We start from the raw sequence: 164,825 nt of genomic DNA, 5'->3' as shown, positions 1-164,825 counted from the left end.
AACCAGGCCGCTGCGACTGTTTATCAAAAACACAGCACTCTGCAAACACGAAAGTGGACGTATAGGGTGTGACGCCTGCCCGGTGCTGGAAGGTTAATTGATGGGGTCAGCCGCAAGGCGAAGCTCTTGATCGAAGCCCCAGTAAACGGCGGCCGTAACTATAACGGTCCTAAGGTAGCGAAATTCCTTGTCGGGTAAGTTCCGACCTGCACGAATGGCGTAACGACAGCGGCGCTGTCTCCACCCGAGACTCAGTGAAATTGAAATCGCTGTGAAGATGCAGCGTTCCCGTGGCAAGACGGAAAGACCCCGTGAACCTTTACTATAGCTTTACACTGAACGTTGAGTTCGTCTGTGTAGGATAGGTGGGAGGCTATGAAACCATGGCGCTAGCTGTGGTGGAGCCAACCTTGAAATACCACCCTGTCGTGCTTGACGTTCTAACCTAGGTCCGTAATCCGGATCGGGGACCGTGTATGGTGGGTAGTTTGACTGGGGCGGTCTCCTCCTAAAGAGTAACGGAGGAGCTCGAAGGTACGCTCAGCGCGGTCGGACATCGCGCACTGTGTGCAAAGGCATAAGCGTGCTTGACTGCAAGATCGACGGATCAAGCAGGTAGGAAACTAGGACTTAGTGATCCGGTGGTTCTGTATGGAAGGGCCATCGCTCAACGGATAAAAGGTACTCCGGGGATAACAGGCTGATACCGCCCAAGAGTTCATATCGACGGCGGTGTTTGGCACCTCGATGTCGGCTCATCACATCCTGGGGCTGTAGTCGGTCCCAAGGGTATGGCTGTTCGCCATTTAAAGTGGTACGCGAGCTGGGTTCAGAACGTCGTGAGACAGTTCGGTCCCTATCTGCCATGGGCGTTGGAGATTTGAGAGGGGCTGCTCCTAGTACGAGAGGACCGGAGTGGACGAACCTCTGGTGTTCCGGTTGTCACGCCAGTGGCATTGCCGGGTAGCTATGTTCGGAAGCGATAACCGCTGAAAGCATCTAAGCGGGAAGCGCGCCTCAAGATGAGATCTCCCGGGGCACAAGCCCCCTGAAGGAACCATATAGACTATGTGGTTGATAGGTCAGGTGTGTAAGTACAGCAATGTATTGAGCTAACTGATACTAATGATCCGTGCGGCTTGACCATATAACCTCAAGTTGCCTTGGCCGACATGACATGTCGATAGATCCAAGTGCACGCTACGTCACAAGACCAAACGAGAGGCAGGCGCCCAGGCGCGTCTCTTTGTAAAGCCGGCATACCCATGCCCGCTCCCTGCAAAGACACGTCCTGCGGCGACACTCCAAAAGCCTCCCTGGTGAAATTAGCGCTGTGGAACCACCCGATCCCATCCCGAACTCGGAAGTGAAACGCAGCTGCGCCGATGGTAGTGTGGCTCAAGCCATGCGAGAGTAGGTCATCGCCAGGGTTTATACCCAAAAACCCCGCTGCTTACGCAGCGGGGTTTTTCTTTTTTTGCAGGCACCTGTTTTTCGTGCCTGCCGCCCAAGGGCAATCATGTGAGCTGGCGCATAGGCGCTGCTCCCAACGTCTCCCTGGTGAAATCAGCGCTGTGGAACCACCCGATCCCATCCCGAACTCGGAAGTGAAACGCAGCTGCGCCGATGGTAGTGTGGCTCAAGCCATGCGAGAGTAGGTCATCGCCAGGGTTTATACCCAAAAACCCCGCTGCTCACGCAGCGGGGTTTTTTCTTGCCCGGTACGCATGCCCGGCAGTGACGACCGCTGGCCGTCAAGCACACACAAAAAAACGGCGCCCCGAAGGGCGCCGCTGATACACATCGGCAGGACCGGCGCTTACTTGGCTGCCGGTGCGGCCTTGCCCTTCATCATCTCGTCGCGCGCCGCCTTGAACGGATTGCCTTCGTACCAGTTCGGCCAGCGATCGCCGGCGGCCAGTTCCTTGCCCACGCCGTGCAGCAACTGCAGGTCTTCGATGGTGCCGTCCAGCTTCCAGGTCGCTGCGTCGAACTCATCCTTCGGGCCGTGGTAACGATTGCGCCCGTAGTCCTCGCCGGCCTTGCGGCCCGCTTCCACACCGCCTTCCAGCAGGTCTTCGCCGCCATCGGCATACAGCGCCGGCACACCCGCCTTGGCGAAGTTGAAGTGATCGGAACGGAAGTAGAACCCGCTCTGCACCGCCGACTCACCATGCAGCGTGCGGCCCTGTGCGGCGGCCAGCGGCTTGAGGATGTCTTCCAGCTCCGAACTACCGAAGCCGGTTACCGTCATGTCCTTGGCACGGCCGGCCACCGACATCGCATCGATGTTGATCACACCGGCGATCTTGTCCAGCGGGAAGGTCGGATGGGCGACGTAGTACTTGGAGCCCAGCAGGCCCGATTCTTCCAGCGTCACCGCCAGGAACACCGCCGAACGGGCCGGCTTGGGATCCTGGTGCATCATCGCGTCGGCCACTTCCAGGATGCCGGCCACGCCGGTGGCGTTGTCCACGGCACCGTTGTAGATGTTGTCGTCCGCTTCGCCCTCATGCTTGCCCAGGTGGTCCCAGTGCGCCATGTAGAGCACGGCTTCGTCGGCCCGGCTGCTGCCCGGCAGCACGCCGACCACATTGCGCGAGGTCTTCTCGGCAGTGGTGCTCTTCAGGTCCACCGACAGCTTGGCGTTCAGCGGCACCGGCTTGAAGCCGCGCTTGTTGGCGTCCTTGTAGGCCTGCGCCAGATCCAGCCCGGCACCGGCGAACAGCGCCTTGGCGGCATCGGCACTCAACCAGCCCTGCACTGGCAGCCGGGGTTCCGGATCATTCTTGGCCGGCAGGTCGTACTGCGGTCCGGCCCAGGAGTTCTTGACCACGTCCCAGCCATACGACGCGCCGGCGGTGTCGTGCACGATCAGCGCGGCGGCCGCGCCCTTGCGCGCGGCCTCTTCGAACTTGTACGTCCAGCGGCCGTAGTAGGTCATGCGCTTGCCGTCGAACAGCTTGGCGTCGTCGACATGGAAGCCCGGGTCGTTGACGAACATCACCACCGTCTTGCCCTTCCAGTCCTGGCCGGCGTAATCGTTCCACTGCCGCTCCGGCGCGTCCACGCCGTAGCCCACGAACACGATGTCACTGCCGTCCACCTTCACTTCGGTCTGGCCAGTACGCGTGCCCACCACCATGTCGGTGCCGAACTTCAGCTCGCTGGCCTTGCCGGCCTGGTCGATCTTCAGCGAGGTGGTTTCGTCGGCCGTGGTCTCGGTCATGGCCACGTCCTGGAACCAGCTGTCGCCGTTGCCGGGCTGCAGGCCGATCCGCTGCATCTGGTCGCGGATGTAGTTGACGGTCAGTTCTTCGCCCTTGCTGCCGGGCGCGCGCCCTTCGAACTCGTCCGAGGCCAGCGTCTTCACCAGTTCGGCGAAGTCGGCGGCGTTGATCTCCGGCGAGAACGTGTGCGTGCTGGCCGGCGCAGTGGCGGCGTTGGCATCGGCGGCCGGAGCGGTGGCCGCCGGCGCGGTGTCTTCGCCCTTGCAGGCGGTCAGTGCCGCAGTGAGGGCAAGGCAGAGCAGTAATTTACGGGGCATGGTCAGGTCCTGCAGGGAGTGAAGCCGGCCTGCAGGCGCAGGCCCGGCATGGAATCAGTTTTCCGGGGCGGTATCGGTGTCGAAGGGGACCGCGGTGGCGCCGCTGATCGGGCCGGTCTTCGCGCTGCGGTGCACGTACAGCACCACCTCGCGTTCGAACTGCAGCGCGCCGTTGACCACCGCATTGGGCCCGATGATCACGCGCGGCTTGCGGTTCGGCGTCAGCGAAATGCTGAAGCTGGGTTTCTTGATGTGGATACCGCCGTTGACCACCGAACCGACGCCGACGGTGATATCGCCGTTGACGGTCTCGATATCGCCGGCGAGCCGGGTCTCCACCAGGCCGATGCCACCGTTGACGGTCTCCACGCTGCCTTCGATCTGGCTGCGGCGGTCGGCGAAGATGCTGCCGTTGACCGTCTCCACGTTGCCGCGCGCGATCACGCCGCCCGCCAGCCGCACGCCACCGTTGACGGTGGAGATGCTGCCGGTGCGCGCGCCGTCACCCACCTTGATGCTGCCGTTGACGGTCTCGATGTCGCCCGTTTCCACGCCATCGGCGACCCGGATGCTGCCGTTGACCGTATCCAGGTCGCCGTAGCGCTGGCCGGATTCGGCGCTGATGCTGCCGTTGACCTTGCTGATGTCTTCCTGTGCCACTGCCGGGTTGGCGGCCGCGGCAAGGGCGAGCGCGAGCGCCACGGTCAGGGATGAGGCTTTCATGAGAGGTTCCTTGTCAGTCACATGCGGCTGGCCGGCCGCCCGGCAAAGATGTCACCATGTTGCACTGGAAACCGCATCTGCCTGAAGTCACTGGAACGCCCTTGCGCGACAATGCTTTTCCCTCACGCATCGCTAACACCCGCTGGCCCGTGCTGGCCGGTGGCGTGCTGCTCGTCATCGCCGCCAGCCTGCTGCCGGCGCTCCCGGCCGGTGCCCAGTCCACCCGCGAAGCAGAGCGCAAGCTGCAGAAGCTGCGCACCGAACTGAAGGGTGTCGCGCAGGAGCGCAGGCAGCTGGACAACCAGCGCGGCCAGGCCAGCCGGCAGCTGCGCGAGATGGATGAAAAGGTCGCGCGCACCGGCCGTACCCTGGCCGAAACCGAAGCGGCGCTCCAGGAGCAGAACAGCGCCCTGGCCGACCTGGAGAAACGCCGCGTTGCGCTGCAGGGCGGGCTGCAGAAGCAGCGCACGGAGCTGGCTGGCCTGCTCAACGGCGCGTACCGGCTGGGCAACCATGCGCCGTTGAAGCTGCTGCTGTCACAGGACACCGTGGCCGATGGCAACCGCTCGTTGGCCTACCACCGCTACCTGCAGCGCGAGCGCAGCCAGCGCATCCATGACATCACCAGCGACCTGAAGGAACTGGACACCCTGCAGGCGCAGATCGGGCAACGCCAGCAGCAGCTGCAGTCCACCCGCCAGCAGCAGAAACAGCAGGCCACTGCGCTGGCCAACGACCGTCGCCAGCGCGAGCAGGCCGTGGCCACCCTGGACGAACAGTTCAAGGACCGCAGCGAACGCGAAAAGGCACTCGGCCAGGATGCGAAAGCGTTGGAGACCCTGCTGGCCAACCTGCGTGCCGCCGCCGCGCGTGCCGAAGCCGAACGGCGTGCCGCGGCCCGACGCGCGGCCGCCGAGCGCGCCGCCGAAAAAGCAGCAGAAAAAGCCGCCGCCGACCGCGCCGTGGCCGAAGGCCGTCCGCCGCCGCCGCCGCGTGCCACCAAGGTGCCGCCGGTGGCCGCCGCCGCGCCTGCGCCACGCGTCGGCGGGCTGGGTTGGCCGTTGTCCGGCAACCTGCTGGCCCGCTACGGCGGCAAGCTGCCGGACGGCCGCACCAGCAGCGGCGTGCTGATCGGTGCGGCCGCCGGCAGCACGGTCACTGCCGTGGCCGATGGCACCGTGGTGTTCTCCGATTGGATGACCGGCTACGGGATGATCCTGATCGTCGACCACGGCAACGGCTACATGAGCCTGTACGCACACAACGACACCCTGCTGAAGGATGCCGGCGCTGCGGTGAAGCGGGGTGATCCGCTGGCCAAGGTCGGCAATTCCGGCGGGCAGGGCGTCACCGCGCTGTACTTCGAACTGCGCCGCGGTGGCCAGCCGGTGAACCCGGACAGCTGGTTGCAGCGTCGCTGAACCGTCGCGCGCGACGTCGTCGGATGTTCAACGGGAATTTACCGGCACCTGACGCATAATCGGGACCTGCATCGGTCGTGCGCGCACTTCACCGGAGCATTCGAAATCGACCCCAGGAGTGCTTCATGCGTGTAGCCCGAACCGCCACCCTGCTGCTGGCCATGATGCCTTCGCTGGCGCTGGCCCAGCAGGCCGAACCAGCCGCAGCCGCCCCTGCCGACGTCCCCGCCGACGCCAAGCCGTCCACCGCGGCGAGCAGCGAAGAGGCGGCTACGTCGAAAGTACCGCTGGAGGAGATCCGGCGCTTCGTGGCGGTCTACAACGCGGTGCGTGCGGCCTACGTGGACCCGGTCGACGACAAGAAGCTGATGCAGGACGCGGTGCGTGGCCTGCTGCTGGACCTGGATCCGCACAGCACCTACTTCGACAAGGAAGACGCCGAAGCCTTCGACGAGCAGGCCAACGGCGCCTACGAGGGCATCGGCGTGGAGCTGCAGCAGCAGCCGGACAACGCCAGCCTGAAGATCATCTCGCCGATCGACGACACCCCGGCCGCACGCGCCGGCATCCTCGCCGGTGACCTGATCATCGCCATCGACGGCAAGCCGATCAGCGCCATCCAGGCCAGCGAACCGCTGCGTGGCCCGGCCGGCAGCAAGGTGGTGCTGACCATCGTGCGCGACGGCAAGCCCAAGCCCTTCGATGTCAGCCTGGCGCGCGAAACCATCCGCGTGACCAGCGTGCGCAGCCGCATGCTGGAACCGGGTTACGGCTACATCCGCCTGAGCACCTTCCAGGCCGATACCGCGGCCGACTTCCAGAAGCACGTGCGGCAGCTCTCCAAGCAGGCCGGTGGCCAGCTCAAGGGCCTGGTGCTGGACCTGCGCAGCAACCCCGGCGGCCTGCTGACCGCGGCGGTGCAGGTGGCCGACGACCTGATCGAGAAAGGCAACATCGTCAGTACGCGTGGCCGTATCAGCATCAGTGATGCACGTTTCGATGCCACGCCCGGTGACCTGTTGAAGGGTGCCCCGGTCGTGGTGCTGGTGGATGCCGGTTCGGCCAGCGCATCGGAAGTGCTGGCCGGCGCCCTGCGTGACAACCAGCGTGCACGGGTGATCGGCAGCCGCACCTTCGGCAAGGGCTCGGTGCAGACCGTGCTGCCACTGGACAACGGCGATTCGGTGAAGCTGACCACCGCGCGGTACTTCACGCCCAGCGGCAAGTCGATCCAGGCCACCGGCATCGTGCCGGAAGTGGAGCTCAAGCCGGCCCCGGTGGAAGGCGAGAGTGCCTTGCCTGCGAGCCTGTCCGACTTCAGCGAAGCGACCCTGCCAGGCCACCTGCATGGGGATGGCGAAGGCGAAGAAGGCTACCAGGCCGGCGACGTACTGCCGGGCGACGGCCCGATCAACGACGCACTGGCCGAATTGAAGGCACCCGGTTCGGTCGCCACCCGGCTGAAGGCCGAAGCGGCCAAAGCCGCTGCGGAAAAGGCGGCCGCGAAGCCGGAAGTGAAGCCGGAAGCCAAGCCGGAAGTGAAGCCGACCGAACCGCCGGTCAAGCCCTGACGGCCGGCGGCCGTCACTACCTGACCCCGCGCCCTGATAGCGCCGAAGGCAGCGGCAGAGCGAAGCGCGTGACGACCAACGCAGGCTGTGTAACAAGTCCGGGCCCGGTCGAGCTACCCGAGATTTGGACCTCCGGCAGATATGCAACGATGCAGATCTCGCGTAGCAGGGCGAAAAATGGCGACAATTTCGCCATCGGCCGACAAGGTCGGACTTGTTACACAGCCTGCAACGGTCGTCACCCACCACACCAGGAATGACGGCCAGCGGCCGTCACTACCGGAAGCGCGTCAGAACCCCTGGCGCTTGCGCAGGCGGCGGGCGATCGCGGCGCGCACGTACACGCCGTACACCACCCCGAAGCCGAACCCGGCGATATGCGCCCACCAGGCCACCATGCCGAAGCTCGGGCCGATATGCGCGAACACCACCTGCAGCACCGCCCAGAAGCCGATCAACAGGTACGCCGGCGCGCGGACGAACTCCAGGAACAGGCCCAGGGGAATCACCACGCCCAGGCGCGCCCCCGGGAACAGCGCCAGGTAGGTCCCGATCAGGGCCGATACCGCGCCGCTTGCGCCGATGATGATCTGGTCCGGCGTGCCCATGGTGTACACCGCCACCAGGTTGGAAAACGCCCCGCCGAACAGGAACAGCAGGATCAGCCGCCACGGCCCCAGCACGCGCTCAGCCGGCAGCCCGAAGATCAACAGGAACACCAGGTTGCCGAGCAGGTGCGACCAGTCGGCATGCAGGAACAGCGCGGTGAACAGCCGCAGCACGCTGCCGTCCTGCAGGGTGGCCCACCAGTCCAGTGGTCGCATCAGGCCTGCCGAGAGCGCGCCCCAGTCCATCCACAGGCTGCTGCGCGCTTCATGCGGGCGCGAGATCGACCACAGGAAAGCCAGCCAGACCGTCGCGAACAGCAGCGGGGTCGCCCAGCGGAAGGCGGCTTTGCGACGGGAGGGCAGCGACAGGAACATGGGCGCTAGGGTATCTCGACAGCCGATGGCGGAGGTCTGCGCATTCAGTTTTTTAAGCTGGAAATGCACCCTATCTGTTATTGTTTCATTAACACGTCTGGGTAATACTCGCATACGGCGTCGTATGTCGGGAGGGGAATCCGGCGCGTCCTGGAGGGCCTTGGCCTAAGGGGGACGCAGGCGCATGCAGAGCAAACAACCGCTTTCCGGAGAGATAAAACGATGCAAACCGCTTCTACTTTTGCCCGCATTACGATGCTGGCTGTCGGCATTGCCGGCGTCCTGGCCGCCACCGATGCGAACGCAGCCGCGTTCCAGCTGGCGGAAAAGAGTGCCAAGGGCCTCGGCCGCGCCTTCGCAGGTTCGGGCAGCGCCGAGGGTGATGCCTCGATCATCGCCGCCAACCCGGCTGGCATGCGCCAGCTCGATGGCCGCGTGATCCAGGGCGACCTGAGCGCGATCAGCTTCAAGGCCGAGTTCGAAGGTGCCGGCCGCAAGCCGACCGGCGCTGCGCAGACCGGTGGTGACGGCGGCGACGCCGGCATGATCGCTCCGGTCCCGGCCGGTTACTTCCACATGCCGATCGGCGAAAAGGCCCACTTCGGCGTGTCGCTGACCGCACCGTTCGGCTTCAAGACCGACTACGACGACGGCTGGGTGGGGCGCTACAGCGGCCTGAAGACCGACCTGAAGGCGATCGACCTCGGCTTCGCGATGTCCTATGACGTCAATCCGTACGTGTCCTTCGGCGCGTCGGTGTTCGTTGAACACCTGACCATCGAACTGAGCAACAACATCGACTTCGGCACCGCGCTGGCGCAGTCCCGCGTACCCGGCTTCGCCCCGGGCAGCGCCGATGGCAAGCTGACCGTGGAAGGCGACAACAATGCAGTCGGCTGGACCGTCGGCGGCCTGTTCAGCCCGGATGAGAACACCCACATCGGCATCAGCTACCGTTCCAAGGTCGAGCACAAGATCACCGGCGGCGACGCCACCTTCGACGTGCCGTCCAACGCCGCTGCCGTGCTGGCCGTGGCCCAGCCGGGCCGCTTCGTAACCACCAGCGGCAAGGCCACGGTGACCCTGCCGGCGTCGGCCACGCTGAGCGTGACCCACAACATCAACGACCGCTGGACCGTGATGGGTGATGTCACCCGTACCGCGTGGTCCTCCGCGTTCGACCAGGTGGTCATCGACTACGCGTCGGCCCAGCCTGATTCGGTGCTGGAGTTCGGCTACCGCGACACCACCTTCGTGTCGCTGGGTACCGACTTCAAGCTGAGCGATACCGTCACCCTGCGTGGCGGCGTGGCACTGGACCAGACCCCGACCACCGACGCCCACCGCGACGTGCGCGTGCCGGACACCAGCCGCAAGTGGCTGTCGATCGGCCTGGGCTGGACCCCGTCGGACAACGTCGAATACAACTTCGGCTACACCCACCTGCTGACCAGCGATCCGAACCTGTTCGTGCAGCCGGGTACCAACAACCAGGGCAACTCGCTGACCGGCAAGTACAAGGTCCGCGGCGACGTGCTGGCTGCGTCGATGCAGTACAAGTTCTGATTCCACGCTTCAACGCGTGACAGCAGGACAAGGAAGCCCCGCGCAAGCGGGGCTTTTTCTTTGCGCACTACAATGGCCCATGGATTTCTCAGACCCCGCGTTCCAGCTTGAAATCGCCGCCAACGTCGCGGCGGCCGTGTCGATCCTGTTGGCCGGGCGCAACAGCGTGCATGGCTGGTGGATGAGCATCATTGCCGGGCTGTTGTTCGCGGTGGTGTTCCTGCAGGCGCGGCTGTACGGGCAGGTGGCGCTGCAGGGCTTCTTCATCGCCGTCGGCGCACTGGGCTGGTGGCAGTGGTTGCGCGGCAACCAGGGTGCGCCGCTGCCGATCACCCGCCTGCGCGCCTCTGCGTGGCCGTGGCTGGTGCTGCTGGTGGTGGCGGGCACGTGGGGTTACGGCTGGATGCTCAGCCGCCACACGGACGGGCAGGCGCCCTACGTGGATGCCGGCATCCTGCTGCTGAGCATGGTCGGCCAGTTGATGATGATGCGGCGCAAGCTGGAATGCTGGTGGGTGTGGTTGCTGGTGAACACCCTGGCGGTGCCGCTGTACTACGTCGGCGGCCTGCAGCTGACCGCGCTGTTGTACGTCGGCTACTGGATCAACGCGATCGTCGCACTGCTGCACTGGCGGCGGTTGATGGTGGCCGCGCGCTGACGCGCGCGCGGTCGGAAGCAACGTCAACGTCAACGTCAACGTCAACGTCAAAAGCTGCGGGGCCGTGGGTGGGCGGGTCCATGGGGGCCATGGGCATACATCCGGGTTGGACGGGGTAATGAGGAGGGGTCAGAGTCCTTTCGCGCAGCGAAAGGACTCTGACCCCGCTCTTCGTTCCTGCACCCGCTGGCCGCCGCGGGAAACCGTCAGGTGTGGGGCGGGGTGGGCTGGCGGGAACGCTCATCCGCAGGGATGCGGATGGCGAGCCTCCAGGGATGGATTCACGGCGTTTCCCGCCAACCCACCCCGCCCCACCCAACCACCACGACCACGACCACCACGACCACCCGCGGCACAGCGAAAAAAATCAATCGCCCAAGGTCAGCAGCGAGGCGTTGCCGCCGGCCGCGGCTGGTGTTCACCGTGACCGTCTTTTCGGTGGCGAAACGCAGCAGGTAGTGCGGGCCACCCGCCTTCGGGCCGGTGCCGGACAGGCCCTGGCCACCGAACGGCTGCACGCCCACCACCGCACCGATCTGGTTGCGGTTGACGTACACGTTGCCGACCTGGATGCCATTGGTGATGCGGTCCACGGTCTCGTCGATGCGCGAATGCACGCCCAGGGTCAGGCCGTAACCGGTCGCGTTGATCTGGTCGATCACCGCCTGCAGCTGGTCGCCCTTCCAGCGGATCACGTGCAGCACCGGCCCGAAGATCTCCCGGTGCAGCTGGCCCAGGTCCTTCAGCTCGTACGCACGCGGCGCGAAGAAGGTCCCATGCGCCGCGTCATCGCCAAGCGTGGCGGCGGCGATCAGGCGGGCTTCGCCGTCCATGCGCACGGCATGGTCCTGCAGGATCTGCAGCGCGTCCGCGTCGATCACCGGACCGACGTCGGTGGACAGTTCGCCCGGGTCGCCGATCTTCAGTTCCTTCATCGCGCCGGCCAGCATGGTCATCACCTTGTCGGCGATGTCGTCCTGCACGAACAGCACGCGGGCGGCCGAACAACGCTGGCCGGCCGAGGTGAACGCCGAACCGATCGCATCCTTGACCAGCTGTTCCGGCAGCGCCGACGAATCGGCGATGAAGGCGTTCTGGCCGCCGGTCTCGGCGATCAGGACACCGATCGCGGCATCGCGTGCGGCCATCGCGCGGTTGATCGCACGGGCGGTGTCGGTGGAACCGGTGAAGGCCACGCCGGCCACGCGCGGGTCGGCAGTCAGCGCCGCACCGACGGTGGCGCCGTCGCCCGGCAGGAACTGCAGCACGCCTTCCGGCACGCCTGCATCCAGCAGCAGCTTCACCGCGTAGTAGCCGATCAGGTTGGTCTGTTCGGCCGGCTTGGTGATCACGCTGTTGCCCGCTGCCAGCGCCGCAGCGACCTGGCCCAGGAAGATCGCCAGCGGGAAGTTCCACGGGCTGATGCACACGAACACGCCGCGGCCATGCAGCTGCAGTTCGTTGGATTCACCGGTCGGGCTGGGCAGCTTCTCGGCGTGCGCGAACTGCTCACGTGCCTGCTTGGCGTAGTAGCGCAGGAAGTCGACCGCTTCGCGCACTTCGGCCACGCCGTCGGGCAGGCTCTTGCCGGCTTCCTTCACGCACAGCGCCATGAACTCGGCGATGCGCGCCTCCAGCTGGTCGGCGGCGTGTTCCAGGATCGCCGCGCGGCTGGTCGCCGGGGTGCGGTTCCAGGCCGGCTGCGCGGCGACGGCATTCGCCAGCGCCTTCTGCACGGTCGCCGCATCGGCGGCCTGCCAGTGACCCACGACCTGGCGGTTGTCGGCCGGGTTGGTGACCGGCAGCGAGGCGCCGGTGACGGTGGCGCCGGGCACCAGAGGTGCGGCAGTCCACGGCTTGACCGCGGCATTGAGCTGCTCGGCAAGGGCGCGCAGGGCGTTGTCGTTGGCCAGGTTGATGCCCATGGAATTGTTCCTGTCGTGGTTCTGGCTGCGCAGCAGGTTCACCGGCAGCGGGATCTTGGGGTGGGCGATGTTGGACGGCGAAACGGCGGCGAAGGCACTGACCATTTCCACCGGATCGCGGACCAGCTCGGCAATCGCCACGCGGTCGTCGGTGATGCGGTTGACGAAGCTGGAATTGGCGCCGTTCTCAAGCAGGCGACGCACCAGGTAAGGCAGCAGGTCTTCGTGCGAACCGACCGGCGCGTACACGCGGCAGGGCAGGCCCAGGCGGTCGGCCGGGACCACTTCGGCATACAGGTCATCGCCCATGCCGTGCAGCTTCTGGTGCTCGTACACACCGCCCTTGGCGATGGTGCGGATGGCCGCGATGGTGTGCGCGTTGTGCGTGGCGAACATCGGGTAGATCGCATCGCTATGGCCGAACAGGCGCTTGGCGCACGCCAGGTAGGACACGTCGGTGTTCTGTTTGCGGGTGAACACCGGATAGCCCGGATAGCCTTCGATCTGCGCGCGCTTGATCTCCGCATCCCAGTACGCGCCCTTGACCAGCCTCACCTGCAGGCGACGGCCGTTGCGGCGGGCCATGTCGGCGAGGAAATCGATCGTGTACGGGGTGCGCTTCTGGTACGCCTGCACCACCACGCCGAAGCCATCCCAGCCGGCCAGCGAGGCATCGGAGAACACCGCATCGATGATGTCCAGCGACAGTTCCAGGCGGTCGGCCTCTTCGGCGTCCACCGTGCAGCCGATGCCGTAGCTTTTCGCCAGCTGCGCCAGTTCCAGCACGCCAGGCACCAGGTCCTGCAGCACCCGGGCGCGCTTGGCGTGCTCGTAGCGCGGGTACAGCGCCGACAGCTTGATCGAGATGCCCGGGGCGTTGTTGACGTCGCCCTCCGGGCGGCCACCGCGGGCCTTGTGGTCACCACCGATGGCATGGATCGCGCGGCGGTAGTCCTCCAGGTAACGCAGGGCATCCTTCATGGTCAGCGCACCTTCGCCGAGCATGTCGAACGAATAGCGGTAGCTGGCGTTGTCACCCTTGTGCGAACGCTCCAGCGCCTCGCCGATGGTGCGGCCCATCACGAACTGGTGGCCCATGATCTTCATCGCCTGGCGCACGGCCAGGCGGATCACCGGCTCGCCCACGCGGCCCATCAGGCGCTTGAACGCGCCCGGTACGTCGGCACGGGTGACGTCGTTGATCTGCACCAGCTTGCCGGTCAGCATCAGGCCCCAGGTAGAGGCATTGACCAGCACCGAATCGCTGCCGCCCATGTGCTTCTTCCAGTCCGCATCGGCCAGCTTGTCGCGGATCAGCTTGTCGGCGGTGTCCTGGTCCGGAATGCGCAGCAGCGCTTCGGCCACGCACATCAGCAGTACGCCTTCCTCGCTGCCCAGGTCGTACTGGCGCATGAAGGCTTCGATCGCGCCCTGGTCCTTGGCGCGCACGCGCACCCGGGCCACCAGGTCGGCGGCCAGCGCCTGCACCTGCGCCTGTTCGTCGGCGGGCAGGCGCGCCTGCGCCAGCAGCTCGGTCACGTGGGTCGCCTCGTCCTTCAACCAGGCATCGGTGATCGCCTGGCGGAAGGGGGAGGGGGATGCCGGCAGTTCCGGCGACAGCAGCGCGTCGGCCGGCGGCGTGAAGCCGGGGGCAGCGGGCGAAAGAGTAGGTGCGTTCATGCCGGTCCGGCCAGTGGAAAACTTGGCGATTTTAATCATTTTTCGGCCGGCGGATAGCCCCCTGATCGCCCCTTACGGCATTCCTGATAGCACCGCCCTGTAAAGGATTCAGCTGGATGGACGGGCGTGGCTCGAATTATGCCGAAATCGGCAAATCGGCCGACGACACATTGCTGTGCTGCAGCATCGCATTTACCGTGAATGGACCTTGTAAGTGTCGAGAGGGCAGGGCTACCATCGAGACGTAACTCGCGGCAGGAACGCAGTTGCGACAGGATCAGGGCGCCGAACGCGCTGCGGGGGATCTGAATACGCAACGGCGACGGTGTCCCCCACGGACGCTTGATGCCCGGGACCAGCTTGAAAGCTTGCTCGCCGCCAGCGATGGCGGTCACCGATGACGTCAAGGGTCTAGGCAATGAAGCAAAGCAGCGCGTGGGGCGGCAGGTGCGTGTCCGGGATCGCCATGATGGCGGCCGGAATGGCTTTTCCGGCACTGGGGTGGGCGCAGTCCGCCGATCCCAAGCCATGGCAGTTGAACATGGGCCGGGGGGTTACCCAGACCTCGCGACTGGCCTGGGAATCGAACATGCTCTCGCTGATCGTGGTCACGGCCATCGGCGTGATCGTGTTCGGCGCGATGGCCTACGCCATCTTCAAGTTCCGCAAATCCAAGGGCGCGGTCGCGGCGACCTTCAGCCACAACACCAAGGCCGAAATCATCTGGACGGTGATCCCGGTGGTGATCCTGGTGGTGATGGCGTGGCCGGCCACCGCCAACCTGATCAAGATGTACGACACCCGCGATGCCGAGATGACCGTCAAGGTCACCGGTTACCAGTGGATGTGGCGCTATGAATACCTGGGCGAAGGCGTGGACTTCACCAGCCGGCTGGACCGCGAGTCCGACCGCGTGCGCCAGAGCGGCAAGGTGCCCACCCGCGAAAGCAATCCGCATTACCTGCTCGACGTGGACAACCGGCTGGTGCTGCCGGTCGATACCAAGGTGCGCTTCGTCATCACCTCCGATGACGTGATCCATGCCTGGTGGGTGCCGGCGCTGGGCTGGAAGCAGGACGCCATCCCGGGCTTCATCAACGAGGCCTGGACCAGCATCGACACCCCCGGCGTCTACCGCGGGCAGTGCGCCGAACTGTGCGGCAAGGACCATGGCTTCATGCCGATCGTGGTCGAAGCGGTGTCCAAGGAAGACTTCAAGCAGTGGCTGGCGCAGAAGAAGCCGGCGCCTGCCGCCGCACCTGCCACGCCGAACGCGCCGGAGACCGCCACGCCGCCCGGCGATGGCAGCGCGCCCCGGCAACCGGTGACCCCGGCCGAGCCTGCTGCTGCACCGGCCCCGGCGCCCACCACCGACGCCTGACCCAACCGCCCGTGGCCGCACCGCGGCCACCGTGACAAATCGATCTGAGAGGTGTTTTGCAATGGCGCACTCGGCAGTTGGGCACGACGAACACCACGGTCATGCGCAGGGCTTTTTCCAGCGCTGGCTGCTCAGCACCAACCACAAGGACATCGGCACGCTGTACCTGCTTTTCAGCTTCGTCATGTTCATCATCGGCGCGGCGATGAGCGTGGTCATCCGCACCGAACTGGCACAGCCCGGCCTGCAGTTCGTCAAGCCGGAGTTCTTCAACCAGATGACCACCATGCATGCGCTGGTGATGATCTTCGGCGGGGTGATGCCGGCCTTCGTCGGCCTCGCCAACTGGATGATCCCGCTGCAGATCGGTGCACCGGACATGGCGCTGCCGCGCATGAACAACTGGTCGTTCTGGCTGCTGCCGGTAGCCTTCGGCATGCTGCTGCTGACCCTGTTCCTGCCCGGTGGCGCACCGGCCGGCGGGTGGACGCTGTATCCGCCGCTGTCGCTGCAGGGGGGCTACAACGTGGCGTTCACCGTGTTCGCCATCCACGTGGCCGGCATCAGTTCCATCATGGGCGCGATCAACATCATCGCCACCGTGCTCAACATGCGCGCACCGGGCATCGACCTGCTGAAGATGCCGATCTTCTGCTGGGCCTGGCTGATCACCGCCTTCCTGCTGATCGCGGTGATGCCGGTGCTTGCCGGTGCGGTCACCATGCTGCTGACCGACAAGTTCTTCGGCACCAGTTTCTTCAACGCCGCCGGTGGCGGTGACCCGGTGATGTTCCAGCACATCTTCTGGTTCTTCGGGCACCCGGAGGTGTACATCATGATCCTGCCGGCGTTTGGCGTGGTCAGCGAAATCATCCCCACCTTCAGCCGCAAGCCGCTGTTCGGCTACCAGGCCATGGTCTACGCCACGGCCGCCATCGCCTTCCTGTCCTTCATCGTCTGGGCCCATCACATGTTCACCGTGGGCATGCCGCTGGGCGGCGAGATCTACTTCATGTTCGCCACCATGCTGATCTCCATCCCGACCGGGGTGAAGGTGTTCAACTGGGTCAGCACGATGTGGCGCGGTTCGCTGACCTTCGAAGCACCGATGCTGTGGTCGGTCGCGTTCGTCATCCTGTTCACCATCGGCGGTTTCTCCGGGCTGATGCTGGCCATCGTCGCGGCGGATTTCCAGTACCACGACACCTACTTCGTGGTCGCGCATTTCCACTACGTGCTGGTCACCGGCGCGGTGTTCGCGCTGATCGCGGCGGTGTACTACTGGTGGCCGAAGTGGACCGGCCGGATGTACAGCGAAAAGTGGGCGAAGTTCCATTTCTGGTGGTCGATCGTGTTCGTCAACCTGCTGTTCTTCCCGCAGCATTTCCTCGGCCTGGCCGGCATGCCGCGGCGCATCCCGGATTACAGCGTGGCCTTCGCCGACTGGAACCTGATCAGCTCGATCGGTGCGTTCGGCATGTTCGCCACGCCCTTCATGATGGCCGCGATCCTGCTGGCCTCGCTGCGCAACGGTGAAAAGGCCGAAGCGCGCAGCTGGGAAGGCGCGCGCGGGCTGGAATGGACGGTGCCGTCACCGGCGCCGGCGCATACCTTCACCACCCCGCCGGTGATCCACCCGGGCGATCTGGCCCACGATGACATCAGCCACTGAGGTGCCCATGCACGACGCCAACCCGGTCCGCGATGACATGGCCCTGCGCCGCCAGCGCGCACGTCGCACTGCCCAATGGGTGGGGGCGGTCGCGGTGCTGGTGTACGTGGGCTTCATCCTCAGTGGAGTGATCGGCCGATGAACGCGCCGCAGGCCACCGCCCCGTCCCGGCATGCCGGCCTGCCGCGCCTGATCGGCGTGGCGGTGGCGGTGTTCCTGCTGACCTTCTCGCTGGTGCCGCTGTATCGCATCGCCTGCGAGAAGGTGTTCGGTGTACGCCTGGAACGCGGCCCCGGCGCGCAGGCCAGCGTCGGCGCCGCGGCCGGCAAGCGCACCGTGCGCGTGGAATTCGACGGCGGGGTGAACTCGCAGCTGCCGTGGGCCTTCCATCCCGAACAGCTGACCATGGACGTGGTGCCCGGCGAGCTCAACGAAGCGCTGTATTTCGCGCGCAACGACGGCAAGGTCGCCATCGTCGGCAGCGCGGTACCGTCGGTGGCCCCGGCGCGCGCTTCCGGCTATTTCAGCAAGACCGAATGCTTCTGCTTCACCGCACAGACCCTGCAGGCCGGGGAGAAGCGCGACATGCCGGTGCGTTTCATCGTCGATCCGTCGCTGCCGCCGGAGATCCGCACCATCACCCTGTCCTACACCTTCTACAAGAACGACGCGCTCTCCGCGCGCCTTGCACCGGCCAGCGTGCCGGCCGATGCGCACGCCGCGCCCTGAGCGCGCCACCGAACCGGACAACGACCATGGCCCAGCTTCCTTCCGACGCCAACGTGTACTACGTGCCGACCCACAGCCGATGGCCGTTCATCGGCTCCATCGCGATGATGGTGACCATGGTCGGCGTGGCCAGCTGGCTCAACGACGCGACGTGGGGCAAGTGGAGCTTCTTCACCGGGCTGGCGATGCTGGTGCTGACCCTGTTCTGGTGGTTCAGCGACGTGGTGCGCGAATCGCAGGCGGGCCACTACAACCAGCAGGTGGACGGCTCGTTCCGGATGGGGATGGTGTGGTTCATCTTCTCCGAAGTGATGTTCTTCGGCGCTTTCTTCGGCGCGTTGTTCTATACCCGCGCGTTGGGCCTGCCGTGGCTGGGCGGCGAGGGCGACGGGGTGATGACCAACGAACTGCTTTGGCAGGGCTATTCGTCCGGCTGGCCGACCAACGGCCCCGCCGCGATCGGTGGCCAGTTCCAGACCATCCCGGCGTGGGGCCTGCCGCTGATCAACACGCTGATCCTGCTGACCTCCGGCGTCACCCTGACCATCGCCCACCATGCGCTGAAGGCCGGCCATCGCCGCCAGCTGGTGACCTGGCTGGGCATCACCGTGGTGCTGGGGCTGGTGTTCCTGACCCTGCAGGCGGAGGAGTACATCCACGCCTATACCGAGCTCAACCTCACCCTCGGTTCGGGCATCTACGGGTCCACGTTCTTCATGCTGACCGGTTTCCATGGTGCACACGTGCTGCTGGGAACGATCATGCTGGCGGTGATGTGGCTGCGCGCGGCCAAGGGCCACTTCACCCGCGACAACCATTTCGGCTTCGAAGCCGCGGCCTGGTACTGGCACTTCGTCGACGTGGTGTGGCTGATGCTGTTCCTGTTCGTCTACGTGCTTTGATCGACGTAACGCTTGCCTCAGCGGGCGATGCCGTGCGGCTGGATCCAGCCGCCCCAGATGCCGATGACCACCAGCAGGATCAGCGCCACCGACACCGCGATGCGCCGGGTCAGTGCATTGACGGTGCGCTTGGTCTGGCCCCGATCCACCAGCAGGTAGTACAGGCCGGCGCCCAGGTTCCAGACGATGACGATGAGGAACGCAATCACCAGCAGGGTCTTCAGCGAATCGTTCATGCGCGGCTCGATGGCGGGGCGGATGGGCCTATCTGACCGCGTTTGCGGCCGTTTGTCATGATGCGACGGCACACGCGGTTGCTGGGCTGGATGCTGGCCCTGGTGGCGATGGCGGTGTTCTGCCTGCTCGGCTGCTGGCAGCTGCAGCGCATGCAGCAGAAGCAGGCCTTGCTGCAGGCGCAGGCCGCGGCGGCGGCACAACCTCCCAGCACCCTGTCGCGCGCGCTGGCCGCTGCCGGCCCCGTGCACGGCATCGTCGACCACGGCCGCTTCCTGCCCGGGCTGGTGCTGCTGGACAACCAGATGCGCCACGGCCGCGCCGGGGTGAAGGTCTATCGCCCGTTCCGCAGCGACGAGGGCGCGCTGCTGCTGGTGGACCTGGGCTGGCGCGTGCTGCCCGCCGATCGCACGCTGCCGGTGCTGCCGCCGCCGCCCTCCCCGGTGGCCGTGCGCGGCCTGCTGGCGCCCGCGCCGGCGCCAGGGCTGGCGCTGGGGCCGGTGGCCAGCCCTGCCGGTCCGCAACGCTGGCTGGCCAGCCGCCTGCAGTCCGACGCGCTGGCCCCGCTGCTGGGCCTGCCCGGCCTGCCCACGCGCGTGCTGCGGCTGGATCCCGCGCTGCCGTTCGGCGACGAGCGCGATCTGGACCTGCTGCCCAACACGCTGCCGCCGCAGCGTCATCTCGGCTACGCCGTGCAGTGGTTCGGCCTGGCCCTGACCGTGCTGGTGGTGGCGCTGGTGCTGGAATGGCGCCGCCGCCGGCGGTAGTGACGGCCGCTGGCCGTCACCCACCCATCCCACCGGCACACCCTTCCCCAACATGAGAAAATGCTGCCCATGAACGCTGCTACGTCACCGCAGGACACCGCGCGCGGCAAGGGTCGCCGCACCCTGGTGCTGCTGTTCGTCCTGTTCTTCGGCGCGATGGCACTGGCCGGGGTGCTGCGTTTCTCCGGCTGGCAGCCGGCCGCCCACAAGAACGTCGGCCAGCTGCTGCAGCCGCCGGTTGACCTGCGCCTGCAGCCGCCCGTGCTGGCCAGCGGCGCGCCGTACGCCTGGAAGGGCGAAGAAAAGATCTGGCGCATCCTGGTCGCGCCGCCCGCCGCGTGCGCCGAACAGTGCGTCACTTTGTCGCAGGGACTGGCCAAGGTGTGGCAGCTGTTCGGCCATAACGCCGATAATGTAGAGATCCTTTGGCTGGGAACGCCGCCGGCGCCCCTGGCTGGAACCCCTGCACTGCGCGCGCTGGCACCTTCGCCGGCACTGCGCGCTGCATTGCCCGGTGTCGACGACCCGGCCGGCGTGCCGGTCTACATCGTTGATCCGAACGGCTTCGTGATCATGCGCCATGCGCCCGGCACCGACCTCGGTGGCCTGCGCAAGGACCTGTCCACGTTGCTGAAACTGAAGTGAGCCCTGTTTGATGAGCCTTTCCGCGCGTCCGGCGCTGCACCGCAATTTCCACCGCCTGGCGTGGTTCGCGATGATCATGACCGCGAGCACCATCCTGTTCGGTGCGTTCGTGCGCCTGTCCGATGCCGGCCTGAGCTGCCCTGACTGGCCGACCTGCTATGGCCAGGCCACCTGGCCGCAGCACGTGGAAGAGACCATCGGCCATCCGGCCGCGGACATCCGCCCGCTGGAAACGCACAAGGCGTGGCGCGAGCAGGTGCACCGCTTCCTGGCCGGCGCGTTGGGTATCGAAATCCTCACCCTGGCGCTGCTGGCCACCCGCCGCCGACGCTTCGGCAGCGCCGCGGTGGTCACCGCCTGCGTGCTGGTGGCCGCGGGCATCCCGTTGTACATGATGGGCTGGCATGCCACCGCCAGCGTGCTGGCGCTGCTCGGCGAGATGATCCTGCTGGTCGCCGCGTTCCGCTGGAGCAACAGCGACCTCGCCCGCGCCGCCGTGTTGACCCTGGCCGTGGTGATCTTCCAGGCGTTGCTGGGCATGTGGACCGTTACTTGGCTGCTCAAGCCGATCGTGGTGATGGGCCACCTGCTGGGCGGCATGCTGATGTTCGCGATGCTGGCCTGGATGGCCTGGCGCGCGACCCACCTGCCGATCACCCTGGCCGAAGCACCGAAGCTGAAGTGGCTGCTGCGCATCGGCATCGCCGTGCTGACCGCGCAGATCGCGCTCGGCGGCTGGGTCAGCGCCAACTACGCCGCGCTCGCCTGCGGCGGCGGCAGCCTGTCGCTGGACAATTTCCCGCGCTGTGCCAACCAGTGGTGGCCGCAGCAGAACTTCGCCGAAGGCTTCACCCTGTGGCGCGGCATCGGCGTGGATTACGAAGGGGGCATCCTGGATGGCGCCTCGCGCATCGCCATCCAGATGGGCCACCGCATGTTCGCCATCGTGGTGGCGGCGTACCTGCTCTGGCTGGGCGTGCGCCTGTTCCGTACGCCGAGCATGCGCGGCTGGGCGGTCGCCCTGATCGTCGGCCTCATCGCACAGGTCAGCTTGGGCATCGCCAACGTCAAGATGGCACTGCCGCTGCCGGTGGCGGTGCTGCACAACGGCGGCGCGGTGCTGCTGCTGTTCGTGATGGTCAGCCTGCTGGCCCGCCTGCGGGCACCGGACTGACGCCATGGCCAATTATCGTCAGTACTGGGACCTGACCAAGCCCAAGGTCGTCGCCCTCATCGTGTTCACCGCGCTGGTCGGCATGGTGCTCGCCATTCCCGGCGTACCCAGCTGGGAGCAGGTGCGCCTGGGCGCGCTCGGCTTCTTCGGCATCTGGCTCTCGGCCTCCGCTGCCGCAGCGATCAACCAGCTGCTGGATGCCAAGATCGATGCGCAGATGGCGCGCACCTCGTGGCGCCCGCTGGTGGTGGGCAAGGTCAAGCCGTGGCAGGTGCTGGCCTTCGCCGGTGCGCTGATCGTGCTGTCGATGACGATCCTGGTGGTGTGGGTCAACGTCATCACCGCCATCCTCACCTTCGCCTCGTTGATCGGCTATGCGGTTATCTACACCGTGTACCTCAAGCGTGCCACCTCGCAGAACATCGTCATCGGCGGGCTGGCCGGCGCGATGCCGCCGATGCTCGGCTGGGCCGCGGTCACCGGCATGCAGACCTCGGCCGACTGGTGGTATTCGGCGCTGCTGGTGCTGATCATCTTCATCTGGACCCCGCCGCATTTCTGGGCGCTGGCGATCTTCCGCCGCGAAGACTATGCCAAGGCAAAGATCCCGATGCTGCCGGTCACCCATGGCGTGGTGCATACACGCAGGCAGATCCTGGCCTATTCGATCGTGCTGGCGATCATCTGCGTGCTGCCGTACGTGGTCGGCATGAGCGGGCCGTTCTACCTGGGCGGGGCGATCGTGCTCAATGCCGTGTTCCTCTGGTACGCGTGGCGCATGCAGGACCCGCCGGACGAACTGTTCTCGATGAAGATGTTCAACTGGTCGGTGGTCTACCTGATGGCGCTGTTCGCCTTCCTGCTGGTGGACCACTGGATCCTGCCCTGGCTGTAATGCCCGGCCGGCAACAGCGCTGGCGGCCAGCGGCCGTCACTACCGGCGCGCGATGACCGTTGGTCGTCACCTGCTTCGGTAGCGCCGAGCCACGCTCGGCGGAATGTTCCAGGCGCCGCTGCAGGAAGCCGCCGAGCATGGCTCGGCGCTACATACCGGCGGGCCGCCTTGAATTGCGTGCAGTACGCCACCATCGCCTCCGTACCTACCCGAAGGAAGCGAGGTGGCACCGATGCACCGATGGATGCGTAGCGCCTGCACGTTGCTGTTGAGCCTGTTGCTGGCCAGTCCCGCGCTGGCCGATGAGACGACTGCCGCACAGATCCGCCAGCATGCCGGCGAACATCGCCTGCTGGTGATTGGCGAGTACCACGGCACGCGTGAAACGCCGTTGCTGGTGAGGCAGCTGGTCGATGACTACAGCCATGAGGGCGCGCCGGTGGTGCTGGCGCTGGAATTGCCGCGCGGCGAGAATCGGTTGCTGGCGGACTACGTGGAATCGAACGGTGATGTCTCGGCGCGCGATGCACTACGCACCAGCGGCTTCTGGACCGTGCGTGACGACCAGCATGATGGTCGTCGCAGCCGCGACATGCTCGATCTCATCGAAGCCGTACGCGTGCTGAAGGAGCATGGCCGCAGTGTGTCCGTGCTGGGCTACGACGTGGATTCCAGCGACGGGAGCAACCAGGTCCGGGACGACGCACTGGCCGCCGAACTTCGACGCGCATACCGGCGCTTGCCCGTGGATGGGACGATGCTGGTGCTGGCCGGCAACGTGCACGCCATGCGTCATCGACCGATGGATGCGCCAAAGGAAATGCAACAGCGACCGATGGCTTCGCAGCTCGTTGATCTCGACATGTACAGCGTCCGGCTGGAGGCCCTGCGGGGTGAGTTCTGGGCATGCATGCAACGCTGCCAGGCGCTGCCGCTGCGTGCACAGGCGGCGCGGCTGCCGCGCGTGGAAACGGCCGAAGATCGCATGTACGACCTGATCGTGTGGATGCCGGAATTCAGCGTGGCGCGGTTGTTTGATTGACGGCCAGCGGCCGTCACTACCGGCGCGCGCGGTGCCTCTGACCTGGGTAGCGCCGAGCCACGCTCGGCGGAATGCTACCGGGGCGAGCGCTAACGGCCAGCGGCCGTCACTACCGGGCTTACCGTGCTTCTTTGGCGTAGCGCTGGGCGATGATGCCGCACACGATCAACTGGATCTGGTGATAGATCATCACCGGCAGCACGATGGCGCCGAGGCTGCCGCCGGCGAACAATACCTTGGCGATCGGGATGCCGGTGGCGAGGCTCTTCTTGGAGCCGCAGAACACGATCGCGATCTCGTCTTCGCGGCTGAAATGCAGTTTGCGCGCGGCCAGCGTGATCAGCGGCATCGCGATGCCCAGCAGCACCGCCGCTACCACCGCGACCGCGGCCAGCGAGATCAGCGGGGTCTTCGACCACAGCCCTTCGGTCACCGCCGCGCCGAACGCCGAATACACCACCAGCAGGATGGTGGCCTGGTCGGTATAGCGCAGCAGGCCACGCTGGCGTTCCACCCAGCCGGCGATCCACGGACGCAGCAGGTGGCCGGCCACGAACGGCACCAGCAACTGCAGCATGATGCCGCCGATGGCCTGCAGCGGGTTGTGGACGCCGCCCTGGGTGCCGGCCAGCGCGGTCAGCAGCAGCGGCGTCAGGAACACCCCCAGAATGGACGACAGCGACGCGCTGCACACCGCCGCAGGCACGTTGCCGCGCGCCATCGAAGTGAACGCGATCGACGACTGCACGGTGGAGGGCAGGGTGCACAGGAACAGCACGCCCAAGTACAGCTCAGGGGTGAGCAGCCAGCCGGACAGCGGATGGAACAACAGGCCCAGCAGCGGGAACAGCACGAAGGTGCAGGCCAGGATCAGCAGGTGCAGCCGCCAGTGCAGCAGGCCGCCGATGACTGCCTCGCGCGGCAGGCGCGCGCCGTGGAGGAAGAACAGCAGGCCGATCGCCACGTTGGTGACATCGTCCAGTACCAGTGCGGCGGGGCCGGTCATCGGCAGCAGCGAGGCCAGCAGTACAGTGCCGAGCAGGGCGAGGGTGAAGTTGTCCGGTCGCAGTCGCGACCACCAGCGTGTCATGTCAGGCAGGCTCCTTGGCGGGCGCCCACGCGATCAGATGCGCAGGCTGGCGCGGGCCTTCAGCAGCTCGCGCATTTCGAACTTGTCAGTATCGTCCAAGCCGTGTTGTCGCTGCTTGGCGTTAAGGTCTTCGATGCGCTGGAACAGCAGCTGCTTTTCCAGCTGGCCCACCGCATCGTGCAGCTCTTCGGTCCACTTTGCTTCGTCGCCGGCCAGCGTCTGCGCGGCCAGCGTATGCAGCGATGCCTGCTCTTCGCGGCCATCGAAGTGTTCCAGCAGCGCGCCGGTGCTGATGTCCGGGCGCTGTTCCACCAGTGCCAGCAGTTCCAGCAGCAGCTCGATGCCGGGCAGGCGCAGGCCATGGAAATGGTGCTGGCCGCCCAGCGACATCGCCAGCGAAGGCTGCTGCAGCAGGATCGCGATCGCCGCGCGGACCAGGCTGCGCTTGGCCACCGGGGTCACCGGGCGGCCCGCCGCTGCGCGTGCGGCCGGCTGCGCACGCTGGGCGGAGTTGCCGCCCAGCCCGGTCAGCACGCCCAGCTGCTGCTTCATCAGGTCACCGAAGGCGCCATCGGGAATCTGCGCCAGCATCGGCCGGGCCCGTTCGGCCAGCCGTGCCTTGCCATCCAGCGTGCCCAGGTTGATCTCGCGGGTCAGCTCGTCGAAGAAGAACTGCGACAGCGGCGTCGCCTGTTTCAGGCGCTCGTCGAAGGCGGCGGCGCCTTCCTTGCGCACGATGGTGTCCGGGTCTTCGCCATCGGGCAGGAACAGGAAGAAACGCCTGGCGGCCATCCTTCATGCGCGGCAGCACCGACTCCAGCGCCTTCCAGCCGGCGCGCCGGCCGGCTGCATCGCCATCGAAGCAGAAGAACACGTCCGGCGCGTTGCGGAACAGCAACTCGGCATGGTCCGGGGTGGTCGCCGTGCCCAGCGTGGCCACCGCCTGGGTGACGCCGAACTGGAACAGGGAGACCACGTCCATGTAGCCTTCGACCACGATCAACCGCTCGATCTTCTGGTTGGCCTGGCGGACCTGCCACAGGCCGTACAGTTCGCGTCCCTTGTGGAACAGCGCGGTCTCGGGCGAATTGAGGTATTTCGGGCCGTCGTCCTTCTCGAACACGCGGCCGCCGAAGGCGATCACCCGGCCACGGCGGTCGAAGATCGGGAACATCACCCGGTCGCGGAACTTGTCGTAGACGTGACCGCGGTCGTTCTTGGAAAACAGGCCGGCGCGGTCGAGCAGCTTCATCCGCCGCTCGTCCTTGCCCAACGCGTCGCGCAGCCCGCTGTAGCCATCCGGCGCGTAGCCGATCTGGAAACGCGTGCGGTTGGCTTCGTCCACGCCGCGCCCGTCCAGGTAGGTGCGGGCCTTTTCGCTGTCCTCCAGGTTCTTCTGGAAGAAGCGCGCGGCCGCATCCAGCGCCGAATACAGTTCGCGGCCTTCGTCCTGCTGCTGGGCGTTGCGCGGGTTCTCGCTGCGCGGCACTTCCATGCCGACCCGCTTGGCCAGTTCGTCCACCGCATCGAGGAATTCGAGGCGGTCATAGTTCATCAGGAAGCTGATCGCGGTACCGTGCGCGCCGCAGCCGAAGCAGTGGTAGAACTGCTTGGTGGGCGATACGGTGAACGAGGCCGAGCGTTCGTCATGGAACGGACAGCGCGCCGAATATTCCTTGCCTTGGCGCTTCAGCGGAACGCGGCTGCCCACCACCTCGACGATGTCGGAGCGGGCCAGCAGGTCATCGATGAAAGCGTCTGGAATGCGGGCCATGGCAACCGGCAGGGCACCGCCGGAAGGCAGTGCGGGCGAACGGAAAGTCCGCCTAGTTTACCCGTTGCCGGCGGCCGCGCCCGGCTTGGGCGGCACGATGCCGGCGGCAGCCAGGTGGTGCTCTGCCCGCAGTCTCTCGTCGATCACCGAGGTCATCAGCGCGCCGACGAAGAACACCACCATGGCGTAGTAGATCCACACCAGCGAAATCACCAGCGCGCCCATCGAGCCGTACGCGCTGCCCGGCGCCACCTGCGCGATGTACACACCGATCCCATAGCGCCCCAGCGCGAACAACGCCGAGGTGATGGCACCGCCGATGAAGGCCTGGCGCCAAGCCACGCGCCGGTCCGGCAGGTAGTGGTACATGAAGGCGAAGGCCACCGTGTACAGCAGCAGCGTGCTGATGTAGCCCAGCGCGGGCAGCAGCGAAGGCAGCTGCGCGAAGGCTACCTGCAGCATGGTGGTGGCGGTCATCGACACCACCAGCAGCAGGCCCAGCGCCAGCACCACGCCGAAGGAGAACACGCGCTTGCGCAGCCACGCGGCCAGCCCGTCCAGGCGTTCGCCGTTGGTACGGAAGATCAGGTTCAGCGCGCCCTGCAACTGGGCGAACACCGCCGTGGCACCGATGAACAGCAGCAGGGTGCTCCAGATGCCGGCCAGCGAGCCGATGCTGGGCTGCTGGTCGGCATTCTTCAACACGGTTTCGGCGACCACCGCCACGCTGCTGCCGGCAGCCGTGCCGATCTGGTCGACCAATGCCTGCTGGGCCGGCGGGTACAGCGATGCGGTCAGCCACAGCAGCAGCACCAGCAGCGGCGCCATCGACAACAGGGCGTAGAAAGACACCGCAGCGGCCTGGCTCAGCACGTCCACTTCGATGAAGCGGTTGAGCACCGCCATCGGGAAACTGCGGTTGAGCCGGTCCACGTACTTGCGCATGGCATGCGGGACAGCGCGGTGCGGATCGGCGGCGGCGGGGGCGTTGGTCGGATCGGACATGCGGGCTGTTTTACCAGCGGCAGGTCGAAGAAAGGGTGAAGCGTGGGGCAGGGGAGCGCCAAGACATGCCCGGCGGCTTGCCGTTACGGCGTTGCAATGCGGTCGGCCGAGCGGGGCTCGGCGCAACCGGGGCAGGCGTTCGCGTCAGCCTGCGAGCTGCTGCTTGACCAGCTTGGATACCAGGCCCATGTCGGCCTTGCCGGCGACCTTCGGCTTCAGCGCGCCCATCAGCTTGCCGATGTCGGCCGGGCTGGTCGCGCCGGTCTCCGCCACGGCGGCCTGGATGGCAGCGACGATCTCGGCTTCGCCCATCTTGGCCGGCAGGTAACGCTCGATCACCACCATTTCCTCGCGCTCGATCTGCGCCAGGTCTTCGCGGTTGGCCGCTTCGTACTGGCTGATCGAGTCCTTGCGCTGCTTGACCATCTTGTCCAGCACGGCAATCACGGCGGTGTCGTCCAGCTCGATGCGCTCGTCCACTTCCTTCTGCTGGACGGCGGCCTTGATCAGGCGGACCACGCCCAGGGTGTGCTTGTCGCCGCTCTTCATGGCGGCCTTCATGTCGTCGGTCAGCTTCAGCTTCATGCTCATGGAGCACCTCGTGTGTCGTAAGTCAGGCAAATGGGGGGCGCCGTGGCGGCGGCCCGGGAACGCAAAAAGCCGGCGACGCTTGCGCGTGCCGGCTTCTTCCCCACCGCGACAGGCAGAACCTGTCGCCATGAGTGCGTCCGATCAGTACAGGCGCTGACGCTTGGTGACGTCGCGCGACGAACGGCGCAGCTGACGCTTCACTGCAGCAGCAGCCTTGCGCTTACGTTCCTGGGTCGGCTTTTCGTAGAACTCGCGCTTACGGGTTTCGGCCAGCACACCGGCCTTTTCGCAAGTGCGCTTGAAGCGGCGAAGAGCAAACTCAAAAGGTTCGTTCTCGCGGACTTTGACGCTGGGCATGGAATCTCCGGACACTGTGTAGAACCGGGTCTATACCCGGCGAGCCGCACATTATAGCGGCGCTTCGACAAACTGCAAGCATCCCGGCCTGAATACGGGCCGGTTTTCTTGCATCTCAAGGGCCTGCATCGCCCCTGAGGAGCACGCAGGGGGCGCATAATACACCACATGCGAGTACTTGGTATTGAATCATCGTGCGATGAGACCGGCGTGGCGGTGTATGACACCGACCTGGCCGGCATCGAAGCCCTGCGCGCCCACGCGGTGTACAGCCAGATCGCGCTGCACGCCGAATACGGCGGCGTGGTGCCGGAACTGGCCAGCCGTGACCATGTGCGCAAGCTGCTGCCGCTGATCCGGCAGACGCTGGACGAAGCCGGCATGACGGTCGGCGACATCGACGGGGTGGCCTACACCGCCGGTCCCGGCCTGGTCGGCGCGCTGCTGGTCGGTGCCGGCGTGGCGCGTTCGCTGGCCTGGGCGCTGGAGGTGCCGGCCGTGGGTGTCCACCATATGGAAGGCCACCTGCTGGCGCCGCTGATGGAAGACGACCCGCCGCAGGCACCGTTCGTGGCGTTGCTGGTGTCCGGCGGCCATACCCAGCTGGTGGCGGTGGATGCCATCGGTAAATACCGGTTGCTGGGTGAGACGCTGGACGATGCCGCCGGCGAAGCCTTCGACAAGACCGCCAAGATGATGGGCCTGCCGTATCCGGGGGGGCCGCAGCTGGCCGCGCTGGCCGAACAGGGCCGACCGGGCGCCTACCGTTTCTCGCGCCCGATGACCGACCGCCCCGGGCTGGACTTCAGCTTCTCCGGGCTGAAGACCCAGGTACTGCTGGCCTGGCGCGACAGCGACCAGAGCGAGCAGACCCGCGCCGACATCGCACGTGGCTTCGAAGATGCCGTGGTCGAGACCCTGGTGATCAAATGTGGGCGCGCGCTGGAAGCGGCCGGCACCAATGTGATCGTGGTGGCCGGCGGGGTCGGGGCGAACAAGCGCCTGCGCGTGCGGCTGCAGGAAATGGCCGCCAAGCTGGGGGGCAGGGCATGCTTCCCGCGCCCGGCGTTGTGCACCGACAACGGCGCGATGATCGCCTTTGCCGGCGCACTGCGCCTGCAGGCCGGGCAGCACAATCCGCCGCGCGTGGACGTCACCCCGCGCTGGGACATGGCGACGCTGTCGGCGGTGTGATCGGCAGCGCACCGGCCATTGAATGTTCTGATAATGGCCGCTTGGACGCTGGTTGATGCTTGCGTGAGTGCAATACTCGTTCATGCCTGATCGAACCGAGGAATGCCTCATGCGCATGGTCCATCCGAAATTCGTCGTGACACGGCAGATGGTGCGCGATGCCAATGCTCGCCTGATAGCACGATCTTCCCTTCGCGGCGCAGAGGCCCCACTGCGGCTTCCCTTGAGGTTGAGCCGCGAGATGATCGATCGCGCCGGCAGGATTGCGTTCGGGTCGTTGAAGCGCGGTTGATGCAGTGATGTCCGATCGTCTGACCTTCGCAAGGCTGGTCAACGATTAGGGCGATATGGCCGGTTCATGTCGCCTATGCCCTGTACACGCGTGACAAGTTGACCTTCATCGAGACATTTCGCCTGGACAAGGGGCGGCTCCCGAGGGACGACGAGCTTGATGCATTCATCGTCACTGCCAACCTTGACCTGCGTGTGTCGGCCTATCGGTCCGAGGCTGAGCGATCACTTGAGGTGTTCGTTCAGGAGGTGCTGGAGGAGTCGACAGGGGAAATCGCACGGCTCTATCAGCGCGAGCTTTGTCGCCAACTTGCCCGCAGCAGGTCGTTCATCCGCGCTGTTGCCGAGAATCTTGCGGCTAACCTGCTCGCAGCGGCCTGTGTCGCGGTGGCGGCAGTGGTTCTCTACGGGTCGCGTATTGGTTTCGGCAATCTCGTGGCCGATGTTTTTGGATACCACGTCATTCCAACGCCCAGCGACCCGCCCCTACGCCCGGGGGGCGGGGATCTCCCAGCCGTGCCTGCAAACCACTGAGAAGAGACGGCCCCGCTGTTCATCCCACGTCTCTGCACCCCGCGGCCTGTCCCGTTACCATGACCGCCTCTTTCGTGTGGCAGGCATCATGGACAAGGTATTCATCGAAGGGCTGGAAATCGACGCCCTGATCGGTATCTACGACTGGGAACGACGGATCCGCCAGACGCTGGTGTTCGACCTGGAAATGGGCTTTGACAACCGTCGTCCGGCCGCCACCGACAACATCGAGCACACCCTTAATTACAAAGCCGTCAGCAACCGGCTGCAGGAGTACGTGCGGGCCTCGGACTTCGGCCTGGTGGAAACCCTGGCCGAGCGCTGCGCGGAGATCGTGCTGCAGGAATTCGACGTGCAGTGGCTGCGGCTGAAGCTCAGCAAGCCCGGTGCCGTACGCGGTGCGCGCGCCGTCGGCGTGATCATCGAGCGCGAACGGGCCCTGTAACCCGGCAGTGCCGGCCCCGGTCGGCTACCGGAAACCAAAAAACGACCTACAAGAAGGAGGCGACCTGGTGGTGGATGCGGTAGTGGTGGTGAATTGGCTGGACAGCCTGCAGGATTCGTTGGCGCCGTATCCCGGAGCCTATCTCGCGCTGATGCTGTCGGCGCTGGTGATCGCCGCCGCGCTGGCCAACTGGGTCACCAAGCGCATCCTGCTGCGTGGCCTGCGCCGCCTGCTCGCCCGCCTGCCGGGGGCTGATTCCGGCCGCGGCAGCAATGTGATGCGGGTGATCTCCCGGCTGTCGAATGTGGTGCCCAGCCAGGTCATCGCCTCGGGCATCACCTACGTGCCGGACCTGCCCGGCGGGCTGGTGGCGTTCATCGTCGCGGCCTGCCAGGCCTGGGCCATCCTGACCGTCTCGATGGCACTGTCGCATGCACTGGATGCCGCCAACGATCTGTACGAGCGTCGGCCGGACGCGCGCAACAAGCCGATCAAGGGCTACCTGCAGGTCGCCAAGATCGTCATTTTCGCGATTGCCGGGCTGGCGATCGTGGCGACGCTCGCCGGCGTGGAACTGCGTTACCTGGTGACCGGCCTGGGCGCGGCTACCGCGGTGCTGATGCTGATCTTCCAGGACACCATCCTGTCGCTGGTGGCCAGCGTGCAGATCAGCGGCGATGGCCGGATCCGCCTGGGTGACTGGATCGAGATGCCCAGCCAGAACGCCGATGGCGACGTCATCGACATCGCGCTGCACACCGTCACCGTGCAGAACTTCGACAAGACCATCACCACCATCCCGACCAAGAAGCTGGTCACCGAATCGTTCAAGAACTGGCGTGGCATGCAGGAGTCCGGCGGCCGCCGGATCAAGCGCGCGCTGTTCCTGGACCAGCACAGCGTCGGTTTCATGGACGCCGAGGCACGCGCGCGGGTCGGCCAGTTCGCCCTGCTGGCCGATTACCTGCACGAAAAAGATGCCGAGCTGGACCAGTGGAACGCGCAGTTGCGCGCGCAGGGAGCCGGTGAGATCAACAGCCGGCGGGTCACCAACCTGGGCACCTTCCGCGCCTACGTCGAGCGCTATCTGCGCAGCCACGCGGGGATCAACACCGACATGACCCTGCTGGTGCGCCAGTTGCAGCCCACCACCGAAGGCCTGCCACTGGAGCTGTACTGCTTCACCCGCAGCGTGGCCTGGGCCGAGTACGAAAGCGTGCAGTCGGATGTCTTCGACCACCTGCTGGCAATCCTGCCGGCCTTCGGGCTGCGCGTGTTCCAGGCTTCCAGCGACGCGATGCTGATGGACGCCCGGGCCCGCAGCGCCGACGTGGGCCGCCTGGCGGCCCCGGAACAGCCGTCGACCCCACCCGCCACCCCGGCGCCCGGCATGCTTTAAGCTGACCCCGGCCGCGCCGTCGCACTCAGCGCGGGCGGAAAACATGAACGCAGAAGATGCGCACTTTTGTGCCCGGTACCTTTAGAATGCCGGCACTGAAAACGTTTACATCAAGGACACCCGGTGGCTTCCGAACGTATCGAATCCCTCATTGCGCAGATGACCGTGGAAGAAAAGGTCGGTCAGCTGGGCGTGTTCGCCGACATGGTTCGTCCCTTTGCCCCGGACGTGAACCCGGAAGCCAACGTCAGCAACGCTGACCAGGTGCTGCAGCAGGTGCGCGACGGCAAGGTCGGCTCGCTGTTCAACGGCGTCGGCGCCGAGCTGGGCCGTCGCATCCAGCAGGTGGCGATCGAAGAAAGCCGCCTCGGCATCCCGGTCATCCTGGCCGCCGATGTCATCCATGGCATGCGTACCGTGTTCCCGATCCCGCTGGGCGAAGCGGCCAGCTTCGAACCGGAACTGGCGCGCCGCACCGCCCGTGCCACCGCCGTGGAAGCCACTGCGGCCGGCCTGCACTGGACCTACGCACCGGCCGTGGATATCGCCCGCGACCAGCGCTGGGGCCGTGGCGCGGAAGGCGCCGGCGAAGACGTGGTGCTGGGCTGTGCGTTCGCCGCCGCCCGCGTGCGCGGCTTCCAGGGCGATGACCTGCGTGCGCACGATGCGCTGCTGGCCACGCCCAAGCATTTCGCCGCCTATGGCGCGGTGATGGCCGGCATGGAATACAACATGGTGGACATTTCGCCGCAGACCCTGCGCGACGTGCACCTGCCGCCGTTCAAGGCTGCCTTCGATGCCGGCGCGATCACCGTGATGTCCTCCTTCAACGACATCAACGGCGTGCCGGCCAGTGCCAACGCCGAACTGCTGACCGACATCCTGCGCGGTGAGTGGAACTTCCCCGGCGTGGTGATTTCCGATTACACCGCCGACATGGAACTGGTCGCCCACGGCTATGCCGCCGATGACCGCGATGCCACCGCCAAGGCGTTCACTGCCGGCCTGGACCTGAGCATGCAGAGCGGCTTCTACGCCGAACACCTGCCGGGCCTGGTGGAAAGTGGTGAAGTGCCGATGGCGGTGCTGGACGAAGGCGTGCGCCGCATCCTGTGGCTGAAGGAAACCATCGGCCTGTTCGATGATCCCTACCGCTCGCTGGACCCGGCGCGCGAAGCGGACGATTCGCATATCGCCGCGCATGACGCGCTGTCGCGCGATGCGGCACGTCGCTCCATCGTGCTGCTGAAGAACGAACAGTCGGCGCTGCCGCTGCGCCGCGACGGGCAGAAGATCGCGCTGATCGGCCCGTTCGTGCAGGACCGCGAAAACATCGAAGGCTGCTGGACCCTGTTCGGCGACAAGAGCCGCTACGTGGACCTGGAAACCGGCGTGCGTGCCGCCATCGGCGATGAAGCGCTGCTGGAAGTGGTGCCGGGCTGCGAACTGGAAAGCGGCATCGCCGGTGGCATCGAAGCGGCCGTGGCCGCCGCGCTGCGCGCCGACGTGGTGGTGCTGGCACTGGGCGAACCGCAGCGTTACAGCGGCGAAGCCCAGTCGCGCGTGGAGATCACCCTGCCGCCGGCCCAGCAGGCGCTGGCCGAAGCGGTCGCGATGGCCGGCAAGCCGATGGTGGTGCTGCTGCGCAATGGCCGGGCGCTGGCCCTGCAGGGCGCAGTGCGCAATGCGCAGGCGGTGGCCATCACCTGGTACCTGGGCACCCAGACCGGGCACGCCGTGGCCGATGTGCTGTTCGGGGATTACAACCCGTCCGCGCGCCTGCCGGTGAGCTTCCCGCAGGTGTCCGGCCAGCAGCCGTACTTCTACAACCATCCGCGTACCGGTCGCCCGGAATTGCCGACCATGTCCGAGTTCAAGGCACGCTGGCGCGAGATCCCCAACGAGCCGCTGTATGCCTTCGGCCATGGCATCAGCTACACCAGCTTTGCCTACGGCGTGCCGCAGCTGAGCAGCACCCGGCTGGGCTGGAATGACACGCTGACGATCACCACCACGCTGACCAACACCGGCAGCGTGGCCGGCGAAGAAGTGGTGCAGCTGTACATCCACGACCGCGTGGCCAGCCGCGTGCGGCCGGTGCGCGAGCTCAAGGACTTCCGCAAGGTGATGCTGCAGCCCGGTGAATCGACCGAGGTGAGCTTCAGCGTGCAGCGCTCGCAGTTGGCCTTCACCGGCCGCGATGGCGTGCTACGTGCCGAAGCGGGCCTGTTCGACCTGTGGGTGTGCGCATCGGCGATCAGCGGCTCCCCGGTGCAGTTCGAGCTGCTCGCCGACTGAGGGTGCTGACGCGTCCGGCCTGTCCGGACGCGCTGGTTGTTGCCTGGAATGGGCCTGGGACCGGGCCTGCGCGGGCCATGCATGCCCGGCTCACGTTGGCGCCGCTAGGCTGGGTGTCTTCGTTCCTGCCGGAGTCGTGCATGCGCCTGTCCCGTTCATTCACCTTGCCGCTGTTGCTGGCCACCCCGTTCTGGCTGGTCGCCTGTTCGCAGGCAGATGCGCCTGCCGCGCCTGCCGATGCTGCGCCGCCGCCGATGTCCGCTGCCGCAGGCCCGAGTGAAACGCCGGATGACCCGATCGTGGCACCGTCTCCGAACGAGCCGACCGCCCCGTTCGTGCCGGCAGATGCCGCCCAGGCGCCGCCTGCCGAATCCGGCCCGAACGCACCGGCCGACGCGGCCGCACCGGGTACCGGCGATGCGCGCGGGCGAATCGAGCGCGTGCTTGGCGATGCCGACCAGTACGAAACCGTGTTCAAGGCGTTGCAGCAAGGTGTTGCCGGCGATGACCGCGCGGCCGTGGCCGCGCTGATGCGCTATCCGTTGCGCGTGGACACTGGCGGCAGCAAGCGTGAGGTGCCTGATGCGGCGACGTTCCAGCGCGAATACGAGCGCATCATCACCGCCCCGGTGGCCCGTGCGATCAGCGCGCAGTCCTTCGACACCGTGTTCGCCAACCAGCAGGGCGTGATGATCGGCAACGGTCAGGCCTGGTTGAACGGCACGTGCTTGGACAAGGCCTGCAGCCGCACCGACGTCAAGGTGGTCGCCCTGCAGGAATGACCGGTAGCGGCGAGCGCAGCGGCAAGGGCAACGGCGTGACGACCAACGGTCGTCACCCACCAAGGGCATGACGGCCAGCGGCCGTCACTACCGACATGAAGGCCGGTAGCGCCAAGCCATGCTCGGCGAGCGCAGCGGCAGGCGCAACGGCGTGACGACCAAGGGTGGTCACCCACCAGGGGCGTGACGGCCAGCGGCCGTCACTACCGGGTCAGCTCTTCGGGGTGAGCTTCAGCAGCTTGCCGTTCTTGCCGTCTTCAAGCACCCACACCGCGCCATCGGGACCCTGTTCCACTTCACGGATGCGTGCGCCCATGTCGAAACGTTCGGCTTCGCGTGCGTTCTCGCCGTCGAAGCTCACGCGTACCAGCGCCTGCGATGACAGGCCGCCGATGAAGCCGCTGCCCTTCCACTGCGGGAACAGGTCCCCGCTATAGATTATGAAGCCAGCCGGCGAGATCACCGGGTTCCAGGTCACCTTGGGGGCGGCGAATTCGGGGCGGGTGGAATGGTCAGGAATCGGGCGGCCATCGTAGTGGTCACCGTTGGATACGATCGGATAGCCGTAGTTCTCGCCGCGGGTGATCAGGTTCAACTCATCGCCACCGGCCGGGCCCATCTCGTGCACCCACAGCTTGTTGTTGGCATCGAACGCGATACCCAGCATGTTGCGATGGCCCAGCGACCACACCTGCGCCGCGACTCCGCCCTGCGAAGCAAACGGATTGTCAGCCGGCACCGATCCGTCGTCATTCAGGCGGATCAGCTTGCCGAGGTTGCTGGCCATGTCCTGTGCAGGGTCGAACTTCTGCCGTTCGCTGGAGGTGATCCACAGCTTGCCGTCCGGACCGAAGGCGATGCGATGACCATAGTGGCCGTTGCCGCTGACTTTCGCGTCCTGGCGCCAGATCACCGAAACGTCCTGCAGCGTGCCGGCACCGCTGGCATCGAGCACCAGCTTGGCGCGCGCCACGGCGGCGCCGCGGGTGTTGTTGCTGCCTTCTTCGGCGTAGCTCAGGTACACCAGCTGATTGCTGGCGAAGTCGGGGTGAAGCACCACGTCACCGAAGCCGCCCTGGCCGCCGTAGGCAACCTTAGGGCCACCGGTGATTTCATGCTTGGTCCTGCTGGTGAGATCCAGGTGCTGCAGGCGCCCGGCTTTTTCGGTGACCAGCAGGCTGCCGTCGGGCAGGAAGGTCATTGCCCACGGCTCGTCTAACGTGGCGAATTCGGTGGCGTTGAACGCGCTGAAGGATTTCTGCGCCGGTGCAGCGGCCGCAGGCGCGGGCGCGTCCTGGCTGGCGGCGCCACAGGCCGTGGTGGCAAGCATCGGGGTCAGGCCGATGGCCAGGGTGAGAAGCAACTTACGGGTCATGGGTATCTCCAGGCGGGGATGCGGATGGCCAACCCCCTCTGTATACCATTGCGACCGTGCACGCCGCAGCGTCCCCTGAATGGTGGGACGCTGCGGCCTTGTGGTGGATCAGGTGCGACGCATCAGATGCCGCGCGTCGGGCCCTTGTCCAACCGCGGATCGGCAAGCAGCGCATCTTCCCAGCCGCGTTTCACCGCATGCTGCGCCTGCAACCACTCCAGTCGGCTTTCGCCACGTTCGGCTGCCCAGCGCGTCTGCAGCTCGCGCTCCACTTCTTCATACGCACGGATGACATCCTGTGCGCGTGACTGGTGGCCCAGCCGGTAGGCGGGTTCGTAGTCATCGAAGGACGAGCTGGCATCGTAATAGGGCTCGCTCGGATAGCGCTCACGCCAGTAGTTGGCAAAGGCTTCGCGCTGTACGCCGTCTTCCGGCACGCGGCCGGGGATCTGATAATCGGGGCTCATTCGTCGGCTCCGTCTGTGGTCGTTGGATGAGGCTCCATCCTGACAACGGGCCGGTTAACGGCCCGGACCCGGCGCGTGAGCGCAGCGTAGAGCCGATCCGCCGGCCACCGACGCATCAACCGTCCTTGCGCGGGAACAGGTAGATCACCGCGCCCACGGCGAAGGCGGCCAGCGCGGCCAGGATGTTCGCCCAGCTGGCGCTGGCAAACAGCGCCAGGCACAGCACCAGCGCCAGGACCGGAATCAGCGGACCTCCCGGCAGCTTCAGCGCGCCCGGGCGGTCGGCGTAGCGCTTGGCCAGCACCAGCACCGCGGCGGCCGTGCCGATATAGGCGAACAGCCGCGTGGTCATCGACAGCAGCGCCAGTTGCACGAACGAACCGCTCAGCGCCAGCAGCAGCGAGATGATGCCCTGGCACAGGATCGCCGCCGCCGGCGTGCGGAAGCGCGGATGCACGTGGGCCAGCACCTTCGGGCCATAGCCATCGGCGGCCAGTGCATACAGGAAGCGCGGGCCCATCATCATCGTGTTGCTGTTGGTGCCCAGGATGGAGATCGTCGCGCCCACGGTCAGGATCAGCGCCAGGGCCTCGCCGCCGAAGCCCGCTGCGGCATCGGCCAGCGGCGTGGCCGAGCCGGCCAGGCCGGGCAGGGTGCCCTGCGCCACGATCTGCACCGCGGCGTAGATTACGGTGACGGTGATGATCATGGTGATCAGCGCGAACGGGATGTCACGCCGCGGATTGCGGTACTCGCCCGCGGCGGCCGGGATGTTTTCGAAGCCGGCATAGGCATACAGCAGCAGCAGCGCCGCCTCGCCCATGCGCTGCAGGTCGTGCGGGTCCGGACGCTGGCCGGAGAACGCCAGCTGCGGGTCGATGTAGAACGCACCGATGGCCACGAACAGCAGCAGCGGCACCAGCTTGCCGATCACCAGCACCACCCCGGTGCGTGCCGCCGAGCGCACGCCGATGATGTTGACCCCGGTCAGGAAGGCGAGCGACAGCACGATCACCGCGATGCGCCCACCGCCGCTGCCGGCCAGCGGCCAGAAGCGCGCCACCGCATCGGCCAGCGCGTTGCTCAGGGCCGCCGCCGAACTGATGCGGGTCAGCCAGATCATCCAGCCGATCTCGAAACCGGCGAAGCGGCCGAAGGCCTCGCGGGCATACAGGTAGCTGCCGCCAGGTTCGTCGAAGTAGCTGGCGGCCTGCGCGTAGCACAGCACCAGCAGCGCGACCACGACGCCGGCAGCAAGCACGCCCCACAGGCTGAACGGCCCGAGCAGCATCACCGTGGCGGCCGGCAGCAGGTAGATGCCACTGCCGATCACATCGTTGATGGACAGGCCAACGATCTGCCAGCGGCTGACCGCGCGCTGCAGGCTGGGGGTGGGCCGGGTGTCCGGCGCGCTCACCGGGCGTGGCCGTTGGCAGCGGGCAGGGCAGGCAGCTGCCATGCCTGCTGCAGGCGCGCGTATTCGTCGTGCGGCAGCAGCACGAACACCGGCGCGCTGCGCGGATCCAGCCAGGCCAGCAGCTGCTGCATGTGCGCGGCGGTCATCGCGGTGCAGCCGGCGGTGGCCTCGCCTTCCCTGCGCCACAGGTGGGCGAAGATGCAGCTGCCCTGGCCGGGCACGTTGCGCGGGTTGTGGTTGATCACGAAGCCCTGCTGGTAGCGCACGTCGCCGTGGTTGTGCAGGTCAAGCCGCATCGGTTCGGTAGACCCTTCCACGGCCTCGGCGCCGACCCGCCCGGCATCGACGATGCGGTTGTAGTACGGCGAATCCGGCACGTCCATGCAGTAGCTGCTTTCCTGCATCGGCTGCCAGGGCAGGGCGGTGTCCGCCTGCGCTGCGTAACCGAACGCGGTGCCCAGCGCGAACACCCCGGCCGGGCTGCGCCCATCGCCTTCGCGCTTGCTCGGCAGCGCGTCCGTCGCTGGATGCAGACCGATGCCCCAGGCGCTGCCGCTGCGGCCCAGGGCCACGTCGAACGCGGCGCCTTCCGGCTTCCAGCCGTGGTCGGTGCGGGCGAACGCCTGCAGGCGTCCCTGCGTGCTGTCCCAGCCTTCGCTGGTGACCACCACCACCTGCCTGGCACCGTCCAGCGGGCTGGCTGCCCACGCCGGACCGGCCAGTAACAGGGCTGCAACGGCAAGGCAACGCAACAGCGACTTCATGGGCGGCTCCGGTCAGGTATCCAGCAGGTGTTCGATGCGTTCCAGGTTCACCGCCAACTGGCGGTTGCGATCCGGATTGGCGTCGCACAACAGCACGAAAACAAAATCCAGCAGGGACTGCAAGGACGCACGGTACAGCACCTGCGCCATGTGCGGCGCGCGGTCTTCGGCGCATACCGCAAGCGAGGCATCGGCATGGGCGCGCAGCGGATTGGCGGTGTGCCGGGTGATCGACACGACCTTGCCGCCCAGGTCCTGGAACTGCCGCGACAGCATCGACAGCTGTGGCAGCTTGCCGAACTCGGAGAACACCAGCATCACGTCACCGGGACGCGCAGCGGACAGGTTGGCCAGCATCAGGATCGGATCGGCGTGGTGCACCACCAGCATGCCCAGCAGGGACAGCCGCATCGCGAATTCGCGCGCGTACAGGCCATCGTCGCCCAGCCCGTACACGAACAGCTTGGGCGCCGCATCGACCAGGGCGACGATGCGCTCCACGTCGGCCTGCGGATTGGCCGCCCGCGTTTCGTCCTCGGCTGCCGCCTTGCTGGCCTGCAGCGCCTGGGCAATGCGCAGGTACCCGTCCAGCCCTTCGGCGACCGCAGGCGGTGAGGCCGGCGCGGCGCCGCTGCGGGCCACGTCCTGGCCGATGGAGAATTTCAGGTCCGGATAGCCCCTGAAACCCAGCTTCTGCGCGAACTTGACCACGCTGGACTGACTGATGCCCAGCGCGCTGGCCAGCTGCTGCGAGGAGTAATCGCGCAGCAGGTGCGCGTTCTCAAGGATGAAATCCGCGATGCGGCGCTCGATCGCCGACATCTGTCCGCGCTCGGCGCGGATCTTCAGCAGCGGCGGCATGCAGCAGCATCCAGGGCGTTGCCGCAGCGGACCGCACTCACGCCAGCCTCTCCAGTCCACGTACTTCGGTGATGCCCAGCCCCGGCGCGTCGCTGATGCTGATTTCCGATTCGTTGAAGGTCACTCCGCCGCTGACCGGGTCGAACTGGCCCAGCGACGGCCCATCCAGGTCGACCTTGGTGATCACATCGCTTTTGGCCACCGCCAGGTGCACCGCGGCGGCCACGCTGATGCTGGATTCGATCATGCAGCCGATCATGCATGGCACGCCGTGGATGGCGGCGATGTCGGCGATGCGGATCGCATTGGACAGCCCACCGGTCTTCATGAGTTTGATGTTGACGATGTCCGCGGCGCGCTGCTGGATCAGGTCGATCACCTGGCTGGGATTGAACACGCTCTCATCGGCCATCACCGGCGTGTTGACCCGGTCGGTGACGTACTTCAGGCCGGCGATGTCAGCCGCCTTGACCGGCTGCTCCAGCAGTTCCAGCACCACTCCGGCCTCTTCCAGTGCACGCATCGCCTGCACCGCCTGCTTGGCGGTCCAGCCCTGGTTGGCATCCAGCCGCAGCAGCGCACGGCCCTGCACGGCGGCATGGATGGCCTTGACCCGTTCGATGTCCAGGCCGATGTCCTTGCCGACCTTGATCTTCAGCGATTCGAAGCCGCGATCAAGCGCGGACAGGGAGTCGGCGACCATCTTGTCGATGTAGTCCACGCTGATGGTGATGTCGGTGGTGATCACCGGATCGCCACCGCCGAGCATCTGGTACAGCGGCGCGTCGTGCAGCTGCGCCCACAGGTCGTACAGGGCGATTTCCACCGCGGCCTTGGCGCTGCTGTTGCGTTCCATCGACGACTGCACCAGGGCGCACAGGCGGTTGAGGTTGGCCACGTCCTGGCCGACCAGCCGCGGCTTGATGAAGTGGCGGATCGCTTCGATGATCGACCCGTGCGTATCACCGGTGATCACCGCGGTCGCCGCCGCTTCACCGTAGCCGGTGTGGCCGGTGTCGGTGCGGATCATCACCACCACGTCCTCGACGGTGTCGACGGTGCGCAGCGCGGTCTTGAAGGGTGTCTTCAGGGGCACGCGCAGCATGCCCAGTTCGATATCGGTGATTTTCATCAAGGCGTCTGTCGCGTGCTCTGCGGGCGCACCCGCTGGATGTTGGTGATGCGGTCGATGTAGCGCAGGTCATCGCTGGCCATCATCGGCTCCAGCGGGGTGACCGATACACCGTTCAAGTGCGCCTGGATGCGGGTGCCGTCCTCGCCTTTCCAGCTGCCACCGGCGGTGTCATGGATCACCCAGGTACGGCCGTCGACGTGGCCGATCGCCATCATCACGTGGCCGGGGATGTACACCAGGTCGCCCACCTGCAGTTCGGCCACGGCGCGCTCGCGTCGGGCGGCGCCGTCCTTTTCGGTGAAGGCGATGCGATCCAGCGCCGGGCTGATGCCCTGCGCGCTGGTATTGCGCGGCAGCAGCACGCCGGCGCTGCGGTAGATCTCCGAAACGAAGCCGCTGCAGTCGCGGGTGTCGTAGTCGTGGCCCCAACCGTAGCGCTCGCCCAGGAATTTGTACGCCTGGGTGAGCAGGGTGCGTGGGGTCAGCGGCAGGTAATCGGCGCTGCTGTCCTGCGAACGCGGCAGCAGCGCGGGCACCAGCTTCAGCGCGCCATCGGCTTCGCGCACGGGCAGCTGCACCACCCAGCTGGCGTGCGCCTGCTGGCCGTTGACCGCCTGCGCCGGCGACCACTGCGCCAGCACCGGCAGGCGCACGCCCATGTCCAGCTGCAGGCGCGAAACGCGCGGCTCTTCCGGCGTGAACGCGGTATGCGCCACTGCACCGGTGATCACCCGGTACGGGCCGGTCGCGGCGTAACCCAGCACCGTGTCCCTGCTGCCGGTGGCCACGTACTGCGCTTCGATCCACGCGCTGTAACGCTCGCTGTGGACGAACAGCCAGGCGCCATCGGCGCTGCGGTGGACCACCGCGACCTTGTCGCCGGGGAACAGCGCCGATTCCTGGAACCGGTCGATATCGGTGTTTTCAGTGCTGCTGAAAACACGCTGCCGGGTCGGGAAGGTGCGCAGCGCCGCGCGGTGCACCACCAGCCCGTACTGCGGCGCGGTGCGGGCGGGCAGCCTGTCCAGCGCGAGGTTGGCTTCGATGTCGGCCCGCTGGCCGGCCGGGATCCCGGTGCCGTGGGCGTCATACAGCGCCCGCGTCGGCCAGCGCGACAGCGCGGTGATCGATTCGCGCAGCGTGGCGGCGGGCAGCGATGCGGGCAATGCCGCGATGTCCTGGATGTGCGGGTCTCCAGCGCGCATGCGCGTGTTCTGCGCGGCGATCTGGGTGCGGTCCAGGATCAGCGCATCGGCATCGGGCAGCCGCGCGGCCCAGTACTGCGGCGTCAGATAGGCCTCGTGCAGGCCGATGACATAGGGCAGGGCGGGGCCGGGATCCGGCGTGGCGGCCGGCGCGCGCGCAAGCGCTGATGCCGCGCTGCTGCCCAAGGCCAGGCACAGGGCCAGCATCAGGGCACGGCGGGTGCTGCGGGGAGCCAGGAACATGCGGCAGTGACCCTGTTGGAAAGCTGTTGGAATAGTTATTCCTTTCGTCGCGGAACGCAAGAATAAATTATTGACCCTCATCTCGCTGCGTGTTACACAGCTGTTACCACCCGCGCTGGGGAAGTGTCGCTGTGGATCCGGTTGTTCGCAAACTGTTGCTGCCTGCTGCTGCCTGCCTGTGCGCGGCCGTGGCGTGGGCGCAGCCTGCGGCCGACGCGGCCACGCCGATACCCGCTGCGGCGTCCGATGCGGCGGTGATCGCGATGATCGACCAGGGGCGATTCGCCGAGGCCAACGCGCTGCTTGATGCTTGGCTGGCACGCCCTCCCGGTGCCGTCGATCGGGATGCGCTGGCCTTCCAGCAGGAGCGCATGCGGCGCATCCGCCTGGACTTCAGCCTGGATGAAGCGGCCGCCAAGCAGAAGCTGCGGCACTGGATCCCCGACCTGCGCGATGACGAGTTCGCGCGCTGGGACGCACAGGGACTGATCGAGCACCTGGATATCGATGGCGAGCGGCGGTACTTCAAGCGTGCCCCGGCCAACCTGTTCCGCCTCAGCAGCGAGGCCCGCGCACGCCGCCGTGCCGATGCCCCGATGCCGGCCGATGGACCCTACGAAAGGCTGGCCCCGTACCACGCGCAGGTGGTGGCTGCCGCCGCGCGCAGCGGCGCCGATTCGGTGCTGCCGCAACGCGTGGAGGTCACCCAGTCGCTGGTGGTCAAGGCCGATGCGGTACCGGCCGGCGAGACCGTGCGTGCCTGGATTCCGTACCCGCGCGAAATCCCCGGCCAGCAGGAGCAGTTGCAGTGGATCGGCAGTTCGCCGTCCGGCGCGCAGTTGGCACCTGCCAGCACGCTGCAGCGCACCGCCTACCTGGAAGCGCCGGCCGTGGCCGGGCAGCCGACCCGTTTCCAGATCCGCTACGCGCTGACCGTCAGCGCCCGCCACACCGCGATTGATCCTGCTGCGGTGCAGCCCACGCCGAACGATGCGGCGCTGGCACCGTACCTGGCCGAGCAGTCACCGCACGTGCGCTTCACCCCGGCACTGCGCGCCTATTCCGAACGCGTGCTGCAGGGTGAGACGCGGCCGCTTGAAGTGGTGCGCCTGCTGTATCACGCGGTTGACCAGATCCCGTGGGCCGGCGCGCGTGAATATTCCACGATCAGCAACATCAGCGAACATGCGCTGCAGGCCGGCCATGCCGACTGCGGCCAGCAGACTCTGCTGCTGATCACCCTGCTGCGCATGAACGGCATCCCGGCGCGCTGGCAATCCGGCCGCGTGTTCTCCGACAACGCGATCGGCTACAGCAACCTGCACGACTGGGGCGCGGTGTACCTGGCGCCGTACGGCTGGCTGCCGATGGACGTCACCACTGGTGCACTGGACAGTGACCAGCCGGCGTTGCGCGACTTCTATATCGGTGGCATCGACGGCTACCGGATCGCCTTCAACGATGATTTCGGCCAGGCCTTCGTGCCGGCCAAACAGCACTTCCGCTCGGAAACGGTGGACTCGCAGCGCGGCGAGGCCGAGTGGGCAGGCGGCAACCTGTACTTCGACCAGTGGGACGACCAGTTCCAGTGGACGGTACGGCCTGCAGGCGGCAAACCCAGCGCGACACCCTAGTCAACCACACCGTTCAATTTCTGCAGGAGAGAGCAGGGGATGAAGGCAATCAGCATCAAGCGGGCGGCGTTGGCCGTCGCCCTGGGCGCGTGCCTGGGCATGATCGTGCCCAGCGTCGCAACGGCACAGACGGTTTCCGGCGCAGTCGCCGGCCGGGCCACCGCCGGGGACCTGGTCACCGTGGTCAACCGCGGTACCGGGCTGACCCGTTCGGCCACCACCGCCAGCGATGGCAGCTACCGCCTGGGCCAGCTGCCGGTGGGCGATTACACCCTGCAGCTCAGCCGCGACGGTGCCGCCCTGGGCGAGCCGGTCAGCGTCAGCGTCGCCGTCGGTGGCACCACCACGGTGAACCTGGCCAGCGGTGGCGGGGTGGTCAACCTGGATGCCCTGCAGGTGGTCGGTTCGCGGGTGATCAACCGGGTGGACGTGTATTCCACCGAGACTTCTTTCAACGTCAACCGCCAGGAAATCTCGCGCTTGCCGGTGGCGCAGGACCTGTCCGCCGTCGCCCTGCTGGCGCCGGGCGTGGTCGGGGGCAACTCGTCGTTCGGCGGGCTGTCCTTCGCCGGTTCCTCGGTGGCCGAAAACGCGGTCTACATCAACGGGCTCAACGTCACCGACATGTACACCCGGCGGGGCTTCTCCAGCGCACCGTTCGGCTTCTTCCAGGAATTCCAGGTCAAGACCGGCGGTTACTCGGTGGAGTTCGGCCGCTCCACCGGCGGGGTGATCAACGCGGTCACCCGCTCGGGCAGCAATGAGTTCGAGGGCGGCGCGGAAGTCACCTTCGAACCCAATGCCTGGCGCTCGGCGGCACGCGATCATTTCCACCGCGACGGCTCGCCGCACGCCTACGCCAGCACCGACGCCACCTCGTTCACCAAGACCAACGTCTGGGGTTCCGGCGCGCTGGTGAAGGACAGGCTGTTCCTGTTCGCGATGTACGAAAAGCGCGATACCGATGGCAACAACACGTCATCCGATGGCCGCACCTGGTTCGACAACAGCGGCAACGATGATTTCTGGGGTGCCAAGCTGGATTGGAACATCACCGACAACCACACCCTGGAACTGCTGGCGTTCTCCGACGAGACCGAAACCACCCAGGCCTCGTCCGGCTACACCTGGGACACCCGCACGCTGGGCCAGTGGGGCGGTGACACGCTGACCGACGGCGGCGGCAAGAACTGGTCGGCCACCTATACCGGCCGCTTCGGCGAAAGCTTCACCGCCAAGGCGATGGTCGGCCAGAACAACCAGCGGGCGTTCTCCAATTCCACGCTGGACCTGTACTGCGATGCCGTGTTCACCGATGCCACCTATGCACCCTACCTGGGCCAGTTGAACGGCCTGCGCGCCGGCTGCCATCCCACCGGCACCGCCATCGCCGAACGCGATGACACCCGCGATGCCGCGCGGCTGGACTTCGAATGGGCACTCGGCCGCCACCTGCTGCGCTTCGGCGTGGACCGGGAACTGATGACCACCGAGCAGTCCACGCGCTACCCGGGCCCGAGCCAGATGACCTACACCGCGTATGCGGCGCGGCCCGGCGATGAGGTGTGGGACGGCGCCAACGCCTACGTGCCGGCCGGGGTCAACCAGATGCTGCGCGCGCGCAACCGCGTGTCCGGCGGCACCTTCGAAACCGAGGCCAACGCCTTCTACCTGGAAGACGTCTGGAACGTCACCTCCACCCTGATGTTGAACCTGGGCGTGCGCTGGGACCGCTTCGAGAACCGCACCGCCGATGGCGATGCCTTCATCAAGATGGACGACCTGATCGCCCCGCGCGTGGGCTTTGCCTGGGACATGAAGGGTGACGGCAGCACCAAGCTGTTCGGCAACGCCGGCCGCTATTACCTGCCGGTGACCAACAACATCAACGTCAATTTCGCCGGCGGGCTCACCGACGAATACACCTACTACGTGCTCGACGGCTGGCAGCAGCAGAGCAACCCGGTCACCGGTGCGCCGTACATGGCGCCGGTCATTGGCCAGCAGGTCGGTCCCACCGATACCCGCATGAACACCGGCGCGGCCGATCTGCGCCAAAGCGTGGACAAGGACCTGAAGGCGGTCTACCAGGACGAATACATCCTCGGCTTCCAGACCATGATCAACCAAGCCTGGTCGTGGGGCGTCAACGGGACCTACCGGCGCATGACCCGCGCGCTGGACGACATGCGCCTGAACTACACCCCGTGCGGTCCGACCGGCAGCACCCTGTGGCCGATCGCCAACCCCGGCGAAAGCCTGACCATCTGGGGCGATTCCAGCATCGGCTGCGCCGAGGAAGGCTGGATCACCATCGACACCGCCAACAGCGGCTACCGCAAGGGCGGCAGTGGCGAAGTGGTCGGCTATTCCAAGTCCAAGCGCACCTACAAGGCGCTGGAGTTCCAGCTGGACCGTGCGTGGGACGAGAAGTGGATGTTTAACGCGTCCTACCTGTGGTCCAAGAGCGAGGGCAATTTCGAAGGCCCGGTGAACTCGGATACCAACTACGGCGACACCGGCATGGTCCAGCACTGGGACCATCCTTCCAACAACGAACGCTACGGGTCGCTGTTCAACGACTTTCGCCACCAGTTCAAGTTCCGCGCGGCGTATGCGTTGAACGAACAGTGGTCGTTCGGCACGACGCTGCAGGTGCAGTCGGGTGGCCCGATCACCGCCTTCGGCGTGATGTGGCCGGGCGACACGGTGGCCGGCGGCAGTACCTCCAGCGAAGGCAGCGGGGGCGGCACCGGCTGGCTGTGCGTGGCCAACTGCAGCGGCAGCTACGACCAGCGCGTGTTCGAGCCTACCGCCCGCGGTGCGTTCGGCAACCTGCCGTGGACGTGGACCATGGGCGCCAACGTGACCTGGCGGTTGCCGGTGGACGGCATCGACCTGAGCGCGCGGCTGTCGGTCTACAACCTGTTCAACAACCAGACCGTCATCAACGTGCACCAGCGCTATGAAAGCCAGCCGGGCGTGTACCGCGAAGCCACGTTCAACACCGGCACCCGCTGGCAGGCACCGCGTTACGCGCAACTGGTGGTGGCCTGGAATTTCTAGCCCGGCAGCGACGGCCGGCCCCGGTAGTGACGGCCGCTGGCCGTCAGGCTCTTACCTTGGTAGTGACGGCCGCTGGCCGTCACGCCGTTGCTCCTGCCGCTTCGCTCGCCGAGCATGGCTCGGCGCTACCCGCCTGTCCTGGTAGTGACGGCCGCTGGCCGTCACGCTCTTGCCTTGGTAGTGACGGCCGCTGGCCGTCACGCCGTTGCTCCTGCCGCTTCGCTCGCCGAGCATGGCTCGGCGCTACCCGCCTGTCCTGGTAGTGACGGCCGCTGGCCGTCACGCTCTTGCCTTGGTAGTGACGGCCGCTGGCCGTCACGCCGTTGCTCCTGCCGCTTCGCTCGCCGAGCATGGCTCGGCGCTACCCGCCTGTCCTGGTAGTGACGGCCGTTGGCCGTCAGGCTCTTGCCCCGGTGCGTGACGACCGTTGGTCGTCACGCCGTTGCTCCTGCCGCTTCGCTCGCCGAGCATGGCTCGGCGCTACCCGCCTGTCCTGGTAGTGACGGCCGCTGGCCGTCAGGCTCTTGCCCTGGTGGGTGACGACCGTTGGTCGTCACGCTCTTGCCCCTGCCGCTTCGCTCGCCGAGCATGGTTTGGCGCTACCCATCCATGCTGAAGGTTGATTCCATGTTCGCGCCCCTGCTGCTGTTCGCCCTTGCAGCCCCACCGTTCGACGCCATGTTCGAACGCACGATGCAGCGTGAGCAGCTGCCCGGCATCGCCATGGGCGTGGTGGACGACGGCAAGGTGGTCTACCGCCGCGCGGAAGGCAGCCGCGGCGATACCCCCGGCGCCCGCATCGACGCCGATACGCTGTTCAAGATCGCCTCCAACAGCAAGGCGATGACCGCCGCCCTGCTCGCCCGCCTGGTGGAACAGGGCACGCTGCGCTGGGACGATCCGGTGCGCAGGCACCTGCCGTCCTTCACGATGTTCGATCCCTGGGTGGGCGAACAGATGCAGGTGCGCGACCTGCTCATCCACAACAGCGGACTCGGCCTGGGCGCCGGCGACCTGATGCTGTGGCCGGAACCGAACCACTTCACGCGCGCCGACATCATCGCCGGGCTGGCCCACCTCAAGCCGGTCACCAGCTTCCGCAGTGGCTATGCGTACGACAACCTCGTGTACGTGGTCGCCGGTGAGGTGGCCGCCGCAGCCGGTGGAAAGCCGTATGACCAGCTGATGCGCGAACAGGTGTTCATCCCGCTGGGGTTGTCGCGTTGCCAGGTCGGCGCGTGGTCTCCCCCGGCCGTGGGCAACATCGCCCAGCCCCACGTGCGCCGCGAGGGGCGCAACGTGGTGATCGCCGCGGACGGCGACAGCAGCCCGGATTCGCCGTCGATGGCGGCCGGTGGCATCCGCTGCTCGTTGAACGACATGCTGCGCTGGATGCAGGTGCTGCTGGATCCGTCGCAGGTGCCGGGCTGGCTGGGCAGTGAACAGCGCCGCCAACTGTGGACGCTGCAGATGCCGATGCCCCTGGGCGAGCGGCAACGGCGCTGGGACAACGCGCACTTCGCCGGCTACGGATACGGCTGGCGCCTGTCCGACCTGGACGGGCAGTGGAAGGTGGCGCATACCGGAACGATGTCCGGCATGTATTCCTCGCTGGCGCTGCTGCCGGACCGCAAGGTCGGCGTGGTGCTGCTGATCAACGGTGAAGGCGAAGATGCGCGCACCGCGCTGATGCAGGCCGCGTTGAAGCACTACACCGCCCCGGGCGCCACGCAGGGGGTGGATGGCTGGCTGGACGAACTGGCGCAGGCACGCGCGCCGTCGCCGACAGAGGCCGATCCGCTGCCCGATACCCGCACCACAGTGCCAGCGCCGGCAACCGCGCTGGCAGCACTGCAGGGCCGCTATCGCGATCCCTGGCTGGGCGAGGCGTCGCTGTGCCCGCAGCAGGGGAGGCTGCGCTTCAGCGTGGACAAATCGCCGCGGCTGCAGGCCGATGTCGTGCAGGCCGGACCGCGCTGGGTGCTGCGCTGGGATACGCTGGAACCGGCCGCGCAGGCGTGGCTGCAGCCCAACGACACGCCGGTCCCTACCCTGGACCTGCGTGCCATCGACCCGGATATCGACTTCAGCTATGACTACCAGGACCTGCATTTCACTCGCATTGGCGATTGCCCTGGCAACCAGCGCCGGCGCCGCTGAAGCGCCGACCGTATCGCCTGCGCGCAGCGCCGCCGAGGCCGGGCTCGTGGACATCCGCACGCGCGCGCCCGGCATCGCGCTGGACATCCGCTACGCCACCTCCAACAACTTCACCGGCCGCCCGGTGCCCGGCTATGAGGCAGCTGCCTGCTATCTGCTGCCGCCGGTCGCCGATGCCTTGGCGAAGGTGGAACGCCAGCTGCGCAGCCAGGGCCATGCATTGCAGGTGCATGACTGCTACCGCCCGGTGCGTTCGGTGCAGGCCTTCGTGGCCTGGGCGCGGGACCCGCACGAAACCTCGCGCAAGGCCATGCAGTACCCGCACGTGGACAAGTCCCGCCTGTTCGCCGAGGGCTACATCGCCGAGCAGTCCGGCCACAGTCGCGCCGCCACCGTGGACGTGGGCCTGATGCAGTGCGAAGCCGGGCGCTGCACGCCACTGGACATGGGCACCGACTTCGACTTCTTCGGCATGCGTGCGCACACCGCTGCCGATGGACTCAGCACGCTGCAACAGGCCAACCGGACCTACCTGCTGCAGGCGATGGCCGCCGCCGGTTTCGCCAACTACCCGAAGGAATGGTGGCACTACACCTTCCAGCCCGAGCCGGACCCGCACACCGCCTACGACGTGCCGGTGGACTGATTCGCGCGGGGTGCCCGGCCATTACACTGTGGCCATGAACCTTCCCCTCCATTTCGGTCTGCTCGGCACCCTGGAAGCTGCGGGCATCGCCCTGCTCGTGGGCCTGCTGGTGTATTTCCTGTTCCACCACATCGCGCGCGTGCTGCGCTGGACCCACGGCCACGCGTTGGGCTGGGCCAGCGGTATCGCGGTGGTCATCGCCGCCGGCATCGACATGTGGAAGCTGTTCTACATGGGTATCGTGCGGATGGAATCGCCGTTCTACGCGCGCCTTTACCTGTCCACCATCCACGATCCGAACGAACTGGGCAGCCGCGTGGTGCTGGAAATCATCGGTGCGCTGTCCGGTGTCGCGCTCGGCTGGGTGTTGTTCAGTTCGCGGTCAGCGCCGGAACGTGGTGACGCAGGCTGAATTTCGTTCGCGTCTCGTTAAATACGCGGCCGCTGAATGCGCACCTTACTTTCCGCTCACTGCCTTCTAACCAAGCCGGTAGCCGATGCCCGGCCGGTAGTGGTTAATGCCGCGTATGAAGGCCGATCGCGGCCCAATTTGTGTTCATCGGCGCGCTGCCAACGTAGGCCCCGTACGGAACACATGGCCGTGCAACATCACATCCAAGGAGACCACCCAATGACTCTTCGTAACCGCAAGCCGCTGATCGCCCTCCTCGTTGCCGCCGGCAGTGTGTTCGCCCTTCCGGCCATGGCGCAGAGCGCCGCACAGGAAAAGGCGGCCACTGCACAGGCGCAGGCCGTGCAGGCACAGCAGGCGGCAGCTGCGGCCGGCAACCAGGCGGCTGAAGCAGGCAATGCCGCAGACCAGGCTACCCATGCCGCCGGCCAGGCTGCAGCACAGGCCAACGGGGGCGGCCAGACCTGGGCCAGCATCGATACCGATGGCAACGGCACCATCAGCAAGACCGAGGCACAGGTGAACGCCGGCCTCGCACAGGTCTTCGACCAGGCCGACACCAACAAGGACGGCGAGCTGTCGGCCGATGAATACAAGGCCTTCGTGCAGGCCCAGCAGGGCGCCGCCGGCGCGCAGGGCAACTAAGCCCGGCAACACCCGCGTAGCGCCGGGCCACGCTCGGCGAGCGCACCGCGCGGCAGCACGAAGCGCCGACCTTGGTCGGCACGCCGCAACAGGCAGGGCGGCCCACGCAGGCCAGTGCGTGGGCCGCCCTGTTATTCTTCATGCATGAAGATATCCACGCCCGCGCGCGGCAGCGCCATCGGCCTGGTTGGTTTTGACGGTGACGACACGCTGTGGAAGAGCGAGGATTACTACCGCAAGGCCGAACAGGATTACCTCGACCTGCTCTCGCACTACATCGACGTGCACGACACGCAGACCGCCCGGCACCTGCTCGATGTGCAGCGGCGCAACCTCGCGGTATTCGGGTATGGCGTCAAGGCGATGACCCTGTCGATGATCGAAGCGGCCATCGAAATCACCGACAGCCGGGTCAGCGCAACGCACATCCAGCGCATGCTGGACATCGGCCACGACACCCTGCGCCATCCGGTGGAACTCATCGACGGCGTCCGCGAATCGGTGGCCCTGATCGCCGAACAGTACCCCGTCGTGCTGATCACCAAGGGTGACCTGTTCCACCAGGAAGCCAAGATCAAGGTGGCCCAGCTGCACGACCTGTTCCCGCGCATCGAAATCGTGTCGGAGAAGGATCCGCAGACCTATGCCCGCGTGTTGGCCGAATTCGACCTGCCGATCAACCAGTTCGTGATGGTCGGCAACTCGCTGCGCTCGGATATCGAACCGGTGGTGACCCTCGGTGGCTGGGGCGTGCATACGCCTTACGCGGTGACCTGGGCGCACGAAACCGAGCACGGCGTGGCAGACGATGAACCGCGCATGGTCACCGCCGATACGGCGTGGGACTGGCCGGCCGCGCTGCAGGCGATCGAAGCCAAGGCCTCGGCCGCCTGAAGCGGCTGACCTGAAACGGCTGACCTGACACGGCTGACCTGACACGGCGGCCCGGCTGGGTCACAATCCCAGCATGATGCGCCTGCTGAAAACGCTGCTGTTGCTGTCCGTGCTGCTGGTGCCGGCGATCACGCTGGCCCAGCAGACAGCGGAAAAATCGGCCACCTACGCGGTGGACACCGGTGATGCGTGGATCGACACCTGGCTGGCCGACATCAACCATTACGCCGAACGCTATCCGGACAGTTTCCTGGACGAGGTCGCGCGCTACAGCGGGGTGGATCGCGGTTACGCCGCCGCGCTGGTCAACAACCACGGCTGGCACGCGGCTGATGTTTACTTTGCCTGCTTCTGGGCCAAGGCCATCACGTTGAGCTGCCGCGAGGTGGTACGGGCGTTCAGCGCCCACCGCGATGCCGGCTGGGCGGCGGCCGTGGAAGCCCTGCCGGTGGCGCCGGACAACCTGCACAAGCGCGCGCTGCGCCATGCCATCGTGGCCAGCTACCGGCATTGGGATCGCCCGATCACCTTGGATGCCACGCTGCGCCGCCAGCTGGGCGGGGAGCGGTAGCGCCGAGCCATGCTCGGCGGTCTGCCCGATTGCCGCCGAGCGTGGCTATGCCGGTCGTCCTGACCAGCACCCTGCGGGCCGTCGCAGGCGACGTTGGCAGCGGCTCCTACCGCTGCCTTCGGCGCTACCAGCGCCAGCGGGGATGGGCAGGGTTTCAAAGCGGCGATGGCCCGGCGACAATGCGTGCCAACGCATGTTCCGTGTTCCTTGCTGGATACCCCATGAGCGCTGCTGAATTCGTTTCGCCCGATGCCATCCGCCGCCTGTTCGCACAGGCCATGTCGCGCATGTATCGCACCGAAGTGCCGCTGTACGGCGACCTGGTCGACCTGGTCGCGCAGATCAACGCGCAGGTGCTGGCCGAAGACACCGAGCTGGCCGCGCAGCTGGAGCGCAACGACGGCCGCGGCCGCCTGGATGAAGAGCGGCATGGCGCGATCCGGGTCGGCAGCGCCGAAGAGCTGTCCACCCTGCGCCGCCTGTTCGCGGTGATGGGCATGTATCCGGTCGCCTACTACGACCTCAGCGTGGCCGGCGTGCCGGTGCATTCCACCGCTTTCCGCCCGATCGACGCGGCGGCGCTGGCCGCCAACCCGTTCCGCGTGTTCACCTCGCTGCTGCGGCTGGAGCTGATCGAAGATCCAGCGTTGCGCGAGCAGGCCGCGCAGATCCTGGCGCACCGGCGCATCTTCACCGACGACGCATTGGCGCTGGTCGAACAGGCCGAGCGCGAGGGCGGCCTGCACGCCGCCGACGCCGAACGCTTCGTCGCCGAAGCACTGGAAACCTTCCGCTGGCACAGCGACGCCACCGTGGCGCTGGATACCTACCATGCCCTGGGCAATGCGCATCGGCTGATCGCCGACGTGGTCAGTTTCCGTGGCCCGCACATCAACCACCTCACTCCGCGCACGCTGGACATCGATGCGGCGCAGACGGCGATGATCGAACGTGGCATGGCCGCCAAGGCGGTCATCGAAGGCCCGCCGCGCCGTGCGTGCCCCATCCTGCTGCGGCAGACCAGCTTCAAGGCGCTGGAAGAGCCGGTGCATTTCCCGAAGGACGACGGCGGCGATGCCGGCACCCATACCGCACGCTTCGGCGAGATCGAACAGCGCGGTCTGGCGCTGACCCCGAAGGGCCGCGCGCTGTACGACCAGTTGCTGGCGCAGGCGCGCGAAACCGAGGGCGCCGGCAGCACCGGCGGTGACTATGGCCAGCGCTTGCAGGCGGCGTTTGCCGGCTTCCCGGACGACCACGCCACGCTGCGCAGCGAAGGCCTGGGCTACTACCGTTACCAGCTGACCGAGGCCGGCCGTGCAGCCCGGCAGCGCTTGGCCGAACTGCCGGCTGAAGTGCTGATCGCCGATGGCCTGGCGACCGCCGATCCGATCATCTACGAAGACTTCCTGCCGGTCAGCGCCGCAGGCATTTTCCAGTCCAACCTGGGCGGCGGCGAACAGCGCGCGTATGCGGCGCATGCCAACCGCGATGCCTTTGAAACCGCGCTGGGCGCGCGAGTGCATGACGAGTTCGCGTTGTACGAACAGCTGCAGCAGGACTCGCTGGTGGCGTTGCGGGCGTAGCTGCAGGAAGCTGCCTGGGCGTCCGCAGGCGCGGTGGCGCGCACTCACCTTACGGGCGCGGGCGGGGATTCTTGATCAGCGGGTCACCTTGCCGGGTGTGGCAAGCGATTGACCGGGTGTCGGCCAGGGATGAAACGCGCGCAGTTCGGCAAGCACGGCCGTTGCATCGTGCGTTGTTTCGTTCAATGCGAAGGCGTAGGCCGTCGGTCCCAACGGATCTCCTTCCCGCAGGGGCCACATCAGCGGGTCGACTCCCGCTATCGCCTGACGCGCACCGCGCTGCCAGTGCAGTGCATCATTCAGCACCGTTCCGGCGACATGGACGGATGGGGCCGTGTCCACGCGGTACAGGCAGTGCCGCATGTAGGTGGTAAAGCCGTAGGTTCCGCTCATCACCGCACCGTTGGCTGCCACGGCGCGCAGCAGGCGGTCGATCGCATCCCTGTACTCCTGCAGCAGCGGCGGCAGCGGTGAAGCCGGTGCATCCGGCGACGGCGCAGTGCCCTGTCGGCGTTGTTCCGCCAGCGACGCGGCCAACGTCACGTCATCAGCCAGCGCCAGCGTGGTCGCGCGAAGGTACACGGCCGATTCCTGCCTTGTCAGGGTGCCGATGAAGGTCAGTCCGTCGCGGATCAGCTGCGGTGCACCGGCCTTCCCGCAACGTCGGCGCAGACACGCGACCAGATCGTTGCCGGTTTCGTCCGCAGCAAGCCGCAGCAGCGGTGGTACCGACACCCTGTCGGTTCTCGCGGGCGTATTGGAAACGGCGCGCAGGGGAGCGTGCGTCGGTAAAGCCGGCGCACGGGTGTCAGCAGATACGACTGCAAACGCGGAGGGGCGGGAAGGGATGCTGGTCGGGTGTATGTCCATGCCGCCAGCAAACCCGATGCGGCCGCGGCGCGCTTTCAGCGTCCGCTCACCGTCCTGGTGCGCCGCACGGCATCAGGCCTTCATGCTGCCCGTATCCAACCACCGCTGGTGCCAGCTCAGCGCCTCCGGCAACAGGTGCGGGGTGTGCTTGCCGTAGCTGTCCCGGTTGGCGCGGTCGAAGTAATCCTGCAGCTGCGCGCGGAAATCCGGGTGCGCGCAGTTGTCGATCACCACCTGCGCGCGCTTGCGCGGGGTCAGCCCGCGCAGGTCGGCCAGGCCCTGTTCGGTGACGATCACCGATACGTCGTGCTCGGTGTGGTCGACATGGCTGACCATCGGCACGATGGCCGAAATGCTGCCGTTCTTCGCCGTGGACGGGCTGAGGAACGCCGACAGGAAGCCGTTGCGCGCGAAGTCACCGGAACCGCCGATGCCGTTCATGATCCGCGTGCCCATCACGTGGGTCGAATTGACGTTGCCGTACAGGTCCGCTTCGATCATGCCGTTCATGCCGATGCAGCCCAGGCGCCGCACCAGCTCGGGATGGTTGGAGATTTCCTGCGTGCGCATGATGATGCGCTCGCGGTAGAAATCGATGTTTTCCTTGAACGTCTCGTTGGCCTGCGGGCTCAGCGCGAAGCCGGTGCACGAGGCATAGCTCAGCACGCCGTCGCGCAGCAGGTCGAGCATGCCGTCCTGGATCACTTCGGTGAACGCGGCCAGGTCGCGGAAGCCGCTCTTGGCCAGGCCGGCCAGCACCGCGTTGGGAATGTTGCCCACGCCCGACTGCAGCGGCAGCAGGTTGGCCGGCAGGCGGCCCTTGGCCACCTCGTGCTTGAGGAACTCGATCAGGTGCGCGGCGATCTGCTCGCTGGTGCTGTCGATCGGGCTGAACGGACTGTTGCGGTCCGGGCCGTTGGTGCGCACCACCGCCACGATCTTGTCCGGGTCGCAACGCAGCGTGGTTTCGCCGATGCGGTCATTGGCGTGCACCAGCGGAATCGGCTTGCGATGCGGCGGCAGCGCGGTGCCGTAGTAGATGTCATGCATGCCGTCCACGCCGGCCGGCTGCCACTCGTTGACCTCGACGATCACCTTCTTGGCCAGGTCCAGCCAGGTCTTGTTGTTGCCCACCGAGGTGGACGGCACCAGCGCGCCGTCCTCGCGGATCGCCGATACTTCGATCACCGCCGTATCGATATCGCCATAGAAGCCGAACCACACGTGCTGGGCGACGTGGCTGAGGTGGATGTCGATGTAGTCAAGCTTGCCTTCGTTGATGCGATTGCGCGCATCCGGGTCGCTCTGGAACGGCATGCGCATGGCGATGCCATCGGCCTTGGCCAGCGCGCCATCCAGTTCCGGGGCGGTGGAGGCGCCGGTCATCAGGCTGATCTGGAAGGGCAGGCCCTGGGCGTGCACCGCTTCGATGCGGCGGGCCAGTTCCACCGGCACGGCCTTGGGGTAACCCGATCCGGTGAAACCGCTCATGGCCACGGTTTCACCGGGCTGGATGAGCGCGGCTGCGGCCTCGGCGGAGACCACGCGGTCACGGAGACGCGCGTTGGCGATGCGATCTGCAGGCATGACGACGATGTTTCGTAGGGGAAAGATCGATTATCGGCCAAACCTACCCGTACGGGGCCTGCGACCTTGGTGGGATGGCGCTTCCGGCGTGAAGGCTTCTGTACCCTCCGGTATTGTTTTGCAGTGCAGCGTGCAATGTGCTTTTGCAGTCGGCACGATGGCCCTGCATCCCGACGTGGGGGAGGGAGCAGAGCCCGCTGGCAGTTCGCTGCAAGCGGGCTTTTTTACGCCTGCAGCGTGCAGCTGAATACGCCCCGGTAGTGACGGCCGCTGGCCGTCAACACGCCGCACCGTCCTACAATCCTCCCATGACCCAACCCTACGCGCCGCTCCCCGACGCCCTCGTCCCGCTGGCCGACCGTGCCCTCGCACGCCTGACCATTGCCCTCGGCAGCGCGCCGGACGCCCCGCTTGAACCCTTCCTGCGCCAGCTGGCGGTCGCCAGCGACTTCGCCATCGATACCCTGTGCCGGCAGCCGGCGCTGCTCGCCCACCTGACCCAGCCCGACTGCCCGCCGTTGCCGTTGCCGGAGCTCACCCCGCAGCAGCCCGCCGAATGGCCCGGCCTGCTGCGGCGCTACCGCGCGGCGATGTCGACCCGCCTGGTATGGCGCGACCTGGCCGGGATGGACAGCGTGCAGCAGACCCTGGCCGGGTCCACCGAGCTGGCCGAACAGTGCCTGCAGCTGGCGCTGGGCGCGCTGGAAATCGAGTTCGCCAGCCGCCACGGCGTGGTCCGCGACGATGCCGGCAAGGCGCAACGGCTGGTGGTGTTCGGGCTGGGCAAGCTGGGGGGCGGTGAACTGAATTTCAGTTCCGACGTGGACCTGGTGTACGCCTTCGCCCAGCGCGGTGAATCCGATGGCGCGCGGCCGCTGGATGCCGATGAGTACTTCGCACGCGTCGGTCAGCGCCTGGCCAAGCTGCTCGATGACACCACCGCCGATGGTTTCAGCCACCGCGTGGACCTGCGCCTGCGTCCGTTCGGCCGCGCCGGCCGGGTGGCGATGTCGTTCGCGGCGATGGACCAGTATTTCCAGCGCGAAGGCCGCGACTGGGAGCGCTACGCCTGGCTGAAGGCCCGCACCGTGGCCGGTGACATCGATGCTGGCGAAGAGTGGCTGAAGTCGCTGCGCCCGTTTGTGTACCGGCGCTACCTGGACTTCACCGCGCTGGATGGACTGCGCGACATGAAGGCGGCGATCACCGCCGAAGTCGCGCGGCGTGACATGCACGAAGACATCAAGCGGGGTGCCGGCGGCATCCGCGAAATCGAGTTCCTGTGCCAGTCGCTGCAGTTGATCCGCGCCGGTCGCGAACCGGTGCTGCGCGAGCGCCGCCTGCTGCACGCGATGGCCGCGCTGGTGGACGCAGGGCAGATCGCCGCTGAAGACGGCGCGGCGCTGCGCGAGGCCTACCTGTTCCTGCGCCGGCTGGAAAACCGGCTGCAGATGCTGCGCGACGCGCAGACCCACACCTTGCCGGCCGATCCACTGGAACGGCTGCGCATCGCGATCGGCCTGGGCTACCCGGACTTCGACAGCCTGCGCGATGCGTTGGCCGTGCAGCAGCAGCGCGTCAGCACCGAATTCGGCGCGCTGCTGGCCCCGCGTAAAGGCAAGGCCGCGCCGGATGCCGTGGCCAGTTACTGGCGCGGGCTGCCCGCACATGGCGATGCGCAGTTGCTGGTGGACGCCGGCTTCGCCGATGCCCACGGTGCCGACCAGATGCTGCGCGACTTCGCCCAGTCGTCCGGGGTGAAGTCGCTGTCCGATGGGGCACGCACACGGTTGGATCGCGTGCTGCCGGCCCTGCTGCACGCCGCCACGCGGTCGCCGCAGCCCGATGCCGCGCTCAAGCGCGTGCTGGGCCTGCTGCAGGCGGTCCTGCGCCGCACCAGCTACCTGGCGCTGCTGGACGAACAGCCCAGTTCCATGGCGCGGCTGGTGGACGTGCTGGCACGCAGCGCGCTGCTGGCCGAACGGCTGGAAGCCTATCCGCTGCTGCTGGACGAACTGCTGGACGTGCGCGTGTCCGGGCCGCTGCCCAGCCGCGAGGAAATGCAGGCCGAGTGTGCGCAGGTGCTGGCGGTGGAAGACCCCGAATCGGCGCTGCGCTGGCTCAACGAGATCCGCTTGGCCCTGAGCTTCCGCATGGCCATGGCCAGCCTGGATGGCCGCCAGGGCGCGGTGGAGACGACGCGCCAGCTGGCCGAACTGGCGCAGGTGGTGGTGGATGTGGTGCTGCAGCTGGCACAGGCGGACATGCGCGCCGCGCACGGCGACATCCCGGACGGGCGCTTTGCGATCATCGGCTACGGCAGCCTGGGCGGGCTGGAACTGGGTTTTGGCTCGGACCTGGACCTGGTGTTCCTGCACGACAACCCGGCGGAGGTGGACGCCAGCGATGGCGCGCGTCCGCTGGAACCCGCGCGCTGGTACGCCCGGCTTGCGCAGAAGGTGATGGCCTTGCTGGGCGCAGTGACCGCCGCCGGACGGCTGTACGACATCGACGTGCGGCTGCGCCCGGATGGGGGCAAGGGCGCGCTGGTGTCATCGCTGGCCAGCTACCGTGAATACCAGCGCGAACGTGCGTGGACCTGGGAACACCAGGCACTGGTCCGCGCACGCGGCGTAGCCGGGGATGCCGGGCTGCTGGAGGCGTTCGAAGACGTGCGCGCGCAGACCGTGGGCCGCCCGCGGGACGGCGAGGTGTTGCACGCGGACATCGTCAAGATGCGCCAGCGCATGCGCGCGGAACTGGACCGCAGCGATGCCGCGCGGATGGACCTCAAGCAGGGCGCGGGTGGCGTGGCGGACCTGGAGTTCCTGCTGCAGGCGGGTGTACTGGGCACGGCGTCCGCTCATCCGGCGCTGCTTGAACCACGTGATACGCCGGGCTTGATCGCCGCACTGGCGGCCAGCGGTTGGCTGCCGCCGGAACGCGCCAGCGCACTGCAGGCCGCGCACGCCACGCTGTTGGAACTGGGGCTGGCATGCACGCTGGACCGCCGCCCGCGCATGGCCGCGCCAAGCGACACACTGGAACACGCACGCGCCACGATCAGCGCCGCCTGCGTGAACGCCAAGCTCCCGTTCGACACGTGACCCCGGTAGTGACGGCCGCTGGCCGTCATGCCTTCGCCGTGGGTGGCCCAGACGTTGGTGGGTGACTCGGGCGTTGGTGGGTGACGACCGTTGGTCGTCACGCCGTCGCTTGCCGCTGCCTTCGGCGCCACCGGTCCCGCCTCCGGTAGTGACGGCCGCTGGCCGTCATGCCTTCGCCGTCAACCCGCGCTCTTCACCGGCGCCATCTTCCACAACAACGCGCGGAACGGCGCCAGCAGGCACACGCCGATCGCCAGCTTCACCGCCAGATCGCCCAACGCCCAGCTCATCCACGGCAGCGTAGACCCGGCAAACGCGATGCTCCAGAAGATCGCGGTATCCACCGTGGCACTGCAGGTCGTGGCCACCATCGGCGCGCGCCACCAGCTGCCCCGACGCAGCCGGTCGAACACGGTGATGTCCAGCAACTGGGCCACGATGAACGCCGAACAGGACGCCACCGCGATACGCGGGGTGGCCACCCAGAACGACAGCACCACCGCCAGCGCGAAGCCGGCCCATGCCACCCGACGGGCCGGGCCCGGGCCGAAGCGGCGGTTGATCAGGTTGCTGACCAGGAACGCGACCGGATAGCTGAAGGCGCCCCAGGTCAGCCAGTCGTTGATCGGGTACTGCACCAGTACGTTCGAACCCAGCACCACCGCGCCCATCGCCAGCACCGCCAGCAGCAGCGCGCGCAGGGTCATCGGGGCAAGCACAGGGACAGGGCGCACGGACATGGCGAGCCAGGGAGTTCAAAGGAAGGCGCGCATTATCCGCCCCGGCAGGGCACGCGGCCAGCCGGGGCGTTCAGCCGACAGCCATCACCAGGTAGCGCTGGTGCTGTCCGCTGCGGCGTAGGCGGTGGGCACGTAGGCCAGCTGGCGGCCCGCGGCATCGTGCACGTTCCAGCCGGCGCCGGCCGGGGTCGGCACGAACGCCACTGTCTGCCCGACCACGAAACCGGCGCCGGGATCATCCGCGCGCGCCGGCCATTCCAGCGTGGCGGTCTGGTCGTCCTTGCCCGGCACCTGCAGCTGCACGCGGCGCCCGCCGTCGGGCAGGGGGCTGACCTCCTTCACCTCCATTTCCGGCAGCGGCGTGGCCGGCACCCGCTTGGCGGCTTTGTGCCGGTCGCTGGCCTTGAACGGTGCCGCGGACAGGCCCGCCAGCCCGGCCGACGCGGCCAGCGGGATCGACAGGGTCAACGCGACGGAGATGAATACCGTCGCCTCGCTGCTGTTGAGCTCGCCGGCGCGTGCAGGCGGCGCCAGCAGGGAGGAGGCGAGGATCAGGGCGAGTGCCGGCGTGGCGAAGGAACGGGACATGCGTGTCTCCTGCGGAATGGGGGTCAGGGCGTAGCGGCCGTGGCACCGGCCACGGGGACATGCGGAATGGAAAGCTCCTGCGGCAGCTGCTGGCGCGCGCGCAGGAAATCGAACACCGATTCCACGCTCACCACCGAATAGTTGCCGGACACGCGCTCGGCCACCGGGTGGTCGGTCGTGGTGGCATTGGCCACCGCCACGCGCGCACCCACGCGCTTGCCCAGGCTGATATGCAGCACGCTGGGCAGGTAGCCGTTGGCGCGCAGCCACTGCTGCACCTGGGCGCGGTCCTGCAGGGGCGCGGCGCCATCGGCACTGGCCATCGCCGCGGCCAGCACTTCCAGCACCCAGCCGTTGGAGTTCTGGAAATCGGTGCGGTACGGATAGGCCACCACGTTGTAGCGTGGTTCGTGCAGTGCGTGCGCGGCGGTGGCCGGCGACTGCAGCATCGCCTTCAGGCGGGCGGCCAACGCAGGTTCGAGCAGGCCGATGCGCAGATCGGTATGGCCGCCGGTTTCACCGATGAAGTTGGCCAAGCCTTCGTAATACAGAAGCGAACGGTCGGTCTTGCAGCGGTTGAGCAGGTGCACCGCGCGCCAGCGTCCGTCGTCGTCGCGCAGCAGGAAGGCCAGGTGGCTGTGGCGCAGGCCGTAGCGGCTGAGGTTCTGGCCGCCGCGTGCGGCAATCACCACATCGACGTCGGGCAGGGCGTCGAGGCGCTCGGCGGTGGTCCAGGCCACGTCGAACATCGCCGCTTCGGCGGCCGGGCTGGGATAGCGTTCGCGGCAGGTGCCACTGTCGGCCCAGGCGGTGGCCGGGACGAGCAGCAGGAGCAGGGCGAGGGATGAGAAAGGACGGTCCATGTCGCGGCCATCATAGACCGGTAGTGCCGAGCCAGGGTCGGCGGGTGCAGCGCGGACAGCGTGACGACCAACGGTCGTCACCCACCACGGCGGGGATGACGGCCAGCGGCCGTCACTACCTGTGGCGGGGGATGACGGCCAGCGGCCGTCACTAACTATGGCGGGGGATGACGGCCAGCGGCCGTCACTACCTGTGGCCGGGGATGACGGCCAGCGGCCGTCACTACCTATGGCGGGGGATGACGGCCAGCGGCCGGCACTACAGGGCCAGGCGCTGTTTTACTTCGGCGGCGATGCGTCCGGTTTCGCGCAGCGGCGCGATGGGCCCGTGGTCCCAGTCCAGCCAACGCGGCTGCAGCCGGCCGCGTTCGTGCAGTGCCTGCTGGAAGTGCTGCATGCGGCCCTGTGCACTGGCCGCCAGCGCCACCATCACCGGCGCGCGCGTGGCACTGGCTTCGGACAGCAGGTTCACCGAATCCGGCGATACCACCACCCGGTCGGCCCAGCCCAGCAGCCCGGCATACGGATTCACCCCGTCACCGCCATCGCCCCAGATCACGTTCGGGATATCGGCAAACGTGTCACGCAGCGCATCTGCCAGTGCGGGCGGGGTGCGCCGCGAGGTGGTCGCCAGCAGGCTGCCACCCTGTTCGCGGATCTGCGCGGCCAGCTGCTCGAACACCCCGCGCATGGCCTGTTCGTCCCATGCCGCGTGGGCGGTCGGCCCGCCGACCAGCAGCGCGGTACGTGGGCCCGGCAGGCCGCCGAAATCGGCAAAGGCGGCCCGCCCCAGCGACAGCCAGTCATCGTCCACCGGGTTCAGGCTGCCGAGCAGGGTCAGCACGTTGCCGCCGCGCAGGCGGTCGTGTTCGGGCACGACCACCAGGTCCCAGTGGCGCGCGCTGATGCGCGGATCCAGGATCTGCACCACCCGGCTGCCCCGCGCACGCAGTGCCCGCAATGCCCCGGCGGCCTGTCGTCCACAGCCTATTGCCAGTGTCGGAGGCGACGTCGCCAGTGCCGCAAATGCCGCGCCGTAACCGTGCCGGATGTCACCGGCCAGGCGTCGTGGCGACAGCCAGCGCCAGGGCGCACGCGGCACCAGCGTCAGGGGTTGGTGCGTGCCCAGACGCAGCGCGCTGGCCAGCGCCACGGCCTGCCGGACGTTGCCGGCGCGGCCATCGGTAATCGTCGAGGGCGCACTCGATCGTTTCACGATTGGCATTAATTCGTTTCAGCCCTGCTGGGTGTTGCAACAGACGCGACACTCTACACTGCCCCGCATGGACCCGGCTGCAGGCCTGTTGGCAGGCAGCACCGGACTGACGCTCTTTACCTGGAGGATGCATGTCGCACGAACTCGACGCTGCCGCACTTGACCAGTTGTTCCGCACTGCCCGCACCGCGAATGACTTCCACGACAAGCCGGTGGACGAGGCCACGCTGCGCGCGCTGTACGACCTGGTGAAGTTCGGCCCGACCTCGGCCAATTCCAGCCCGGCCCGGTTCGTGTTCGTCACTTCCGAAGAAGGCAAGGCCAAGCTGGCCCCGGCACTGTCCGAAGGCAATCTGGCCAAGACCATGGCGGCACCGGTCACGGTGATCATCGCCCATGACCTGGACTTCCACGAAAAGCTGCCCTACCTGTTCCCGCACACCGATGCCAAGGCGTGGTTCGACGGCCCGCAGGAAAACCGCCAGAAGCCGGCCTTCCTCAACGGCAGCCTGCAGGGCGCGTACCTGATCCTGGCCGCACGCGCGCTGGGCCTGGACGCCGGCCCGATGACCGGCTTCGATCCGGCCAAGGTGGATGAAGCGTTCTTCGCCGGCACCTCGCTGCGCAGCAATTTCCTGGTCAACCTGGGCTACGGCGACACCGCCGGTCTGTTCCCGCGTTCGCCGCGCCTGTCCTTCGACGAAGCCGCTCGCATCGTCTGAACCGGGTTTGTGTTTGAATCGGCCGGTCCCGCTTGGACGGGTCGATGTTTGCAGTCCATTCCCTTACTGAAATCGAGAGAGTCCTGAACATGACCAAGACCACCAAGCTGCTGCTGCCGCTGGCCCTGACCCTGGCGATCGCTGCCTGCTCCAAGCCGGCCGACGAAGCCACCCCGGCCACCGATGCGGCCGCCACCCCGGCCGCCACCGAGCAGACCACCACCACCCCGGCCGCCGATGCCGCTGCTGCCGCACCGGCTGCCCCGGCTGCCGACGCGATCCAGATTGCCTCGGGCACCTACAAGCTGGATCCGTCGCACACCGACGTGCTGGCGCAGTGGAGCCACTTCGGCTTCTCCAACCCGACCGCCCATTTCGGCAGCGCCGAAGGCACCCTGGTGTATGACGCGGCCGACGTGACCAAGTCCACCGTGGAAGTAAAGCTGCCGCTGACCGGCCTGAACAGCTTCACCGCCAAGTTCGACGAGCACCTGAAGAGCGCCGACTTCTTCGATGCCGCCAAGTTCCCGGCTGCCTCGTTCAAGAGCACCAAGGTGGAATCGGCCGGCACCAACAAGCTGACCGTCACCGGCGACCTGACCATCAAGGACCAGACCAAGCCGGTCACCCTGGACGTCACCATCAACGGCGGCGGCGAGCACCCGATGGCCAAGGTGCCGGCGGCGGGCTTCGATGCCACCACGACCATCAAGCGCAGCGATTTCGGCGTCGGCGCGTACGCCCCGAACGTCAGCGATGAAGTGAAGATCCGCATCACCACCGAAGCCACCGGCGAAAAGCCGGCTGCCTGAACCCAGGTGGTTTGAACGGAAAAACCCGCCGGTGACGGCGGGTTTTTTTTTTGCTGCTTCAGTAGCGCCGGTACACACTCGGCGAGCCGGTAGCGCCGAGCCACGCTCGGCGAGCGCAGCGGCCGTGGATCACCCCAACTGCGTCTGCATCCAGCGGTCGGCCACCGCGATCGGGGTCAGCCGCGGAGTGATCTTCAACGACAGCGCCCGCACGAAATCCTGCGCGGCGCGGCCATACGCCTGGCGCGCGATCAACGCCGCCTGCTTGGCACTGGCCTGCTGCTTGCGCAGCTGCACCAGGTGGATCGACGGGCGCCCCGGCGGGGCGAACTTCTGGTCGCGGCGCAGCATGTCGGCGACCAGGCCGACATCGGCGTCGGCCTTCAGCGCCTGCTGGCGGGTGTCCAGCAGTTCCTGCAGCGAAGGACGCAGTGCGCCGGCTTCGCCATGGGGGGCCAGCACGGTGTCAAAGGCGGAGGGGTCGGTCTGCAGGCGCGAAAGCGCCGCGGCGACGGTGGCAGCAAAGAGGTCGGTCATGCCGCCATTATCGCGTTAATCCGGTAGTGACGGCCGTTGGCCGTCAAAAGGCAGGTTGACGGCCAGCGGCCGTCACTACCGGGGTTTGTCAGGTTGACGGCCAGCGGCCGTCACTACCGGGTTGTCGGGTTGACGGCCAGCGGCCGTCACTACCGGGGTTGTCGGGTTGACGGCCAGCGGCCGTCACTACCGGGTTGTCGGGTTGACGGCCAGCGGCCGTCACTACCTTTCAGTCGCCGTCGGTGTCATCCGGGTGCGCCTTCCAGTACCCGGTGGAGCGGATCCAGTCGCGCGGCACGGCGTGGTGGCCTTCGAAGAACTTGCGCATCATCCGCGCGCGGCGCGATTCGGTGGCGATCCAATAGAACACATCGCCTTCCGGTGCCTCGAAGTCCACCAGCGCGTCTTCCAGCAGCGAACTGCTGGCCGCCGGGAAGCCATTGCGTTCCAGCCACTGGATGCGCACGTTGTCACCCTGCGGCAGGTCCTGGCGCTCGGCCTCGTCGGCCACTTCGATCAGCACCTGCACTTCGGCTTCTTCGGGCAGGATCTCCAGCCAGCGGGCAATCGCCGGCAGCGCGGTTTCATCGCCGATCAGCACATAACCATCGTAATCATCGGCCACCTGGAACGAACCGCGCGGACCGCCGACGGCCAGCGTATCGCCCGGCTGCGCGCGCGCGGCCCACGGCCCGGCCACGCCGTGGTCGCCGTGCAGCACGAAGTCGATCGCCAGCTCGCCGGCGTCGTGGTCCCAGCCGCGCGGGGTGTAATCGCGGGCCACCGAATGTTCCTTGCCTTCCGGGTAGCGCGGGCCTTCGGGGGTCATGGTCGGCAGCACCAGTTCGCCGCTGCTGTTGGGGAAGAACAGCTTGATGTGGTCATCCGGTCCGGGTGAATCGAAGCCGGCCAGGTCGGCGCCACCCAGCACCACGCGGCGCATGTTCGGGGTGACTTCTTCGGTGCGCAGCACGGTCAGTTCGCGGAAGCGGACATCCAGGCGCAGGCGCTTGTTTTCATGGGAAGACATAGGGGATTCCTGAAGAGGGAAGGGGGGCGCGACAGGCGCGGGGCGACCGGGCTGGCTCAGGCGGGCGGGGTCGCAGGTTCGGGGGATGCGGCGGGCACGGGCGGCTGGCCGTTCAACAGGGCGGCTGCCTGCAGCAGCAGGGCGGCCACCTGGGCGGCTTCGCCTTCCTGCCAGCGGCCGTGATGGCGCACCAGCGCGCCCTTGAACTGGCGCAGGGCATCGCGCAGGTCCGGCGGCATATCGGCCTTGGCGATCTCGCGGGCACGGTGCCAGGCGCGGTGCTGGGCGGCTTTGACTTCATCGCGGCGGCCCAGCAGTTCCGCGCGGCCGCTGTCGGTGATGCGGAAGCGGCGGCGCCCGGCGTCGTCTTCGGCCAGCACCCAGCCGGCCTGCTCGAAGCTGGCCAGCAGCGGATACATGGTGCCGGCGCTGGGGGTGTAGGCGCGCGCGAACAGCTCGCTGACGTGCTGGATGAGCTCGTAGCCGTGGCGCGGTTGGTCACCTAGCAGCGCCAGCACCAGCAGGCGCAGGTCACCGCGGCTGAGCAGGCGGGTGGTGGCGGGGGTGGGGCGCGGCGGGGTCATTTCGATATATCGGTTCGGGTGTCGAAACGATATATCGATAGGGGGTTGGGTGCAAGGGGTTGGGGGTAGAGATGTGACGACCAACGGTCGTCTCCCATCGGGGGTGGGTTGGCACCGACCGGGAGAGCTGACGACCAGCGGTCGTCACTACCGTCAGAGTTCGCCGCTGGCTACTTTCTGCTGGATCGCTGAAAGGTAATCGTCCAGTTCCTGTTGGGAGGCGAAGACCTCTTCGACCGGGACGGCTTTGACCAGTTCGAACACCTTGCGCACGCCCGGGCGGGGCTGCATCACCAGCAGGCGGCCGGCGTGCGGGTGCAGGGCCTTGCGCGCGCGGAAGATGGAGCGCAGGCCGGCGCTGGATATGTAGTCCAGTCCGGCCAGGTTGAGTTCCAGGATGTGGGTGCCGTCGTGCAGCAGCGGCGCCAGCGCGGCGTCCAGTTCGGCATGGGTGCTGCCATCAAGCCAGCCGGACACGAACACGCGCTGGTACGGGCTGTCACCGGGATCGATACGCAGGGTCAGGCGTGACATGGACAACTACTCCTTGCGCGCTGCGCGGGGCAGCAGCAGAAGATGGACGTGATTGCTGCCATCGCGACGGCAGTACTCGATGTGGTCGCTCAGCGAGCGCACCAGGTGCAGGCCCCAGCCCCCGATGGCGCGGCGTTCCATTGCCGCATCCAGGTCTGGCGCGGGCGCAACGGTGGGGTCGAATGCCTGCCCGTCATCGCGCACGTCCAGTGCGAGGCCATCCTCATCCAGGGTCGCGGTAACGTCGAGAGTCACATGCGTCAGCACGCGCTGATAGGCCATCGCGTTGGTGCCCAGCTCTTCCACCATCAGCCGCGCCACGCCGATGCGCGCGCTGTCCACCTGCATGCCCTGCAACCCCGCCACCAGGCGCTGCAGCAGCTCGGCCAGGCCATCGGCGGTGGCTGCCGCACGCAGCCGCAGCGGTGACCACAGCGCCTGCCGCCCCACGCTGACCAGCGCCAGGTCGTCCGGGTTGCCGGCGCCTTCGCAGAAAGCATGCAATGCGTCCACCACGCGGGCGCAAACGCGGCGGTCGTCGGGTTCGGCGGCCACCACCGCGCGCAGCCGCTCCAGCCCGAACCAGCGCCTGCGCGGACACTGCGCCTCGCTGATGCCATCGGTATAGGCCAGCAGGTAGTCGCCCGGCGCCAGCAGCCCGCGCGCGCACGGGTAGTCGGCATCGGCGCTGATGCCCAGCGCCGGGCCGCTGTGCATCGCCTGCACGCGCACGCGGCCATCGGCCTGGCGCAGCAGCGGTGATTCATGGCCGGCGCTGGCCAGTTCGAAGCGGCCGCTGGATACATCCACCACCCCGCACAGCACGGTGGCAAACATGCAGGCCTGGTTGCGTTCGGCGATGTGCCGCCCGGCTTCGGCCAGGATGGTTGGCGGGTGCCGATGGCGTTGCATCGACGCTTCCAGCACGGTCAGCACGCGGGTCATGAACAACGCCGCCGGCACGCCGTTGCCGGACACATCGCCGATGACGAAGCACAGCGTGGTGCGGTCCAGCTGGGCGATGTGCTGGAAATCCCCGCCGACGTCGCGCGCGGGCACCAGCAGCGCCGCACTGCGCAGCTGGAAGCCGTCGGCGTGCAGGCGCGGTGGCGGCGCCAGCATGCCCTGCTGGATGCCATGGGCGATGCGCATCTCGCTTTCGGTGCGTTCGCGCGCGCTGGCCATCCGCGCGATGGTGTCCATCTGCTGCACGATGGAACGCCGCGCCCCTTCAAACGACCGGGTCAGCTGGCCGACTTCGTCGTCGTCGCGCGGCACCGGCAACGGCTGGTGGAAGTGCCCGGCGCTGAACCGGCGCGCGGCGGCGGTGAGCGCTTCCATCGGCTGCAGCAGGCGCATCGCATGCCGGCGCACCAGCAGCAGCCACACCCCCACCCCCAGCAGCCCCAGGCCCACGGCCCAGCGCGCCACATCGCGCAGGTCGGCCAGCAGCAGATCGCGATCGGCCGACAGCACCACCTGCCAGCCGGGCTGCTGCAGCGGGGCGATGCGGCTGAGGAAGCGGGTGCCATCACTGCCGCGGTGGGCCAGTCCCTGTCCGGGTGCCAGCCCCGGCCCGCGCTGGTCGAACAAAGGCGCCAGGTCCGGGCGCAGCTCCAGGTACTGCTGCAGGGACATGCCGGGTTCGATTTCCGGCACGGAACTGAGCACCACGCGGTGGTCCGGGCCGAGCAACGTAGCGCGCAGGCCGACGGTCACCGGCAGTTCGCCCAGGTCCTGCTGCAGCCGCGCCAGCGGCACGTCCACGCTGACCAGGCCGGCCGGCAGCAGCTCGCCCGGCAGCCGCAGCGGATTGCTGTAGGTGATGAACAGGCGCCCTTCTGCCTGTGGGTTGGCATACGGCGCCGACCACCACGGGCCACTGGCGCGCAACGCATCGCGGTACCAGCTGCGCCGGTGAGCATCAAACCCCAGCTGGCCGCTGCAGGACTGCTGCACGCTGCCATCGCTCAGCACGTCATTGCAGGCATAGCCATCGGGCAGGTCGGCTACCCGGCCGGGTTCGATGATCACCGTGGCCCCGTCCACGTTCGGGTCGGCCACCACCGCCGCGCGCAGCAGGCCATCCAGCTGGGCGGCATCGAAGGCCTGGCGACCCAGCGGGGACAGCAGCATGTCGCCGGTGATTTCCGCCGAACGCAGCGAATTGCCCAGGCTGCGCGCGGTCTGGTCAGCCAGCGAACGCAGCTGTTCGGCGGCCTGCTGGTGCACCAGCGTGCGCGCACCCAGATAGAACAGTGTCACCAGCAGCAGCAACAATGCGGCCTGCACAACGCTTGACCACAGCATCAGCCGCGTGCGCAGGCTGCGGCCGGCGGGCCGGTCGGGGGAAGGCGGCGTAGGGCGATCAACCATGGCGCGATCCTTGGTTTTCCGTCCCGGATCAATGGCATGGCCGGGGCGGGCAGGGCAAGGAACCCGGTCCGCTGCGCACGTAACACCTTGGAAACATTGGCTGGGACAGCTTCGGACAGTCCGCAGGGACACAGGCCATTTACGACCATACGCAGGCGTAGCCAAGTGACGGAAGCCACTGGTGCGCTACACTTTGCGGTCTAGAAATCAATAACAGTCGCGCGCGTGCGTGCGGTAATGGGAGCGCTAATGAACTGGTTGAACGAGCTGCTGAACAACGACCCGAACCCGGTAGAAAGCCAGGAGTGGATCGAGTCGTTGAAGGCCGTGATTGATGTCGAGGGCCCGGAGCGCGCGCATCAACTGCTGGAAGGCATGGTGGAACTGACCCGTCGTTCGGGTGCGTACCTGCCGTTCTCTCCCACCACCGAATACGTGAACACCATCGCGCCGAACCTGGAGGCCAAGAGCCCGGGCGACGCCGATCTGGAATGGCGCATCCGTTCGATCATCCGCTGGAATGCGATGGCCACCGTGGTGCGCGCCAACCGCAAGCCGGGCGACCTGGGCGGCCACATCGCCAGCTTCGCATCGGGTGCCACGCTGTATGACGTGGGCTTCAACCACTTCTGGCGCGCGCCGAGCGACAACCACCCCGGCGACCTGCTGTTCATCCAGGGCCACAGCGCCCCGGGCATCTATGCGCGTTCCTACCTGGAAGGCCGCATCGACGAAGCGCAGCTGGACAAGTTCCGCATGGAAGTGGACGGCGGTGGCCTGTCGTCCTACCCGCACCCGTGGCTGATGCCGGATTACTGGCAGACCCCGACCGTGTCCATGGGCCTGGGCCCGCTCGCCGCGATCTACCAGGCGCAGTTCCTGCGTTACCTGGAAAACCGTGGCCTGATCGAAAAGTCCGACCGCAAGGTGTGGTGCTTCATCGGCGATGGCGAGAGCGACGAGCCGGAAACCCTGGGCGCGATCGCGCTGGCCGGCCGCGAAGGCCTGGACAACCTGATCTTCGTGGTGAACTGCAACCTGCAGCGCCTGGATGGCCCGGTGCGCGGCAACGGCAAGATCATCCAGGAACTGGAAGGCGTGTTCCGTGGCGGCGGCTGGAACGTGATCAAGCTGCTGTGGGGCGGTTACTGGGATGCCCTGCTGGCCAAGGACACCGATGGCGTCCTGAAGAAGCTGATGATGGAAACCGTCGACGGCGAATACCAGAACTGCAAGGCCTTCGGTGGCGCGTATACCCGCGAGCATTTCTTCGGCAAGTACCCGGAAACCGCTGCAATGGTTTCGGGCCTTTCCGACGACGACATCTGGCGCCTGAACCGTGGTGGCCATGACCCGCACAAGGTGTTCGCCGCCTACCACCAGGCCGTCAACACCAAGGGCATGCCGACCGTGATCCTGGCCAAGACGGTCAAGGGCTACGGCATGGGCAGCGCCGGCGAGGCACTGAACCCGACCCACCAGACCAAGAAGCTGGACGACGAAGCGGTGCGCCACTTCCGCGACCGTTTCAACATTCCGGTGACCGACGAGCAGCTGAAGGACGGCCAGGTGCCGTTCTACCACCCCGGCCCGGATTCGCCGGAAGTGAAGTACCTGCAGGAACGTCGTGCCGCGCTGGGTGGCTACCTGCCGCAGCGTCGCCGCAAGGCCAGCAAGAGCTTCAACGCACCGAAGCTGGAGACCTACGAGCGTCTGCTGAAGAGCAGCGGCGAACGTTCGTACTCCACCACGATGGCCTTCGTGCAGAGCCTGAACATCACCCTGCGTGACAAGGAACTGGGCCCGCACATCGTGCCGATCGTGGCCGACGAAGCGCGTACCTTCGGCATGGAAGGCCTGTTCCGGCAGATCGGCATCTACGCCCCGTTCGGCCAGAAGTACAAGCCGGTGGATGCGGACCAGCTGATGTTCTACCGCGAAGACCAGAGCGGCCAGGTGCTGCAGCAGGGCATCAGCGAGCCGGGTGCGATCGCATCGTGGATGGCCGCCGGTACCAGCTATTCGGTTTCCAACGTGCCGATGCTGCCGTTCTACATCTACTACTCGATGTTCGGCTTCCAGCGCGTGGGCGACATCGCCTGGCAGGCCGCGGACATGCGTACCCGCGGCTTCCTGCTGGGTGGTACCGCAGGCCGCACCACGCTGAACGGTGAAGGCCTGCAGCACGAAGATGGCCACAGCCATCTGGCGGCTGGTGGCATCCCCAACGTGCGCAGCTATGACCCGACCTTCGGCTTCGAAGTGACGGTGATCCTGCAGCACGGCACCAAGGCGATGATGGAAGACCAGGTGGATGAGTACTACTACATCACCCTGATGAACGAAAACTACACCCACCCGGAAATGCCGGAAGGTGCGGCCGAAGGCATCGTCAAGGGCATGTACCTGCTGACCGACGCCGGCAAGCCGAAGAAGAACGAGCTGCGCGTGCAGCTGCTGGGTTCGGGCACGATCCTGCGCGAAGCGATTGCCGCGGCCGAGCTGCTGGACAAGGACTTCGGCGTGACCGCCGATATCTGGAGCTGCCCGAGCTTCAACGAACTGCGCCGCGATGGTTTCGACGTGGAACGCTACAACCGCATGAACCCGGAAGGCGAACAGCGCAAGGCCTACGTGACCGAGCTGCTGGAAGGCCGCCAGGGCCCGGTGATTGCCGCGACCGACTATGTGCGTGCGTACGCGGACCAGATCCGTGCGTTCATCCCGGGGCACTACACCGTGCTGGGTACGGATGGCTTCGGTCGTTCGGACACTCGTGCGAACCTGCGTCGTTTCTTCGAGGTTGACCGTTACTACATCGCGCATGCTGCGATTGCTGCGCTGGCCAAGGAAGGGAAGATGACGGGCAAGGATGTGGCCCGGGCGATCAAGCAGTACAAGATCGATGTGGAGAAGTCGAATCCTGTTGGGGTTTGATTGGGGTTGGATTTGCCACCCACACGTAGTAAAAGAAGGGGCCGCTGAAGCGGCCCCTTTTTTTTCAAGAGGGGACAACGACAGACTATGGAGCAGGGGGAGCATGGAACGGCAAGTCTCAGGGACCTTGATCAACGTAGCAGCACACCCTCATAACGGCGCTGACACGTACCTTAAATTAATAACCGCAGCACATGCGTTAAATCGAGCCGTTCGTGTACACGGCGATAGGTACGCGTGGATGTCCCACCTTTGGACCAATAAAGCGCGCAACGGCAAAGTGTCAATGACGGGCAATATTGCAACGTTTACTCAGATCGACATGGACGGCGCGTGGATCGATATGCAGACTCGAGCTGCCGCAGATGCAAAGCGTATCGATAACGTTAAACGAGTCGTCGCGGGCATACAGCCAAACTATCACGAGTTTAGGTTCTACTTCGAACCGCAAATTCATTTAATTGCCGTGGAGACTAACGACGGCGTCCGCTCTTTTAGTCCAAGAATGGCCGAGAAATTTTTCTCGGAATTGCTCAGTGCAAACGGAATAACCGATGAATTCGGCGACATTGAGGTTAATTTTGTTCCTGACAAGGAGTCACTTAACAGGATCATCAGCTCTAAATTCCTAAGAAAAATTTCAATTCATTTTAGTAGGCCGAACGCGGACAGTCTCGATGATATTGAGCGGAAGGTCATGGAAAGTATGAACGAGATGGGTGCAAGAACGTCCACTGTTACGTACTCGGCCGTACGTGGGGCAACATTAAGTCTGACGCCCGATGTCAAGAATCTGGCAAGAGTTGCGCGAAGAAATGGGTACGTTGAGGGAAATGTCGCGGGCGAACCCCTGTCTACACGAGACCACCCAATAGAACGGAGGCTAGTATTCGATGATAACGCCCAAGACCAAGCCTCAGCCTTTGACGGCCTCGCAAGAGGTTTGATTGAATCTGAATCAGACTCACTGGGCGAGTAACTTATGAACGACGGGAGCCGGGGAAAGTCGAGCAGTGACTTCTCAGTCCTGTGCGAGTACTGGGCGATCTACGGTGGATGGACGGCGCTCTTCAAATCCATATACTTCTACGGAGCCCTCGCGATGGTACTCGCTGGTTTCGAAGTGTGGACGAAACCAGGTTGGTGGGAACTTCCGCAGAGCATTCTGCCGAACCTCCTCGGTTTTAGTTTGGCGGGGTACGCTATTTTCCTCAGCTTCGGATCAGAGGCTTTTAGACTGTTTCTTTCTGGTGTTGAGGTCGGTAAAGCATCGGCGTTTGTATCGCTGACGACTACCTTTATGCATTTTGTAGTCCTGCAGGTGTTGGCTTTGCTTCTTTCGCTGGTAGCTGATTTCGCAAGTCGAATAGTGGTGCCGGCCAGTTTCCCTATGGCAGACCTTCTTCCTTGTATCCAAAAGCTCTTCTGGCTTATCTGCTTTATTCTGTTCTGCTACTCACTAACTTCAATACTCGCATCGGTAATTGCGATATATCGGCTTGTGCGCATGTTTGACGCGTACTCGCGCCGCTCTAAGGGGTGACGTCTTACCTGCAAGCGCTGTTTCAACTTCCTCAAAAGTGGCGCCGCGACACAAGTTCATTACTAAAATATTAATCCTACGGATGATCAGTGATGCAGCAGCGGAACTTGGCTAAACCAAATGCTTTCGGCGACGTTAGGGATGATCTGAATAGATCACCCGCACCGCTGGATTCATGAGGTGAGCGACGTTCGCGCCTTGCCTGAGCAGCGAATTTTGTTGAAAACGGGGTTTTGAAGGTGCCGTTGGGCACCTCCAGGCGGATTTATCCCTGGGCCGGCAGAAATTGCCGACGGGTCATCCACAGATTGGACAATGCAAACAGCGTCAGCACCTGTGCGCTGTTCTTGGCCAGACCCCGATAGCGCACCTTGGTGTAGCCAAACTGGCGCTTGATGACCCGGAAGGGGTGCTCCACCTTCGCTCGCATGCTGGCTTTGCAGCTCTCCCAGCGCTCGTACTGCCGACGCTCGCGCGCGTTCTTGATCGCCTTCACCTTGCCTCGTTTCCTGGCGATGAAGAACGTCGCCTTGGAGTCCTGAAGCTCTGGCCGACAATCCGCTCCGGTATAGCCACTATCTCCCAGCACGCAGTCCTCCTTGCCGTGCAGAAGTTCGTGCGTGACCGTGACATCGCCCACATTCGCAGCGGTGCATGCCACATGGTGTACAAGGCCGGAAAACTCATCCACGCCGATGTGCGCCTTCATGCCGAAGTACCACTGATTGCCCTTCCTGGTCTGGTGCATCTGCGGATCACGCGCCTTGTCAGCGTTCTTGGTGGAGCTCGGTGCATGAATGATCGTGGCATCCACGATCGTGCCCGCACGCAGACTCAGGCCTTGGCGCTGCAGGTGTGCGTTGACCGCCTCCAGCATCTTGCCGCCCAGCCCGTGGGTCTCCAGCAACCGACGGAAGTTGAGGATCGTGGTCTCATCGGGGATGCGGTCCAGGCTGTTGATGCCAGCAAATCGGCGCATCACCGCTGTGTCGTACAGTGCTTCCTCCATCGACGGGTCGCTCAGCGCGTACCACTGCTGCAGGAAGTGGATGCGCAGCATGGTCGTCAGCGCGTAGGGCTGACGGCCGCGGCGGCCTGTCAGCGGGTAGTGCGGCTCGATCAGCGCCAGCAGTCGCTTCCAGGGGACCACCTGATCCATCTCGTTGAGGAACAGCTCGCGGCGTGTCTTCTTGCGCTGGCCCAGGCCTTCGGCATCACCGAATGTCAGTTGCATGGGGGGGCCTTCAACGTGTGTCTGATGGACCTCAAGCTTGCCAGCCAGCGGCCGGCACTACCATCGGATTTGGTGCAGATTTGTTCAGATCTTCCTTAGGGCTGAGAACGATCATCTAGCCTTGGATGGTGCCTTCTTTGAGTGGCAGGACTACAAAACGCTATTTGAAAGTTCGGACAGATTTATCGTGGTGGGGCGCCGCGGTACTGGTAAGAGTGCTCTTGTCTATCAGTTAGGTAAAATTTGGGGTAGCAGAAAGTTTCCAATAATCGAGGTCGCGCCAACGGAAGAGCAGCTTATCGGACTACGCCCATTGGCTAGAATGTTTGGTGACACGGTATCTCGAATTCGGGTCGGAGTTAAAATTGCCTGGAAGTACGCATTGCTTATGGAGATCGCCCTTAGCTTGAGCAATGACTACAAGGCGAAGCGCTCCATCGAGGGTGATCGACTACTCATGGATCGAATCGTCACGTGGAAATCTCTGGGCGGCGACTGTATCACCCGGCTTCGGGGGCAACTCAAAATGTTTTCCAAGGCCTTCGAATCGGAGGAGGAGCGGATAGCTGAGCTGTCAGCGTTCCTCGACATTACTAAGGTCGGTGCGTCCGTTATGGGTGCGCTTAATACGATTGAGAGGACCTTCATAATATTAATCGATCGGCTGGATGAGGGCTATGAGCCAGACGCTGTGGGAACGGGTCTGATTGATGGAATTCTCTATGGCACCGATGAAGTGCGATCGTCGCTGCTTGATAAAGTGAAAGTTGCAGTATTTATACGCGACAACATGCTGAGGGCGATCGAGGCGGAAGATAGAGACTTTACTCGCAATCTGGAATCACAGGTGCTAAGGCTTCACTGGGACCCTCAGGAGCTGTTTTATCTTGTTGCTAAAAGAGTTCGTTTCGTTTTCGGCGTCGCTAAAGAGAGTGATATAAAGGTTTGGAACTCGATAACTTCTAACGAACTCCACGGTCGTGAAGGTTTTAAGAAATGTCTTCGTCTCACTCTATATCGGCCAAGGGACGTTATAGCTCTGCTAAACGCCGCGTTTTACCAGGCACAAAGGCAGCAGCGAAACACCCTGATCGAAGCCGACTTTGAGGCTTCAGCCAAGCAAATCTCCAGTACGAGATACAGCGATCTGGGGAAGGAATATGAAACTGTGTTGCCTGGTGTGAAGACTCTAACCTCAGCATTCTCCGGATGCGAAGCGAAACTAAGCTGGCGCGAGGCTGCCAATATAGTTAGTGGGGCAATGGGTGCGGCTGGACTTAATTTGGCAGAGGTCCAGCATTTTGAAATCCTCAACAGTCCGGATGAGGCTATAAAGGCGCTATACGGTATAGGATTTGTTGGCATGTTTGATAGACAGCACGGTAGCTTCGTCTTCTCTCATGATGGTAAACGACCCATCAAGCAATTTGGTGAGTCAGATATTCTTATGATCCATCCCTGCTACTGGTCTGCTCTAAACATCCAAGGCTTCGAGATTGATCAGGATGGCGCCGAAGAGATATTTGATGAATACGAGATCACAATAGAATCCCATAGCGGAGAGCAGCGGCGTAGATTGCTTGGACAGCTGATATCAGAGCTTAACACTATACCTGATGGTTCTTCCGGCGCGCAGCAGTTCGAGGAATGGTGCAAGCGCGCAGTGGAGATATGCTTTGCGCGTGAATTGACGAATGTGCAGTTGCGGCCTAATGCCAACGCTAGCCAGCGCAGGGATATCGTCGCTACGAATCAGGGGGGGGGCGTGTGGAAGCGGGTCCTACAAGATTACGGTACGCGTCAAGTCATATTTGAGGTTAAAAACTTCGAGAGAATCGGCGTAGAAGAGTTCAGGCAAGCCTACGGATACCTCGGAAAGGAGTACGGCCGATTAGCAATTATTATTTGCCGCGACCCCGAGTCGGGACTCAGGCGGGGTGCAGAGCTCGACGCATTTCGCGAGTTCTATGGGAAAGACGCTCTTATAATAAAATTTCCGGCGAGCCAGTTTGTTACTATTCTCTCCAAGCTCCGCAATCCGGAGAAATTCGATGCAGGCGAATTGGCTTTGGAGCGCCTCTTAGACTCCTACGTCAGGCTCTATGCTTCGGGGCAGTCTGACGTAAGGCGCTCAGACTCAACCTCGCGTCGGAAGAAGAGGCGTTAGTGCCTGATGACCTTTTGACCGACGAAGCTAGAGTCGGATGTTTCGACGTTCCAACGATAGTGCCTGCCTCCACTTTTCAGTACCGCTAACGGTGGAGCCCAGGCGTCAAACGTTCCAGCACAAGACTGGCCGGGGTGTCGGCATTCGCGCGTTTTCGGTAATGCGGAACGGCGCGAGCTACAAGAAGCTTTGCAGGCCCCGGTGAAGTCTTACCGAGGGTTCACTGGAGCGGAGGGCATGGCACGCTCCAGCTGACGCTAAGTCTCGCCTCGCGACATCCCACGTGCTGCATCCGCAGGACAAAAGCGCCTCGCCTTAGCGCATTCGAGCATTTTTGCAATAGACTTCCTCAATCGGAAGCTAGGGATGGCAATGGCAAAGCTCGACGCAGAAATTGAACTCAGTGGCTTTGAGGTAGGAGCCGAGTACACGCGCCAAGAGATGGCAAGGTTGGGCGGGCTGCCGGTTCCAGAAAGCATCAGAACCAGTCAGTGGGGAACGGGGGTGCTCGAACTGCAAAACGCGGTGCTGCTGTTCGTCACTCTGCAGAAGAGTAGTGAGGATGACTACCTCGATGAGTTCGAAGGAGACATCTTCTACTGGGAAAGCCAGCGCAGTCAGCGACAACAGAGTCCTGTGATCCAAAAGATTGGCGCCGGAGAGCTTGTCCCGCATCTCTTCGCCCGCATCCGTGACCGACAGCCCTTTGTGTACTGCGGACGGCTTGGCGTTCCCCTGATGGAGGGGGAGAAGCCCGTAACATGTCTATTCGAGCAATTGGACTTCCAGAAATCGCCCAAGGGCCAGCTTGCGGAGCTCTACGAGTGGAGACCTTCGCATGAGCCGCAAGCTTTTGCGGCAAGACGAGAGCGACTGAATGCTGCTAAAAGCCGCGGCACCTCCGTCAACCGGAGGAGTGTGAAGTATTGGCATGTGGCCGACGCAGTTGATGATCTCGGCACACCCACCATCGCCGAAGTAGGGACCTGGCTGTCTTCTCGCTATCCAGAAGAAACGCAAAGTGATTTGAGGGAGAATCTCGCACACCTGACCGTCAATTCACCCAGCCGAGTCCACTACGACCGAGCTCGGCGAGACTGGCGGAGCGATGCCGTACCCAGGCATCCACGGGACCGCTTAGTCAGATTGGAGGGAAGTCCTATTCGGTACCAGAGTTTCGATCCGGCTATACATGGCCACTACGATCTGAGGCAGGGAGAGGACAAGAGCTGGTACGCAGTGGCTTTGAGCAAGGATGTGCTTGGTGCGGCCGAGGCGCAGGGAGCCGCGGAGATCGAGCGGCATCCTTCGCCGCTCACCGATGAGGATGATGCGCGTCTCTGGATTATGAAAGCTGTGGCCATGCGAAAGGGGCAAGGTGCCTTTCGGAAGGAGCTACTCGCTGCCTATCAGGGAAGGTGCGCCATCTCAGGTTGCACCACCGAACATGTCCTTGAGGCTGCTCACATATCGCCCTATAAAGGAGAGCACACCAATCGTGCTGACAACGGTCTGCTTCTCCGTTCTGACCTGCATACGTTGTTCGACCTTGGCTACCTCTGGATCGACGAAGACTTCCGCGTAAAATTCGCGTTGCCTCTGCGAGGCGCAGATTATGAGGCCTTCGAAGGACGGAAATTGCGTCTTCCTGAAGTTGCCGAACAGCGGCCGAGTGCGGCCGGGCTGGCCAGGCACGCTGCTTATGCAATGGCGCGAGCGGGCGGACGCCTCACCCCATCCTCATAGCTTGGCTATCCCTCGCAACCGCATCCTGCTCCACCTGCTGGCTCTGCGCCGCAAGCTGCATTTGCTGCTCCCGCCCGACAGCAGTCAACTGCTGCAGTGACTCCTCACCTGGCGCCTGCACAGCGACGTCAGTCGCCATGGAAGCCCGCAGATGCGCGGGATCATTCAGCTCCCCCTGCACAACAAACACGCGCTGCCCAGCAGCACTCACGCCGGTCGCGTCGCTCAGCACCACATGGTCAGCCCGCTCAAGCCCATTACCCTTAGCCAGCGCCACAAGGCTCAACGTAAGCCGTTCGCTCGTTTCATCAAACTCTCGCCCCAGCCTGGCATCCAGCGCGGTGACATGGCCGCGTACCTGCTGATAGAGCGGATAATCAGCATGCCCCGGCCCCATCACCAGCCGCGTATCAGTCTCGCCACCGGGTCCCCGCAGATCGCTGGAAACTACCTTGGGTGAGTCGATCAGCGTCCTGTAATTGTCGCCGGGATGGAACTGGGTGGCGCGCTCCTGCTGCTCAAGCCGGAGTTCGCGCGTTTCGCTCAGCCGGTCGATCACTGCGGCGTTGCGCTCGCGGATAGGGATCGCGCCTTCAACCTGGATGTACCACGCTCCTTCCCGCTGACTGTAGACATGGTGAGAGCTCTGCATCCCGATGACGTTCGGATCATTGGTTGGCATTGCTTCCTTGGCCATCGCCAGCTCATACGCGCCGAGCTTCGCGACATACATGCTGGCTTGGGCCCACGGCATGGCGGCGAAGGCGTTGCCAGTAGTGTCCAGCGCGCGACGCGTGCCTAGCGCCTCGTTACTCAGCATGTCTTTTCAGACTGTTTCCGCCGCATCTTCGCCGTGCTTTCTCCGAGTGGCGTCGAGCAGGATTCGAGGTGTCCAGCAGTTCGGATCCAAACCGTGTTGACGGAATGCGTCGTCGTGCGCCACCTGTACGTCGCGCCCGGGCAGATTCAGTGCCAGCTCTGGCCTCCCGCGGGACATCCAGCGTTCGCGCAGTTCAACGTCGCGCACCAACAGCGTCTGTCCAAAGCTGTCCCACTCGCGCTCACTCAGCACCCGATTGTCCAGGCGGGGATCCCGCTCGTGCTGTGTGCTGGCTTGTGACTGGGCGTAGGCGTTGGCTACCTGGCCAGGCAGGTTGTCGTTACGGACGACGCCTAAGGCTAGCAAGCCATAGCCGTCTCCACCTTCCTTCTGTGCCAGATAATTCCAGTAGAGCTCACGGTTTCCACTGTCCGCGTATCGACGCAGGATGGCAATGTCGTCTTCATTCAAGCCGCTCATGATCAGTTCCCTGGCCTTCTACTAGAGTCAGCGAATCCTGTAGCGCGCCATCATGGTCCGCACGGCATCCTCGATGGCCTTCCAGTCCTTGAGCAGCACACGTGGGTAGCGGATCGTCATGGAAATGCTGTCGTTGAGATCGACAATGTCGTGCGTGCAATCCGCAATGATCCGGGCTCCATCAGGGACCAGCAGATCGCCTTCGACTACCAGCCCATCCAGCCCATCGTCCGGCTGACTGCACCTGATCAAGGTCTTGACCTTACCGTCGCTGGACCGTTCCACATACCAATCCTTCTCTGACTGGGGGTTGCGGATCGGTAGCTCGCCGAACTCCTTCAGATACTCCTGGGAGTAGGTGGCCATCTTCTTTTCATCAACGGCATAGGGAGTGATTCCAAACTGAGGTGGCTGCGGAATACGCAAATCCAGTCGCCGTGTGGGATCTCTGCGGGTGACAGAACCTTCGGGCGTTATCGCCTCGGTGCTCGCAATGCGCTCCAGTAGTCCTGTGATTGGAACCGCATCCACGTAGTCGATCAGCACTCCGATCGCACGATAGTGATCGGCCATCGAGCGGGTAGGGCGTGTTCCCGGCGGCGCCGCCTGCAGGCCTGGCCACATGAGGGTAAGTCCAACGCCACCGCCGATGGCAGGACCGATCTGGTCATCGTAGTAGTTGGCTGGGAACGCGAGCCGGTGTGGTCCGAACTCCGCCACAACTGGCTTGGTGGTGTAGGTGTACCCATCAAGGGTACGGCTCTCGGCCGAATTCTCAGTCATGGCAGCTTCCTTTTCAGCATTGTCAGATGATGGTCCCTTAGCGCACGCCGTCGTGTTGAGAGCTGCGGCCAGTGCCAAAGCAAGGCATCGACTGGGTGACAGGACACTCATGGGACCAATCCTTTCTGGGTCATCGGACGGATTGTAGGGCGCGCTCCGTCAACGATTCGGTAAGCGGTCACCCTTCGCAAATCTTGCTCGCGGGCAGCTCACATCAGCGCTTGATAACTTCAGAACTTCTTGGCTTCGTGATCGGTATCGCTGCCAAGCACATCATGGGCTGCCTGAATCAGCGGATTCGGTACCTGGCCAACACTGTCCGCGCTGCACCTTCGATGGATCTCCAGTCCTTCAGCAGGACGCTGGGGTAGAAAAGGGTCACCGATAGGCTGTCAGCTTGGTCCACAAAATAGTGGGAACAACTGGCAACCCTGTCTGCTCCATCGGATACCAGCGCTGCGCCCTTGATATGCAATCCTTGGCGACCGTTCTGGGGCTGGTCACACTTGATGAAAGTCGACAGTGTGTCGCCGCTGGAGCGGGCGATGTACCAGTCATCCTCGTATCTGGGATTGCGGACTGGTGGCCTGCCTCGCTGGTTCAAGTAGTCCTTGGAATAGGCCGCCATCCGGTCTTCATCGATTACGTACGGGGTAAGCCCGAACTGCTCAGGCGCAGGCTTTCGCCTGTCCAATCGATTACGTGGGTCTTGCCGCTCGACTGAGCCATCTTCGGTCTTGGATTCCGTACTGGTTATCCGTTGCAGCAAATTGCCGATGGGCACTGCGCCTACGTGATCAATGGACATACTGATCGCACGGTGATGGTCGGACATTGAGCGTGTCGACCGCGTCCCAGGAGGCGCAGCATCAAGCTCGGGCCACATCAACGTCAACCCGACCCCACCGCCGATAGCAGGGCCGATCTGGTCATCGTAGTAGTTGGCGGGGAACGCAAACCGGTGGGGTCCGATCTTGGCTTCAACAGGCTTGGTTGTGTAGGTGTACCCATCCATGGTGCGGCTCTCGGCCGGATTTTCAGTCAGGACAGCTTCCACTTCCGTCCTGTCAGATGATGGTCCTTGGACGCACGCCGTCGTGTAGAGGGCTACAGCCAATGCCAAAGCAAGGCATCGACCCGGTGCCAGTAAACTCATTGGACCAATCCCTCCTGGGTCATCTGCAGGGTCGTAGGGCCCAACGCCTAGACGGCGCGGACTTCAGATCCATTGCGAGGCGCCGCCGGAAAGCGAAAAAGTCTGACCCGCTGAACCAGACGAGTCGACCATCGCCCGCTGCTTGCCCACGTGGTACCCGCCCCACGCGGTTGCCATGCCAAGGCACGCGAAGATGATGCCCACCTGCCAGCGCGTATCACGCAGGCCGGATGCGCCCAACAGAATCAGGGCGAAGCCAATGAAACTCACGTGGTAGGCGATGGCAAGCACCAGGAAAAGCAGTCCGAAAAGCAGCAGGACAAGGCTCAGTTTGCTACGACGGTTTGACATATCCAGCACGAAGTTACTCCTTGGAATCACTTGCGGTGCAGACCCGGTGGGGTTGCTCGGCAGCAGACGCATCGGCAATGGTGCGACATTGCGTTGGCCTGCCTCTGTCTCTTGTCCGACATTACCGCGTGCCGGCCCGGTGTGCACCCTTGTCCCACTCCCGAGCTCTGACCCTGCGGTGTCACCTACGTCCTACGAGGAATGCTTATAGTCATACACCATCCCGCAATGGATAGGCCACGAATGCGCCTGCTGTCTTCCTGCCGCTTGCTGGGATGTGCTCTCGCCGTCGCGCTGAGCGTGGGTGCCTGCGCCAGGCCGCCATCCGCCCAACACCAAGGGAACCCAGCTGGGTCGGACCCCCCAGACCGGTGCATCCACTACTTCGTCGATGTGGAAAGCAAGCTCTCTATCAGCATGGACTACAAGCGCGCCTTTCTTCAGGACTGGAAACGCATCGAGGACGCTGTCCGCGAGGTGCTCAAGCGCAGCCGGTCAGTCTGATCGAAGCAAGCAAAGGAAATAGACATGCGTGGCTGCTACCAGGACGCCTGCTACAGTGATCGTGAGGCCAGCAGCTAGACGGTCCAGGAAGGAGTCGATGATGATAGTGCCGATGCGATACGACAACAGAACGATGCGTGGGTTGAATCCTGACGTCACGACTCTTAGAAGATATTCCCGCGATGGCAATCGCGAGTTGCGCCGGAGCTCTTTCTCCCAGCCCCCGGCCCCCCGGCCCCGATAGACAATCGATAATGAAACGGAATCAGCCGCGACGCGGGGAGTTCTTCCTGCTGCAACCGGACACAACCCGCGACGGTTGATCGCCGTCTGCGCGATGCCATCATGGGTACAGGCATGGGGACAGCAACACAAACGCATGAGGTGTGGTTTACCGATGCGGCGGACATTTGAAGTCACAACGTCCAGGCTGCAGCATGGTTCAGGCGCTACTAGAGGAGGTCGACCGGATGAAGCGAGAAGCAACGGCCCCGCCGGCTGACAGCGAGTTCTTCATGTTTGGCCCAGAATCAGAGAGCAATAGACGCTTTCGTGGTGCGTACCTTGAGAACATCCAGCAACTACTGACATCCCCACGGCTGATCCTGCGGCCAGACGCGGGGGGATTTCCGCCGCTCAGTGAAGTACCGCGTGTGGTGTTTGATCCATCTGCGTGCCCTGCGCCGCGAGACTTGGAAGGTGGCTTCAGCGGCTACTGGCTGGTGTCCGAGCGACTTCAGCGGGCGATGTCAGCCGTGGATCCTGAAGCGTTCGCTTTTGTTGAATGTGAAGTTCGCCTGGCTGACGGATCAGCCGGACCGCCACGTTTCATGTGCGATGTCGTGCGCGAAGTGGACGCACTCGACGAAGACGCATCCCAGCTCAGGATCAAGGTTGATGATGACTACGTCCGGGGGAAGTTCTACTCCCTGGGAGGTGGTGCGAGGCTGGTGTTCAAGCGCGACATGCTGGCGGGTGCGCATGTGTTCTTGACGCCCTTCAATCCGTCCGCGTTCTGCGACAGGAGCTTCCGAAATGCTGTCCAAGCCGCTGGCATCTCGAAGAACGCAGGAGTCAGTGGCATATCCTTCGTGGACGCACTTGATATCTGATTAAACGATCAACGCCCAGCCGTGTCTGGCCGAGGTCCATCGGGGCGTCCGGGGATAAACAGCTCGGCCAATGTCCTTCTCCCGCACAAGTCAGTTTGAGCCGCCGCTCAACCCCATGGCGCCGAACCTGTCTTCTCCGCGGTAGAGAAGGAACTCGTACTGCGCCGGGTCACTGCCGTCCGGTAGGGGACCTTGGACTCTCACTACATGAATCCGGCTACTTCGATCATCAGCGGGTTCGCGCAGGCATCGGGGTTGGAAGTAGGTAGGCATGGATCTTTGGCTGAGAGGAGTGAATGGATGATCGCATCAACGTCCTTGGGGAGCCACGAGGGCTCGGTTCCAAGGTGGGCACCCACCGTCCGCTGGCGAATTAGCGCACCATCGTGGCGTCAAGCGCAGCCAGCCACGCCGGCTGCACCTGCCCCGTAGCAGACACTCAACCCACCTCTATCCGCAACCGGATACCCAGCGCCCGCATCGCGCCCAGCACGCTGTCCAGGTACAGCGGCCGGTTGCCGCTCAACTGCCGGCGCATGACCTCGCTGCTGTGCCCGCATTCGCGCGCGATGTGGCTCATGCCATGCAGTTCGGACACCAGCAGCAATGAGCGCGCGAACGTGGTTTCATCGTAGTTGGCCATGTTCAAGCGGGCATCCAGGTACTCGGCCATCTCGGCTGCACGCAGGTTGCTGACGCGCGCATTGGCGAAGCCGCCGTCCGACCCGCTCAAGAGCGGCTCCACATGGCATCGGCCGATGACCGCACCAGTTCCCGTCCGGTGATGATCAGCCCTTCGACGAGGTATTCGCCGAAGCCATTATCGGGCTGGCCCTGCTGCCGGCCGACATGCACCGAGTGCAGCACTTCGAAGATCGAGGCCAGCGCCTGCAGGGTGCGGATCGGCACGGCGACATCCACGGTGCGCTGGGGCTCCCGGTGGCAACCGCTGCCCTCTTTAGGTGCATCCGCTGCGGGTTCTGGCACCACGCGCAGGTGCATCACGCGATGTTCGTTGGTGCGTGAGGTTTCAAACGCTTCGAGCCTCCGCTCAAGGCGTTCGATGAAGTAGGGAGGGAAGTCGATCATCCGATCGCCCATCAGGGCATACAGACGTTTTGCGCTAAGAGGGTAGTGCGAATCCATCGGCGTACCTCACAAGGCTGGAGGCCACCTGCGCCAAGGCGCGAGGTGGCGGGCGATGCGGGTTGGCATACCGGGCTACTGAACCAAAAACCGGCGGATCAGGGATCCCCACGCACCGCCCACCGTAGGATCGGTAAGCGATGCAGTGCATTCTCCGCCGTGCCCAGAGGGCAAAACAGAGCAAATAGTCCAAGTAGCAACAGGATGCCAATCCCGGCTGACGCTCTTCGTCGCCAGCGCGTCCATACCATCAGCCATAGGCCCTTGCGTACATGGGCGAATCTGCAAAAGTGACACGGCATCGACCCGCCATAAGTCATGCAGGTGTGTGGCAAGCCCGTCACCTACACGGGCGCCACGCCCCTCCCTGCGAGGGCCTGGAGTGACAGTGAACGCGGCCCGTCGCGACACCCGGCCTCACATCATTTTTGCAACTCGCCCCCCCGCCGTTGCTAAGTTCGCCTCATAGCCACCCAAGGGATGATCTGAATAGATCACCCGCACCGCTGGATTCATGAGGTGAGCGACGTTCGCGCCTTGCCTGAGCAGCGAATTTTGTTGAAAACGGGGTTTTGAAGGTGCCGTTGGGCACCTCCAGGCGGATTTATCCCTGGGCCGGCAGAAATTGCCGACGGGTCATCCACAGATTGGACAATGCAAACAGCGTCAGCACCTGTGCGCTGTTCTTGGCCAGACCCCGATAGCGCACCTTGGTGTAGCCAAACTGGCGCTTGATGACCCGGAAGGGGTGCTCCACCTTCGCTCGCATGCTGGCTTTGCAGCTCTCCCAGCGCTCGTACTGCCGACGCTCGCGCGCGTTCTTGATCGCCTTCACCTTGCCTCGTTTCCTGGCGATGAAGAACGTCGCCTTGGAGTCCTGAAGCTCTGGCCGACAATCCGCTCCGGTATAGCCACTATCTCCCAGCACGCAGTCCTCCTTGCCGTGCAGAAGTTCGTGCGTGACCGTGACATCGCCCACATTCGCAGCGGTGCATGCCACATGGTGTACAAGGCCGGAAAACTCATCCACGCCGATGTGCGCCTTCATGCCGAAGTACCACTGATTGCCCTTCCTGGTCTGGTGCATCTGCGGATCACGCGCCTTGTCAGCGTTCTTGGGATGATCTGAATAGATCACCCGCACCGCTGGATTCATGAGGTGAGCGACGTTCGCGCCTTGCCTGAGCAGCGAATTTTGTTGAAAACGGGGTTTTGAAGGTGCCGTTGGGCACCTCCAGGCGGATTTATCCCTGGGCCGGCAGAAATTGCCGACGGGTCATCCACAGATTGGACAATGCAAACAGCGTCAGCACCTGTGCGCTGTTCTTGGCCAGACCCCGATAGCGCACCTTGGTGTAGCCAAACTGGCGCTTGATGACCCGGAAGGGGTGCTCCACCTTCGCTCGCATGCTGGCTTTGCAGCTCTCCCAGCGCTCGTACTGCCGACGCTCGCGCGCGTTCTTGATCGCCTTCACCTTGCCTCGTTTCCTGGCGATGAAGAACGTCGCCTTGGAGTCCTGAAGCTCTGGCCGACAATCCGCTCCGGTATAGCCACTATCTCCCAGCACGCAGTCCTCCTTGCCGTGCAGAAGTTCGTGCGTGACCGTGACATCGCCCACATTCGCAGCGGTGCATGCCACATGGTGTACAAGGCCGGAAAACTCATCCACGCCGATGTGCGCCTTCATGCCGAAGTACCACTGATTGCCCTTCCTGGTCTGGTGCATCTGCGGATCACGCGCCTTGTCAGCGTTCTTGGTGGAGCTCGGTGCATGAATGATCGTGGCATCCACGATCGTGCCCGCACGCAGACTCAGGCCTTGGCGCTGCAGGTGTGCGTTGACCGCCTCCAGCATCTTGCCGCCCAGCCCGTGGGTCTCCAGCAACCGACGGAAGTTGAGGATCGTGGTCTCATCGGGGATGCGGTCCAGGCTGTTGATGCCAGCAAATCGGCGCATCACCGCTGTGTCGTACAGTGCTTCCTCCATCGACGGGTCGCTCAGCGCGTACCACTGCTGCAGGAAGTGGATGCGCAGCATGGTCGTCAGCGCGTAGGGCTGACGGCCGCGGCGGCCTGTCAGCGGGTAGTGCGGCTCGATCAGCGCCAGCAGTCGCTTCCAGGGGACCACCTGATCCATCTCGTTGAGGAACAGCTCGCGGCGTGTCTTCTTGCGCTGGCCCAGGCCTTCGGCATCACCGAATGTCAGTTGCATGGGGGGGCCTTCAACGTGTGTCTGATGGACCTCAAGCTTGCCAGCCAGCGGCCGGCACTACCATCGGATTTGGTGCAGATTTGTTCAGATCTTCCCTTGGTGGAGCTCGGTGCATGAATGATCGTGGCATCCACGATCGTGCCCGCACGCAGACTCAGGCCTTGGCGCTGCAGGTGTGCGTTGACCGCCTCCAGCATCTTGCCGCCCAGCCCGTGGGTCTCCAGCAACCGACGGAAGTTGAGGATCGTGGTCTCATCGGGGATGCGGTCCAGGCTGTTGATGCCAGCAAATCGGCGCATCACCGCTGTGTCGTACAGTGCTTCCTCCATCGACGGGTCGCTCAGCGCGTACCACTGCTGCAGGAAGTGGATGCGCAGCATGGTCGTCAGCGCGTAGGGCTGACGGCCGCGGCGGCCTGTCAGCGGGTAGTGCGGCTCGATCAGCGCCAGCAGTCGCTTCCAGGGGACCACCTGATCCATCTCGTTGAGGAACAGCTCGCGGCGTGTCTTCTTGCGCTGGCCCAGGCCTTCGGCATCACCGAATGTCAGTTGCATGGGGGGGCCTTCAACGTGTGTCTGATGGACCTCAAGCTTGCCAGCCAGCGGCCGGCACTACCATCGGATTTGGTGCAGATTTGTTCAGATCTTCCCAAGGAACCTGCCATGACCCGGACGTCCCCTCTTGCCCTGCTCGCCCTATGCCTCAGCCCCGCATTGTCGTTCGCCCAGGCGGACCGCGAGGTGGCCGCAAACATGGTCACCCGTGCCGCCAACGTCTGCCCCGGCCACAGCGCCGAGCGCACCACGCCGACAGTGAAGAAGGTGCCGGTTGGCGCACTGCGCGTCATGGTCGACCGCGGCCTGGTGATGTGCCCGGACCGCCGCCTGGATGCTTCCGCTCCGGCCGTGTTCTATGGCCGCGTGGGCGTGTTCGCCTGGAACCCGGAAGCCGCTGACGCAGCGGCAGTGATCGTCAGCAAGATCGATGAAATGACGCGTAAGGACGACTACCCGGTCGAGACGCTGGCATGGGATGCCAAGGGCAACGCGTTGACCCAGCAGACCGTGCCGGCATTTGAAGCCCGGCCGGGCGCGGCGGTGCTTTACAAGCTGCGTTGAGGTATCAATGCAGACCAGCATCCTGATCTTCTGCTGATGGTGCAGGCTTTTGAAGCCTTCATGGAAGAGCAGGGGGTCGCGCCCTTGCATGAAAAGTACGCCGGTGCGCTCCATGACATGATGTGGAACGCCGGGTGTGTGGAGTACATCACCAACGCCGTGGCTGCCGGGGGATCACTGCTGGCATTGGTTGAGAACGCGTCGCGTGATGGCAGCTTCAACAGGCTTGAGCTGGTGACGCTGCTGGAATATCCGCAGGGCGTGATCATTGGCTATCCTGTCAGCGCCATTGCGGCCGCCTCTCCTGACTGATGGAGGCAATGACAGTACTCGCGGGTGAAGTGTCTTGGTGAACGTAAGAAGTTTGAAATTGCCTCAAGGTGCTCGCTAACAATAATGGAAAAAGGAAGCCGGCATGCCCATCTTCTTTCAGGCGCTTTCAAACTCTTCATATGATCCAATCAGCAGGATATCAATACCTCGGCCACGCGTACTTCCTGCGGACCTCGAAGACGGTCGTCCGGGTACGGAATACCAATACTCTCTCATTCGGGATGGAGCGTCTCTTGATGGGCTAAGTTGTTATGGCTCTGAGACGATGCTTGGGGAAGGTGTGAATCGCGAATGGGCATACACCATTGATCTGGGGCATGAGCGCCTGATCAGAACCGTCGTCGGATTCAAAAAGCTGTTTGTCGATGCAGCTGAGGATGACTACGTCTTCCTGTGTGAATTTGCTTGGGGATTGGTGCTCGCTTACGCCGGCCGAACAGATAACGACGAAGGCATGAAGTACGCCGCCACGACGACTGCGGAAGCGCTGGCAAACGCAGGCATCCTTATTTATGATCAAAAGGCGATAGCCGCTGATGGCGTGTTGATTCTTGCGGAAGCGTCCATTCCAGCACACGCGCCTGAGGAATAAGCGCCATGAGCAGTCCGGCCTTCGGTGATTATGTATTCGCGACTTTAAGCCGCGCAAGGAACTCCGCGGATGGCAGTCCCCTGTTGCTGCAACAGAAGAGTGACGTGGCCGCTTACTTGAGGTCTTCCGGTTCGGGGCCAGACGCTGTCACCAGCATCGAGGTCTGTTTTTCCAAGGCGATGCAATCCTCGCCTGCTGAACTCCCCGTAGGCACTGAGTCCCCAGGTTTGAGCTGGCTACCCTGCTGACGCTTCCCGCAAGGAACTGAGTACGAGTTCGGGCTCTATCAAAAGCTCGAAGCCCAGTTGCGCTGAACGGAGGCGCATCCGACGACAGTCCCGGCCGCTGGCCGGCTAGCTCAGGGCGGCGGACGCGTGCGCACATTCTCGACAATGCTGATGGAAGTCCGAAATGACCCCCGATTTTCAAGCTCGACCTGATTCTTCATTCGATCTCGTGAGTGGGATCTCAATCAATCGTCCGCGGATACTCCCGGCGATCTTGGCGGACGGGAGAGAAGGCACGGAGTATCAGTACGCTTTCCTGAGAGATGGTAAGCGGCTCGATGGCCTGGGCTTCCTGGGGTCCGACGTGGTTGTCGAAAAGGACGGGCAGCGGGAGTGGATCTTCACGTTCCATCTTGGTAGAGAGAAGCTTCTCAGGGCCATGCTCGAGTTCAAGGCCGTTTTTCATGCGGATGGTGAGGATTTCGAGTTCCTTTGCAAGCTGGCTCAAGGCTTGGTATCAGCTTATGCCGGCCGTACGGACAACGTGGATGCCCTTCGTTACATTGCTGCTACGACGTTCGAAGCCCACTCTGCAGCGGGCGTTTTCATCTCTGGCGAGACTCAAGTTCTGGATGACGGAATAGTCATCCTTGCAGAGGCTCTCGTTCCCAAGCATGCGGGTTGAGGTGGAGAACGAGACATGGCACTTCATTTTCAAGCGCGTGAAGGCTCTTCTTATGACCGTGCCAGTGGGATAAGCATCCCTGAACCTCGGATTCTGCCTGCTGAGCTGCCGGATGGTACGCAAGGAACTGAGTACCAGTTCGGGCTCTATCAAAATGGCGAGCGCATAGGCGAGCTGGGATTTTCAGGTCCTGATGAAATCATAGAGTCAGGTGGTTGGCGTGAGCATGTCTTCTTTTTCGACCTTGGCCATGATTGGCTGATCGAAGATCTGCTGGCAATAAAGAGGAGGATTGATAATTCGGACGGCGACTATTTGTACCTCCAGCAGTTCTCTCGAGGGCTAGTGCTCGCGTACGCGGGGCAGACAAACAACAAAGAGAACTCATGCTATGTCGTCACCACTACATCAGAGGCGCTGGCGAGCTGCAGGGTACTGATTGCAGGCGAGAATCCCGTTTTGGCCAATGGTGCCGTAGTCCTCGCTGAGGTCTCTATCCCGGCGCGCTTTGCCAGGTGATACAGGTATGCGGATCAGCTTTGAAACAGGGAAGGCTTGCGCTACGTAGCAACCAGCTCGCCAGAGGCGCTCGCGAGTTTCCGTGCCCTCACGTGGGACGAAGGCGCCGTTCGCGAGAGGGTAAGATAGCGCATGGTTGGGTGCACTTCGCAGAAGATAATTTGAGGAACAGGCATGGCGGTCAATTTTATCCCTAGAGAACGTTCCGCTTTCGATGAGGGGAGCGGAATTTCTATTCTCCTTCCACGAGTGCTTGCTTCTGATCCGCCAGAGCCGGGCGGGTCCATCGAGTATCAGTACACGTTCAGACGCAACGGAGAGCCAGTGGGCGGGCTTGGTATGTTTGGCGATCAGCGAGTAGACGGCACGTCGAATCGCCCGGTGTGGACGTACACCGTGAACCTTAGTCCGCCTTGGGTATTGCGCGACATTCTTCGAATGAAGCCCCTCTTCGGAAGCATCGAGCCGGACTTCACTTTTCTGCAGAGTATCGCACGCGGGCTTGTGGCTGCATTCGCGGGGCAGACGACCAATACGGTAGACCTGCGGTATGTGGCTTTAGCAAGCTCTAAATCCCTGATCGGCGAAGGGTTATCTGATATCCAAATCTCAGGCGTGCCAAACGAGGGTGAGGTCATCCTGGCAGAGGTTTTTGTGCCGGCGCACATTTTCTGAGGATCCAGAGATGGCCAAATTTGAATTTTCGGACTTTGCCAAGACGACGCTAAGTGCCGCAAAGAATAAAGCTGACCGCAGCCTCATTTCGGAACAGAAATTGAAGGTGGTTGTTGACTACCTCCAATCGCCGGGGTCCGGGCCAGATGCTACGTCGAGCTACGCAGATTATCTGGAAGAAAAATTGCGGAGCCATCCTCCTGAGCTTCCCCGGGGAGTCGACTATGTCGCCTTCTCCGGCAGAGATGGTTCGAATGTTTCGAATTACCGGAATGCTTTGGATTACAAGAGTGATGTCGGTGGAACTGCCGGGATCATTGGTGACACGCATTGGGGTAAATTAATACAGGATATTGACGACTCGCCATCGCGACACCCTGATTTCAAGGTGATGGAACGCAAGCTCGCGGAATTCATGACGGCGTTGGATGTAGAGCCCCTGGGGACCCACGCCGCCGCCCTCCAAGACATCATGTGGAACGCAGGCAGCGCCGAATACTTCAAGAACGCCATCGCCACCGGCAAGCCACTGCTCGCCTTCGTCGAAAATGCACCACCCAATCGCGGCTTCAGCAATTTCGAACTTGCTACCGCGCTCGAGCACCCGGACGTTCGCATCAACGGCTACCCGGTCAGCGCGTTCGGCCCTGATCCGCGTGCCTTCGTCAGCGCATCTGCTGCGGAATACCAGGCACTCGAAAGGACCATCGCCCAGCAGGCCACCATCAATAGCGGCCACGCCGTCGACGTGGCCCAGGTACGTCGGCACCTCACACCGATCCAAGGCTGGGATGCAGTCGACAAGACGCTCTTCAGCCGGCCCGTGGATGAGTTCCATGCCTTGAACCTGGCCGACATGACGCGCGTGCGCGCGGAGTGGGTCGCTGCGCGGCCGCAGTTTGGGTCAGGCCCACGCCTGTATGCCGATGTGCCGGAATTGACGCCCCACGCACCCGGGCAGCCCGGCGCGCCGCGTGGTCCACCGGGCGCCGCCGCGGTAGCTGAGATGGGCGGCGATGCCGCGCACGCTGCACGCGTCAGCCCGGGAATGAAGGTCGCAGGCGTGGCGGGTGTCGCGCTGCTGGCACACGACTTCGCCACGTCCGGCCACAAGTGGGTGGAGTTGAACGCGCAGGGCAATGCGGCAGGCGCCGATTCCACCGCTGCGCACTTCATGGGCCGCAACGTGGGCGGTGCGCTGGGCGGCTTCGTTGCAGGCGCCGGCGTCGGGCTCGCCACGGGCTCGTGGACAGGGCCGGGTGCGCTGGCCACGGGCATCGGCGGCGGCGCGGTCGGCGCCTACCTGGGCGAGCGCTGGGCCGACCAGAAGGATATCGAACGCATCTACACCCAGGTCGATCCGATGGGCCGCACGTGGACGCGTGATCCGGCCGACGCCGAGGGCCGCTGGCTGCGTGGCGCGCACCAGCAACAGGTGCAGAGCAGTGATACTGGCAGCGGGGTCGAGGTGCGGCCGGTGCAGGACGCGCAGGGGCAGGACGTGACCTTCCGCGCCGCCTACGTGGCATCGGGCACGCTGGAACGCCAGTTGAACTGGCAGGCCGCACGCGCCTCATACGAGCTGGGGCTGGCCAACCCGCCGACGCCACAGGACCCGTACCGGCTCAGTGCCAGCGGCGTGGACCAGCCGCCGCGCGCCCCGTTCGAGAGTGGCCGGGAGTTCGTCCGCGACCCGCAGTCTCGCGAATGGCAGCTTGAGATCAGGGAGACGCTGGATGGCCGCGTACCCGTGACACGGCATGAGGCGGTCTCGCCCGAGCGGGCACTTGCGCTGGATGAGCAATCGCGGACGGTGATCGCCCAGAACGCTGCCAATACTCCCGCTGCGATGGCCGCGCGTTACATGGTGGCGCACGCGCAGGAGCGCTGGAGCGACTTCGGCGGACCGGACAACCCGTCCATTCCACAGGCGGTGCAACAGGCGCGGGACAACGCCAATACGCTCAGGGCCAGCGATGGCAATGACTACACGCGCCAAGCGGACGGCAGGTGGATCAGCGAAGGCCTGGTCTTCGACAGCACGGCCAATGGCAACCTGGCCGAGCAGCTGGACGTCACTTGGCGTAGCCAGAACGCCGGTGTCGCGGAAATGACCGCGATGGCCAACGGGATCCGGTCCAACCTGGAGCTGGCACCGGAAGGCATCCGCGGGCAGGTGGCGGCGCTGTATCAGAAGCACGGCATTGAACGCAGTGAGTCCGAGTTGGCCGCCATATCGGCTGCCGTGGAGCAGAGCCTCGCAAGCAGCGGCCGGCCGCCCGACGTGGTGCTGGAACTGATGCCGGATCCGCGTACGCGCGCGCCGGGTGCGGGCAGCGCGATTGCCGCCTTCAGCGATGCCGGCGGCAATCGGATGGTGCTTACCGCGACCACAACAATTGAAGATATTGCCCGGGTGCAGGCCAGCCGGCAGCAGGCATCCATCGCACCTGAGCGGGCGGACGGAGCGGTTCCCACGCTGGGCACGGTGAGCGTGCGCCCGGAGCAACAGGCACCCGTACCGGACACGCCAGAGCTGCGCATTGAAGCACTGTCGCCGAAGGAGCAGGACGCGCATCGCCAGGCGCTTCATGAAGCGAACCGCCAGGGTGCTGCGACGACCGATGCACAACAGGCGGCGTCCGTGGCGGCGCTGATGGCCAATGGTACGCAGCCAGACTCGGTGCGCACGCCTGCGGTGGAAGCGGACGTGCAGCGCGATCGCGAGATGGGCCGCACGGCGGTGCCGCCGGTGCAGCAGCCTTCCATGGCCTCGACGCAGGCTGCGGAGATGGCGGCGGCCTGTGCAGCTGCGGTGTCAGTGCCGTCGGTGGAGCCTGCGGCAGTGCGGAGGGAGGCGGAGCGGCCTGCAGAGCTTCAGCGGGCCGCGCCATCTTCAGCGGAAGCAGAACGGGCGGAGCGTCAGCGCCAGGATGAGCTGCCTGCCCAGCGGCAGGAGGAGGCGGCCAGGGGGCGCGCGTCTACGCAAGCTGTGGACGCGCCCGCAGCGGTTCCCGATACGTCGGCGCGGGCGGATCAAGCTGAGCTTGAGCAGCAGCGGGCAACGCAGTCTGCGGAGACGCCCGTGGCGGCCGCCCGGGATACCGCGCCGGCCCCCGCAGTGGCGCCGCCGGACGCTACTAACCGCGTGCCGGTGGCCGCCGTGCAGGAAGGGCAGGGGCCGGAACGCGTGCGGCCATCTGACGAGACCTTGCACGTTGCTTCGGCGCCAAAGGAAGAGGTTGCTCAAGCCGCGGACGCCGGCGTGGTGGACAGTCACCGCCCCCCGGTGGTCCCTGGTCAGGTGGCGGTTGCGCAGGAGCCCATCGCCTACGAGCCACCGCTGGAGCATCACGCGGCGCCGCCTCAATCTCAGGACCCCACGCAGCGGGATCATCCCGACTTCGCGCTTTACCAGCAGGTTCGTCAGGGCGTGGCCACTCTGGACGAGAAGCATGGCCGCAGCTTCGACGAGGTAAGTGAACGCATGAGCGCCAGTCTGCTGGTGCTGGCCAAGGACAATGATCTTTCGCGGGTGGACCACGTGCTGCTGAGCAACGCGACCGAGCGTAACCCCGCCGGCCATATGCTGTATGTAGTCCAGGGCGAGCCGAATGACCCGGCGCACCTGCGCGCCAGCATGCCGACAGAGCAGGCCGCCATGACCGCAGTAGCTGATTCGATGCAGCAGTTCGCCGTGGCCAGCGAGCTCGCCGAACAGCGCGCCGTGGCGCAGCACCAGCAGCAGGCAGAGACCGAAAGGACGCAGCAGGAAACACAGGGCGCCTTGCAGCGCATGGGGTGAGCGAAGGAGCGGAATTCAGTCAGCTGGATTTCCTATCGACCGCCGACCCGCGCACAGCCATGCTGTCGCCGACGCACTTCGGCGATCAGCTTGGCTGCGTCTTCGACGGTAACCAGAAGGTCGAAGTCGCGGCGGGTCGGGATCAGGACACGGTTCCTGCTACCACTTACTGCAGCGAAAACCGGTCTCCCGTAGCGTGTGGTGAAGTGGCCAACGCACAACCCGGGCAGGCCTATTCCATTTTTCCGCCATTTCAGCCGGACCGCATCCCCATCCGCCACCTGGTGAGCTTGGTCTGAAAGCAGTTCGGAATAGGGAAGCGTCACGCGGTAGGGCAGCACGCCAATCCGGATCGTTGAATCAGTCAGTACTACTCGGGCGCGGGCCACCGTCGATCCCAGCAGCCCGAGCAGGCCGGCCGACACAGCGCCGGCGAAGACAATTCCGCCCGTTGGAGAGGCTGCCATGAAAGAGGCGCCGAGCAGAATGCAGAGCACTGCAATGGAAGACATGGACTTCCAGTTAAGAAGTCCGATCGAAAAGACCTGCGTCCGCGCATCCATCCGCGCAGTGTCCATATTCATCGGCATCCTGATAACAGGCGATCAAGGTGGCCAGTGTCGCCCCAGATGGCTTTCAGAAATCGCTCAATACTCGCTGAGTTCATGGGGGCGCCTTATGCGTCTGACCAACCCAGTGCCGTGACGGTCATCACTTCCCCCTGAGCCACTTCCCTTATGCTCTGCACAGCAAGGAAACCAGACCGCCCGCCAGTCCGTGCGGGTACGCCTCGAACAGGGATGCATCATGCTGAGTCCGACACCAGGACGTCTCCGAAATGCCGCGCTCGCTGTGGCATTGGCAGCGCTCGCTGGCTGCAGCGATCCTGCCCCGTCGCCGCCGGTCGTGGCGCCGCTTGATGCCGCGCAGGCCGCGGCACGTACGCAGGTGCCGCTGACACGGCCCGTGGCGCTGGACAAACCGGGTGTGATCGCGGATCTGGAGTTTGATCTGCCGCCGCCGGGACCCTATGCGGATTCGACGCTGATCGTAGGGGTCAGGATCGAAGAGCAGAAGGCCAAGGCCATGCTCGCTCGTTCTGGCATGATCGCGAATGGCGGGCTTCCCGCAAGGATCAGGCTGCAGAATCTGAGCGGCACGCACCCATCGGACATCGTGCTTACGCGGATTGGCGATGATCTGCACGAACGAGTCCCTTTAGGTCCCGACGGACTTACGCCCGGTGTGCGGCAGGAGAGCGTAAATGGCGCAATGCTGCGAGACGTTGGACTGATCAAGCCGGGGACCATCTACAACGTCCTTGCATTCGGCTTCGCGGTAGCTCCTCCGCCTGGGAGATATCAGCTGAGTGTTGAGTTGCTGGAGGAGCGACCCCAGCTGGAGGGCCAGCAGGCCGAACTGGTCATCGCCTATAACGGGAAGTCGAAATAGTCATGGACAAGAACCAGCCCTATACCGTGACCATCTATGTAGCTGCCCCAGGAACAAAGCTGCTCGATGCGAAGCAGCCGGATGTCGTTCGAGGAACTTCGATGACAGGCCACATGTACCTGGAGACGGCGCACGGCAATGATCGAGCAAGTGCCGGCTGGCAGCCGGACGGCCCCATCCCGGGTGGCGGCTTCTCTGGGGCTCCTGTCACAAGCGATGTGCGTACCTACGCCGATCCCTACTACGCCCGAACGATCGAGGTGACACAGGAGCAGTTCGACAAGATACGGGAGTTCTCGACTTCCCCTCAGGAGCACGGATTCGATTCTTCGTATAACGCTTTCACGAACAGCTGCACCGATTTCGCATGGGGCGCTCTGAACCACGCAGGACTTCACGCAAATGTGGGTCCTGTTTCCTTCGAAAAATTCGAGGGCGTCATGCAGCCCACGAAGAACATCCCCGCCATCGAAAGCATCAAGGCGCCCTTCCCGGAGAGCGATCTGAACAAGGTCGAGCGCAACCCGATGCCGGAACGCGACTGGAAGCAGTTCCTGCTGTCCGACAACGACCGCACGATGATGGACCAGGTGAACCGCGGCGTGGCGTCTCTGGATGCTGCCCACGGGCGCACCCCCGACGAAACCAGCGAGCGCATGTGCGGCAGCCTGTTCTGCCTGGCCAAGGAAAGCGGCCTGTCCCGCGTGGACCACGTGCTGCTCAGCCAAGCCAATGAGCAGGGCCACGCCGGCACCAATGTCTTCGTTGTACAGGGCGACCCATCAGACCCTGCCCACCTGCGTGCCAGCATGCCCACCGCGGTCGCTGCGCAGACGCCGGTAAGTGAATCGATGGAGCAGGCGCAGCAGATCAGCCAGTCGCAACAGCAGGTGGCCGTGCAGGAACAGACCCAGGTGCAGGAACAGCAGGCGGCCGTGCAGCGGATGGGGTGATCCTTTGGAGCCCATTGGAAGCGACAACGTTTGCCCTGTCGGGCACGGCCCTGCAGAAGCCAGTTCCGACCGCTCTATTTCTCGCCCTTGCTGGTCTTGCCGAAGCGCCCCGAGACCCATGGGACGCACACCAGTGCAGCCAACGTCAGCAGGGAGGCATGAAGCGCGACACTCATCACCCTCAGCTGAGTCGCTTCCCTTATGCTCGGCAAGACAGGACACCTACCCCGCCCGTCCTACAGCGACGGCACGCCACGTATAGGTATGCATCATGCTGACATCGGCACCAGGCCGCCTTCGAACTACTGCGCTCTCTGTCGCACTGGCCGCCCTTGCTGCCTGCAGTGGATCAGCGCCCGATGCACCTGCTGTGGCGCCGCTTGATGCCACGCAGGCCGCCGCACGCACGCAGGTGCCGCTGACGCGGCCCGTGGCGCTGGACAAGCCGGGTGTGATCGCGGATCTGGAGTTTGATCTGCCGCCGCCGGGGGAGCTGGCGTGGTCGTCGCTGATTATCGGGGTACGAATCGAGGGAACGGAGGTGAAATCCTTCATCGCCTACTCTGACCTGATCGTCCGTGGCGGTCTGCCGGCTCGGGTCCATCTGCAGCGTATCGAGGGTGAGCAGAGGAATGATGTTCCACTGCTGCGCATTGGGCCTGATCTGCGGGAGCGCATCCCCCTTGGCGAAGACGGATTCACGCCCGGTGTGAGGGCCGCCGGGCTGGATGGCACGATGCTGTACGAGGCGGGTTTGGAGCGCGAGGACGTTCTGTCCAAAATTCTTTCCTTTGCCCGTGCAGCTAGCCCGCCACCAGGAAGATATCACCTGCGCGTAGAACTCTTGGAGTCACGCCCCCAGTTGCGGGGGCGTCCGGCGGAATTGATTCTTGGATATAACGCAAGAGCGAAATGAGCATGAGCAAATCCGATCGCTACACCGTGACGATATACGCCGCAGCACCAGGTACACGATTGATCAATCCGGAGGAGCCCGATGCGCCGCGTGATACTTCTCTGACAGGCCATATGTATTTGCAGGTGGACAACGGAAAAGAGAAAGAGAGCATGGGGTGGCAGCCTGACAAGCGCGTCGACGGCGTCTACACGGGCAAGGTCTCGCTCTTCGACGCGGAGAGTTACGTAGATCCGTACTACGCGCGCACTATCGAGGTCACCCGGGAGCAGTACGAGAAGATCCGTGAGTTCGGCGCCGAGCCCACGAGCTTCGGCTTCGACCCGAAGTACGACGCCTTCTCCAACGGCTGCACCGATTTCACCTGGGGTGCGTTGAACCATGCCGGACTGCACATGCAGGTCGGGCCGATCCCGATCGAGCGACACGAGGGCGCACTGAAGCCCTTGAACAACATCCCCGCCATCGAAAGCATCAAGGCGCCGTTCCCGGAGAGCGACCTGAACAAGGTCGAGCGCAACCCCATGCCGGAACGCGACTGGAAGCAGTTCCTGCTGTCCGACAGCGACCGCGTAATGATGGACCAGGTCAACCGCAGCGTGGCGTCTCTGGATGCTGCCCACGGGCGCACCCCCGACGAAACCAGCGAGCGCATGTGCGGCAGCCTGTTCTGCCTGGCCAAGGAGAATGGCTTGTCCCGGGTGGACCACGTGCTGCTCAGCCAAGCCAATGAGCAGGGCCACGCCGGCACCAATGTGTTCGTGGTCCAGGGCGATCCATCAGACCCCGCCCACCTGCGTGCCAGCATGCCCACCGCGGTCGCCGCGCAGACGCCGGTAAGTGAATCGATGGAGCAGGCGCAGCAGATCAGCCAGTCGCAACAGCAGGTGGCCGTGCAGGAACAGACCCAGGTGCAGGAACAGCAGGCGGCCGTGCAGCGGATGGGGTGAGTGGGCCACGCCGCTTTCAGCCGTCGCTACCTGCCGTTCCCCAGCACATGCCGACCAAGGTCGGCACTAGCGGCTGTCCATCATGCCGAAGATGTATTTTATCCGGAGTACTCTGGAATGCCGATGCGATCAATCAAGTTTGTCCTGTCAGCACTGGTGCTCTGTGGCTGCGGCGCCATGCTGGTGGCCTGCCAGCCAGCAAAGGAGCCGGAGACTACGGCCAGAACTGGACCTGTAGCGCCGCGCGAGGACGTCGTGCCGTTGGTCAGGCCGTTGTCACTGACTGCGATGGCCGAGCCGTTGATCGTGGAGTTCGAGCTTCCTCCTCCTGGGGCTGACTCGAGCAGCACGCTGACGATCGGACTTCGCCTTACGGGTGCAGATGAGGCTGCCTCGGCCGCAATAGCGCGCGTTGTTTCGGAGTCAGGCTTGCAGGCGGAGCTGGAACTGACTCGCACTGAGTCCGGTAAGCAGATAGTGGTTCCCTTGGTTCGAAGGGAGTTTCGAGGTCACGGGCCATCAGAGCTCGTGTCAGTAGGACCGGATGGTCGCGTCCCGCGCGTGGTACATACAACCGTCGACCGGATATCCGTTGCAGAGGCCGGGATATCAAGTGCTGCACCGAGCAGCAGGTCCTTGGCGTTTGCATGGGCACGTGAGGCGAGGCCTGGAACCTACACGCTGCGGCTGAAGCTGATCAATCCCCAGCCTGAGCTTGCTTCAGTAGATGCTGAGCTTCTGTTGGCTTACCAGTACAGGGGAAAGTGAGGGGAAACATGCAAAAGAGGTATACGGTTTCCATCTATGTTGCGGCCCCTGGGACACCCATCGAAGGTGCCGAACCTTCGGCGGCTGGCCACGTTTATTACGAGACGTCAGACGGAATCAACAGCTCCAGCTATGGCTTTGCCCCCATTGCTCATGGCGTGGTAACTGGTCCAGGTGAGGTAAAGAGAGATGACGTTCAGAAGTATGAAAATCCGTTCTACACGCGCACGATGGAAATCAGCAAGGCACAGTACGAGAAGCTGATTGAATTCGGGGAAGATCCCAATGGATATGGGTTCAGCAAGGAGTATCACGGCGCCTTCAACAGCTGCATCGACTTCACATGGGGCGCACTGAACCATGCAGGCCTGCATCGTACGAACTTGGTCTTCATGCAGGATCGCGACTTTGAGGGCTCGCTCAAGCCGCTCAGCAACCAGCAATACATCCGCAGCATTCGAGCACCCTATCCCGACAGTGAACTGAACAAGGAGGAGCGCAACCTGATGCCCGAGCGCACCTTCCTGCAGCGCTTCATCAGCGAACAAGATATGCCGGCCGGTGATCGGGAAATGCTTGAGTCCATCCGTGGCAAAGTAGCTGTAATCGATGAGCAGCACGGGCGCACCCCCGACGAAACCAGCGAGCGCATGTGCGGCAGCCTGTTCTGCCTGGCCAAGGAGAATGGCTTGTCCCGCGTGGACCACGTGCTGCTCAGCCAAGCCCATGAGCAGGGCCACGCCGGCACCAATGTCTTCGTTGTACAGGGCGACCCATCAGACCCTGCCCACCTGCGTGCCAGCATGCCCACCGCGGTCGCTGCGCAGACGCCGGTAAGTGAATCGATGGAGCAGGCGCAGCAGATCAGCCAGTCGCAACAGCAGGTGGCCGTGCAGGAACAGACCCAGGTGCAGGAACAGCAGGCGGCCGTGCAGCGCATGGGGTGAGCGGGCCGCGCTGCTTTCGGCCGCTGCTATGCGTTCTACCGCACCTCATACCGCCCGATCAGTGCACGCACCCCATCTTCCATGTGCTTCCAATCTTTGAGCCACGACCGCTGGTAGCTCATCTGGATGAACAGCTTGCGGCCTGGATCGATGAAATAGTGGATGCAGCTGGCGAGCTGGGTGGCATCGTTCGCTGCAGGATCGCCAGCGGTCTGCCCGCCGGCTGATGGCAGCGCGGTGTGCGGTCGGTCGCAGGAAATGAACGTGCCGACCCGACCATTGGCGGCACGCGCGATATACCAATCCGGCTCGAAGGCTGGCGAGCGCGGCAGCGATTTTCCGTAGCGGGTAAGGTAGTCGCGCGCATAGGTGTCCATCAGCTGTTCATTGATGGTGGCCGGTGACAGCCCCCACTGTTCGGGCTGTTGCACCCGCAACTCCAGGCGCTCACGAGGATCACGGCGCTCCAACGATCCGACCACACTGCGATCGTCATTGACCAGCCTGCGTTCCAGCATCGCATTCACCGTGATGCCTTCTGGTGATTCGATGGTGACGGGCACATCCTGCAGCATCGCCTGCACCCCAAAGCCAGTCTGGGGGCGAGATGCTTCCATGCGCGGCGTCATCGAAGGTGCCAGCAACGTCAACTCCACCGGACCCCGTGGAGGCGGCCCATCGGGCCCGTCAAGCTGGCTCACGGGCCAGCGGTAGACGAACCCGCCCAGGGTGACCTCGGCGGTTTCAGGCGGGCTTGCCGCGTAGGCCATGGGGCCCAGTCCGGCCAGCAGGATCGGGGCGAGCAGCAGGCATGAACGTACCGATGGTGTAGCCATGAAGAATCTCCGCTCAGGTTGGGCGGTTGGACTATGGACATCCCTGCATGGACGTGAACCTGACTGATCGCTTGGCGAGGCCGAAGCGGGTGGAGCGCGTCGCAGCCGCCATAGGCCGTGCGCGAGCGGCTGTGCGGATGCCGCGAGCAGAGAGCTGGGTTACCATGTCGCCCTCAGCCAGCCTGCCCGCGCCGTCGTCGTGTGGCCGGCCGCTTCGGTGTTTCTGCACTGCATACGCGGCCGCGCGAGCCAAGGATCTCTCCTGACTCACACAAGGACGCTGGAATGAATTCGATCTTCTCCAAGACCCCGGCCATGGCCCGACGCTGCACCGTCGCTGCTCTGGCCGTGGCGATTGCCGCCGGCATGGCCGCACCCGCCGCCCACGCCGCCACGCCGACCGCCAGCAGTGCCGCCGTCGTACAGCGCAATGCCGTGGCGCAGGGTCTGTACGAACTGGCCTACAGCGCCAGGCAGGGCGCGGTGTATGTGGCCTCCTCCGGTGGCTTCGGCGATGGCGCCGGCCCGGCCCAGGTGCTCAAGCTGGACCCGTCCACGCTGGCCGTGCAGGCCACCATCCCGCTCGAGCGCAAGGGCTTCGGCGTGGTGCTCGACGATGCCAACGACCGCCTGTATGTGGGCAACACCGTGGACACGTCGGTGACGGTGGTCGACACCGCGCAGGACAAGGCGATCGGCATCGTGCAGTTGATGGAAAAGAAGGTCGGCAAGGACGGCAAGGCCAGCTACACACACGACCTTCGCGAGCTGGTGGTGGACGGCGGCAACCACCGCCTGTACGTCACCGGGCACTCCGGCGAGGGCAGCGTGCTGTTCGTGGTGGATACGCAGTCGCTGAAGCTGCTGGATACCATCCCCGGCCTGGGCAACGCAAAGGCCCCGGGCTTGGCGCTGGATGCGGCCAACAAGCGCGTTTACACCAGCAACCTGTTGGGCGAAGTGGTGGTGGTGGGCACTGACACCGGCAAGGTCGAACAGCGTTACAAGGTCAGCGCCGAGCAGCCGATGAACATCGCACTGGATCCGGCCGGCCCGCGCCTTTTCATCACCGACCAGGGATCGGAGATGATCCGCAAGTACCAGGGGAGCAGCATCGAAGGCTTCGCGTCCACGCACCCCGGCAAGCGCGTGCTGGTACTGGACCGCTCCACCGGCAAGGAACTGGCCAGCATCCCGGCCGACGCCGGCACCCTGGGCATCCTGCTGGACGCACCGCGCAAGCGCCTGTACGTGACCAACCGCGAAGCCGGCACGGTGACCGGCTACGACAGCAACAGCTACCAGAAGATCGGCGAGTGGTCGGTGCCCACGCACCCGAACAGCCTGGCACTGGATGCCAGGAACAACGTGCTGTACGTAAGCATCAAGAACGGCGACAAGGAAGAAAAAGGCGCACAGGAAAGCGTAGCGCGCATCGCCCTGTAACCCGGTATCAACGGCCACAAAGGGTGGGTGACGACCGTTGGTCGTCACTGATCCTTGCGGCGCCCGTTCAGCAGCTTCTGCACCTCACCCTGACCACAGAGGGGCACTCATTGATCCTTGCTGGATCAACTACGTGAGTCGCCGCGTCTGATCTCTGAATAATTCGCATGCAGGTAAGCGGCAACCGGCCAGCACAGGGAAACGAAAACTGCCAGTGAGAATGCGACGACAAGCCAGTCCTTCGCGACCATACCTAGAACTATCGGAACGCCTAAGACGGCAAATGCAATGTGGACGTAAACTATGAGTAAAACGTATCTCCCGTAGTACACCTCCGAAACAATTTTCTCGCCGCAGGCCCAGCAACTCGTGACCTGGGATCGATTGATCGCCGTCAATACGCCGAACCTCTGCTTACGTGTTCCGCACGACGGGCAGGTGGTTGTGAAAAGCGATGTCATTGGCAGATATCCTAACCGACAACCACTGCAGGAGTAATTGCATCTGGCGGTCGGCTGGCAATTAAAGGTCATGCTGCGTGCACCGCTGGGCGCTGCACCACGGTGGTCTAGCCCCCACGCCTATTGAGAAAGTTCACCAGACACACAACCGAGAGAAGAAGGGAAAAGCAGCCCAGGTAGCCTAGTAAGTAGTGCCGGAAGAACAGTTCCTGTCCTTCCACAACCTTGACGGCCATCAGTGCGGCGCATACGCCGAAGATTGCGAAAGTCACCGTCGCGTTTATGAGATGAATGCTGTTCTTATTCACTGCTATCACCTTCATGTGCAGGCTTGAGCGGCGTGTTGTTGACGGGGTCGATGCGGCCAACCACGGATAGACCTAGACCGACAACTACAGTGATAGCTCTGCCCGACGCCTCATATCGTCTGTTTCAAGCGTTCTGGCAGGCGCGCTGATAATAAAATGAAGTGTTATTTTCATGGAGCACGGATGCGTCAAGGACGATGTTTATTAGAGGGAGGTCGCCTACATATAGGTTGAAGATTTATCAGAGTAAGGTAAGTGCTCGCTGATGATTCGGTCTTGAGGATTTCAACGAACGAATATCTTGGGAGGGAGCTTACATACGTCCTGTATGGGCGTCCGTACCGAGTAAACTAGGCCCGACAGTAGAGGGGGCTGCCTCGATCTGTATGCCATATAGTCCCTGCATAAATCTTTGTCGTGCTACCTCGCTTCGTAAGTTCAATTTCGTGCGAGAAATTTCCATCGCAAAACCTAAGTCGTCGCGAACTTGAGGTCGCGTGATCGTCGCGCAGTCGCCAATGCGAGCTTTTGGAAAGGTCAATGAAGTGAGACGCTGCCTCATCCCGATTCAATTCCACTGTGGAGCTCCTGGCGGCCCCAATGTAGGTGCCGCGGGAAAAGAAAACAAAATCGCTCCAGTCACCACCCGGGGGTAGCTCAATGTGACTTGCCGCCGTCGCCAACTGAAGATTAGTAGGCTTGTTCCTCCAATCCCCATCCAGTACGCCGCGAGATACAAATAGCCAGGAATAAGAAATTGCGATAAACGCTAATATTCCAATAATCAGTCTAATCTTCACCAGCCTCCCCCCCATTCTCCATCGTAGCGGGATATCTCGCCGGGTGAGAATCCGCCACCTAGTCCAATGCCGATCTCGGTTGAAGAGCCTCCACCAGGCGACATGTTGATCCCGCCGCCGATTCCGCGGTAGCCCCCGGCACCGGACATACCGAAGCCTTCGAGGTGCCTGTCGACCTCTGAGCCCGTGGGGACCTCGCACTGGTTCAACCAGCCGACGCTAATCGATGCCTGCAGTCGACCATTAGGCCTTGGATAGGGACGGCTAAGCCCGCCACTTGCGAACATTGCACCGCTCTTAGAGAAAGATCTGGCTGCTCCAAAAACATAAAATGAGACGCTAACCTTGATGAAGTCTGGGGGGCGAATGTTTCTTCCATCCTCCCAGCTCAGCCTGTGGCCGCCATTGTTGAACGAGCCCACGGTTTCAAGCCCTAGTGAGTCAATATTTGAAACAGGGTTGCCACTTGCGTACGCGTAAGTGTTGGTTCCTCCATGCAAGCCGATGGGATCACTCTGCACATATCGCCCACTCTCCGCATCGTAATCCCGGAAGCCGTTGTACCAAAGCCCTGTCTCGGCATCGTAGTACTGCCCTGGGAAACCGATGTTAAGTCCGCCGATGCTGTCTTGGGTAACGCTCCGTCCATACGCGTAGTTGTAAGCCTTCCATACAACCGAATGATTTCTGTCGGTTGCATATTCCGGCCGCCCCAGATGGTCGTTGTGGATGTTGAGCACGTTGCCGTTGCGCACCAGGCCTACCAGTTCGTTCCCGAACCACAGGTAGTTCGTCCACAGCCCGTCCGTCTGCTCGGCAAGCAACTGGTTCTGACCAGCGTAGAAGTAACGGCTTGTGCTGGTTGCACTGTGCTTGCTGACACGCTGCCCCTGAGCGTTGAGCAGGTAATCGGTAACACGCCCATCGACGTTGCTTCGCTCCATCCGGTTGAAGGCGCCATAGTCATAGGTCGTAGTCCGACCGCCATGCGTCTGACTGATGCGGTTGCCCAGGGCATCGTACTGATAGCGTCGAGTGCCCGACGGATCAATAGCTTCCAGCAGTCGATTGCTTTGAGAATCGATGACAAAACGCGTCAAGTCAGCGCCTGTCTGGATGCCTATCAAATTGCTGCCAGCATCGTGGGAAAGCTGGCTGTGCACGCCATTGCGGCTCTGTGATCCCAGTCTGCTCAGCCGATCGTAGCCAAGGTTCTGACTGAGGCTGCTTGTACGTGCGTCTGAAATCTGGGTGATCTCGTTATCTGGACTGTAGGCATAGTCGAGATAGCTCATCCAATCGCTAGGTCCTCTTACTGACATAGCGGTCATCCGGCCGTCGAGATCGTGGTTGTATCCCCTGCCAAGGCCGTTGCCGTAAGACAGCCATGCTCTGGCACCGGTAGCTTTCAGCTGCACGCCATTGATGACTCCATGGGTACTGCCACCTCCACTTACAGAGAGTGAGTTGAGGTTGCCGCCAGCGGCGTAGCCATAATCCGCCACGGCTCCGTCCGGGTAGACGATTCTGGCGGGCCGACCCAGAGCGTCGTACTCGTAGCTGGTGGAGTTCTGCGAGTGCGTGCCGCCGAACGTGATCCAGTCGATTCTTGCAGTCAACTGTCCTTGAGCGTTGTAAGCAAAGTTTGACTCAGTTCCGGGAGCACGGAGTCCACAGAGCCTGCCTTTACCACTGCTGCAAGTATCGTACACATAGGCCAGTTGCTGGCCATCGGAATTGGCGGAGAGCATTCGCCCCAGCCCATCGTAGTTGTAGGTCGTGCTGGAGCCATCGTTGCGCGTCGTCGCAGTGAGCAGGCCGGTTGCATCGAAAGTATGCGAGGTGGTGCCGGTATCGGGACTGTTCTGGCGCCACAACTGACCGAATCCATCATAGGCATATGTCGTAGCCAGGCCGCGTGGATCCACCACGCGCGTCGCGCGGTCACCGAGGTCGTATGAGAAGCTGGTGGTTCCGCCCGCGGCATCAATCTGCCTGAGCAGCCTCCCACGCGGGTCGTATTCCATGCGCGTTACGCGGTTCTGCGAGTCGGTGACCTGGGTCAGACGATCCTCTGCGTCGTAGGCATAACGTACGTTCTGACCGCTGTTACCGCGCTCGGCAATCAGTCGGCCCATTTCGTCGTATTCGTAGTTCACACTGAACACGACGCTGTTAAGGCCCATCAGGGCAAGGGTCAATGCGGACATCAGCGTCCTCCTTCCTTGGCATCCAGTCCAACACCTGGGGCGACGCGGCGTGGGTCCTCACAAATGCGGCCGGTGCAGATGGGCAGATTGTTGTGCACGGTTACACCGGTCGTGGAGCGAGGACCCCATGCTGTGCCGTTGGTCGCCATCTGTGCGGAGTACTCAAAGTAGCGACCGCCATTTCCTGGATTCTCAGGAGAAATGCGGCGACTGAAGGTTACGATCTCTCCCGGCTTTACAGGCGCACTCAGCTGCATGTTCTCGGTGAGATGGATGAAGCCCCACGCAAGGTAGGTATCGCCATACCAGACCACATTGCCCGTGTTGCGCACTTGTGCGGAAAGTGTGGTGCCTTCACCGTTAGTGATGTTATCGGGCGTCGTGTTGAAACTGAGATTCTCCGCCGTGCGCACGATCGATGGCACGCTGTATGTGCCGGAGTTGTTGATCGTGAGGTTCGCCTGACCGAACGGCGAGATTCCATGAATGTAGATCGCCTTTCCGCCGTGTGCGCTACGAGTCGATAGGTCCAGTGGCAAGCGGAACCGGTAGTTTTGGCCGTGGCTCTGACACGCATTGGCGACTTCCGGTCCGGTTGCCAGATCCGCGCGACCAACCCCCGCAAAGCTTCCGGTACCCGCGGAGCCGCCGACATAGGCATGGACATCGATCGAACCCGCGTGTCCAACGGAACAGGCCCAGCCCTCCACGAAGTAGTTCCAGTTTTCGTCCCGTGTGACGCCACCTATATCTCCCGCGACGGGTGCAGATGGGACAGCGTGAGCCCCAGACTGCTCGATAAGGGGATTGTCGTGGCCGAATGGTGAGATAGCATGGACGTAGATCGGCTTCCCTGCGTGCGCGTGTCGTAATGCAAGGTCGATAGGGACTGCGAAGGCGTAGGCATTCCCGCCGCTCTGACACGCGTTCGCTACCCCAGCACCCGTCGGCCTATTTGCTACGACGTCAAACGCGAGCGCACCATTTCCGGCCGGACCGCCGGCATAACCATGGACTCGGACAGACTGTGCCGAGCCGACCGAGCACGCCCAGCCTTCCAAGAAGTAGTTCCAGTTCGCGTCGCGATTCAGGGCATCTACGCGGCCGATGACGGGTGCCTCCGGGATCGCATGGGAACCTGAACCGGCGAGTGCCACATTGTGGCTACCACCGAGGGGAGAGATCCCAAAAACCGTCAGCTTCTTGCCGCCCAATTGGTGGCGCTGGGCGAGGGTGATCGGGATATTGAATCTGTAATTGCTCCCGCTCGCGCCACAGGCGGCCGCCACACCAGGTTCGCTGGGCTGGTCTGCGGTGAACGCACCGAGGGCGACCCCGTTGTCAGCGTAAGCGTGAACGTCAATCGAGCTGTTCGATCCGGAGGTGCAGGCCCAGCCTCGGACGGACCAGTTCCAGTTCGCATCGTGGGTAATCGAGTCGACGGCGCCGGTAACCGCGCTCCCCATAGGAAAGTCGGCATGGCGCACTTCGGTCCGCGTCAGGTTCGACGCGTTGTCATAGCTGTTGTATGTCCACGCATAGGTTCCATCGCCCATTGGCCGTACTTCCTGCATGAGCCGCTTTGCCGCGTCATAGCTGAAACGTGTGGTCACACCATCCGGGCGGGTCATGCTTGCCACATTGCCGGCCGCGTCGAAGGTGGTACTGGACGTCGCCCAGCCGGTACCTATGCTCTGCCTCTGCGACGTTACGCGCCCGCGAGCATCGTAGGTGATCTCGGTGACCTCACCGTTTGTGCCGGTGATCCTTCGTGGCAGGCCCAATGCGTTGTAATTCGCGTAAGTAACCTGATGGCCGAGCGCGTTCCGGACCGATGCCAGATCGCCCTGGCTGTTGTAGGTCTCGGTCACGTCGTCCTGGGCAAGGGGGCCATCCGTCTTGACGGTGGCCTTCAATCCATTGGAATGATAGGTGTATGTGAAGCGAAGCACGCGGCTCTGCTGGGACTGGCCATTGCTACTGAGATTCTTTGTTGTAACCGTGGCCACATTGCCACGGCTGTCATAGGTGTAAGTGACCTCGTGATCGCCCTGAACGGTCATCTTGATTAGACGATTCGTTGTGGCGTCCCATTGCCACTGCGTGGTACGGGCGGCGCTACTCCCCACCGCCTCCACCCGCTTGAGCATGAAGCCCTTGGCGTTGTAGTCGTAGTCGGTAAGGTTGTCCGCGAAATCATGGACAAGATCAGGGTAGCCATTGGCATCGTAGGACGCTTCTTTGAAGCTCGCCGGGCAGCGCGGCGATGCATCGCCGGTCACTGATACCTGTTTGCCATCGTCATAGGCGGTAGTGGTGCGCCTGCCCAGCGGGTTGGTCGTGGTGACCTGGATCTTCACCGGGCGCTGCTTGGTTCCCGTCGTGCTGGCGACTGCGTTCATTGGCAAGCCTGCGCTCATGCTCGCGGGAACAAAGCCACCGCCGGGAAGGGAGCGCGGCACGTAGCAGATTTCACCGCCGGGACGCGGCTCGCACCAGGGCGCCTCCGGTTCGGTGCCGCCGGTCATTGGCTTCCCGGGGGCAACGGGGGCAGGGGGCGGGCTCACAGCCTCGGTGCTAAGCACGGAATAACCGAAGGTATAGCGTTCGACACCGCCGGCATGTTCGGACAGGGTTGCGCGCCTGTCGGCGTCGTAGGCGAAGGTGGAGTAGCGGACGCCGTTGAACGACTTACCGGTGAGTCCACCCGCGAACCGCCCATCCTCGTAGTGGTAGGCAATGGTCGTTGCGGGCGTTCCGGGCAAGGTAGTGCTGGCTAGCCTTGCCGTGCCACTGCCGAATGCGTTGGCGGTGTAGGTGTATCGGTAAATTGCTCCCGCCGGATCGGTAACTTGGGTAAGCTGCCCGTTGGTCCAGCCGAGGGTGATCTTCCTGCCAGACGAATGGGTGACGGTCTGCAGGTAGCGGTTGTTATAGGCGAAGGTCCACTTCACTCCCTGCTCGTTACGGCGCTCCGTAATGAAGCCTTCTACGTTATAGATCTCTATGCCGCGGTCTTCGTTGAAGAGCGTAAGCACGCCGCTGCCGTCGCGTGTGATGTAGGCAACCGGCTGGGCTTTGTCTTCGTACCAACGACCACTGGCGGTATCGAGCAGAAACTTGATGCGTCGGCCGTCGGGACGTTGCGCCCATAGGATGTTCTGGGCGTCAGAGTAGACCAGCGAGTAGTCGAAGTTGCTCAGCCAGTGGCGGCCGAACAGACCGGTGGCGCTCCAATGATGGTTGTAGGTGCGCTGGAGGTAGAGGCCCATCTCGCCGTTACTGGCGAAGTCGACTTCATGCTCCACCTTGTTGCCGGTGTAGAGAACTACTGGGTTCCCTTCAGTTGACTGGCCAGTTGCCTGTTTGCTTTCGCAAGCATCACGCTTGTCGTCTGTTTCTTGCTCCTTGGACGACTTGGCAGCCAAGAATGCCCCGCGCGCTCCGCCGTCACCACCAGGAGCAAAACGTGGAGAGTAGAAAAAATTCTGCGTAGGCCTCTTCTCCGATACATTAATTCGTTCTAGATCGGTCGTACGGGTTCCGCCGTTGCCATCTAGTACTGAGCGAATACGGATGCCCTTTGCTGCCTCGGTGTCTGATGAGGCCGCTGACGCAATATGATTCATTGGCATCATCGCAAGCAGCGTTGCAACGTTTAAAAATAGACCTCGCTTGCACAACACCATTCTTCTCATCCCCTGAGTCGGAGGCATGGCGCGTACTGCGCCTTCCTTGCGCCTTTGATAACCTGAATACTATGTGAACTTCTGGTGAAATCCAACTGGGCGCAAGTGTGTCTTGCTTCGAAGGTACAGAGCAGCGCCAAAAGCGACAGATGGAGTCTGTACGCTTGCGTATGAGCGAAATCTGCCAAGCAGTTTTCACTCGGATTCAGGTCCTCAGTTGCTCCACTTGATACCGGAATGCGAGAAGTGGGAACCGATTCCGCTCCTGTCCCGCCTGACGGCCAGCGGCCGTCACTACCGTTCCCGGGCGATGTGCTGCTACGCCATCACCCGCGGCTTGTGCTCGCACCGCGGATACCCCGAGCACGAATGGAAGTCACCGTACTTCCCGGTCTTCTTCACGATGACGCCCGTCCCACACGCCGGGCACCGACGCTCTTTTACCGGCTGTCCATCCAGCGTGGTCACCTGCACCGCGCCGTCCCGCTCCAGTTCGTCCAGGAACGCCGAGCGCTTTCCGGAAACGGTGAACATCGCCACCGACCGCCGGGCACGGGTGAGTGCCACGTAGAACAGTCGGCGCTCTTCTCCCAGCGGATAGGTATCGCCATCGGGCATCGCCAGCGACAGCACGTCATCGTCCGCGCGCAGGTTGGGGAAGGCGCGGTCCAGCAGGGCCGGCAGGATCACCACGTCCGCTTCCATGCCCTTGCTGCGGTGGGCGGTAAGGAAGCTGACCTCCAGCGTCGCGCCGAAGCGTGCGCGCCAGTTGCCGGGCAGGTAGGCGCGGTCCGCGTTGTAGCGGCCCAGCACGAATACGCTGAGCTTGCCGTCCCGGCCCGCCGGCATCGCACCGCACAGGCTCGCTTCGTGCAGCTGCTGCAGGTACTGGCTTACGGCATCGGTGAGCTGATCACGCGCGGCGACCTGGACTGCCTGCAGCACCGGCCCATGGCTCGGGGTGCTGGACCATACGCGCTTGCGGATCTGCGCCGGGTTGGCGCTGATGAAGCGGCTGGAAACATCACACAGGGCCTGCGGGCAGCGGAAGGTCTGCTCCAGTCGCAGCACCTGCCCATGACCAAACCATTCGTTGAAGCGGGTCATCACCGAGACGTCGGCACCGGCGAAGCGATTGATCGACTGCCAGTCGTCACCCACCGCGAAGAAGTACGTGCCCGGCTGCTGCACCAGCGCACGGCACAGGCGTGCCCGTGCCCGTGAAGCGTCCTGGAACTCATCCGCCATCACCAGCGTGTAAGGCGCTGCATGGCGGCCTTGTTCCAGATGCTCGGCGGCCTGGTTGAGCATGTCCTCGAAGTCGATGGCGTGCTCGGCATCCAGTGCATCGTCCCAGGCCTGCAGCACCGGTCCGGCGATCTCCAGGAAGCGACGGTAGCGCTCTTTGAACTGATCCTCGGGCAGGTCGCGCAGCCGCGCGGCCATGTCATCCAGGCCCAGGCAGTTGCTCTTGGCATGGCTGATGAAGGTGCGCATCAGGCCGATCAGCTCGGCGTCGGGCATCGGCTTCTGGCCGTCGTCCGGGATGTCGCGGTCAGGGTTGGGATCCACCGCCACGCCACCGGCGGCGAGTGCCTGCTCGAGGTCGTCGAAGGCCCAGCCCATGCGCAGGTCGTGCGAGCCGGTGTCCAGATGGCGGCCATCCGTGTGCGGCAGCGGATCGGTGTCCGCGCCGCCATGCCGATGATGCAGTCCGGCATCCGGGTAATGGAACTGCGTGGACTGTGCGTGGAAGGCGTCCTCGCCGGGGTCGAATGTCTGGCTGCGGTCGTACGCATAGCGCACGCCGTTGTAGAACAGCCAGTCGGCCAGGATGCAGTCTTCCACGCTGCGCACGCGCTCGCCCTGCAGGGTGCGCACGTAGCCGCTGCCATCCTTGTCCCAGCCGTCGGCATCCATCGCGCCGCCTTGCGCCGGCAGGTCGCGGCCGAACACCAGCCGGAACATGTCCCAGCGCGTGCGGAAGGCGTGTGAGCGGTCCTTCAGCTGGTCGATGAGGTCGGCCAGCCGATGCAGGCCGAGGGTGGCATCCACCGCCCAGTCGGGCACCTGCGGGCGGCGTCCGGTGACGCTGGCGATGATCGCCAGGCCCAGCGCGTGGAAGGTGCGCGCCTGCACCACGCCCTCGCCCATGCCGAGGCGGGCGAACGCACGATCGGTGCGCTGCTGCAGTTCGCCGGCCGCTTCCTTGTTGAAGGCCAGCATGACGATCTGGCGGGGCTCGGCGTAACCGCGCCGGATGGCATAGGCGGCCTTGGCCACCATGGTGGAGGTCTTGCCGGAACCGGCGGCGGCCACAACCTGCACGCGGTTGTCGAAGCAGATCACCGCGTGCGCCTGTTCGTCGGTGAGCGGGCGGCTTTCCACGCGGTCCAGCAGGGCGCGCGACGCGCTGCGCTCGGCCGTGAGTATCTGCGCATTGACGGCGTCGCAGGCGGCGCTCCAGTCCTGTTCCCACAGCTCCAGTTCGATCAGCGCCGATTCGCGTTCGTCTTCATCCAGCGGCAGGTCGGTGTCATGGAACAGGGTGTGCAGGGCGGTGGATCCCATGTCCAGCGCGGGACGCGCATCCAGCAGCGCCTGCAGGTCGTCGTGGCTGATCCAGCGCCGTTGCGCGCGGCGTTCAGTCAGCAGCTCCTCGGCATCGCCATTCCATTGGCGCATCAGGTCAAGGATATGCAGGAAGGCGGGGCCGCGCTCCCGCTGGTCCTGCGCCTGTTCGGCCGTGTGCAGGGCCTTGGTGAGGGTGCTGGCGTCGGCGTGGGACAGGCCGTCCAGGGTGATGGTCGGGCCTTCGCGGCGCTGTACCACCACGCTGGCCCACAGCAGGCCGCGCTTCACGGTGAATCGCGCATCGAAGCCGAGGGTGAGCCGGTGGATCGCGTCGCCGAGGTGGATCACCATGTCCTCGCCATCCAGGTGCAGTTTCCATGCGGCAGAGCGGGGCAGGGCGAGGGCCAGGCGCGAAGGTGTCCAGTGCTGCGTCATGCGTACTGCGGTCCTGCGGGATCGGTGTTTCAACGGTGTTGTCATGATAGGGCAGCGTGGGGGCATGCGCGCGGTGCAGGCGATCAGGTGCGCCGGTCCGCTCCGTGCAGGCCATGTCACGACGGCGCCCCGATCTTTCACGACGGCCCAAGCCCCGGCCCCTTAGCGTTGACCCTCCTTCCCTTCCATGGAGTTGCCATGACTGCGTCCCGCGTCCGTCTGCACGTTGAAGATTCCGGTGGCACTGGCCGCCCGGTTGTCCTGATCCACGGCTGGCCGTTGTCGGCTGAGTCCTGGAAGGCCCAGGTGCCGGTGCTGCGTGATGCCGGCTACCGGGTGATCGCCTATGACCGTCGTGGCTTCGGCCGTTCGGACAAGCCGGCTGATGGCTACGAGTACGACACGTTGGCCGCTGACCTGGCCGGTGTCATCGAAGACCTGGACCTGAAGGATGTCTCGCTGGTCGGCTTTTCGATGGGCGGTGGCGAGGTCGCGCGCTATATCGCCAACCACGGTGAAGAGCGCCTGCACAGCGTGGTGTTCGCCGCTGCGGTGCCGCCGTACCTGCTGAAAACCAGTGACAACCCGGACGGCCCGCTGACCCAGGAAGCCGCCGATGAGATGGCCGGCGCCTTGGCCAAGGACCGTGAAGCCTTCTTCGATGACTTCACCAAGAAGTTCTTCAGTGCCAACGGCAAGCTGAAGGTTACCGAGGCACAGCGCCTGGAAGCGGTGGCGCTGGCCCACCAGTCCGACCAGACCGCCGCACTGGGCTGCCAGAAGGCCTTCGGTACCACGGACTTCCGCGAGGACCTGAAGAAGGTCACCGTGCCGACCCTGGTGCTGCACGGTGACAGTGATGGCACGGTGCCGTTCGAAGGCTCCGGCAAGCGCACCCACGAGGCGATCGCGGGCAGCGAAGTAGTGGTGCTGAAGGATGCGCCGCACGGCTGCAATGTCAGCCATGCCGATGATTTCAACCTGGCCCTGCTGAACTTCCTCAAGAAGTAAGCTGCGCCAGTTGCCTGCAACGACGCCCGGCTTCCCCGCCGGGCGTTGTTGCGTCCACGCTACGGGAATCTTTCATGCGCAAGTCGACCACGCCGCCCTGGAAAAAGCCCAATCCGAAGGGGCAGGCATCGCGCCCGCTGACCGACGCGCAGAAGGCGGCCGCGCGGCAGCGGGCCGAGGAGAACGGGCGACCGTATCCGAACCTGGTGGACAACATGTGGGCGGCCAAACAGCGTTAGAGTCACGGGCTGCTCGACTACCCGTGCGCCGTGGCCCCGATGACCTTGATGACCTCACGTTTCTTTGCGTTGCTGTTGCTTGCCATCGCCGGTGTCGGCCATGCGGCCGGGATCGACCGCCGTATTGCGGTCACCATCGATGACCTGCCATGGGCGCGACTGGACGAGATCCAGCCGGCGGACCTGCAGGCGCGCCATCAGGCGTTGCTGGGCCAGTTGAAGCAGGCGAACGTGCCGGTGGTCGGCTTCGTCAACGAGAACAAGCTGGAAGTGGACGGTGTGGTGCAGCCGCAGCGGGTGCAGATGCTGCGCGACTGGCTGGATGCGGGCTATGCGCTGGGCAACCACACATGGTCACACATGGATCTGAATGCCGAGGGCGTGGAGGCGTTCCAGCAGGATTTCCTGCGCGGTGAGCGGGTGCTGCGCCCGCTGCTGGCCGAGCGCGGGCAGGTGCCGACGTGGATGCGCCACCCGTACCTGCGCGCCGGCCGCACGGCGGAAGATCGTGCGCGCATGGACGTATTCTTCGCCGAACATGGCTACCGCATCGCGCCGGTCACGGTGGACAACGGAGAGTGGGTATGGGCCTTCGCCTATGCCAACGTGCTCAACGAGCAGGCCGACACGCCGGCGCGCGAGGCCGTGCTGCGGCAGCTGCGCCGCGGCTACGTGCCGTACATGTTGAACAAGCTGGATTACTACGAGGCGCAGTCGGTGGCGCTGCTGGGCTATGCGCTGCCGCAGGTGTGGCTGATGCATGCCAACGAGCTCAACGCGGCGACCTTCGCCGAGCTGGTGGCGGCGACGCAGCGGCGTGGTTATCGCTTCGTCAGCCTGGACGAGGCGATGCAGGATGCTGCGTACGCGCGCGGCACCACCGGGTATGACGGCCGCTACGGGCCGAGCTGGCTGCACCGTTGGGCCATGGCCGAGAAGCGGCCGAAGACGTTCTATGCGGGTGAGCCGGAAGTGCCGGCGTGGGTGAAGACGTTGGCGAAAGTAGATTACGAATAGCTGCCGATCCGGGAAGCGTCGCTCTGGTAGCGCCGAGCCACGCTCGGCGAGCGCGCAGCGCGGCATGTGTCAGGCATGCAGCATCAGGACACCGCCACGCTGTCCTTCGCCGCGCTCAGTGCCTTGTCCGCGCGCAGGAACACCGCCGACGTAGGCTCGCCGCTGTCGGTACCCGCGCTGCCCATCAGCAGCGATGCGCCCAGCGTGTGGCGCAGGTCCTGGGCCACCTTCTGCAGCGCGGCCAGCGTATCGGCGTCCTGCTCCACGCCCAGCACCGCGATGAACTCGCCACTGCCGGTGACCCGGTTGATGCTGTCGCCGCGTGCGGGCTGCAGGCACTGCTCCAGCTGCTGGTCCAACTGCTGCAATTGGCGTTCCAGTGCGCGTTCGCCCAGCCGCGCCGACAGCGCATCCAGGTCCTGCAGCTCCAGGATCACCACCGAATACCGGCCCGCCGCTTCCGGTGCCGAGCCCGCTTCGATCTCCAGGCCCTGGTTGAGGATTTCCGCCACTGCCTGTTCGCGTTCGCGGCTGCGCGCTTCCATCAGCGACATCGTCAGACGCGCCAGCGCCTTCAACGCCTCGCGCTGGGTTTCGTTGAGCTCGCGCGGGTTCAGGTCGACCACGCACACGCTGCCCACCGCGGCGCCGTCGTCGGTGACCAGCGGCATGCCCGCGTAGAACCGCGCACCCATTTCCTTGAGCACGGGGTTGTCGGCGAAGCGCGCGTCCTGCTGCAGGTCGCCGATCTCCATCAGGTGTTCGGGCTGGCGGATCGCATGGTCGCAGACGGCGACGTTGCGCTCGGTCTGGTGGCCCTCCACGCCGGTGCGCGCCTTGAACCACTGGCGGTCGCGATCGATCAGGGTAACCAGCGCCATCGGCGTGCCGCACACCGCCGCCGCGACCTTGACGATGTCTTCGTAGGCCGGTTCGGGAAGGCTGCCAACGATGTGCAGCGCGTCCAGCGCGCGCTGGCGTTCGGCTTCATCGGCGGGCTGGGCATGGGCGTCGGTCATGGCGTGCTCTGTAGCGATGGTGTCCTGCCAAGATTACGGCAGGATCCGACAGCGAGGTTAACGCGGCCCAAGCGGGAAGCAGGCAAACGGGTTCGTGATCGGCCACAGGGACCGCAGCAGTCTTGATGGACAGCGACGTCGTCTGTCGCAGGTGGCATGCGCTGATCGGTTTTCGGCGTGCAGACGCACCGCGATCCTAGAGTAGGCGGCTGTAGGCGCACGACGGCGGAGTCGGGATGCTGCACCGGACGCTGTGGCGATCCATCGTGAAGGGCGGCTGGGTGCTGCTGGCGCTGGCCTGGCCGGTACTGGCCGGCGCGGCGGACCCATCGGCCTGCAGCGGACTTTCCACGAACCGCATGTTGCCGGATGCGCGGCTGTGCCGCAGCCGCCTGTTGCCTGCTGCCAGCGGCGCGCCAGCGGAGGGCGTGGCGGCATTGCTGGCAAGCGCCGGCGAGGCGATGCAGGGCGCGCGCGATGCGGATGCCGAGCGGCTGCTGGACTGTGCCGACGCGGTCGTCGACGACGCCGGGAGCGGCGCGGACGCGCTGCGTGCAGCGGTGTCCCGCCAGCGCGGTGTGCTGGACTATCGTCGCGAGCGGTTGCCCCAGGCAATGCGTCGGTTTGAATGTGCCGCCGCGTGGTCGCGTGCGGCCAATGATGCGGAAGGAACGGCCCGCGCACTCAACAACCTGGGCTCGGCGCAGCGTCGCATCGGTGACTTCCGTGGGGCGCTGGGCAGCCTGACCGAAAGCCTTGCCCTGCGGCGTGCGCAGGGTGGCGCGACCAGCGCGGTGCTCAACAACATCGCCGATGTGTACCGGGCGCTGGGTGAAAGCGAGACCGCGCTGGGCTACTACCAGCAGGCGTTGCAGGCAAGCCGCGCGACCGGCGACGGCGTCGAAGCAGCGCACGTGCTGGAATCGATGGCGGAGGTGACGCTGGACGCCGGGCATCCCGTGCAGGCCGCGGCCTGGCTGCGCCAAGCGCTGCAGGAGTACCAGCAGGCGGGCAACCGGGTGTATGCACTGCGCGTGCACGATGGGCTGATCCGGGTGGCCTTGGCGCAGGGGGATGTAGGCGCCGCCCGCGGTTGGCAGGAAGCGGCGCTGGCGCTGGCCCATTACTGGTCGCTGCCACTGCCGGCGGCCCTGCAGTTGCAGGTGGCCCGCGTGCAGCGGGCAGACGGTCGGCTTGCGCAGGCCAGGATGCAGCTGGAATCGGCATTGGCGGCGCTGGCTGACCGCGACCCGGTGGAAGTGGATCTGCTCAGGGAGCTGGCTGCGGTGCAGGGCGCCAGCGGCGAGGTAACGGCGGCGAACGCGACGTTGGAGCGTGCCAACGAACGTGCGTTGGCGCAGGCGCGTGCCCAGCACGACCAACGACTGGACTGGATGCGCGTGCGCTTCGAAGCGGAAGAGGAGCGTCGGCTGCAGGCAGGTGCGCCGGCCTCGCAAGGGCGCGCGGTTGGACCCGTTGCTGCGCTGCTGGCGATGATGCTGGCGGTGATGGTTGCGTTCGCGCTGCGGCGTCGCCGGCGCCGGCAGCGTGCGGCATCGTACGCGACGAAGGTGGAACCGCCGCTGCCAGCTGCGCCCCGGCCGGCGGTCGCACCGCCGCCGCCACCCGAAGCGCCTGTGGGCGTGCCAAGGCAGGCCGATCCGCAGGCGTTCCGCAGCGAGCTGGTGGCGTTGATGCTGGCATCGGTGGAGGCCTGGGAGCGTTGTACCGGCAGCAGCCGGCTGGAGCTGGCAGAGCGCAGCCGGCTGTGGCGGGTGAACGTGGATGACGGGCGCCTGCGCGCACGCGCGCTGGAACGCTACCTGTCCGTGGCGCGGTTGCCGCGGCAGCCGCGATGGCGCAGCGTGGTGCGCACGGCCTACTACGTGCTGGCGCAGTGTCCGGCCCTGGACGCGGCCAGCCGGCAGCAGCTGCAGGCTGGCGTGGACGGGGTGCTGGCCCATGCGCGCAGTACGGCGCTGCAGGCGCAAGCCGGTGCGTGATCAGCGCGACGGGCGCACGCAGACCGCGCAGATGCCCGTGATGCCGTCGTCGATGCGGTAGCGCGCATGGTGGTCCTTGTCGATGAAGCTGGACGGCCCTGAAATAAAGGGCATGGCGTCCTGGCGCGGCGCCACGATCCTGCACCATTCGCCCATTGCGTTGGCGACGGTGTGGAAGTGGTCCTCGCCTTCGAGGATGCCGCACTTGGCCATGACATCGCGGATCTGGCCGCCATCGAACTTGAACGCGGCCACGCGTTCGGGCTTTGCGTTTTCATCCACGCACCAGTCCGCGGGGACGATGTCGTGGGCGACGGCAGTGCGGGCGCAGGCGGTGAGGGCAAGGCACAGCAGCAAGCAGCGGATGGGTGACATGGCAGGAACCTGCGGGATGGGATGGACGTCCATGCTGGCGCTGGTGGCCGCAGCAGGACAGGACGCGGCCGGGAACAAACCGGGAACGAATCGCGCCAACCCGTTGATTCTTCGAAGCCGGCCCGTGCCAGGCTGAGTCCGTTGCAGCGCCGGGCGCTGCGCTGCAGGAGCCTTCAGGCAACGCCTGCGAAAGCGCCCCGGCGTGGCCCGGTTCGATCCTTGAGCGGCGGCAGGGCGCTGCCTAGCGTGGAAACGGTGCAGCGGACGTGGCGTGGCAGCCGAGGCCTGCCGTGGTTCCTGCACCTACCCACCACTGACTGAAGGAACCACCATGCGTTACAAGACCCTGATCGCTTCCACCCTGCTGCTGGCCGCTGGCTGCGGCGGCAGTGCGTTCGCTGCCGGCAACCCGCAGGACCGCGTCGGTGTGCAGCACAACATGTACCTGGACTGCCTGCGCAGCAACCGCGTACCGATCGAAGACATGCTGGACTACCTGGTCGGCCAGTGCGGCTACAAGCCGGAGATGTCGATGGAGCAGTTCCGCAGGACCTTCGAATGGACCTACGACCTGGATCCGACGCTGCCGCTGGCCAAGCACATGGACCCGTACCGCACGCAGTTCAGCGAACGCGAGTACCGCTTCTTCCAGCGCATCGACGAAGTGAACGCCAAGGCCGGCAGCCTGGAGAACGCGGCGGCGCTGTACGAGCGGCTGGAGCAGGAAGCGGTATCCACCCTCGACCCGCGTTCGAAGGGCGCGGCCAACGTGCTGGCCAGCCTGAGCGTGGGCCGCCATTCGCTGGCCTATTGGACCAAGGTGGAAGGCGAGAGTCGCGCTGCCGGCAATGGCCTGGTGACCACCGCACGCTGGGGCTGGGGCAAGGTGCTGGCGGTGGTGGGGGCCGATATCGCCGGCGCGGCGATCACCACCGGAATGGGGCTGGCACCGGCAGCCGGCGCGGTGGCGGCCGGCGCATCCAACGCGGTGTCGCAGGCGATGTAAGGCCATGCGGACAGGTGTCGGCCAAGCGCCGGCACCTGTGCCGTGGCAGCAACCGGCTCAGCCGCGATAGGTCGCCAGCACGCCGTCCAGCGCGAGTTCGGCCTTGAAACCTGCCTTTTCCAGCCGCTTGGCGACTTCGCGCGGCACATCGCGGCCGCTGGTCAGCTTGTTCGGCGCGCCGGTGTAATGGAACAGCTTGCCGCCGCTGCGGATCACCCGTGCAAGCTGGTCGTAGAACACCTGCGAATACAGTTCGCCGGCGATGCCGAAGCGCGGCGGGTCGTGCAGGATGGCGTCCACGCTGTTGCCCGGCAGCGCAGCGATTTCTTCGGACACGTCGCCCTGCGCCAACTGCAGCCGGCCACCGGCACTGGCCGCATCCGGATCCGGTGACCACGGGTTGAGCGTGCGCAGCCACAGCACGTCCGGGTTCTTTTCGAACGAGCGGATCTGCGCCACGCTGGCATCCAGGCAGCAGGCAGCGAAGTACCCCAGTCCACCGCAGGTATCGAGCACGGTCTTGCCCGCCGGGGCGATCAGTTCCACCTTGCGGCGCGCATCGTCGAACGGCGACAGCTTGGCGCTGGGCAGCATCTTGATGCCGTCGATCTCGAAGGTCGGCGCGCCCCATTCGGTGGGCACCAGCTTGATCAGTGATGCGCTGAAGCGCGAGATCGGCAGGAACTCCTCGCCATCCCAGTAGTACAGCGTGCGGTTCTTGACCTTGCCCGGCCACGGGTAGGATTGGCCGCGGAAGACGAAGCCGTCCGTAGACAGGCCGACGGCTTCTTCGCTGCGTCCCAGGTCCAGCGAACCGGTCCAGCTGGATGCGCCGGCAGCGGCCGCGCGCTGCAGGGCAGTAGCGGATTCGCGGGTCAACAGGGGGCCGGAATAATGGGGCACGGGTGCGGTCGCGTAGCAATCAGGGGCCGCTAGTGTAGGACGCAGCGGCGGATCGCGTTACCGGTGCGCGGCTCAGTGCAGGATCATCGACACCAGGAACAGCGCCAGCGGCACTGCGGAAAAGGCTGCACCGGCCAATGCCAGCCATGGCCAGCGCTCATCGCGCACGCGCGAGGCCAGCACCGCGCAGAATCCACACATGGCCGCGGCCAGCACGCCCACGGCGGTTGCGCTGTTGCCGCTGGCACCCAGCGCGCGGGCCGCCTGTTCGACCAGCACGCCGATCACCATGCCCAGCCAGCTGCACAGCCCGAACCAGGGCACCACGCCGCGTTTGATCGCACGTCCTCTTGCTGACATTGCCTGCGCTCCGTTGCCTGCACGGCCAGATGGCCGCCGCCTACAGTAACCGCTTGCTCAGCACTGGCGGTGACGACGGCGCGCGTTCCACAGGTGGGTGGCCGCCAGCAGCAGGCTGCCGACCACCGTGACCACCGTTTCGCTGTCGTGGCTGGGGAACTCCAGCGCGCCCGCCAGCAGCAGCGCCAACCCGGCTGCAGCGGCCAGCCAGGCCGGCGCCGGCAGCGGGTGCTGGCGGTGGGCGCGCCACAGCGCGAAGCCGGTGATCGGCAGGGCGATGGCCACGAACACGGCGTGCACCCACTCCGCTTCGGCCCAGGCGCCGAACAGCGGAAGCGCAGCGGCCAGCAGCGGCAGGGCCAGGCAATGCAGCAGGCACAGGCTGGACAGGGCGACGGCGCTGGCGTCGAGCAGGGCGGCTTGGCTGGATTTCATCGGCTGCGGATCAGGAATGGGGTGTTACATAGTAACATTATGCATGTGGACGTCCTTTCACCACGGCCGCAGCGTCCAGTCGTTTTCGTTCATCAGCAGCACGTGGGTGGGCTGCATGGCCTGCAGCAGTGCGGGATCATGGCTGGCCATGACCAGCGTGCCGGTGAACTGGCCGAGCAGGGTTTCCAGTGCATGCAGCGCGTCCAGGTCCAGCGCGTTGCCGGGTTCGTCCAGCAGCAGCAGGCCCGGGGCGGGGTCGGCATACAGGGTGCATGCCAGCGTTGCCTTCAGCCGTTCGCCGGCGCTCAACGTGGCGCTGGGCCGTTCGATGCGCGCGGCATCCAGGCCCAGCAGGGCCAGCCGGGTGCGCAGGTCGGCCACCGGCGTGGCCGGGCAGGCCGCCTGCAGCGTCGCCAGCGCGCTGCTGCCCGCGTGCAGCGTGGCCAGCGCCTGGTCCAGCAGGGCGGCCGGTACGCCGATGTCACAGCTGCCGGCACGCGGCGCCAGCTGACCGGCCAGCACCCGCAGCAGGGTCGATTTGCCGCTGCCGTTGTCGCCCACCACGGCCAGCCGCTGGCCGCGCTGCAGGATGAGGTCCAGTGGTGCACGGCAGCCGTGCGGCAGCTGCAGGCCCTGCAGCCGCACCACCCGCTGGCTGGCGTGCGGGCTGGGTGGTGCGAAGGCCACCAAGTGGGCGCTGGCGGTGACGCCGGCGCTGGCATCGCGCAGGCGGCCCGCACTGTCGGCAAGGCGCTGCGCCTGCAGCTGCGCAGTGCGACCGGCGCTGGCTTGTGCGCGTTGTTTCTGCAGTCCCAGCAGGATCGGTGCCTGGTTGGCATCGCGTGCGCTGCGGGCACCGCGCGACTGCCGTTGCTGGGCGCGTTCGTGCAGTTCTCGCGCGTGCCGTTGCTGCTGCCGGTGCTGCTGCCGCGCATGGTCCAGCTGCGCCTGCGCGGCGGCATCGTGCACCGCCTTGGCGTGGACGTACTCCGTGTAGCCGCCGCCGAAGCGCTGCAGCCCCTGCGCGTCCAGTTCCACGATGCAGGCCATCTGGCCCAGCAGTTCGCGGTCATGGCTGACCACCAGCAGCCCGCCGCGCCAGCGCTGCAGTGCGTCGCGCAGCTGGGCACGCCGTCGTGCATCCAGGTGGTTGCTGGGTTCGTCCAGGATCAGCCAGTCCGCGCCACTGGCCCATGCACCGGACAACGCCACCTGCATCGCCTGCCCACCACTCAGGCGCGCGGCCGGATCTTCCGGTTGCAGGTCGGCGGGCAGTCCGCTGCGCTGCCACTGCAGGCGCAACTGTTCGCGCAGGTCCCAGCGCTCCCCGACGCAGTTGAAATCCTCGCCGTGGACCTGCCCTGCGGCAATCCGGTCCAGCGCATCCAGCACCTCGCCGACGCCGGCCAGGTCGGCCACGCGGCCCTGTGGCAGGCCACTCAGCGCGGGCAGCAGGAACACCCGTCCGCCGCCGCGGCAGCGCCCGGACGTGGGCGGCAGCGTGCCGGCCAGCAGCCGCGCGAGCACGCTCTTGCCGACCCCGTTGGCGCCCACCAGTCCGGTGGCGACGGGATCGAAGGTGAAGGACAGATCGGAAAACAGCGCGCGCCCATCGGGCAGGCGGAAGGTCACGCGTTCAAGCGTGAGCGGATGCGTGGTCATGCAGACCTCCAACAGATGCCATCGACTCCCCCTGCGTGCAGGGGCGGGAGAAGAATCAGGCCGTCGACGAAGACGGCGGCATCAGTGGCGCATTGGCGTAAGCCTCCAGGTGGATGCGCCCAGTATAAGCGGGCCGCATGAACCGCACGACGACGATCAATGGCCCGCCTGCCGCCGCGTGTTCTGCATGTCTTCGCGCGCCGCGCCGTACAGTTCCTGGCGGCGCCGATGGAAGGCGATGAAGTCCTCGCGTGGCAGCGCCTTGGCGAACAGCCAGCCCTGGCCGAACTCCACGTGGCGGCTGTGCAGATAGGCCAGCTGGTCTTCGGTTTCCACGCCTTCGGCCACCACGAACAGCCCCAGGGTCTTGGCCATGTCGATGATGTGGCCGGTGACCGGGCTGGTGGCGCTGTCGGTGCCGATCGCATCGATGAACGACTTGTCGATCTTCAGCGCATCCAGCGGCAGCTGCTGCAGGTACTGCAGGTTGGAATACCCCACGCCGAAATCATCGATGGCCACCGCATGCCCGGAGTGCCCGCGCGGCCGAGATCACGGCGCGGGCCTTTTCGATGTCCATGAAGCCGCGTTCGGTGGCTTCCAGCCAGATCTGCTGGTTGGCGATGCCGGTGCCGGCCAGCTTGGCGGCGATCACCTTCAGCGCGCGGCCGCTGATCATGTCTTCCGGTGCAAGGTTGATGGCGATATGCGCGCTGCGGTCGCCGACCAGCAGGTCGCGCATGTCCACGATCACCCGTTCGATCACTTCATCGGTGATCGCCCCGATCAGTCCGCTGGCTTCGGCCAGGGGGATGAACAGGTCCGGCCGCACTTCGCTGCCATCGGCGCGACGCCAGCGCACCAGTGCTTCGGCACCCACGCAGATCCCGGTTTCCAGTTCGATGATCGGCTGGTAGACCACGTACAGTTCGTTGCGACGGATGGCATGGCTCAGTTCGCCCTTCAGCGAATAACGCCGCCGCGACAGCGCCAGGGTGCCGGCCATCGCGGCCGCGCCCAGCAGCAGGCTGACCGGCACCAGCACCCAGGCCTGCTGCAGGAAGATCCCGCTGATGCCGGTGCGTGGCGTGGTCACCACCGCCAGCCACGCTTCGCTGCGCGCACTGGCGAACAGCAGCGTGCCGTCATCACCGGTGCGGGGGTCGCGCAGCAGCGATTGCAGCAGCGCCTGGTCGGGCAGCGACTGCTGGGCGATCAGCCGGCCATCCGGGGTGGCGATGGCGATGCGGATGTCGCGCGCGCCGATCAGGTCGACGAAGTGGTACGGGTCCATCAACGCTTCGTAATCGTCCAACCGCAGGGACAACATGCATCGCCCGTACGGTGCGCGCGGTTCGATGTCCAGCTGCAGGATGGCGCCATCGGCGGTGGTGTGGTCGGGCTGGCTGGGCGCAGGCACGTCGACCGGACGGCCCCAGGAGGTGCAGCGCACGCGGCCCTGCTGGAAGTAGCTGATCTGGTCCACCGACGAGGTGGTGACCACCCGGGTCTGCATCAGCTGGATGTGCTCGGGGCTGCACGGCGCCAGCGGGCTGTGCTGCATGGCCTGCAGCGCGGACAACGCCTGCTGGTAGGAGCGGTCGGCGCGCTCCAGGGCGCGTTCTGCGGTCTCGCGCAGCTGGGCCTGTGCGGTGTTGGCGGCGTGGTGCCAGCTGAGCCAGGTCATCATCGCCAACGGCAACGCTGCGGCGAGCAGGCCCACCAGGGCCATCAGCAGCTGCATGCGGATGCGATTCATCGACGGCTCCGTGTCCGGGGGCAAGGCGTTCGGCCGCGCGCTGCCTGCCGGCGTGCCTTGCCCAACAGCGTAGCTGAACGCTGTGCTGGATGGGGACGCAGCCGGCGCGGGCGCTGCACGGGTGGGCTGCCTGCTACGCAGGGCAGCGGCCCAGGCGGCCAGAAACGTCAGCCGGCGTCTTCACCGGGGATTCCGCGCCCGCGGCACACCATGCCGCCGACCTCCCTGCCGATGCTCCTGCCGATGCGCGTGCCCGCCTGCTTCTGTGTGCTGTTGCTGGCCGTGGCCTGGGGGTCGGCGCAGGCGCGCACGGTGTACCGCTGCGTGCAGGGCAACACGGTCAGCATGGCGACCGCGCCGGAGCCGGGATCGCGCTGCACGGCAAAGGAAATCGATGACAGCGCGGTGCAGGCGCCCAACCTGTGGGGGAACATGGGGGTGTTCAGCGGCACCCTGTACGAACGCGAGCAGGACGGCAGGCTGGTCTACTCCACCCGCAACCTGCCCGGATCGCGGGTGTACCTGAAGTTCACCGTGGCCACCCCGCCGGGGGAGCCGGCGCATGCCGGGCTGGGCCGCGTCGGCGCCGCGCAGCTGGCACCGCATGCGAAACAGTTCAAGGCGGCGGCCAAGGCCACCGGCGTGGAAGATGCCTGGCTGCGCGCGATCGCCCATGCAGAGAGCGGCTTCGATGCGGCCGCGGTGTCGCCGAAGGGCGCGCAGGGGGTGATGCAGCTGATGCCCGATACCGCCAGCGACTACGGCGTGCAGGACCCGCTGTCGGCCGCGCAGTCCATCGACGGCGGCGCCCGCCACATGCGCGCCCTGCTGCGGCGCTACAAGGGCGACCACGTGCTGGCGGCAGCCGCCTACAACGCGGGCATCGGCGCGGTGAGCCGCTACAACGGCGTGCCGCCGTATGCCGAAACGCTGGCCTACGTGGAGAAAGTGATGGCCTTGTACGCGCGTTACCGCGAGGCGATGGGCATCCGCAGCGAAGTGCCCGCGCGCTGAGCCTGCCGCGGCGGCCTGCCTTGGCGCGCGTTGCGGCAACGGCTATCGTCCTCGCTGCGAAAAGAACGAAGGGATGCAGATGGTGCGTGTGCGATGGATCATCGGGGTGGCCGTGGCAACGGGATTGGCGGTGGCAGCGACCTTCCTGCCACGAACAGTCACCGAGGCCGTACCTGCAGGACCGGCACCGACCCCGCTGGGTTGGACCGCGCAGCTGCAGCCGCTGGCCGGCGATGGCGTGCCGGGCCTGCGTGATGGGGCCGCAGCACAGGCGCGTTTTTCCGATCCGTACGCCCTGCTTGCGCTGGACGATGGCAGCCTGCTGGTGGCCGACGCCGGGGACAACAACCGCATCCGCCGTATGGCCGCCGATGGCAGTGTGTCCACGCTGGCCGGCAGCGCTGAAGGACTGGCCGATGGGCCGGCGCTGCAGGCCAGCTTCCATACGCCTTCCGGGTTGGCGCGCGATGCGGCCGGGGTGGTGTACGTGGCCGACACCGGCAACCATGCGATCCGCCGCATAGGGCTGGACGGCCAGGTCACCACACTGGCTGGCGGCACCCGCGGCTTCGCCGATGGCGCCGCCGCGCAGGCGCGCTTCGACGGACCGATGGGCGTGGCGGTGGATGCGCAGGGCCGTGTCTACGTGGCTGATACCTGGAACGACCGGATCCGGGTGATCAGCCCGGACGGCACGGTGCGCACCCTGGCCGGCGGCGGCGAGCCGGCGCACATCGATGGTTTCGCCGGCGTGGCCCGCTTCGATACGCCGGTGGCGCTGGCGTGGGACGGCGACGGCGCGCTGCTGGTGGCGGACTTCCATAACAATGCGATCCGCCGGGTGGGCATGGACGGGCAGGTGGATACGCCGGTGCCGTCTTCCAACGTGATCAATGGTCCGCTGTCGCTGGCGCGCAGCCATGACGGCGTGCTGTACGTGGGCGACCGCAGCGGGCGCATCGTGCAGGTGTCCGCGCAGGGCCACCAGATCGCCCTGGTTGGCACCGGGCAGGTACCGCGGCTTGCCCGCCCCAGCGGCGTGGCGGTGGCCGCCGATGGAAGCCTGCGCGTGGCCGATGCCGCGGCGTGGCGCCTGCACCGGGTGGTTGCGCTGGATCCGGGACAGGCACCGGCACCGGCGCTGGTGGGACCAGCCGTGGATGCGCCGTTGCCGCGCACGGAAGGCCGCTGGCCGCTGGCGCCGCAGTTGGGCTGGCACGAGGTGGTGGGCACGCTGGGGGAGGTGCGCGGCAACTTCAAGGGCGAGAGTCGGCACCACCTGCACGATGGGTTCGACGTGCGCGGCGATGTCGGCCAGACCGTGCTGGCGATCGCCGATGGCAAGATCGACAGCCCGTTGTCCAGTTGGACCGTGGGCGGACAGGCCGAAGGGCTGGAGGTCGGGCCGCTGCGTTACCTGCACATGCGGGTGGGCCGCGATCCGCGCGGGGTGGCCTTCGACGAACGCTGGCAGCAGCTGTTCGATGCGGATGGCAAGCTGGAGCGCATCCGCCTGCGCCGCGGAACGCGGATCCAGGCCGGCGACCGGCTGGGCAGCATCAACAGCCAGGCGCACGTGCACCTGAGCGTGGGCAGCAGCGGCTTCCAGCGCAACGCCGCGCTGCTTGGGTTCAATGGTTTCGTGGATACCGTGGCTCCGCGCATCACCGACGTGGCGCTGCTGGATGATGCCGACCAGCCACTGCGCGCCGATGCCCAGGGGCGCGTGCCGGTATCACGCAGTGGGCGCGGCGTGCAGATCGTGGTGGAGGCCTGGGACCAGGTGGACGGCAACCTGCCGCGGCGCCGGCTGGGCCTGTATCAGGTGGGTTACCAGATACAGGATGCGGCCGGGCAGCCGCTGGCCGGCTACGAGCAGCCACGCTGGAACATCGTGTTCAACCGCATGCCTCCACAGCAGCAGGCGGTGCGCGTGGCGTATGCGCCGGACAGTGGCATCACCGTGCACGGCAGCGTGGTCACCCGTTTCCGTTACCTGGCGAGCAACACCGTGCGCGATGGATTGATGGCGGTGGGGCGCTGGCAGCCCGCCGCCTTGCCCCCGGGGGAGTACGTGATCCGTGCGCATGCGCGCGACCACAGTGGCAATGAAGCCTCGGGCGTGCGCGACCTGCGCGTGCTGCTGGTCGACTGAGCCGCTGCAGGCGGCAGGTGCGTGGTGCCGGTTCAGGCGCCGACGCGCAGGCGCTCGGCATCCAGGTCTTCCAGGGGCCGCACTTCGATGCTGCCGAAGCGTGCCCAGGGGAAGCCGCGGGCGATGCGCAGGGCGCTGTCATGGTCGGGTGCCTGGATCAGGTTGAACCCGGCCAGCAGTTCGCGGGTTTCAGCGAAGGGACCGTCCAGGACGCGCTCCTGGCCGCTGCGTACCCGCAAGGTGCGGGCCTGTTCGATCGGCTGCAGTTTCTGCGATGCCAGCAGGGTGCCTTCGGCCTGCAGGGCATCGGCATGCTGCAGGCACGCGCGCATCAGCGCATCGAACTCCGCGCCGGGCAGCGCGCCGAGCAGGGCGGGGTCGATATAGATCAGCAGGGCGTACTGCGGCATGGGAGTGTCCGTTGGCGGCAGGTGCCCATGATGGCGGAGCGCGGCGCTGGGGCGTGCTGCGGCGCCGCATCAGGCGGTCCTGCGCGGTGCCTGCCAGTGACCGGATGGCCGGTGATTCCCCGTTTGCACACGATGTCGATTTCCCTGCCCGTGGTTCGTCGACATCATGAAGGCCGGGCAGGACCGGACGCTTTGGGAGCGCAGACATGAAGGTGATGGTTTTCGTCAAATCCAACGCCAGGATCGAGGCGGGCACCCTGCCCAGCACCGATGACATCATCGCGATGGGCAACTTCAACGAAGCACTGGTGCGGGCCGGGATCCTGCTGGCGGGCGAGGGGCTGCATGCCAGTGCCCGCGGCAAACGCGTGCACTTCGGCGAGGCCACGCCGCCGCAGGTCGAAGCCGGTCCGTTTGCCGATCCCGGATCGCTGGTGGCCGGTTTCTGGCTGTGGCAGGTGCGCTCGCTGGACGAGGCGCTGGAGTGGGCGCAGCGCGCCCCGTTCGCACCGGGCGATGTGCTGGAACTGCGGCCACTGATGGCCGAAGAAGATTTCGGCGAGGCCTTCACCGCCGAACTGCGCGAGAAGGAACAGCGCCTGCGCGAACAGAGCGCCGCGCGCTGACGGGGTCAGAGTCGCTGACGGGGTCAGAGTCAGGGGTCAGAGTCAGGGGTCAGAGTCAGGGGTCAGAGTCAGGGGTCAGAGTCAGGGGTCAGAGTCAGGACTCTGACCCCTGACTCTGACCCCCGACTCTGACCCCTCCTTGCTGGTCGTTCGTAACCACCTCTTCACGGGAGTGCCGAAGATGAAACTGATTCCATTCCTTGGTTTCAAGGGCCAGGCACACGACGCGATGGCGTTCTACGCACAGGCGCTGGGCGGCAAGGTCACTGCGGAAATGCGCTACCGCGACATGCCGCCGCCTGACGGCTCGCCCGGCTGCAATGAGATTCCGCCGGAGACCCTGGACCACGTGGCGCATTCGCAGCTGGAAGTGGGCACGGCGGTGCTGATGGCCGCCGATGGCCCGGGCGAGGACGGCGGGGGCAGCACCACCATCAACGTGGACGTGGACACGCCGGAGGAAGCCGAACGGGTGTTCGCCGCACTGGCCGAAGGCGGGGTGGTGCACATGCCGATCGGCGAAACCTTCTGGGCGCACCGCTGGGGCATGCTGCAGGACCGCTATGGCAAGCCGTGGATGGTCAACTGCATGAAGTCGCCCTGAGCATGCAGGAGCGGCTGCACGCACTGTGGCGGATGGAGTCGCCGGGATTGATCGCGCGCCTGGCACGGATGCTGGGCGGTGATGTCGGCCGTGCCGAGGAGCTGGTGCAGGACTGCTGGGTGGCCGCGCTGGAGCGCTGGCCGCTGGAGGGCATGCCGGACAATCCAGGAGCCTGGCTGATGACCGCTGCGCGCAACCGTGCCATCGATGTGCTGCGCCAGCGCCAGCGGATTGCCGGGCAGCATGCGCAATGGGGCGAGGCGCTGCATCCGGCCGCGCCGGCGCCGCCGGACGACAGCGAGGCACTGGGCGATGACATCGGCGATGATCTGCTGCGGTTGGCGTTCGTGGCCTGCCATCCGGTGCTGCCGGCCGATGCGCGGGTAGCGTTGACCCTGCGCCTGCTGGGTGGGCTGACCACGCAGGAAATCGCCCGTGCGTTCCTGCAGCCCGAGCCGACCATCGCCCAGCGCATCGTACGTGCCAAACGCACCTTGGAACGCAGCAACGTGGCGTTCGAGGTGCCGCGCAGCGCCGAGCTGCCGGCGCGGCTGCAGTCGGTGCTGGAAGTGGTCTACCTGGTGTTCAACGAAGGCTACGCGGCCAGCCATGGCGAAGACTGGATGCGCCCGGCGCTGTGCGAAGAAGCGTTGCGGCTGGGGCGGATACTCGCGGTGCGGTTGCCCGCGCATGCCGCGGTGCACGGCCTGCTGGCCTTGATGGAACTGCAGGGCTCGCGCGGTGCGGCGCGCACCGGGGCAGGCGGGCGTGCGGTGCTGCTGGAGCAGCAGGATCGCACGCGCTGGGACTGGCTGCAGATCGCGCGCGGACTGGCCGCACTGCAGCGTGCGAAGGAACTGCGCGGCGACGACGACCGTTATGTGCTGCAGGCCGGTATCGCCGCCTGCCATGCACGAGCGCGCGTCGCTTCGGACACCGACTGGGCCGCGATCGCGGCGCTGTACGATCGCCTGCTGCGGGTGCAGCCGGGTCCGGTGGTGGCCTTGAACCGGGTGGTGGCGGTGCTGCGCGCGGAAGGCGCGCTGGTGGCGTGGGGACAGCTGCAACCGCTGTTGATTGAACCGCGGCTGCAGGCGCACGCGCCGCTGTGGGTGGTGAAGGGGGAGGTGCTGGCGCGGCTGGGGCGCACAGCGGATGCGCGCGCTGCGTTCGTGCACGCCGCTGGGTTGAGTGGAAACGCGCGCGAACGCGAGGCGTTGCTGGCGCGGGCGGATGCGTTGCGGTGACGCGATGATTTGACGGCCAGCGGCCGTCACTACCGGCGCGCGGGGCAGGAGCTGACGGCCAGCGGCCGTCACTACCGGGGCATGCAGCGGCTACACTCGACGTCTTGTCGCAGTCCCTGCTGGAGAGAGCAATGAAGCGAGTGGTAATGAGCGTGCTGGCCCTGTCGGTGTCCACCGCGGTGATGGCGGCAACGCCGAAGTTCGATGGCGCGCGGATCTCCGCCGACGTCAAGGAACTGGCCTCCGATGCCTACGAAGGCCGTTCCCCGGCCACCGCCGGCGAAGCAAAGACCATCGCCTTCCTGAGCCAGCAGTTCGCTGCCGCCGGCCTGCAGCCCGGGGGTGATGTGCAGGACGGCAAGCGCCTGTGGACCCAGGCCGTGCCGCTGCTGAAGGGCGACATCGTCGGCGCCCCGCAGTTGGCGCTGCATCAGGGCGGCACGTCCCTGCCGCTGGAACAGGGCAAGCAGATCGCGGTGCGCGCGGCGATGAACGGCGCCGACCAGGTCGACATCAGCAAGGCACCGCTGGTGTTCCTCGGCTACGGGGTGAAGGCACCGGAAAAGAACTGGGACGACTTCAAGGGCGTGGACCTGAAGGGCAAGATCGCCGTGGTGCTGATCAACGACCCGGACTTCGAAACCGGCCAGGGCGACTTCGATGGCAAGGGCATGACCTACTACGGTCGCTGGACCTACAAGTACGAAGAAGGCGCTCGCCAGGGCGCGCTCGGCGTGCTGATCGTGCACGAGACGGCACCGGCGTCGTATGGCTGGGCCACCGTGGCCGGGTCCAATACCAACACCATGTTCGACGTGGTGCGTGACAGGCCGGCCGACAGCCACCCGTTGCTGGAGGGCTGGATCCAGCGCGACCTGGCCGTGGACCTGTTCCGCTCGGCCGGCCTGGATTTCGAGGCGCTGAAGCGCCAGGCGCAGCAGCGCGATTTCAAGCCGGTGCCGCTGACCGGCGCCAGCCTGGATGCGAAGTACGCGGTGCAGACCGAGGTGATCACCTCGCACAACGTGGCCGCACGCCTGGAAGGCAGCACGCACGCTGATGAGACGGTGGTGTACAGCGCGCACTGGGACCACATCGGCGTGGGTGAGCCGGATGCGCGCGGTGACCGCATCTTCAACGGAGCGCTGGACAACGCCAGCGGCACGGCGTCGCTGGTGGAACTGGCGCGTGGCTTCGCCAAGGCGCCGAAGCCGCAGCGTTCGCTGCTGTTCCTGGCCGTGACTGCCGAAGAGAAGGGGCTGCTGGGTTCGGAGTACTACGCTACCCATCCGCTGTATCCGCTGGAAAAGACCGTGGCGGTGATCAACATGGATGGCATGGCGCCGTTCAGTCCGTCGCGCGATTTCGGCATCTACGGCACTGCACGCTTCGAGCTGCTGGACCAGCTGAAGGCCGTGGCGCAGCGTTGGGACATCCGCTACACGCCGGATCCGAAGCCGGAGGCGGGCTTGTTCTTCCGCTCCGACCACTTCCCGTTTGCCAAGCGCGGCGTGCCGGCGTTGTCCTGGTCGGCCGGGCAGGATTGGGTGGACGGTGGCATCGCGGCGGGCAAGAAGGCATCGGACGATTACACCGCCAAGCGCTACCACCAGCAGGGCGATGAGTGGCAGCCGGACTGGAAATTCGCCGGCGCCGCGCGTGACCTGGAGGTGCTGTACACCTTGGGCAGCGAGCTGGCGAACTCGCGTGCGTGGCCGAACTGGAACGCGGAAGAAGCGTTTCGTGCGGTGCGCGACCAGAGCGCTGCGGAGCGTCGCTGAGGCGGGGGCGTGACGACCAACGGTCGTCACCCACCGGGGCTGGGCTGACGGCCAGCGGCCGTCACTACCGGGGCTGGGTTGACGGCGGCGGTCGTCTCTCATTGGGGCTGGGCTGACGGCCAGCGGCCGTCACTACCGGGGCTGGGTTGACGGCGGCGGTCGTCTCTCATTGGGGCTGGGTTGACGGCCAGCGGCCGTCACTACCGGGGCGGGATTGACGGCGGCGGTCGTCACTGCCGGGGCTGGGTTGGTCGGCGGATTCAGGGCTTTCGTCGCCCGGTGCTTGCGGTGGTGGGCTGGCGCACTATGCTCGGCCCATCCTTTCGTGAAGGCGGCTACCGTGTTCCCCAGCGTCTCCCTGATCTTCCGACACCTGTTGGCCTGGACGGCGGCGCTGATCGTGGCCGGCATGGTCTGGAGCGGGCTCTTCAGCGGCATGAACGATGGCCCGGGCTGGGTGTTCGGGCTGCTGGCGATGTTCCTGATGCTGTCGGCGCTGGGCAGTGCGATCACCCATGTGCGGCGGGTGTGGCTGGTGGCCGGCAAGCTGGACGGCAGCACGCTGTCCAGCCGCCAGCGGCGGCAGATCGAGCTGCCGATGGACGCCGGCCCGGCGTTCGCGCTGCTGGAATCGGCCATCGCCGAACTGCCGCGGGTGGAGGATATCGAGAGCGCATCGGGCAGCCTGCAGGTGCGTGCCTACGTGCGCCGGGTGGATCCCTGGAATGGCCGCCAGCCTTCGCGCTGGAACCTGCCGGCGCGGCTGGCGATCAAGCGCAACAGCATCCTGGCCACGATCACCCCGGGGCAGGGCACCAGCACGGTGACCCTGTTGTTCGAACCCGATGCCGGCTGGTGGGCCGACCTGCTGGCGCTGGACGAGGGCAGCAACTACGAAAACGCCGAGGCGGTGACCCGTGCCGTCAGCCGCCGCGTGGCCGACCAGCGTCGCGACGAACAGGCCGCCGCCGAACAGACCCACGTGGAAAAGGAGCTGTCGGTTGCGCGCTTGAACCTGCTGCACGCGCAGGTCGAACCGCACTTCCTGTACAACACGCTGGCCAATGCGCAGGTGCTGACGCGCACCGATCCCGCACGTGCCGACGTGATGCTGGGCCACCTGATCCAGTACCTGCGCAGCTCGCTGCCGAGCATGGACGAGTCGGTGTCCACGCTGGGCGTGGAGCTGGAGCGCACCCGTGCCTACCTGGAAATCCTGCGCATCCGCATGGGTGCCCGCCTGGGCGTGGAAGTGCAGGTGCCCGATGCACTGCATGGCGTGCGGCTGCCTTCGATGGCGCTGCAGACGCTGGTGGAAAACGCGGTCAAGCATGGCCTGGAACCCAAGCCCGGTGGCGGCACGATCTGGATCATCGCGCGGGCCTTCGATGACCACGTCACCGTGACCGTGGCCGATGACGGCCTGGGCTTCGGCCACGGCACCAGCGGCACCGGCATCGGCCTGAAGAACCTGCGGGAACGTCTGCGCCTGACCTGCGGTGAGCAGGCCGGCGTGGCGATCGTGGCCAATTTCCCCAGCGGCGTGGCCGCCACCATGACCCTGCCGCAGGCCGCCAAGGAGCCCCGTCATGCCGCTTGATGCCTTGATCGCCGAAGACGAAGAGCTGCTGCGCAGCGCGTTGGTGGAGCAGCTTCGCCGGCTGTGGCCGGAGCTGCGCATCGTGGCCGAGTGCGAGGACGGCGCCAGCGCGCTGGAGCAGCTGGCCGAGAAACAACCGGACATCGCCTTCCTGGACATCCGCATGCCCGGCATCAGCGGCATCCAGGTGGCACGCGCGCTGGGCGAGCTGAGCCCACGCACCCAGGTGGTGTTCGTCACTGCCTACGACCAGTACGCCATCGATGCCTTCGAACAGGGTGCCATGGACTACCTGCTGAAGCCGGTCAGCGACGAGCGCCTGCTGGCCACGCGCGAGCGCCTGCTGGCGCGCCTGCCGGCGGCGCGCAACGACGATGCGGTGCTGGAGCGCCTGCTGCAGCGACTGGGCACCGGGCAACCGCGTGCCGACACCCCGCCGCTGGCCTGGATCACCGCAAGCAATGGACGCGATACCGTGCTGATCATGCTCGAAGACGTGGTGTATTTCCGCGCGGACAACAAGTACACCACGGTGGTGACGGCGGCCGGCGAAAGCCTGTTGCGCACGCCGTTGCGCGAGCTGCTGGAGGCGCTGGATGCGCGCCAGTTCCGGCAGGTGCATCGCTCCACTATCGTCAACATGAAGGCCGTGGCGGCGGTCAGCCGCGATGACACCGGACGCGGCGTACTGCGCCTGCGCGACCGGCCTGAAACGCTCTCCGTCAGTCAACCGTTCATGAGCCTGTTCCGCGGCATGTAACCCCGCGCCGGGCCAACCAGGAAGGACCGTGCCATGCGTTATCTCACCACCGTGCTGAGCTGCCTGCTGTCGTTGTTCGGTTGCCAGGACAAGGTCACCAGCACCTCGATCACCCGCATCAGCGAACAGGGCATCGACCAGCTGTTCAGCCGCACCTCGGTGCGTGCGGAAAGTGCGTCGTTTGAATGCGTGCGCAGTGCCAGCGGGCGCTGCTATTACCAAGTCTTCAAGGAGACCTGCGACGGCCAGCACCACTGCGAACGCGGCATGCTGCAGGCGTTCGACATCCGCGCCGGCCACACCCAGAAACGCGCAGGCCTGCCCACCGGCTTCAAGACCTGCGTCAGCAACAGCACCACCGCGCCCTGCCAGTAACCATGAGGAAGGGACGGAGGAGGTCCGTCCCGTTCCTGATCAGAAGGCGGGCTGCAGGGTGAGGTCGCGGTGACTGCTGGTTTCGCCGACATGGTTGAGGCGACCGACCAGTTCGCTGTGCTGCCGCATGCGCCCGATCTCGGTCATGATGCGGATGTCTTCGTGGCGCAGTTCGCGCTTTTCGGTGACGGCCTGCTTGTAATCCAGCACTTCCGGATAGTGTTCGGCCATGCCCAGCGCATCGGCCACGCATTCCACGCTGTCGGCGCTGGAGGTGATGCGCGCGCGGCTGTTGAAGGCTTTCATCCAGCGTTCGAAACCGGCCTGCTGGTCGAACATGTTGGCCATGAACCAGATCACGAACAGGATCGAAACCCAGGAGCCGATGATGATCACCACGCGGGTGAAGGTGATATGGAAGTCGTCGCGCCAGAGGTAGTTGGCGATCAGCCCCAGGATCAGCAGAGAGGCGGCCTGCCAGCCGACGATGGACGCCATCAGCCATTGGCACTTCGCCTGCGCCAGTACGGCCACCTCGTCGCGGATCTGCTGCTCGCTCATGCCGCGCCAATGGGCCACCTGTTTTTCGAACGGGCTGTGGTACAGCTCGTTGTCGCGCAACAACAATCCTAGACCTTTGAACAAAGCAATCATGGCGGGCTCCCTGTTGGAACGTGCGGCGATGCGTTGGACCGGTGAGGCGGATTCAGTTCTAGCACTTCCAGCGGGCGGCGCAATAAGGGCGGTGCGAAGACCGCGTGTGCGCCCGGGATGAATACGCCGGCGGTGGAATCGTGTGATGCGACGCAGCATCAGCTGGACGCCCTGCGACAAGATGTCGCAGTGTGAATCGTGCTGCGGCCGCACATCCGCGATCGCGCTGAAGCAAGTGAGGTGCCCGGTCATCCCCGATGACCCACAATGGGCCGGAAACGCGCAATCTGCGCCAATCAGGAATCCAGGTCCGCCGCATGTCTTCACCGTTGAATCCGCTGACCGCCCCGATCCGGCGCTGGGTGCTGGACGCCTTTCCGCGCGGCCAGAGTGGCATCGACTATGACCACCCGGCCGGCGACCCCGGCTGGTTCGGACCGGACAGCATGACCTGGCGGGTGCATGCGGAACTGCCATCGATGCTGGCCGGCGGGCTGTGTGCGTTGATGCTGCAGCTGCTGCATCCGCGTGCGCTGGCCGGGGTGTATGACCATTCCAACTTCCGCGAGGACCTGGTCGGCCGGCTGCGCCGCACCACCGCCTTCGTGGCCGGCACCACCTATGCGCCCACGGCCGAGGTGGAAAAGCTGGTGGCGCGGGTGCGGCGCATCCATGCCAGCGTGCGCGGCAGCGTGGATGGGGTGGCCTATGCGGCGGATGATCCGGAGCTGCTGACGTGGGTGCACGTGACCGAGGCCTACGGGTTCCTGCAGGGTTTCCGCCGTTACGGGCGTGCGGTGCCCGGGCCGCTGGCCGACCGTTACTACGATGAATACCGGCGCGTGGCCGAGGCGCTGGGCGCGACCGGCGTGCCACGCAGCGAGGCGGAAGTGGATGCGTGGTTTGCCCGGCAGCAGCCACAGCTGCGGCTGGACGAGCGGGCCCGCGAGGTGCTGCAGGTCCTGCAGTCGGTGCGGCTGCCGGTACCGGTGCCGGGCGTGTCGCGCAACGTGTTCTTGGGCGCGGCGGCGGCACTGCTGCCGCCGTGGGCAGGGGAGATGCTGGAGCAGGGCACGCGGCAACGGCTGCAGGCACGCGCGTCGATGCGGCTGCTGCAGGGTGCAGCGCCGCTGTTCCGGCGTGCGCTGCCGGATGGCCTGGCCAGCCGCGCGTGTGCGCGGATGGGGGTTGGGGTGGGGGTGTTGAAAGCGTGGCCGAAGGGCAGTGACGACTGACAGTCGTCACCTACCTGCGCCCGCTTGTTACCAGACCTTGACGCGTTTTTCCGGTGCCAGGTACAGCTTCTGGCCTTCCTTGACCTCGAAGGCCGGGTACCACGCATCGAGGTTGCGCACGGTCAGCGCACGGAACTGGCCGGGTGCGTGCACGTCGGTCAGCAGCGAATTACGCAGTGCCTGCTCGCGGCTCTTGCTGCGCCACGCCTGCGCGAAGCCGAGGAAGAAGCGCTGGTCCGGCGTGAAGCCTTCCAGCGTCTGGCCGGGCTTGCCCTGCAGCGACAGCTGGTAGGCATCGTAGGCGGTGCCGAGGCCGGCCACGTCGGCGATGTTCTCGCCCAGCGACAGGCGTCCATTGACGTGCACGCCGGGGAACGGCTCGTAGCTGCTGAACTGCGCCGCCAGCGCGTCACCGGCCGCATTGAACTTCTCCAGGTCCTGCGGCGTCCACCAGTTGTGCAGGCGGCCGGTGTCATCGAACAGGGCGCCGGCGTTGTCGAAGCCGTGGCTGATCTCATGGCCGATCACTGCGCCGATGGCACCGTAGTTCACCGCATCGTCGGCCGCACCGTCGAAGAACGGCGGCTGCAGGATGGCGGCCGGGAACACCAGGCGGTTTTCCAGCGGCACGTTCATCGCATTGATGGTCTGCGGCAGCATCGCCCACTCACCATGGTCCGGCGCCTTGCCCAGCTTGGCCAGGTTGCGCTGGTACTCGAACTGTTCGGCGCGTTGTGCATTGCCCAGCGGGTCGTCGCGCTTGATCTCCAGGCTGCTGTAGTCGCGCCAGCTGTCCGGGTAACCCATGCCGACCTTCAGTCCGGCGACCTTGGCCTTGGCGCTGGCCTTGGTCTGCGGCGACATCCAGTCCAGCGCATCGATGCGCTTGCCGAACGCGGCGATGATGTTCTTCGCCATCTCGTCGGCGCGCTCCTTTGTCCTGGCATCGAAGTGCTTTTCCACGTAACGCTTGCCGATGGCCTCGCCGATGGCATGGTTGGCATCGTCCACCGCGCGCTTCCAGCGATCACTCTGCTGCGGGGTGCCGCTCAGCGTGGTGCCGTGGAAGGCGAAGCGCGCATCGGCGAACTTCTTCGGCAGGTAGGGCGCGGCGCGGTCGAGGGCGTGGAAGGTCAGGTAGTCCTTCCAGGCGTCCAGCGGCTCGGTGGCGACCAGCCGCGACAGGCCGGCGACGGCCTTGGGCTGCCAGACGATGAAGTCCTGCTGCTGCGACAGTCCCGAGGCCTCCAGGAAGGCCGCCCAGTCCATGCCCGGTGCCTTGGCGCTGAAGTCTTCGCGGGTCCACGGGTTCGCCCCCTTGGCCACGTCGTTGGTTTCTTCCTGGGTGGCGTGCGCCTTGGCGATCTTGGTTTCCAGCGCGACGATGCGCTGCGCCTTGGCGCCGGCATCGGCAACGCCGGCCAGCGTCAGCACTTGGCCGATGTATTCCTGGTACTGCCTGCGCAGCTCGGCCATGCGGCCATCGCCCAGGTAGAAGTCACGGTCGGGCAGGCCCAGTCCACCCTGCACCAGGTAGGGCGCGGTGCGTGCCGGCTGCAGCAGGTCCACCGATACCCACAGGCCGAACAGGCGGTCGGTATAGAAGTTGGTGGCATTGAGCAGGTCCACGTCGGCGCGCACGTCGGCGCCCAGCGCGCGGGCCAGGGCAGCCTTGTCGGCCAGCGCGTCGATCGCCTGCAGCTGCGGCTGCACCGGTGCCAGCCCACGCTGTTCAATCCCGGCTTCGTCCATGAAGGCGGCGTAGTAATCGCCGATCAGCTTGTCTTCGCCGCTGGCCTGCGCGTTGTTGGCCGCCCCTTCCAGGATGGCGCGGGTGTCGGCCTGGGTCTTTTCGGCGATCACGTTGAAGCTGCCGAAGCGCGAACGGTCGGCCGGGATTTCGGTGTTCTTGACCCAGCTGCCGTTGGCGAAATCAAAGAAGTTGTCACCGGCGGCGATGCTGCGGTCCATGCCGTCAGCGTCGAAACCGAAGCTGCCCAGCTGCGGCCTGGGCGCCTGCGCCGCTTCTGCCTGCGGGGGGGCCTCGGGCGTGGCCGGGGGAGCATCGCCGCCACAGGCCGCCAGGGAAAGGGACAGGCTGGCGGTGATCGCCAGCAGCAGGGGAGCGCGACGCAACGTAGGCATGGAGTACTCGGGCGACGGGAAACAGCCAGTCTAATCCCTGCCGGCGGGGCTGGTTGCAACGGCAACCGTACCGAAAGCGGGGGTCGCCTGTGCCGGATGTGGCTGAACAGGGGCAGACACTCTTCCTGTCGTCATCGACGTGATGCATGCTGCACGAGGGGGCCGGGAGGAAGCGCGTTCGACGCGGAACCGCCGGCGAGAAGACAGCACGGTCAAGAAAGTCGATCCGCGGCCGCTTAGGTGTGGATCACAGGAAAACGTTCGCGCATGAGAGCATCTGGCCACTACCGCCGACGTTGCCATCGATGGCCGCACTGAGCCGCATGCTGGTTCGGCCGCAGCGTGCCCTGTTGTGGGGTGGAATGCTGCTCGGCCTGCTGTTCGCCGCCGGCCTGGCGACGATGCTGGCCAGTGACTTCCAGCGCCGCCTTGATGTTGCCCAGCGCCAGAGCCGCACGTTGGCAGTGGGCAGCCAGCGCCTGCTGTGGCTGGAAATGCGCAACCTGGAACGGGCGATGCAGGGCGTCGGCGCGGACGCTGCACAACTGTTCCGCAGCGTGCCCGCACAGGCACCGGACCTGCTGGACCAGAACATCGCCGGCGTGCTGCACCGGCATGCCGAGCTGGACAGCATCGTGGTGGTGGACCAGCACGGCCGCGCGCTGACCAGCGGCGTCGGCGACCTGCAGCTGCCGCTGTGGGTGGACGGGCAACGGCGTGGCCGCGGCAGTGACCTGTACCTGGGGCCGCCGCAGCGACGCGATGGCCTGAACTGGGTGCTGCCGCTGGCGCTGCAGCTGGAACAGGACCGCTGGCTGCTGGTGCGCCTGCATACCAGTGAACTGCAGCGGATCATCGGCGGGATGGACATCGGCACGCGCGGGGTGGTGTCGATCAGCGATGTGGAAGGCCACGTGCTGGCGCGATCCCCGATGGACGGCAACGTGGTGGGGCAGCAGTTTCCGTTGGCCCACCGACAGGCGCTGGGCAGTGACGCGGTGCGTTCGCTGGGCGTGGAAACGAGCCCGGTCGACGGGGTCGCGCGCATATCGGCGATGAGCACGCTGCATCAGTACCCGCTTGCGGTGTATGCCGGGCTGGGCCATCGCGAAGTGCTGGCCGCATGGTGGCCCTACGTATACGCCTCGGCGGCGATGTTCCTGCTGTACTGCGGGCTGCTGGCCGGCCTGGTGTGGGGCGTCGGCCGCGCGGCGCGGCGGCAGCATGTGCTGGCCGAAGAACTGCGCACCGGCCACGCCGAACTGCTGCTGGCCCACCAGGTGGGCCATGTCTGCACCTGGCACGTGGACGAAGACGCCTGCCAGTTGCACTGGTCGCCGCTGGCACGCGAGATTTTCGGCGTGGACGTCGATGCCCTGCCCTTGTCCGAGTTCTTCCACCGCGTGCACCGCGAGGACGGCGTGCGCATGCAGGCGGCCTTCGACCGGGCCTTCGCCGGCGATGCGGTGCTGGATGAGGTCTTCCGCATCGTGCTGCCGGGCGGCGATGTCCGCTGGGTGTCCGCGCGCGGTCGGCGCGTGGTGATCGGTGATCGCCAGCGGCGGATGATCGGCGCCCTGACCGACATCAGCGAGCGCTACCTGGCGCGCGAGCGCGCCGACCAGGCCGAGCGCCAGTTCCGCCTGCTGTTCGACCGCAATCCAGCGCCGTTCTGGGTGTTCGATCCCGATACGCTGCGCTTCCTGGAGGTCAACCAGGCCGCGATCAGCCAGTACGGCTATACGCGCGAAGAATTCCTGGCGATGAGCATTCTCGACATCCGCCCACGCGAAGGCTGGGACGAGATACGCGGTGCCATCGCTGAAGCGCGCGTTGGAGAAGCCGCGGACGCGAAGATCCGGCTGCACCAGCGCAAGGATGGATCGGTGTTCGAGGTGCGTGCGCATCTGTCGCGGCTGGATTTCGACGGCCATCCGGCCTGCCTGGTGCTGGCCGAGGATGTCAGCGAGCGGCTGGCCTACGAGCGCGAACTGGCCTACCACGCCAGCCACCACCCGCAGACCGGCCTGCTCAATACGCGCGCGTTGGCAGAGGCGCTGGACGAATGCGCCGGCAGCTACACGGTGGCGTTCATCCAGCTGCGGGGCCTGCGGCTGATCTCCGATGCGCTGGGCAGCGACATCGGCGACGCCGTGCTGCAGGCGATGGCCACGCGCCTGGGGGGACTGGGCGCGCGGTTCGGCTGGCTGGCGTTCCAGCCAGCGGAAGATTTCGTGTTCGCCTTCAGCGATGCGCACGATGCGAAGAACGCGTTGGATGCACTGGTGCAGATCGTATCCGAGCCGGTGCGCGGGCAGGACTCGCTGCACCAGTTCGAGCCGAGCATCGGCGTGGCCGTGCACGCGCCCGGCGACGGGCTGCTGGCCGCGCAGGTGATCGGCATGGCGGCGCAGGCCGCGCACAGTGCGCGTGCCGAAGGCGATGTACTGGCGCGCTTCGACCCCAGCGTCAATGCACGCCTGGCCGAGCGGTTGCGCCTGGCCGGCCGTATCCACAACGCCATCGATGCCGAATTCGAGCTGTATTTCCAGCCGATCTGCCATGCCAGCGATGGCACGCCGGCCGCGCTCGAGGCGCTGCTGCGCTGGCCGCAGGCCGATGGCAGCTTCATCCCGCCGGGCGATTTCATCCAGCTGTGCGAAGACACCGGCCTGATCCTGGCGCTGGGGCGCTGGGTGATCCGCGCGGCCGCGCAGGCCCAGCGGCAACTGGTGGATGCCGGCTGGGCCGACCTGCCGATCGCGGTGAACGTGTCTGCAGTGCAGTTCTTCAACAGCGACCTGGTCGGCGAGTTCGGCCGCGCGATGGAGGAGTTCGGGCTGGCACGCGGTGCGTTGCAGGTCGAGCTCACCGAAAGCAGCCTGATGCGCAAGCCGGCCCAGGCGATGCAGACCATGCAGCGCCTCCACGAGCAGGGCATCTGCGTGTCGCTGGACGACTTCGGCACGGGGTTCTCCAGCATGTCCTACCTGCAGCACCTGCCGCTGGACATCCTGAAGATCGACCGCAGCTTCGTGGCCGACGTGGAGATCAACCCGCGCAACGCTTCGATCTGCCGGGCGCTGCTGTCGCTGGGTCACAGCATGGGCCTGACCATCATCGCCGAAGGCGTGGAGACGCCGGGGCAACTGCAGTGGCTGGCCGCGCATGGCTGCGACCAGGTGCAGGGCTACCTGCTGGGCCGGCCGGCCCCGTTGAAGACGGTGATCGAGCAGTTGGACGCGGTGGAAGTGGTGCTGTAGCGCCGGCAGCGCTCGGCGAGCGCCCCGCGCGTTGCGGGACTCCCGCCGAGCATGGCCTCGGCGCTAACGGGCAGCAGGCCGCGCCGGCAGTGAGACCATTGTTCCTGTTCCTGCAACAAACCGACTCGATGCGCCGTATTTTTCGTGCGGGCTGCTGGCCATAAGCTGCAATGCGTCCTTCGAGGAGTCCGCCATGAGCCGCCTGCCCAGCCTGTATATCTCGCATGGTTCGCCGATGACCGCGCTGCAGCCCGGGCTGGTTGGCCAGCGGCTGGCCGGGCTGGCGGCCGACCTGCCACGCCCGCGCGCCATCGTCATGGCCAGCGCGCACTGGCTGAGCGCGCAACCGCTGGTGGGGGCACATCCGCTGCCACCGACGATCCATGATTTCGGCGGCTTCCCGGATGCGCTGTACCGGCTGCAGTACCCGGCGCCGGGTGCGCCGGCGCTGGCGGCCCAGGTGCAGCAGCTGCTGGTCGATGCCGGCCTGCCGGCGCGGCTGGATGTCGGCCGCGGACTGGACCACGGCGCCTGGGTTCCGCTGCGCTTCCTGTTCCCGGATGCCTCGATTCCGGTGGTCCCGCTGTCACTGCAGCCGCAGCTGGGCCCGGCCCACCAGTTCGCGCTGGGCAGGGCGCTGGCGCCGCTGCGCGAACAGGGCGCGCTGCTGGTGGGCTCGGGCAGCATCACCCACAACCTGCACGATTTCCGCCGTTACCAGGACGGCAAGGAAGCGCCCTACGTCCGGCCGTTCACCGGCTGGGTGGAGCAGCGCCTGGCCGATGACGACGTGGAGGCACTGCTCGACTACCGGGCCCGGGCGCCGGGGGCCGTGCAGGCGCATCCCAGCGACGAGCATCTGCAGCCGCTGCACTTCGCCATGGGCGCGGCAGGCGAGGGCGGACTGGGTGCACGACGCATCGACGCGGGCATCGATGCCGGCATGCTTGCGATGGATCTGTACCGCTTCGACGGCGCCGGCGGTTTGCTGTCGCCCCGCCGAGCCCATGCGATGCAGGCGTGGGCCTGATCGCCGGGGTGTGCTAGTTTTTTCCGGTTCCTGGCGCCTTGGCCGCATGGCCATCCCTCCCCTCGTTGGCGCCGTCATCTGGATGATGCATGCACACCATTGAAGTGGTCCTGGCGATGCTGGTCGCCGTCGTGGCCAGCGGTTACCTGGTCCGCGTCCTGCCGTTTTCGCTGCCGTTGCCGCTGGTGCAGATCGCGCTGGGCGCGGTGATTGCCGGTGTATTCAACCGCGGGCACGAGCTCGACCCGGACATGTTCTTCCTGCTGTTCCTGCCGCCGCTGCTGTTCCTGGACGGTTGGCGCATCCCCAAGCAGGGCCTGTTCCGCGACAAGGGCGCGATCCTGGAACTGGCCTTCGGGCTGGTGGTGTTCACGGTGATCGGTGCGGGCCTGCTGATCCACTGGATGATCCCGGTGATGCCACTGGCGGTGTGCTTCGCGCTGGCGGCGATCATTTCGCCGACCGATCCGGTCGCGGTTGGCGCGATTGCCTCCAAGGCGCCGATTCCGAAGCGGCTGATGCACATCCTGGAAGGCGAATCCCTGCTCAACGATGCCTCCGGCCTGGTCTGCTTCCGCTTCGCGGTGGCGGCGGTGATGACCGGTTCGTTCTCGCTGGCCACCGCTTCGATGACCTTCCTGTGGGTGGCCGCGGCCGGCCTGGCGGTCGGCGTGGCGGTGACGCTGGGCGTGTCCACCTTCCAGCGCTGGCTGTGGCGCCGCTTCGGCGAAGAGCCCGGCGCGGCGATGCTGGTCAACCTGCTGATTCCGTTCGCCGCCTACCTGCTGGCCGAAGAAATCAACGCATCGGGCATCCTCGCGGCGGTGGCGGCGGGCATCACGATGAGCTACGTGGAGCTGACCGGCCGCGTGTCCGGCAGCATGCGCGTGCAGCGCTCGGCGGTGTGGAACATGCTGCAGTTCAGCTTCAACGGCATCATGTTCGTGCTGCTGGGTGAACAGCTGCCGGGCATCGTGGAGCGCGCCGTGGCCACGATGAGCGAGAGCGGCCACCAGAGTCCGTGGTGGCTGGCCGTGTACGTGATCGTGATCAACCTGGCGCTGATCCTGCTGCGCCTGCTGTGGGTATGGCTGTCACTGCGCTGGAACCTGCTGCGGGCACGCCGTCGCGGCGACGAGCAGCGCCAGGCACCGAACTGGCGCATCGTGGTGGCGACCTCGGTGGCCGGCGTGCGCGGGGCGATCACCCTGGCCGGCGTGCTGACCCTGCCGTTGTTCCTGCCCAGTGGCGATCCGTTCCCGGCGCGTGACCTGGTGATCTTCCTGGCCGCGGCGGTGATCCTGTTCTCGCTGGTGGGCGCCAGCGTGGCCCTGCCGCAGCTGCTGAAAGGCCTGCAGCTGCCGGCCGATTCGGGCGAGCGCAAGGAAGAGGACGTGGCACGCAAGCTGGCGTCCAAGGCGGCGCTGGCCGGGGTGGAGCGGATGCGCCAGCAGCTGGTGCTGAACCAGACCACCGACAACGTGCAGCTGTACAACGATGCGGCGTCACGGGTGAGCCTGCTGTACCAGCGCAACCTGGAAAAAGAGCATGGCCCGGATGCCGATCCGGAGAAGGTGCGGCGGATGGAGCGCGGCTACCGCCAGCTGCGTGGCGCCGGGCTGACCGCCGAGCGCGAGGAGCTGTTCCGGCTGACCCGCCGCGGGGTGATCTCCGATGAGATATCACGCAAGCTGATCCGCAACCTGGACCTGCTGGAATCGCGGCAGCGCGAGTAGCGCGGGGCCTGCGACGGCCCGCAGATTGCCGGTCAGGACGACCGGCATCGCCATGCTCGGCGGACCCTGATCAGGCCTGCGGCTTCAGGTCGAGGTAGCGGACTTCGACGCTGCCCTTGATCTTCAACGTCATCGGGTTGCCGCGACGGTCGCGGGCCTTGCCGGCCTGCACGCGGATCCAGCCTTCGCTGACCGAATATTCTTCGACATCGGTGCGTTCGACATCGTTGAAGCGCACGCCGACGCCGCGCTCCAGCGCCTGCGCATCGTGGTGGGGGCTGGCCGGGTTGATGGCCAGGTGGTCGGGAGGGGTATCGCTCATTTCAGCTTCACTGTGACGGCCACCAAGGCCGGCTTCATGCAGTGAAGGATACCCGTACGCGGCGCGCGACCCAACGCCGATGCTTCCGGCGGCGTCCGCCAGGCCTCAGAATGCGTGTCACAGCACCATGACCGCAGGATCCCGAACATGCCCGACAACAGCGATTATTTCGACTTCGAAGAAGACGCCCACGACTACGACGAGGACGATTTCGAGGCGCGTGCGTGGAACCTGCTGGTGCTGATCAATCCCGGCGACGAAGAGCTGGCGCTGGCCCAGTTCAACCGTTGGCGCGAGCTGCTGGCTGACCAGGGCGAGCCGCTGGAGCCGGACAGCGACTGGATTCCGCCACTGTTCACCGCGATCGGCTGGCAGAGCGGCTTCGAGGTGGAGCGCGATGACCTGGAATCGCTGATGTCGGCGGTCAACGAGCTGTCTGCGCGCTTCAACCTGCAGGTGCACTGGGGCGGCGACCTGGACGACGAAGACTTCAGCATCGGGCTGGACGGCGTGCAGCTGATGTCCACCGCCTTCGACCGCCTGCGCGAAAACAATTACACGCTGTGGAGCGTGGACGCCGGCAGCGATGGCTTCACCGGCTGGATGGCGCTGACCCGCGACGACGATGCGATGCTGGCGCTGTGTTCGCTGCTGAACGTGGAAGTGCGGCTGGGCAGCGATCCGTTCTGAGCGGACCGGTTCCGGCGCCCGTTACCCGGGCTGGTACTGCGCGCGGGCATTGGCGATTACCGCCTTGAGCCGTTCGCGGTCGGTATGCCGGGAAATCGGCTGCGCGCCGAGCACGATCGCCTGCGCGCGCAAGGCCACGGTGACATCGTAGTGCGCGCCGCTGGATTTGTTCTGGAATGCCCGGCGCGGGATGCCGAGCTGCGCCGCCATCGCGTGCAGCTCGGCCAGGGTGTCGGCCATCAGGTGGGCCCAGCGCTGTCCGCGCCAGGCCTGTACTGCGTCGTCGACGTAAACCGTCACCGGGGTCCCGAAGCCCTTCAGGCCTTCGGCTTGTCGTCGGCGTCGGCGTCGGCTGGTGCCTCGGTGGCTGCCTCGGCGTCGCCGCCTGCGGCCGTTTCGCCAGCGTCGGTGCCGGCATCGGCATCGGCATCGCCCTGCGCGGCCTCGCCTTCAGCGGCGTCTTCGGCATCGATGTTGTCGAACTCGGCGGCCAGCTGGTCCAGGTAGGCGTCGGCGTCCAGTTCCTTTTCGGCGGCCATGATCTTGATCAGCTCGCCCAGGCCTTCGGAGTACTGCAGCTCGACCTTGCGGCCTTCCTTGCCCTGCACGTTGGCCAGGTGCTTGAGCATGGCCAGCATCGGCATGGGGTCATCGGCGTTGCCCATGGTCTGGCCGCCGATCGACAGCAGCCACTGGCGGCCCTGCAGGCCGATCGCCGCGACCACCTGACCTTCTTCGTTGGTCAGCACGGCGTGGTTCTGTACCTGCTGCTGGTCGCTCAGGCGGGCGAAGGCGCGCTTGGGCTGCTGCTTCTTGCGCTTGTCGCGCTTGGCTTTGGAGAGCTTGGACATGGTGGGAGCCTGAAAAAAGGGAAGGCCGCCATTGTAATGGCCCAGCGCAGGGCGCGCTTGGCGCTACGGCGCGGCGTCGCCCACCATGGCCGGCACCTGCGCGGCCTGCACGTCCGGATCGGCCACGGCGGCGGACAACGCGACCGGCGAGCCGGCGCCTGCCAGCGCAGAGGCTTCGGCATCGCGGGTCATCACCACGATGCTGATGCGGCGGTTGATCGGGTTGGCCGGGTTGGTCTTGTCGAACAGCACCGAAGAGGCCAGCCCGACCACGCGGGTGACCTTGGCCTCATCCAGCCCGCCATCCACCAGCGCGCGGCGGGCCGCATTGGCGCGGTCGGCGCTGAGTTCCCAGTTGCCGTAGCCGTGCTGGGTGCTGTACGCGGCGGTGTCGGTGTGGCCGGTCAGGCTGATCCGGTTCGGCACATGGTTCAGGTAATTGGCCAGTTCGCGCAGGATGGTCTGCGTGTACGGCTTCAGTGCCGACCCGCCGAGGTCGAACATCGGCCGGTTCTGTTTGTCCACGATCTGCACGCGCAGCCCTTCCGGGGTCAGGTCGAGCAGCAGCTGGTCCTTGAACGGTTCCAGCGCCTGGCTCTTGCTGATCGCTTCGGTGAGTTCCTGCATCAGCGCTTCCAGCTGCTTCTTTTCCTGCTGGCGCGTATCGGGGTCGACTGCCTTGGGAATGCTTTCCTGCTGGTTCTGGAAGGGATCATTGCTGGTGCCACGGCTGACATCGGCCGCCCCGCCCAGCTTGATCATCGACGTGCTGGCGCCGCCCGGCCCGGCCATGCCCGGTGCCGGGGTACTGCTGGTGCCGGACAACGGGCTGGGATTGCGGAAATATTCTGAAATCGCGCCGCGCTCGGGCTTGCTGGTGGACGCCACCAGCCACAGCACGAGGAAGAAGGCCATCATCGCGGTGACGAAGTCGGCGTAGGCCACCTTCCACGAGCCGCCGTGGTGGGCGGCGTGGCCCTTCTGCTTGACCCGGCGGACGATGACGGTGGGCTTGGTCTCGCTCATGGCTTACTTGACCGTCTTCAGGTGCTGCTCGAATTCGGAGAACGCCGGGCGAACGTCGGACGGCAGCGTCTTGCGGGCGAATTCCAGCGCGATCTTCGGGTTGTAGCCGCGCAGGCAGGCCAGCAGGGCGGTCTTCACCGATTCGTAGATGCGGCTGTCCTGCTCGGCGCGTGCTTCCATCGCCGCGGCCATCGGGCCGACGAAGCCGTAACCCAGCAGGATGCCAAGGAAGGTGCCGACCAGCGCGCCGGCCACGTGCGCGCCGACTTCTTCGATCGGGCCGCCGATCGAGCCCATGGTGATCACGATGCCCAGCACCGCCGCCACGATGCCGAAGCCGGGCAGGCCGTCGGCCACCTTGGTGATGACCTGCGAGGGCGCCAGCGCTTCGGCATGGTGCTTGTCCAGCTCCAGCTCCAGCAGCGGTTCCAGTTCGTGCGGTTCGATGTTGCTGCCGATCATCAGACGCAGGCAGTCGGTGATGAAGTCGACCAGGTGGTGGTCGGCCTGGACCTTGGGGTAGTTGGCGAAAATGGGACTTTCGCCGGGCTTCTCGACGTGGTCTTCCAGTGACATGAAGCCTTCGCGACGCGCCTTGTTGAGCAGCTCGTAGACCAGACTGAGGACGTCGATGTAGTCCTGCTGCTTGTAACGCGGGCCCTTGAACACGGCCACGCTGGCTTTCAGGGTCTGCTTGACGGTCTTTGCCGGGGTGCCGACCAGGAACGCGCCGACGGCGGCGCCCCCGATGATCACCAGCTCATAGGGCTGCCAGAGCGCGCCCAGTCGTCCGTGGGCGCCGAGATACCCACCGAGCACGCTGGCGATGACGACGAGGAAGCCAATGAGGATGAGCATGGACGCGACGCAGGGAGAGGGGGTATCTCCCTAACGGCGCGTTCACGCGGTTTCTGAAGAGGCAATGTGTGAAATCCGTCGGCGGGCGTGCCGCTGCGGATCAGCCCGCTGGTTCGGCTTCGGCGCCGCCCCGCTGCAGTGGATCGTCATACGACGCGCCGTTTTCGGTGAACGAAAGTGAGACGGAGTTCAGGCAATGGCGCTCGAAGGTGGGCGGCGGGCCGTCCGGGAACACATGGCCCAGGTGGCTGCCGCAGCGGGCGCAGGTGATTTCGGTGCGGATCATCCCATGGCTGATGTCGCGGATCTCGCGCACGTGTTCCGGGGCGAACGGGGCGAAGAAGCTGGGCCAGCCGGTACCCGAATCGAACTTGGTGCTGGAGCGGAACAGCGGCAGGGCGCACAGGCGGCAGCAGTAGACGCCATCGCGCTTGTTGTCGAGGAACACGCCGCAGAAGGGCGCTTCGGTGCCGTGCTGGAGCAGCACGCGGGCCTCGTCAGGGCTGAGCGAGGATTCCAGTGCCTGGCGCTGTGCGTCGGTCGGGGGCGTGAGGTCGAAGGCGCTCATGCGGTATCTCCTGGGGGATGCCTGCGGAGATGGGGGCGCGGCGCCGCGCATGCAAGCATCGGTGCTGTTCATGGCAGGCACACGGGGGACGGCGCACGCTGCGCTGAACTACTGCCGGGGCCTGCCATGAAGCGTTCATTGTTCCTGCTGTCTGCGTTGTTGTTGCCGGCGCTGGCGTCGGCCCAGTTGGCGTCGCCGTCCAGCCCGACAGCGACCCGCAGTGCGACCACGGTGAGTCCGCCGCCGCCGCCGCCGGCGCCCCAGCCGCCGCGCGCGGTGCAGCCTGCGCCGCCGTCACCGGTGCAGGCTCCGCGGCCGATTGCCAGCCCCGCCGCCGGCGGCGGGGCCGATCCGCAGCACGGGGCCGGCGCAGGTCGTGGCGCCCCCGGCGAGCACGGCACCGGCGAAGGTGTATGACCGCGATGGGCGGATCATTCCGGGGGTGAAGCCGGCGGGGCCGAACCGGGTGTTCGATTCGCGCACGGGGCGGTATCACGACAGCGTTCCGCAGGGTGTCGATTCCCGGGTCAAGCCGTAGGGGTGGGTTGGTTGTTTGCCGGGCTGCGCCCGGCACCTGCTTGCTTACAAGCTACAGCCACGGCAACGGCAAAAGCTGTGGGGCTGTTGCGTTGGCGGGGCGGGGTGGGTTGGCGGGAATCGCCGTGAATACGTCCGTGTAGGCTCGCCATCCGCATCCATGCGGATGAGCGTTTCCGCCAACCCACCCCGCCCCACCTTCGACAGGTCCATGGCGGCCGTGGTGGCGCCGATCCGTGGTTGGCGAAAGGTGGAGGGGAACGGAGGGACGGGGTCAGAGTCCTTTCGCGCAGCGAAAGGACTCTGACCCCTGCCTTTGTTCTTTTATTTCCATTGCGCGGGTGGCGGCGCCCGGAACGTGTCAGGGGTCGGGCGGTGGGGCTGGGCGGGGGCGTTGAGCGCCATGGATGGCGCGAAACGAGGCCCGCAGGAGCGGCTCTTGCCGTCCCCCGACCAGCTCCACCGCCCGACCCAGCTCCAGCTGCATCAAAGCCCACCCGCGAGGGGGTCCCACCCGTTCGACCCCCGCAGTCAGCACGATCAACATGCAGCATCACGCACGCTTCGCCATCCAGTAACCCGCCGGGCGCGATGGTGGACCTGCGCCGGCCAAGGCGCCTCCTTACAAGCCGCGAGTACGATCATGGGCACCCAGAACAAAGACGACATGGGCAAGCAGCAGGACAAACCGCAGCAGGGCCGCCAGCAGCAGCAACAGCAACAGCAGCCCGACCAGAAAAAGCCCGGCAAGCAGCCGGACCCGCAGCAGGGCAGCAAGCAGCAGCGCTGAGCCAGCGCGTGGTAATCCCTGCGAATGCCGGCCGAAAGGCCGGCATTCCTGTATCCGGCATACCGCGGGCAGATCGCTCAGTCCGGGATCGGCAGGCTCCAGGTCTCCTTGACCTCTTCCATCACGATGTAGCTCTTGGACTCGCGCACGTGCGGCAGGGTCAGCAGCGTGCTGCCCAGCAGCTTGCGGTAGGAGGCCATCTCACTGATGCGCGCCTTCAGCAGGTAGTCGAAATCACCCGAGACGAGGTGGCATTCCAGCACGTTGGGCAGCTTCAGCGCGGCGCGGCGGAACTCTTCGAAGATGTCGCCGGACTTGTAGGCCAGGCTGATTTCCACGAACACCAGCAGGCTGGCCTTCAGTGCGGTGGGATCCAGGTGGGCGTGGTAGCCGGTGACCACCCCTTCGCGTTCCAGCCGTCGCACCCGCTCGGTACACGGCGTGGTCGACAGGCCGACGCGTTCGCCCAGCTCGGTAAAGGAAATACGCCCTTCGGCCTGCAGGACCCTTAGGATTTTCCTGTCAATTTTGTCCAGTTCGCGGGTGCGGGTGGCCACGGTATCGCCCTGTGCAGGTGGTTTTCAGGGAAATATGCTGCTCCGCTTTCATAAAACGCGCAAATTCGCTGGATCGGCCTGACTATACTTCTCCGATTATGGTCCCGGCGTGCTCCTGCGCAGGGAATTGATCGGGTTGGAGAGGTCTCATGCGCGTTCTCATCCTCGGCAGCGGCGTCATCGGCACCACCAGTGCCTGGTACCTGCGCCAAGCCGGTTTCGAAGTCACCGTCCTCGACCGCCAGCCGGGACCGGCGCTGGAGACCAGCTTCGCCAATGCCGGCCAGCTGTCCTTCGGCTACACCTCGCCGTGGGCGGCGCCAGGCGTGCCGAAGAAGGCGATCGGCTGGCTGTTCGAGAAGCATGCGCCGCTGGCGATCCGCCCGGGCATGGACCTGGCCCAGTACCGCTGGCTGTGGCAGATGCTGCGCAACTGCACGCAGGAACGCTATGCGATCAACAAGGCGCGCATGGTCCGCATGTCCGAATACAGCCGGGACTGCCTGAACCAGCTGCGCGCCGAGACCGGCATTGACTACGAGGGGCGCGACCTGGGTACCACCCAGCTGTTCCGCACCCAGCAGCAGCTGGATGCCTCGGCGCAGGACATCGAAGTGCTGGCGCAGTACGGCGTGCCGTACGAGGTGCTGGACCGTGCCGGCATCGTGGCCGCCGAACCGGCGCTGGCCCACGTGGATGGCCTGGTCGGCGCGCTGCGCCTGCCGCGCGACCAGACCGGTGACTGCCAGTTGTTCACCCGGCGCCTGGCCGCGATGGCGGCCGAGGCCGGCGTGGAATTCCGCTACGACGTGGACATCGCCGGGGTCGGGCGCCAGGGCGACCGCATCACCGGCGTGCGCGTGGACGGCAAGCTGGAAACCGCCGATCACTACGTGGTGGCGCTGGGCAGCTACTCGCCCGCGTTGGTGGCCCCGTTGGGGCTGGGACCTGCCGGTGTACCCGCTGAAAGGCTACTCGCTGACCCTGCCGATCACCGATCCGGCGATGGCACCGACGTCCACCATCCTGGACGAGAGTTACAAGGTCGCGGTCACCCGCTTCGACAACCGCATCCGGGTCGGTGGCATGGCCGAAGTGGCCGGCTTCGACCTGTCCCTGTCGGCACGGCGCCGGCAGACGCTGGAGCGGGTGGTGCGCGACCTGTACCCGAAGGGCGGCGATCTGTCGCGCGCTGAGTTCTGGACCGGACTGCGCCCGGCAACGCCGGATGGCACGCCGGTGATCGGCGCCACGCCGTTGCGCAACCTGTTCCTCAACACCGGCCACGGCACCCTGGGCTGGACCATGGCGTGCGGGTCCGGCCGTTACCTGGCCGACCTGATGAGCGCGCGCCAGCCGCAGATCAGCACCGAAGGCCTGGACATTTTCCGTTACGGCGGCAAAGGCGCCGTGGCCGCGCACGCGGAGCGTCGCTGATGCGCCCTGCACGTGCGTTGATCGACCTGGATGCGCTGCGCGGCAACTACCGCCTGGCGCGCGAACTGGGCGGCGGCAAGGCGCTGGCGGTGGTCAAGGCCGATGCCTACGGCCACGGTGCGGTGCGCTGTGCGCAGGCGCTTGAAGCGGAAGCCGATGGCTTCGCGGTGGCGACCATCGAAGAAGCGCTGGAACTGCGTGCGGCCGGTATTTCGGCCCCGATCCTGCTGCTGGAAGGTTTCTTCGACGCCAGCGAACTGCCGCTGATTGCCGAACACGGGCTGTGGACCGCCGTCGGATCGCCGTGGCAGGTCGAGGCGCTGGCCGCCTTCGACAGTCCGCTGGCGCTGACGGTATGGCTGAAGCTGGACAGTGGCATGCACCGGCTTGGGCTGGACGTGGATGCCTTCCGCGCCGCGCATGCACGCCTGTCCGCGCTGCCGCAGGTCGGTCGCATCGTGATGATGACCCACCTGGCGCGTGCCGATGAACTGGACAGCGAACGCACCCACGAACAGGCGGCCGTGTTTGCAACGGCCACGGCCGGGCTGGCCGGCGAAACCAGCATCTGCAATTCACCGGCGCTGCTCGGTTGGCCGGAGGTGCGCAGTGACTGGGTGCGTCCGGGCCTGATGCTGTACGGCGCCAACCCGTTGGCGGTCGATTCAACGGTGACCGCGCGCCTGCGCCCGGTGATGAACATGCGTTCGAAGGTGATCGCCGAGCGCTGGATCGAATCAGGCGAGCCGGTCGGTTACGGAGCGCGCTTCGTGGCCAGCCAGCGCACCCGCGTGGGCGTGGTGGCGATGGGCTATGCAGACGGCTACCCGCAGTTCGCGCCCAATGGCACGCCGGTGGTGATCGATGGCCAGCCGGGCGCGCTGATCGGCCGGGTGTCGATGGACATGCTGACCGTCGACCTGACCGCGCACGCGCAGGCAGGGGTGGGCAGCGAGGTGCAGTTGTGGGGCGGGCAGGCACTGAGCCTGGCCGAGCTGGCGCCGCGCTGCGGGGTCAGTGCCTACCAGCTGCCGTGCGCGGTGAAGCGGGTGCGCCGGGAGTATGTGCAAGGGTGAGGGGAAAGGGCAGTGACGATGCGCGATCGTCACACCCGCCGCGGCGCACCTGCGTTGATCAGTTCGCGGCGATCCGCTTGGCCAGGTCGCGGCGCACCCAGTCGTCGATCAGCTTCTTTTCGTAGCGCAGCGGGTCACTGCTGCTCTGCATGCCGGTGCTGCCATGCAGGAAGCCGGAGTCGCGCAGCGCGGCTTCGCCCTGGTCCAGCACCTGCCCGTCGGCGCCTTTCAGGGCGTACTGCAGGGCGATCCGCGGCGGGTAGATGTCGCGCATGATCCGGATGTCGCTGGCACGCGGGCCGTGCCACGGTTCGAAGTCGCCCGCACGCTTGATGTCGACGAAGGTGATGTCCAGCGTCTGCCCCGGCTGCAGGGTCTTTTCCGCTGATCTGCGCGCGTACTCGGCCAGCTCGTACACCCAGTTGCCGCGCTCGGCTTCGAAGCGGTTGGTGCTGTTGCGCAGTTCGGTGAAGGTCTTGGGGTCGTTCCACTTCACGCTGACAGGGCCGGCAGTTTCCAGCGCACGCGGCGCCTGCGGATCAGTGACGGTGCGCGGGGCGGCCAGCGCGGTCACGCTGGCCGTGGCGAGCAGGCCTGCCAGCAGCAGGCTGCGGGTGGAAAGGCGGCGCATTGCAGGCTCCCGCACCGCAGGGCGGCGCTGTAGGTGTGGACTGCAGTGTGGTCCCGCCCGGGCCTGCGGACAAGCGGCACCGCGTCACGGCCCGGCAGATGCTTACGGGCAGTTCATCGCGCCTTGCATGACGCACGGCGCTTGACGCTGCGAATACGCAGTCTGGACCATGCTGTGTTCATTGCTACCCGGCGGCCCAAGCCCTTGTCCCCTGTGAATTCGACCCTGGAAGCCCTGCCCGCACATGCCGCCGCAGGTGGCGGAAGCCTGTACCAGCACGCGCTGGAGCGCATGCATGCGGGGTTCTGCGTGATCAAAGTCCTGTTCGACGAGCAGGATCGCCCGATGGACTACCTGTTCCTGGAGGTGAATCCCGCCTTCGAACGGCACACCGGGCTGGTGGATCCGGTCGGGCGGCGGATGAGCGAGCTGGAACCCAACCACGAAAAGGATTGGTTCACCATCTACGGCCACGTCGCGCGCACCGGTGAGGCTACCCAGTTCGAACTGGAGGCCAAGGCGCTGGGCCGCGCCTATTCGGTGGATGCCGTGCGGGTGGGCGCCGCCGGCGATGACACGGTCGCGGTGCTGTTCTTCGACGTCAGCGCACGCAAGCGGATGGAAGGCGAGCTGGGCGAAAGCGAGGCGCGCTTCAGTGCGCTGGCCGACGGCCTGCCGATGCCGGTCTGGGTGCTGGATGAGCAGGGTCACTCGCGCTTCGTCAACAGCGCCTTTACCGAGTTCTTCGGCGGTGATGAAAACCGGGTGCCTGAAGATGTCTGGCGCGGCCTGGTGCATCCCGATGATGCATCGGTGTTCGAGTACGAACTGCGTGGTGCGCTGAGTGCGCAGCGCTCGATGAACGCCCTGGTGCGTGCACGCCGCGCGGACGGCGAGTGGCGCTGGCTGGAGATGAACGCACGGCCGCGTTTCTCGCGCAATGGCCACTTCGTCGGCCTGGCCGGCAGCAGCCCGGACGTGACTGAACGCCGCGACATCGAACTGGCGCGCGAAGAACTGCTGCAGTCCGAGCGCACCGCGCGCGGGGCGGCGGAAAACACCGCGCGGCTGAAAGACGAATTCCTGGCCACGCTGTCGCATGAGCTGCGCACGCCGCTGACCACCATCCTGGGCTGGAGCGAACTGCTGCTGCAGCGGGTGGAAGCGGACAGCCCGCTGCGCAAGGGGCTGGGCGTGATCGCCAGCAGTGCCAATGCGCAGAAGCGCCTGATCTCGGACATGCTGGACCTGAGCAGCATGCTGCTGGGCAAGGTGCAGCTGGAAGTGGAAGTGCTGGACCTGGGCGAGCAGCTGCGCCAGGCAATGGGCGCACAGGAACTGGTCGCCGAAGGCAAGGCGCTGGACGTGACCGTGGACGTGCCGGACCGGCCCTGCTTGGTGCTGGGCGATGCCACCCGCATGCAGCAGGTGTTGTGGAACCTGCTGTCCAATGCGATCAAGTTCACCCCGGCCGAAGGTGCGGTGACGCTGCGCCTGGAGGACCTGCCCGAAGGGTGGCAGGTCACGGTGCAGGACAGCGGCGACGGCATCGCGCCGGAGTTCCTCAACCACCTGTTCGGCCGCTTCCGCCAAGCCGATGGCACCACCACGCGCCGCCATGGCGGGCTGGGACTGGGACTGGCCATCGTGCAGCAGCTGGTCGAGCTGCATGGCGGCACCGTGGCCGCGGCGAGCGAAGGCCATGGCCACGGCGCCACCTTCACCGTGCGCCTGCCGCGCTACTCGCCCGACCAGGGATCGCGTCCGCTGCGGGAAGTGATCAGCGGCGGCCCGATCATCGAACGGATCGTCGAACCCTATCCGCTGCGCGGCCTGCACCTGCTGGCCGTTGAAGACCAGGTGGAGGTGCTTGAATACCTGCGTCGCATGCTGGAAGAGCAGGGGGCAGCGGTCACTTCGGCCTCCTCCGCCGGCGAAGCGCTGGCGCTGCTGGATGAAAACCGGCACGAGCGCTTCGATGTGCTGCTGACCGATATCGGCATGCCGGGAATGGACGGCTATGGGCTGATCCGCACGCTGCGCGAGGACATGGGCGTGGACGCCGATGCGCTGCCGGCCGTGGCGGTGACCGCGTTGGCACGGGCCGACGACCGGCGTCGCGCGCTGGCATCGGGCTTCCAGGAACACGTGGCCAAGCCCTATTCGGTGGCCCAGCTCGTGGCTGCGGTACGCCACGTGCAGGCCACCGGCGAACGCACCGCCCTGCACTGACCGGGCGGCGGCGGTGAGCCGGGGATTGCCCGGCCCACGCAACCTTCAGTGTTCGAACAGCGACGCTTCGGCTTCGAAACGGCGCGCGTAGGCGCGTTCGTCGGCAACCCGGCTGACTTCCTCATCGGTGATGTCCGGCGCCCCGTACACCGCATAGGCCACCGTGCCATCGCTGGTCTTGCCGACCTGGTGCAGGCGGTAGCGGGAGTGTCCGCCGCCGGTGTCTTCGGGGTAATGCACGGGGGGCTGGTTACCCTCCAGATCCATTTCGCTGTTGTCGACCACGCCACCGACGAACAAGGCACGCATTCGGTATCTCCAGAGCTGGGATGGGTGCCCTTACCCTGACTGCTGGGACGTTCGGGCGGCATCAAGGGGATGTTCGGTTTTCGCAAAACCACCGCGCACGGGGGCGGTGGCGCCGAGCCGGTACAATGGACGCCCCCTGAAGATTCCAAGGCTTACGTGCCCGATGGCCGCCCGCGACGACGCTCCCCTGCAGACCCTGTTCCTGCCGCTCTCCCAAGGCCTGCTGCGCTGGCCGGAAGGCCCGGTCGCCTTCCTGCGCGCGCGTGACGGCTGGCCGCTGCGCGAACAGGCGCAGGGCCGCGAAGTGGTCTGCGAGCAGAGCTTCGCCCCGTTCGCCAAGGCGCTGGAGTCGGCCGGGCTGGTGGTGTCGTCCGAGCTGGGCGCCGACCAGGCCGGCCGCTTCGGCCTGGTGCTGGTGCTGCCGCCGCGCCAGCGCGACGAAGCCCGCGCACTGTTCGCCCGCGCGCTAGAGCTGGTGGCACCGGGTGGCACCATCGTCGCCTGCCAGCACAACGATGAAGGCGCACGCTCCGGCGAGGGCGACTTCAAGCAGCTGACCGGCCTGGGTGGCAGCCTGACCAAGAACCACTGCCGGGTGTACTGGAGCGCGCCGGCACAGGGCCAGCACGATGTCGAACTGGCCAGCCGCTGGGCACGCCTGGACGCGCCGCGCAGCATCCTCGGCGGCCGCTTCACCAGCCGTCCGGGCGTGTTCGCCTGGGACCGTACCGATCCGGCATCGGTGCTGCTGGCGGAAAACCTGCCGGCCGACCTGGCAGGACGTGCCGCCGACCTCGGCGCTGGCTATGGCTACCTGTCGCGCGAGCTGCTGGAGCGCTGCCCGAAGATCACCGCGCTGGACCTGTACGAGGCCGAAGGCCGCGCGCTGGACCTGGCGCGGGTCAACCTGGCCGAGCCGCCGCGTGCGCTGCCGCTGCAGTTCCTGTGGCAGGACGTGACCGCCGGGATCGAACCCGGCTACGACGTGATCATCAGCAATCCACCGTTCCACACGCCGTCGCGCGAGAACCGCCCGGACATCGGCCAGCGCTTCATCGCGGTGGCGGCGCAGGCACTCAAGCGGGGTGGCCGCCTGTTCGTGGTGGCCAACCGCCACCTGCCGTATGAAAACGTGCTCAACGACAGCTTCGGCACGGTGCGGGTGCTGGCCGAACGCGATGGCTTCAAGCTGATCGAGGCGGTGCGCGGAGGCAGCCGGTGAAGCTGGTCAAGCTGATCGCCAACCTGGGATACGGCAGCCGCAAGCAGGTGCAGTGGATGTTCCGCGAAGGACGCATCACCGACACCGGCGGTGAGGTGCTGTATGCCGACGACCAGGTGGCCCACGACGCGATCCGCGTCGACGGCGAGCCGCTGGATCCGCCGGTAGGGCTGACCATCGCGCTGTTCAAGCCGCGCGGGGTGACCTGTTCGATCAAGGACAAGGGGCGGCTGGTGTACGACCTGCTGCCGTCGCGTTTCCGCGACCGCGATCCGGTGCTGTCCACGGTGGGCCGACTGGACCGCGATACCAGCGGCTTGCTGCTGATGACCGACGACGGTGGCCTGCTGCACCGGATCATCTCGCCGAAGTCCAAGCTGCCCAAGGTGTACGACGTGGAGCTGGCCGAGGACCTGCGCGGTGACGAGGCGGCGCTGTTCGCCAGCGGCACCTTGATGCTGGAATCGGAGAAAACGCCGCTGATGCCGGCCGAGCTGGACGTGCAGGGGCCGCGCACTGCGCGCCTGGTGCTGCACGAAGGCCGCTACCACCAGGTGCGCCGCATGTTCGCGGCCACCGGCAATCACGTGCAGGCCCTGCATCGCAGCCGCGTGGGTGGGCTGGGGCTGGACGGTCTGGAAGAAGGCGAATGGCGGCAACTGGCGGCTGCCGACCTGGAGACCCTGTTCGCACCGTGAGCACGATCCCTGCATTGCCGTTCCGCCCGGATGCGGTGATCTTCGACATGGACGGACTGATGATCGACAGCGAACGCGTGTCGATCGCCTGCTGGAGCGAGGCGTCGGTGGCGCTGGGCATCGCGCTGCCGGAAGGGTTCTTCCTGCACATGGTGGGCCTGGGCGAGCGTGACTGCCTGGAGCTGCTGCAGCGTCACGTCGACGACCGTGCGCGCATCGATGCGCTGCTGGCGCGCTGCCATGCACTGTACGACGCGCGCACCCAGGACGGGCTGCCGTTGCGGCCGGGCATCCTGGAACTGCTGGAGCTGCTGAGGCAGCACGAGGTTCCGCGCGCGGTGGCTACGTCGACGCGGCAGCCGCGTGCCAGCCGCAAGCTGGCGGCCAGTGGCCTGCTGGACTACTTCGACGCGGTGGTGACCAGCAGCGACGTGCAGCACCCCAAACCGGCGCCGGACATCTACCTGCTGGCCGCACAACGGTTGGGCAAGGATCCCGCGCGCTGCCTGGCGCTGGAGGATTCGCCAACGGGAACGCGCGCCGCCCTGGCCGCGGGCATGACCGCCATCCAAGTGCCGGACCTGCTGCACCCGGATGCGGCGGTGCGTGCGCTGGGCCATCGCATCGTCGATTCGCTGCACGACGTGCGCGCGTTGTTGGTGCCGCTGCTGGGCTGACGCGGTGGCGGGGCTGATGGCCAGCGGCCGTCACTACCGGTCTTCGGATCGGCTGACGCCGGGCATGGCTCGGCGCTACCGGATTGCTGCGATCAGGGGGTAGCGCCGAGCCATGCTCGGCGAGCGCAGCGGCGCGGATGACGGTTCAGAGCCGGCCGAAAACCAGCGCCGCGTTGGTGCCGCCGAAACCGAAGCTGTTGGACATCACTGTGTCCAGCTTCTGCTCGCGGCTTTCGCGCACGATCGGGAAGCCTTCCACCTTCGGGCCCAGTTCGGTGATGTTGGCCGAACCGGCGATGAAGCCATCGCGCATCATCAGCAGGCAGTAGATCGCTTCGTGCACGCTGGCAGCGCCGAGCGAATGGCCCGACAGCGCCTTGGTCGACGACAGCGGCGGGATCGACTCGCCGAACACTTCGCGGATCGCGCCCAGTTCGGTCACATCGCCCAGCGGCGTGGAGGTGCCATGGGTGTTGAGGTAGTCCAGCGGACGGTCCACCTTCTCCATCGCCATCTTCATGCAGCGCACCGCGCCCTCACCGGACGGCGCGACCATGTCGGCACCGTCGGAGGTCACGCCATAGCCGATCAGCTCGGCGTGGATGGTAGCGCCGCGCGCGATGGCGTGGTCGTAGTCTTCCAGCACCAGCATGCCGCCACCACCGGCGATGACGAAGCCGTCGCGGTCCTTGTCGTACGGACGCGAGGCGGTGGTCGGGGTCTCGTTGAAGCTGGTCGACAGCGCGCCCATCGCATCGAACATCACGCTCATCGACCAGTGCAGGTCTTCACCGCCACCGGCCAGCATGATGTCCTGCGCCCCGTGGCGGATCAGGTCGGCCGCCGCACCGATGCAATGCGCCGAGGTGGCGCAGGCCGCGGACAGCGAATAGCTCAGGCCCTTGATCTGGTAGGCGGTGGCCAGGCAGGCAGAGACCGTGCTGCACATCGTGCGCGGCACCATGTACGGGCCGACCTTGCGCACGCCGCGGCTGCGCAGGATGTCGGCCGCTTCCACCTGCCATTCGCTGGAGCCACCACCGGAACCGGCGATCAGGCCGGTACGCGGGTTGCTCACCTGTTCCGGCGTCAGCCCGGCATCGGCGATGGCATCGCGGGCGGCGATGTAGGCGAACGCCGAGGCATCGCTCATGAAACGCTTCAGCTTGCGGTCGATCTGGGCATCCAGGTCCAGGTCGACGCGGCCGCCGACCTGGCTGCGCAGCCCGGCTTCGGCGTGGTCGGCCAGGTAGGTGATGCCGGCCTTGCCGGCGCGCAGGTTGGCCGACACCGTGTCCAGGTCGTTGCCCAGGCACGAGGTGATGCCCATTCCAGTAATGACGACGCGACGCATCAGAAGTTCTCGGTGGAGGTGAAAAGACCCACGCGCAGATCCTTGGCGACGTAGATTTCGCGGCCATCCACCAGCATGCGGGCGTCGGCCTGGGCCATCACCAGCTTGCGGTTGATGACACGGGTGATGTCGATTTCATAGCTGACCAGCTTTGCGTCCGGCAGCACCTGGCCGGTGAACTTCACATCGCCACAGCCGAGCGCGCGGCCGCGGCCGGGTGCGCCCAGCCAGGTCAGGAAGAAACCGGTTAGCTGCCACATCGCATCCAGGCCCAGGCAGCCGGGCATCACCGGATCGCCGATGAAATGGCAGTTGAAGAACCACAGGTCCGGGCGGATATCCAGTTCGGCGCGTACCATGCCCTTGCCATGCGGACCGGCGTCGTCACGGATGTCGGTGATGCGGTCGAACATCAGCATCGGGTCGTTGGGCAGGCGCCCGGCGCTTGCGCCGAACAGTTCACCGCGGGCGCTGGCCAGCAGCTGGTCGCGGTCGAACGCGTGGAGACGAGTCATGGAAAGCACGATCCTGGAAGCGAAGAACGGATGATCAAGCGCCCGAGGATGCATGACAGCACACGTCCCGATCAAACATTTCCACCGTACGCCCGCGTAGTGTTTACCGCTGAAAACGCGCATCCTGTTGATGTGCAACGACCATACTTCGGCGTGTGGCCCACCAAGGTCGAATGCCCTTCCAACACCCACCATGAGCACTATGCGCAAGATCATCCACGTTGACATGGACGCCTTCTACGCGTCGGTGGAGCAGCGCGACGATCCGTCACTGCGCGGCCGGCCGGTGGTGGTGGCGTGGCGTGGCGCGCGTTCGGTGGTGTGTGCGGCGTCCTACGAAGCGCGGGTGTTCGGCATACGGTCGGCGATGCCGGCGCTGCGTGCCGAGCGGCTGTGCCCGGATGCGGTGTTCGTGCCGCCGGACTTCGCGCGCTACAAGGCCGTTTCGCGGCAGGTGCGCGAGATCTTCCTGCGGCATACCGACCTGGTGGAACCGTTGTCGCTGGATGAAGCCTACCTGGATGTCACCGTGCCGAAATCCGGGATCGCGTTGGCGACAGACATCGCCCGCGAGATCCGCGCACAGATCCGCGAGGAGACCTCGCTGACCGCATCGGCGGGCATCGCGCCGAACAAGTTCCTGGCCAAGATCGCATCGGACTGGCGCAAGCCCGATGGCCAGTTCGTGGTGACCCCACAGCGCATGGACGCGTTCCTGCTGCCGCTGCCGGTGAAGAAAGTGCCGGGCGTGGGCAAGGTGATGGAAGGCAAGCTGGCGGCACGCGGCATCGTGACCTGCGGTGACCTGCGCAGCTGGTCGCTGGCAGCGCTGGAAGAAGCCTTCGGCAGCTTCGGCCGCAGCCTGTACAACCGCGCCCGCGGCATCGATGAGCGGCCGGTGGAACCGGACCAGCCGGTGCAGTCGATTTCCTCCGAAGACACCTTCGCCGAGGATCTCCCGCTGGATGCACTGGCTCCGGCGATCATCCAGCTGGCGGAAAAAACCTGGAACGCCACCCGCAGGACCGACCGCACCGGGCACACGGTGGTGCTGAAACTGAAGACCTCACAGTTCCGCATCCTGACCCGCAGCTACACGCCGGAGCGGGCACCGGAATCGATGGAGGAACTGCGCGATATCGCGCTGGCCCTGCGCGAGCGCGTGGAGCTGCCGCCGGACACGCTGTACCGGCTGGTAGGGGTCGGCCTGGGCGGATTCCGCGTGCGCGAACCGGTCC

General features: G+C 65.6%; 143 protein-coding genes, 3 rRNA genes and 5 pseudogenes (2 of these 151 cut by a window edge). 84 read left to right on the top strand and 67 right to left on the bottom strand.

Features of this window, described 5'->3' with window-relative positions; translation table 11 throughout:
- The 3 genes from QE373_RS16855 to rrf (QE373_RS16845) form a co-directional block, all read left to right on the top strand.
- Window positions 1-1,147, top strand: a 23S ribosomal RNA gene (locus QE373_RS16855); it begins 1,734 nt to the left of the window's first position.
- A 168-nt stretch (window positions 1,148-1,315) separates the two neighbouring features.
- Window positions 1,316-1,430: ribosomal RNA gene (gene rrf / locus QE373_RS16850) — 5S ribosomal RNA — on the top strand.
- Window positions 1,431-1,556: 126 nt separating this feature from the next.
- Window positions 1,557-1,671, top strand: a 5S ribosomal RNA gene (gene rrf / locus QE373_RS16845).
- Between the two features lie 148 nt (window positions 1,672-1,819).
- Here the strand turns inward: rrf (QE373_RS16845) and QE373_RS16840 are convergent.
- A complete protein-coding gene (locus QE373_RS16840; RefSeq protein ID WP_309688728.1) occupies window positions 1,820-3,547 on the bottom strand; it encodes a M28 family metallopeptidase in 1,728 nt (575 codons plus the stop codon).
- Between the two features lie 54 nt (window positions 3,548-3,601).
- On the bottom strand, window positions 3,602-4,270 hold the full coding sequence (locus tag QE373_RS16835) for a hypothetical protein (protein ID WP_309688724.1): 669 nt from the start codon (window positions 4,268-4,270) through the stop codon (window positions 3,602-3,604).
- 101 nt (window positions 4,271-4,371) lie between these two features.
- Here QE373_RS16835 and QE373_RS16830 point away from each other — a divergent pair, with 101 nt between their 5' ends.
- Window positions 4,372-5,691, top strand: a complete 1,320-nt coding sequence (locus tag QE373_RS16830; protein ID WP_123698826.1) for a peptidoglycan DD-metalloendopeptidase family protein — start codon at window positions 4,372-4,374, stop codon at window positions 5,689-5,691.
- A 125-nt stretch (window positions 5,692-5,816) separates the two neighbouring features.
- Entirely contained in the window at window positions 5,817-7,262 is a 1,446-nt protein-coding gene (locus tag QE373_RS16825; protein ID WP_309688721.1) for a S41 family peptidase, read from the top strand.
- 290 nt (window positions 7,263-7,552) lie between these two features.
- Here QE373_RS16825 and QE373_RS16820 read toward each other — a convergent pair whose 3' ends face one another.
- A complete protein-coding gene (locus QE373_RS16820) occupies window positions 7,553-8,245 on the bottom strand; it encodes a rhomboid family intramembrane serine protease (RefSeq protein WP_309688718.1) in 693 nt (230 codons plus the stop codon).
- 222 nt (window positions 8,246-8,467) lie between these two features.
- On the opposite strand from QE373_RS16820, the gene QE373_RS16815 reads away from it, so the two are divergent.
- Entirely contained in the window at window positions 8,468-9,811 is a 1,344-nt protein-coding gene (locus QE373_RS16815) for an outer membrane protein transport protein (protein ID WP_123698824.1), read from the top strand.
- Between the two features lie 79 nt (window positions 9,812-9,890).
- A complete protein-coding gene (gene pnuC, locus QE373_RS16810; RefSeq protein WP_309688713.1) occupies window positions 9,891-10,469 on the top strand; it encodes a nicotinamide riboside transporter PnuC in 579 nt (192 codons plus the stop codon).
- 367 nt (window positions 10,470-10,836) lie between these two features.
- Here pnuC and putA read toward each other — a convergent pair.
- A pseudogene (gene putA / locus QE373_RS16805) lies at window positions 10,837-14,074 on the bottom strand (bifunctional proline dehydrogenase/L-glutamate gamma-semialdehyde dehydrogenase PutA).
- 35 nt (window positions 14,075-14,109) lie between these two features.
- Window positions 14,110-14,469 carry a hypothetical protein gene (locus tag QE373_RS16800; protein WP_309688710.1) on the bottom strand — a complete coding sequence of 120 codons (360 nt, stop codon included), beginning with the start codon at window positions 14,467-14,469 and terminating at the stop codon, window positions 14,110-14,112.
- Between the two features lie 23 nt (window positions 14,470-14,492).
- Between QE373_RS16800 and coxB the strand changes: the two genes are divergently transcribed.
- The 5 genes from coxB to QE373_RS16775 all read left to right on the top strand — a co-directional run bounded on the left by coxB (window position 14,493) and on the right by QE373_RS16775 (window position 18,758).
- Window positions 14,493-15,455: a cytochrome c oxidase subunit II gene (coxB, locus tag QE373_RS16795; protein ID WP_309688707.1), complete on the top strand. Its 963-nt coding sequence runs from the start codon at window positions 14,493-14,495 to the stop codon at window positions 15,453-15,455.
- A gap of 61 nt (window positions 15,456-15,516) precedes the next feature.
- On the top strand, window positions 15,517-17,127 hold the full coding sequence (ctaD, locus tag QE373_RS16790) for a cytochrome c oxidase subunit I (protein WP_309688705.1): 1,611 nt from the start codon (window positions 15,517-15,519) through the stop codon (window positions 17,125-17,127).
- Between the two features lie 7 nt (window positions 17,128-17,134).
- A complete protein-coding gene (locus QE373_RS16785; RefSeq protein WP_259170104.1) occupies window positions 17,135-17,269 on the top strand; it encodes a hypothetical protein in 135 nt (44 codons plus the stop codon).
- The gene (locus QE373_RS16780; protein WP_057508191.1) at window positions 17,266-17,856 is read left to right on the top strand and encodes a cytochrome c oxidase assembly protein; all 591 of its coding nucleotides are present in this window, start codon (window positions 17,266-17,268) and stop codon (window positions 17,854-17,856) included. Before QE373_RS16785 ends, QE373_RS16780 begins: the two co-directional genes overlap by 4 nt.
- A gap of 26 nt (window positions 17,857-17,882) precedes the next feature.
- Window positions 17,883-18,758, top strand: coding sequence for a cytochrome c oxidase subunit 3 (locus QE373_RS16775; protein WP_309688700.1), 876 nt, complete (start codon window positions 17,883-17,885; stop codon window positions 18,756-18,758).
- A gap of 17 nt (window positions 18,759-18,775) precedes the next feature.
- On the opposite strand, the gene QE373_RS16770 is transcribed toward QE373_RS16775, so the two are convergent.
- Entirely contained in the window at window positions 18,776-18,994 is a 219-nt protein-coding gene (locus QE373_RS16770; RefSeq protein ID WP_042611977.1) for a twin transmembrane helix small protein, read from the bottom strand.
- Between the two features lie 57 nt (window positions 18,995-19,051).
- Between QE373_RS16770 and QE373_RS16765 the strand changes: the two genes are divergently transcribed.
- The 5 genes from QE373_RS16765 (at window position 19,052) to QE373_RS16745 (ending at window position 23,515) form a co-directional block, all read left to right on the top strand.
- The gene (locus QE373_RS16765) at window positions 19,052-19,759 is read left to right on the top strand and encodes an SURF1 family protein (RefSeq protein ID WP_123700237.1); all 708 of its coding nucleotides are present in this window, start codon (window positions 19,052-19,054) and stop codon (window positions 19,757-19,759) included.
- 69 nt (window positions 19,760-19,828) lie between these two features.
- Window positions 19,829-20,404 (top strand): hypothetical protein, encoded by a 576-nt coding sequence (locus QE373_RS16760; RefSeq protein WP_309688694.1) that lies wholly within the window; start codon window positions 19,829-19,831, stop codon window positions 20,402-20,404.
- Between the two features lie 10 nt (window positions 20,405-20,414).
- Window positions 20,415-21,578: a COX15/CtaA family protein gene (locus tag QE373_RS16755; protein ID WP_123700239.1), complete on the top strand. Its 1,164-nt coding sequence runs from the start codon at window positions 20,415-20,417 to the stop codon at window positions 21,576-21,578.
- Window positions 21,579-21,582: 4 nt separating this feature from the next.
- A complete protein-coding gene (cyoE, locus tag QE373_RS16750; protein WP_309688692.1) occupies window positions 21,583-22,473 on the top strand; it encodes a heme o synthase in 891 nt (296 codons plus the stop codon).
- Between the two features lie 232 nt (window positions 22,474-22,705).
- Window positions 22,706-23,515 (top strand): calcium-binding protein, encoded by an 810-nt coding sequence (locus tag QE373_RS16745; RefSeq protein ID WP_309688689.1) that lies wholly within the window; start codon window positions 22,706-22,708, stop codon window positions 23,513-23,515.
- Between the two features lie 118 nt (window positions 23,516-23,633).
- Here the strand turns inward: QE373_RS16745 and QE373_RS16740 are convergent, their stop codons facing one another.
- From QE373_RS16740 to rpsU, 5 genes and pseudogenes are all read right to left on the bottom strand, one after another.
- The gene (locus tag QE373_RS16740; RefSeq protein WP_309688687.1) at window positions 23,634-24,605 is read right to left on the bottom strand and encodes a bile acid:sodium symporter family protein; all 972 of its coding nucleotides are present in this window, start codon (window positions 24,603-24,605) and stop codon (window positions 23,634-23,636) included.
- Between the two features lie 33 nt (window positions 24,606-24,638).
- Window positions 24,639-26,379, bottom strand: a pseudogene (gene dnaG / locus QE373_RS16735) (DNA primase).
- A gap of 57 nt (window positions 26,380-26,436) precedes the next feature.
- Window positions 26,437-27,324, bottom strand: coding sequence for a YihY/virulence factor BrkB family protein (locus QE373_RS16730; protein WP_309689886.1), 888 nt, complete (start codon window positions 27,322-27,324; stop codon window positions 26,437-26,439).
- Between the two features lie 204 nt (window positions 27,325-27,528).
- Window positions 27,529-27,975 (bottom strand): GatB/YqeY domain-containing protein, encoded by a 447-nt coding sequence (locus QE373_RS16725; protein ID WP_309688684.1) that lies wholly within the window; start codon window positions 27,973-27,975, stop codon window positions 27,529-27,531.
- A 141-nt stretch (window positions 27,976-28,116) separates the two neighbouring features.
- On the bottom strand, window positions 28,117-28,332 hold the full coding sequence (rpsU, locus tag QE373_RS16720) for a 30S ribosomal protein S21 (RefSeq protein ID WP_002808376.1): 216 nt from the start codon (window positions 28,330-28,332) through the stop codon (window positions 28,117-28,119).
- Between the two features lie 168 nt (window positions 28,333-28,500).
- Here rpsU and tsaD point away from each other — a divergent pair, with 168 nt between their 5' ends.
- From tsaD to QE373_RS16685, 7 genes are all read left to right on the top strand, one after another.
- Window positions 28,501-29,526 (top strand): tRNA (adenosine(37)-N6)-threonylcarbamoyltransferase complex transferase subunit TsaD, encoded by a 1,026-nt coding sequence (tsaD, locus tag QE373_RS16715; RefSeq protein WP_309688679.1) that lies wholly within the window; start codon window positions 28,501-28,503, stop codon window positions 29,524-29,526.
- An 82-nt stretch (window positions 29,527-29,608) separates the two neighbouring features.
- Window positions 29,609-29,818 carry a hypothetical protein gene (locus tag QE373_RS16710; RefSeq protein WP_309688677.1) on the top strand — a complete coding sequence of 70 codons (210 nt, stop codon included), beginning with the start codon at window positions 29,609-29,611 and terminating at the stop codon, window positions 29,816-29,818.
- A 98-nt stretch (window positions 29,819-29,916) separates the two neighbouring features.
- Window positions 29,917-30,351 (top strand): hypothetical protein, encoded by a 435-nt coding sequence (locus QE373_RS16705; protein WP_309688675.1) that lies wholly within the window; start codon window positions 29,917-29,919, stop codon window positions 30,349-30,351.
- Between the two features lie 88 nt (window positions 30,352-30,439).
- Window positions 30,440-30,796, top strand: coding sequence for a dihydroneopterin aldolase (gene folB / locus QE373_RS16700; protein ID WP_057508231.1), 357 nt, complete (start codon window positions 30,440-30,442; stop codon window positions 30,794-30,796).
- Between the two features lie 67 nt (window positions 30,797-30,863).
- On the top strand, window positions 30,864-32,195 hold the full coding sequence (locus tag QE373_RS16695; RefSeq protein WP_083491977.1) for a mechanosensitive ion channel domain-containing protein: 1,332 nt from the start codon (window positions 30,864-30,866) through the stop codon (window positions 32,193-32,195).
- Window positions 32,196-32,318: 123 nt separating this feature from the next.
- Window positions 32,319-34,493, top strand: a complete 2,175-nt coding sequence (locus QE373_RS16690) for a glycoside hydrolase family 3 N-terminal domain-containing protein (protein WP_123700248.1) — start codon at window positions 32,319-32,321, stop codon at window positions 34,491-34,493.
- Between the two features lie 140 nt (window positions 34,494-34,633).
- Complete coding sequence (locus QE373_RS16685; RefSeq protein ID WP_057508206.1) at window positions 34,634-35,275, top strand: hypothetical protein; 642 nt, start codon at window positions 34,634-34,636, stop codon at window positions 35,273-35,275.
- A 211-nt stretch (window positions 35,276-35,486) separates the two neighbouring features.
- On the opposite strand, the gene QE373_RS16680 is transcribed toward QE373_RS16685, so the two are convergent.
- The 7 genes from QE373_RS16680 to QE373_RS16650 form a co-directional block, all read right to left on the bottom strand.
- Entirely contained in the window at window positions 35,487-36,650 is a 1,164-nt protein-coding gene (locus QE373_RS16680) for a PQQ-dependent sugar dehydrogenase (protein ID WP_309688669.1), read from the bottom strand.
- A 122-nt stretch (window positions 36,651-36,772) separates the two neighbouring features.
- A complete protein-coding gene (locus QE373_RS16675; protein WP_057508208.1) occupies window positions 36,773-37,117 on the bottom strand; it encodes a hypothetical protein in 345 nt (114 codons plus the stop codon).
- 115 nt (window positions 37,118-37,232) lie between these two features.
- Window positions 37,233-38,534, bottom strand: a complete 1,302-nt coding sequence (locus QE373_RS16670) for an APC family permease (RefSeq protein WP_309688665.1) — start codon at window positions 38,532-38,534, stop codon at window positions 37,233-37,235.
- Window positions 38,531-39,298 (bottom strand): L,D-transpeptidase family protein, encoded by a 768-nt coding sequence (locus QE373_RS16665; protein WP_309688662.1) that lies wholly within the window; start codon window positions 39,296-39,298, stop codon window positions 38,531-38,533. Before QE373_RS16665 ends, QE373_RS16670 begins: the two co-directional genes overlap by 4 nt.
- Window positions 39,299-39,310: 12 nt before the next feature.
- Entirely contained in the window at window positions 39,311-40,159 is an 849-nt protein-coding gene (locus QE373_RS16660) for a MurR/RpiR family transcriptional regulator (protein WP_123700253.1), read from the bottom strand.
- Between the two features lie 37 nt (window positions 40,160-40,196).
- Window positions 40,197-41,291 (bottom strand): dipeptide epimerase, encoded by a 1,095-nt coding sequence (locus tag QE373_RS16655; RefSeq protein ID WP_309688659.1) that lies wholly within the window; start codon window positions 41,289-41,291, stop codon window positions 40,197-40,199.
- A complete protein-coding gene (locus tag QE373_RS16650) occupies window positions 41,291-42,742 on the bottom strand; it encodes an SH3 domain-containing protein (protein ID WP_309688654.1) in 1,452 nt (483 codons plus the stop codon). Before QE373_RS16650 ends, QE373_RS16655 begins: the two co-directional genes overlap by 1 nt.
- Before the next feature lie 131 nt (window positions 42,743-42,873).
- Between QE373_RS16650 and QE373_RS16645 the strand changes: the two genes are divergently transcribed.
- The 9 genes from QE373_RS16645 (at window position 42,874) to QE373_RS16605 (ending at window position 54,356) form a co-directional block, all read left to right on the top strand.
- Window positions 42,874-44,376 (top strand): transglutaminase domain-containing protein, encoded by a 1,503-nt coding sequence (locus tag QE373_RS16645; protein WP_309688652.1) that lies wholly within the window; start codon window positions 42,874-42,876, stop codon window positions 44,374-44,376.
- 39 nt (window positions 44,377-44,415) lie between these two features.
- Window positions 44,416-47,442, top strand: coding sequence for a TonB-dependent receptor (locus QE373_RS16640; protein WP_309688649.1), 3,027 nt, complete (start codon window positions 44,416-44,418; stop codon window positions 47,440-47,442).
- A gap of 627 nt (window positions 47,443-48,069) precedes the next feature.
- Window positions 48,070-49,602 carry a serine hydrolase domain-containing protein gene (locus QE373_RS16635; RefSeq protein ID WP_309688647.1) on the top strand — a complete coding sequence of 511 codons (1,533 nt, stop codon included), beginning with the start codon at window positions 48,070-48,072 and terminating at the stop codon, window positions 49,600-49,602.
- Window positions 49,535-50,248 (top strand): M15 family metallopeptidase, encoded by a 714-nt coding sequence (locus QE373_RS16630; RefSeq protein WP_309688644.1) that lies wholly within the window; start codon window positions 49,535-49,537, stop codon window positions 50,246-50,248. The genes QE373_RS16635 and QE373_RS16630 overlap by 68 nt, the downstream gene beginning before the upstream one ends.
- A gap of 34 nt (window positions 50,249-50,282) precedes the next feature.
- Window positions 50,283-50,660, top strand: coding sequence for a hypothetical protein (locus tag QE373_RS16625; protein WP_309688642.1), 378 nt, complete (start codon window positions 50,283-50,285; stop codon window positions 50,658-50,660).
- Between the two features lie 219 nt (window positions 50,661-50,879).
- The gene (locus tag QE373_RS16620) at window positions 50,880-51,305 is read left to right on the top strand and encodes an EF-hand domain-containing protein (protein WP_309688639.1); all 426 of its coding nucleotides are present in this window, start codon (window positions 50,880-50,882) and stop codon (window positions 51,303-51,305) included.
- A gap of 144 nt (window positions 51,306-51,449) precedes the next feature.
- On the top strand, window positions 51,450-52,199 hold the full coding sequence (locus QE373_RS16615; RefSeq protein WP_309688636.1) for an HAD family hydrolase: 750 nt from the start codon (window positions 51,450-51,452) through the stop codon (window positions 52,197-52,199).
- Window positions 52,200-52,275: 76 nt separating this feature from the next.
- Window positions 52,276-52,770 (top strand): hypothetical protein, encoded by a 495-nt coding sequence (locus QE373_RS16610; protein WP_309688633.1) that lies wholly within the window; start codon window positions 52,276-52,278, stop codon window positions 52,768-52,770.
- Window positions 52,771-52,991: 221 nt separating this feature from the next.
- Window positions 52,992-54,356 carry a VOC family protein gene (locus QE373_RS16605; RefSeq protein WP_309688630.1) on the top strand — a complete coding sequence of 455 codons (1,365 nt, stop codon included), beginning with the start codon at window positions 52,992-52,994 and terminating at the stop codon, window positions 54,354-54,356.
- Between the two features lie 75 nt (window positions 54,357-54,431).
- On the opposite strand, the gene QE373_RS16600 is transcribed toward QE373_RS16605, so the two are convergent.
- Window positions 54,432-55,226, bottom strand: a complete 795-nt coding sequence (locus tag QE373_RS16600) for a hypothetical protein (RefSeq protein ID WP_309688629.1) — start codon at window positions 55,224-55,226, stop codon at window positions 54,432-54,434.
- Window positions 55,227-55,298: 72 nt separating this feature from the next.
- Window positions 55,299-56,813 (bottom strand): acetyl-CoA hydrolase/transferase family protein, encoded by a 1,515-nt coding sequence (locus QE373_RS16595; protein WP_309688627.1) that lies wholly within the window; start codon window positions 56,811-56,813, stop codon window positions 55,299-55,301.
- Between the two features lie 308 nt (window positions 56,814-57,121).
- Here QE373_RS16595 and glnE point away from each other — a divergent pair, with 308 nt between their 5' ends.
- Window positions 57,122-59,920 (top strand): bifunctional [glutamate--ammonia ligase]-adenylyl-L-tyrosine phosphorylase/[glutamate--ammonia-ligase] adenylyltransferase, encoded by a 2,799-nt coding sequence (glnE, locus tag QE373_RS16590; protein ID WP_309688625.1) that lies wholly within the window; start codon window positions 57,122-57,124, stop codon window positions 59,918-59,920.
- Between the two features lie 179 nt (window positions 59,921-60,099).
- Here the strand turns inward: glnE and QE373_RS16585 are convergent, their stop codons facing one another.
- The 4 genes from QE373_RS16585 to QE373_RS16570 form a co-directional block, all read right to left on the bottom strand.
- The gene (locus tag QE373_RS16585) at window positions 60,100-60,660 is read right to left on the bottom strand and encodes a queuosine precursor transporter (RefSeq protein WP_309688623.1); all 561 of its coding nucleotides are present in this window, start codon (window positions 60,658-60,660) and stop codon (window positions 60,100-60,102) included.
- Between the two features lie 84 nt (window positions 60,661-60,744).
- Window positions 60,745-61,248 carry a hypothetical protein gene (locus tag QE373_RS16580; RefSeq protein WP_309688621.1) on the bottom strand — a complete coding sequence of 168 codons (504 nt, stop codon included), beginning with the start codon at window positions 61,246-61,248 and terminating at the stop codon, window positions 60,745-60,747.
- A 23-nt stretch (window positions 61,249-61,271) separates the two neighbouring features.
- Window positions 61,272-62,111 (bottom strand): DUF2145 domain-containing protein, encoded by an 840-nt coding sequence (locus QE373_RS16575; RefSeq protein ID WP_309688618.1) that lies wholly within the window; start codon window positions 62,109-62,111, stop codon window positions 61,272-61,274.
- Window positions 62,112-62,370: 259 nt separating this feature from the next.
- On the bottom strand, window positions 62,371-63,336 hold the full coding sequence (locus QE373_RS16570; protein ID WP_309688615.1) for a mitochondrial fission ELM1 family protein: 966 nt from the start codon (window positions 63,334-63,336) through the stop codon (window positions 62,371-62,373).
- Window positions 63,337-63,458: 122 nt separating this feature from the next.
- Between QE373_RS16570 and QE373_RS16565 the strand changes: the two genes are divergently transcribed.
- Together QE373_RS16565 and QE373_RS16560 are read left to right on the top strand one after the other, a co-directional pair.
- Window positions 63,459-64,049: a malonic semialdehyde reductase gene (locus QE373_RS16565; protein WP_123700266.1), complete on the top strand. Its 591-nt coding sequence runs from the start codon at window positions 63,459-63,461 to the stop codon at window positions 64,047-64,049.
- 89 nt (window positions 64,050-64,138) lie between these two features.
- Window positions 64,139-64,861, top strand: a complete 723-nt coding sequence (locus QE373_RS16560) for a YceI family protein (RefSeq protein ID WP_309688612.1) — start codon at window positions 64,139-64,141, stop codon at window positions 64,859-64,861.
- Window positions 64,862-64,990: 129 nt separating this feature from the next.
- On the opposite strand, the gene QE373_RS16555 is transcribed toward QE373_RS16560, so the two are convergent.
- The 5 genes from QE373_RS16555 to QE373_RS16535 all read right to left on the bottom strand — a co-directional run bounded on the left by QE373_RS16555 (window position 64,991) and on the right by QE373_RS16535 (window position 69,922).
- On the bottom strand, window positions 64,991-65,398 hold the full coding sequence (locus QE373_RS16555) for a hypothetical protein (protein ID WP_309688609.1): 408 nt from the start codon (window positions 65,396-65,398) through the stop codon (window positions 64,991-64,993).
- Between the two features lie 229 nt (window positions 65,399-65,627).
- Complete coding sequence (locus tag QE373_RS16550; protein ID WP_309688608.1) at window positions 65,628-66,428, bottom strand: siderophore-interacting protein; 801 nt, start codon at window positions 66,426-66,428, stop codon at window positions 65,628-65,630.
- Between the two features lie 56 nt (window positions 66,429-66,484).
- Complete coding sequence (locus QE373_RS16545) at window positions 66,485-67,012, bottom strand: PadR family transcriptional regulator (protein ID WP_309688605.1); 528 nt, start codon at window positions 67,010-67,012, stop codon at window positions 66,485-66,487.
- A 153-nt stretch (window positions 67,013-67,165) separates the two neighbouring features.
- A complete protein-coding gene (locus QE373_RS16540) occupies window positions 67,166-67,546 on the bottom strand; it encodes an STAS domain-containing protein (protein ID WP_309688604.1) in 381 nt (126 codons plus the stop codon).
- 6 nt (window positions 67,547-67,552) lie between these two features.
- The gene (locus tag QE373_RS16535) at window positions 67,553-69,922 is read right to left on the bottom strand and encodes a SpoIIE family protein phosphatase (protein ID WP_309688603.1); all 2,370 of its coding nucleotides are present in this window, start codon (window positions 69,920-69,922) and stop codon (window positions 67,553-67,555) included.
- A gap of 249 nt (window positions 69,923-70,171) precedes the next feature.
- Here QE373_RS16535 and aceE point away from each other — a divergent pair, with 249 nt between their 5' ends.
- The 3 genes from aceE (at window position 70,172) to QE373_RS16520 (ending at window position 74,402) form a co-directional block, all read left to right on the top strand.
- Complete coding sequence (aceE, locus tag QE373_RS16530) at window positions 70,172-72,859, top strand: pyruvate dehydrogenase (acetyl-transferring), homodimeric type (RefSeq protein WP_123700272.1); 2,688 nt, start codon at window positions 70,172-70,174, stop codon at window positions 72,857-72,859.
- Window positions 72,795-73,838 carry a DUF4747 family protein gene (locus QE373_RS16525; RefSeq protein ID WP_309688600.1) on the top strand — a complete coding sequence of 348 codons (1,044 nt, stop codon included), beginning with the start codon at window positions 72,795-72,797 and terminating at the stop codon, window positions 73,836-73,838. Before aceE ends, QE373_RS16525 begins: the two co-directional genes overlap by 65 nt.
- 123 nt (window positions 73,839-73,961) lie before the next feature.
- Window positions 73,962-74,402, top strand: coding sequence for a hypothetical protein (locus QE373_RS16520; protein ID WP_309688598.1), 441 nt, complete (start codon window positions 73,962-73,964; stop codon window positions 74,400-74,402).
- A gap of 265 nt (window positions 74,403-74,667) precedes the next feature.
- Here QE373_RS16520 and QE373_RS16515 read toward each other — a convergent pair whose 3' ends face one another.
- On the bottom strand, window positions 74,668-75,636 hold the full coding sequence (locus QE373_RS16515; protein ID WP_309688575.1) for an IS5 family transposase: 969 nt from the start codon (window positions 75,634-75,636) through the stop codon (window positions 74,668-74,670).
- Between the two features lie 121 nt (window positions 75,637-75,757).
- Here QE373_RS16515 and QE373_RS16510 point away from each other — a divergent pair, with 121 nt between their 5' ends.
- Both QE373_RS16510 and QE373_RS16505 read left to right on the top strand, forming a co-directional pair.
- Window positions 75,758-77,803, top strand: coding sequence for an ATP-binding protein (locus tag QE373_RS16510; RefSeq protein WP_309688596.1), 2,046 nt, complete (start codon window positions 75,758-75,760; stop codon window positions 77,801-77,803).
- Between the two features lie 372 nt (window positions 77,804-78,175).
- The gene (locus QE373_RS16505) at window positions 78,176-79,549 is read left to right on the top strand and encodes a DUF3427 domain-containing protein (protein WP_309688594.1); all 1,374 of its coding nucleotides are present in this window, start codon (window positions 78,176-78,178) and stop codon (window positions 79,547-79,549) included.
- On the opposite strand, the gene QE373_RS16500 is transcribed toward QE373_RS16505, so the two are convergent.
- The 5 genes from QE373_RS16500 to QE373_RS16480 form a co-directional block, all read right to left on the bottom strand.
- Entirely contained in the window at window positions 79,533-80,369 is an 837-nt protein-coding gene (locus QE373_RS16500; protein WP_309688591.1) for an XVIPCD domain-containing protein, read from the bottom strand. The two genes, QE373_RS16505 and QE373_RS16500, sit on opposite strands and share 17 nt — an antisense overlap.
- A gap of 6 nt (window positions 80,370-80,375) precedes the next feature.
- Window positions 80,376-80,849, bottom strand: a complete 474-nt coding sequence (locus QE373_RS16495; protein ID WP_309688589.1) for a hypothetical protein — start codon at window positions 80,847-80,849, stop codon at window positions 80,376-80,378.
- Window positions 80,850-80,876: 27 nt separating this feature from the next.
- Entirely contained in the window at window positions 80,877-81,632 is a 756-nt protein-coding gene (locus QE373_RS16490; protein WP_309688586.1) for a hypothetical protein, read from the bottom strand.
- Between the two features lie 289 nt (window positions 81,633-81,921).
- Window positions 81,922-82,689, bottom strand: coding sequence for a hypothetical protein (locus QE373_RS16485; RefSeq protein WP_309688583.1), 768 nt, complete (start codon window positions 82,687-82,689; stop codon window positions 81,922-81,924).
- A 162-nt stretch (window positions 82,690-82,851) separates the two neighbouring features.
- A complete protein-coding gene (locus QE373_RS16480) occupies window positions 82,852-83,211 on the bottom strand; it encodes a hypothetical protein (protein ID WP_309688581.1) in 360 nt (119 codons plus the stop codon).
- 171 nt (window positions 83,212-83,382) lie between these two features.
- Between QE373_RS16480 and QE373_RS16475 the strand changes: the two genes are divergently transcribed.
- A complete protein-coding gene (locus QE373_RS16475; protein ID WP_309689924.1) occupies window positions 83,383-83,643 on the top strand; it encodes a hypothetical protein in 261 nt (86 codons plus the stop codon).
- Between the two features lie 515 nt (window positions 83,644-84,158).
- The gene (locus QE373_RS16470) at window positions 84,159-84,755 is read left to right on the top strand and encodes a DUF1629 domain-containing protein (protein ID WP_309689884.1); all 597 of its coding nucleotides are present in this window, start codon (window positions 84,159-84,161) and stop codon (window positions 84,753-84,755) included.
- A gap of 439 nt (window positions 84,756-85,194) precedes the next feature.
- On the opposite strand, the gene QE373_RS16465 is transcribed toward QE373_RS16470, so the two are convergent.
- The 5 genes and pseudogenes from QE373_RS16465 to QE373_RS16445 form a co-directional block, all read right to left on the bottom strand.
- Window positions 85,195-85,488, bottom strand: coding sequence for a hypothetical protein (locus QE373_RS16465; RefSeq protein ID WP_309688579.1), 294 nt, complete (start codon window positions 85,486-85,488; stop codon window positions 85,195-85,197).
- A complete protein-coding gene (locus tag QE373_RS16460) occupies window positions 85,485-85,901 on the bottom strand; it encodes a hypothetical protein (RefSeq protein WP_309688577.1) in 417 nt (138 codons plus the stop codon). Before QE373_RS16460 ends, QE373_RS16465 begins: the two co-directional genes overlap by 4 nt.
- Window positions 85,902-86,505: 604 nt before the next feature.
- Window positions 86,506-87,018: pseudogene (locus tag QE373_RS16455) on the bottom strand (IS5 family transposase); the annotation flags it as partial.
- 127 nt (window positions 87,019-87,145) lie between these two features.
- Window positions 87,146-88,114: an IS5 family transposase gene (locus QE373_RS16450; protein WP_309688575.1), complete on the bottom strand. Its 969-nt coding sequence runs from the start codon at window positions 88,112-88,114 to the stop codon at window positions 87,146-87,148.
- Entirely contained in the window at window positions 88,105-88,668 is a 564-nt protein-coding gene (locus QE373_RS16445) for an IS5 family transposase (RefSeq protein WP_345784382.1), read from the bottom strand. Before QE373_RS16445 ends, QE373_RS16450 begins: the two co-directional genes overlap by 10 nt.
- 132 nt (window positions 88,669-88,800) lie before the next feature.
- On the opposite strand from QE373_RS16445, the gene QE373_RS16440 reads away from it, so the two are divergent.
- The 7 genes from QE373_RS16440 (at window position 88,801) to QE373_RS16410 (ending at window position 96,068) form a co-directional block, all read left to right on the top strand.
- The gene (locus tag QE373_RS16440; protein WP_309689881.1) at window positions 88,801-89,232 is read left to right on the top strand and encodes a hypothetical protein; all 432 of its coding nucleotides are present in this window, start codon (window positions 88,801-88,803) and stop codon (window positions 89,230-89,232) included.
- A 36-nt stretch (window positions 89,233-89,268) separates the two neighbouring features.
- Entirely contained in the window at window positions 89,269-89,544 is a 276-nt protein-coding gene (locus tag QE373_RS16435; protein ID WP_309688572.1) for a hypothetical protein, read from the top strand.
- 103 nt (window positions 89,545-89,647) lie between these two features.
- Window positions 89,648-90,157: a hypothetical protein gene (locus tag QE373_RS16430; RefSeq protein ID WP_309688570.1), complete on the top strand. Its 510-nt coding sequence runs from the start codon at window positions 89,648-89,650 to the stop codon at window positions 90,155-90,157.
- 411 nt (window positions 90,158-90,568) lie between these two features.
- Window positions 90,569-91,069: a hypothetical protein gene (locus QE373_RS16425; protein ID WP_309688566.1), complete on the top strand. Its 501-nt coding sequence runs from the start codon at window positions 90,569-90,571 to the stop codon at window positions 91,067-91,069.
- Between the two features lie 15 nt (window positions 91,070-91,084).
- The gene (locus tag QE373_RS16420) at window positions 91,085-91,588 is read left to right on the top strand and encodes a hypothetical protein (RefSeq protein ID WP_309688564.1); all 504 of its coding nucleotides are present in this window, start codon (window positions 91,085-91,087) and stop codon (window positions 91,586-91,588) included.
- A 174-nt stretch (window positions 91,589-91,762) separates the two neighbouring features.
- Window positions 91,763-92,263: a hypothetical protein gene (locus QE373_RS16415; RefSeq protein ID WP_309688561.1), complete on the top strand. Its 501-nt coding sequence runs from the start codon at window positions 91,763-91,765 to the stop codon at window positions 92,261-92,263.
- Between the two features lie 10 nt (window positions 92,264-92,273).
- Entirely contained in the window at window positions 92,274-96,068 is a 3,795-nt protein-coding gene (locus tag QE373_RS16410) for an XVIPCD domain-containing protein (RefSeq protein WP_309688559.1), read from the top strand.
- A gap of 32 nt (window positions 96,069-96,100) precedes the next feature.
- Here the strand turns inward: QE373_RS16410 and QE373_RS16405 are convergent, their stop codons facing one another.
- On the bottom strand, window positions 96,101-96,652 hold the full coding sequence (locus tag QE373_RS16405; protein ID WP_309688557.1) for a hypothetical protein: 552 nt from the start codon (window positions 96,650-96,652) through the stop codon (window positions 96,101-96,103).
- 322 nt (window positions 96,653-96,974) lie between these two features.
- On the opposite strand from QE373_RS16405, the gene QE373_RS16400 reads away from it, so the two are divergent.
- From QE373_RS16400 to QE373_RS16380, 5 genes are all read left to right on the top strand, one after another.
- Window positions 96,975-97,520 carry a hypothetical protein gene (locus QE373_RS16400; protein ID WP_309688553.1) on the top strand — a complete coding sequence of 182 codons (546 nt, stop codon included), beginning with the start codon at window positions 96,975-96,977 and terminating at the stop codon, window positions 97,518-97,520.
- A gap of 2 nt (window positions 97,521-97,522) precedes the next feature.
- Window positions 97,523-98,473, top strand: coding sequence for an XVIPCD domain-containing protein (locus tag QE373_RS16395; RefSeq protein WP_309688550.1), 951 nt, complete (start codon window positions 97,523-97,525; stop codon window positions 98,471-98,473).
- A 370-nt stretch (window positions 98,474-98,843) separates the two neighbouring features.
- On the top strand, window positions 98,844-99,389 hold the full coding sequence (locus QE373_RS16390) for a hypothetical protein (RefSeq protein ID WP_309688547.1): 546 nt from the start codon (window positions 98,844-98,846) through the stop codon (window positions 99,387-99,389).
- Between the two features lie 152 nt (window positions 99,390-99,541).
- On the top strand, window positions 99,542-100,339 hold the full coding sequence (locus QE373_RS16385) for an XVIPCD domain-containing protein (protein WP_309688545.1): 798 nt from the start codon (window positions 99,542-99,544) through the stop codon (window positions 100,337-100,339).
- 776 nt (window positions 100,340-101,115) lie between these two features.
- The gene (locus QE373_RS16380; RefSeq protein WP_309688543.1) at window positions 101,116-102,054 is read left to right on the top strand and encodes an XVIPCD domain-containing protein; all 939 of its coding nucleotides are present in this window, start codon (window positions 101,116-101,118) and stop codon (window positions 102,052-102,054) included.
- A 35-nt stretch (window positions 102,055-102,089) separates the two neighbouring features.
- On the opposite strand, the gene QE373_RS16375 is transcribed toward QE373_RS16380, so the two are convergent.
- The gene (locus QE373_RS16375) at window positions 102,090-102,890 is read right to left on the bottom strand and encodes a hypothetical protein (protein ID WP_309688540.1); all 801 of its coding nucleotides are present in this window, start codon (window positions 102,888-102,890) and stop codon (window positions 102,090-102,092) included.
- Between the two features lie 285 nt (window positions 102,891-103,175).
- Here QE373_RS16375 and QE373_RS16370 point away from each other — a divergent pair, with 285 nt between their 5' ends.
- Window positions 103,176-104,336: a YncE family protein gene (locus QE373_RS16370; RefSeq protein ID WP_309688537.1), complete on the top strand. Its 1,161-nt coding sequence runs from the start codon at window positions 103,176-103,178 to the stop codon at window positions 104,334-104,336.
- A 1,565-nt stretch (window positions 104,337-105,901) separates the two neighbouring features.
- On the opposite strand, the gene QE373_RS16365 is transcribed toward QE373_RS16370, so the two are convergent.
- The 3 genes from QE373_RS16365 to QE373_RS16355 all read right to left on the bottom strand — a co-directional run bounded on the left by QE373_RS16365 (window position 105,902) and on the right by QE373_RS16355 (window position 114,813).
- Window positions 105,902-108,115 carry an RHS repeat-associated core domain-containing protein gene (locus QE373_RS16365; protein ID WP_309688534.1) on the bottom strand — a complete coding sequence of 738 codons (2,214 nt, stop codon included), beginning with the start codon at window positions 108,113-108,115 and terminating at the stop codon, window positions 105,902-105,904.
- On the bottom strand, window positions 108,115-111,804 hold the full coding sequence (locus tag QE373_RS16360) for a DUF6531 domain-containing protein (protein ID WP_309688531.1): 3,690 nt from the start codon (window positions 111,802-111,804) through the stop codon (window positions 108,115-108,117). The genes QE373_RS16365 and QE373_RS16360 overlap by 1 nt, the downstream gene beginning before the upstream one ends.
- 318 nt (window positions 111,805-112,122) lie before the next feature.
- Window positions 112,123-114,813, bottom strand: coding sequence for a UvrD-helicase domain-containing protein (locus QE373_RS16355; RefSeq protein ID WP_309688529.1), 2,691 nt, complete (start codon window positions 114,811-114,813; stop codon window positions 112,123-112,125).
- 198 nt (window positions 114,814-115,011) lie between these two features.
- Between QE373_RS16355 and QE373_RS16350 the strand changes: the two genes are divergently transcribed.
- The 3 genes from QE373_RS16350 (at window position 115,012) to QE373_RS16340 (ending at window position 117,080) form a co-directional block, all read left to right on the top strand.
- Window positions 115,012-115,824: an alpha/beta hydrolase gene (locus QE373_RS16350; RefSeq protein ID WP_123700302.1), complete on the top strand. Its 813-nt coding sequence runs from the start codon at window positions 115,012-115,014 to the stop codon at window positions 115,822-115,824.
- A 74-nt stretch (window positions 115,825-115,898) separates the two neighbouring features.
- Window positions 115,899-116,063, top strand: a complete 165-nt coding sequence (locus QE373_RS16345; protein ID WP_182657244.1) for a hypothetical protein — start codon at window positions 115,899-115,901, stop codon at window positions 116,061-116,063.
- 48 nt (window positions 116,064-116,111) lie between these two features.
- Window positions 116,112-117,080, top strand: a complete 969-nt coding sequence (locus tag QE373_RS16340) for a polysaccharide deacetylase family protein (RefSeq protein WP_309688521.1) — start codon at window positions 116,112-116,114, stop codon at window positions 117,078-117,080.
- 83 nt (window positions 117,081-117,163) lie between these two features.
- Here the strand turns inward: QE373_RS16340 and QE373_RS16335 are convergent, their stop codons facing one another.
- Entirely contained in the window at window positions 117,164-118,099 is a 936-nt protein-coding gene (locus tag QE373_RS16335) for a GAF domain-containing protein (RefSeq protein WP_309688518.1), read from the bottom strand.
- A 236-nt stretch (window positions 118,100-118,335) separates the two neighbouring features.
- On the opposite strand from QE373_RS16335, the gene QE373_RS16330 reads away from it, so the two are divergent.
- The gene (locus QE373_RS16330; protein WP_309688516.1) at window positions 118,336-120,102 is read left to right on the top strand and encodes a tetratricopeptide repeat protein; all 1,767 of its coding nucleotides are present in this window, start codon (window positions 118,336-118,338) and stop codon (window positions 120,100-120,102) included.
- Here QE373_RS16330 and QE373_RS16325 read toward each other — a convergent pair whose 3' ends face one another.
- Window positions 120,103-120,477 carry a hypothetical protein gene (locus QE373_RS16325; RefSeq protein ID WP_123700305.1) on the bottom strand — a complete coding sequence of 125 codons (375 nt, stop codon included), beginning with the start codon at window positions 120,475-120,477 and terminating at the stop codon, window positions 120,103-120,105.
- A gap of 331 nt (window positions 120,478-120,808) precedes the next feature.
- Here QE373_RS16325 and QE373_RS16320 point away from each other — a divergent pair, with 331 nt between their 5' ends.
- Window positions 120,809-121,483, top strand: coding sequence for a hypothetical protein (locus tag QE373_RS16320; RefSeq protein ID WP_309688512.1), 675 nt, complete (start codon window positions 120,809-120,811; stop codon window positions 121,481-121,483).
- 57 nt (window positions 121,484-121,540) lie between these two features.
- Here QE373_RS16320 and QE373_RS16315 read toward each other — a convergent pair whose 3' ends face one another.
- The 6 genes from QE373_RS16315 to QE373_RS16290 all read right to left on the bottom strand — a co-directional run bounded on the left by QE373_RS16315 (window position 121,541) and on the right by QE373_RS16290 (window position 126,602).
- Window positions 121,541-122,386 carry an MnmC family methyltransferase gene (locus QE373_RS16315; protein WP_309688510.1) on the bottom strand — a complete coding sequence of 282 codons (846 nt, stop codon included), beginning with the start codon at window positions 122,384-122,386 and terminating at the stop codon, window positions 121,541-121,543.
- A 72-nt stretch (window positions 122,387-122,458) separates the two neighbouring features.
- Window positions 122,459-122,746 (bottom strand): hypothetical protein, encoded by a 288-nt coding sequence (locus tag QE373_RS16310; RefSeq protein ID WP_245625274.1) that lies wholly within the window; start codon window positions 122,744-122,746, stop codon window positions 122,459-122,461.
- Window positions 122,747-122,803: 57 nt separating this feature from the next.
- Complete coding sequence (locus QE373_RS16305) at window positions 122,804-123,181, bottom strand: MerC domain-containing protein (protein WP_309688506.1); 378 nt, start codon at window positions 123,179-123,181, stop codon at window positions 122,804-122,806.
- 57 nt (window positions 123,182-123,238) lie between these two features.
- Entirely contained in the window at window positions 123,239-124,843 is a 1,605-nt protein-coding gene (locus QE373_RS16300) for an ATP-binding cassette domain-containing protein (RefSeq protein WP_309688503.1), read from the bottom strand.
- A 156-nt stretch (window positions 124,844-124,999) separates the two neighbouring features.
- Window positions 125,000-125,365, bottom strand: a complete 366-nt coding sequence (locus QE373_RS16295) for an EAL domain-containing protein (RefSeq protein ID WP_309688500.1) — start codon at window positions 125,363-125,365, stop codon at window positions 125,000-125,002.
- A complete protein-coding gene (locus QE373_RS16290) occupies window positions 125,352-126,602 on the bottom strand; it encodes a CSS-motif domain-containing protein (protein WP_309688497.1) in 1,251 nt (416 codons plus the stop codon). The genes QE373_RS16295 and QE373_RS16290 overlap by 14 nt, the downstream gene beginning before the upstream one ends.
- 243 nt (window positions 126,603-126,845) lie before the next feature.
- Between QE373_RS16290 and QE373_RS16285 the strand changes: the two genes are divergently transcribed.
- Both QE373_RS16285 and QE373_RS16280 read left to right on the top strand, forming a co-directional pair.
- Window positions 126,846-127,616, top strand: a complete 771-nt coding sequence (locus QE373_RS16285; RefSeq protein ID WP_057507401.1) for a lytic transglycosylase domain-containing protein — start codon at window positions 126,846-126,848, stop codon at window positions 127,614-127,616.
- A 79-nt stretch (window positions 127,617-127,695) separates the two neighbouring features.
- Complete coding sequence (locus tag QE373_RS16280; RefSeq protein ID WP_309689875.1) at window positions 127,696-129,771, top strand: SMP-30/gluconolactonase/LRE family protein; 2,076 nt, start codon at window positions 127,696-127,698, stop codon at window positions 129,769-129,771.
- Between the two features lie 32 nt (window positions 129,772-129,803).
- Here QE373_RS16280 and QE373_RS16275 read toward each other — a convergent pair whose 3' ends face one another.
- Complete coding sequence (locus QE373_RS16275; protein ID WP_057507367.1) at window positions 129,804-130,181, bottom strand: YciI family protein; 378 nt, start codon at window positions 130,179-130,181, stop codon at window positions 129,804-129,806.
- 206 nt (window positions 130,182-130,387) lie between these two features.
- Between QE373_RS16275 and QE373_RS16270 the strand changes: the two genes are divergently transcribed.
- The 7 genes from QE373_RS16270 (at window position 130,388) to QE373_RS16240 (ending at window position 137,174) form a co-directional block, all read left to right on the top strand.
- Entirely contained in the window at window positions 130,388-130,807 is a 420-nt protein-coding gene (locus QE373_RS16270; RefSeq protein ID WP_057507366.1) for a YciI family protein, read from the top strand.
- Window positions 130,808-130,988: 181 nt separating this feature from the next.
- Entirely contained in the window at window positions 130,989-131,411 is a 423-nt protein-coding gene (locus tag QE373_RS16265; protein WP_309688490.1) for a VOC family protein, read from the top strand.
- Between the two features lie 32 nt (window positions 131,412-131,443).
- Entirely contained in the window at window positions 131,444-132,658 is a 1,215-nt protein-coding gene (locus QE373_RS16260; protein ID WP_309689872.1) for a sigma-70 family RNA polymerase sigma factor, read from the top strand.
- A 131-nt stretch (window positions 132,659-132,789) separates the two neighbouring features.
- Window positions 132,790-134,439: a M28 family metallopeptidase gene (locus tag QE373_RS16255; RefSeq protein WP_309688488.1), complete on the top strand. Its 1,650-nt coding sequence runs from the start codon at window positions 132,790-132,792 to the stop codon at window positions 134,437-134,439.
- Window positions 134,440-134,779: 340 nt separating this feature from the next.
- Window positions 134,780-136,039, top strand: coding sequence for a histidine kinase (locus QE373_RS16250; protein ID WP_057507363.1), 1,260 nt, complete (start codon window positions 134,780-134,782; stop codon window positions 136,037-136,039).
- Window positions 136,029-136,799 carry a LytTR family DNA-binding domain-containing protein gene (locus tag QE373_RS16245; RefSeq protein WP_057507362.1) on the top strand — a complete coding sequence of 257 codons (771 nt, stop codon included), beginning with the start codon at window positions 136,029-136,031 and terminating at the stop codon, window positions 136,797-136,799. The genes QE373_RS16250 and QE373_RS16245 overlap by 11 nt, the downstream gene beginning before the upstream one ends.
- A gap of 33 nt (window positions 136,800-136,832) precedes the next feature.
- Window positions 136,833-137,174 carry a hypothetical protein gene (locus tag QE373_RS16240; RefSeq protein WP_309688482.1) on the top strand — a complete coding sequence of 114 codons (342 nt, stop codon included), beginning with the start codon at window positions 136,833-136,835 and terminating at the stop codon, window positions 137,172-137,174.
- 39 nt (window positions 137,175-137,213) lie between these two features.
- Here the strand turns inward: QE373_RS16240 and QE373_RS16235 are convergent, their stop codons facing one another.
- Window positions 137,214-137,828 (bottom strand): hypothetical protein, encoded by a 615-nt coding sequence (locus tag QE373_RS16235; protein WP_057507360.1) that lies wholly within the window; start codon window positions 137,826-137,828, stop codon window positions 137,214-137,216.
- A gap of 317 nt (window positions 137,829-138,145) precedes the next feature.
- Between QE373_RS16235 and QE373_RS16230 the strand changes: the two genes are divergently transcribed.
- Entirely contained in the window at window positions 138,146-139,063 is a 918-nt protein-coding gene (locus tag QE373_RS16230) for an oxygenase MpaB family protein (protein ID WP_309688477.1), read from the top strand.
- A gap of 27 nt (window positions 139,064-139,090) precedes the next feature.
- Here the strand turns inward: QE373_RS16230 and QE373_RS16225 are convergent, their stop codons facing one another.
- Entirely contained in the window at window positions 139,091-141,208 is a 2,118-nt protein-coding gene (locus QE373_RS16225; protein ID WP_309688474.1) for a M13 family metallopeptidase, read from the bottom strand.
- A gap of 305 nt (window positions 141,209-141,513) precedes the next feature.
- Here QE373_RS16225 and QE373_RS16220 point away from each other — a divergent pair, with 305 nt between their 5' ends.
- The 3 genes from QE373_RS16220 (at window position 141,514) to QE373_RS16210 (ending at window position 147,237) form a co-directional block, all read left to right on the top strand.
- Window positions 141,514-144,471: an EAL domain-containing protein gene (locus tag QE373_RS16220; protein WP_309688470.1), complete on the top strand. Its 2,958-nt coding sequence runs from the start codon at window positions 141,514-141,516 to the stop codon at window positions 144,469-144,471.
- Between the two features lie 193 nt (window positions 144,472-144,664).
- On the top strand, window positions 144,665-145,501 hold the full coding sequence (locus QE373_RS16215; RefSeq protein ID WP_309688467.1) for a class III extradiol ring-cleavage dioxygenase: 837 nt from the start codon (window positions 144,665-144,667) through the stop codon (window positions 145,499-145,501).
- 89 nt (window positions 145,502-145,590) lie between these two features.
- A complete protein-coding gene (locus QE373_RS16210) occupies window positions 145,591-147,237 on the top strand; it encodes a Na+/H+ antiporter (protein ID WP_123700312.1) in 1,647 nt (548 codons plus the stop codon).
- A gap of 70 nt (window positions 147,238-147,307) precedes the next feature.
- Here the strand turns inward: QE373_RS16210 and QE373_RS16205 are convergent, their stop codons facing one another.
- Window positions 147,308-147,559: a DUF3297 family protein gene (locus QE373_RS16205; RefSeq protein WP_042612769.1), complete on the bottom strand. Its 252-nt coding sequence runs from the start codon at window positions 147,557-147,559 to the stop codon at window positions 147,308-147,310.
- Window positions 147,560-147,706: 147 nt separating this feature from the next.
- Between QE373_RS16205 and QE373_RS16200 the strand changes: the two genes are divergently transcribed.
- Entirely contained in the window at window positions 147,707-148,249 is a 543-nt protein-coding gene (locus QE373_RS16200; protein WP_309688464.1) for a hypothetical protein, read from the top strand.
- A gap of 21 nt (window positions 148,250-148,270) precedes the next feature.
- Here QE373_RS16200 and QE373_RS16195 read toward each other — a convergent pair whose 3' ends face one another.
- The 5 genes from QE373_RS16195 to msrB all read right to left on the bottom strand — a co-directional run bounded on the left by QE373_RS16195 (window position 148,271) and on the right by msrB (window position 151,552).
- Window positions 148,271-148,549, bottom strand: coding sequence for a DUF4031 domain-containing protein (locus tag QE373_RS16195; RefSeq protein ID WP_123700313.1), 279 nt, complete (start codon window positions 148,547-148,549; stop codon window positions 148,271-148,273).
- Window positions 148,550-148,566: 17 nt separating this feature from the next.
- A complete protein-coding gene (locus QE373_RS16190; protein WP_309688460.1) occupies window positions 148,567-149,100 on the bottom strand; it encodes a hypothetical protein in 534 nt (177 codons plus the stop codon).
- Window positions 149,101-149,163: 63 nt separating this feature from the next.
- The gene (gene motB / locus QE373_RS16185) at window positions 149,164-150,126 is read right to left on the bottom strand and encodes a flagellar motor protein MotB (protein ID WP_309688457.1); all 963 of its coding nucleotides are present in this window, start codon (window positions 150,124-150,126) and stop codon (window positions 149,164-149,166) included.
- Between the two features lie 3 nt (window positions 150,127-150,129).
- A complete protein-coding gene (gene motA / locus QE373_RS16180; RefSeq protein WP_101100140.1) occupies window positions 150,130-150,984 on the bottom strand; it encodes a flagellar motor stator protein MotA in 855 nt (284 codons plus the stop codon).
- 100 nt (window positions 150,985-151,084) lie between these two features.
- Window positions 151,085-151,552 (bottom strand): peptide-methionine (R)-S-oxide reductase MsrB, encoded by a 468-nt coding sequence (gene msrB, locus QE373_RS16175; protein WP_042612775.1) that lies wholly within the window; start codon window positions 151,550-151,552, stop codon window positions 151,085-151,087.
- Between the two features lie 126 nt (window positions 151,553-151,678).
- On the opposite strand from msrB, the pseudogene QE373_RS16170 reads away from it, so the two are divergent.
- Window positions 151,679-152,090: pseudogene (locus QE373_RS16170) on the top strand (classical arabinogalactan protein 4).
- A gap of 642 nt (window positions 152,091-152,732) precedes the next feature.
- Window positions 152,733-152,879 (top strand): hypothetical protein, encoded by a 147-nt coding sequence (locus QE373_RS16165; protein ID WP_170184003.1) that lies wholly within the window; start codon window positions 152,733-152,735, stop codon window positions 152,877-152,879.
- Between the two features lie 77 nt (window positions 152,880-152,956).
- On the opposite strand, the gene QE373_RS16160 is transcribed toward QE373_RS16165, so the two are convergent.
- Window positions 152,957-153,436, bottom strand: a complete 480-nt coding sequence (locus tag QE373_RS16160; RefSeq protein WP_309688451.1) for an Lrp/AsnC ligand binding domain-containing protein — start codon at window positions 153,434-153,436, stop codon at window positions 152,957-152,959.
- 149 nt (window positions 153,437-153,585) lie between these two features.
- Between QE373_RS16160 and QE373_RS16155 the strand changes: the two are divergent.
- A pseudogene (locus tag QE373_RS16155) lies at window positions 153,586-154,873 on the top strand (D-amino acid dehydrogenase).
- Entirely contained in the window at window positions 154,873-155,949 is a 1,077-nt protein-coding gene (gene alr, locus QE373_RS16150) for an alanine racemase (RefSeq protein WP_309688449.1), read from the top strand. The pseudogene QE373_RS16155 and the gene alr overlap by 1 nt, the downstream one beginning before the upstream one ends.
- Window positions 155,950-156,007: 58 nt before the next feature.
- Here the strand turns inward: alr and QE373_RS16145 are convergent, their stop codons facing one another.
- Complete coding sequence (locus tag QE373_RS16145) at window positions 156,008-156,580, bottom strand: DUF3016 domain-containing protein (RefSeq protein ID WP_309688447.1); 573 nt, start codon at window positions 156,578-156,580, stop codon at window positions 156,008-156,010.
- A 291-nt stretch (window positions 156,581-156,871) separates the two neighbouring features.
- Here QE373_RS16145 and QE373_RS16140 point away from each other — a divergent pair, with 291 nt between their 5' ends.
- Entirely contained in the window at window positions 156,872-158,812 is a 1,941-nt protein-coding gene (locus tag QE373_RS16140) for an ATP-binding protein (protein ID WP_345784386.1), read from the top strand.
- A 45-nt stretch (window positions 158,813-158,857) separates the two neighbouring features.
- Here QE373_RS16140 and QE373_RS16135 read toward each other — a convergent pair whose 3' ends face one another.
- Entirely contained in the window at window positions 158,858-159,121 is a 264-nt protein-coding gene (locus QE373_RS16135) for a hypothetical protein (protein ID WP_057507898.1), read from the bottom strand.
- Between the two features lie 163 nt (window positions 159,122-159,284).
- Between QE373_RS16135 and QE373_RS16130 the strand changes: the two genes are divergently transcribed.
- The 3 genes from QE373_RS16130 to QE373_RS16120 are packed head-to-tail and all read left to right on the top strand — an operon-like array spanning window position 159,285 to window position 161,718.
- Entirely contained in the window at window positions 159,285-160,343 is a 1,059-nt protein-coding gene (locus QE373_RS16130; RefSeq protein ID WP_309688443.1) for a class I SAM-dependent methyltransferase, read from the top strand.
- On the top strand, window positions 160,340-161,041 hold the full coding sequence (locus QE373_RS16125; protein ID WP_309688441.1) for a pseudouridine synthase: 702 nt from the start codon (window positions 160,340-160,342) through the stop codon (window positions 161,039-161,041). Before QE373_RS16130 ends, QE373_RS16125 begins: the two co-directional genes overlap by 4 nt.
- Entirely contained in the window at window positions 161,038-161,718 is a 681-nt protein-coding gene (locus QE373_RS16120; RefSeq protein ID WP_309688439.1) for an HAD family phosphatase, read from the top strand. Before QE373_RS16125 ends, QE373_RS16120 begins: the two co-directional genes overlap by 4 nt.
- A 145-nt stretch (window positions 161,719-161,863) precedes the next feature.
- Here QE373_RS16120 and fabB read toward each other — a convergent pair whose 3' ends face one another.
- Entirely contained in the window at window positions 161,864-163,072 is a 1,209-nt protein-coding gene (gene fabB, locus QE373_RS16115; RefSeq protein WP_309688436.1) for a beta-ketoacyl-ACP synthase I, read from the bottom strand.
- Window positions 163,072-163,587 (bottom strand): 3-hydroxyacyl-[acyl-carrier-protein] dehydratase FabA, encoded by a 516-nt coding sequence (gene fabA, locus QE373_RS16110; RefSeq protein ID WP_042614942.1) that lies wholly within the window; start codon window positions 163,585-163,587, stop codon window positions 163,072-163,074. Before fabA ends, fabB begins: the two co-directional genes overlap by 1 nt.
- Window positions 163,588-163,780: 193 nt before the next feature.
- Here fabA and dinB point away from each other — a divergent pair, with 193 nt between their 5' ends.
- A protein-coding gene (gene dinB, locus QE373_RS16105; RefSeq protein WP_309688432.1) for a DNA polymerase IV crosses the window boundary here: on the top strand, window positions 163,781-164,825 show its 5' portion. 41 nt of this gene lie beyond the right edge of the window; only the first 1,045 of its 1,086 coding nucleotides appear in the window; the start codon lies at window positions 163,781-163,783; its stop codon lies beyond the right edge, outside the window.

Source organism: Stenotrophomonas sp. SORGH_AS_0321, from assembly GCF_031453215.1.
Lineage (GTDB): Bacteria > Pseudomonadota > Gammaproteobacteria > Xanthomonadales > Xanthomonadaceae > Stenotrophomonas > Stenotrophomonas chelatiphaga.
Note: the sequence above shows the minus strand (reverse complement) of the source record. Positions and strands in the feature narration are given on the sequence as shown.

What these genes read in the sequence shown, in the direction of transcription:
- QE373_RS16840 (WP_309688728.1), bottom strand. Translation starts at nt 3,547, where the DNA reads ATGCCCCGTAAATTACTGCTCTGCCTTGCCCTCACTGCGGCACTGACC.
- QE373_RS16835 (WP_309688724.1), bottom strand. Translation starts at nt 4,270, where the DNA reads ATGAAAGCCTCATCCCTGACCGTGGCGCTCGCGCTCGCCCTTGCCGCG.
- QE373_RS16825 (WP_309688721.1), top strand. Translation starts at nt 5,817, where the DNA reads ATGCGTGTAGCCCGAACCGCCACCCTGCTGCTGGCCATGATGCCTTCG.
- QE373_RS16820 (WP_309688718.1), bottom strand. Translation starts at nt 8,245, where the DNA reads ATGTTCCTGTCGCTGCCCTCCCGTCGCAAAGCCGCCTTCCGCTGGGCG.
- QE373_RS16815 (WP_123698824.1), top strand. Translation starts at nt 8,468, where the DNA reads ATGCAAACCGCTTCTACTTTTGCCCGCATTACGATGCTGGCTGTCGGC.
- pnuC (WP_309688713.1), top strand. Translation starts at nt 9,891, where the DNA reads ATGGATTTCTCAGACCCCGCGTTCCAGCTTGAAATCGCCGCCAACGTC.
- coxB (WP_309688707.1), top strand. Translation starts at nt 14,493, where the DNA reads ATGAAGCAAAGCAGCGCGTGGGGCGGCAGGTGCGTGTCCGGGATCGCC.
- ctaD (WP_309688705.1), top strand. Translation starts at nt 15,517, where the DNA reads ATGGCGCACTCGGCAGTTGGGCACGACGAACACCACGGTCATGCGCAG.
- QE373_RS16785 (WP_259170104.1), top strand. Translation starts at nt 17,135, where the DNA reads ATGCACGACGCCAACCCGGTCCGCGATGACATGGCCCTGCGCCGCCAG.
- QE373_RS16780 (WP_057508191.1), top strand. Translation starts at nt 17,266, where the DNA reads ATGAACGCGCCGCAGGCCACCGCCCCGTCCCGGCATGCCGGCCTGCCG.
- QE373_RS16775 (WP_309688700.1), top strand. Translation starts at nt 17,883, where the DNA reads ATGGCCCAGCTTCCTTCCGACGCCAACGTGTACTACGTGCCGACCCAC.
- QE373_RS16770 (WP_042611977.1), bottom strand. Translation starts at nt 18,994, where the DNA reads ATGAACGATTCGCTGAAGACCCTGCTGGTGATTGCGTTCCTCATCGTC.
- QE373_RS16765 (WP_123700237.1), top strand. Translation starts at nt 19,052, where the DNA reads ATGATGCGACGGCACACGCGGTTGCTGGGCTGGATGCTGGCCCTGGTG.
- QE373_RS16760 (WP_309688694.1), top strand. Translation starts at nt 19,829, where the DNA reads ATGAACGCTGCTACGTCACCGCAGGACACCGCGCGCGGCAAGGGTCGC.
- QE373_RS16755 (WP_123700239.1), top strand. Translation starts at nt 20,415, where the DNA reads ATGAGCCTTTCCGCGCGTCCGGCGCTGCACCGCAATTTCCACCGCCTG.
- cyoE (WP_309688692.1), top strand. Translation starts at nt 21,583, where the DNA reads ATGGCCAATTATCGTCAGTACTGGGACCTGACCAAGCCCAAGGTCGTC.
- QE373_RS16745 (WP_309688689.1), top strand. Translation starts at nt 22,706, where the DNA reads ATGCACCGATGGATGCGTAGCGCCTGCACGTTGCTGTTGAGCCTGTTG.
- QE373_RS16740 (WP_309688687.1), bottom strand. Translation starts at nt 24,605, where the DNA reads ATGACACGCTGGTGGTCGCGACTGCGACCGGACAACTTCACCCTCGCC.
- QE373_RS16730 (WP_309689886.1), bottom strand. Translation starts at nt 27,324, where the DNA reads ATGCGCAAGTACGTGGACCGGCTCAACCGCAGTTTCCCGATGGCGGTG.
- QE373_RS16725 (WP_309688684.1), bottom strand. Translation starts at nt 27,975, where the DNA reads ATGAGCATGAAGCTGAAGCTGACCGACGACATGAAGGCCGCCATGAAG.
- rpsU (WP_002808376.1), bottom strand. Translation starts at nt 28,332, where the DNA reads ATGCCCAGCGTCAAAGTCCGCGAGAACGAACCTTTTGAGTTTGCTCTT.
- tsaD (WP_309688679.1), top strand. Translation starts at nt 28,501, where the DNA reads ATGCGAGTACTTGGTATTGAATCATCGTGCGATGAGACCGGCGTGGCG.
- QE373_RS16710 (WP_309688677.1), top strand. Translation starts at nt 29,609, where the DNA reads ATGCCTGATCGAACCGAGGAATGCCTCATGCGCATGGTCCATCCGAAA.
- folB (WP_057508231.1), top strand. Translation starts at nt 30,440, where the DNA reads ATGGACAAGGTATTCATCGAAGGGCTGGAAATCGACGCCCTGATCGGT.
- QE373_RS16685 (WP_057508206.1), top strand. Translation starts at nt 34,634, where the DNA reads ATGCGCCTGTCCCGTTCATTCACCTTGCCGCTGTTGCTGGCCACCCCG.
- QE373_RS16680 (WP_309688669.1), bottom strand. Translation starts at nt 36,650, where the DNA reads ATGACCCGTAAGTTGCTTCTCACCCTGGCCATCGGCCTGACCCCGATG.
- QE373_RS16675 (WP_057508208.1), bottom strand. Translation starts at nt 37,117, where the DNA reads ATGAGCCCCGATTATCAGATCCCCGGCCGCGTGCCGGAAGACGGCGTA.
- QE373_RS16665 (WP_309688662.1), bottom strand. Translation starts at nt 39,298, where the DNA reads ATGAAGTCGCTGTTGCGTTGCCTTGCCGTTGCAGCCCTGTTACTGGCC.
- QE373_RS16660 (WP_123700253.1), bottom strand. Translation starts at nt 40,159, where the DNA reads ATGCCGCCGCTGCTGAAGATCCGCGCCGAGCGCGGACAGATGTCGGCG.
- QE373_RS16655 (WP_309688659.1), bottom strand. Translation starts at nt 41,291, where the DNA reads ATGAAAATCACCGATATCGAACTGGGCATGCTGCGCGTGCCCCTGAAG.
- QE373_RS16650 (WP_309688654.1), bottom strand. Translation starts at nt 42,742, where the DNA reads ATGTTCCTGGCTCCCCGCAGCACCCGCCGTGCCCTGATGCTGGCCCTG.
- QE373_RS16640 (WP_309688649.1), top strand. Translation starts at nt 44,416, where the DNA reads ATGAAGGCAATCAGCATCAAGCGGGCGGCGTTGGCCGTCGCCCTGGGC.
- QE373_RS16635 (WP_309688647.1), top strand. Translation starts at nt 48,070, where the DNA reads ATGTTCGCGCCCCTGCTGCTGTTCGCCCTTGCAGCCCCACCGTTCGAC.
- QE373_RS16630 (WP_309688644.1), top strand. Translation starts at nt 49,535, where the DNA reads ATGACTACCAGGACCTGCATTTCACTCGCATTGGCGATTGCCCTGGCA.
- QE373_RS16625 (WP_309688642.1), top strand. Translation starts at nt 50,283, where the DNA reads ATGAACCTTCCCCTCCATTTCGGTCTGCTCGGCACCCTGGAAGCTGCG.
- QE373_RS16620 (WP_309688639.1), top strand. Translation starts at nt 50,880, where the DNA reads ATGACTCTTCGTAACCGCAAGCCGCTGATCGCCCTCCTCGTTGCCGCC.
- QE373_RS16615 (WP_309688636.1), top strand. Translation starts at nt 51,450, where the DNA reads ATGAAGATATCCACGCCCGCGCGCGGCAGCGCCATCGGCCTGGTTGGT.
- QE373_RS16610 (WP_309688633.1), top strand. Translation starts at nt 52,276, where the DNA reads ATGCGCCTGCTGAAAACGCTGCTGTTGCTGTCCGTGCTGCTGGTGCCG.
- QE373_RS16605 (WP_309688630.1), top strand. Translation starts at nt 52,992, where the DNA reads ATGAGCGCTGCTGAATTCGTTTCGCCCGATGCCATCCGCCGCCTGTTC.
- QE373_RS16600 (WP_309688629.1), bottom strand. Translation starts at nt 55,226, where the DNA reads ATGGACATACACCCGACCAGCATCCCTTCCCGCCCCTCCGCGTTTGCA.
- QE373_RS16595 (WP_309688627.1), bottom strand. Translation starts at nt 56,813, where the DNA reads ATGCCTGCAGATCGCATCGCCAACGCGCGTCTCCGTGACCGCGTGGTC.
- glnE (WP_309688625.1), top strand. Translation starts at nt 57,122, where the DNA reads ATGACCCAACCCTACGCGCCGCTCCCCGACGCCCTCGTCCCGCTGGCC.
- QE373_RS16585 (WP_309688623.1), bottom strand. Translation starts at nt 60,660, where the DNA reads ATGTCCGTGCGCCCTGTCCCTGTGCTTGCCCCGATGACCCTGCGCGCG.
- QE373_RS16580 (WP_309688621.1), bottom strand. Translation starts at nt 61,248, where the DNA reads ATGTCCCGTTCCTTCGCCACGCCGGCACTCGCCCTGATCCTCGCCTCC.
- QE373_RS16575 (WP_309688618.1), bottom strand. Translation starts at nt 62,111, where the DNA reads ATGGACCGTCCTTTCTCATCCCTCGCCCTGCTCCTGCTGCTCGTCCCG.
- QE373_RS16570 (WP_309688615.1), bottom strand. Translation starts at nt 63,336, where the DNA reads ATGCCAATCGTGAAACGATCGAGTGCGCCCTCGACGATTACCGATGGC.
- QE373_RS16565 (WP_123700266.1), top strand. Translation starts at nt 63,459, where the DNA reads ATGTCGCACGAACTCGACGCTGCCGCACTTGACCAGTTGTTCCGCACT.
- QE373_RS16560 (WP_309688612.1), top strand. Translation starts at nt 64,139, where the DNA reads ATGACCAAGACCACCAAGCTGCTGCTGCCGCTGGCCCTGACCCTGGCG.
- QE373_RS16555 (WP_309688609.1), bottom strand. Translation starts at nt 65,398, where the DNA reads ATGACCGACCTCTTTGCTGCCACCGTCGCCGCGGCGCTTTCGCGCCTG.
- QE373_RS16550 (WP_309688608.1), bottom strand. Translation starts at nt 66,428, where the DNA reads ATGTCTTCCCATGAAAACAAGCGCCTGCGCCTGGATGTCCGCTTCCGC.
- QE373_RS16545 (WP_309688605.1), bottom strand. Translation starts at nt 67,012, where the DNA reads ATGACCCCGCCGCGCCCCACCCCCGCCACCACCCGCCTGCTCAGCCGC.
- QE373_RS16540 (WP_309688604.1), bottom strand. Translation starts at nt 67,546, where the DNA reads ATGTCACGCCTGACCCTGCGTATCGATCCCGGTGACAGCCCGTACCAG.
- QE373_RS16535 (WP_309688603.1), bottom strand. Translation starts at nt 69,922, where the DNA reads ATGGTTGATCGCCCTACGCCGCCTTCCCCCGACCGGCCCGCCGGCCGC.
- aceE (WP_123700272.1), top strand. Translation starts at nt 70,172, where the DNA reads ATGAACTGGTTGAACGAGCTGCTGAACAACGACCCGAACCCGGTAGAA.
- QE373_RS16525 (WP_309688600.1), top strand. Translation starts at nt 72,795, where the DNA reads ATGTGGCCCGGGCGATCAAGCAGTACAAGATCGATGTGGAGAAGTCGA.
- QE373_RS16520 (WP_309688598.1), top strand. Translation starts at nt 73,962, where the DNA reads ATGGTACTCGCTGGTTTCGAAGTGTGGACGAAACCAGGTTGGTGGGAA.
- QE373_RS16515 (WP_309688575.1), bottom strand. Translation starts at nt 75,636, where the DNA reads ATGCAACTGACATTCGGTGATGCCGAAGGCCTGGGCCAGCGCAAGAAG.
- QE373_RS16505 (WP_309688594.1), top strand. Translation starts at nt 78,176, where the DNA reads ATGGCAAAGCTCGACGCAGAAATTGAACTCAGTGGCTTTGAGGTAGGA.
- QE373_RS16500 (WP_309688591.1), bottom strand. Translation starts at nt 80,369, where the DNA reads ATGCTGAGTAACGAGGCGCTAGGCACGCGTCGCGCGCTGGACACTACT.
- QE373_RS16495 (WP_309688589.1), bottom strand. Translation starts at nt 80,849, where the DNA reads ATGAGCGGCTTGAATGAAGACGACATTGCCATCCTGCGTCGATACGCG.
- QE373_RS16490 (WP_309688586.1), bottom strand. Translation starts at nt 81,632, where the DNA reads ATGACTGAGAATTCGGCCGAGAGCCGTACCCTTGATGGGTACACCTAC.
- QE373_RS16480 (WP_309688581.1), bottom strand. Translation starts at nt 83,211, where the DNA reads ATGCGTCTGCTGCCGAGCAACCCCACCGGGTCTGCACCGCAAGTGATT.
- QE373_RS16475 (WP_309689924.1), top strand. Translation starts at nt 83,383, where the DNA reads ATGCGCCTGCTGTCTTCCTGCCGCTTGCTGGGATGTGCTCTCGCCGTC.
- QE373_RS16470 (WP_309689884.1), top strand. Translation starts at nt 84,159, where the DNA reads ATGTTTGGCCCAGAATCAGAGAGCAATAGACGCTTTCGTGGTGCGTAC.
- QE373_RS16460 (WP_309688577.1), bottom strand. Translation starts at nt 85,901, where the DNA reads ATGGATTCGCACTACCCTCTTAGCGCAAAACGTCTGTATGCCCTGATG.
- QE373_RS16450 (WP_309688575.1), bottom strand. Translation starts at nt 88,114, where the DNA reads ATGCAACTGACATTCGGTGATGCCGAAGGCCTGGGCCAGCGCAAGAAG.
- QE373_RS16445 (WP_345784382.1), bottom strand. Translation starts at nt 88,668, where the DNA reads ATGCAACTGACATTCGGTGATGCCGAAGGCCTGGGCCAGCGCAAGAAG.
- QE373_RS16435 (WP_309688572.1), top strand. Translation starts at nt 89,269, where the DNA reads ATGGTGCAGGCTTTTGAAGCCTTCATGGAAGAGCAGGGGGTCGCGCCC.
- QE373_RS16430 (WP_309688570.1), top strand. Translation starts at nt 89,648, where the DNA reads ATGCCCATCTTCTTTCAGGCGCTTTCAAACTCTTCATATGATCCAATC.
- QE373_RS16425 (WP_309688566.1), top strand. Translation starts at nt 90,569, where the DNA reads ATGACCCCCGATTTTCAAGCTCGACCTGATTCTTCATTCGATCTCGTG.
- QE373_RS16420 (WP_309688564.1), top strand. Translation starts at nt 91,085, where the DNA reads ATGGCACTTCATTTTCAAGCGCGTGAAGGCTCTTCTTATGACCGTGCC.
- QE373_RS16415 (WP_309688561.1), top strand. Translation starts at nt 91,763, where the DNA reads ATGGCGGTCAATTTTATCCCTAGAGAACGTTCCGCTTTCGATGAGGGG.
- QE373_RS16410 (WP_309688559.1), top strand. Translation starts at nt 92,274, where the DNA reads ATGGCCAAATTTGAATTTTCGGACTTTGCCAAGACGACGCTAAGTGCC.
- QE373_RS16405 (WP_309688557.1), bottom strand. Translation starts at nt 96,652, where the DNA reads ATGAATATGGACACTGCGCGGATGGATGCGCGGACGCAGGTCTTTTCG.
- QE373_RS16395 (WP_309688550.1), top strand. Translation starts at nt 97,523, where the DNA reads ATGGACAAGAACCAGCCCTATACCGTGACCATCTATGTAGCTGCCCCA.
- QE373_RS16385 (WP_309688545.1), top strand. Translation starts at nt 99,542, where the DNA reads ATGGGGTGGCAGCCTGACAAGCGCGTCGACGGCGTCTACACGGGCAAG.
- QE373_RS16380 (WP_309688543.1), top strand. Translation starts at nt 101,116, where the DNA reads ATGCAAAAGAGGTATACGGTTTCCATCTATGTTGCGGCCCCTGGGACA.
- QE373_RS16375 (WP_309688540.1), bottom strand. Translation starts at nt 102,890, where the DNA reads ATGGCTACACCATCGGTACGTTCATGCCTGCTGCTCGCCCCGATCCTG.
- QE373_RS16370 (WP_309688537.1), top strand. Translation starts at nt 103,176, where the DNA reads ATGAATTCGATCTTCTCCAAGACCCCGGCCATGGCCCGACGCTGCACC.
- QE373_RS16365 (WP_309688534.1), bottom strand. Translation starts at nt 108,115, where the DNA reads ATGTCCGCATTGACCCTTGCCCTGATGGGCCTTAACAGCGTCGTGTTC.
- QE373_RS16360 (WP_309688531.1), bottom strand. Translation starts at nt 111,804, where the DNA reads ATGGTGTTGTGCAAGCGAGGTCTATTTTTAAACGTTGCAACGCTGCTT.
- QE373_RS16355 (WP_309688529.1), bottom strand. Translation starts at nt 114,813, where the DNA reads ATGACGCAGCACTGGACACCTTCGCGCCTGGCCCTCGCCCTGCCCCGC.
- QE373_RS16350 (WP_123700302.1), top strand. Translation starts at nt 115,012, where the DNA reads ATGACTGCGTCCCGCGTCCGTCTGCACGTTGAAGATTCCGGTGGCACT.
- QE373_RS16345 (WP_182657244.1), top strand. Translation starts at nt 115,899, where the DNA reads ATGCGCAAGTCGACCACGCCGCCCTGGAAAAAGCCCAATCCGAAGGGG.
- QE373_RS16340 (WP_309688521.1), top strand. Translation starts at nt 116,112, where the DNA reads ATGACCTCACGTTTCTTTGCGTTGCTGTTGCTTGCCATCGCCGGTGTC.
- QE373_RS16335 (WP_309688518.1), bottom strand. Translation starts at nt 118,099, where the DNA reads ATGACCGACGCCCATGCCCAGCCCGCCGATGAAGCCGAACGCCAGCGC.
- QE373_RS16330 (WP_309688516.1), top strand. Translation starts at nt 118,336, where the DNA reads ATGCTGCACCGGACGCTGTGGCGATCCATCGTGAAGGGCGGCTGGGTG.
- QE373_RS16325 (WP_123700305.1), bottom strand. Translation starts at nt 120,477, where the DNA reads ATGTCACCCATCCGCTGCTTGCTGCTGTGCCTTGCCCTCACCGCCTGC.
- QE373_RS16320 (WP_309688512.1), top strand. Translation starts at nt 120,809, where the DNA reads ATGCGTTACAAGACCCTGATCGCTTCCACCCTGCTGCTGGCCGCTGGC.
- QE373_RS16310 (WP_245625274.1), bottom strand. Translation starts at nt 122,746, where the DNA reads ATGTCAGCAAGAGGACGTGCGATCAAACGCGGCGTGGTGCCCTGGTTC.
- QE373_RS16305 (WP_309688506.1), bottom strand. Translation starts at nt 123,181, where the DNA reads ATGAAATCCAGCCAAGCCGCCCTGCTCGACGCCAGCGCCGTCGCCCTG.
- QE373_RS16300 (WP_309688503.1), bottom strand. Translation starts at nt 124,843, where the DNA reads ATGACCACGCATCCGCTCACGCTTGAACGCGTGACCTTCCGCCTGCCC.
- QE373_RS16290 (WP_309688497.1), bottom strand. Translation starts at nt 126,602, where the DNA reads ATGAATCGCATCCGCATGCAGCTGCTGATGGCCCTGGTGGGCCTGCTC.
- QE373_RS16285 (WP_057507401.1), top strand. Translation starts at nt 126,846, where the DNA reads ATGCGCGTGCCCGCCTGCTTCTGTGTGCTGTTGCTGGCCGTGGCCTGG.
- QE373_RS16280 (WP_309689875.1), top strand. Translation starts at nt 127,696, where the DNA reads ATGGTGCGTGTGCGATGGATCATCGGGGTGGCCGTGGCAACGGGATTG.
- QE373_RS16275 (WP_057507367.1), bottom strand. Translation starts at nt 130,181, where the DNA reads ATGCCGCAGTACGCCCTGCTGATCTATATCGACCCCGCCCTGCTCGGC.
- QE373_RS16270 (WP_057507366.1), top strand. Translation starts at nt 130,388, where the DNA reads ATGAAGGTGATGGTTTTCGTCAAATCCAACGCCAGGATCGAGGCGGGC.
- QE373_RS16265 (WP_309688490.1), top strand. Translation starts at nt 130,989, where the DNA reads ATGAAACTGATTCCATTCCTTGGTTTCAAGGGCCAGGCACACGACGCG.
- QE373_RS16260 (WP_309689872.1), top strand. Translation starts at nt 131,444, where the DNA reads ATGGAGTCGCCGGGATTGATCGCGCGCCTGGCACGGATGCTGGGCGGT.
- QE373_RS16255 (WP_309688488.1), top strand. Translation starts at nt 132,790, where the DNA reads ATGAAGCGAGTGGTAATGAGCGTGCTGGCCCTGTCGGTGTCCACCGCG.
- QE373_RS16245 (WP_057507362.1), top strand. Translation starts at nt 136,029, where the DNA reads ATGCCGCTTGATGCCTTGATCGCCGAAGACGAAGAGCTGCTGCGCAGC.
- QE373_RS16240 (WP_309688482.1), top strand. Translation starts at nt 136,833, where the DNA reads ATGCGTTATCTCACCACCGTGCTGAGCTGCCTGCTGTCGTTGTTCGGT.
- QE373_RS16235 (WP_057507360.1), bottom strand. Translation starts at nt 137,828, where the DNA reads ATGATTGCTTTGTTCAAAGGTCTAGGATTGTTGTTGCGCGACAACGAG.
- QE373_RS16230 (WP_309688477.1), top strand. Translation starts at nt 138,146, where the DNA reads ATGTCTTCACCGTTGAATCCGCTGACCGCCCCGATCCGGCGCTGGGTG.
- QE373_RS16225 (WP_309688474.1), bottom strand. Translation starts at nt 141,208, where the DNA reads ATGCCTACGTTGCGTCGCGCTCCCCTGCTGCTGGCGATCACCGCCAGC.
- QE373_RS16220 (WP_309688470.1), top strand. Translation starts at nt 141,514, where the DNA reads ATGGCCGCACTGAGCCGCATGCTGGTTCGGCCGCAGCGTGCCCTGTTG.
- QE373_RS16215 (WP_309688467.1), top strand. Translation starts at nt 144,665, where the DNA reads ATGAGCCGCCTGCCCAGCCTGTATATCTCGCATGGTTCGCCGATGACC.
- QE373_RS16210 (WP_123700312.1), top strand. Translation starts at nt 145,591, where the DNA reads ATGCACACCATTGAAGTGGTCCTGGCGATGCTGGTCGCCGTCGTGGCC.
- QE373_RS16205 (WP_042612769.1), bottom strand. Translation starts at nt 147,559, where the DNA reads ATGAGCGATACCCCTCCCGACCACCTGGCCATCAACCCGGCCAGCCCC.
- QE373_RS16200 (WP_309688464.1), top strand. Translation starts at nt 147,707, where the DNA reads ATGCCCGACAACAGCGATTATTTCGACTTCGAAGAAGACGCCCACGAC.
- QE373_RS16190 (WP_309688460.1), bottom strand. Translation starts at nt 149,100, where the DNA reads ATGTCCAAGCTCTCCAAAGCCAAGCGCGACAAGCGCAAGAAGCAGCAG.
- motB (WP_309688457.1), bottom strand. Translation starts at nt 150,126, where the DNA reads ATGAGCGAGACCAAGCCCACCGTCATCGTCCGCCGGGTCAAGCAGAAG.
- motA (WP_101100140.1), bottom strand. Translation starts at nt 150,984, where the DNA reads ATGCTCATCCTCATTGGCTTCCTCGTCGTCATCGCCAGCGTGCTCGGT.
- msrB (WP_042612775.1), bottom strand. Translation starts at nt 151,552, where the DNA reads ATGAGCGCCTTCGACCTCACGCCCCCGACCGACGCACAGCGCCAGGCA.
- QE373_RS16165 (WP_170184003.1), top strand. Translation starts at nt 152,733, where the DNA reads ATGGGCACCCAGAACAAAGACGACATGGGCAAGCAGCAGGACAAACCG.
- alr (WP_309688449.1), top strand. Translation starts at nt 154,873, where the DNA reads ATGCGCCCTGCACGTGCGTTGATCGACCTGGATGCGCTGCGCGGCAAC.
- QE373_RS16145 (WP_309688447.1), bottom strand. Translation starts at nt 156,580, where the DNA reads ATGCGCCGCCTTTCCACCCGCAGCCTGCTGCTGGCAGGCCTGCTCGCC.
- QE373_RS16140 (WP_345784386.1), top strand. Translation starts at nt 156,872, where the DNA reads ATGCATGCGGGGTTCTGCGTGATCAAAGTCCTGTTCGACGAGCAGGAT.
- QE373_RS16135 (WP_057507898.1), bottom strand. Translation starts at nt 159,121, where the DNA reads ATGCGTGCCTTGTTCGTCGGTGGCGTGGTCGACAACAGCGAAATGGAT.
- QE373_RS16130 (WP_309688443.1), top strand. Translation starts at nt 159,285, where the DNA reads ATGGCCGCCCGCGACGACGCTCCCCTGCAGACCCTGTTCCTGCCGCTC.
- fabB (WP_309688436.1), bottom strand. Translation starts at nt 163,072, where the DNA reads ATGCGTCGCGTCGTCATTACTGGAATGGGCATCACCTCGTGCCTGGGC.
- fabA (WP_042614942.1), bottom strand. Translation starts at nt 163,587, where the DNA reads ATGACTCGTCTCCACGCGTTCGACCGCGACCAGCTGCTGGCCAGCGCC.